Source organism: Bosea sp. BIWAKO-01 (assembly GCF_001748145.1).
In the GTDB taxonomy this organism is placed as follows: Bacteria; Pseudomonadota; Alphaproteobacteria; order Rhizobiales; family Beijerinckiaceae; genus Allobosea.
In genome coordinates this window covers 1,120,836-1,345,665 of sequence record NZ_BCQA01000001.1, presented here as the reverse complement: position 1 = coordinate 1,345,665, position 224,830 = coordinate 1,120,836, and the positions used below count along the sequence as shown (strand labels likewise).

Below are 224,830 nucleotides of genomic sequence, written 5' to 3'. Positions count from 1 at the left end.
TCGGTATGCCTCAGGCTGGCGTCGGTGTATTTGAAGCTCGTCAGGTTGCCTGCGGCATCCTTGAAGGCGTAGTTCAAACTCACCGTCTTCTGCGCGGAAACCATCAGATCGAGCGCCGCTGTGCGCTTGTCGAGGACGGTCGTCTCGGCCGTGAGGGCGGCATGCGTCCCATAGGCTGCGATGAAATTGACCAGCGAAGCCGGGTGCTTCAGGTAGTGACCGAAGTCGTCCCAGCTCTGGTAGGGGCGCAGGTTGGCGTCGTGCGTCTGATCGTAGATCTGATGACGGAATGCGTTCAGCGTCGGAACGCCGGTGTCCCGGCCGCGGGCCAGGTTCAGGGCGGCGAGGTCGAGCGGCAGGCCGAGCAGGTTGTTGCGCAGCGCGCCCGTGACAAACTCGTCGATCTCGTTGCCGACCTGCTGGGTCGCACCCCTGACGATCTGGGCGGCAGCGTCGGAGCCCTGGGCAAGGAAAGCCAGCGGGTTGGTGAAGGCATCGATCAGCGTCATCTGCTGGTTCGTCGCCGGATTGAGGACCGGATTGCCGTTGGCATCGAAGCGGTCGATGGTCTCGTCCAGCATCGAATGGCCGAAGCGGTAGACCGCATTGGCGAACTCGGAGGTGATCGCCGCGTCGAGATGGATATTGGTGTCGCCCGAGACATGGATGGTCGGGACGACCTTGCGCGCGAACTCCTCGAAGACGAGGTGCTGATACTGCGTTTCGGTGCCGAACTTGGCGGCCTGGAACAGCCGCGCGCCGTTCCATTCGTTGTCCTGGATGCCGTCGGCGAGGTTGGTCCCCGGGAGCACCCAGTTCAGCGCAAACGACGTGTCGCCCTTGGCGAGTTCATTGAGGACCATCGCCTTGGTCTGCTCGATCAGGCGATTATGCTCGTTGTGGAAGACCTCATGGACGGTCGTCAGGCCGATATTCTCGTTGGCACGCCCATCGCCCCCGACAAAGTGACTGTCGAGAAGCTCGTTATCGTAGAAGCCGGCCGAGGGCGCAGCACCACCGGCGACGCCGTCACTATCGGGCTGTAGCAGGTTGCCGCTTGAATCGAACGGGCTCGCTGCGTGCGCCATGTCGTTGATGAAGGCGTGGCCGATGCGGACAACCTGCTCGCCGGTCTCCAGCGCCAGCGGATTTGTCAGGTCGAGGCCCGTGGCCGTGCCTTCGACCAGTGTCGTGCCGCCACCGGCATGCGCGACGACAACCTGCGCGAAGCCATGGGCACCGAGGATGAGATTGCCATAGGCATCGGTCGCCAGCAGCGGCACATTGCCGACATCGTAGTCGCTCAGCGCGATACCGAGTTTCAGGGCATTGGCCTTGACATCGGCCCAGGTGGCGAGGTGGTGCGCGCCCGTCGCATCGGTGTGCTCGAGCAGCCGGCCTGTAGCCTCGAGCGTGACCGTTCCGGCGACTGCGCCCGGCGTCGATAGATACTCGCGCAGGAAGGCCTGGTGCGAGGGGTGGGACGTGTAGGTCTGGTTCTGATCGACGAACGGCGTGACTAGGTTCACCGTCGGCTGTACGGCTCGCGCCAGAACCATGAAGTTGTTGGGGTTGGGATTGGTCGTCGTCGGCTGCGTAAACAGCGGATCGTCGGGCTGCAGGGGAATGAAGACGATCTCGGTCTGGCTCTTCGCGATCAGATCGAGACCGTGGTCGAAGAACTGCCCGAAGAGGGTGAACCAGGTGTTGAACGGGGCGGAGATGCCGCCATCCGGCGTGACATTGGCAATCCCCAGATTCGCGACATAGCTGGGGTTCGCCGTGCCATCAGGGTTGAACTGGAGCTGCACGGTCAAGGGCGTCGCCAGTTCCGGGTGCAGGGCGTTGTAGGCATCGACCGCCGCCTGGTTGGCCGAGCTCTGGTCCGCGATCAGGTTGGAGATCGTGCGCGGCGCTGAATCCACCACGAATGGCGTGCCCACTGCGTAGCTCGTGTGCGTCCCCGGGGGGCCGAATGGCAAGTCCTGTGCGGGCTGGAACAGTTGAGTCGCATAGAGGGGCAGAGGCTGGTCGATCGAGCCATATGTCGATGTCGAGCCGCCGGCGCCGGTGGACTGGTTGTTGTTGGTCCCTGCGACCTCGCGCAATCCAAAGGCCAGATGCGGGTTGACGGGCGATTGCCCGGCCTCGGCCATCAGGATCTGCTGCAGGATGTAATCGAGGTCTACGCGATCAAACGTAACCATAGCCGGACCTCCCGTTTGCTTGTCTGTTTGCAGGCGTCAACACGATACGGCTCGGGGCCAGATCGGCCCCAAGTCGTTGCTGGAGGATCTCTCTTTCCGGATCTCAGCGCGTTGCCGCGTGCGGGCTAAGTCGTTGCATCTGAAATATCGCAAATATTACGTCTGTACTGGCCCGTCGATGTGGGGGCAGGCAGGCTGTTCACGAAATTTTCAACGGAGATGGTGCTGACAAATAGAGGTATTTGCAATCGAGACTGGAGTATTGGAGGTGTCGGCCATAAGTACTTAGGACTTCTGGTTAGTGCTGCTGGACTAAGGTCGGAAACCGTCGGACCATAGTCGCCGAATGACCAGCCGCTGTATTCTTCAAACCGTTCCGGCTGCGGTCGACCTCGCCCGGCCTTCGCAATCCCCGCCGTCGCGTCTCGGTCCACCCCGGCGCGCAGCGGCATCCCGCTCCGTGGCGCAGATGCCGAAGGTGAAGGCCAGGACGTAGCGACGATCGTCCGAATGATGTCGGACCATAGTCCTTGAAGGCTTTGGACGAGAGTACGTTCTGCCGAGGCTGCGATCAGATTACGGTCTCTGGCTAGCGCGTGCCGAGGGCCGTTTCGGCGCCGATGTGATGTCCAGCATCCGGGTTCCGGGCCGTTTCGACGGAGAATGCGACGTGATTTCAGGAAATGGCATGGCCGTTGCGCTGCGCGACCGGAGTCGCAGTGTCTCGTCGTCGGAACGAGCCCGTGCCAGGCAGGCGCCTTACGGCGGGAGGGGAGAACAACCGCCAAGCCCAGGCGGGTCGCCTCCGGCCGCAAGTTCGACGCCGGCAACATATGGGGTGGGGATATGGCTTCCGTAACGTCGAAAGGCCCATCCTGGCTCGCATCGAGCTGGGGCGCATATGCGGGCGTCGCGCTCCTGAGCGGCTTGATCAATGTGCTCTACCTGAGCGGCTCCATTTTCATGCTGGAGGTCTATGATCGGGTGCTGCCAAGCCGCAGCATTCCCACGCTCATCGGCCTCGCCGCAATCACGGCGGCGCTCTATGCCTTCCAGGGGCTGTTCGATCTCTGCCGGGGGCGCATCCTCTCGCGCATTGGCGCGACGCTCGACCGGGAACTCTCCCAGGACGTCTTTCAGGCAGTTCTGCGGCAGCCCTTGCGCAGCCGGGTCGACGGTGATGGACAACAACCGTTGCGCGATCTCGACCAGGTGAAGGCCTTCCTGGCGAGTGGCGGCCCCGCTGCGCTCTTCGATCTTCCCTGGATGCCACTCTACCTGGCGGTTTGTTTCGCCTTCCACGCCTGGATCGGTCTGGCGGCGCTTGGCGGGGCATTGTTCCTTGTCGCCGTGACGCTTCTGACGGACGCGCTGACCCGTCATGCAACGAGATCGGCCGTTGGCGCCGCGGCTGTCCGTAACCGAATCACCGAGTCCGGTCGGCGCAATGCCGAAGTGGTCCGGGCGCTTGGCATGGCGCGGCGCATCGGCGCGCGCTGGGACGATGCCAACAGCCGCCACATGACCTTCCAGCAAAGGGCCTCCGATGTTTCCGGGGGCTTCGGTGCACTGACGAAGGTGACGCGCATGCTGCTCCAGTCGGCCATTCTGGGCATTGGTGCCTATCTCGTCATCGATGGCCAGGCGACCGGGGGCATCATGATCGCCTCCTCGATCCTGACGTCCCGAGCGTTGGCCCCGGTGGAGCTCGCAATCGCAAACTGGCGGGGCTTTGTCGGCGCCAGGCAGGGGTGGCGCAGGCTTCAGCAGGTCTTGGGGGCCGAAGCGGCGCCGGGCGCGCGGTTGAAGCTGCCGGCACCACGCCTGTCGCTGAGCGTGGAGAACGCTGCGGTGGTTGCCCCGGGCCAGGGCCGCCTCCTGGTCCAGGAGATTTCATTTTCGCTCAAGACCGGGCAGGGCGTGGGCGTGATCGGGCCGAGCGGCTCTGGAAAATCGAGCCTGGCACGGCTGCTTGTCGGCATCTGGCCGGCGTGCCGTGGCAAGATCAGGCTCGATGGCGCGGCCCTCGATCACTGGCTTGATGAGGATCTGGGAGCGTATCTCGGCTACCTGCCGCAGGATGTCGAGCTCTTCGCGGGAACGGTGACCGAGAATATTGCGCGCTTCGACCCGGCAGCCGATGCAGGCCACGTCATTGCTGCAGCCAAGGCTGCGAACGTGCATGACCTGATCCTGCGCCTGCCTGATGGTTATGAAACCGAGATTGGCGAAAGCGGAGCCGCCTTGTCCGCCGGGCAGCGCCAGCGGATCGGTCTTGCCCGGGCGCTGTTCCGGGATCCATTCCTGGTCGTGCTCGACGAGCCGAATTCGAATCTCGACGCCGAGGGCGATACGGCCCTGACACAGGCCATCCTGGGCGTCAGGGCACGCGGCGGCATCGTCGTGGTCGTTGCGCATCGTCCGAGCGCGTTGGCGGGGGTCGATATGATCCTGATGATGGACGGGGGGCGGGCCCAGGCCTTCGGTCCGAAGGACGAGGTCCTGTCGAGGGTGACACGTCCTGTGTCGCTCCCGGCCGCTGCCGTCCTCAAGGCCGTGGAGAACTGATGCATGTCCCCCAACATCACCAAAGACCCCCGCCGCTCGATCAGGAGCCACCTGCTTGCCAGCCTCGCCGGTGCGACCATCCTTGTCGGCGGGCTCTACGGATGGGCGGCGAGGACGGAGGTGTCCGGAGCTGTCGTCGCTGCAGGGGTGGTCGTCGTCGACTCGAATGCGAAGAAGGTACAGCACCCCACCGGCGGAGTTGTCGGTGCGCTCAATGTCCGGGACGGCGACAAGGTCAAGGCCGGCGATGTGGTCATTCGACTTGACGAAACGGTGGCGAAGTCGAACCTGGCGATGCTGTCAAAGACGCTCGACGAGCTTTATGCGCGCCAGGCGCGCCTGGAGGCCGAGCGTGACGGCCGCGACCGTCTCGTCTTTCCAGATGGCCTCATGAAACGGGTGGCCGAGCCGGACGTGGCGCGGCTCATCGACGGCGAGGAAGGCTTGTTCGACCTTCGGCGCCTGGCTCGCGCCGGCCTGAAGGATCAGTTGGGCCAGCGTGTCCAGCAATTGCGCGAGCAGATCGACGGCCTTGAAGTCCAGGCCAAGGCCAAGGGTAAGGAAATTGTCCTCATCCATCAGGAGCTTGATGGCGTGCAGGAGCTCTGGCGCAAGAATCTGGTATCGCTCAGTCGCGTAACCGCCCTCTCACGCGAAGACGCGCGATTGGATGGCGAGCGCGGCGCCATGATCGCCTCGGTCGCCCAGACCAAGGGGAAGATAACCGAAACCGAGATGCAGATTATCCAGATCGACCAGGATCTGCGGAGCGAGGTCGCCAAGGAACTGCGCGAGATTCAGGACAGGGCCGTTGAGCTCACGGAACGAAGCGTGGCGGCCGAAGACCAGTTGAAGCGTATCGACATCCGCTCTCCGCAGACCGGTACGATCCATCAGCTCAACGTTCATACGATCGGGGGAGTCGTCGCTGCGGGAGACACGCTGATGCTGATCGTACCTGAAGAGGACGATCTTTCCGTCGAGATCAAGGTTGCACCCCAGGATATCGACCAACTCCGCGCCGGGCAAACAGTGATGCTCCGTCTCTCTGCGTTCAACCAGAGAACAACTCCCGAGGTTTTTGGGGTGGTCAATCGGATTGCTGCGGACCTGGTGCAGGATCAGAGGTCCGGGGCCCAGTATTATCCTGCCCGTATCAACTTCACGCCCGGAGAGCGCGAGCGTCTCGGCAATCTGAAGATCATTCCTGGAATGCCGGTCGAGACATTCGTGCAGACAGGCAGTCGGACAGTGATGTCCTATCTGACGAAGCCCCTGACGGATCAGGTCATGCGTGCCTTTCGCGGGGTGTGACTGCCCGCGAAAGACCGCGCCCGAGGCTCCTGCAAAGTGTCTGCCAGACGGCCCTGCAATGCAGCAAATACTCGGAATTCGTAGGCCAGCCGAATGCAGCCAGTATCCTGGTCTTGGGTTTAATCGATGTCCGGATTATTTGCTTGGATCGATCTCGCTTTGAGCAGCGATATGTCGCTCCTTTTATAATAAATATCAATATTTATGAGCGGTTCTCTCTGATGTTTACAGTAATCGAGTGTTGATATTTTGGGTTGCGGGCGATTTTTTGTTGACCATAAGGGCTATTTCTACGCGGTTCCTGGCGTGAAGTTTCTGAAGGACATTCGTGATGTGATGTTTGACCGTCTTTTCGCTGAGGGACAGGGAGTTGCCGATTTCCTTGTTGGTCAGGCCCTGTGCGACGAAGGACAGAACCTGCTCCTCGCGGCCTGTTAGGTCCGCGAACGGGTCTGCCGCCACATTTCGCTTGGAGCTTGGCCTCTTCATCTGGGTCAGAACCTTGGCCGCAAGTTCCGGCGATACATAGGATTGGCCGCTATGGATGGCCTTGATCGTGCTCACCAGTTCAGCGCCGCTGACGCCCTTCGCAATATAGCCCTGGGCGCCCATCTGCATGGCGGCCAGGACCTGTTCCTCATCCGAAGCGACCGTCAGCAGCACGGTCTTCACCGACGGCCAATGGGTGACGATCGCCTCGATGGCCGACATGCCGCCGCCAGGCATGTCGAGATCCAGCAAGACGAGATCTGGCAACCGCTCCCGGGCGGTCTGAATGGCCTCATGAGCCGATGAGCCCTGCCCAACCACCTCCAGGTCGGGCTCGGAGGCCAAGGTGTGCACGACACCCGCCCGAAACAGCGGGTGATCGTCGAAGACGGCAATCCGGATTTTGTCAGCCATAGGCTTCACCTGTCGGTTGAATGGGGAGGCGTGTCGTCAGGCGTGTTCCCTTGTTCGGCCAACTTGAGACATGCAGGCTTCCGCCAAGGATCTCGATCCGATCCCTGAGTCCGGCGAGGCCGAGATGGACGTCGCTGGGATGATTCCGGTGGGGCTCGATACCCGGGCCTTGGTCCGTCACTTCGACAGTGATCAGTGCTCCGTCGGATCGCACGCTCACCTGTTGACCCATGCCGCGCGCGTGTCTGAATGCGTTATTCAGGCCTTCTTGGATGAAACGGTACAGGCAGGTTTTGGTGGCGTGATCCATGTCATTCGGCAAATCGCAGATGTCGATGGAGACAGATGTCAGCGTCCGCCGTTCGTGGGCGCGCACAGCCGACAACAAGGCCGATCTCGGCGAGAGTTTTTCGATTTCAGGAAGTGTCAGCCCAGAGCAAATGCTGCGGATTTCCTTCAGCGCATCAGACAATACCGACTTGATGGTAGAGTGTGCGTTGCCCCGTTTCCTGGCCTCTTCGTCCGATTCCGTGTTCCGGGGCTTCAACACATCAAGTCTGAGCAGGGCCAGGCTGAGCATTTGGGCGGGGCCGTCATGCAAGTCGGATCCAAGCTGCCTCAAGTACCGCTCATTGAGCTCCGTCGTGCGATGTGCCGATGCTTGCAGGCGATTACGCAAATCCTCGTTCTGCGCGAGCAACTGAAAGAGCTGCTCGACACGCTCCTGGAGCGATAGTTGCTGCCTTTCAATCGTTGTGCTGCCGCGAGCCACGATCCAGAACAAGCCTGCAATCATCAAAATCGTCACGACTCCCGTGACAATCCAGCTCTGCTCTCGTGCCTGGATCAGGGCCTGCCTGAGTTCTTCGGCATTCTCGTAGAATTCGGCGACGGCAATGATCATGCCCGCGCTCGATCGGATCGGCGAGTAAACTTCGAGTTGAGGTGTATGACTTGCGTGGTCCTTGTCATGCTCCTCGATGTGTGGGTGATCGAATTCGGCGGAGATCTTGCCGTGCCAGGCAGCGTTCAAGCTTTCCTTGGGCGCGAGTGTCTTGCCGATCTCGTCCTTACGAGTGCTGTAGACCAGCATATTGTCATGCGCCCAGACCCTGATCGCGCTGACGCGCATATGGACGGCCGCCGTCTCCATCACGCCGTCAAGGGCTTCGCTGCTATCGGGCGGCAGCACGTTGGCTGAGGGCAGTGCCTGAAGATGCGGCTGGACGAAGTTGTCCATGTACCGGGCCGTCGCGACGGCTGCATTCTCCGTGACGATGGTCTCGATGATATTGGAAACCCACCCTCCCAAGACTATCATGCCGAGGACGACGAGGGCTGAACTCGCCAGCGTGTATTGCTTGGCGAGACTCAATTTATACCATTGCCTAGTAAGGTAAGAAGTCAATAAGCAGGATCTTAAATATGCCTTATTTATCATTATCTATGTCCTGAATATGAACTATAGAATGAATTAATACACAATTTAAAATCAAATATACTTGAATATTTAGATATTACGTTAGTGTCAAAGAGGTGATTTAATATCATGGCGTGCCCGAAAGAACTTGACGGGATAGGCGCGAATTTAGCGATAGGCCACGACGCTGGATTCTAATATGTAGCCCGTCCAATTCTTTGTCAAAGCAATTTGGGGAGTTGAAGCTGCTTTCGGGCCAGGCAATCACGGGATAGTTACAGTCCGTTCGGGCGGCTCCAGCGGGCCCTTCGCTTGCGCTGACGCTGTCGCCCGAATGGGCCGAGTCGGGCGTTAGGCGCGAGTCCGCAAGCAGATGTTGCTTCGTTCGCGCGGCATCCTGGTCCCGGATCGGCCGTGGGGTCCGCAAGATGCGTAACTCGCTCGTGCGCTACAGGTGCGGGTAGCTCGAGATCGGCTATCGCAGCGTGAGCATAGCCCCCGTGTTTACGGGCCGGCCCCGGGCCAACTCCCTCGCCGCGCGCCACAAGGTCGAAGGGCGCTTCATCAGGCTTGCTGACTGGTTGTCGCATACAGTTCTAGTTTGCGGAGGCCCTCGGTTGCGGCAATTGGCTGAGCTGGGTGCGCAGCGCCACAGCGCTCAGGCCAAAGGCTGCCTCGAACTGCGTATTGAAGCGCGTGAAATTGGAGAAGCGCCAACGCCGCGCGATCTCGCCGACACGTTCGCCGGAGTTGCCTTCGATCTCACGTCTGACGCCCTCCAGCCGCACCGAGCGTTCGTACTCGGAGATCGACATCCCCAGGAACTTCTGAAAGCCGTATTGCAGGGCCCGCAGGCTCACGCCGGCGACCGCCGCGAGCTCCTCGGGGGTAATCGGCCTGCGGGCATTTTCCCGGACGAATTCGATGGTCCGCTTGACGTGCTTTGGGGCGATGACATGCGAGCCTCGTTCCAGCGCCTTGGCGTGATTATGGGGCAGCACCTCCAGGATGAGGTCTGCCAGCAAGGCGCTCAGGCGCCTTGCGCCATGTGGAGCATCCTGCAGCAACCGTACCAGCATCGAAATGTCGAGCCCCAAGAGGAAGCGTCGCAGGGCGTCGACCGAGGTCTGCTCCAGATCGAGTTCCGGTTCGAAACTGAGCTTTCGCATGACCGGCGCCCCGGTCAGCTCGAACAGGCGGTTCGTCAGCAGGTTTCTGTCGATGAGGATGGAATAGTTTTCCGAATGGGCTGAACGGCGCAGCGCCTTGGTCTCACTCACATCGAAGATCGCGGCTTGCTGCCTTTCGCAGCGAATGACGCGATCTCCGAGCTCGATGCTCGTCGAGCCCTTGAGCGCCACCAACAGCTGATATCCCCACGGGCTCAGCCGTGGCTGGATTTCGACCGGGTTCTCGAAACTCGTACGGGTAAAGACAATCCCGTCCGACGCCTGGTTCAGCGCGCTGACCTCAATTCGTCCAGAAGAGTCATTCAGCGGCGAGATCGTGATGCTCACGCCGCATGCCGCAAGGTGCTCCACTGCTTCATGAGGGTCATGGGTGACGAAATGATGCAGCGTCTGGCGCCGCGCTGTTGAGCAGTGATGGTGTCGCGTCATCTCGCCGCTCTCGGCCTCGGCTCGCGGCACAGATCGCCGGCAGTAGCAAGTGCACTGGCGAGCCCTTGGCTGCATGGCAGCTTCCGACATCGCAGGTATCGACCCATCTGAAAGTCCCTAGGCCAATCGGATTGCCTGAATCCGCCGCCGATTATTTTTACAGTAGGCGAAGCGAGAAGACAGATTGCGCAAATTGGATTCGCCGGGCGCAACTGCCTGACAACCAGCGCAATATCTGATTCGCGGTTAATATATCGATCAGAATTGAAGGTAAAGATTGGCATCATCAAACGTTTCAGACCTAAACTATCTCCTTTGTTTGTATGTAATCCTGTCACAATTCGGCAGGATATCGTGCGGGGTCGGAGATTGAATCTTGTGGGTCATAAGAAACGAAAGTCAAAATATAGAAGGTTCTATTCGTGCTGACGTTAATGCTTCCCGCAGATTGCTCGCTACGAATGGTAAGTCACCTGTTTGATCAGATGACCTCTGCTGTTCGGGCCGAGGCGGACGTCGAAATCGATTGTTCGGCCCTTGCCGTGATCGATCTCGCCGGATTGCAGCTTCTGATTTCGGCAGGCCGGACCGCTCGAGCAGCGGGCAAACGCATCCGGCTGCAGGCTCCTTCGGACATCTTGAACGCTGCGCTGGCGCGGGCAGGCATCTCGCCCGCGCAGTTCGGCGACTGCATTCACATGAACAGGGCTTGAGTGGCATGGCGTCAATTCTGACTGTCGACGATTCTCCGAGCGTGCGGCAGATGATCAAGCTTGTGCTCGCTCCTTCCGGTCATAAGGTCGTGGAGGCGGGTGATGGTTCCGAGGGCCTGGCCAAGGCGAAGGCAGAGCGCTTCGACCTCGTCATCACCGACCTGAACATGCCGGTGATGAACGGCCTGGAGATGATCCGGGGCCTGCGTGCGCTCCCGTCCTTTACTGGGGTGCCGATCGTCTTTCTCACGACCGAGTCCGATGACGGGGTCAAGCAGCAGGCGAAGGCCGCGGGCGCGACCGGCTGGATCACCAAGCCCTTCAAGCCGGAGCAACTGCTTGCGGTCGTCGCCAAGCTGGTGCGCGCATGATGGAGCTCGATCCGACCGAGACATTCCGGCAGGAGGCCGCCGACTTGCTGGACAGTCTGGAAGCGGCGCTGCTCGATCTCGGTCAGACGCCCCAGGACAGCGATCTGATCGACGCGGCTTTTCGGGCGCTGCACACCATCAAGGGCTCTGGGGCGATGTTCGGCTTCGACCGGGTCGCCGCTTTCACCCATGATTTCGAAACCGCCTTCGACCTGATCCGCAAGGGCAAGATCTCGGCGGATCGTGACATCATCACCGTCTCCCTGGCCGCCAAGGACTATATTCGCGCGCTGATCGACGATCCCGACTCGACCGATCCGATCATCGGCGAGGCGATCGTCGAAGAGCTCCAGGCCCTGATCGCCACGGGCGCGACGGGAGGCACGGCGTCGCCTATCGGTGCTGCTCTCGACGAGCCTCCCGCCGTGGCCGCCGCAGACGGCGCAGGCTGGCTGATTGAAATCGCCTTCGAGCCGGACATCCTGCGCAACGGGACCAATCCGCTGGTCCTGCTCGACGACCTCCGCGCGCTTGGCTCATGCAGTATTCGTGCGCATCTTGACGGCGTGCCGGAGCTCGGAGCGCTCGATCCGGAGACATGCATGATTGCATGGAGGGTCGAGCTTGAGGGGGGCTGTACGCGCGAGGACATCGAGGATGTCTTCATGTTCGTTCGCGATGAGATGAAGCTTGAGATCACGCCGCTCAGCTTGGCGGGATCGGCGGATGCGAAGCGTCGCGCGATCGTGGAGATCGACGCAGTGGCTGCGGCGGCAACCGCTGCCCCAACCGTTGCGAAAGAGTTGCAGCCCGCCCTGACGGAGCGTGCCGCTGGCGAGCGGAGCGAGGGCGCCCGTCGCGGTGAGGACAAGACCCCGACCGTCCGCGTCCAGGCCGAGCGCCTCGATGAATTGATGGACCGCGTCGGTGAACTCGTCATTGCGCAGGCGCGGCTCAGCCAGCTCGCGCATTCCGGAACGGATCTCGCGATCAAATCGATAGCCGAGGAAATTGAACGCCTGGCGTCCGGTTTGCGCGATTCCACCATGGGGGTGCGCATGGTGCCGATGGGCTCGCTCTTCGGCCGCTTCCGTCGCCTTGTGCACGACCTCTCGCGCGATCTCGGCAAGCCCGTCGATTTCGTGACGGTCGGCGAGGATACCGAACTCGACAAGACCATGATCGAGCGTCTTGCCGATCCCTTGGTCCACCTCATCCGCAACGCGATCGACCACGGCATCGAAGCGCCTGCGGCTCGCGCCGGCACCACCAAGTCGCTGACGGGGCGGATCGAACTCGCCGCGCGCTATGTCGGGGCGCAGGTGCTCGTCACGGTGCAGGATGACGGCGCCGGGCTCGACGCGGCCCGCATCCGCGCCAAGGCCGAAGAACAGGGGTTGATCGCGGCCGGGGCGCCCCTGAGTGAACACGAGATCCACCAGTTCCTGTTTCATCCCGGCTTCTCCACCGCCCGGACGATCTCCGCGCTGTCGGGCCGCGGCGTCGGCATGGATGTGGTCAAGCGCACGATCGAGGCCATGCGGGGCACGATCGATCTTGCCACTGTGCCCGGCTATGGCAGCACGGTGACGCTGCGGCTGCCGCTGACGCTCGCCATCATCGAGGGTCTGCTGATCCGCGTCGGCGAGGGCCGCTACATCATTCCGCTCTCGGCGGTGGAGGAATGCGTCGAACTGACCGCGGCCGAGGACGTTCGGGCGCGCGGACGCAACTTCCTGAACGTGCGCGGCGACCTCGTGCCCTTCCTGAGGCTGCGCGATCTCTTCGAGGCTGACGGCGAGGCCGACCCGCATCAGAAGGTCATCATCACCACGATGGGGGACACGCGCGTCGGCCTCGTCGTCGACCAGATCATCGGCAGCCACCAGACGGTGATCAAGTCGCTGTCCAAGCTTCACTCCGATGTCACGATGTTCTCGGGCGCCACCATCCTTGGCGATGGCTCCGCCGCCCTCATTCTCGACGTCGCCCAACTCGTTTCGCTCGGCCAGAGCCGCGCCGAGACCGAAAAGACACCGGAGGCGGCGTGATGCAGATCCAGACGCAAGGCGGCGCGGGCCACGGCCCTCACGCGGCAGCGGAGACGAGGCTTCAGGTCCTGATGATCGGGCTCGGCAGCGAGATCTTCGCGATCGAAGCCGACATGGTGCGCGAGATCATCGACCCGGTTCCGGTCACACGGGTTGCAGGCGCGCGCGCCTTCCTGCCCGCTCTGATCAATGTGCGCGGCAACGTCATCCCCTTGGCGGATCTGCGTCTGCGCTTCGGCATGGCGCGGCGGACCGACACCGCCGACACCCGCATCGTGGTCGTCGAGATCGAGATCGACGGTGATCCCGTTGCGCTCGGGATCATGGCCGACAAGGTCTACGAGGTCACCGAGATTTCAACCGCCCAGACCCAGCAGACACCGCGACTGGGAATGCACTGGCGGCCGGATTTCATCCGTTTCATCACAAAGTGGAACGACGAATTCGTCATCGTTCCCGATCTCGAAAAAATACTGAGCTGACGCGCTGCCCATTCAGCGCACGAAACCCTTCACGTTGCTTATCGGGGACTGACTATGAGATTGACGATCAAGACTAAGCTGGCCGGTGCCTTCGGCATGGTCATTGCCTTGTCCATGGTGGCGGGCGGACTTTCCTATCAGAAGCTGTCCGACATGTCCGAGACGCAGGGCGTGCTGATCAACTGGACGAATCGGCTGGACCAGATCAGCGACGTTCGCAGCATGATGAACAGGTCGGTTCGCTCGGAAAAGAATGCCGTCATGGCGGCAACCGACAAGGAAACCTTTGCTCATGCGGCGAGTGCGGTCCAGAACCGCCTCGACGCCGTCAAGCTCAGGGAACAGATCCAGGCCCAGGCCAGCGACGATGGCAAGCGCCGCTGGGAGGCGCTGACGCCGAAGATCAATCGCTTCTTTGCGGCGCAGGACGAGGTCATCCGCAACGCCAAGCTGAACTCGAACAACCGCGCTGCCGAACTTTGGGTCAGCGAGATGACGCCGCTCATCCAGGGCGTGACGGTTGCCTCCACGGCTCTCCTGAGCGAGCTCACCAAGCCTTCCGCTTCGCCGGAAGCGCTGCGGCTGGCTCTCGACTTCCAGTCGGTGCGGCTGGAATGGCTTCGACTGACGCGGTCCATCGGGCAATTGTTCGGCGCAACGACCGTTGCCGATGTCGAGAAGCTGCAGAAGTCGGCCGAGATGCAGGCCCGCGACGTCCGCGCCGCGCTCGCCAAGGCTGCGGCCCCCATAGCGGAGCAGGGCGTATCGCCGGCAAACATGCTCGCCGCCTTCGACAAGGGCATCGATTCAGCGCTTCGGATCGCAGCCGTTGCGGGCGAGGCGGGCAACATCAAGGCAAGCACGCTCTCGATGGGGGAAGGCAGCGAGGCCGTCACCGACATGATGGCGGGACTTGACGAGTATACCGACTTCATCAAGCAGTCCGCCGCGGCGGCGGCCAAGGAAGCTAGCGAACAGGCCGCCTTTGCCAAAACGCTGCTCATCGGCATCATTCTGGGCTCGCTGCTGATCGCCATCATCGCCGCCACCTGGATTGCGCTCGCGATCAGCCGCGGCCTCTCGAGCGCGGTCGGTCTCGCCAACGCGGTTGCGATCGGCGATCTCGGACAGTCGATCTCCGTGAAGAGCAAGGACGAGATCGGTGACCTCGTCACCGCGCTGAACACGATGACGGCAAATCTCAACGACACGGCCGCTGTCGCCAATGCGATCTCCAATGGCGACCTGACGGTCGAAGCCAAGAGGATGTCGGAGAAGGACACGCTCGGGATCGCTCTCGAGAACATGGTCGAGAAGCTGCGTGATGTCGTCGGCCAGGTGACGAGCGCTGCGGAGAACATGTCTTCGGGCAGCCAGGAACTGTCGGCCAGCGCCGAGCAGCTCTCGCAGGGCTCGACCGAGCAGGCTTCTTCGACCGAGGAAGCCTCCTCGTCGATGGAGGAGATGGCCGCCAATGTGAAGCAGAACGCCGAGAACGCCAGCCAGACGGAGAAAATGGCCTCGCAGTCGGCGAAGGATGCCGAAGCAAGCGGCGTTGCCGTCGGCAAGGCGGTCGACGCGATGCAGACCATTGCCGCCAAGATCAACATCGTCCAGGAGATCGCCCGCCAGACCGATCTGCTGGCGCTGAACGCGGCGGTCGAAGCGGCCCGTGCCGGCGAACATGGCAAGGGCTTCGCGGTGGTTGCTTCGGAAGTGCGCAAGCTCGCCGAGCGCAGCCAGGCGGCTGCGGCGGAAATCGGGACACTGTCGGCCGATACGGTCAAGGTCGCGCAGGAAGCCGGCTCGATGCTGGCCAGGCTGGTGCCCGATATCAAGAAGACCGCCGAGCTGGTCGAGGAGATCACCTCCGCCAGCCGCGAGCAGGATGTCGGCGCTGCCCAGATCAACCAGGCGATCCAGCAGCTCGACAAGGTGACGCAGCAGAATGCAGCTGCCTCCGAACAGGTCTCCGCGACCTCCGAGGAGCTCTCGGCTCAGGCCGAGACGCTGCAGGCCACGATTGCCTTCTTCCGGCTCGATGAAGGCAGTGCGCGCAAGAACAGTCAGCGCCCGGTTGGGGTCGACAGGGCGGTCACCCAGTTGCGCGGCAAGGCCACGGCCATGGCGACGGCGATCCAGCCGAAGAAGGCGCCTGTCTCCGGGTTGCGCCCGACCAAGAAGGTCGTCAATGGCGGCTTCGCCTTTGACATGGATGGCGGCGAGGATCAGCACGACGCCGCGTTCCACCGCGCCTGAGCGGATACCGGCCCCGCCCGGGAGGCGGGGCCGGTCCTGCTGCCCTTCAATCCGCCTGGTTCCCTAGCCGCATCGCGAGTCTTCCATGGCCGACACCGCCCAATACCTGACCCTTGGCATCGATCAGGAACTCTTCGGCATCGATATCCGCAATGTCCGCGAGATTCTCGACATGCGCCCGATATCGAAGCTGCCACATGCGCCGGCCTTCCTGCTCGGCATGATCGATGTCCGCGGCGCCGGCTACCCGATCGTCGATCTGCGGACCAAGCTCGGGCTGCCGCGCACGGAGCCGACCGACGCGACGCGCATCATCATTCTGGATGTGCCGGTCAAGGGCCGTACGCTGGGCGTCGGCTTCGTCGCCGATCGGGTCTTCGAGGTCACGGGCCTCGACGCCGACCAGACCGAAGCCGCTCCCGATGTCGGCGGTCGCTGGCAGTCGAACTACATCGCCGGGATCGGGCGCAAGGGTGAAGCCTTCATCGTCGTCTTCGATCTCGAGCGCCTGATGGAAGCCGACGGCCTTCCCCTGGCCGATCTCGCCGCCGGTAAGGCAGCCTGAGACCGATGGGGCCAACGATGTCGCATTCCTCGGATTATCTGGCTGACAAGCATTTCTCGGCCATCGCCGCGATCATCGAGAGCCGCGTTGGCATCAAGTTGCCGCCGACGAAGCGCACCATGGTCGAGGGACGGCTACGCAAGCGCGCCCGCGCGCTTGGCCTGGCGGGGGTGTCCGGCTACGGCGCCCATCTGTTCGAGCGCGGCGGGCTCGACGACGAGCTTGTTCACCTGATCGATTGCGTGACCACCAACAAGACCGATTTCTTTCGCGAGCCGAGCCATTTCGAGTTTTTGCGCAATGTCGCCGTGCCGCAGCTGCAGCGGCGGCACGGCTCGCTTCCGGCGGGCCTGAAGGTCTGGAGCGCCGCCTGCTCGACAGGGGCGGAAGCCTACACGGTTGCGATGGTGCTGCAGGACCTGGTGAATGCCGCCAAACCGATCCGCTTCTCGATCCTGGGCACCGACATCTCGACGGAGGTCCTGCGCGAGGCGCGAGCGGCCATCTATCCGCGCCCCTTCGTCGCTCCGGTGCCGCTGGCCATGCAGCAGCGCTATCTCATGAGATCGAAGGATCCGCGGCAGGATGTCGTCAGGGTCACGCCGGAACTGCGCCGAAAGGTCCATTTCGAGCGGCTGAACCTGATGGACGAGAGCTATCCATTCGACCGGGACGTCGACGTCATTTTCTGCCGCAACGTGCTGATCTATTTCGACGGGCCGACTCAGAAAGCCGTCATCGAACGCCTCTTGTCGCATCTGCGCCCCGGCGGATACCTGATGCTTGGCCATTCAGAATCGATGGCGGGCAGTGGCATCGCCGGACTGCAGCAGGTCGTCCCGACCGTCTATCAGGCCGATCCCGCCGCGCTCAGGATGTCAGCAGCATGACCCGCCAACCGATCCGCGTGCTCATCGTCGACGATTCCGCTTCTGTGCGCCAGGTCCTCAGCTCCATCCTGAACGACGATCCGGGCATCGAGGTGATGGGAACGGCGGCCGATGCCTTTGCCGCCGTGCGCCGCCTGCAGAACGAATTGCCCGATGTCATGATCCTCGACATCGAGATGCCGGGCATGGACGGGCTCACCTTCCTGCGCAAGATCATGGCGCAGCGGCCGATCCCGGTAATCATCTGCTCGACCTTGACCGAGGCGGGATCGCGGGCGCTGTTCGATGCGCTCGAAGCCGGCGCGGTCGACGTGCTGCCAAAGCCGCGTATCGACACGCGCAACGCCCTGATCGAGACGGCTGACCGGCTCAGGCACTCCGTCAGGGCGGCCGCGCAGGCGCGGCTGCGCCCCAGGCAGGCACGCCTTCCTGTCGAGAAGAAGCTGACTGCGGATGTCATCATGCCGCCACCGGTCCCGGGACGTGTCCGAAGCGAGACGGATCGCATCGTCTGCATCGGGATTTCGACCGGGGGGACCGAGACCCTGCGGGAGGTTCTCACCGCCCTGCCGGTCACATGCCCCGGCATCGCGGTGGTGCAGCACATGCCCGAAAAGTTCACCGCCGCGTTTGCCCGGCGGCTGAACGGCATTTGTGCGGTCGAGGTCAAGGAGGCCGAGGATGGCGACGAGCTTCGCGCCGGCCGCGTCCTGATCGCGCCTGGAAATCGTCACATGCTCCTGCAGCGCTCCGGCACGCAGTATCGTGTCGCCATCAAGGACGGCCCGCATGTCTCGCGTCACCGCCCGTCCGTCGACGTGCTGTTCCGCTCGGCGGCCCAGTATGCCGGTGCCAACGCACTCGGCCTGATCATGACCGGCATGGGCGACGACGGTGCCCGCGGGCTGCTCGAAATGCGCAAGGCCGGCGCCCACACGCTTGCGCAGGACGAGGAGAGTTGCGTCGTCTTCGGCATGCCGAAGGAAGCCATCGAGCTTGGCGCAGCCCAGCGCGTGGTCGGCCTTGCGCGGGTGCCGCAGGAAATCATGGCCTGGCCGCATCTCGGGCGCGGCGGGGCGGGCGAGATCGCCCAAACCGCCTGAGGGCTGAATCGCAATGCGTTGGGGGCAGAATGTTCCGGAATAACGAAGGACTACCGAGGTTGATCCAGTCGCTCGATGCGAATGCGCGCGCGATCGATGTGACCTTCGCCACAGCCGGGCAGCAGCTTGGCGAGGGCCTGACACTGTTCCAGGCGCTGAACGAGCAGCTCGCGGCCTTGTCAAGCGAACTCGCAGGCAGCGAGATCGAACAGGCCCGTACGGCGCTGCATCGTCTCGCCGGCGAGCTGCGCACGCTGAACGACGACCTTTCCGCCGAAACCAGCGCGCTTCAGGATCTGTCGATCCACAGCCACAACGCCTCTCAGGCCCTGGAACGGCTGCTCGAGCATATGCGGCTCATCACCATCCTCGCACGCAGCGCGCGGATCGAGGCCATCTCCATTCCGATGGTCGGAAGCGATTTCGGCGACTTCGCCGGCGAGATCGGCACGCTGACCACGCAGGCACAGCGCACGATCGAGCGCTGTGCGCGCGATCAGGCGCAGCTCTGCAGCCTTCTTGATTCCGCACTGACGGCGCAGCGCGAATTCGAAGGACGCTATGGCAGATCCCTGGCAGCCCTGGCGGGGAAGCTCGGCCAGACGCTGGCGGAGGTCATCGAGCGCCAGCGCCGCAGCGTCGCGCTGACAGAAGAGGCCGCCGCGATCTCGGGCCGCATCACATTGGCGACCGGAGGCGCCATCATCGCTCTCCAGTCCGGCGACAGCATGCGCCAGAGGCTCGAGCATGCCATTTCCGGGCTGCGCCTGGGTGAGGCGCCTGGAGCGGTCGGCGACCAGGACGGCGAGACACGCGCCGCTTGTGTCAACGTGCTGCTCCGGCTTCAGTCGGCGCAGCTTGAAGCAGCGTCAGGCGCTCTCGGTCCAGATGTCGAAGAGATCAAGAGCGCGCTGATCCTGCTCGACCGCGAGACCACGCAACTGATCGATCTCGTCAGGTCGCTCTATCGCGGCGGCAATGGCGGGGCCGCATCCTTCCTGGTGGAGCTCGAGGCTGATCTGGCCGAGGCCTCAGTGCTGCTGGGCCGATGCGACATCGCCCGTGCGGGCGTCGACCGCGTCACTGAAGCTGTGGCGAGCGTTCTCGACACCTGCCAGGGCACGGTCGAGGCGCTTGCTGCCACCGCCGCGAATATCGTCCTGATCGGCATGAATGCAGGGCTGCGCGCGGCTCGTATCGGCACGGGTGGGCGCAGCCTCGTGGTGATTGCGCAGGAATTGAAGTTCGCGGCCGATCAAGTGTCAGCCGATTCGCGCAAGCTGACTCCAGCCTTCACGCAGATGCAGGCCGCCTCGTCGGTGCTCAAATGCGAGGGGAGACTCGACGCTGCCTATTTCGCCTCCCGCGACCTGACGATGCGCAGCTCGCTCGCAACCATGCGCCATAGTGGCGACCGGCTCGGTGCGAGCCTGGACGAGCTGCTGCGGGAGGGAGAACGGTTCGGCGCCGTGCTCGAGCAGGCCGGATTGTCCTTCTCGAGCACCGGAGCCATGCGTGATCTCATTACGGGGGCGGCGCACGAACTGCTGCGCGCGGCCGGCGCACAACCGCCGGAGACGCATCTGCTCGCGCGGGTCGGAGATTTCATCGAGCAGGAAATCTGGCCGAACTACACCATGGCGGCGGAACGCCATATCCATACCACCGTGCTCGAGGCTTGCGGAGTCGTGGCCGGGGCGCGTGCGCCGATCGCCCTGCCTGCAGAAGCGGATGTCGATGAATTCCTGTTCTGAGCCTGTGCGATCCGGTGGCCCTGCGGCGGCATTAAGTGCAGGTTTACTGACTTTCTTTGTTTCGCTCAAAAGTTGTGCGCTGTCCGGAGCCGTTCACGATTATTGGGCTCCCGCCCGCCTAACAAGACAGCCGCATTACCTTGGAGAAACGTGGCATGCGTCTGGGCGGTTGGGGATTTGTTAAACGGGGCATCGCGGCCGCGCTGGCCGGCCTGATGGCCGGGGTGATGCCGGTTCAGGCCTGCACCAATATACTTCTGATGGCGGCGGATGGAACGCCGGTCTATGGCCGCACGCTGGAATACGCGATCGAGACCCAGTCCGATGTTGTCGTCGTGCCGCGCAACTACGAGTTCGTCGGGACGCGCCCGAGCAATGTGCCCGGCATCAAATGGACGGCGCGTTACGCCTTTGTCGGCGTCATGAGCTTCGGCCAGCCCTTCGTCTCGGACGGCATGAACGAGAAGGGGCTCGCCGGTGGCGCGCTCTATTTCCCCGATTTCGCCAGCTATACGCCGCCTGAGAAGGCCGATGGGCACACCGCGCTGGCACCGTGGGAATTCCTGAGCTGGGTGCTGTCGAATTTCTCGACCGTTGCCGAGGTGAAGGCGGCGCTCGACAAGACTGCGATCATCGATCTGCCTGCGCCGATCGTGAACTTCACGTTGCCCTTCCATTTCCCGATCCATGATGCGACCGGCGCCTCGATCGTCATCGAGCCGATCGACGGGAAGCTGAAGGTCTATGACAACCCGATGGGCGTCCTGACCAATTCGCCGCCCTTCGACTGGCACCTCAACAACATCCGAAACTATGTGAAGATGTCGCCGGTATCGGCCGACCCATTGAAGATCGGTGGGAAGACGTTTGCGCCGTTCGGTCAGGGCTCCGGCTTGCTCGGCATCCCGGGCGACCCGACGCCGCCCTCGCGCTTCATTCGTGCGCTCGGCTATGCCGCGTCGGCGAAGCAGCTTCCCGATGGTCCGCAGACCGTGCGCCTTGTCGAGCACATCATGAACAATTTCGACATCCCGATCGGCTTCATCGACTCGGCTGCGAAGGGTGGTGAGCTCGAATACACCCAGTGGACCTCGGTCGCCGACCTGCGGGCCAAGAAATACTACATCAAGGGCTACAAGGATCAGGTCCTGCGTGCGGTCGATCTGAACAGCTTCGATCTGGATGCGAAGGCCCTGCGGGTTGCGCCGTTCAAGATCAACCTGACGCCGCCGGCGCTCGAATTCGCCAAGTAGCAGCCGGGAACGAGCAGGCAGGAACGAGCAGGAAAGAAAGTTCGGACCTTCGGCCCGCTGCATAAGCCGGCGGCCCGAAGGGGAGGCCTGCAAGCTGAAACTCTGAACGGCCGCGCGGGCATGACCGGCGCGGCCGTTCGTCTATTGGCTATCGAGAGACGGAGAGGGGGAGCGACACCGTGAGCAGACCCACCGTCCCGCGCGCCCTGTTCTCCACGCTGAACTCGCGGAGCACCTTGATGCGCGCCGAGATCGGCGTTTTGCCGATCTCGAAATTATACGCGATCGTTCCACCCAGCGCCGTGGTCCGTCCCTTGTAGGCGCCGAGCTGGGCGCCGGCGCCGCTGTCACCGGTGACCTGCTGATAGTGGTAGCCGATGATGCCGGCCGAAATCGCGCTGGTGATGGCCTTCGACGCGGCCCATTCGACGTGAAACTCGGTTCCTGTCCGGTAGTCCGTCGCGTGATTGGTGCCGTTGAAGGTCACGCCGACCGCTGTGGAGAGGTCGATGCCCGTTTCCGGATCGAACCAGGTCAGGGCGCCGGAGAGGTCGCTCGCCCAGCGATGAAAGGCGAGGTTGGCGAGCTGCCCATTGCGATAGTCGCCGACAGGCACATTGACGAGCGCCGTCGTGCTCCAGTGGAACTTGCCGGAGTGCCATCCCAATGTGGCGGACAGGACGGGGTCCCCGACGATGGTCGCCTTGTCGCGGAGCGAGCGTCCGATGACCGTGTTCGTGCGCGGCGAATCGAGCTCGACGCCCGCCGAGACCGCGACACGCCCGACGGGCAGGACGGCGCCCACCGCAAGATTGCCGCCAAAGGCCTGCCACGGCGTCACCCAGGTTCCATTCAGGAAGTCCGCGCGCGCCTGACTGCGCACATTCGCGATGACCCTGCCGCCCGTCGGAAGCGATTTCCGCGCATCGAGCTTCGCGTCGTAGGAATAGGTGTCACTTTCGAAATAAAATCCGGGCGGAGGCAGATATCCCGCCATCGGCCCGCGACCGCCGAGGAGATAGAAACCCGTGCCATTCTCTGCTGCTTCGGCCGCATGGGGCGCCAGGCCCCAGCAGGCTGCCGCACCGGCCGCGATAAGCGCGCGCGCCGTCCTCAACCCAAGCGCTGTGCGCTTGGTTCCGCCTCGAAGCATAGTCCAGTCGCCCCTCAACATGCGGCAATGCCGCTCGCCAGCCGAATCAATGACGCGACGTTAGGGCGTTTCCCGTCGTGATGGATATGCGGGGCACGACCTCTCGACGGGTTTTGCTCCGCTTACGGCGCCGTGTGGAGATGAAGGGCTGCATGAGCGTGGATGAAGCTTGCCCCGACCATGACAGTCTCGCCGCCGGACGTCGCTGTGCCTCTGGTCCGCGAATGCACCGGGACGTTGGCGGCGTTGGCGATGGCCTCGAAATGGATGCTGATGGCAGCGTCACGGTACAGCCGCGCGCGACCTTAGCGAAGGTCGGCGGGCGCCCGGATCATCATGTCGTCATATCCCCCCTTGGTAGCGAGGGGATGTGGCCTTGCAATCGACTTTTGGAGATCCGCCTGTTGAAGGCAGTCGGCCACAAGTCTTTACAAAACCTAACTCTTCGACGCCGAAGCGATAAAGAGTGGTGCCCAGGAGAGGACTCGAACCTCCACGCCCTTGCGAGCGCCAGCACCTGAAGCTGGTGCGTCTACCAATTCCGCCACCTGGGCAACGGCGGTTCGTTTACGGGGGCGAATGGAGGCTGTCAACGGGGATATCGAGCCGGCATGCGGCTATCTGTGGAATGTTCGCCTTCACAGCGCAGGCCCGATCCACTAGGACAGCGGCAAGTCCTCGGCGGAGCTTGAGAAATATGGCCACCCAGACCCCGTCCTCGCAGCTGATCACGGTTTTCGGCGGCTCCGGCTTCATCGGCCGCCATGTCGTGCGTGCATTGGTCAAGCGCGGTTACCGCGTGCGCGTCGCCGTGCGCCGGCCCGATCTCGCCGGTTTCCTGCAGCCGCTCGGCACCGTCGGACAGATCATGTCGGTGCAGGCGAATCTGCGCTATCCCGATTCGGTTGCTGCTGCGGTTCGTGGCGCGGATGCGGTGATCAACCTCGTCGGCATTCTCCAGGAAGGCGGCCGGCAGAGCTTTTCGGCCGTTCAGGCCAATGGTGCTCGTGCCATCGCGCAGGCCTGCGCTGCCCACGGCATCACCCGTCTGGTCCAGGTTTCCGCAATTGGCGCCGCGCGTGAATCACGTTCCGCCTACGACCGTAGCAAGGCTGAAGGAGAGGCCGCTGTTCTGTCGCTGGTTCCCTCGGCCATCGTCCTGCGCCCCTCGATCGTCTTCGGGCCGGAGGACTCCTTCTTCAACCGCTTCGCTTCGCTCGCCCGGATGCTGCCTGTCCTGCCCTTGATCGGCGGCGGTGAGACCAAGTTCCAGCCTGTCTTCGTTGGCGATGTCGCCGAGGCTGCGGCGCGCGCCATCGACGGGACGATCGCCGGAGGGCGAATCTACGAACTTGGCGGGCCTGAGGTGAAGAGCTTCAAGGAGCTGCTGACCTATGTTTGCGAGGTCACCGGCCGCAAGCGTGTGTTGGCGTCGCTGCCGTTCCCGCTGGCGCGGCTTCAGGCGCGCATTCTGGAGATCGTCAACACCCTGACGCTCGGCTTGCTGCCGGACGAACTGATGCTGACGCGTGATCAGGTCACGCTGCTCGAGATCGATAATGTCGTCTCGAAGCAGGCGAAGGCGGAGGGGCGTTGCTTCGAGGGAATCGGGATCACCCCGACCTCGGTCGAGGCCGTGGTGCCTTCCTATCTCTGGCGTTTCCGCAAGACGGGCCAGTTCGACACAGCCCGCGTCGGCTGAGCCCAGCCTCGCTCAGGGCACCAGCACGATCTTGCCGACCGAACGCCGGCTTTCCAATGCTTCATGCGCGGCGGCGGCCTGCTCCAGAGGAAAGCTGCCGCCGGACAGCACGGTGAGCTCGCCACGCTCGGCCAGGCCAAATAGCGTCGCAAGGTCAGCTTTGACGCCCCCGGCGGCCAGCAGCGGCGGCAGGCTGAAGCCGGCAAGCGATTGATTGCTGGAGATGAGGTTCTGCAGCTGGGCCATGTTCAGTCCGGGATCCCGGGTGTTCAGCGCTCCGAAGAGGACAATGCGGCCAGAAGGAGCAAGCAGCTCCAGGCTGGTCCGTGTCACGTCTCCGCCCGCTGATTCGTAGATGATGTCGGGCCCTGCGCCACCGGTCGCGTCCCGGACCTGAGCGCTCCAATTGGGTTGTGTGTAGTCGACGCCTGCATCGGCCCCGAGGTCCCGGGCGAGGGCCAGCTTGTGCTCGGAGCTTGCCGCGGCGATGACACGCTTCGCGCCTGCACGTTTGGCCATCTGTATGAGCAGGCTGCCGACGCCGCCTGCTGCGGCATTGATCAGGACGGTCTTGCTCGCAGGCTCTGCCTGGCGAACGAGATGGTGCGCTGTCAGGCCCTGCACCATCAGGGCCACGGCCGTTTCAAACGGCAGGCCGCGAGGGAGCGCAACGACGTGAGCCGCATCGACTGCGACATATTCGGCGTAGCCGCCTGAGAAGATGCCGGCTGCGAAGAGCGGGACGGCGACCCGCTCGCCGCGCTGAAAGTCCTGGGCAGCTTCGCCGAGCGCCTCGACCGTGCCGGCGATCTCGACACCGGGGATCATGGGCAGAACGGGCGTTGCGCCATAGCGGTTCTGCCTTTGCAGCGTCTCGAAGAAATTGACCCCGGCTGCCCGGACGCGGATCAGCACCTCGCCGGGGCGAGGGAGCGGTTTCGCGACGTTGGTGGGTACGAGCATATCGGGGCCGCCAAAGCGGTTGATCTGGATGGCCTTCATGGGCGCCTCGCGACAGTGAATGATCCTGCCGGGCGTTCTGGGCTATGATGCGGTCCTGCGACTACACACCGATTTGTCTCTAACAGACCGGAAGGTAACCATGGCCGATCCGATGAAGCGCCTGCCGGTACAGCCGGTCGAGCGCGCACTGAAGGTGATTGCGGGACGCTGGAAGGCGATCATCCTCTACCAGCTCTTCGATCACCCGAGGCGTCTCACGGAGTTGAAGGGGCAGATGCCGCGGATCAGCCAGAAGGTCCTGATCCAGCAACTGCGCGAGATGGAGGAGCATGGGCTCGTCCATCGCGAGATCTTTCAGCAAGTGCCGCCGCGCGTGGATTATTCCGCGACCGCGCTTGGGCTCAGCCTGGAGCCGATCATCCGGTCCCTATGCGACTGGGGGCGCAAGCACGCGGCCGATCTCGACGATCTCGCCAGTCTGTCGGAATGCCGGATTCCTCCCGCCGAGCGAACTGCTGCAGCCTGACGTCGCATTCCATCGCGTGGACCAAGGCGGTCCCGGGGGAGCTGTTCTGGCCCGGCCGGGCCGTCGCTTACAGCATGCTCGGCAGGACGCGGTCCGGCGGCTTGTGGCCGTCCATGAAGGTCTTGATGTTGACGATGACCTTCTCGCCCATATCGGCCCGGCCTTCATGCGTTGCCGAACCCATATGGGGCAGCACGACGATCTTGTGGCTGCGGGCCAGTTTGAGCAGACGCGGATTCACGGCGGGCTCGTGCTCGAACACGTCGAGCCCGGCGCCGGAAAGTTCGCCCGCTTCCAGCATGCGTGCAAGTGCCGTCTCGTCGACGATTTCGCCGCGCGCCGTGTTCACAAGGATGGCATCGGGCTTCATCAGCTTCAGGCGGCGGGCCGAGAGCAGGTGATAGGTCGCCGGTGTATGCGGGCAGTTGATCGACACGATATCCATCCGCGCCAGCATCTGGTCGAGCGAATCCCAGTAGGTCGCGTCGAGTGCCTCCTCGATGCGCGCATCGACGCGCCGGCGGTTGTGATAATGGATCGAAAGGCCGAAGGCCGCGGCCCGCTTCGCCACCGCCTGGCCGATCCGGCCCATGCCGACAATGCCGAGACGTTTGCCGGTGATGCGCCGGCCGAGCATCCAGGTCGGCGACCAGCCGCCCCACTCATCGTCCGAGATGATACGGGCGCCCTCCGAAATCCGTCGCGCCACGGCCAGGATGAGGGCGATCGTCATGTCGGCCGTGTCGTCGGTCAGCACGCCTGGCGTGTTGGTCACGGTGATGCCGCGCTGCACGGCGCTGGCGACATCGATATTGTCGACGCCATTGCCGAAATTGGCGATCAGGCGCAACTGATCGCCTGCCTGGGCGATGATCGCGGCATCGATCCGGTCGGTCACGGTCGGAACCAGCACGTCAGCGGTCTTGACCGCCTCGACCAGCGCAGCCTGACTCATCGGGGCGTCGTCGATATTGAGACGGGCGTCGAACAGCTCGCGCATGCGCGTTTCGACGACGGCGGGCAGCTTGCGTGTGACCACGACCAGCGGCTTCTTCTTCGTCATTGACGGCTCCTCTCCCCGCAGCCCTGCGACAACGCCGCCGTTCCGCCTCAACCCGCCATTAACTAAGGCGTATCAGGAATGAGAACGACGTGTTCACGCGCTGGTTCGTGTCTAGAAGGCGGCGCGTCGGATGACAACATGACCCTTCGCCGGGTACCCGGACCATGGCGGAGCACGAACATGATGCGGAGATGGTGCGGATGAGCGGTCTGATGATGCGGAGCCTGGTTTTGGCGGCGGCAATGCTCGCAAATCTCGGCTCAGGCTCGGCTGTTCTCGCCCAGGACATGACGGCCGGTTCGGTGACCGGGCTGCCGATCCCACGCTATGTCAGTCTGAAGTCGGACCGGGTGAATCTGCGCGAAGGCCCCTCCAAGGAGCATCGCACGAGCTGGGTGTTCCAGCGTGCCGGTCTGCCCGTCGAGATCACCGCCGAATTCGAGACCTGGCGGCGCGTGCGCGATGCCGACGGCTCGGAGGGCTGGGTGTTGCACAGCCTGCTCTCGGGCCGGCGCACGGCCCTTGTCGCCCCCTGGTCGAAGGTCAAGGACGAGGTCTTCACGCTTCATGCGAGCGCCGACGCCGGATCGGCCGTGACCGCCCGCCTGCAGCCGGGCGTGATTGTCAATGTGGTGAACTGCGCGAATTCCTGGTGCCGTGTCGGCGTCGCCAAGATGAACGGCTATATCAAGCAGGAGCGTCTCTGGGGGGTCTATCCGAACGAGAAGGTCGACTGATCCCGTTTCGCGCTACATCCTGGCGAGACGCATGATCGGCGAGCCGCCCGCATCCAGCAGAACGAGCTTGTCCTGCCGCTGGTCGATGCGCCAGCCGCGAGCGGCTTCCAGCGTTGCGAAGAACTTGCTTTCCTGATTCATCGCAGCCGGCGTGCAGGCCATGCGCGTGGAGGCGAGCGGGCCGAAGGCGATCTGGGCCCCGCTGATCGTCGCGCTGCCGCTCATGCGGTTGCAGCCGCCCGTGCCACTGACCTTGCCGTCCGCCGCGAGCTCAAGCACCGATTGCAGCCGGTCCATCACGCCGCCGCCGCGAATATCCTCGGCGAGCCAACGCCCGACGGGAGTGGCTGATCGCGGCGCTGCCGCCTGGTCGCGGGCGACGTGTTCGACCCGGATCGTCGTGTTGTTGCGGCCGCCGTCGAAGACGGTGTGGCGGGTCGTGTTGATGAACAGCAGGCGCTCGCCATCTGTGATGCGCGCCTGCAGGGCATAGGTCCGACGCGGCTCGATCAGCGCGCGGTCGAAGCGCAGCGTGTAACGGATCGGATTGCGGTGCGCCCGAAGGCGTGTCTCGGCAATCGTCTTGGCGGGCGCGTCGGCCAGCGAGACATCGAGCAGGCGGACTTCGACGATTGCCGTCCGTGGCAGCGCGATGCGCTCGCGGAAGAAGACCGTTCCGCGCAATGTCGTCGGCGCGGCGATCGCGCTTCCGGCGGGAGTGACCAGCGCCAGGGCCACGAGGCCGGTCAGGCTGCGGCGGGAGATCAGGGCCTTGCTCGGTTCATGGCTCACGCGTGGTCTCCTCTCGACGCGACAACGCCCGCGCAGAGGGCGCGCAGCAGGGGTGCTGTGAGTGAAGGCTGGACGCGTTGCGTCAGCCGGCGATCTTGCGCAGACGCACGACGACATCGACGCGGGCGATTTCGTAACCGGTCGGAGGCTCCGGCAGCGCAGCGACGTCGACTGCCGAGGCTGGAATATCGATCACCGTATTCTCGCCATCGACCACGAAATGATGGTGGTCGCTATTGTCCGTGTCGAAAAAGGTCTTGGCGCCGTCGATCGCGAGCTCGCGCAGCAGGCCGGCCTGGGTAAACTGGTGCAGCGTATTGTAGACGGTCGCAAGCGACACCGGCACGCGCGCCTTCATCGCTTCCTCATAGAGCATCTCGGCGTTGACGTGCCGGTCGCCCTTGGCGAACAGCAGCCAACCGAGCGAAACGCGCTGCCGTGTCGGACGAAGCCCGACGCGGCGCAGCCGCTGGCGTACGTCATGGAACGGACAGCCCTGCCGATCGCTCGATCCGTAGCCCTGGTTCTGGGAGATCAGATCGCTCATGCGCAGGCTCGGTCTTTCTGGTCTGCAGTGATCGCCGTGTCACGATGATGCGGCGCCTAGTTTAGATGAGATGTAAGGCCTTGCTTCGGCGCTCGCAAGCTTCCGCCAGCCTCCTGACAGGATTCGGGCCCCTCTCCACGCATGATCGCGGCGGATGGTTCGGAGGCTGCCATGTCCGAGACCGCACATCTCTGGCTCTTCTTCAGTCTGGTTTTCGGCATCGTCATCGTGCCGGGCATGGATATGGCTTTCGTCCTGGCGAACGCGCTCGCCGGCGGGCGCCGCTCGGGCCTCTATGCGACGGCGGGAGTGATCGCGGCCGGCATCTGCCATGTCGTGGTGGGTGTCCTGGGCGTGAGTGCGGTGCTTCGGCTCGTGCCGATGGCCTTCGACGTCATGCTGCTGCTGGGTTCGGCCTATATCGCATGGATCGGCCTTGCGTTGCTGCGCGGCGGCGCGTCCTTTGCGCCGGTCCTGGAGACGCGGCGCCGCAATGGCTGGACGGCGTTCCGGCAGGGGGCCTTGACCAATCTGCTGAATCCGAAAGCCTATCTTTTCATGTTGGCCGTCTTTCCACAGTTCCTGAGGCCGGAGGCCGGCGCGATCTGGTTGCAGGCCGCGATCCTGAGCCTGATCATCGCCGGGACGCAATTTGCGGTCTACGGCTCGCTCGCACTCGCTGCGGCAGGCAGCCGCACGGTGCTTGCGGGCAACCGCCAGGCAACCATGCTGGTGGGTCGTGCGGTCGGTGCGCTGCTCGTTCTGGTGGCCGTCATGACGGCCTGGCAAGGCTTGCGCAGCCCGTGATCGCCGATCTTTCGGGCGAAAGACCCGGGTTGCGCCCTTTCGTTTCGGCGCAGGCCCGTGTTACGCACGGCTCCGAGAGCACATGACCATCGCCAATGCCGGATAAGGCTTGGCCAAGCGGTCGATACGGAGCGGGGCAGTATGGAGCGTCAGTCGTCATTCAGCTACGAGGAGATCCTCAGCTGCGGTCGCGGGGAACTGTTCGGACCTGGCAATGCGCAGTTGCCGCTGCCGCCGATGCTGATGTTCGACCGCATCACCGAGATCGCCGAGAATGGTGGTCCTCATGGCAAGGGCTTCGTGCGCGCCGAATTCGATGTCAGGCCGGATCTCTGGTTCTTCGATTGCCATTTCAAGGGCGACCCGGTGATGCCGGGCTGCCTCGGGCTCGATGCGCTCTGGCAGCTTACCGGCTTTTTCCTCGGCTGGCTCGGGCTGCCGGGCCGGGGAAGGGCACTTGGCGTCGGCGAGGTGAAATTCGCGGACCAGGTTCTGCCCAGCGTCAAGCAGGTCGTCTATGGCGTCGAATTCAAGCGGGTCTTCAAGTCCAAGCTTGTGCTCGGCATTGCCGACGGTTGGCTGGAGGCCGATGGCAAGCGAATCTATACGGTCTCAGACATGCGCGTTGGCTTGTTCAAGCCTGAAGGCGCTTGAGTAAAACCGCGCACCGGCCTTGCGCTCGCCGTCTGAGCGGTCCATCTGCGCGTGATTGAGAAGATAGACCGGATCTCCGCGAGGTCCGGTCCGTGACGAGAAAGCCGGAGAAACGAGCATGAGACGCGTTGTGGTCACAGGGATGGGCATTGTCTCGTCCATCGGCAACAATACGCAGGAAGTGCTGTCCTCGCTGCACGAGGCCAAATCCGGCATCGCCTTCATGCCAGAATTTGCGGAGCATGGTTTCCGCAGCCGCGTCGGCGGCGTTCCGACGCTCGACGCCGCCAGCGTGGTCGACCGTCGCGCCATGCGCTTCCATGGTGGCGGTTCCGCCTGGAACCATGTCGCCATGGAGCAGGCGATTGCGGATGCCGGCCTCGAGGCCGGCGAGATCAGCCATGAGCGCACCGGCATCGTCATGGGCTCGGGCGGTCCCTCGACCCGCGCCCTGATCGACGCCTATGACAAGGCGCGCGAAAGCGGATCGTCCAAGAAGGTCGGCCCGTTTGCGGTGCCCAAGGGCATGTCCTCGACCGCGTCGGCTACGCTTGCGACCTGGTTCAAGATCAAGGGCGTGAACTACTCGATCTCCTCGGCCTGCGCGACGTCGAACCACTGCATCGGCAATGCCTATGAGCTGATCCAGTGGGGCAAGCAGGATGTGATCTTCGCTGGTGGCTGCGAGGAACTGGACTGGACGCTCTCCGTCCTGTTCGACGCCATGGGCGCCATGTCGACCGACTTCAACGAGACGCCGTCACGGGCGTCGCGCGCCTATGACGTCAGGCGCGACGGCTTCGTCATCGCCGGTGGCGCCGGCGTGGTCGTGCTCGAGGAACTGGAACACGCCAAGGCGCGCGGCGCGCGCATCTATGGCGAGATCGTCGGCTATGGCGCGACGTCGGACGGTTACGACATGGTAGCCCCCTCCGGCGAGGGCGCGGTGCGCTGCATGAGGATGGCTCTGCAGGGCGTGAAGGCCAAGGTCGACTACATCAACCCTCATGGCACCTCGACCCCGGTCGGCGATGCCAAGGAGATCGAGGCGATCCGCGAGGTCTTCGGCGCCGGCGAGAAGAGCCCGCCGATCTCGGCGACAAAGTCGCTGACCGGCCATTCGCTGGGCGCGACCGGCGTTCAGGAGGCGATCTATTCGCTCCTGATGCTCAATAACGATTTCATCTGCGAGAGCGCCCATATCGAGGAGCTCGATCCCGCCTTTGCCGACATGCCGATCGTGCGCAAGCGCATCGACAATGCCGGCCTTGGTTGCGTGCTCTCGAATTCCTTCGGCTTCGGCGGAACGAATGCGACCATCGTGATGAAGCGGCTGGAGGTCTGAGCCTCCATGCTGTTCATGGTCATCGAGCATTTCGACCAGGCGCGAGTGAAGGACATCTATCGTCGCTTCCACGAGCGTGGCCGCATGATGCCCGATGGCCTGCGCTATGTGGACAGCTGGATCCAGGCGGATCTGGCGCGTTGCTTCCAGGTGATGGAATGCGACGATGTCGCGGTGCTGCAGGAATGGGTGCTGGAATGGAGCGATCTCGCCCGCTTCGAGATCGTGCCGCTGGCATCTTCCAAGGCGACGGCCGCGGCCATCGCCAAACATCTGTAGCAAGAGCCAAGCCGACCCGTCTGATCCAGTCTTTTTCCTGCTTAAGCACCCTTCCAAGACCCGAGTAGAGTCATCCCATGCTCCCCTTGATGCATAACAAGCGCGGCCTCGTCATGGGCGTCGCCAACCAGAACTCCATCGCCTGGGGCATTGCGCGGACCCTCCACGCCCATGGCGCCGAGATGGCCTTCACCTATCAGGGCGAAGCGCTCGGCAAGCGTGTGAAGCCGCTGGCGGAGAGCATCGGATCGAAGCTGGTCCTGCCTTGCGATGTCGAGGATATCGCAAGCGTCGATGGCGCCTTCGCTGCGATCGACGAGGCCTGGGGTGGTGATCCCGAGCGCAACACGCTCGATTTCATCGTTCACGCCATCGGCTTCTCCGACAAGAACGAGCTCAAGGGCCTCTATGCCGACACCAGCCGCGAGAATTTCTCGCGGACCATGGTGATCTCCTGCTTCTCCTTCACGGAAGCCGCCAAGCGCGCCGCCGAGCGCATGCCCAGAGGCGGCAGCATGATCACGCTGACCTATGGCGGATCGACGCGGGTGATGCCGAACTACAATGTCATGGGTGTGGCCAAGGCGGCTCTCGAGGCCAGCATGCGCTATCTCGCCGCCGATTTCGGTCCGCGCGGCATCCGCGTCAACGCACTCTCGCCCGGGCCGGTGCGTACGCTCGCCGGCGCCGGCATTTCGGATGCGCGCGCCATGTATTCATGGCAGCGGGCCAATTCGCCCTTGCGCAAGTCGGTGACGCTCGAGGAGATCGGGGGCTCGGCGTTGTATTACCTGTCGGATCTGTCGGGCGGCGTGACCGGTGACGTTCATCACGTCGATGCCGGCTATCACGTCACCTCGATGCCGGTGCTCGAAGGTTTGCGCGCGGCTGATAGCGGTAACGGCGAGTAGCCGAAGCCGATTTGGGTCTTCATCATCGGGCCGGCTCGGATTATCTTCGAGGCGGTGGAACCCGAGGGGCGTCCGGCGGTTCCGCTTGTGATCCTCGGAGGACGGCCATGGTCATGGTGAAGTACGAGATCGTCGAGCACGATGGCGGCTGGGCCTACAAGGTCGGCGGTGCGCTGTCCGAGACCTTCCGGTCGCATGACGCTGCGCTCAAGGCGGCCAACAAGGCGGCTGCCCGGCAGAAGCGACCCGGCGTCACCGACGGGATCGTCTACCAGGATGCCCGGGGCGACTGGCACGAGGAACTCGCGCAGGGCAGCGATCGGCCCCATACCTGGATCGTCGACAAGCCGTGAGCACGCTCAGCCACTGCATCTGCGCGGCCTGGCTGCGCCGGCGCGAGTGTCCTTGGGCGCATCCGAACCGGCATCCCGAGCGCGACAGTGCGTGTCGACACCAGCCTGCAATGCACCGGCAATCCCCAGGTCGACCTTGAGCCTGAGCCGCCAGCCTTCGGCGCGGCATAGGATACCCAAGGTCCCGAATGACTGTTTCAGTGATCCCGCCGATCGATGTTGTGGCGCAGGTGATGCCGGCGGCCAGCGAGTTTCGCGAGCCGCCCCGCGAAGCGTGGTACTGCGCCAAGAGCAAGGGACGGCTCGCTCCCGGCGCCCGCGAGAGCGTGACGATCCTTGGCGAACAGATCGTGATCGGTCGCAGACGCAGCGGTGAGGTCTTCGCCTTGCGTGATCGTTGCCCGCATCGGGGCGCGCCGCTATCGCAAGGACAGTTCGACGGGGTGGCTCTCACATGTCCCTTCCATGGCTGGCGCTTTGGCACGGACGGACAGTGCCTGGCCATGCCGACCCTGGTTCATGATGATGCGACCGATCCCGGGCAGGTCAGAGTCCAGGGCTTTCCGGTGCGAGAGGCGGACGGCATCATCTGGGTCTATCTGGGCTCGCAGCCGGCCGAGGCCCCGCCGGTTCCCGAGCTGATACCGCGGCGCGTACCGCGGTGCCGCGTCGCCGTTTCCGTGCTGGTCGAGGCCTCCTACGATCTATGCGTGCTCAGCCTGATCGACCCTGGCCATGTCGGCTACGTCCATAATTCCTGGTGGTGGCGGCCAACCGCGACGGCGCGGGAGAAGTCCAAGGACTTCGCCCCTCTGCCATTTGGCTTCCGGATGACGGCCCATACGGCGGCGGCGAACTCCAGGGGCTATCGGTTGCTCGGCCGGCCGCAGACCGAAGTGGATTTCCTGTTGCCGGGACAACGGATCGAGCGGATCACGGTGGGCAACCGTACCATCGTCAACGCGACCTTCGCGACGCCGATCGATGCGAAGCGGACGCTGCTGACGAATGTGCTGCTCTCCGACCTGCCGCAACTGGCGCCGCTGGCCCTGCCGATCCGCTGGGCGGCCCGGGCCTTTCTGCGTCAGGACCAGGATATTCTGGAACTTGCCCAGCAGGGTCTCGAGCGCAAGCCGACAATGCTGCTGATGGGTCAGGCTGACCGGCTGGCGCAATGGTATTTCCGGCTGAAGCGTGACTATGCCGCGGCCCGGCGCACGGGCGTGGCATTTCAGAATACGTTGGCACCCGAGCGTTTGCGCTGGCGCACCTGACCTGTTGCAAGGTTGATCAGGGCCGCGAAGCGCGGCCCGGCCGCTGACTGATCCAGACTATCGGCATCTCGCTTTGGTCGGGCTCAGCCAGACTGACCGGTTACGTGCGCGACTGAGCCGTTCTCTTTCATCCCGTGGTCCGTCCGCGCTGCAGCGGTGAACGCCGCAGCGCGTGAGGGACAAGCTCGATCAGAGACCGAGCTTCTTCTTGCGCTGGCCGAGTGTCCGCAGGCGTAGCGCGTTCAGGCGGATGAAGCCCGCCGCGTCGCGGTGGTCATAGGCGACTGCGCCTTCCTCGAAGGTCACCAGATCCTGGTCGTAGAGCGAATAGGGGCTGGAGCGGCCGACAACGTGGACGCCGCCCTTGTACAGCTTCAGGCGAACCTGGCCGGCGACGAATTCCTGGCTCTTGTCGATCAGCGCCTGCAGCATCTCGCGCTCGGGCGAGAACCAGAAGCCGTTATAGATCAGCTCCGCATATTTCGGCATGATCTCGTCCTTGAGATGGGCCGCGCCACGGTCGAGCGTGATCGACTCGATCGCCCGGTGCGCCGCGTGCAGGATCGTGCCGCCGGGCGTCTCGTACATGCCGCGCGACTTCATGCCGACGAAGCGGTTCTCGACGAGGTCCAGGCGGCCGATGCCGTTGTCGCGGCCGAGATCGTTCAATTTCGCCAGGAGCGTGGCGGGCGAAAGCGAGACGCCGTCGATGGCGACCGCATCACCCTTGGCGAAGTCGATGGTGATATAGGTCGGCTTGTCCGGCGCGTCCTCAGGCGAGATCGTGCGCGAGTAGACGTAATCCGGCACTTCCTGCGCCGGGTCCTCCAGCACCTTTCCTTCCGAGGAGGCGTGCAGCAGGTTGGCGTCGACCGAGAAGGGGGCCTCGCCGCGCTTGTCCTTGGCGATCGGGATCTGGTGCTGTTCGGCGAAGGCGATGAGCTGCTCGCGCGAACGCAGGTCCCATTCGCGCCAGGGCGCGATCACAACGACATCGGGCTTCAACGCATAGGCGGTGAGTTCGAAGCGGACCTGGTCGTTGCCCTTGCCGGTCGCGCCATGGGAGATGGCGTCGGCGCCGACCCTCTCGGCGATCTCGATCAGCTTCTTGCCGATCAGCGGGCGAGCGATCGATGTCCCGAGCAGGTAGACGCCTTCATAGGCGGCATTGGCCCGGAACATCGGGAAGACGTAGTCGCGGACGAATTCCTCGCGCAGGTCCTCGATATGGATGTTCTCGGGCTTGATGCCGAGCAGCAGCGCCTTCTGGCGAGCGGGCTCCAGCTCCTCGCCCTGGCCGAGATCGGCGGTGAAGGTCACCACCTCGCACTCATAGGTGGTTTGCAGCCATTTCAGGATGATCGAGGTGTCAAGGCCGCCGGAATAGGCGAGCACGACCTTCTTCACGCGCTTGTCGGACATCGATGATCTTCCTGCTCTGACGGCATGTTTCCATGCCGGGGACGCTTCGACTGTGGATGGCCCTGTTTTCGGCTCAATGGCGCACTATCGCAGCCCTCGGGACGACGCAATCGGAACCTTCTGATCGATCAAACGTCATCCCGTGATGGGTCGGTATCAACGATGCCGATTGTGCAACACGCGTCCTGCGTGCTTGCAGTCGCGCCGCGACAGGTCGAAGCTTCCCGAGCGCGACTCAAACCGATGACCGACCTGGAGGCTGAATGCCGAATCGTCCCGTCCTCGACTTCTGGTACGAGTTCGCGTCACCCTATTCCTTTCTGAGTGCCTTGCGGGCTGAAGCCGTGGCAGACGAAGCGGGAGTGGCGCTGCGTTGGCGGCCCTTCCTGCTGGGGCCGATCTTTGCCGGCCAGGGCTGGACGACGTCACCTTTCAACCTGTTCCCGAACAAGGGCCGCTATATGTGGCGCGATCTCGAGCGCCAGACCGCCCGTGCCGGCATCAAGCTTGTCCGGCCCAACCCGTTTCCACAGAATTCCCTCGTCGCGGCGCGCGTCGCGCTCGCAGGGCGCGAGGCAGGCTGGATGCCCGCCTTTTCGAAGGCGCTGTTCAGGGCGGCGTTCTGCGAGGGACGAAACATTGCCGAGGAAGCCGTATTGGTCGCGGCACTGAAGGAGGCTGGCGCGGATCCCGGCTCCGCGTTCTCGGCTTCGCGCAGCGAAGAGGTCAAGGGCAGGCTGAAGGCCGAGACCGAACTCGCGAAATCGCTCGGGATCTTCGGCGCGCCGGCCTTCGTCACTGGCGATGGCGAATTGTTCTGGGGAGATGACCGGCTGGGCGAGGCCCTCCGCTGGGCCCGGGATGGGCGTTAGTTTATGGGGCCGGTATCCGGTCCGATGAACCAACCGTCTGTGTTTGCACCGGCCTTTCCAAAGGACTGCAATCCACTTTTCGGACCGATGCCTTGAGCACGAGGCTGCCGCTGGTCAGTCCTGCGGCCTGGCGCCCCACGGACCGCGCGCCGTCCCGACCATGGTCGGCAGATCCTGACGCTCTGCCATTCTGGGCGGATGCGGAGGCATCGCCGGCATCCGGCCCCCTGCCGTCTCGACGAGCGCCTGCACGCGTTTGGTGATCGAGGGATGTGTCGAGAACAGGTCGGCGAAATCGTCGGGGTCGTTCTCGAAGCACATGTCCATGACACCCGACGGCACTCCGTCGATATCGGCGCGCCCGGCAATCTTGAGCAGAGCGGAGATCATCGCGTCCGGATTCTTGGTCAGCTCGACCGCTCCGGCATCGGCCAGATACTCGCGCGAACGCGACAGCGACAGGCGGATCACCACGGCGAGCAGCCAGGAGATTGCGATGATTGCGACGCCGAGCAGGATGGCGACGCCGCTGCCCTTCTTGTCATCGTTGGACGAGACCCGCACGCGCCCGACGCTGCGGAAGATGATCTCGCCGATGAACGAGATCACGCCTGCGATCACCACGGCGATGATCATCATCCGGACGTCGCCATTGCGGATATGGGTCAGCTCATGTGCAAGAACGGCCTCGATCTCATCATCCGTGAGGGTCTGGATCAGGCCGGTCGTGACCGTGACGGTGAACTGCTTGTCGTTGACGCCGCTGGCGAAGGCATTGAGGGCCTCGCTTTCAACGATCGAGAGCCTGGGCACGGTGAGCCCTCGCGAGATGCAGAGGTTCTCCAGCATCCGGTAGAGCTTGGGGTTCTGCTCCCGCGTCACGCCCTTGGCGCCGGTGACCGCACCGATCAGCCCGACATTGATCTTGAAGCCAATGAAGACCCAGGCCGTGGCTGCGAGCGTGATGAACGGAAACCAGGACCAGAACAGGTGGATCGTCTCTGAATAGACGCTCTGTCCGCGCGCGACCCCGCCATAGCCATAGGCAATCAGGATCAGGCCGTAGCTCGTCAGATAGACCAGCAGGAACAGGCCGGCGATCAGGAAGCCCGACCTGATCCGGTTGTTGCGCATATGGGTATAGAGCCCGAAGGCCTGACCCGGCATGGCGCCGCTCCGTTGCCGCTCTCGAGCCGGTCAGAACTTCACAGTGGGGGCGACATCGAGCTGCGCGCGTGCCTGCTCGCCTACATCGAAGAATTCCCGCGGGGTGAAACCCATCTGCGGCGCGAAGAACACGGCCGGAAAAGCCTGGATCGCAGCGTTGAACTCGCCGACGGCGTTGTTGAAGAAGCGTCGCGCCGCCGCGAGCTTGTCCTCGACATTGCTGAGTTCGCTCTGGAGCTGCTGGAAATTGGCGCTTGCCTTGAGGTCGGGATAGGCCTCGGAAAGAGCGAGCAGGCGGCCGAGCGCGCCGGAAAGCTGCTGTTCCGCCGCTGCCTGGGCTTGCGGGCCCTGGGCCGACAGGGCCGCGTTGCGTGCCTTGACGACAGCGTCGAAGGTCTCGCGCTCATGCGAGGCGTAACCCTTCACGGTCTCGACAAGGTTCGGGATCAGATCGTGGCGCTGCTTCAGCTGGACGTCGATATCGGCGAAGGCCTGGTTGACCCGCTGCCGCATCGCAACGAGCCCGTTATAGGTCATGACAAGATAGATGGCGGCGGCCGCAAGGAGCCCGAGAACGATCCAGCCCATGAATTCCTCCTCAGCGCCGGACAGCGCGGCGCGCAAGGTGGCATGAAGAGCAACTCCGGGGAAGCGGGGCCGGGCGCCGATTCTTAAAGGACCTAGGGAGCGCCGACGTCCCGTTTCGGTTCCTCCAGATGCCACCATCCGGGCCGCCCCTCGCGATAGCTGTGAGAGGTCGGCATCAGCTCCGCCGAGAGCGGCTTGTCGAAACTGCCGAGGAGCAGCGCAATGACGGGATCGTCATCGACTGCGCCGATGCTGCTGCCGCAGGCCGGACAGAAGGCCCGGCTCGAATAGTCCGACGAACGGAAAAGCGACGGCGCCCCGCCGGGGCCGGTCCAGGCGATTGCGTCTCTGGCGAACTCGACCCAGGCGACGGTCAGTGCTCCCGTATGGCGCTGGCATAGGGTGCAGGAGCAGGTGTGCGGCTTCTCGGCGGGGCCCTTGGCCTCGAAGCGGATCGCGCCGCAAAGGCATCCGCCGGTATAGTGCGTCGGCTTGGCCATTCGCCGGGTCGTCATGATTCGCTGCCCCAATTCCGGCGGTGTCCTCACCGTCGGTTCGCCCTATCCCGTCGCCGGGTGGACTGAAACCCCCATCGGAGTATGTCCAACGCGATTGCCGGGTGCTGCGGAGCGATGAATGACTGGATGTGACATGGCCGAAATCACCATACGCCTCGCCGTGCCGCGAGATGCCGTCCGCCTTCCGGAGATCGAGCGTTCTGCCGGCCAGATCTTCCGAGCGGTGCCAGAGCTGGCCTGGATCGCGGACGATGCCGTGATGTCGGCCGAGGCCCATCGTGCCAGCATCGTCGCTGGCACGAGCTGGGTTGCTCTTGACGTGGCAGGCGACGTCGTCGGCTTCCTCAGTGCCGAGCGGATCGACGCCGAATTGCATGTCTGGGAGCTGGCGGTCCGTGCAGAACACCAGGGCAGGGGCATCGGCACTCACTTGGTTGGCGCAGCCACCGGCCATGCCAGGGCGAGCGGGCTGCGGGCCCTCACACTCACCACCTTCCGCACCCTGGCCTGGAATGAACGCTTCTATACTCGGCTCGGCTTCGTGACGCTCGAAGGCGGCGCGGTCGAGGGACGGCTCGGCGCCGTCCTGGAGCGCGAAGGGATACTCGGGCTCCCCATCGAGCGCCGCTGCGCCATGCGCCTCGACCTGATCGCGAGCAGCTGACGGGCAAAACTCTTGCCGTGCGTCGCTTGATCGACTACATCCGCCTCGTCCGAAGGGCCGTGATCGATCACAGCCGGGGGCGGCCTTTGAGGCTGGCTCCCGTTTGGTGTTGGGGGCGAGTTCGTCGGATACGGATCATGTTCGACGGCTCAGCGCCGCCAGCCTCCCTGCGAGGCAGCCTCCATGAGGCGCCGTCGGAGACGGTCCGGACCGCAGCACCAACCCAAACGGCGCTTGCCGGCTATCGCGGGATACGCGACCGGCGTCAGGAGAATGCATGTCAGCCGTAGAAAGCTATCACGCGGGTCGCGAGGATTTCGCCGCCCTGCTCGAGGAATCCTTCGCCCGTAACGACGCGCTTGAAGGTTCCGTTATCAAGGGCATCGTCGTCGCCATCGAGAAAGATATGGCGATCATCGATGTCGGCCTGAAGACTGAAGGCCGCGTCGCCCTCAAGGAATTCACCGGCCCCGGCCGCGACCAGGAAATCAAGGTCGGCGACGAGGTCGAGGTCTATCTCGACCGGGTCGAGAACGCCCTCGGCGAAGCCGTGATCTCGCGCGACAAGGCTCGCCGCGAAGAAAGCTGGGTCAAGCTCGAGAAGGCCTATGAGGCTCGCGAGAAGGTCACCGGCATGATCTTCAACACGGTCAAGGGTGGCTACACCGTTGACCTCGACGGCGCCGTCGCCTTCCTGCCGCGTTCGCAGGTCGACATCCGTCCGATCCGCGACGTCGGCCCGCTGATGGGCCAACCGCAGCCGTTCGAGATCCTCAAGATGGATCGTCGTCGCGGCAACATCGTCGTTTCGCGCCGCACGGTTCTCGAAGAGACCCGCGCCGAGGCCCGTTCCGAGCTGGTCGCCAGCCTCGAAGAGGGTCAGGTCATCGACGGCGTCGTCAAGAACATCACCGAATACGGTGCGTTCGTTGACCTCGGCGGCATCGACGGCCTGCTGCACGTGACCGACATGGCCTGGCGCCGCGTCAACCATCCGTCCGAGGTCGTAACCATCGGTCAGACGGTCAAGGTCAAGATCATCAAGATCAACCAGGAGACGCACCGCATCTCGCTTGGCATCAAGCAGCTGCTGGCCGATCCGTGGGATGGCATCGCCGCCCGTTATCCGGTCGGTGCGCGCCTCAAGGGCCGCGTCACCAACATCACGGACTACGGCGCGTTCGTTGAAGTGGAGCCGGGCATCGAAGGCCTCATCCACGTCTCCGAGATGTCCTGGACCAAGAAGAACGTCCACCCCGGCAAGATCGTCTCGACCTCGCAGGAAGTCGACGTTGCGATCCTCGAGGTCGATCAGGTCAAGCGCCGCATTTCGCTCGGTCTCAAGCAGACCCTGCGCAATCCGTGGGAGGTCTTCGCCGAGACCCACCCGTCGGGTTCGGTGGTCGAGGGCGAGGTCAAGAACAAGACCGAGTTCGGTCTCTTCCTGGGTCTCGAAGGCGACATCGACGGCATGATCCATCTCTCCGATCTCGACTGGAACCGTCCGGGCGAGCAGGTCATCGAGGAATACAAGAAGGGCGACATGCTTCAGGCTGTCGTTCTCGATGTGGACGTCGAGAAGGAGCGTATCTCGCTCGGCCTGAAGCAGCTTGGCGGCGATCCCTTCGTGGATGCCGGCGAGTTCAAGAAGGGCCAGGTCGTCACCTGTGAGGTGATCGAGGTCAAGGAAGCCGGTCTCGACGTCAAGATCACCGGCACCGACATGACCACCTTCATCAAGCGCGCCGAAATCGCACGCGAGCGCTCCGAGCAGCGCCCCGAGCGCTTCGCGGCTGGCGAGAAGGTCGATGCCCGCGTCATCCTGTTCGACAAGAAGGCTCGCAAGATCCAGGTGTCGATCAAGGCGCTGGAAATGGCCGAAGAGAAGGAAGCGATCGCTCAGTTCGGTTCGTCCGACTCCGGCGCCTCGCTTGGCGACATCCTCGGCGCGGCCCTCAAGAAGGCCAGCACCGAGAAGAAGTGATCTTCGGGCCGCGCCTCGCGGCCTGACACATCCATCAGCCCGCGCGGAGAAATCCGCGCGGGCTTTTGTTTCGGCGAAAGGAAGCGGCATGAACGACATCGCGATCGGCATCGATTTCGGCACCACCAACAGCGTGGTCGCCCTGGCACGGCCGGATGGTTCGGTTTCGACCCGCAGCTTTACGACGAAGCAGGGCGCCGTCGACGCCTACCGCTCGGCGCTGATGTTCTGGCGCGAGGGGCGGCCGCCGCAGGCCCGTGTCGTTCATGTCAGCGGACCTGACGCGCTCGACATGGCGCTGGGCATGACGACCGAGCATCGCTTTCTGCAATCGTTGAAGACGCATCTGTCCAGCCGCGCCTTCCAGGAGACGCGTCTGTTCGGAAAACTGTATCGGCTCGAGGACCTGATCGGCGTCTTCCTCGCCGATCTCAGTGCCGGGCTCGACGATCTTTCGGAGACGCCACTGATCTCGGGGCGCCCCGTGGTCTTCGCCGGCGAGCGTCCGGACGAGGAACTGGCCGTGAAACGCCTGTCGGCCTCCTATGCGAAGGCTGGCATGCCCAAGGTCGATTTCGCCTATGAACCGCTCGGCGCGGCCTATTGGTATGCGCGCGACCTGAAGACGCCCCAGACCATGCTGGTAGCCGATTTCGGCGGCGGCACGAGCGACTTCTCCGTGATGCGCTTCGAGCCTGGCGGGACCGGGCGGCTGGAAGCGATCCCGCTCTCGCATGCCGGTGTCGGCGTCGCCGGTGACACCTTTGACTATCGCATCATCGAACATGCCGTCTCGCCCCGGCTCGGCAAGGGCTCGCAGTATCGTTCCTTCGAGAAGCTGCTGCCGATACCAGCCCATTACCACGCGGCCTTCGCGCAATGGCACCGGCTCTCGCTGATGAAGAGCCGCGAGACCATGGCCGAGCTCAAGGCGCTGATCCGCGACGCGGTCGAGCCCGGCAAGCTCGAGGATCTGCTGACCGTGATCGAATACGATCTTGGCTATGAACTCTATCGCGCCGTCTCAGCAGCCAAGGTTGCGCTGTCGTCGCAGGACGAGACCGTGCTGAACTTCCGCCAGATGGATGTCAGCATCGAGGGGACGATCCACCGGACGGATTTCGAAAGCTGGATTGCCGAGGACGTCGCGTCCATCGAGGCGGCGCTCGATCGTGCCCTCGTCGAAGCCAAGGTCGAATCCGGTGCGATCGAGGCCGTCTTCATGACCGGCGGAACATCGCATGTGCCGGCCGTGCGTGCCCTGTTCGATCGTCGCTTCGGTTCGGAACGTGTTCACATTGGTGATGCCTTCCGGTCTGTCGCAAGCGGCCTTGCCCTGTTGGCGCTCGACCGGCAAAGAGCGACGCTCGACGCCTGAGGCCGAGCGTCGCCTTGCCCCGCCGCTGCGGCGAGGCTACATCACGGGCCCAGCCAGCGTCCGTGACCACAGGAGCGTTTACCCCATGTCGTCCGATGCAGACCTGCTCGCCGACCGCCGCAACCTGCGGCGCAAGCTGACGCTCTGGCGCCTGCTCGCCGTACTTGGCGTCATCGCGGCGGCTGTTGTCGCGGGGCTGGCCTGGAGCGGCAACGCACCCGGTTCGACCTCCCGTGCGCATATCGCCCGGGTCACCATTTCGGGTTTCATCTCCGGGGACAGGCGTACGCTCGATCTCATCAAGTCGCTCGAGGACAGTCGGGCGTCCGCCGTCGTGGTTCGGATCGACAGCCCCGGCGGCACCACCAGCGGCTCCGAGGCTTTGCACATCGCGCTGCGCAGTCTGGCGGCCAAGAAGCCGATGGTGGCGGTCGTTGACGGGCTCGCCGCCTCGGGCGGCTATATCGCGGCGATGGGCGCGGACCGCATCGTTGCACGCCAGACCTCGCTCGTCGGCTCGATCGGCGTGCTCTTCCAGATTCCCAATGTCGGCCGGCTGCTCGACACCGTCGGGGTCAAGGTCGAGGAAATCAAATCGAGCCCGCTGAAGGCGGCGCCGAACGGCTTTGAGCCGACCTCGCCTGAGGCGCGCGCCGCTCTGCAACGCGTGGTCGAGGACAATTACGATTGGTTCAAGCGCCTTGTCGGGGATCGCCGCAAGCTCGGAGAGACCGAGATTGCCGTTGTATCCGACGGCCGCGTCTATTCCGGCCGGCAGGCCGTCGGCCTCAAGCTGGTCGACGAGATCGGCGGCGAGCCGGAGGCGATCGCCTGGCTCGAGCGCGAGAAGAATGTCGCGAAGGATTTGCCGGTGCGTGATTGGCGCCGCCGTAACGAGTCGTCCTCGTTTGGCCTATGGAGCGCCGGCGAGGCGATGGCCCGGGCAGCCGGTCTGGAATCCCTGGCCGTGATCCTTGCGCGGGCTGCCGATCAGCCGGTTGGCCTTCGGCTTGACGCGCCCTTGGCGCTCTGGCAGCCTGTCGCCGAAAAGTGATGTTGATACAATCGGTTATATTGGACACATGATAAAATCTGAACTCGTTCAACGCATCGCCGAGCGCAACACTCACCTCTACCAGCGCGATATCGAGAACATCGTCACGGCTATCCTCGACGAGGTCGTCAAGGCGCTGGGGCGAGGGGACCGTGTCGAACTGCGCGGCTTTGGTGCATTCTCCCGCAAGGCCCGCGCCGCAAGGGTCGGCCGCAATCCTCGCACCGGTGATGCGGTCGAGGTCGAAGAGAAGTTCGTGCCCGTCTTCAAGACCGGCAAGGAGCTTCGCCAGAGGCTGAACGGCAAGCACTGACATCCGGTCGGATGTCGGGCCTGGTCGTGCGGCACGCGAGGAAAAACCCATGAAAGCTTTCTTCAAGGCGCTGATCCTTGTGCCGGTCGCCTTGGCGATCGTCCTCTTCTCGATCGCGAACCGGGCTCCTGTGCGCGTCTCGCTCGATCCGTTCAGCCGCGACGCGCCGACGCTGGCCTTTGATCTGCCGCTCTTCGCGGTGGTTCTCGCCGCGATTGCCGCCGGCGTCCTGATCGGCGGCCTCGCCTCTTGGATCGCTCAGGGCAAGTATCGCAAGGCGGCTCGGCGCAATCGTCGCGAGGCCGAGGCTCTGCGCAGCGAGGCGCAGTCATTGCGGGCCGCCGTGCCCGATTCCGCCCTGCCGGCTTTGACCAGCCGCAACAGCTGATTGACGAAGGACAGATGCGCGTTATCCCAGCGGCGGAGATCGACCGCCTTCTCACCTTCCCCGCCTTGATCGATGCGCTGGACGGAGCCTTTCGCGGCGACATCGTCACGCCTGTGCGCCATCACCACGAGATCGAACGGCCGGCCGATCACGCCACGCTTCTGCTGATGCCGGCCTGGACCGGGCCGACCGCGCCGGAGGCTTTCCTCGGCACCAAGGTCGTCACGGTCTATCCGTCGAACGGCTCGCTGAGCCTGCCGAGCGTGATGGGCACATACTTGCTCATGAACGGTTCGACGGGCGCGCCGCTTGCCGCGCTTGATGGCGCGCGCCTCACGGCCTGGCGGACGGCTGCGGCTTCCGCGCTTGCCGCGCGTAAGCTCGGGCATCCCCATGGCAAGCGCATGCTGATGGTCGGGTCGGGCGCCCTGGCGCCGTTCCTGATCAAGGCGCACAGCTCCGTGCGCGATTTCGAGGATATCGCCATCTGGGGCCGCCGGCGCGAGGGAAGCGAGGCGGTGGTAGAAGCCCTGGCCGCGGAGGGGATCACCGTGCGCGTCAGCGACGACCTGGAGGGCGACGCACGGCAGGCGGACCTGATTTCCTGCGCGACTCTTTCACGAGAGCCCATTGTCATGGGCCGCTGGCTGAAGCGCGACGCCCATCTCGACCTCGTCGGCGCCTTCAATCTGTCGATGCGCGAGGCCGATGACGAGGCACTGCACCGTGCGCGCGTCTTCATCGATACCGAGGCCGCCCTGAAGGAGGGCGGGGACGTTGCGGTCGCGATCAAGGCCGGTGCCTATGAGGCGGACAAGGTCGCCGGCACGCTGGCTCAGCTCTGCCGCGGCGAGGTCGCCGGGGCCAATGAGGATGGCGAGATCACGCTGTTCAAGTCGGTCGGCACCGCGATCGAGGATCTGGCTGCGGCCATGCTGGTCTGGCACCTCGCCAATTCCAGCTGAAGCCCGTCAGACACGGACGGGCACGCCTCCGATTGCACCAAGTAGCCAAAGCACCAGCACGACCATCAGAACGGCGCCGACGACACCGCCGAGGCCGGCATTGCCGTAGCTGCGATGGCCATAATACCCGCCGCCGCCAAGCAGCAGGATGACCAGCAATACGATGACAAGAGTGGACATGACGCGCTCCCTTTCTCATGTGAAGCGCGCCGCCGGGGCGCGCCGTCTGTGAGGGGAGAACGTCCCGCCGGTGCTCAGGGTTCCAAACCGGCGATGCCTGGCGTGCGAAGGATTTACTCGACCTTGACGCCGACTTCTCGGATCAGGTCGCCCCATTTCCTCATCTCGACCTGAAGGAACGCGCCGAGCTCTGCCGGTGTGTTGCCGACGGGTTCTGCCGCCAGCAGGTCCATCTTGGCACGAAGCGCCGGATCGGCGAGCCCGGCCTTGGTGTCGGCGTGGATCTTGTCGATGACGGCCTGCGGTGTCCTTGCCGGCGCGAAGAGCGCGAACCAGGAGGAGACATCGAAGCCCGGAACGACCTCGGCAATCGGTGCGAATTCCGGAGCAGATGCCGAGCGCTTTGCCGTGGTGATGCCGAGGCCGCGGATCGAGCCCGAGCGGACATGCGGGAGGGCCTGGGTGATGTTGTCGAAGATCAGGTCGACCCGCCCGCCGATCAGGTCCTGCGTTGCTTGCGCGGTTCCGCGATAGGGCACGTGGACCATCTTGGTGCCGGTCAGTTTCTGGAACAATTCGCCGGAGAGATGGACCGAGGTCCCGACGCCGGATGAGGCATAGGTCAACTTGCCGGGATTGGCCTTGGCATAGGCGACGAGCTCGGCGGTGTCCTTGACCGGGAGATCCTTGTTGACGACCAGCAGGTTCGGCACCAGCGCGACCATGGTGATGGGGGCAAGATCCTTGGCCGGGTCGTAGTTCAGCTTGGCGTAGAGATACTGGTTCGTCGCCATGCCGACGGAGACGATCAGGAAGGTGTCGCCATTGGGCTCCGCCTTGGCGACGACATCGGTGCCGATATTGCCACCGGCACCGGGTCGGTTCTCGACGACGATATTTGTGCCCCATGCCTGACCCAGCTTGTCGGCGACGAGGCGCCCAAGCACGTCCGTCGCACCCGCTGGCGGGAAGGGCACGACGAGTTTCAGGGTTCGGCCCTGCGGCCAGGAGCCTTGTGCGAAGCTCGCCTGACCGGGCAAGGCCAGGCTTGCACCAAGCCCTCCAAGCAGCGCGCGGCGGTCGATCGTGGCGTCCGTCATCAGCGTCATCTCCTCCCCTTGGCGCGCGATCTTGTTCTGGGCGGGGGCCCGATCGCTGCGCGACCAAGGCTGCAACCTCCCGTAGGCGTTGTCCATGCCCGGCGCCTGTGACGCTTCTCTCGCTTGACCTCGTCCGGAAAACCCGGCGTTCTCGGGCAATGCACCGTCCGAATCGTCCGCTCCTGGCCTTCTCCGTCTTGCTCCTGGCCGCGCTGACTGCGCCGGTCGTGCATGCGCAATCGACTGCGGAGGAGGAAGCCAAGCGCCGGGCTGCCAATATCGCGGCCTTTCCCGAGGCGGCGCGCGCCCTGTTCGGGCAGAAGACGACGCCGGCCAGCATGCAGGCCCGTGCCATCGGCTCCTATGCGAGGGGGTGTCTCGCCGGTGCGACGGCGATGCCGGTCGACGGCGAAAGTTGGCAGGTGATGCGGCTGGCCCGGAACCGCAATTGGGGCCACCCAGCGCTGATTTCCTATCTGGAGGCGCTCGCCCGCAACGTCCCCAGGATCAACGGCTGGCCCGGCCTGCTGGTTGGCGACATCTCCCAGCCGCGCGGCGGCCCGATGCTGACCGGCCATGCTTCGCACCAGATCGGCCTCGATGCCGATGTCTGGCTCACGCCGATGCCGAAGCAGCGCCTCGACAGTGACGCGCGCGAGAATATGTCGGCGGTGAACATGGCGCGAGCCGACTGGCGCGATGTCGACCCGAAGAACTGGACGCCCGCCCATACCAAGCTGATCAAGTCCGTGGCTGCCGAACCGCGTGTCGAGCGCATCTTCGTCAACCCCGCACTCAAGGTTGCATTGTGCCGCGAGGCCGGTGCGGATCGCTCATGGCTCGAGAAGGTCAGGCCGATGTGGGGCCATAACTATCATTTCCATATCCGGCTGAGCTGTCCGGCGGGAATGGAGGGGTGCTCCGGCCAGGAGCCGCCGAATTTTGGCGACGGCTGCGGCGCGGAACTGACCGGCTGGGTCGAGCGGCAATACAAGGCGATCTTCAATCCGCCCAAGCCGCGCCCGGGACCGAAGCCCAAACCGAAGCCGCCGATGTCCCTCGATGCACTGCCGGCTGAATGCCGGCAGGTGCTGGTTTCGCGCTGACGCTGCTCTCAGTAGCGCCGGCCGCTGCCGGTCGGCGCCCGGCCATAGGCAAAGGGATCGTTGCCTGGCGAGATCTGAGGCTGTGCCTGCTCCTCGCCCTGCATGTCCAAGACGCCGTTGCCCTCGTCATCACCGACGATCAACTCTTCGGTCGGGGGGACCGAGCCTGGCAGCATCAGCGGGCCTTGGGCAGCGCTCGGTGGCGTTTCCGGTCGGTAGCGCGGCGGGTTGAGCGGCTGCGCGTCGAGGTAGCGTCGCTGCGCATCGAGGCTCTGGCCGCCCTGATGGTTTGCGACGGGATAGCCACTGTAGACCGCACCGGGGGGGCGCAAGCCGTCGCTGGGCTGCCGCAACATGCTGCCTGAGCCACCTGCCACCATGGGCGGAAGGTTGTCGCGCATGGACTTCTGCGCGGTCGTGTAGGTGCGTGCCGGGTCCGGCGGCGGCAGGTTGTAGTTCGGGGTGTACTTGATCACCGGCTTGCAGATCTGCCGGCCCTTGGCGTGGCGCGCCAGATCGATGTGGAAGTGATCGTAATGGAACATGTCCGCACCCGGCCCGAGCACGGTCGAAAACTGCTGGCAGGCGCCGACGAAAACTTCGCGCAGGAAGGCCTGCTCTTCGGGCGAGCCGTGCCAGCCGTCCTTGACGGTGATGTTGCGCCCGTCATTCAGCCGGAAGGAGAATACGTCGACGGCATTGCCGAAGGCATGCTCGGATGTGCGGCTGGTGCCGGTGCCGTTGTTCATCGCACGACAGGAATAGGAGCCTGCCCTGAGCTCGATCACCTGGGCGCCGAGGACGTTCTGCGCCGCTGGCTGCACCACTTCGGCCAGCCACTTGTCGGTGGTGGCGACGATGGGGCACCCGAGCGTGGCATTGCTGGTGAGGTGAACCGAACCACCCGAGAAGGCGGAGACACGGAGCGGCCTGGTCATGCCGCAGGTGCCCGGCCCGTCGATCGGCTTCTCGCGCAGGCTGACATAGGACGAGAGCGGGACCTGACGGGAGGCCATGCAGGCGGCTTCCGCCTGGTCCCGCCAGGCGGCGCGCTGTGCTTTCTGGAACTTGCCGCAGCCGGCAAGGCCAGTGGCGCCGATGACGCCGAGCGCGAAGAGGGCGAGATGAACGCGTCGCATGACCGATCAAATGCGACCCGTTTGGTGAACGGTTTCTCAACCCAGTGAGCCCTGTACGCCACAGGCGGATTAACTTTGGAGCGGCGGTTAACGAGTGGTTAGCGGGCCAGTCCTGCCCGACCTAAGGTGATCCGGCGCATCGACGCCATGCGCCAAGGGGGATGTCCGGCGGTATCGCAGCGCGCTGAAATCGTGCCAGCATCTGCTCTAAGCATCGGCCCCTAAAAGTGGAATGCGGCTTTCGGGAAAGCCGATGCAGACACAGGTGATTGGATCATCGATCCGACGATCCAACCCAAGCCAGCCCTTCGAGGATCTCGCATGCTGTCCGTTCGCGCCATTGCCCATCAGGTTTCCAGCGGCGCCGTGAGCGCGTCTGCCGCGCTGGCCGATTGCGCCACGCGCATCGCTGCCAGGGAGCCGGACATTCGCGCCTTCGCCAGTCGGTCCGAACGGCTGCAGCCCGGCTCCGGCCCGCTCGCCGGGGTCGCATGTGGCGTCAAGGACATCATCGACACCGCCGACCTGCCGACCGGCATGGGCTCACCGATCTATGATGGCTGGCAACCGCGTGCCGACGCGCCGATCGTGATGGCGCTCAAGGCCGCCGGGGCGACAATCGCGGGCAAGACCCACACCACCGCCTTTGCCTTCCTCGACCCGGCGCCGACGCGCAATCCACACGATCTTACCGCGAGCCCGGGAGGGTCGTCGGCAGGTTCGGCGGCGGCGGTCGCGGCCGGTATGATTCCTTTGGCGATCGGCACGCAGACCGGTGGCTCTGTCATTCGCCCCTCGTCCTATTGCGGTGTTGCAGGTATCAAGCCGTCCTATGCGTTGCTGCCGACCGTCGGCATCAAGCCCTTCTCCTGGTCGCTCGACACCGCCGGGCTGATGGCAGCGAGCGCCGACGATCTGGGTTTTGCACTCGCAGCCCTGACGGGGCGGCCTGAGCTGGACGCTGACACGGCGAGGTTGGCGGGCTTGAGGATCGGCGTGACGCGCCAGCCCTTTGCCGGCGAGCCGGAGGCGGGTTCCGAGGCCGCGCTGGCCGCGGCGCTCGCTCTTGTCGCGAAGGCGGGAGCGACCGTGGTCGAACTCGCGACGCCGCAGGCTCTGGTTGAAGCCTTCCACGCCCATGGCCCGCTGCAGGATTTCGAGGCCGCGCAGGCGCTCTCCTGGGAGTATCGCAACCATCGCGGCGTGATTCCGCCCAAGCTCTCGGCCTATCTCGATGCGGCGGGAGCCGTTTCGCCGATGCAGTACGACGAAGCCCGTGCGTTATCGCGCCGCGGGCGTGATGCCTGCCGTGACCTCTTCGCCGGGGTCGACGTCGTCTTGAGCTATGCCGCGCCGGGCGAAGCGCCGGATACGCTGGGCTCGACCGGCGATTCCCGCTTCAACCGATTGTGGACATTGCTCGGCACGCCATGCCTGACGATTCCAGTGACGACGGGGCCTCGCGGATTGCCGGTGGGGGTTCAGATCATCGGTCGTTTCGGCGCGGATGAGCGCGTCATTGCTGTGGCGAAGGCCTTGGAAAGACTTGTTGCCTCAAGGAGATGATCTTCTTTGTCCACAAATCAAATCAATGCTTTAATGAACTGTTAGGGATACAATAGGTTCTGCCACGCTGCCGTCACGGCGCAGCCCCCTTGCGGCCATCGTCAGTTCTGCTAGCTTCGGTGACAGGTCAATGACAAAGGAGGATGCGATGAGCCTCACGCTGAGTCTCGACCGGTTGGCGATGGGCGCGGCCTTTGTGTTCATGATCGCCATCGTGTTGGGTGCGTTCTGACTGCCGTCAGTCTTAAGTCGAATGGACCACAAGAGCGTTTGAAAAAGACGCCGTCGAACAAGGGTTCGGCGGCGTTTTTCTTTTGCCGGAATGGGCCGATCAGCTTTCCGGGCAGGGGTTATCCGTGACCCGCCAGGACATCATGTTGATGACCCGGCCGCATTCGGCGAGCCGCCGCCCCTGCGTCGTCTTGATGCAGGCGGTCAGCCCTTCCGCAATCTTCCGACCGTCGCTCCAGCAGAAGCAGAGCGGCTCGGGCGCCTGCGCGAGGCGTGGTGGGTCAAGAGCTACAGCTGCTTCCCCCGCTCTCGATGCTGCGAACGGGGCAAGTGTGAGCAGCGTGGCAAGGGCGAGGCAGCGCAGCGCGTGCGATGCTTTCTGGCGCGGCCTCCGTGACATCCGGATCATGGCACACTCCTTCGCCGGCCCGCGCACGGGCGATTGGGCGAATGAGCCAGTTTAGCACGGCTCCGGGCCTCACATGAAACATTGATTATTATTTTGGCTCACGCGCTTGGCCACCCCGACCTTGCGCAAGGGCAGGGCGCGCGCCATATTTCCCGGCAGCGAGCCCAAAGGGGGCTCCGGGAGGAACCATGTCACTGATTTCACTTGCTCGGCGTGGCCGGGTCGTCGCCGTGGTCGCTGGTGCGCTTTTGCTCGTTCCCGTGCTGGCCGAGGCTCGTCCTGGCGGCGGCAAGGGTTTCGGCAGCCGCGGCACGCGTACCAATTCGGCTCCGGCCCCGACGAACACAGCGCCGACGGGCGCGCAGCCTTTCCAGCGTAGCGCTGCTCCGGCGCCGTCTCCGTCTATGGCAGGTCCGGCCGCTGGCGCGGCGGGTGCTGCCGCACAGGCGGCGCGTCCGTCCATGGCACGTAACCTGATGATGGGTGTCGGCGCCGGCCTGCTCGGCGCGGGCCTGTTCGGCATGCTTTCGGGTTCGGGCTTCTTCAGCGGGCTGGCTTCGCTGGCCGGCATCTTCGGGTTCCTGCTGCAGATCGCGCTGATTGGCGGCCTGATCTTCCTTGCGATGCGCTTCTTCCGTCGCCGGTCCGAGCCGCAGCTCGCCACCGCTGGCGGACCGATGTCGCGTGAGGCTTCCCAGCCTCAGCCGAGTCCGCGCATGTCTGCGATGGGCGGCCTCGGTGGCGGCGCGCCGCGCGCGGCGTCCAAGCCGGTCGAGATCACGCTCGCAGGCGAGGATTTCAGCAGCTTCGAGCGGCTGCTCGGCGAAGTGAACACGGCCTATTCGAATGAGAACCAGCAGGTCCTCCGCGAGAAGCTGACGCCCGAGATGGCCGGCTATTTCGCTGATGACATTGCCGAGAACGCCGCCAAGGGCCTGGTTGACCGGGTTTCCGACGTCAAGCTGCTGCAGGGCGATCTCTCGGAAGCCTGGCGCGAGGACGATTTCGAGTACGCAACCGTTGCGATGCGCTTCAGTCTGATCAACGCGCTGACCGAGCGCGCCACCGGTCGCATCGTCGAGGGCAACGCGACCGTCCCGCAGGAGGTCACGGAACACTGGACCTTCGTGCGCTCGCGCGGCGGTGACTGGAAGCTCTCGGGCATCCAGCAGGCTGCCTGACGCGACAGGCATCATAGCAAGGATCGACGGCCGGGGAGCTTCCCCGGCCGTTTTTCGTTTCGGCGCCGTGCAGGCCGGCCTTGTCCATCTTCCGGGGAGCGCCTCTGCTGCGGTACGTAGGCAGAGTGGTTTCGCGGGATGCGGCGATGCTCTATAGCCGCTGCGTCACCATCCCCGACTGGTCAGGAGCTTCCCCTCATGAGCGACATGCGTCTCGTCGTTGTCGGCGCCGCCGGGCGCATGGGGCGAATGCTGATCAAGGCGATCACCGAGGCCGAGGGCTGCACCGTTTCGGCCGCGATCGAGCGTTCCGGCTCCGCAGCGCTGGGGCAGGATGCCGGCATTCTGGCGGGCTTGCCGGCACTGGGCGTGCCGGTGACCGACGATGCGCTGCCGGCCTTCGTCGAAGCCGAGGGGGTGCTGGATTTCACGGCACCTGAGGCCACGGTCGCTTTTGCGGCCCTCGCCGCGCAGGCACGCATCGTCCATGTCGTGGGAACCACGGGCATGGGGCCGGTCCATCTCGCCAGGCTCGAGGCGGCTGCACGCCATGCTGCGATCATCCGCTCCGGCAATATGAGCCTCGGCGTGAACCTGCTGGCAGCCCTGGTCCGCAAGGTTTCTGCCACGCTGGGTACGGACTGGGATATCGAGATCGTTGAGATGCATCACCGGATGAAGGTCGATGCGCCATCGGGCACGGCGGTGCTGCTCGGCGAGGCCGCGGCACAGGGACGGGACGTCTCGCTCGCTGAGACCCGCATCGCCTCGCGCGATGGCCATACCGGCGTCCGCCCGCCGGGCGCGATCGGGTTTGCTGCGCTGCGCGGCGGCACCGTCGTGGGCGACCACAAGGTCATCTTCGCTGGTGCGGGCGAGCGGCTGGAACTGGCGCATGTCGCCGAGGACCGTGGCCTGTTCGCGCAAGGCGCGGTCAAGGCGGCGCTCTGGGGCAGGGCGCGCAAGCCCGGCCTCTACTCGATGGCTGACGTCCTCGGCCTTGATACGCTGTGACGGCGCGCTCGTGACCAGGCTTGCCGTGGCTCCCGGCGTGTTTCATTGGCCGGGCTATCTTTCACCCCAGGCGCAGGCGGCGCTACTGGCCGAACTGCGCGAAGTTGCCCGGCAGGCGCCATTCTTCTCACCGCGAATGCCGAAGACGGGCAAGCCGTTCTCCGTGCGAATGACCAATTGCGGCTCGCTGGGATGGGTGTCGGATCTGGCCGGCTATCGCTACCAGCCCGAGCATCCCGAGACAGGCGCGCCCTGGCCGCCGATGCCGGCCGTGCTGCTCGACGCCTGGCGTGCGCTTGCCGGCTACCCGCACCCTCCCGAGGCCTGCCTGGTCAATTTCTACGAGGCGAGCGCGAAGATGGGCCTGCACCAGGATCGTGACGAGCTGGAGTTCGATGCGCCGGTACTGTCGCTATCGCTCGGCGACACGGCGGTCTTCAGGATCGGCGGCACGGAACGCGGCGGCAAGACCCTCTCGCTGAAACTTGCCTCGGGCGATGCATTGCTCTTCGGTGGCGAGGCACGCCTCGCCTATCACGGCATCGACAGGATTCTGGCGGGCTCGTCAGCCCTGCTGCCGCAGGGGGGGCGGATCAATCTGACCTTGCGGCGTGTGACGAAGCCCGGCGGCTGATCAGGCAGAGCCTGAGCCGGGCAGGCTCGGAAACGACCAGCCGAGCAGGATCGAGCCGGCGCGCAAGCCAAATCCGGCTGCTATGCCCCCCAGCATCACCAGGAGCGGGCTGACGCCGAGACCGGAGAGGATCGCCGTCATGGTTGCGCCGGTCGCTGCCGCCGTAACGTAGAAATCCCGGCTCCACAGCACCATCGGCCTGTCGCCGGCGAGGATGTCGCGCAGGATGCCGCCGAAAGAGGCGGTCACGGCTCCCAGCGCCACCGCCGAGAGGACCGGGACGCCGGCCATCAGCGCCTTCTGCGTGCCGACGACCGCGAAGAGGGCAAGCCCCGCGGCATCGGCCCAGACGAGCATGCGCTTGCCCATCCAGCCATCAAGCATGCCGGGGCGAAAATAGGCGGTTGCCCAGGCGGCAAGCGCGACGATGGTGCAGACGATCACGTCCGACGGCGCCTGCACCCAGCCGACGCCGCGGTCGAGCACGAGATCGCGCAAGGTGCCGCCGCCGACGCCGGTAACGGTCGCAAGCAGGATGAACCCGAAGGGATCCATCCCCTTGCGGACCGCGACCAACGCTCCCGTCAATGCGAAGACGGCAACGCCGGCAGCCTCCAGCACGGTTCAGTGGCCTGTATTGGTGTCGCCGCCGGCCTCGGCCGAAGGCGCCTTCGGAGCGCCGGCGGAGACGCCGACCAAGGCCGGCCGGAGCACGCGCTCGCCGATCTTGTAGCCGGTCTGCACGACTTTCGAGACAAGGCCCTTGGCGATGCCGGCGTCGGGCGCCTCGAACATGGCCTGGTGCAGATGTGGGTCGAACTTCTCGCCATGGGGATCGATGCGGCGCACGCCGTGGCGTTCCAGGGTCTTCAGCAGTTCGCGTTCGGTGAGCTCGACACCTTCGACCAGCGCCTTCAGAGCCGCTTCGCCCTCGGTGCGAGCGGTCTCCGGCAGGCTCTCGAGCGCGCGGCGTAGATTGTCGGCCGAACCGAGCAGGTCTCGCGCAAAGCTCGTCACCGCATAGGCCTTGGCGTCGGCAATCTCTCGCTCGGTGCGCCGACGCAGGTTCTCCATGTCGGCCAGGGTGCGTAGCAGCTTGTCCTTGAGGTCGTTGCGCTCGGCCTCGACCTGCCCGAGCTGGGCTTCGAGCCCGGACTCGAGTGGGGCCGGCTCGTTTGCCTCTTGGGCGGCCATCTGGGCGGCCATGTCCGGGTTCGGTTCGTCGGTCGCAGGGTTCCGCGTCATCGCCTCATCCAATTCAAATCATGGGGCTGGTCGTCACTCGGGAGCGCGACAGCGTTCGAGGCCGATATCGGCCTTGTGGTCGGCGAAATCAAGCGCGGGCGGGCACGCGCGTCTTTCCGCCCTGCGCCTTCTCGTGGTCAAAGGCGAAAACCTCCAGCAGTGCCTTGCGGATGCTGAGCTGCCGCGCCGTGCCCGTGATCTTGGCGTTGGTCAGGTCGGTCACGTAGAAAACGTCGACGGCCTTCTCGCCGAACGTGGCGATATGGGCCGAGGCAATATTGAGGTTGAGCTTCCCGATCGCGGTGGTGAGATCGTAGAGCAGGCCCGGGCGGTCGAGGCCGGAAACCTCCAGAACAGTGTGCCGGGTCGAGAGCACGTTGTCGATGATCACCTCCGGCGCGACCTGGAAGGTGGCGCCGCGCGGCGGCGGCGCGCGGCGCTGCGCCACCAGATCGGCGATCTTGATCTCGCCCTTCAGCGCCCGTTCGATCGCGGCGGCAATGCGGCCGGCCCGGCGCAGCTCGTCGTCATCGCGCTCGAAAGCGCGCGAGATGAAGATCGTGTCGAGCACGAGGCCGTCGGTGGTCGTGAAGATCTGGGCATCGACGATGTTGCCGCCGGCCGCGGCGCAGGCGCCGGTGACGATGGCGAGCAGGCGCGGATGGTCGGGCGCCAGAATGGTCAGCTCCGTGATGCCGCGGAACTGGTCGGTCTCGACCAGGGTTGCCGTGGTGCGTCCTTCCGCTTCGGCCCCGCGCAGGAAGCGCGCCTGCTTCTCCTGACGCGGCAGGTCGACCTTGATCCAGTAGGCCGGGTAATGACGCGCGAGATAGGCCTCGCGTTCCTCCTCGTTCCAGTCGGCCAGCGCCGCCCTCAGCGCATCCTGTTTCTGCTCGACGCGCGCGCGTCGCTCGATGCCGGAATGACCGCCGGCCAGGACGATTTCGGTCTCGTAGTAGAGCGTCCGCAGGAGTTGGCCCTTCCAGCCGTTCCAGACACCGGGCCCGACCGCTTTGATATCGGCAACCGTCAGGATGAGGAGGAGCTTCAGCCTTTCGAGGGTCTGCACCGTGGCCGCGAAGCTCTCGATCGTCTTGGGGTCGCCGAGGTCGCGGCTCTGGGCGACGGTCGACATGTCGAGATGGTGCTGGACCAGCCAGGCGACGGTCTCGGTCTGGGCCTCGCTGAGCCCGAAGCGTGGACAAAGCTTGCGCGCGATCCGGCTCCCGGCTTCCGAATGATCTTCCGGCTTGCCCTTGGCGATATCGTGCAGAAACAGCGCGACATAGAGCGCGCGACGATTGGTGATGGTCGGGAAGATAGAGTTCGAGAGCGGATGCTCGGCTTCGAGCGCGCCGGCCTCGATTTCGGAGAGAACGCCGATCGACCGGATCAGATGCTCGTCGACGGTGTAGTGGTGATACATATTGAACTGCATCATCGCGACGACGCGCCCGAATTCGGGCACGAAACGGCCGAGCAGCCCGGATTCGTTCATGCGGCGCAGCACGGCTTCCGGCGAGCGCCGTGACGTCAGGATGTCGAGAAAGATCCGGTTCGCCTCGCGATCGTTGCGCAAATGCGACGTAACCAGCTTGAGCGACTGCGTCACCAGCCGGCTTGCATCGGGATGAATGGCAATGTCGTTCCGGCTGGCGATTTCATAGAGCCTGAGCAGGTTGATGGGGTCGCGCTTGAAGGCGTCGCCGTCAACGACGTTGAGCCGCTGGCTTTTCAGCGTGAAATCGGGGTGGCCGAGCGCGCGCACCTGCCGCCGCTTGGTGAAGGTGCCGAGCAGGCTCGACAGGCTCGCCCGCGGCTTCTGCTGGCGCGCTTCCAGGGCAGCGCAGACGATCGCGGTCAGGTCCCCGACATCCTTCGCGACCAGGAAATAGGCCTTCATGAAGCGCTCGACCGGGGCCTGGCCGCTGCGACCGGCATAGCCGATCGCCGTCGCCACCTGCCGCTGCAGATCGAAGGAGAGGCGTTCCTCGGCCCGACCTGTGATGAAATGCATCCAGCAGCGCACCCGCCAGAGGAACTCCTCCGAGCGCTGGAACATCAGCAGTTCCTTGCGGTCGAACAGCCCGGCCGTGACCAGTTCATCGGCGTCATGGACGCGGTAGGCGTATTTGGCGATCCAGAACAATGTGTTGAGGTCGCGCAAGCCGCCTTTGCCGTCCTTGACGTTGGGCTCGACGAGATAGCGCGATGATCCGGCGCGGCGCACGCGCGCTTCGCGTTCGGCGAGCTTGGCCTCGGTGAAGGCGGGGGCCGAGCCCTCGACCACTTCGCCGTCGAAGCGCTGCACCATCTCGTCGAAGAGCGCCCGGTCTCCGGTGAGGAAGCGGGCTTCGAGCAAGGCGGTGCGGATCGTCATGTCGGCACGCGCTTCGCGGATGCAGTCGTCGACCGAGCGCACGGAATGGCCGACCTTCAGCTTCAGGTCCCAGAGCGGATAGAGCATTGCCTCGACCACGCTCTCGCCCCAGGCCGTCTGCTTGTGCGGGAACAGGAAGAGCAGGTCGACATCCGATCCGGGCGCCAGTGTACCGCGGCCATAGCCGCCGACGGCGACGACCGCGATCCGCTCGGAGGAGGACGGGTTTACGGCAGGGTAGAAGTGCTCGCTCGCCGCCACATGCAGGCAGCCGACGATGCCGTCCATCATCGCGGACAGGCGCTGGGCACAGGCGAGGCCATTGCGCTCCGCGCTCAGGATTTCCTTGGCGGACGCGTGGCCTTCCTCGAGTGTATGGCGCAGGCAGGCGACCAGTTCCTGCCGCAGATCGGCGGCCGATGCCTTGCGCATCTTGCCGGCCAGCCGGGCAACGGCTGCGGCAGGGTTCGCCAGCACGTCCGCGAGGGCAAAGTAAGGGGCATCGGCGCTGATCGACACGGACGGCATGACCTTCGGATATCGCGCAGGACGGCTTCCAACCAAGCCGCTCGTAACATGGTGACGGGATTCCCAGAAACCAGAAATTACACGTAATAAAATGTGCAATATATCATTTAACAGACCGCCCGAGTTTGTTTGACAAACAGAACGATCGGACCTAGAAAGAGGACACGCGCCGATTTGAGCCACCAGCTTGCGGGCGCGAAACAAGTGCAGCTAAAGCGTGGGGTAGGACAGGCTCGACCTCTCCCGATCCCTTCGCGTCACCGAAATGGGGATCGACAATGAACGTCATCAAGGCAGTCAGCCGCCGTCTTGTGCTCGCCGGGCTTGCCGCGGCCGGTGCAGGCCTGGGCGCACTCAGCGCCAATGCCCAGGCGCCGAAAGAAATCCGTATCGATTACGCCACCTACAACCCCGTCAGCCTGGTGCTGAAGGAGCGTGGCACGCTGGAGAAGGCACTCGCTCCCGAGGGCATCACGGTGCGCTGGGTGCAATCCGCCGGATCGAACAAGGCGCTCGAATTCCTCAACGCCGGCTCGATCGATTTCGGTTCGACGGCCGGCGCGGCCGCCTTGATCGGCAAGATCAATGGCAACCCCATCAAGTCGATCTATGTCTATTCGCGGCCTGAATGGACCGCGCTGGTCACAGGGGCCAAGAGCGAGATCACGAGGGTTGCCGATCTCAAGGGCAAGCGCGTCGCCGTCACCCGCGGCACCGATCCGCATATCTTCCTGGTGCGGGCACTCGCCGAGGCCAAGCTGACCGAGAAGGACGTCAAGCTCGTGCTGCTTCAGCATGCCGATGGTCGCCTCGCGCTTGAGCGCGGCGATGTCGATGCCTGGGCCGGGCTCGACCCCCTGATGGCTGCCGCCGAGATCGAGAGCGGTGCAAAGCTGTTCCACCGGAAGGCCGAGGACAACACCTGGGGCATCCTGAATGTCCGCGAGGCCTTCGCCAATGAGCATCCGGCACTGGTCCGTAAGGTGCTGGCCGCCTACGAGGAGGCCCGCGCCTATGCGCTGGCCAACCGGGCTGAGCTGAAGAAGGTGCTCGTCGACTATACCAAGCTCTCCGACGCGGTCATCGAGCGCCAGCTTACCCGCACCGAACTGACCCATTCCGCGATCGGGCAGGCCCAGGCCGACACCATCCTTGCTGCTGGCCTCGCACTCAAGGAAGCAGGCGTCCTGCCGGCGACGACCGACATCAAGGCGGTCGTCGACAACCTGCTCGATCGTCGCTTCGCTGCCGCCAGCAACTGAGTCCGGACGAGCAGACGCAAGCCGGAACGATGAGCACGCTGGGACTCGATACGGCTGCCGAGGGTAGGGTGCAACCGGATGTCCTCCGGAAACCCCGCAGCCTCGGTTTGGCTGGCCTGCTGCTGCCGCTTCTTCTGGCTGCTCTCTGGGAGTTCCTGGTTGGTGCCGGCTTGGCCAACGGCCGTCTGATGCCGCCACCGAGCGTGGTCGGCAAGACACTCTGGCAACTCGCCGTCTCGGGCGAGCTCCTGACCCATGCATCGGCCACGCTCTGGCGTGTTGCCGCCGGCTTCGGGCTGGGAGCGGCTGTCGGCACGCTGCTCGGCGCGCTGACGGGCGCCCTGCCTCTGGCGCGCAGCGTGCTCGATCCGACCTTGCAGGCTCTGCGAGCGATCCCCTCAATTGCCTGGGTGCCGCTCTTCATCCTCTGGTTTGGCATTTTCGAAGCATCGAAGGTCGCGCTGATCGCCGTCGGCGTGTTCTTTCCCGTCTATCTCGGCGTGGCGGCGGCGATCCTCTCGACCGACCGCAAGATCATCGAGGTTGGGCGCGTCTTCCGGCTCGGCCGCTTCGCCATGGTGCGGCGGGTGCTGCTGCCGGCGATTCTGCCCGCCTGGTTCACCGCTCTGCGCTCGGGCCTCGGCCTTGGTTTCATGTTCGTGGTTGCGGCCGAGATCATGGGAGCGAGCGAGGGCCTTGGTTATCTGCTCGTGGACGGCCAGCAGCTTGGCCGTCCCGACACCATCATCGCGGCCATCATCGCCTTCGCCGTGCTCGGCAAACTGGCGGATGGCCTGCTTCTCGCCATCACGCGGCCCTTCCTCGCCTGGCAGGATCTGGGTCGCGACAAGCTCTGAAAGGCATCCTTGATGCTGAGCTTCGACAGCCTCTCCAAAACCTATGCCGACGGCACACAGGCACTGTCTGCCGTCACCGCCACCGTGGCCGCCGGCGAGATCCTCGCGCTTGTCGGCGGCTCCGGCTGCGGCAAGACCACCTTGCTGCGGCTCGTCGCCGGGCTGGACCAACCAAGCGCCGGCCGCGTCAGCCTCGACGGCGAGGCGATCCTGGCGCCACGCGCCGATGTTGGCGTGATCTTTCAGGAGCCACGCCTCTTCCCCTGGCTCAGTGTCTCCGAGAATGTCTCCTTCGGCCTGTCGCATCTGACGCCCTTCGCACGCGAGGGACTGGTCGCGAATGCGCTCGTGCGTGTTGGGCTCGCCGGCTACGAGAAGCGCTGGCCGCGCGAACTGTCGGGCGGGCAGCAGCAGCGCGTCGCCATTGCGCGCGCCCTGGTGACACGGCCAAAGCTGCTTCTGATGGACGAGCCCTTCTCGGCGCTCGACGCTACGACGCGGGCAAGCCTGCACGGCCATCTGCTGGCGCTCTGGGAGGAAAGTCGGCCGACTGTCGTCATGGTCACTCACGATGTCGAGGAGGCGGTGACATTGGCCGATCGCATCATCGTCATGCAGCCGAACCCTGGCCGCATCTTCGATGAATTCGACAATCCTCTCGCCCGTCCGCGCGACAGGCTCTCTCCAGCCTTCGAGGCGAGCAAGCGCGAGGTCCTGCGCACTCTCGATCGTTCCCTCACGGACGGAGAGCCGCATCAGCACAAGGCCGCCGAGACCGCAGGCATGTGGTGGTGAGGCGCGAGACGCCGATGCCGGGTTGGGACTGGCCCCGCGTCGGCGACAAGCTTATCACGGCAGCACATCGCCGCTCGTCTGAAGAAGGTTGAGAACCATGGACGTCACCGCGCTTCGCGCCCTCCAGGCTCCGCTCAAGGACAAATACCGCGAGGCGCCTGACGCTGCGGTAATCACGCTGAAGGCCCGTGGAGAACTCGACGACCAGCATATCGCCTGCAAGGTCGAGACCGGCCGCGCGATCGCCCTGGCCGGGCTGCACCCGGCGACCGGCGGAACCGGTGCCGAGCTCTGCTCCGGCGACATGCTGCTCGAGGCGCTGGTCGCCTGCGCCGGCGTGACGCTGAAGGCGGTCGCGACCGCCCTTGAAATCGAACTGAAGAAGGGAACTGTCAGGGCCGAGGGCGATCTCGATTTCCGAGGCACGCTCGGCGTCGTCAAGGATGCGCCCGTCGGCTTCAAGGCGATCCGCCTGTCCTTCGACGTCGAGAGCGACGCCCCACAGGACAAGCTCGACACTCTGCTCAAGCTGACCGAGCGCTACTGCGTCGTCTTCCAGACGCTGAACGTCAAGCCGGAGCTTTCGGCCGTGCTCAACCGCGGCTGATCACTCGGCAGCCTTCAGCTCCAGCCCCTTGGCGAAGGGCAGCGTCGGCTCGCTCTTCGCCGGTTCATCGAATTCGAGCGCGCCGATCTTGTCTCCGCGGCTGGTGATCTTGCCGGCCGAGGTGCGGATGCCGGCGACATCCTCCTGCGCCTGGCGGAAATGCTGGTCGAGCTTTTCGGCCCGTTCGCCGAGCCGGCGGACATCGGTCAGCAGCCTGCCGACCTCGGTCTGGATGACGCGAGCCTCCTCGCGCATGCGGGCATCGCGAATGAGCGACTGCATCAGCTGGATCGCCAGGGCGAGCAGGGATGGCGACACGACCGTGATGCGGGCGCGATGGGCCTTCTGGATCACGTCGTCGAAATGCTCGTGCAGGTCGGCATAGATCGATTCGGACGGCACGAAGAGCAGGGCCATGTCCTGCGTTTCGCCGGGCACGAAATAGCGCTCGGCGATATCCTTGACGTGCTGGCCGACATCGCTGCGCACGCGCACGCCTGCTGCCTTCTTCGCCTCGTCGCCACGCGCCTCGCGCAGCATGGTGAAGCTCTCCAGCGGGAACTTGGCGTCGATGACGAGGCCACGCCCGTCTCCCGGCAGGGTGACGAGGCAGTCCGGCCGGTTGCGGTTCGAGAGCGTCGGCTGGAAGGAGAAGAAGGCGGCCGGCAGCCCGTCGCGGATGATCGCCTCCATCCGGCCCTGGCCATAGGCGCCACGTGCCTGCTTGTTGGAGAGCACGTCCTTGAGGGTTACCACTTCGCTGGTCAGGTCGGTCAGGTTCTTCTGGGCGGCGTCGATGACCGCAAGCCGTTCCTGCAGCTTGCCGAGACTCTCCGTGGTCTGCCTGACGTTCTGCTCGAGCCCGGAGCCGACCTGCTGGCGCAGACCGTCCATCCGCTCGGCAACAAGGCGGGCGAGGTCGGCCTGCCGCGTCGAGAGAATCTCGGCCATCGTCTGCATCCGGCCCGTCAGCTCGGCCTGCATGCGGTTCATCTCGGCGACCTTGTCGTCCATCTCGCGGGCGCGTTCGGCGGCGACGACGGCTTCGATCGCCCGCCCGCGTGAACTGCGCCAGAGCGACAGCGCGACGAGCACAAGCAGAAACAGGCTGCTACCGGCGAAGGCAAGCGCGGCCTCGCTCCAGGTGACCGGCCGCTCGAGCAGTGTGAAGGCAATTCCGTTCATGACCGCAGAGTAGCCGATTCGCGTGCACATGCCGAACGAAAGCGGAACGGTTTGACCACCCGCCAACAAGTGCTTATGTCCGCGGCGTCAGCAAGAAAAACCGGTTCGAGCGCCCTATGGCCATTCGCCCTCTCGTCATCCTGCCCGATTCAGTTCTGCGCCAGGTCTCGAAACCTGTCGAGGCCGTCACGCCCGAGATCAAGGCGCTCGCCGCCGACATGCTCGAGACCATGTATGACGCGCCCGGCATCGGCCTGGCCGCGATCCAGATCGGCGTGCCGCTGCGTCTGCTGACGATCGATCTCGCCAAGCCGGAGGAGGAGAAGGCGCCGATGACCTTCATCAATCCGGAGATCACCTGGTCTTCCAAGGAGCTGAACATCCATGAGGAAGGCTGCCTTTCGATCCCCGAATATTACGAGGAGGTCGAGCGTCCGGCGCGGGTGAAGGTTCGCTATCTCGATCTCGACAGCAAGGTGCAGGAGATCGAGGCGGACGGCCTGCTCGCCACCTGCCTGCAGCACGAGATCGACCATCTCAATGGCGTGCTCTTCATCGATCACCTGTCGCGGCTGAAGCGCGAGCGTGTCACCAAGCGCTTCGCCAAGGCGGCGCGTCGCGACAGCGCGGCCTGAATGATCCTTATCGATCAGAAAGCGGCGCTGTTCGCATGAGTTTGCGCGTCATCTTCATGGGCACGCCGGATTTCGCCGTGCCGACCCTGACCGAGATCATCGGCCAGGGCCACGAGGTTGTGAGTTGCTACACCCGCGCCCCGGCGCAGGCCGGTCGTGGTCTCGATCTGAAGCCGTCCCCGGTGCATCGCGCCGCCGAGCGCTTCGGCATCCCGGTGTTCACGCCGAAGACGTTGAAGACCGACGAAGCTGCCGAGGTGATCGCCTCGCACCAGGCCGACGTCGCGGTGGTCGTCGCCTATGGCATGATCCTGCCGCAGGCGATCCTTGATCTGCCGGACCTGGGCTGCCTCAACCTGCACGCGTCGCTTCTCCCGCGCTGGCGCGGCGCTGCCCCGATCCAGCGGGCCATCATGGCGGGCGATGCCGAGAGCGGCATCTGCGTCATGAAGATGGAGGCGGGGCTGGATACCGGCCCGGTCGGCATGGTCGAGAAACTTGCGATCGGTCCCGATATGACGGCCGGCGAACTGCATGATCGGCTGGCTTCGCTCGGCGCCGACTTGATGGTGCGCGCCCTGGCCGCGCTCGGGCGTGGCGGGCTGCAATTCACCCCGCAACCCGTTGAGGGGGTGACCTACGCTGCCAAGATCGCCAATGCCGAGGCGAAGCTGGACTGGGCGCGGCCAGCGCAGCAGGTCCATGACCTCGTGCGCGGGCTCTCGCCCTTTCCAGGCGCCTTTGCCGAGGTCGATCTCGGAAAGGGGCCGGAGAGGCTCAAGATCCTGCGTACGACACTGGCTGGCGGCGCTGCCGAGCCGGGCACGCTGCTGGATGGTGAGGGCACGATCGCCTGCGCCGAGGGGGCTGTCAGGCTGCTTCAGGTTCAGCGCGCCGGCCGAGCGCCCATGAGCGGGAGCGAATTCCTGCGTGGGGCGCGCCTCGATCCCGGCCATCGGATCTAGGGCGCCCGATGATGTCGCCAAAAGTCCAATTCCCAGTTTTCGGCATCATGATCTGATGCCCCGGTACAAGCTCGTCATCGAGTATGATGGAACGCCGTTCTCGGGCTGGCAGCGTCAGCTCAACGGCCCGTCCGTTCAGCAGAGCGTCGAGGAAGCGGTCGAGGCCTTTTGTGGTCATGCCGTCCGCCTGCACTGCGCCGGGCGCACCGATGCCGGCGTCCATGCGACGCATCAGGTCGCCCATGTCGACCTGGACAAGGAGTGGCGCACCGATGTCGTGCGTGATGCGAGCAATGCCCGCCTGAAGCATCTTCCGGTCGCGGTCCTGAGCGCCGAGGCGGTGTCCGACGAATTTGATGCGCGCATCTCGGCCAGGCGCCGCTATTACATCTACCGCATGCTCGACCGGCGCGCACCGCCGGCGCTCGATCGGGACCGACTCTGGCATGTCCCCTTCAGGCTTGATCATGAAGCCATGGACCATGCTGCGAAGGCGCTCGTCGGCCACCACGATTTCACGACATTTCGGGCCGCCGAATGTCAGGCGAACGGGCCTGTTCGGACGCTCGACCGGCTCGATGTGACGCGCGAGGGTTCGGAGATCGTGATCTACGCCCATGCCCGCTCCTTCCTGCATCATCAGGTCCGCTCGATGGTCGGCTGTCTGAAGATGGTGGGGGCGGGGCGCTGGCCTGAAAACAAGGTCGGCAAGGTGCTGGCCGCGCGCGACCGTTCGCAATGTGCGGCGCTTGCTCCTTCGTGCGGGCTCTATCTCGCCGGCGTCGATTACTGAGCCGGGCTCAGAAGCCCGCCAGGCCGAAGGTGTGGATGATCGAGTAGTCGGCGATCACGCTCGCCAGCAGGATGGCCGGCGCGACGTGGCTTTGCGCGCCGAAGGCGGCACGCGCCACGCAATAGCGAAGGCGCAGCACGATCACCGCGAAAGCGATCGCCTGCAGCGTCGCGATGGCGGGGGTCGACCAGCCGATTGCAAAGACAGTGGCGGGTACCGCCATCAGGCTGGCCGAGACGATGCCGGCCCAGTTCCAGGCGATGACGAAACTGGTCAGTCGCGGCGAATGGGCCAGGTTCGGGGCGAGTCCGATCAGCAGCGCCGGTACTGCGATGACCGCCAGGCACTGGGCGCCCAGCACCCGGGCAATGAGGGCGGGGGAATCGAACATGTTCCCGGCATTCGACAGCCCGGCAATCTGCCGTTCGGCCGCCAGGATCGCGACCAGCGCTGGCAAGGTGAGCACGAGCGCGGCAAAGGAACGCCAGAACCCGTCGCGGCTGAGATCGAGTTCCTTCAGCGCCTCGGCGCCGTCGGTCATCAGGCGCCATGAACCGCGTAGCGAGCGCAGCACGTCATCGGCAGCAAGAGCCATGGCCGGGTACTCCGGATACGTGGCATTAGACTTTCGTCTAATGCAGTAAACGGCGTATCCGGCTTGGGGTCAAGCGCCGTGTTGCGTTGCAGCAAAGTAGCTTTCGAGCAGGCGGTGCGTGATCCGTTCCAGGCAGAGCAGGTCAGAGACCGCGACGCGTTCGTCGATCTGGTGCATCGTCTGGCCGACCACGCCGAACTCGACGACCGGGCAATGGCTCTTGATGAAGCGGGCATCTGAGGTGCCGCCCGTCGTCGAGAGTGCCGGGCGTTTGCCGGTCTCGGCTTCCACCGCATCGGCGACCAGGGCAACGAACGGCCCCGGCTCGGTCAGGAAAGCGACCGCATTCGTCGGCTGGACTTCGAGCTCGTAGCGCACCTGGTTGCCGGCAGCGTCCCGCAGCCGCCGGTCGAGTTCGGCGGCGAGGCTCTCTGGCGTCCAGATATCGTTAAACCGGATGTTGAAGACAGCCTTTGCCTGGCCTGGAACGACATTCGTCGCGGGATTGCCGACATCCAGAGTGGTCACCTCGAGATTGCTCGGATCGAAATAGGCCGTGCCGGTATCGAGTGGCGTCGCATCGAGCGCTGCCAGCAGGCGCACCATGCCGCGGATCGGATTGTCTGCGAGATGCGGATAGCCGACATGGCCTTGCTTGCCGTGAACCACCAGCCGGCCGGTCAGCGAGCCGCGGCGGCCGATCTTGATCATGTCGCTCATGGTTGCCGGGTTGGTCGGCTCGCCGAGCAGGCAATGGTCAAAGCGTTCGCCGCGCGCCTTCGCCCAATCCAGCAGCTTGACGGTGCCGTTGACGGCAACCGATTCCTCGTCCCCCGTGACGAGAAAGGCGATCGAGCCCGGCGCATCCGGATAATCGCGGCGGAAGCGCAGCGCAGCCGAGATCATCGAGGCGAGCCCGCCCTTCATGTCGCAGGCACCGCGTCCATGCAGGACACCGTCTTCGACCTGGCCGGAGAACGGGTCGCGCGACCATTGCCCGAGGTCGCCCGGGGGAACGACATCGGTATGGCCGGCTATGACCAGAACGGGACCTTCAGTACCGATCCGGGCATAGAGATTTTCGACATCCGGCGTATCAGGGTCGCTGAATACGGGCCGATCGACCGAGTATCCGGCTGTGCTGAGAACGGAGTCGAGCAGGGCGAGTGCTCCCCCCTCGGCCGGTGTCACGGATGGGCATCGCACCAGCGCCTGAGTCAGGGCCACGGGATCGAGCGGATCGAAGGGGAGCGGGGGAGGGAGCGGCTTCATTCTGCTGGTTTAGCACCAGCCCCCGTCTCTGCAACGGACACGGGCGCAATGCAGCCCGGCAGCAGACCGAGATCGATCAGCGCAACGAGCCAGAGCAGCAGGGAGAAAGTGCCGAGTGTTTTGGCCCCTGCTCCTTCGAGATAACCGGGGCCAAGTCCGGACAGGACGATCGCGATGACCAGCGTCGGCCCGTAAAACCACGGCCGTCCGCGGTCCCGGCCGCGCTTGGCGGCAAGCGCCGACCAGGGAAACAGGGCGAAGGCCCCGGCAAAGGCCGTGATCTGGGGGCCATGCTCCGCGCCAAGACGAGCGCTGCCGATGTCGGCGAGGACGAGCGCGAGAGCAACCAGGGCCGTGCCCGACCAGAAGGCGGCGCGTCCGATGCGGCCCTCGAAGCCGGTCAGGAGGGGGAGAAGCGGCAAGGCGATGATTCCGTTTCGCAGACTGTCTCACGCCGGCCCTCAGCCCTGAAGCACAGGGTGAAGAATGCGTTAACGCCATGGCCCAGCGGCAGTCCCGGCGCGCAGAAAGGGCTTGAACGTGGGCTCGGCGCCCGCTAGCTGCGGCAGGGGCCTTGTCCCGCGTGTTTTGACCCAGTGAGGTTCTTGTCATGACCATCCGTCTGCATCGCGGTGATCTGCCGGATGATTTCCTGCCGGGCTCCGTCGTTGCGATCGACACCGAGACGCTTGGTCTCAACCCGCATCGCGACCGGCTCTGCGTGGTCCAGCTTTCGCGCGGCGATGGCTCTGCCGATGTGGTCCAGATCCTTCGGGACGGCCCTGCACCTGCGAACCTGATCCGACTCCTGTCGGACCCTTCCGTGCTGAAGCTGTTCCATTTCGCGCGGTTCGATGTTGCCGTTCTGAAGAACGCCTTCGGCGTCACCACCGGCCCGGTCTACTGCACCAAGATCGCCTCGAAGCTGGTGCGCACTTATACCGACCGGCACGGCTTGAAGGACCTGGTCAGGGAACTGCTCGGCATCGACTTGTCGAAGCAGCAGCAATCCTCGGATTGGGGCGCCGATACGCTGTCGGAGGCGCAGTTGGCCTATGCGGCTTCGGACGTGCTGCATCTCCACGCCCTGCGCGAGAAGCTCGAGGCCATGCTGGCGCGCGAGGGGCGCTCGCATCTCGCCGAAGCCTGTTTCAGTTTCCTTCCCTTCCGCGCGGAGCTCGATCTTGCCGGCTGGGCCGAGAACGACATCTTCGCTCACGCTTGACAAATTCTAAGTCTTCTTGCGTCAGTCTCCACGCGAACGAAGCGCGTAGGGGCCCGCAGGTCGTTCGCCGGCTGACACAAAAAGGCCGTTAGCGACTGCCATTGCGCGGGGCATGACTGTGGCGATGACAACGGGCGACTGGACCGCCCCCGAATCGAAACGTGCGAGTCGACGTCGCGCTGCATTCAAGGCAGCGCAGCGGCACACCATGCTCGTCCGCTTCCTCCGCCGCGCGATCCCCATCGGTGCGGTCGTGGCCGTGCTCGGCCTGATCGTGACGCCGTTCCTGCATCCATTGTCTGGCGTCTCCGGCGTGTCGATCGGTTCCGTCGGCATTTCGGGCGGCAAGGTCAAGATGGAGTCGCCGCGCCTCTCGGGCTATCGCAAGGATAACCGGCCCTATGAGGTGACGGCGCTCGAAGCGCTGCAGGACATTCGCAATCCAACCGAAATCGAGCTGTCGACAATGACGGCCAGGATTCAGATGCAGCAGGAGGGCTGGGTCACGGTCAACGCCCGCACCGGCCTGTTCAACTCCCAGAAGGAGAAGCTGAAACTGGTCGATGACGTGAAGGTCCGTACCGAGTCCGGCTATGATATGCGGATGCGCAGCGCCGATATCGATTTCAAGGCGGGGACCGTCGTATCGCGGGAGCCGGTCAAGGTTCTGCTCGGTTCGACCACCGTCGAGGGCGATACCTTGGACGTGAAGGACAATGGCGCGCTGATCGTCTTCGACGGCCGTGTCCGAGTCGTGATAGAGAATGCACCGGCTCGCGCCCTCGCCGGGCCTGAACGGGAAGGCAGCACGCCGGCTCCGGAACTGCTAGGACCGGTCAAGGCGCCTGCCGCGCCGAACCGGGAACCGGCAGCGGTCGACGGTGGTTCTCCGGGCAATGCCCCTGCAACTGGGACGAGACAGTGATATGCGGTCCGCATTCGAACCTGCATCAGTGAATCCTGCGATGTCGAAGGGCTGGCAGCCGGTATGGCTACTTGCGGCAGCGCTAAGCCTTTCATGCGTCGCCGAGGCGGTCGCCCAGGCCCCGCAGCCACGTTCCGATGCCTCCAAGGTTGCTCAGGCGACAACGCCTGCGGCTGGAAAGGCCAAGCCGGCTCGCGGTGGCGCGAATTCGCCTCTTGGTGGCCTTGGCGGCGACAGCAAGGAGCCGATCAAGATCGATGCTGACAAGCTCGATGTGCTCGACAAGGAAAATCGCGCGGTCTTCACCGGCAATGTGGTGGCGGTTCAGGGCGAGACCACGGTGCGGTGCTCGGTCATGACCGTGTTTTACGAGGGGCGGGGCGCTGGGACCGTGCCAGGAGCATCGCGTCCTGCAACGCCGGCGCCAGCCGCAGCGGGGGGCGCGCCGCAATCCAATGATAGCAGCATCAAGCGTATCGAGTGCGATGGTCCGGTGACCGTGGTCTCGAAGACGCAGGCTGCGACCTCGGACAAGGCGGTGTTCGACCGCGCCAACAACAAGGTCATCATGACCGGGAATGTCGCTCTGAATGACGGGCCGAACATCACCCGTGGCGAGCGGCTGGTCTATGACACGGAGACCGGCGTCGCCAATATCGAGAACAACAAGGGGCGCGTGCAGGGCTTCTTCGTTCCGAATTCCGGCGAGGCCGGCAAGGACGCTGGCAAGACCACTCCGCCCAAGCCCGGCGCCGCGGCCCCCGCTCGCCCGGCGAGCCCGCCGACCAACTAGCCGCTCCGGCCCGGCCCATGCCGGGCCGACTGCCTTTCAGATCAGCGAGCCCTGCTCTCAGTGACAGTCCATTCCATGCCGCAATCCGACAGTTCGACCCTGCCCGCTCAGGCTACGGCACCCCGGAGCGAGCAAAGCCCCGGCATGTTCGGGCGCTTGCGCGGACTGTTCGGCGCAAAGGCGCGGGACAGCGAGGCTGAGCCGGCGGCATCATCTGCCGCATCGATCGGCGGACCGGGCATTCTCGCTGTCAGCGGCCTGCGCAAGAGCTATGGCGGCCGCACGGTGGTGAGCGAGGCGAGTCTCTACGTCCGGCAGGGCGAAGCGGTGGGCCTGCTCGGTCCAAACGGCGCCGGCAAGACCACGATCTTCTACATGGTCACTGGTCTGGTGCCCGCCGATCTCGGGGTCATTTCGCTGGAAGGCAACGATATCACCGGCTTGCCGATGTATCAGCGCGCGAGGCTCGGAATTGGCTACCTGCCGCAGGAAGCCTCGATTTTTCGCGGCCTCACTGTCGAGGACAACATCCGGGCCGTCCTTGAAGTCGTGGAGCCGAACCGCAAGAGCCGTGAGCGTCAGCTCGATACGCTTCTGGAAGAGTTCACGATCTCTCGCCTGCGCAAGGCTCCTTCCATCGCGTTGTCGGGCGGCGAGCGCCGCCGTTGCGAGATTGCCCGCGCCTTGGCCGGGCGGCCGTCCTTCATCCTGCTCGACGAGCCCTTCGCCGGCATCGACCCGATCGCCGTCGGAGACATTCAGGCGCTGGTGCGTCAGCTGACGGATCGTGGCATCGGCGTGCTGATCACCGACCACAATGTCCGTGAGACGCTCGGCCTCGTCGATCGCGCCTACATCATCCATTCTGGCCGCGTGCTCACCGAGGGCTCTCCGGCCGAGATCATCGCCAATCCGGACGTCCGCCGTGTCTATCTCGGCGAGGATTTCAAGCTCTGATCCAGCCGGCCGTGATGCCGCTGCCTTAATCTCGGCAGAATGCTGCACTGCATTAATTTCTCTGCACAAAGCGCGTGCAGAGGCTTTGACGCGCCCGCGTTGCGCGGCTAGGCTCCATTCCGAAGGCAAGAAACATGCCGAAATGGATGAGAGGTCAAGAGCGCAATGGCGATGATGCCGCGCATGGAGCTGCGCCAGGGACAGTCCCTGGTGATGACGCCGCAGCTGCTGCAGGCGATCAAGCTCCTGCAACTCTCGCATCTCGAACTTCAGAACTTTGTCGAGGGTGAGCTGGAGCGGAATCCGCTGCTTGAGCGCGACGACGCGTCTGAGGCTCCAATACAGCTCAACGGCGGCGATAGCCCGTTGGCGGCCGATCCCGAGAGTTTTGCGCGTGCCGAGAGCCTGAACACCCAGGACGGCATGGAAGGTCGGCTCGGCACCGGGCTCGACAACGTCTTTCAGGGTGAACAGCCGACAATCGCCCGCCTCGACACGAAGGGGGCCGACAGCCTGCCGATCACCGGGGGCGCCTATGGCGGCTCCGGTGGTTCGTTCGAGGACGGGTCGGAAGGCTTCGAGTCCAGCCTGACCTCGGAACTGTCCCTGCGCGATCACCTCAGTGCACAGCTCGATCTCGCGATGACCGATCCTGCGGAGCGACTGATCGGCAGCCACCTCATCGATGCGGTCGATGATTCCGGCTATCTCGGCGAGTCGGTGCCGGAGATTGCGGAGCGGCTCGGTGTAAGCGCGGACAAGGTCGAGCGCGTGCTTGGCGTCATCCAGGGCTTCGACCCCTCCGGTGTCGGGGCGCGCGATGTTCGCGAATGCCTGTCGATCCAGCTGCGGGAGCGCGACCGCTTCGATCCGGCCATGCAGGCTCTGGTCGCCAACCTCCATCTTGTCGCCAAACGTGATTTCTCGGCGCTCAAGCGCATCTGCGGCGTCGACGATGAGGATATCGCCGACATGGTCGCGGAAATCCGCAGGCTTGACCCCAAGCCGGGACGGGGTTTCGGCGGCTCGGCGGCCGAGACCGTCGTTCCGGATGTCTTCATCAGGCCGGCACCGGACGGTTCCTGGCTGGTCGATCTCAATCCGGACACCCTGCCGCGCGTGCTGATCAACCAGACCTATCACGCCCGCGTCTCCCGGGCGGCGCGGAACGACCTCGACAAGGCCTTCATCGCCGAATGCCTGCAGACGGCGAACTGGTTGACGCGTAGCCTCGAGCAGCGCGCCCGCACGATCCTCAAGGTCGCAAGCGAGATCGTGCGCCAGCAGGACGGCTTCTTCGCGCATGGCGTCGAGCATCTGCGGCCGCTGAACCTGAAGACGGTCGCGGATGCTATCGGCATGCACGAATCGACAGTCTCGCGCGTCACCTCGAACAAATATCTGATCTGTTCGCGCGGTGTGTTCGAGATGAAATATTTCTTCTCGGCGGCGATCGCAGCGACCGGTTATGGCGAGGCGCATTCCGCCGAGGCCGTTCGCTTCCGCATCAAGCAGATGATCGACGACGAAGCCCCCTCGGAGGTGCTGTCCGACGATGCGATCGTCGCCCGGCTGAAGGAGGGCGGCATCGATATCGCCCGGCGCACCGTGGCGAAATACCGCGAGTCCCTGCGCATTCCCTCCTCCATGGAGCGTCGGCGCGAGAAGGTGGCGATGGCGCTGGGAGGCCGCTGAGCCCGCTCGGCTTTTTCCCCGCCCGAGGGATTCGGGGAGGATGCCTTTCGCTACCATCGGCTGGCGCCGACTATTCCGCAGCGCTCATTGACAATGGCGACTCCCCGTCCTTACCTCAGTGAGATGATCGATCACTGATCATGGCGACAAGAAGGGGAAGCACTCCATGAGCTTGCGAATCTCCGGCAAGAATCTCGATGTCGGCGAGGCCCTGCGTGGCCAAGCCGAGGAGCGCGTGGCCGCCGCCCTCAGCAAGTATTACGAAGGCGGATATCAGGGACATGTCACCGTCGACAAGGATGGCACCGCCTTCCGGACGGACGGGGTCTTGCATCTCTCCTCCGGCATCACTCTCGAAGCCTCCGCTACGGCGCATGATCCGTATGCGAGTCTCGACAAGATGGCGGAGCGCATCGAGAAGCGGTTGCGTCGGTACAAGCGACGGTTGAAAGATCGTTCGTCTGCCATGAATGGTCGTGCCTCCGGGGTGGAAATCCCCAGCTATGTGATTGCGGCTCCCGACGATGAAATGGAGGAGGCGGAGACCGTTTCTGGCGGCGATAACCCTGTTATCGTGGCGGAATCGACCAAATCCTTCCACGAATTGACCGTTAGTGACGCAGTTGCCGAGCTTGATCTTACTGGTGCGCCCGTCGTGATTTTCCGCCATGCTGGCAATGGGCGGATGAACGTCGTATACCGCCGCCGCGATGGCAACATCGGCTGGATTGACCCGCCGGCCTCGCTGTCTTGAGCCCCGGCAGGCGGTAGCCCCGGTTATCACCCCTGACCCGTGGCGCTGGGTGAGAATCCGGCACGGGACATGCATGGACTGGCGCATGACCCTTACTGATCTTCTGTCGCCCGCAGCCGTGGTCTCCCCGCTGCGGGCCAATGGCAAGAAGCAGGCGCTGCAGGAACTGTCCCAGCACGCCTCCGTGCTCACTGGACTGCCTGAGCGCGAGCTTTTCGAGGCCTTGCTGCAGCGAGAACGCCTTGGCTCGACCGGAATTGGCGACGGCATCGCGATCCCCCACGGGCGCATGCCGGGAATCGACCGGCTCGTCGGGCTGTTCGCCCGCGCCGAGAAGCCGATTGATTTCGAGGCGCTGGACGGCCAGCCCGTCGATATCATTTTCGTGCTGATCGCGCCGGAAGGGGCGGGGGCTGATCATCTGAAGGCGCTTGCCCGCGTCGCGCGCGTTCTGCGCAATCAGGCGGTGCTGGAGCAGGTCCGGCGTGCCCATGACCCGGCCGCCATCTATGCGATCCTGGCGGAGACCGCCGCGAAGGCTGCCTGACACTGGAACCGTTCAAGCCTGGGCTTGGACTGGAGGGCGCAAGCCGCTATGACGCCGGCATGACCGGCGCCGCATGCTGTAGCCGCGGCGCATCCTGTTTCGGAGCCAGTTCCTCATGGCCTACACGCATGTCGATCTCTTCCCTCTCGGCGAGGACAAGACCCCCTATCGCAAGCTCGGCGACGCGGGCATCACAGTCGAGACGATTGGTGACCGCGAGGTCCTGAGTGTTTCGCGCGAAGCCATCCGCCAGCTTAGCGAACAGGCCTTCATCGACATCAACCATCTGTTGCGCCCCGGCCATCTCGCCCAGCTCGCCAAGATCCTCGACGATCCCGAGGCGACCTCGAATGACAAGTTCGTTGCCTACGATCTCTTGAAGAACGCCAATATCGCGGCTGGAGGCGTGCTGCCGATGTGCCAGGACACCGGCACTGCGATCATCATGGGCAAGCGCGGTCGCAAGGTCTGGACCGATGGCGATGACGAGTCGGCGCTGGGCGAGGGCGTCGCCGATGCCTATTACAAGCGCAATCTGCGCTATTCGCAGGTCGCGCCCCTCTCGATGTTCGAAGAGAAGAACACGGCGACCAACCTGCCGGCGCAGATCGATATCTATGCCGAGGGAGAGGACGCCTACAAATTCTTGTTCGTGGCCAAGGGCGGCGGCTCGGCCAACAAGACCTTCCTGTTCCAGGCTACGCCCTCGCTCCTCACCAAGGACCGCATGATCGCGTTCCTGAAGGAGAAGATCCTGACGCTGGGCACTGCCGCCTGCCCGCCCTATCACCTTGCCATCGTCATTGGCGGCACCTCGGCCGAGCAGAATCTCAAGACCGTCAAGCTCGCCTCGACCAAATATCTCGACGAACTTCCGACAAAGGGTTCTCCCTCGGGGCACGCCTTCCGCGATCTCGAGATGGAGGAGGAGATTCACAGGCTGACGCAGTCGCTTGGGGTCGGCGCGCAGTTCGGCGGCAAGTATTTCTGCCATGACGTGCGCGTCATCCGCCTGCCGCGTCACGGCGCCTCGCTGCCGATCGGCCTTGGCGTGTCCTGCTCGGCCGATCGCCAGGCCAAGGGCAAGATCACCCGGGACGGCATCTTCCTCGAAGCTCTCGAGACCAATCCGGCCAAGTACCTGCCGGAGGTCGAAGACGCGTCGCTCGGCGGCGATGTCGTCAAGGTCGATCTCAACCGGCCGATGAGCGAGGTCCTCGCGACGCTCAGCAAATACCCGGTCAAGACCCGCCTTTCGCTGACCGGGACCATCGTCGTCGCCCGCGATTCGGCCCATGCCAAGATTCGCGAACGGCTCGAGAACGGGCAGGGCATGCCCGATTATTTCAAGAACCATCCGGTCTATTATGCCGGCCCGGCCAAGACGCCCGAGGGCTTCGCCTCCGGCTCCTTCGGCCCGACGACGGCCGGGCGCATGGATTCCTTTGTCGATCAGTTCCAGTCCTTCGGCGGATCAATGGTCATGCTGGCCAAGGGCAACCGTTCCTCGGCGGTGCGCGAGGCTTGCGCCCGGCATGGCGGCTTCTATCTCGGCTCGATCGGCGGCCCGGCGGCGCGCCTCGCTCAGGACTGCATCCGCAAGGTCGAGATCCTGGAGTATCCGGAGCTCGGCATGGAGGCGGTCTGGCGCATCGAGGTCGAGGATTTCCCCGCCTTCATCGTCATCGACGACAAGGGCAACGACTTCTTCAAGGAGCTGAACCTCGGATGATGCGGCTTTCTGCTGGCCTTGCCCTGATCCTTGTTCTCGCGGCGCCTCCCGTCCTGGCGCAGGGGAGGGCTGGCGCGCCGGCCGACTGCCAGCGGGATCTCTTCCAGAACGAGGCCGGCATGCGCCGTGAACTCACCCGCCTGCAATCTGCCGGCACAGCGGACCAGGCCACGCAATGCCGCGTCTGGCGCGAGCACGTCACCTATCTTCAGGGCGCGCGCTCCGTCTTCGCAACCTGCCAGACCGGACGGCAGCGCGAGGAGAATGTCGCGCAGATGGACACCTCCATCTCCGAATACCGGGTGCTTCTCGCCAATCGCTGCAAGGCGCGCTGAGCAGGTGCCCACCCCTTACGGAAAGGCAAGGATCGCATGACCGAGCAGGCTGCCACCCCCCTCAATGTCGCCGTCGTGCCGGTGACGCCGTTCCAGCAGAATTGCTCGATCATCTGGTGCACCCGCACCAAGGATGCAGCGGTGGTTGATCCCGGTGGCGACGTCGACCGCATTCAGGACGCGCTGAAGGAACTCGGCGTCAAGCCGGTCGCGATCTGGCTGACCCATGGCCATATCGACCATGCCGGCGGTGCGGCCGATCTTGCCGATGCGCTCGCTGTGCCGGTCATTGGTCCGCACGAGGCCGACAAGTTCCTGCTCGACGACCTGCCGGCTTCGGGACTGCGCTTCGAGATGCGCGGCATCCGTCCGGTTACGCCGACACGCTGGCTTGCCGAGGGCGAGACGGTGTCGATCGGCGATGTCGCCTTTTCGGTGCAGCATGTGCCCGGCCATACGCCCGGCCATGTCACCTTCTTCCAGAAGGACGCGCATTTCCTGCTTGCGGGCGATACGGTGTTCGCAGGCTCGGTAGGGCGCACCGATTTTCCCTATGGCAGCCATGAGACGCTGATTGCCGGCATCAAGGCGAAGCTCCTGCCGCTGGGCGACGAGGTCCAGTTCCTGCCGGGGCACGGGCCGGCGAGCACGCTCGGCGAGGAACGTCAGAACAACCCGTTCCTGCAGGATTGAAGGCACCGACGCTCCGCGTTTCGTGCTCGTACAGGTTGTGGAAGCCATGCCTATCGGCGGTTGACGTAAGGGCGCGGCCCACTACCTTGGCGGCACATCACGGAGCGCCGCCATGAGCCTCGAATTCCTGATCACTTCCCTCATCATCGTCGCCTCGCCGGGCACAGGCATGATCTACACCGTGGCCGCCGGCCTCTCGCGCGGCGCGCGTGCAAGCATCGTCGCGGCCTTCGGGTGCACGCTCGGCATCGTGCCCCACATGCTCGCGGCGATCATGGGACTGGCGGCGCTTCTGCACACGAGCGCGCTCGCCTTCCAGATCTTCAAATATCTCGGCGTGGCCTACTTGCTCTACATGGCCTGGAACACGCTTCAGGAGCGCGGCGCGCTGCAGGTCGAGCAGAAGGTCGACACGCGCTCTGCACTGCGCGTGACAATCGACGCGGTTCTGGTCAACCTGCTCAATCCCAAACTTTCGATCTTCTTCTTCGCGTTCCTCCCGCAGTTCGTCAGCGCGGATGCGATCAATCCCATGCCGGAAATGCTCGCGCTGAGCGGCGTGTTCATGCTGCTCACCTTCGTGGTCTTCGTCGTCTATGGGTTGTTCGCAGCGTCTGTCCGCAGCCACGTCATCTCGCGGCCGCAGGTGATGACCTGGATGCGGCGCATCTTTGCCGGCGCCTTTGTTGCGCTCGGTGCAAAGCTTGCCGTGGCGGATCGCTGAAACCTGGGTCCCGGGGCCCTCGGGCCCCGGAAACGCCAACGGCCATGTCCAGAACGGGCGCGCGTACATCCGGCGTCACACGTTCGGCTCATGGCCGTCTTCAACGGGGATGGAGGGCAGTGGAACGCCCTCGACATCGCCGTGATCCTCAAATGGGGTGGGCCTCAGCCGATTTCAAGGGCTTACGCAGCACTCGGCCGCCATTCATAAAGAATGTCCGGCTCTCCTTCGACATTTCGGCTCCCAGCGTTCATGTCGACGATCTTGAAGCCGTGCTTCTCGTAGAAGGTGCGGGCGCGCGCATTGCGCTGGAAGCAGAAGAGATGCAGCCGCTGCGGGCTGCGCTCCTTGGCCTTGGCGAGGAGTTGTGAGCCGAAGCCTTGCCGATAGTGACCGGGCTTCAGATAGAGTTGATCGAGATCGTCGCCGTCGAGCGCCATGAAGCCGACGACCTCGTCGCCCAACCGGGCAACCCAGTTCTCGCCGCGCGCCAGGCGATCATGGATGATCCAGTCGCGCACTGCCTCATCGCTATGGACCCGGTGCAGCCAGGGCAAGGCATCAGCCCGGGCGGCGATGTAGAGATCGGCGATGGCGGCGGCGTCCGATGCCGCCGCGTGCCCGATAATGGCCTGGTCGCCCGATTCCATCGAGACATCCGCGCCCATGCAGGCGTTACGCCTCGAAGACGTCGGCGAGGAAGTCGCGCTTGCCGATGTCAAATCCGTTCTCGCGCAGGATCGCGTAGGCGGTGGTGGCGTGGAAATAGAAATTGGGCACGGCAAAGCGGGTCAGATAGGCCTCGGCCGTCATCGTGACAGTCTGCTGCGGACCGCGCGGGAAGGTGACGTCCTTGCCGATTCCGGTCTCGAGCGCGGTATCGTCGATGCTCTGCACGAAGGCGAGCGTCTTGGCGATCCGCTCCTTCAGTTCCGGGAAGGTCTTTTCCTCATCCGGGAATTTCGGGTTCTCGCCGGCGCTCACGCGCGCCGCAGCATTCTTGGCGAAGTCGCAGGTGAGCTGGATCTGTCGGGTGAAGGGCAGCATGTCCGGCGCCAGTCGGCTGGTGAGCACGACCTCGGGCTGGATCTTGCGGGCTTCCGCCTGCGCCACAGCCTTGTCGAGAATGGCGTTCAGCGCCTTCAGGGTCTGGATAATGCCCGCGAAGGCGGCGGCATGAACGGAAATCGGCATGATGCAGGATCCCTCAAAAACGAAACGGGCCCGGAAGGGCCCGTTCCACTATCGATAATACTGCTGGCCCGTCGATGACAGGGGCAGGACTGCATCAGTCCTTGGCGCGCTCGACATAGGAGCCGTCAGCCGTCATCACGACGATGCGAGTGCCGGGGCCGATGTGGGGCGGCACCGCGGTGCGCACGCCGTTGGTCAGGATCGCGGGCTTGTAGGAGGAGGAGGCGGTCTGACCCTTGGTCACCGGCTCGGTCTCGGCAACCTCGACCGTGACGCGCTGCGGCAGCTCGATTGCGACAGCCTTGTCCTCGAAGACCGAGAGCGAGACCTTCATGCCTTCCTGCAGATAAGGCGCCGTGTCGCCGACGACGGCGTTGTCGACATGGATCTGGTCGAAGGTCTCGGGGTTCATGAAGACGTACTGTTCGCCGTCCTGGTAGAGATAGGTGAAATCCCGGTCTTCGACATAGGCGCGCTCGACCTGCTCGGTCGTCTTGTAGCGCTGCGTCATCTTCACGCCGTCGGAGATGCGGCGCATGTCGATCTGCGTCGTCGGGGTGCCCTTGCCGGGAAAGAAGCTCTCAGCCGAGATGACGGAGCAGAGATGCCCGTCGAGTTCGAGAACGTTGCCCTTGCGAACGGAGCTGGCGATGACCTTGACCACGTGAGTTTCCTTGCTGGTGCGCATCGAGCGCGCGCGCTATGCGGATTTCGTCGCCGCGGAACTACCGCATTCGCGGGCGAAACGGAAGCTTGCAGAGATTCTTAACCGAGGTTCGATGGTCGAGGGACATCCGCCCTGGTGGCGGCGGGACATTCATGCCGACCGCCGGCCCGCATTGCTGGCGCGCGGACGCATCAAGGCAGCGCTGAGGCGCTGGTTCGAGGCGCGCGACTTCATCGAGGTCGAGGCGGCGATCCTGCAGGTCTCGCCGGGCAATGAGACGCATCTGCACGGCTTCGCGACCGCACTGATCGACGATGCGGCGGGCGTGCACCCCTACTACCTGCATACCTCCCCGGAATTCGCGGCCAAGAAGCTGCTGGCAGCGGGTGAAGGCCGAATCTTCGATTTCGCCCGGGTGTTCCGCAATCGGGAGCGCACTGCACTGCACCATCCTGAATTCACCATGCTGGAATGGTACCGCGCCGGCGAGGACTACGATGCGCTGATGGCCGATGCCGCGGCTCTGCTGGCCGAGGCGGCCCGCACCGCTGGCGCAAGTCAGCTGAACTGGCGGGGCCTGGTCGCCAACCCCTTCGCGGAACCCGAGCGCCTGACCCTGCATGATGCCTTTGTCCGACATGCCGGCATCGACCTGCTCGCGACCGTCGCGGATAACGGGGCGACGGATCGAGAGGCTCTTGCCACAGCTGCGCGTGCCGCCAATATCCGGCTTGCCGGGGACGACAGCTGGTCTGACATTTTCAGCCGCGTTCTCTCGGAGAAGATCGAGCCGCATCTTGGTCGCGGTTGCGCCACCATCCTTTGCGAATACCCGATCTCGGAGGCGGCCCTGGCGCGGCCGAAGCCGGGAGATCCGCGTGTGGCCGAGCGTTTCGAGCTCTATGCCTGCGGCGTCGAGCTTGCGAATGCCTTCGGGGAACTGACGGACCCGGCCGAACAGCGTCGGCGGTTCGAGGCGGACATGGACGAGAAGCAGCGCATCTATGGCGAACGCTACCCGCTTGATGAGGATTTCCTCGCAGCGCTGGAGGCGATGCCTCCGGCCTCCGGCATCGCGCTCGGCTTCGACCGGCTGGTGATGCTCTGCACCGGTGCGCGTCGGATCGAGGACGTGCTCTGGACGCCGGTAGCCGAACCGGGCAGGACAGGCTGATGACCGCCCATACCCCACTGCGCAGCATCGACGCGCTGATGGCGCAGGGACTTGTCGCGCCGGCGCGGCGCGAGGCGCTCGATGCGGTTGCCGAGCGCTACGCCGTCTCCGTCACGCCCGCGATGGCGGCATTGATCGATCCCTCCGACGCGGCCGACCCGATCGCGCGCCAGTTCATCCCCGATGCGGCGGAACTGCTGACCTTGCCGCAGGAAATGGCCGATCCGATCGGGGATGATGCGCATTCGCCGATCGAGGGCGTGGTCCATCGCTATCCCGATCGCGCGCTGCTGAAGCTCGTCCATGCCTGCCCGGTCTATTGCCGCTTCTGCTTTCGGCGCGAGATGGTCGGGCCGGGGGGCACCTCGCTCGCCGGCGAGAAGCTCGACGCGGCGCTGGCCTATCTCGCCTCCCGACCGGAGATCTGGGAAGTCATCATGACGGGTGGCGATCCGTTCATCCTGTCCGCGCGCCGTGTGCGCGATGTCGCGAAGCGGCTGGCGGCGATCCCGCATATCAAGGTGACGCGCTGGCACACGCGGGTGCCGGTGGTCGATCCCGAGCGGATCACGGCCGATTACGCCCGCGCCCTGCGCGTGCCGGGCAAGGCGAACTACATCGCCATTCACGCCAACCATCCGCGCGAGTTCACGCCGGCGGCCTGTGCCGCGATCGCGCGCCTCGCCGATGCTGGCCATGTCCTGCTCAGCCAGAGCGTGCTGCTCAAGGGCATCAACGCGGATGTCGAGACCCTGGCTGCGCTCATGCGTGCCTTCGTCGAGAACCGGGTGAAGCCCTATTATCTGCACCATCCGGATCTCGCGCCGGGCACCTCGCATTTCCGGCTGTCGCTGGCGCAGGGGCAGGCGCTCGTCAAAAGCCTGCGAGGCCATCTTTCGGGCCTGTGCCAGCCGACCTATATCCTCGACATCCCCGGAGGGGCCGGCAAGATACCGGTCGGCCCGTCCTTCCTTTCGAGCTGCGAGATGCCGGGCGCCGAGGCGCAGGCGGAAGACCGTTTCGGTACGCAGCATTCCTACCCGCCAGTTTGAGTACCAGCGCGGCGCATCGCCAAGGAGCGATCATGCAAGAGAAAATGCCCATCGCCATCGTGTCGGATGTGGTCTGCCCGTGGTGCTTCATCGGCAAGGCACGGCTGGAGGCGGCGCTGGCGAATCACGGCCTGACCGACCGCGTCGCAGTCACCTGGCTGCCCTATGAGCTCAATCCCGACATGCCTGCGGAAGGTGCGGACCGGGCGAGCTATCTCGATGCCAAATTCGGGCCCGGCAAGCGCAAGGAAATCGAGATCCGGCTCTCGGAAGCGGCGCTCGAAAGTGGCGTGACCTTCAACTGGTCGAAGGTCGCACGCACGCCCAATACCCGTATGGCCCATATGTTGATCGCAGCCGCATCCACCGTGCAGCGCGGCACCGAGATGAAGGCGGCCCTGTTCAAGGCCTATTTCCAGGACGGGCGTGATATCGGCGATCTGGAGACGCTGGTGGCGATCGCGACCGAACTCGGTTTCGAGGAGAATGCCGCGCGCGACGAACTCACCAATGATGAATTGCGTGAGACGATCATCGGCCTCGAGGCCCACGCCCAGAAGGTCGGAGTGACCGGCGTGCCCTTCTTCATCGTCGACGGCAAGCTGGCGGTTTCGGGCGCGCAGACTCCGGATGTCTGGACCAAGGTTTTTGCCCAGCTTGCCCAAGAGACGGCGTGAGCGAGAATATCTCCGCATTTCGTTTGCCTCCGCGCTGGTCTAGAAGGGGCCGGCGGGGGGCAGAGTCGAGATGAGACCGGGCGCGACGACACGAGCCGTTACGATTGCGGACGGCCGATTGACGATCGAGGGCGTGCGTAACGCCTTCATCCAGAGTCCGGCCCGGCAGCTCCTGCTCGAAGCAGGGCCGCTCGATGTGATCTCAGGCTATGCCAGCCAGAATGGTTCGCTCAATTCCGTTGCCAGCCTTCGCGGCTTCGGCGCCCTTGGGCATGATTGGCTGGCGCGCGCCGGTTTCGAGGACCGGGCTCAGCACGTCGTGCTGAGCATCCGCGCCCTTCCCGATACCGGTGAAGGCAAGATGCTGCTCAGGCTCGGCTTTGACGGTGAAGCCGATGCCCCCCATGCCGGTGCTTTCTCAGCCGATCTCTTCGTCTCCGCACCGGTCTATGCCGAATTGAAGCGCGACCTGCAGGCCGGTCTGGTTGATACCGTCTCGATCTCGGCGGCGACCAATCTCTGGATCAGCGATGCCGATCGCGATCCGCCGGCCGGCGGCGCCGTGACCTGGTATCTCGGCATCGAGGCGGACGGCCGCACGAGCGGCAGTGCCAAGGGGCTGGTGCAGAGCCTGAGCTGGTCTCAGCGGGGGCGCAGGGAGGAAGCGCCGCATCCGGTGCCCGCAGCGAATGCCGCCGAGACGCCGGATGAAGATCCGGAGGACGGCATCGAGTTCCGCAAGCTGCGCCAGCTGACCGTACTCAATCGCTGGATGATGAACCTGCTGATTGCACTGATTGCGATCATGTTTGTGCTGGCGTTGAAGTGACATCCATGAACGAAGGCCCGATGTGATGAGTATCGTCCGTTATCTCACCCATCCCCAGGTCAAGATTGATCCAGACGTGCCCGTGCCCGATTGGGGGCTGTCGGATGTCGGCCGGGCACGGGCTCTGGCCTTCGCGATTGCACCTAAGCTCGTCGGAACCAGGCTCATCGTCTCCTCGGCCGAGCGCAAGGCGATCGAGACGGCGGAATGCGTCGCGGAGCAGCTCGGCCTGCCCGTCGAGATCCGCGAGGCCATGCACGAGAACGACCGGTCGGCGACAGGTTTCCTGCCGCCGCAGGAGTTCGAGAAGGTGGCGGACGAGTTCTTCGCCAATCCCGAGCTGAGCGTACGCGGCTGGGAACGCGCAATCGATGCGCAGTCGCGGATCGTACGGGAAACGGAGGCCGTGCTGGCCGCGGCGGGGGATGGCGACATTCTGCTCGTCGGCCATGGCGGAGTCGGCACCTTGCTGCTCTGCGCCTTGCACGGCTGGCCCATCAAGCGCCTGCGCGATCAGCCGGCAGGCGGTGGCAATGTCTTCGCATTCGACGGCGCGACGCGAATCGTGCAGCACGGCTGGCAATCGATTGAGGAGTTCGCCACGCCATGACCGCCAAGATCAACGATCTCCGCGACCGTATGATCGTGGCGCTCGACGTGCCGACGATCTGGGACGCCTACCGCATCGTCTCCGAACTGGGCGATGGGGCGACCTTCTACAAGATCGGCTACCGGCTCGCCTTTGCCGGCGGGCTCGACCTGTCCCGTCAGCTGATTTCTGAGGGCAAGAAGGTCTTCCTGGACCTCAAGCTGCATGACATCGGCAACACCGTCACCGAGGGCGTCGATTCCTTGACCAAGCTCGGCGTCACCTTCCTCACCGTGCACGCCTATCCGCAGACCATGCGCGGCGCGGTCGAGGGGCGGGCCGACTCCGATCTGAAGCTGCTCGCCGTCACCGCGCTCACCTCCTACGATGACGGCGATCTGCGTGATGCCGGCTACGGCCTCGCCGTGCGCGATCTCGTGCGCCTGCGTGCCCAGCAGGCCCGCAGCGCGGGGATCGACGGTATCGTCTGCTCGGCTGCCGAGACCGAAATCGTGCGCGACATTATTGGCCCGGACATGGTCATCGTGACGCCCGGCATTCGCCCCGCGGGAAGTGCCGCCGGCGACCAGAAACGGACCCTGACGCCCAGCGAGGCGATCCGCGTCGGGGCCGACCATCTCGTGGTCGGGCGCCCCATTATCCGCGCGGCTGACCCGCGTGCGGCGGCTGCCGCGATCATGGACGAGATCGCCGCGGCTTCGTAGTCTGGTCGGATCAGGTTTCAACCCAAGAACGGAAGCTGGAAATGCCCAAGGGATATGTCATCGGTCGCGCCATGGTTTCCAACGCGACGCTCTGGGCGGTCTATGCCGCCAAGGCCTCCGAGGTGATCAAGCAGTATGGCGGTACGCCGATAGTGCGCGGCGGCCAGATGACGGTGGCCGAGGGCGAGGGCCGGGCCCGCAACGTCGTCATCGAGTTCAAGGATTTCGAGACGGCCAAGGCCTATGCGAATTCGCCGGAATATGCCGCGGCCCGCAAGGAGCGCGAAGGCGCCGGTGAGATCGATCTCGTTGTCGTGGAAGGGCTCTGAGCCGTGGCGAAGGGATATTGGGTCGCCCGCGTCGACGTTGAGGATCAGGAGGCATACGCCAGGTATCGCACCCTGAATGCCATCGCCTTCGCAAAATTCGGCGCGAAGTTCCTGGTGCGTGGCGGCGAGTACAAACTCGCGCGCGGCGAAGGGCGCCAGCACAACGTCGTGATCGAGTTCAAGGACGAGGCAACGGCGCGCGCCTGCTACGAGTCACCTGAATACCAGGAGGCGGTCAAGCATCTGGCGCAGGCGGGTAAGTCCGATCTCGTCATCATCGGCGGCTATGACGGGCCTCAGCCCGCAGCGTGATGCCCCCGCACCAGCGATAGCGCTCCCGCGATCGCATCGCCTCTGACGGTGGAGAGCCTGCGCCTGACATCAGGCGCAAGCCAGGCCTCCATCGCAGAGGACAGGCCGCCGATCAGCGCGACGCGCGGCACCTCGCGCTCGAACAGGGTGCGCACCATGGCGTCGATCAAGGCCGCACCATTCTGCATGATGGCGCGTGCGTGCGAGTCGCCGAGATCGGCATGGCGCAGCACAAGGGGCGCGAGCGTCGCGTAGTCCGTGGCATGGGCCTTGTCCATCCAGGCGATGACCTCGAACGGATCGCCCTGGAACCTGGCCAGGACGTCCGTCGTGAAGCGCGTTTGCGGCTCCCGGCCGTCATGGGCGCGCAGCGAGACGCGAATGGCGGCAAGGCCGAGATCGGCGCCGCTGCCCTCATCGCCAACCGGAAAACCGTAGCCGCCAATGCGGATCTCGCGTCCGGCGACGCGGGCGAGGCCGATCGAGCCGGTGCCGATGATGATGATGCCGCCGTCCTCACCGGAATGGGCGCCCAGGCAGGCGGCGAGCCCATCGCTCTCGAAGACAGTCCTGGCGAAGGGGCTCGCCCAGCCTGCGAGTTCCTCCTGCATGCCCTTGCGGCCGATACCGGCGAGGCAGATTCCGGCTCGGACCCGACTGAACTGATCTTCGCCGAGGCCAGCCTCGCTCATCGCACCGCGCGCTGCCTGCATCACCGCGGCGAGCGAGGCGTCCAGACCGAGACGGAGAGAGGCCGGCCCCGCGATGCCCGAGCCGAGCACCTCGCCCTGAGCGGTCTCCAGCCGGCAGCGGCAGCCGGTGCCGCCGCCATCGACCCCAAGATACAGATCGGTTGCGGCACTCATGCGCCGATCCGTTCGATATCGGCGCCGCAGCGCCGGAGCTTGCGGTCGAGCGCCTCATACCCCCGGTCGAGATGGTAGATGCGGCTGACCACAGTCTCGCCCTCGGCGACGAGCCCCGCGAGCACCAGGCTGACCGATGCGCGCAAGTCGGTCGCCATGACCGGCGCCGCCTTGAGTGTTTCGACGCCGCGCACCATGGCGCTGGTCCCCTTCAGCGTGATGTCGGCCCCGAGCCTGACCAGCTCCGGAACATGCATGAAGCGGTTCTCGAATACCGTTTCGCGGATCAGTGAGGTGCCGTCCGCCACGCTCATCAGCGCCATGAACTGCGCCTGCAGATCCGTCGAGAACCCAGGATAGGCCTGGGTCATGATGTCGATGCCGGTGAGCCGGCCTGGCCGCGACACCATCAGCCCGCGATCGGTCGGCCAGAGCCTGACGCCGGCGGCTTCGAGCGCTTCGCCCACCGCCGCGAGATGTTCGAGCCGCGCACCGACCAGTTCGAGTTCGCCGCCGGTGATCGCGGCAGCAACCGCGTAGGTGCCCGCCTCGATGCGATCGGCAACGATCTCATGTGTCGCCGGCCTGAAGCTCTGGGCGCCCTGGACTTGCAGGCGATGGCTGCCGATGCCCTCGATCCTTACGCCCATTGCGACGAGGCAGCGGGCGAGGTCGAGGACTTCCGGCTCCTTAGCCGCGTTGACGATCTCGGTTTCACCGCTGGCGAGGCTCGCCGCCAGCAGGGCGGTTTCGGTGGCTCCGACCGAGGAGAAGGGGAAGACGATACGCGCGCCGCGCAGACCGGCGGGAGCACTCGCCTCGATATAGCCGCCAGCGACGCTGATGTCGGCGCCGAGGGCCTCGAGCGCCTTCAGGTGAAGGTCGACCGGGCGTGCGCCGATCGCGCAGCCGCCGGGCAGGGAGACGCGGGCATGGCCGAAGCGGGCGATGAGCGGCCCCAGCACCAGGATGGTCGCGCGCATCTTGCGCACGATGTCATAGCTCGCCTCCCGCGGCGCGGCTTCGCTGGCGCTGAGCGTCAGCGCATCGGCCGCACGGCCGGAGAAGATGACACCATACCCCTCCAGCAGGGCCTGCATCGTCCTGATATCGACAACATCCGGCAGGTTGCGCAGGGTCAGCGGCCTGTCGGAGAGCAGCGCGGCCGCAAAGGCGGGCAAGGCGGCGTTCTTGGCGCCGCGGATATCGACGGTTCCGGACAGCCGCTGGCCACCGCGGATCAGGAGCTTGTCCATCAGGCGCCCTCTTGCGCGTGTTCCGGTGACTTCTCATAGCGCAGGAAGCGGTGCTCGGCGCCGGCGAAATCGCGACAGTACTCGCGGGCTCTGTGCCAGCCGGCCCGCTCATAGAAGCGTCGCGCCCCCGTATTCGCCGCGAATACCTCGAGCGAGCGGGCGCCATTCGCCTCGGCATGGGAGAGCAGGGCTGCACCATGGCCGCAGCCAGTCTCGGCCACGAAGAGCATGATGACATGTCCGTCGAGCAGCAGCAGAACGCCTCTGACGCCGCCATCGTCCAGGACGGTGAGATGCTCCAGGTCCCGCTCGAACCGGGCCTCGAAATGCGCGACGTCATAGGCCGACGCCGCATCGCCGATGATGGGGCGGAAGCCGGTCTGATAGGCTTGCGCAAGAATGGCTGCCGCCGGAGCGATATCGGCTGGCTCTGCCTTGCGGATGATCACGACCGGCCCCGCAGGCGGGGATCGAGTTCGTCGCGCAGCGCGTCGCCGAGCAGGCTGAAGCCGAGCGAGAGGAAGAGGATGCCGAGCCCGGCGAAGATCGCGTTCCAGGGCGAGAGCAGCACGAAATTGCGCCCTTCCGCCAGCATCAGCCCGAGGGAGGGGGTGGGCGGCTGGGTGCCGAGGCCGAGGAAGGAGAGTGAGGCCTCGACCAGGATGGCGGCCGACAGCAGCAACGAGGTCTGGACCAGGATCACGGAGGCCAGATTGGGGAGGATATGGCGCAGCATGATGCGCAGGTCCGAAGCGCCGATCGAGCGGATGCCGGCGACGAAGTCGCTCTCGACCAGAACGAGGGCCGGGCCACGGATCAGCCGCGCGAAGATCGGCACATAGACGACGGCAATCGCGATGGCGGCGCTTTCCGTTCGCGGCCCGAGCATGGCGATGATGCCGATGGCGAGCAACATCACGGGAAAGGCGAAGAGAATATCCATCAGCCGCATCACGATGCGCTCGCACCAGCCGCGATAGAAGGCGGCGAGCAGGCCGAGGCCACCCCCGACGATCAGCGCAAGGCCGACAGCGATGCCGCAGGCGATGAGGGCGGTGCGGTAGCCGTAGAGGATGCGGGCCAGGATATCGCGGCCGAGATGATCGGTGCCCAGCCAATGCGCGAGGCTCGGCCCCTTCAGGCGTGCGACGATATCCTGAGCGAGCGGATCATAGGGAGCAACCAGCGGGGCGGCGAGCGCCAGCACGATCTGCAGGGTGACGATGATGCCCGCTGCGATGGCGATACGGCGGCTCTGGCTCATCACGCAGTCCTGAGCCTTGGGTCGATCAGCGCATAGGCGAGATCGACCAGGGCGTTCACCAGCACGAAGCCGACGGTGACGATGAGGATGGTGGCCTGGACCAGCGGGTAGTTCCGTTCGGCGATGGCGCCGAGGATCAGCCGCCCGAGGCCCGGAATTGAGAAGACCTGCTCCACCACGATCGCGCCGCCAAGCAGATAGCCCGTCATGATGCCGACGCTGGTGACGAATGGAATGAGCGCGTTGCGGAGCGCATGTCGGTAGAGCACCGCGGTCTCCGAAAGCCCCTTGGCGCGGGCGGTGCGGATATAGTCCTGGCTGAGCGCGTCGAGCATCGCGGTCCGGACAAGGCGCGACAGATTGGCAAGGATCGGCAGCGCCAGCGCGATCGCCGGCAGCAGCAGGCGCTGCAGATTGCCGAGCGGGTCCTCGCTGAACGGGACATAGCCGAGCGAGGCGAAGCTCGGGGCCAGGCTTGCCACCGTGATCAGCATGACGATGCCGAGCCAGAAGGACGGGATGGTGAGCCCCGCGATCGCGCCGATACGCAGGACGAGATCAGCCCGCCCGCCCCGCCAGTGAGCCATCAGGCAACCGAGGGGCACGGCGAGGCCGGCGCCAATCACCAAGGCCAGCACTGTGAGCTGCAGGGTCGGCCAGATCTGGGCCGTGATCTCCTGGAGCACGGGCCGGCCGGTCCAGATCGACGTGCCGAAATCGCCGTGAAGCGCTCGCCCGAGCCAGCTCAGATATTGCTCGATCAATGGTCGGTCGAGCCCGAGCTCGCTGCGCATCGCTGCAACGCGCTCCGGCGTCACCTCGGTATTGGCGCCGAGCATGATCGCGACCGCATCGCCCGGGATCAGCCGGATCATCATGAAGACGATCACGGAGATCCCGAAGAGCACGATCGCGAGGTCGAGGCCGCGCTGGAGCAGATGGCGGAGCATGCCTCGACCGTGCCGGATCAGCGCAGGCTGGCGCGGCCGAGCGAGACCAGCGAGCGGTTGGCGTAGATGTCATAGCCCTGCAGGTTGCCGCGCACGGCGCTGAACAGTGTGGGATAGGCGATATGAGCCGCGGGGCCCGAGCACCCGAGAATCTTTTGTGCGTCGCGATAGGCCGCCTGCCGCGCAGGCTTGTCGAGCGTCGCGCGGCCCTTGTCGAGCAGCGCGTCGAGCTCGGGGTTGCTGTACTTGAAGACGTTGGTCGATCCGCCCGTGCGGAAGGCGCGGTAGAAATAATCGTCCGGCTCGATGCTGCCGGCATTGGTCGAGGCGAAGAGGTCGAAGTTCGAGTTGCGCCAGTCCTGCACGAACTGCCCGAGCTCGGGGTTCTTCAGCTCGACCTTGAAGCCGGCCTTGCCGAGCTGCTGCTGCACGACCTGGGCGATGTCGCGGATGTCCTGCCGCGGCAGGATCGTCATGCTGACCGAGACCGGCGTGGCGATGCCGGCTTCCTTGAGCAGGGCCTGAGCCTTGGCCGGATCATGTGTGTAGCAGGGCAGGTCCTTCACATCGACCGCCCAGTCCTTCAGCACGGGGGGCAGCGGTGCGGCCGGTGCACCGCTGCCGAACAGCGCAGCGTCGATGATCTCCTTGCGGTTCAGGGCGTAGTTCAGCGCCTCCCGCAACTTCGGATTGTCGAAGGGCGGCTTCGAGACATTCATGCCGATCAGCGTGTAGGCGAGCTCCATCGTCTCGCGGATCGCCACACTGGGCTTGCCCTTGAGCTGGAGCGCGGTGGCTGCATCGATATGCGGCAGCAGCGCGAACTGGCCATTGCCGATGCCGACCTGGCGCGTGGCCGCTTCGGGAACGAAGTTGAACTTGACGCCCGCAAGCTTCACCTCGGCCGCATTCCAGTAGCCGGCATGCTTGGCGAGGCGGATGAAGCCGTTCGGCTGCCACTCCTCGAACTTGAACGGGCCGGTACCCATCGGCGCGCGCTGCAGCGCGTCCTTGTTGCCCTCGAGCCCGCGTGGGACGATCGCGATGCCGGTCAATGAAGCGAGCAGCGGGGCCGACGGCTCCTTGAGCTTGAGCTCGAGCGTGGTCGCATCGACGGCGGTTGCGCTTTCCAGCGCTCCAAGGCGGCTGGCGAGCGGCGAGCCGACATCCTTGGAGAGCACCCGCCGCAAGGACGAGGCGGAGTCTTCCGCTTCCATCGGCTTGCCGTCATGGAAGGTCACGCCGGAGCGGAGCTTGAAGGTCACGGTCTTGCCGTCGGCGGACGCGGTCCAGGACTGGGCCAGGCCGGGGATGATGTTGAGGTCCTTGTCGAGCGCGGTCAGTCCTTCATAGATCGGGCCGAGCACGAGCTGCGACGAGGCGAAGGCCGTCACGATATGGGGATCGAGCCCTGCGGGCGAAGCCTCGACGGCGACCTCGAGCACCTGGGCGGACGCAGCACCGGCGATCAACGCGAAGGCCGTGGCAGCGATGCTGCTGCGCAACGCGCGGCGTAGTCCCGAACCCTGCTTCATGGCGCGATACATGGCCCATCCCTCCTGGCAGACGGCGCATTCTTGGGCGCTCGTGCGATCAGTTTCGCATATGGACCACTTAAGGACCAATCTGGACAACGCTTAGCCGATCGCCTAGAGCCAGTGCAAGCCTTGAAGCTTGCCATGGGCATTAGGGAACGGAAGATGCGCGATCTGGCCAAGCAGACACTGACCGCGATCGGTGTGATCAGCGGCACGTCGATGGACGCGATCGACGTTTCCATTGTCGAGAGCGATGGCCGCGAGACGCTCCGCTTCGGCGCCGGCGCTTCCTACCCTTATCCGGCAGAGACGCGACGTGAACTTCAGGCTCTGATTGCCGAGGCCGAACGAGCGGTCAAGGAACCGTTGCTCGAGCTGGAGGCGGCGGTGACAGCCGCCCATCTCGATGCGGTCAGGCGCTTCATGGCCGAACAGGCGCTTGATCCGCAGGGCATCGACCTCGTCGGCCTGCATGGCCAGACCGTCTATCACCGGCCGGAAATCCGCTTCACCCGCCAGCTCATTGACGGGCCGGCTGTTGCAAGAGCGCTTGGCGTCCCGACCGTCGACCGTTTCCGCTACGCTGACGTCGCGGCCGGCGGCGAGGGGGCCCCCTTCGCGCCGCTTTATCACCGTGCGCTGGCGCAGGGGCTGGAGCAGCCCGTGATGGTGCTGAACCTCGGTGGCGTCGGCAATGTCACCTATATCGACGGCGACGATGTCATCGCGTTCGACACCGGTCCGGCCAGCGCGATCCTTGACGATTTCGTCTTGCGGCGGTTGGGCCGTGAATACGATGCTGGCGGGGCGCTGGCGGCGAGTGGACAGGTGCGCGAGGATCTCGTGGCTGACTTCATGACGAACCCGTTCTTCGATCGCCCGGCACCGAAATCGCTGGATCGCAATGATTTTCATCGGCGTGCCAAGGTCGTGGAGGCTCTCTCCGATGCCGATGGCGCCGCGACGCTTGCGGCCTTCACGGTGGAAAGCGTGGTCGCCGCGCTGCGTCTTGTCCCGAAGGTGCCGAGGCGCTGGCTGGTCACGGGCGGCGGCCGCCTGAACAGCCACTTCATGGCGAGGCTGCATGAGCGCCTCGGCGTGCCGGTCGAGCCCGTCGAGGCTGCTGGCTGGGCTGGCGATGTCATCGAGGCACAGACCTTCGGTTACCTCGCGATCCGCTCGGTCAAGGGCCTGCCGCTCAGCCTGCCCGGCACGACCGGCGTGCCGGAGCCGCTGACGGGCGGTCGGCTCAATCTGCCGAACTAATTTTTACACGCGCGGCGCACTTTTGGGGGCGATCTGCCCGCCGCAAGGACGCCTTCCCCAAAGCGGTTGGTTGCGTTGCGTCCGCTGTCCGAGAGGGCGCGATCGATCTGCGTCGCCCCAGATGCTCTGGCAGTGGCAGCGCGATCCGCTGGCTTGCCTTGCCTTCGTGCGGTGAGAGCCGGGCCGGCATGACCGGTTCGCCAACGGACAAAACGAGGTGCACTTGCAGAGGAAGCGTGGCTTCCGGTCGAAACATCTCTTCCCTGTCGGTTCCTCGCTTGCTACTGGGCTAAAGTGGACTTATTTTGGTCTGGTCACGAGGGGATATCCATGGCGACTGAAGATGTCAGCGCGCGCTTTCGAGAACTTGATGCCTGGGGCGACCTCGACATCCTCAAGGCGCTTTACGAAGGCCAGCTAGCAGCTGTCGCCACCATTGCCTCGTCCCTGCCGGCGATCGCGGAAGCCGTTGCCGCGGCTGTGCCGCGCCTCGAGGCCGGTGGACGCCTGATCTATGCGGGCGCCGGCACCTCGGGCCGCATCGGCGTACAGGACGGCGCTGAGCTGACCCCGACCTTCGACTGGCCGGAAGAGCGACTGGCCTTCGCCATCGCTGGCGGCGATGAGGCGATCCTCCACGCCGTCGAGAATGCCGAGGATTCGGTCGATGACGGCGCGGGCGCGATGCGCCGCACCGATGTCGGGCCGAACGACGTCGTGATCGGTCTCGCTGCCAGCGGCCGCACGCCCTACACGCTCGCTGCCATCGGCGAGGCCAAGGCCCGCGGCGCGCTGACCATCGGCGTCGCCAACAACCGCGGCTCGGCGCTGCTGCGCACGGCCGATCTCGGCATCCTCACCGAAACCGGAGAAGAGGTCGTTGCGGGCTCGACCCGGATGAAGGCCGGCACCGCCCAGAAGATCGTGCTCAACCTGTTCTCGACGCTGCTGATGATTCGTCTTGGCCGGGTTTATCGCGGCTTGATGGTTCATATGCGCGCGACCAATGCCAAGCTCCGGCTGCGGGCCGCGCAGATGGTCGACATGATCACCGGATGCGGCATGGAGGCCGCCGCCCGCCACCTCGACCGCGCTGGCGGCGATGTGAAGCGCGCGGTGCTGCTTGCAAGCGGCGCCGAGGCTGCCTTTGCCGAGACCTTGCTCGCGCGCCATCACGGCAATCTGCGCCTGGCCCTGTTCGATCTCGGTGTCGGAACGAACGAGCCGGCCAAGGCGCCTCCCAGGGCGGCACCGTGAGCGAAACCTCACCCGGACGCGGTCCGCGGCGTCCGCGCGAGGGCGTGTCCGAGGCTGTACCCGAAGCGATGCCGGCCAAGCAGCAGGCGATCCTTCAGGCGCTCGCCGGAGACGACCCGACGCCACGCTATCTCAGGCTCGCCGGCGCTTTGTCCCGGCTGATCGAGACCGAGGTCTTCCTTCCCGGCGATGCCGTTCCCTCCGAGCGCGATCTCGCCCAGCTGACCGGTTATGCCCGGGTCACCGTGCGCAATGCCATTGACGAGCTCATTCGCAGCGGCGCGTTGTCGCGACGGCATGGCTCGGGCACCTTCGTCGCCTCGCGCATGGAGCAGCCGCTCTCGGTCCTGGCGAGTTTCTCGACCGATATCGAGAACCGCGGCGGCCGGCCGGGTTCGATCTGGCTGTCGAAGGAGCTGGCGCGGCCGAAGCCCCAGGAGTCGATGGCGCTCGGTCTCGGGCCGAGCGACACGGTCGTCCGGTTGATGCGGGTCAGGACAGCCGATGGCGAGCCGCTGGCGATCGAATGCGCCGTCGTGCCGGCCACCATCCTGCCGTCACCGGATCTGATCGAGACCTCGCTCTATGCTGCGCTCGCCCAGAGGGGCGCAGCGCCAGCCCATGGCGTGCAGCGCATCCATGCCGGTCTCGCGACGGCGGACGAGGCGAAGCATCTCGGTATTCCGGCGGGCAGCGCACTGCTCAGGATCGAACGCCGCGCGTTTCTCGGCAATGGCAAGCCGGTCGAGTTCACGCTCTCGGCCTATCGCGGCGATCGCTATGATTTTGTCGCGACCTTGAAGGGCGAAGCGATGGGGCCGCAATCGTGACACCGCAGGATCGAACCCGCTCCCGCATGTCGGCCGAGATCGCAGAAATCCCCGAGGCCGCGGCGCGGCTTCTGCAGGAGGGGCAAGGCGAGATTGCGCGCGTCGTCGAGGCGTTGCAGATGCCCCGCGTCAGCCATGTCGTCGTCAGTGGCCGCGGCAGTTCCGGCCATGCAGGCACGCATCTGCGCTATCTCATCGAGACCCGCCTGGGCTTGAGCTCTGCTGCTGCGGCCCCATCGGTGGTGACGCGCTATGGCGCGAGCCCGCGTCTCAAGGAGGCGCTCTATATCCTGATCTCGCAGTCCGGCCGCAGCCCCGATCTCGTGGCGGCGGCCCAGCAGGCGACAGTGGCCGGGGCGCAAACGGTCGCCATCGTCAATGATCCCGATTCCCCTGCCGCGCGGGCCTGCCGCCATGTCATCCCGATCGCGGCAGGTCCCGAGCTCGCCGTGGCCGCAACCAAGACCGTCGTGAACACGATGCTGGCCGGCATGCTGCTGGTCGCGCGGCTGAGCAGGGACGCCGCACTCGCGACATCTGCGCAGTCGGCTCCCGAACGTCTTTCCCAGGCGCTCACACTCGACTGGTCTGCCTGGGCGCGCCAGCTCTCCGACGCACCGGCGGGTTTCGTGATCGGGCGCGGTCTGACGCTGGGTCCGGCGCGCGAGGCCGCGCTCAAGGCAGCCGAAGTCCTGGGCGTACCCGTGCTGGCGTTCAGCTCCGCAGAAGTCCTGCACGGTCCCAAGGCGGCGATCCGGAGCGAGCATCCAATCCTCGGCCTCAATGCCGGCGGTGAGGTTTCGGACAGCATTGAGGAGGCTCTGGCGACGCTCCGTCGCGAGGGGGCGTCGATCTTCTCGGGAAGCGGGCTGCGGCCGACCCTCCCGGGACTGGCAGCGGGCGACCCGGCGCTCGACGCGATCGCGCTGCTGGCGCCTGTTTATCGCGCGCTGGAAGCCGAGGCGGTGCGGCTTGGTCGCGATGTCGACCGCCCTCCGGGGCTGGTCAAGGTCACGGAGACACTGTGATGGCAGCGCGGCGGCAGGGCTGGCGCGCGCGGCGCCTGTTCGATGGCGAGCGGATCTGGCCGGATCGCCTCGTCATCGCCGAGGATGGGATCGTCACCGAGATGCTGCCGTCAAGCGCGCAGCCGGACTGCGTGATCGAGGAACTGCCGGACGATGCCGTGCTCGCGCCGGGCTTCATCGATGTTCAGGTCAATGGCGGTGGCGGCGTCATGCTGAACGATACGTTGAGCTGCGACGGCATAGCTGCGATCAGCGCTGCCCATGCCCGCTTCGGCACGCGGTTCCTCCTGCCAACCCTGATCAGCGCCAGCAGGGCAGATATTGCGAAGGCGATCGAAGCCGCACGCGAAGCGATGGCACGAGCTGTGCCGGGCGTTCTCGGCCTTCACATCGAGGGCCCCTTCATCAACCCCGAGCGTCGTGGCGCGCATCTGGTCGCCAATCTCCTGCGGCCGGAGCCGGAGGATGTCGACCTGCTGGCGTCGCTCGGCTCTGCCGGCGTGACATTGGTGACGCTCGCACCGGAATGCGTGCCGTCCGGCTTCATCCGCGCGCTGGTCGCGCGTGGCGTCAAGGTCTGTGTGGGCCATTCCAACGCGAGCGCGGCTGAGATGGCGGCGGCCCATGCCGAGGGTATGAGCGGTGCCACCCATTTGTTCAACGCCATGTCGCAGCTCGGCTCGCGCGAGCCGGGCGTGGTCGGTTCGGTGATGTCGGGTATGGGGCTCACCACCGGAATCATCGCGGACGGACATCACGTCGCCTGGCCATCCTTCCAGGCCGCGTTCCGCGCGATCGGGCCGGACAGGATGATGCTGGTCACCGACGCGATGGCGACGATCGGCGCCGACAGGGATGCCTTCGAACTCTTCGGCGAGACGATCCATGTCAGCGGCGGCCGGCTCGTCAATGCGGAGGGCCGCCTCGCCGGCGCCCATCTCGACATGAATGCCGCGGTTCTCAATGCATATCGGCACGGTGGCGCCACGCTTGAGCAGGCCCTGGCGATGGCGAGCGCAACGCCGGCAGCCTTTCTCGGCCTGTCCACCAGCCATGGCCGGATCGCGCCGGGGCGGCGAGCGGAGTTCTCCGTGCTGCGCACCGGCGGCTAGATCCTCCGACCGGACATCATATCCGGCGCGAGGATCCGATCTTCTCCGATTGCATCGGCGTCCCCGAAAACCGCGATCCACTTTCCGGGCGGATGCCTTGGCGCCATCGGCTCAGACGAGCCGGTTCCTGAACATCCAGGCGGCGAAGGGCAGTGTCACGGCGGCAATGGCGACGAGCGCCAGCATCTCCGGCAAGAGCTGCCTGATTCCGGCGCCCTCCAGATAGATCTGATGCGTGATGCTGATGGCGTAGCGCAGCGGATTGATCAGGGTGAAGTACTGCAGGATCTCGGGCATGTTGCCGATCGGCGCCGTCAGGCCCGAGAGCAGCATGAAGGGCATCAGCAGGACGAAGGAGCCGATCATCGCCTGCTGCATATTACTCGCGATGGACGAGATGAAGAGGCCGATCCCGACCGATGCCGCGAGGAACAGGAAGAGGCCGAGATAGAGCATAGCGAAACTGCCGGAGAACGGGATCTGGAACCAGAGCTGCGCCACCAGCAGGATCAGCGTCGACTGGGTGAGCCCGATCATCATGGCGGGGACGGCCTTGCCGACCATGATCTCCGAGGGCCGGAACGGCGTCACCAGCAGTTGATCGAACGTGCCTTCCTCGCGCTCGCGCGCCACCGACATCGCGGTCAGCATCATCGTCATCATCATGGTGATTGTGCCGATCAGGGCCGGAACCATGTACCAGCGCGTCTCGAGGGTGGGGTTGTACCAGGCCCGTGTGGTCATCCGAACGGGTGGGCCGGGCTGGCCCTGTGAATTCTGCCAGTCGGCTGCGAAGCCGGTGACGATCTGGCTGACATAGGCTTGCGCGGTGCCCGCAGTGTTGGAATTACGCCCGTCGGCGATGACTTGCACGGCGGGCGCCGCCCCGGCCTGCAGACCGCGCTCGAAATCGTCGGGAATGGTGATCACCAGCAAGGCGCGCTGGTCGTTGATGATGTCGGCGATCTGGCGCTCGACGTCGAGCGTGGCGACGCGCGTGAAGGTGCCGGAACCGTCCAGGCGCGCGATCAGCGCCCGCGAGACTGCGCTGCGGTCGTGGTCGAGCAGCGCATAGGGCACATTGTTGAGGTCATAGGTCGCGGCATAACCGAAGATCAGGCACTGCAGAACGGGCGGGGCGATCAGGGAGATGCGGCTCTTCGGATCCTTCAGGATCGCGAGCAGTTCCTTGCGGATCAGAGCGAGAATGCGCAGCAGCGTGTCGAGCATGGCCACCTCACCCGATGGTCTTGCGCGTCGCGCGGATCGCAAGCGCGATCAGCACCGCGGCCATGACGGCCAGCACCGCTGCATTCGGCAGGATCACCGGCCAGATGTCCCCGGCGAGGAACAGGGTCTGCAGCACGCTGACGAAATAGCGCGCCGGGAAGATATGCGTGATCACCTGGATGGCTGCCGGCATGCTGCGGATGTCGAACATGAAGCCGGACAGCATCATCGCCGGGAGAAAGGTGGCGATGATTGTGATCTGGCTCGCGACGAACTGGCTCCTGGTCAGCGAGGAGATCAGCAAGCCGATGCCGAGCGCGACGATCAGATAGAGCATCGATGCGGCAACCAGCAGCCAGAGCGAACCCCGGATCGGCACGCCGAAGAGCAGCTTGGCGCCGAGGATAGACAGAGCGAGCCCGATCATGCCGAGGATGAAATAGGGCACGGTCTTGCCGAGCAGGATTTCGCCGGGGCGTACCGGCGTGACGAACAGCGCCTCGAAGGTTCCGCGCTCCCATTCTCGTGCGACGACAAGCGCGGTGAGCAGCGCACCGATCAGCGTCATCACGAGCACGATCAGGCCGGGAACCAGGAAGTAGCTGCTGTTATTGGCGTCGTTGAACCAAAGCCGGCTCTCGATCGAAACTGGCGGACCGGCGATGATGCGGCCCATCGCGGCCTCGCGCGCCATCCAGGTCGCAACCGCTCCCTGAGCGTAGCCGAGCGAGATGCGGGCGGTATTGGCGTCGGTGCCATGGACGAGCACCTGGATCTCGGCTGTGCCCTGCTCCATCCGGCGCGCGAAATCGGGCGGGATACGGACGATGGCGTTGACGCGCTTCTCGAGCATCATCCGCTCGGCCTCGGCCATGGTCTTGACCTGCACCGCGTTGAAATAGTCGGAGAGTTCGAAGCTCGACGCCACGCCGCGCGCCTCGGCCGAGATGTCCTCCATCACGATCGCGACCGGTACGTTCTTGACGTCGAAGGAAAGCCCGTAGCCGAAGAGCACGAGCAGCAGCATCGGCATGATCACGCCGATCGCGATGCTGCTCGGATCGCGCACGACCTGCCAGCCTTCCTTTCGGATCAGCGCCACGATGCGGCGTAGCCTTGCCATTCCGCCGGTTTGTGGAGTTGCCGCGGTCATGCTGCTGGCCTCTGCTCGGCAGGCCCGTCACGCGATCTCTCGATAATGGCGATGAAGGCATCTTCCATCGTTGGCTGGCGTCCGTCCTGGGCCGTGGCATGGGCCCTGATCTCGGCCGGTGTGCCCTCCGCCAGGCTGCGCCCGGCATCGAGGATGATGATCCGGTCGCAATACTCTGCTTCCTCCATGAAATGCGTGGTCACGATCACGGTGACGCCCTGCTCGGAGAGCGCGGTGATCCGCCCCCAGAACTCGCGTCGCGCAATCGGATCGGCGCCACTTGTCGCCTCATCGAGAAAGAGGATGTCCGGCTCGTGCAGCAGGGCGGTCCCCATCGCGAGGCGCTGCTTGAAGCCGCCGGGCAATTGCCCGCTCGGCAGCCGGGAGAAGCTGTCGAGCTCGAATTGCTGCTTCGCCCAGGCGATCCTGTCGGCCTTGCGCCGGCCACGCAGCCCATAGGCGCTGGCGAAGAAATCGAGATTCTCGTCGACGCTCAGCTGGCCGTAGAGTGAGAATTTCTGGGCGACATAGCCAAGCCTGCGCCGTGCTTCCGCGCGCGATGTCCGCAAATCCGCGCCGGCGACACGCAGCGTGCCGTGCGAGGCCGGCAGCAGCCCGCAGAGCATCCGGAACGTTGTGCTCTTGCCGGCGCCATTGGGGCCGAGAAGCCCGTAGATTTCGCCGCTTCGCACCTGGAAGCTGACATGATCGACAGCGGTGAAATCGCCGAAGGTGCGGACGAGGTCCTGGACCTCGACCGCCATGGCGCCGGAACCCGGGGAGGTGGGCTGGCCGAGCGTCACGGCACTGGTGCGTGTGCGCTCCGCGACGGCGGCAAACAGCACCATGAAGCCGTCCTCGAAACGCGGCGGCACGCGGCGATGCCGAAGCGTGCCGTCGCCGAGGGGCAGGGCGCCGGTTCCGCTCGGAGCGGCAAGCACGACGCGCACTTGCCCGGCTTCGGGCACGGCATCGATGACGCCGTCCTGCTGAAACAACCGTGCCTGCAGCGAACGTGCCGGCATTCCCTCGGGCGTCTCGATGATGAAGGTGCGGCCTTCAGCCTTCGCTGTGATCTCGCTCGGCGTGCCCTGCGCCAGCATCTTGCCGGCATGCATGACGACGGCATGGTCGCAGAGCTCGGCCTCGTCGAGATAGGAGGTGCTGACGATCACGGTGAGACCGTCCTCGTGCACCAGCTTGAGTACGATCGCCCAAAGTTCACGCCGCGACAGTGGGTCGACGCCGACAGTCGGCTCGTCCAGCACCAGCAGTTCGGGAGCGCGGACGAGGGTGCAGGCGAGCCCCAGCTTCTGCTTCATGCCGCCGGACAGCTTTCCGGCCAGCCGCTCGCGAAAGCGTCCGAGCTGGGTCATCTCGAAGAGGCGAGGATAGATCTGCTTGCGCTGGTCGGCGCTGACGCCGTGCAGATCGGCATAGAGATCGAGGTTTTCCTGGACGCTCAGATCCTCATAGAGCCCGAATTTCTGCGGCATGTAGCCGATGCGGTCCTGGACGGCCTGGGGATCGTCCGCAACGACAATGCCGAGAACCTCGAGCATACCCTCATCGGGTTTCATCAACCCGGCTATCAGGCGCAGCAATGTTGTCTTGCCGGCACCGTCGGGGCCGACGAGGGCGGTCAGCGTGCCGCCCCCGGCCTCGAAGGAGACATCGTCGAGCGCCTTGACGGTTTCGCCGGTCGCACGGCGGAACGTCTTGTGGAGGGTCCGCGCCGTGACGGGTGAGGCGGGCGCGGCCGGGGTCATGGCTCGGCCTTCCCGGTCTCGGGCGCGGCAGCGCGGTTGGCGACTGCAGCCTCAGTGCCCGGCAGCAGCCTGACGGTGGCCGGCATGCCAAGACGCAACCTGTCCTGGGGGTCCTCGACGAAGACACGCATTTCGTAGACGAGGCTGGTGCGCAGGTCCTCGGTCTGCACGGTCTTCGGCGTGAACTCGGCAACGGGTGAGATGAAGCCGATCCAGCCTTCGAGCGGCTGGTTCGGAAAGCTGTCCGTGGTGACCTGCATCCGCATGCCGGAACGAACCTGCCCGAGCTTCGGCTCAGCCACATAGGTCCGCACCCATTTCGTGCCGGTCATCGCCAGGGAAAGCACCGGGCGGCTGGGCGAGGCCATCTCGCCGGGTTCCATCAGCCGCGAGCGAACCACGCCATCGAAGGGAGCAAGCAGCTGCGCATCGACCAATTGGCGCCGGGCGAGCGCAAGCTGCGCCTGGCTGCCCCGTAGCTGGGCGTCAGCCTGCGCGATGTCCTCCGAGCGTGGGCCGGCGAGAGTGAGGTCGAGCGCACTCTTTGCGACATCGAGTTTTGCCTTGGAGGTCTCGGCAAGCGCCTTGGCGGCATCGAGATCCTGCTGGCTGACGACATTCGCGGACAAGGCGCGCCGCCGCTCATATTGCGCAGCGGCGTTGACCAAATCCGCCCTGGCCGATTCCAGGTTGGCGCGGGCCTGGGCGATTTCCTCGGGGCGGCTACCGTTGCGCAACCGATCGAGTGCGGCCTTCTGGGCTCCGACTGTCGCTTCCATCTGGTCGATCTGCGGTTGCAGTCGGCTCGTATCCAGTTTCGCGAGGACCTGCCCGCTGCGAACGACATTGCCCTCTTCGACAAGGATCGCCGCGATGCGTTCGCTGCCATTGAAGGCCAGCGAGGCCTGCCTGAGGTCGACATTGCCGTAGAGGACCAACTCGGTCGTCTCGGCGGGACGGTGGCCATACCACCAGGCGCCAGCCGCCCCGACGAGGGCGATGACAGCCAGTATGCGGGGTGCCTTGCTCATGCCCTAAAGGATAGGCGCGTCGCGCAGCATGTCAAATTAGAATTTAAATTCCATCTTTCAAAATTTCTTGATGGGCGTTAAGCTCCGTTCATGAAACGAGCGACTCCTCGAAAACAGCCCGGCCGCCGCGAGGATGGTGCGGCCACCAAGGCTCAGATACTCGATGCGGCCGGAGAGGTCTTTGCGGAAAAGGGCTTTGATCGCGCCACGGGCAAGGAGATCGCCGAGCGGGCGGGCAGTAATTCTGCGGCCGTGAATTACTATTATGGCGGCATCGACGGGCTCTATGCCGAGGTACTGGTCGAGGCGCATCGCCGCCTGCTGACCTATGATCGGCTGCTCAAGCTGGCACAGGCGCCGGAGGCTCCGGAGGACAAGCTTCGCACCCTGATCGGTCTCGTCGTCCGCACGATCATGGGGCCGGCTTCCTCGAGCTGGTCCTTGCGGGTCCTGAGCCGTGAGGTGCTGGCTCCGTCACCCGCCTTCGCCGTGCTGAGGGATCGGGAGATTCTCCCGAAGAAGCGCATCGTCACCGGGATCGTCGGCGAAATCCTGGGAGTGCCGCATGATCACCCCGTCGTTGCCCGGTGCTGTCTCACGGTCATTGCGCCCTTCGTGGTGATGCTCGTCGGCAACCGCCAGGTCCTCGCGCAGATCTTTCCCGACCTGGCATCGGATCGCGGCGCCGTCGACGAGATGGTCGCCCATTTCCAGCGTTTCGCCTTTGGCGGCATCGCTGCGGTGGCGGCGGAGCTTGATGCGCGGGAGGACGATCGCCATTTCAAGAGTCCATCGGGTGAGGTGTCGAAGCCCGGGCCTCTGTGATCTGGATCACTGAATGCGGCCGGGCGCCGGCGCAGAACTCTCCCGGCGGGGGCTAAGCGTTCATCACCCATTCGGGAGGAGCGACCATGCGAGCCCACAGCCTCACCACACTGGCAGCCGGAAAGAAGACGATCAGCGCCTCGGCCATCGAGGCGTTCGCCGCGCAGCTTCAGGGAAGCCTGCTCGACGAGACGGATGCAGCCTATGATGATGCGCGCGCGATCTGGAATGGGATGGTCGATCGCCGGCCCGGCCTGATCATACGCTGTGCGGTGGCTGCCGATGTCGTCAGTGCCGTGCGATTTGCGCGGGACAACGGGCTGCTCGTCTCGGTGCGTGGCGGCGGGCATGGCATTGCCGGAAACGCCGTCTGCGACGGCGGCCTGATGATCGACCTGTCATCGATGAAATCGGTCCGAGTCGACGCAGCATCGCAGCGCGCCTGGGTCGAGCCGGGCGCAATCCTTGCAGATGTCGACAAGGAAACGCAGGCCTTCGGTCTGGCGGTGCCGACGGGCATCAATTCGACGACGGGCATCGCTGGGCTGACGCTGGGTGGGGGCTTTGGCTGGATCACGAGGAAGTTCGGTCTGACCGTGGACAATCTTCTCTCGGTCGAGGTGGTGACGGCCGATGGCGAACTCAGGCGCGCAAGCCAGTCGGAAAATCCCGACCTGTTCTGGGCACTGCGTGGCGGCGGCGGAAATTTCGGGGTGGTTACCTCCTTCGAATTTCGGCTTCACAAGCTGGGCCCGGAGGTCCTGGCAGGCCTGGTCGTGCATCCGTTCGATGATGCCGAGACGGTTCTGAAGGAATATCGTCAGGCGCTTGAAGTGGCGCCCGATGAGCTGACCTGTTGGGTCGTGATGCGGCAAGCGCCGCCTCTGCCGTTCCTGCCGGCCGAGTGGCATGGCAAGGAAGTTCTGGTCCTCGCGATGTGCTACTGCGGCGACATCGCCGAAGGCCAGAAAGCGACCGCCAGGCTGCGCTCCATCGGAAAGCCGATCGCCGACGTGGTGGGACCTGCACCTTTCGCGGCGTGGCAACAGGCCTTCGACCCGTTGCTCACTCCCGGTGCCCGCAACTACTGGAAGAGCCACGACTTCACCGAACTCTCCGACGCGACGATCAGGATCCTGGTTGGCGCGGTGCGTCGCCTGCCTGGGCCGGAATGCGAGATCTTCATCGGCCATGTCGGTGGAGCGGCCGGCCGCGTTGCGGCGGATGCGACCGCCTTTCCGCAGCGCAGCTCCCATTTCGTCATGAATGTTCACGCGCGCTGGCGCGAACAGGGCATGGACCAGGCCTGTATCGGCTGGGCGCGCGCGCTCTTCGATGCCGCCAGGCCGTATTCAGCCGGAACGGCCTATATCAACTTCATGCCGGCAGACGAGATGGACCGCGTTCAGGCGGCCTACGGCGGCAGCTACCATCGCCTTGCCGAGCTGAAGCGGCGCTACGACCCGACGAACCTGTTTCGCATGAACCAGAATGTGAAGCCGACGGCGAGCTCGCAGGCAGCATGAGCCCGGTCGCCTGAACAGTCTTGGGGCGCGAGGTGGGATGGCGTGCCAGGCCGCAGGGATCGACACGTATCGTGTCCCTGCGGCTTGGTGCGTCTCAATGGCTCAATGATGCTCTCCGCTGGGGCTGGGCCGGCGTCCGGGAGCGGTGCCTTGCGTCCTAGGCGCAGTGCGGCAGGCTGGAGCGCCGCTGGATCAGATCGTCCTTGGCGAAGAGCTCGGCCAGCCAGTCGACGAAGACACGCACCTTGTTGCTGAGATGACGGTTCGGTGGGTAGACGATGTGCAGCGGCTTGGGAGTCGAGCACCAGTTCGTCAGCAGCGGCACGAGCCGGCCGGCGGCGATATCCTCCTGCACCATGAAGGTGGGTGCCTGAACGACGCCGAGCCCCGCCACCGCAGCAGCTACGTAACCCGCACCTTCGTTCAGCGATACGACGAAGCGTCCCCTGATCTCGTGGCTTTCCTTGCCGTCGGCATAGGTGAAGGGGGCTGTACGACTGGTTCCGGCATAGCGATAGCCGACGATGAAATGATCGCCCTCGAGGTCGGTTGGATGCTGGGGTTCGCCATGGCGCTGGACATAGGAGGGGGAGGCGCAGGTCACGAGATACATCTCGCCGATGCGCCGGGCGATCAGGCTCTGGTCGCTGATCTCGCCGGCCCGGACGGCGCAATCGAGATTCTCCGCCAGCAGATCGGCAGGCCGGTCGCTGAGGCCGAGATCGAGCTGGATGTCGGGGTAGCGCGCATGGAATTCCGGCAGGTTCGGTATGATGACGCGCATGGCCAGCGGCGCGCTGACGTCGACGCGCAGACGCCCGCTCGGCCGGGCCTGTGACGAGGCCATGCTGCCGTCCAGTTCGTCGATTTCGTTCAGGACCCTGAGCGCACGCTCGTAATAGGCCGCCCCGTCCATCGTTACCGTCACGCGCCGTGTGGTGCGGTTGAGCAGTTTGGCGTGGAGATGCGATTCAAGCTGCTGGATCTGCTTGGTCACCGTCGGCTTGGGCATGTCGAGCAGATCGGCGGCACGGGTGAAGGTTCCGGCTTCGACGACGCGGACAAAGGCGCGCATGGCGCTGAGCTGGTCCATGGCTTTCTCTAGCAGGTCGCTTCTTCGATTGTTTCCATATGGAAATAATGAATGAGCTCAGTGAGTGTTTATTGCCAAAACACGATGATCTAAATCAGGTTGCATTGCAACAGAAGCCGCCGGGACACGCCATGTCCGCTCAGACCGCCGCCACCCTCGACCGCCCCATCGCCGTCACATGGCGGGACGAGGTGATCGCTGCCAAGCCAGTCTCGCTGGCAGCGCGTGTGTTCATCCCGGCAGAGCTCAACCGCAACACTGCGCTGGTCATGCACCTGCATGGCGGCACCTTCAACGAGGGCTCGTTGGCAAGCGGAGAGGCGGTTGCGACGATCCTGGCTCGCGCCGGTGCCGCTGTCGTTTCGGTCGATTATCCGCTCGCGCCAATGCACCGTTTCCCCGATGTGCTGGAGGCCGTATTTGGTGGCTTGCTGGCGCTCTACAAGGCGCGCAGCCGCTGGGTCGCGAAAAGCGCCCCATTCTACGTCGCTGGTGAAGAAGCCGGCGGCAACCTGGCCGCGGCCCTCGCCATGATGGTCCGGGACCGGCAGGGACCGCCGCTCGCCGGCCAGATCCTGCTCTCGCCGATGCTGGATTCCTGCCTTGGGACCTATTCGCTGCGCGAGGCCGATGCCGGTCCCGTGGGATGTCGCTGGGCCGATGGCTGGCACGATTATCTGGGTTCGCCGGACAAGGCGGCTCATCCCTACGCCGCGCCGCTCAACGCCTCCCGGCTCGCCGGATTGGCTCCTGCCCTGCTGATCACGGCGGAGGATGATCCGCTGCGTGACGAATGCGCCAGCTATGCCTGCCGGCTGCAGGAAGCGGGTGTCGCAGTCAGCCGCTACGTGCAGACTGCGCCAACCAATTGGCCCGGTGCCTATGCCGAGGCTCCCAAGGAAGGTTCCTGCCTCTGCCTGGCATGTGAGCATGTAACCGAGTTCTTCAAATCCACCGCGCCGTCCTGATCCAGGCCAGCGCCACTCACTGATCCTCTCTTCTCTCGCAAGGAATGAACCCATGATTCAGGGAACGATCCGTCATGGCCTGCTGGGCGGAAGCCTGGCCGCCACCATCTCTCTCGCCGCCGTCCTGCTTGTGATGAACGGCTCCGACAAGGCCCAGAGTGACACCGCTCCGGCGGCCGCGCAGGCGACCCCGGTTTCGGTCGCGCTCGTCGAGCAGCGTGAGCTGACCAGCTGGGCCGAATTCTCAGGCCGCCTGGAGGCGATCGAGCGCGTCGATGTGCGCTCGCGCGTCGCCGGCGTCGTCGAGGCCGTGCACTTCAAGCAGGGCAACCTCGTCAAGCAGGGCGACCTGCTGATCAGCATCGACCAGGCGCCCTATCTCGCCGAGTTCGAACGCGCCCAGGCCCAGGTCCTGGCCGCCGAAGCCCGGGTGGCGCTCGCCGCCAACGAGCATGAGCGCGGCCAGAAGCTGATGACGACGCAGAACGTGTCGCAGCGCGATCTCGATGCCCGTCTGAATGCTCTTCGTGAAGCGCAGGCCAATCACCGCGCCGCCCAGGCAGCCCTGCAGACCGCGCGGCTGAACCTCGACTACACCCAGATCAGGGCGCCGATCAGCGGCCGGATCGGGCGGCTCGAGGTGACCGTCGGCAATCTTGTCGCAGCAGGAGCCGGTGCTTCGCTGATGACGACGCTGGTTTCGGTCGATCCGATCTATGCCAGCTTCAATGCGGATGAGAACACGGTGCTGAAGGCACTCGGCTCGCTGCCGGTCTCGGATGGTCCGCGTGCGCTGGAGCGCATCCCGGTCCAGATGGGCACGGCGACGCAGGACGGCACGCCGATCACCGGCCGGCTGCAGTTCGTCGACAACAGCGTCGATGTCGGTAGCGGCACCGTTCGGGTGCGGGCGATCTTCGACAATCCCGATGGCACGCTGATGCCGGGCCAGTTCGTGCGCCTGCGCATGGGCCAGGCCCGGACCGAGCCTGCGCTGGTGATCAATGAGCGCGCGATCGGGACCGACCAGAACAAGAAGTTCGTCTTCGTCGTCGGAGAGGACCTCAAGGCGAGCTGGCGCGAGGTGACGCTCGGCTCGGCCAATGAAGGGCTGCGCATCGTCACCGCCGGGCTCAAGCCGGGCGAGAGGATCGTCGTCAACGGCCTGCAGCGCATTCGCCCGGGCGCAGCTGTCGCACCCGAGCAGGTGCCGATGGCCGAGAAGTCAGAGCTGCGCCGGGTGGCCGGTGTAGGACCCACGGAAATCGCCCAGCGCTGAGCTGGGACGCCTATCAGAACTCGGGTGCTGACGACGTCGCGTGATGACGCCCGTCGTCAGGCCCGGGACGCCCGAAGGGGGCATCTCATGAATATCTCCAAGTTCTTCATCGATCGCCCGATCTTCGCGGGCGTGCTGTCGGTTCTCATCCTGGTTGCCGGCCTGCTCTCGCTGCGCGTGCTACCGATCTCCGAATATCCCGAAGTGGTGCCACCGACCGTCGTGGTGCGCGCGCAGTACCCGGGCGCCAATCCTCGCGTCATCGCCGAAACCGTGGCCACGCCGATCGAGGAGCAGATCAACGGCGTCGAGGGCATGCTCTATATGTCCAGCCAGGCGACGACCGACGGCGTGATGACGCTGAACGTCACTTTCAAGCTCGGCACCGATCCAGACAAGGCACAGCAGCTCGTGCAGAACCGCGTCTCGCAGGCGGAACCGCGCTTGCCGGAAGAGGTGCGGCGGCTCGGCGTCACCACCATCAAGAGCTCGCCGGACCTGACGATGGTGGTGCACATCACCTCGCCGAACGACCGCTACGACATGACCTATCTGCGCAATTACGCGGTCCTGAACGTCAAGGACAGGCTGGCGCGCATCGACGGTGTCGGCCAGGTCCAGCTCTTCGGCTCGGGCGACTATTCGCTGCGCGTCTGGCTCGATCCGCAGAAGGTTTCCGAGCACGGGCTTTCGCCCAGCGATATCGTGCGCGAAATCCGCGCGCAGAACGTCCAGGCTGCCGCCGGCGTCATCGGCGCTTCGCCGAACGCCCCGGGGCTCGATCTCCAGCTCTCGGTCAATGCCCAGGGCCGCCTTCAGAATGAGGAGGAGTTCGGCGAGATCATCATCCGCACCAGCCCGACCGGGGCTGTGACGCGGCTGAAGGATGTCGCGCGCATCGAGCTCGGCGCGGCCGACTATGCTTTGCGCTCGCTGCTCGACAACAAGTCGGCGGTCGCGGTGCCGGTCTTCCAGGCGCCGGGCTCGAATGCCATCGCCATCGCCGACAACGTCCAGGCGGTGATGCGCGAGATCAAGCAGAACATGCCGGAAGGCGTGGACTACGCGATCGTCTACGACACGACCCAGTTCGTGCGCGCCTCGATCAAGGCCGTCATCACCACGCTGCTCGAGGCCATCGCGCTGGTCGTGCTCGTCGTCATCGTCTTCCTGCAGACCTGGCGGGCCTCGATCATCCCGCTGGTCGCCGTGCCGGTCTCGGTTATCGGCACCTTTGCCGTGATGTATCTCTTCGGCTTCTCGATCAACGCGCTCAGCCTGTTCGGCCTCGTGCTCGCCATCGGCATCGTCGTCGACGACGCCATCGTCGTGGTCGAGAATGTCGAGCGCAATATCGAGCAGGGGCTGGAGCCGCGCCAGGCGACCTACAAGGCGATGCGCGAGGTCTCCGGTCCGATCATCGCGATTGCACTGGTGCTGGTCGCGGTTTTCGTACCGCTCGCCTTCATCAGCGGCTTGACCGGCCAGTTCTATCGCCAGTTCGCGCTGACCATCGCAATCTCGACGGTGATCTCGGCGATCAACTCGCTGACGTTGTCGCCGGCGCTTGCCGCGCTGCTGCTGCGTTCGCACCACGCCCCGAAGGACGCGCTGACCCGCGTCATGGACAAGCTGTTCGGCTGGTTTTTCCGCGGCTTCAACCGCTTCTTCAACCGGAGCTCGCAGGCCTATGGCGGCGGCGTGCGCCGCATCCTGACCCGTAAGACGGCGATGATGGCGGTCTATCTCGTGCTCGTCGGCCTGACGGTCGTGCTGTTCCGCACTGTCCCGGGCGGCTTCGTGCCCGGCCAGGACAAACAGTATCTCGTCGGCTTCGCGCAGCTGCCCGATGCCGCCACGCTCGACCGCACCGAGGACGTCATCCGCAAGATGGGCGAGATCGCCTTGAAGCATCCCGGTGTCCAGAGTGCGGTGTCCTTCCCCGGCCTCTCGATCAACGGCTTCACCAACTCGTCGAATGCCGGCATCGTCTTCGTGACGCTGAAGCCCTTCGAGCAGCGCAAGGACCCCTCGCTCAATGGCGCCGCGATCGCCATGCAGCTCAACAAGGAGTTCGCCGGCATCAAGGAGGCGTTCATCGCCATGTTCCCGCCGCCGCCGGTGCAGGGGCTCGGCACGATCGGCGGCTTCAAGCTGCAGATCGAGGACCGTGCCGGCCTTGGCTACAAGGCGCTGGACGAAGCGACCAAGGCTTTCATGGCCAAGGCTGCGACGGCGCCTGAGCTTGCCGGCATGTTCTCGAGCTTCCAGGTGAATGTGCCGCAGCTCTATGCCGATATCGACCGCACCAAGGCCCGCCAGCTCGGCGTGCCGGTGACCGATGTCTTCGAGACGCTGCAGATCTATCTCGGCTCGTCCTATGTCAACGATTTCAACAAGTTCGGCCGGACTTACACGGTCCGTGTCCAGGCTGATGCGCCCTTCCGGGCCTATCAGGAGGATATCGGCAAGCTCCGGGTCCGTTCGACCTCGGGCGAGATGGTGCCGCTCAGTGCCGTGCTGAACGTGCGTGCCGATGCCGGGCCGGAACGGGCGATGCGCTATAACGGCTTCCTGGCCGCCGACATCAATGCCGGCCCCGCGCCCGGCTTCTCGTCGGGGCAGGCCCAGGCGGCGGCGGAGCGCATTGCCAACGAGACGCTGCCGAAGGGCTTTGCCTTCGAATGGACCGACCTGACCTATCAGGAGATCCTGGCGGGCAACTCCTCGCTGATCGTCTTCCCGATCGCGATCCTGCTCGTCTTCCTGGTGCTCGCTGCCCAGTATGAGAGCCTGACGCTGCCGATCGCGATCATCCTGATCATCCCCATGGGCCTGCTCGCCGCCATGGCCGGTGTCTGGTGGAGCGGTGGTGACAACAACGTCTTCACCCAGATCGGTCTCGTCGTGCTGGTCGGGCTATCCGCGAAGAATGCGATCCTGATCGTCGAGTTCGCCCGCGAACTGGAGTTCGAGGGCAAGACGCCGGTCGAGGCTGCGATCGAGGCCAGCCGTCTGCGCCTGCGTCCGATCCTGATGACCTCGCTCGCCTTCATCATGGGCGTGGTCCCGCTGGTGATCTCGACCGGCGCCGGCGCCGAGATGCGGCAGGCGATGGGCATCGCGGTCTTTGCCGGCATGATCGGCGTCACCGCCTTCGGCATCTTCCTGACGCCGGTCTTCTACGTGCTGATGCGGGCCCTGACCGGGAACAAGCCGCTGAAGCATGTCGAGGCGGAAGCAGAATTGGCGGAAGCCGCCTGACCGAACCCAGGCTGCTGCCGCGGTGCGCAGCCTGACGACCTCATCCAGCCAGAACGCGCCGGGCTCGGTCCGGCGCGTTCTGCTGCGAAGTTCCGACAGGGTCAGGCGCCGGGCGATGCGGGCTCCGAAGCCGCCATAGCCGCCGAGCAGCAGAGCCTTCACAGGATACGGTCCGCCATGTCCGGAGTGGGGCGCCAGCAGGTTTCGCGTCGGCCGAACCAGCGGTAGCGATTACGGGCAACCAGGCGATAGAGCCGGTCGCGCAGTGGGCGTGGAATGACACGTGCCGCCACTGCGATGCGCCAGGGCCAGCCCAGCTTTGCCGCGATGGCGATGACGGCGTCCGACTGGCTCAAGACACGGCCGTCCTCGACCAGCAGCATCGTCTTGAAGTCCTGCCGGGGGAACCCGAGGCGATGATAGAGTTCCTGGCCAAGGGGCCCTTGCGCGGTGGTGAGCGTGAAGCGGCGTTCATGGTCATGGCGCATGACGAATTGTGCCTGTCGCGAGCACATCACGCATTCACCGTCAAACACGATCAGGCGCCGGCCCCGGGTCTGCGCCTCGATTGCGTCGCCCAGCCGGACGGCTGCCGGGGCACGCAGGCCGAGCCGTTTCAGGGGAGCGCCGATCAAACCGCTGACCATCGCCGCCAGGATGGCAGGCGCCGGCCAGATCCGGGCCAGCGGCCCGGCGATCCGATCGCGCAGCAGAGGCAGGACCCGGCTGTCGGATTGATAGACCGGGGTGAACAGCGCGCTCATGGTCTGATAGAGCCAGACATGTCGCCGGCGCGCGGCGATGGCGAGGCCTGGCGCGGTCGTCGCCTCGTTCCCGTCGCGCAGGGCCTTTGCGAGCGCGAAGGCGTCGAGTAGCGCCATATTGGCTCCCTGACCGAGCTGCGGGCTCGTCGAATGCCAGGAATCGCCGATATGGATCAGGCCAGGCTCCGTCGGGACGGGCGTGGTCCTGTGGGCATAGCGTGCGAAAGTCAGTTGATCCGGCGTTTCGATCTGCGCGAGCAGGGGCGCAGTTGCCGGCCACAGCTTGAGGACGTCCGCCTTCCATGCCGCAAGTCCGGAGCGCTGCCAGTCCGAGAGACCGTCGCAGCGCAGCGACCAGAAGAAGGCTGCCTTTGCGGTGGGCCCTTGGGCCAGCCGGCCGATGGGCAGGACCCCGACCATCGTGCTCGCGCGGATATAGCGCTGTTCCAGCGTCGCCATGTCGAAGCCCGCACTGTGTGGCCAATCGAGACTGGCCCAGAGCGCGCCATAGGCCAGCGGCCGGCCCTGATGGCGCGCGAGCGGGCTCATCGTGCCAAGGGCATCCACGATAAGGTCGAAGGGCTCCGTCCGTGTGCCGTCGGCAAAGATGAGCGCGCGCCTGTTCGCCCCGACGATTTCGCTTGAGGCCACGCTGCGGCCTCCCTCGACCGCAATTCCGGCTTCTCGTGCGGCATCATGCAGGATGTCGAACAGCGCAGCGCGATGAATGCCGATGCCATGGCCGGCATCCTGTCCAAGTGCCGCGTAGCGCACGTCGAGCACGATGTGCTGCGACGGTTCGGCGCGCCCGAAGAGCCGGTCGATCCTGGCCCCCGCCGCGAGGGTGGCTTCGGCGAGCTTCAATTCCCGGAGGACGGCGAGACCGGTCGGCTGGATCATCAGACCGGACCCGACGGGACGAGGTGTCTCGAAGCGCTCGAACAGCCTGACCCGATGTCCGTCGCGATGCAGCATCAGTGCGGCCGCCAGCCCTGCCGGGCCGCATCCCGCTATCGCGATATCCTTGGCTGGCATGAAACCCGACTTGGAGGAAACTGACCCTTGGCAGGATAGGCAGGGCGAGCGCCCCCGGCAACGGGGCATGCCGCTCCTTTCGCCATTTGGGGCCCGCAACCTGCCCGTGCAATGTTCCAGCAAGCCAACGCGCCGACCACTTCCGGTGATTCACCGTGGAGATTGGGGCGATGCATCTCAGGGAAGAACGATCCGCGGCCCTCGCGGGTCGCGCGCTGCATGCGTATCTGAACCTCGTGGCGCAAACCACGCGCTTCAAGCCGGTGATCCCCGGAGCGCGGCCCTGGGAGCGGAGCCGCGAACCGTTCATCGCCATGACCTGGCATGGCCAGCAGATGCTGAGCCTCGTCGCCCTGGATGGGGCGCCGAAGACCGCCGTGCTGGCCTCGCTCCATTTCGACGGCTCCGTCGTTGCCTCCGCCATGGAGCGCGCCGGCTACCGCGTGATTCGAGGGTCTGGCACGCAAAGCCGGCGAAAAGTTCAGGCCAAGCGCGGCGTTCCAGCCTTCATCGAGATGCGCGACGCGTTGCGCGGTGACACCAGCGTGCTGCTGACGGCCGATGTGCCGAAGGTTTCGCGGGTTGCGGGCAGGGGCGCCATTCAGTTGGCGCGGGCGTCGGGCCGCCCGATCTATCTCTTCGCCGCAGTGACGACGGCACGCGTCGATCTCGACAATTGGGACAAGGCCAGCATCGCCTTGCCGTTCGGACGGGGTTGCGTTGTCTGGTCCGAGCCGCTCTATGTTCGCGAATGCGCCGACGAGCGCGAGATCAACCTGACGGCGTTGGAGATCACCGCCCGGCTCGACGAGTTGCATGCGATGGCGCATCAGCATCTCGGGCATCGCGCCTGACGCGCGCGAGGCGTTCGGTCCGACCGTGCTTGTCTTCCTCTTAGCGTCGGCCCGGTGGTGCGCAATCGGCCGGGTTGGCGCAGATGTTCGCAGGAGGGCGCAGGACGCCGCGATCATTCGCAGGCTCGATGCGGATGCGGCTGAGTTCCCCCGACAATCGCAGGCCGAGCCCGGAGGAGATCAGCACGATCCGGGCCCTGTCGGAGGCGAGGACCATCGCATTGGCGCCGGCCACAAAATGCGCGCCGCCGCCGAGGCTGGCATAGACCCCGAAGACGTCTTCATGTCGGTCGAGGCCGTAGACCAGCATGATCACCCGCCCGTAATCGGCTCCGAGCCCGATCCCGACGGAGAGGGCCGACCATGTCACCGGGGAGGGCATGCCGTCGGCGAAGCGGAGCTCACCGACACCGTGTCGGCCGCCAACGACGAAGGAGCCACTGACCTCTCCGCCGACAATATAGGCGTTCGGCTCTCCGAAGAGCGAAAGGGAGCGCTCCACGGGGATACTGACCGTCTTGGAAGCGGTGTCGAACGCCCGTTCGACGAGGCCCAGAATGTCGCGCCCCGGAGCGGTCGGCAGTTGACCCGGTCTGATCGTCTCCTCGGCCTGGGCGCCCTGCGTCAGGCAGAACAGCAGCGCGAGCATGGCGGCCAAGGCAATGCGCAAGCGCAGCTCTCCCGATCTGGCTCTGTGCGCACTCATGAGACAAGCAGACTCGAGGGAGGGTTGAACGAAGATGGGGATGCAGTCCATGGACATGGGCTGCGGGCGCGGTCCCCGGATTCGCAAGCCATAACCGCACAGAGGCTCCGTGACGATTCATAGCTCGACGAGCACCACGACAGTGAAGCGCCTGACGCTCCAGCGCAATCGGGCGCTGTCCGATGCGTGCGCGGCAAATCTTCGCTCCGGGGGCTGCCGGTGACCTCGCTCTCACGCGCCTTGACGATCCGGCTGACGCTGCTCGGCTTCGCCCTCTTCGCGGCGGTCATCGCTGCAGTGCTGGCCTTCACTTTCATTACCGAGGATCCTGGGGCGCTACGCAACGATGTGACCTCCGAGATTATTCGGCAAGGCGTGCGTCAGACTGCGGCTGACGGGTTGCGGGTGGAGAAGACGCCGACCTTGGTCACGATCGAGAGCGCCAGCCCCAGACTCTGGTATCTGGTTTCCGACGGACGGTCCGTTGTCGAGTATGCCCCAGAATTGCGGCCGAGCCTTCCGATCGATGTCAGGCTCGATGGACCGACGATTGCTGCGCAGATGCGGGTCGGCGGCGGCGGCGACAATGGCCTGGCCTTCGACATCATCGAGATGGAAGGCAGCCGCGTCATCGTCGCGACGGGCGGCGGGCGTCCGGGATGGGACCTGATTCTTGCTTATTTCCTGCGGGCCATCGCGATTCCGGCGCTGGTCATCTCGTTCATCTTCGGGGTCATCATCGCCTCTGCGATCGCCATGTCGGTTTCCTATATCACCGCGCGGCTGCGGCGTGCGGCCGAAGCCGCGGCCAGCATCGATCCCAGGGCGCCGCGAGGCTTGCTGCCGACACAGGAAACGCCGGTCGAGCTGATGCCGCTGACGACGGCGCTGAACTCAGCGCTCGACCAGATCGCCAGCAACATGGACGTGCAACGGCGCTTCATGAACAACGTCGCTCACGAATTGCGTACGCCGCTCGCCGTCATGCGGACCAAGATCGACACTGTCTCCGATGACATCGTGCGCACCGCATTGGCGACCGATGTGAACCGGCTGACGACAATCGTCTCGTCGATGCTGCAGCTCGCCCGGCTGCACAGCACCGATCTGCCGTTCGAGCCGGTTCAGCTCAACAGCGTGGCCCGTGACGTGCTCGTCGATCTCGCGCCGCTGATCCTGCAGAACGCGATCGACGTGGCGCTCGAGGAGGAGGGTGACGACACGCGAACGATCATGGCCAACGAAGCCACCGTTCGCGCCGCTGTGGCCAATCTGATCGATAACGCGCTTCGTCATGCCCAGGCGAAATCCAGCATCATCGTGCGGGTCATCGATGGCGTCGTGCTGGAGGTGGCGGATGACGGGATCGGCATCGCTGCGACCCAGCGCTCGGAAGTGACGGAGGCGTTCAACCGCATGTCGCCGCGCTCGACCGGAGCGGGGCTCGGCCTCACCATCGTGCGTGACATCATGACCGCACATCGCGGGACATTGACCGTCCTGGCGACGCGCGGCGGCGGCACGACCATCCGCCTGCTGTTCTCTGAAGGAGAATGACCGGCAAACGCAGCGGCCCGAAACGGGGAATGCGGATTTCCGGGAAAGCCGATGCAAGCACAGACGGCCAGATCATCAGACCCGATACGATATCCGGACTGATGATCCGGGCCGATTGGTGACAGGGAGCGAGCCCTGCGGCCTCACACGGGCTGTTCGGACTTCCTCAGGATGTAGCCGATGCCGCGCAGCGACGAGATCTCGACATTCGCGGCAGCTTCCTTGAGCTTGCGGCGCAGCCGCGAGATCTGGGCTTCGAGCGTGTTGGACTCGATCAGGTCATCGAAGCCATAGACCGCTTCGATCAGGACGTTGCGGGTGACGACACGCCCGGCGCGCTGGACCAGCGCTTCCAGGATCAGCGCCTCGCGCCGTCGCAGGTCGAGGGGAACGGCCAAGACCGAGGCGTTGCGCCCCTCGATGTCGATCGAGAGATTGCCCGCCGAGATCACCAGCGAGCGGCCGGGATAGCGGCGCCGCGCAATGACCCTGATGCGGGCTATCAGCTCGCCCGGTTCGAAGGGCTTGACCAGGTAGTCGTCCGCGCCGCCATTGAGGCCGTCGATCACATCGGATTTCGCATCTCGCGCGGTCAGGATCAGGAAGGCGGGGCGGGGTTCCACCGTCTTCATCGCCTTGACGATCGACAGGCCGTCGCCGTCCGGCAGACGCCGGTCGACGACGGCGATGTCGAAGGGCGCCGTTTTGAGGGCGGCTAGCGCCGCTTCGACACTGCTGGTGCGGTCGACAATGAAACCTGCACCAAGCAGGAGGGACGACAGGAACGACATCAGCTCCGGTTCGTCTTCGACAATCAGAGCGCGCATGTCGTTCCTGCCGTAGGCCATGGCTGGAACGCGCTGCAGAAAAGCTCGGGGCAGCTCTTCAAACGCATCACGACCCATCCATGCTCGTGAACGGCCTCTGGGCCGTAGGTTATTCGGGCCCGGAGCGACCGGGCTCCGGATATTGCTGCAGGTCAGAACCGGTAGTTCACACCGGCTTTGACCAGATGCTCGTTGACACCGACCTTGGTGCGGGCCGAGCCGAACTGGAAGTTCTGCTTGCCAAGCGAGGCGTAGTTGTACTCGACCTTCGCCGACAGGTTCTCGGTGACGCCGTACTCGACGCCGCCGCCGACGACATAGCCGACCTTGCTCTTCGTCTTCGAGAGGCCGTTATTCGTCGCCTTGATGTTGCCATAGGCAAGACCGCCGGTGCCATAGACGAGAACGCGGTCGAAGGCGACGCCGGCGCGGGCCTTGACGGTTCCGACATAGCGCGTGTCGGCGCTGGTGCCGACGGCGTAGCGCGACGAACCCTTGCCGAAGCCGTTCATCGAGATATCGCCCTCGAGACCATAGACCATGCTGCCGGTCTGGACGTTGTAGCCGAGCTGGCCGCCGAGCAGCATCTCGTTGCGGCTCTTCTTGGTCACTCCTGTGAACCGGTCGAATGCGCCGCCAGCGTGAATACCGGCATAGACGCCGTTCCAATTATAGCGAAGCGGCTGGGTGTGGGTCGGCCATTGCTGGGTGCGCGGCACCGGGCGATCCGCCGCAGCCGCTGGGACCGCAAGCACTGCCAGCAGGCAGAGGCTCATGATCGGGATTGAACGATGCATCGATAACTCCTCGCGGCAGCCGGGGGCCTCGCCGCGTCTCCTTGCTCCCGAATCCGTGGATCGGATCAGTCGAACACCGCGCAAATTGCGGGCGAAGATTACGGCAACGTTGCCCGTCATGCGTGCAGCGGCGGAAGCGTTGGGATGGTGAATGAAAGCCTACCGCGCAGGGGCGGTGCGCGGGCGCCTGGTCCCGATCCAACGCCGGACGCGGCGCTGATAATCGCGATAGGGTTCGCCGAGCGAGGCTGCCAGAACGCGCTCCTCGATCCTGACCTGAAGGGCGATCGCCGCGAAGAGCGCCAGTGTCAAAGCGATCTGGATCAGATTGGGCAGCACGATGAAGAGGCCGGTGAACAGGACGGCCTGGCCGACGAAGACCGGATTGCGCGAGATCGCGAAGGGACCGCCATCGACGATGGGACCAAGCTCGCCCTCAGCCGCTCCGATGCGCCAGGAGGCGCCCATGAAACGCTGCGAGATGATGGCGATGCAGGCGCCGACGACAACGAGAAGATGGCCGAACACGTCGAACCAGGGACCGTCGAGCCAGATTGCCAACGGGTCGGCCTTGATCGGGTTGCCGAAGATCGCCAGGCCGAGGGGCCAGAGGACGCCGCCGATGAAGGCGATCCGGAAGAGCAGGGCCGGCACGCCCTGCGGTTCCGAGCCCTTGCCGAACAGCCAGATCGGCCGCCCGGCTTCCTTCGCCAGGATGGCCGACATCGCGAGGAAGCTGATGACGTAGACTACGACCATCAGATAGCTCGCGATCTCCATCGGACTCATGGGCAGGCTTCCGTTCCCTTGATCAGCCGGCCTTGCCCGCGTCGAAACGCAGAAGGCGCAGTGCATTGGCCGTGACGATCACGGTCGCGCCGGTATCGGCCAGGATCGCGACCCAGAGCCCGGTATAGCCGAGCACGCTGGTGACCAGGAAGACCGCCTTCAGCCCGAGTGCAATCGTGATATTGGTGCGGATATTGCCCATCGTGGCCCGCGCCAGCCGGATCATCGCAGCGATGTCGCGCACACGGCTCTTCAGCACCGCGCCATCGGCGGTCTCCAGGGCGACATCGGTGCCGGACCCCATGGCGACGCCAACAGATGCTGCCGCGAGCGCCGGGGCATCGTTGATGCCGTCGCCGACCATCATCACGGGCGCGTCGGCGCCAAGCGCCTTGATCGCCGTGACCTTGTCGTCGGGCATCAGCTCGGCCTTGTGATCCAGGCCGAGTGCGCGGGCGATGGCTGCACCGGTACGGGCATTGTCGCCGGTCAGCATGATGGAGCGGACGCCGAGATCCTTCAGCTCTGCGACTGCTGTCGCGGCATCGGCTCGCGGTTCGTCGCGCAGTGCGATCAGGCCGGCGAGGGCGCCGTTCGCGATCACGGCCGCCACTGTCTTGCCAGCCGATTCGAGCTGTTCGACCGCAGCGCTGGCCTTGGCGTCGAATTCGGCGCGCCTGGTCGCGTGACGCGGTGCGCCGACGAAGATCGAGATGCCATCGAGCGTGCCGGTGACACCCTGACCGGGGATGGCGGCTGCCTCGGAGGCCGGGCGGATCGCGATGCCATCCTGCTTCGCACGCGCCAGGACCGCCTCCGCCAGCGGATGGCTCGAGCCGGTCTCGACTGCCGCGGCAAGGGCGATCACGTCGGTCTCGGGCTTGCCGAGGCTGATGACCTCGGTGACGCGTGGGCGCCCCTCGGTCAGCGTGCCGGTCTTGTCGAAGGCGACGACCCCGGTCTTCGCGGCGGTCTCGATGACGACACCGCCCTTCATCAGCAGGCCCTGCCGGGCGCCGGAGGAGAGCGCGGCGGCGATCGCGGCGGGAACCGAGATGACGAGTGCGCAGGGGCAGCCGATCAGCAGCAGCGCCAGGGCCCGATAGATCCAGACCGCCCATTCACCTCCGAAGAACAGCGGCGGGACGAGTGCGACGGCGAGCGCAAGACCGACGATCGCCGGCATGTAGACGCGCGAGAACCGGTCGATGAAGCGCTCGGTCGGTGCGCGCGCTTCCTGCGCCTCTTCGACCAGCCGGATGATGCGGGCGATCGTGTTGTCCTGCGCCGCCTTGGTCACCCGCACACGCAGTGCGGCTTCGCGATTGACCGAGCCCGCAAACACCGGTTCGCCGACGCCCTTCGTCTTCGGCACGGATTCGCCGGTGACCGGGCTCTCGTCGATTCCGGAGATACCGTCGGTGATGTCGCCATCGGCAGGGATACGGTCGCCCGGACGGACGAGAACGGTCTGTCCGATCGCAAGCTGGGCCGCATCGACCTGGCGGGTTGCGCCGTTTTCCTCGACGAGGGCGGTCTTGGGAACGAGGTCGCCAAGCGCGCGGATCGAGGCACGCGCCCGATCGGCGGCGACGCCTTCGAGCACCTCACCGACGGCGAAGAGGAAGACGACGAGGGCCGCCTCCTCCGCCGCGCCGATGAAGAGCGCGCCGGCGGCAGCGATCGTCATCAGCATTTCGATGGTGAAGGGCATGCCGGCGCGGGCGGCGGCGAAGGCGCGCCGTGCCACGGGGGTGACGCCGATCACGCAGGCGAGAATGAAGGCCCAATGGGCCGCGGCCGGCCAGATCAGGCCCGCGGTCCAGGCGCTGCCGAGCAGGGCGCCGGTGCCGAGAACGAGCCGGCCCTTGTTGGTCTGATACCAGGAGACGCCCTTCGGCGTCGCTTCGTGGACATGGCCGGGCAGGCCGTGTCCATGGTCGTCCGTTCGTGCCGCGGCTTTCGCTTCACCGGCGTGCGAATGGGCATGCGCGTGGCTGTGACCGTGATCATGGTGATCATGATCGTCATGGGAGCAACCAGGGCCGTGAACATGGGCCGGCTTGGAGGCGGCATGGCTGTGATCGTGGTGATCGTGATCGTCATGGGCGCAGCCGGGACCGTGAACATGCGCCGGCTTGGGTGCAGCATGGCTGTGATCATGGTGATCATGATCGTCATGGGAGCAGCCGGGACCGTGAACATGTACCGGCTTGGGTGCAGCAGCCGGCGTCTTCGTCTGGATCGAGGTCGTTGTGTATCCGAGACTTGCGACGCGCTTTTCGATCGCTTCCGGTTTGGTGCGGCTTTCGTCGAGAGCCAGCGACAGCGTCTCGGCCATGACGGAAAGCTTGACGTCGCTGACGCCAGGCAGGCGCTCGACTGCGCCGCGAATGGTCGCCGCGCAGCTCGCGCAGTCCATGCCGCCGACCTTCCAGCTCAGGAGCTGCGACTTGGTTTGGATCGCATTGCTTTGGGCAGTATTGGAATTGGTCTCAGCGACAGGTGCCGTTTTCGCCCGGATCGAGGTCGTGGTGTAGCCAAGACTGGCGACGCGCTTTTCGATTGCCGCCGGCTTGGTGCGGCTCTCGTCGAGGGCCAGCGACAGCGTCTCGGCCATGACGGAAAGCTTGACGTCGCTGACGCCGGGCAGGCGCTCCACCGCGCCGCGAATGGTCGCCGCGCAGCTTGCGCAGTCCATGCCGCCGACCTTCCAGCTCAGGAGCTGCGGCTTGGCTTGGGCAGTGCTGGACATGACTTGTCTCCGCTTGACGGGCTTGTGAGACACCCCATGTACAATCTGGAGTGACTAGAGGTTCAAGAGGGAAATCATGCTGGAGGCAAAAAAACTCGAACGGGTGGTTCCGATCGGCGGACTTTCCGATCGGACCGGGGTCAAGGTCGAGACCATTCGCTATTATGAGCAGGTCGGGCTGCTGCCGCCACCCGAGCGTTCGGAAGGCAATCAGCGCCGCTACGGACGTCGCCATATCGAGCGGCTCGCCTTCATCAAGCACGCGCGCGATCTCGGCTTCCCGGTCGAGGGCATCCGGACCTTGCTCCGCCTCTCCGACAATCCGGCGATGGCCTGCGATGAAGCCCATGCGATCGCGGTCAGCCATCTCGACGAGGTCCGCGACAAGATTGCGAAGCTGCGCTCGCTGGAGACCGAGCTCGCTCGCATCGCCACCACCTGCTCGGGCGGCGTCAAGGCTTGCGACTGTGCGATCATCGAGGCCCTGGCCGACCACGCACAATGTCACCACGGACATTGACGGGGCCGAGCCCGATCCGGACGCGAATCTCCCGGGGCTGCCGGCGGTTGCCGAGCATGGCGCGACCGGTGGACTGGCGCGCGACAGCTGCTGGCGCTTGCTCCGGGCTCAGGAACCGTCCTTGGCGAAGGTTAGCGGGATCGCAGTTGTCGACTTGAGCTCCTCCATTGCGAACATGGAGGTCACGTCGTTGAGATCGACGCGTGAAATCAGCTTCTTGTAGAGGGCGTCATAGGCCGCGATATCGGGCACGAAGGCCTTGAGCAGATAATCGATTTCGCCGCTCATCCGATAGAAATCGACGATCTCGGGCAGGTCGGCGACGGCGGCGTGGAAGCGCTCAAGCCACTCCATCGAGTGGCGGCTCGTCTTGACCGCGATGAAGACGGTTACGCCGGCTCCCAGCCTTGTCCGGTCGAGCAGCGCCACCCGCTTTCGAATGAGGCCGCTGCCTTCCAGCTTCTGCACGCGGCGCCAGCACGGAGTGGCCGAGAGGCCAACCTCTGCGGCGAGCTCGGCCAGCGGCATGCTGGCGTCCCTCTGCAGGCAGGAGAGAATTCTGAGATCGAACTCATCCAGCTTGGCCATGGTCCCTCATGCGATCGCGCGATCCGGTTGCCTGTTTGATCATCGAATGAGTAGCAAATTTCAAGGATAGAGAAAAAATTGGCATGAGTTTCTAGAGATGGGGAATTTTTGACCGAGATCGCAAATGCGTTTCCCGCCTCCCGGGTTATCCTTGCTGCAAGCGATGGAGAGGGGAGTTCGCGCCATGCAGGGGTTTTTGAGCGAGGGCAGGCGCGCAGATGTGCTGCAGATCCTGCGGACGGATAGCGGCACCCTCTCCCGGGATTACCTCAAGGCGGCCCGCGCGGTGCTCGAAGAGATCGTTGCCAATCCGGAAGGCATTCTCCGCCTGCCATTGGAGCGCAAGCCTGGCAGCTATGCCCGGAACCTTCTTGCGGGCGACGATGGGGTCAGCGTCTGGGCTATGGTCTGGAGCCCCGGCGCAGCGACGTCGATCCACGATCACCACTGCTCCTGCTGCTTCGGGGTGATCAGCGGTACGGTCACCGAGACCTGGTACCGCGCTGTCGACGAGAGCCGTGCCGTCCCCACCCAGGAGCATGCGCGCATGCCCGGCTTCGTGGGCTGCATGCTGCCCTCAGGTCCCAACATCCATCGCATGCAGAATCTCGGCAGCATGGACGCGATCTCGATCCATATCTACGGCTTCGATCATCAGCGACACTGCTCGTCGATCGAGACTGAGTTCACCGTCCTGACGAACTGAACTGCGATGCAGGCGGGGCGCGCCCGGCGGGACATCGGGACCTAAGCCAGGCGCCTCGGTCGGCGGACGGCTCTTATCTTGCCGCTGTTTCCGCCGCCGCAGAAGAACTGATCACCACCGTCGGCCTCGAGGCCCGACACGCCCATGCCGGGCGGCAGATCAAGCGTCTCCAGGACCTCTCCCGTTCGAGGGTCGACGCGTCTCAAGTCGCTCTCGTCACCGTCCCAGGTGCCATGCCAGAGTTCCTGGTCGCTCCAGGTGACGCCCGTGACGAAGCGGTTGGACTCGATGGTGCGAAGAATCGTCCCTGTTTCGGGATCGATCTGATGGATCTTCCGGTCCCGGTACTGACCCACCCAGAGCGTCCCTTCGGCCCAGGCGAGCCCCGAGTCGCCGCCGCCGCCCGGGGCGGGGATCGTCGCAAGCACGTGGCCGGTCTTCGGATCGATCTTCTGAATGCGGCTTTCGGCAAGCTGAAACAGGTGCTGGCCGTCGAAGGCCGTTCCGGCATGTGCTGCCACCTCGATCGAGCGAACCGTCTTCCCGCTGGCAGGGTCGAGCGCGCTCAGCTTGTCGCCGGACGCGAACCAGACGTGTTGGCCATCAAAGGTCAATCCGTGGACGTGGTCGACACCCGGAAAGGGACCATACTCACGGAGAATTTCGGCTGCTGATTTTTCCATGCCGCATCCTAATCGCTTGGCAGCGGAGCGGGGAGTAACAAGGTTGTCGTGAAACCTGGCATCGGCGGGGTGATCCAGCGACGGGCCCGTCCGTGACCGAAGGATTGCACCTTTCCGGTTGCCGCAAGCGCGTCCAGTGCCCGCTGCACGGTCCGCTGACTGGCGCCGAGCGCAAGCGCGAGTGCGGAGCTCGACCACGCTTCGCCATCGGCAACGAAAGCCAGCACGCCCGCATGCCGTTCCTCGACGGGCCGGGCCAGAACGGCGACGTCGCCGGCGTGGTGCGGAGCCAGCGCAAAGCCTTGTTTCGTTGCGTTCAATCCGGCCAGTCCCCGCAGCAATCTGCGCAGCCGCCCGATTTCGACCCGCAACCGGGCGCGGTGCGATTCGTCGGCCTGCTTGGCTCCGAAGGCCCGCGCGACGAGCATGTCGCGTGATACATCCCCCGGCCACGCTTCGGCCAGCGTCCGCGCCAATGCGAACAAGACCGGGCGTGTGGCGAGGGGGACGACCCTGTGCGGGTCGCGCACCACATATCGGTACGCATCCACCACGAGAGCATCCGATGCCTGCAGCGCCTCGACATCATGGAGCAGGAGCGGGCGCTCCTCGCCACGCGCGATCAGTCGTGCCGCCGTCGTGCTCAGCAGGAGGGCCGCGCTTTCGACCTCCGCAGTCAATGCCGGGATTGCGGCACGGCGCGCCGCGTCCTCGGCTTGTGCGAGTGCAGCGCGCGCCGCTTTCGTCCGGAGGCGCCGCATCGCGATTCCCGCGACCACCAGTTCGTGGACGGTCCGCGATGCGGGCGGAAGGGATGTGGCGTCGAGTTCGGCGAGCTTGCGCTCGGCCTCGTCGAGGCGCCCGATCAGCAGGAGGCGCCGGATCTCAAGATGCCGCGCATGGGCGCTGTTCAGCCGGTCACCATGCGCTTCGAGCGTTACGCGGGCTGCATCGAGGGCCCCTGCTGGCCAGCCGAGGTCGCGCGAAGCGAGCGCGATCTCGGCTTCGGCGACAATGCATCGTGCCCGCGCCACGGCCTCCCTCGGGCCGAAGGCGCGCGTCGCGCGCCGCAGAAGGTCCTTCGCCCGAACGAGATCGCCGAGCTGAGCCATCGCGATCCCCCGCAGCGCGAGCGCCGGTGCGTCGTCGCGCAGCGCAACCCGGTTCAAGGCGCCGAGGGGATCGCCTGCGGCAAGCGCGCGCGCCGCCGCGGTGATCAGCGAGTCCATCGGAATCCCGCCACACTTGTCACTCCCACCCCTCGATGCCCTGTCCCTATCAATCTCGTCACCGCTGACCACCCGCCGTTTCGCCAAGGGAGCGAGCGACGATGGTCACCCAACGACAGGAGCGACGACGATGACGATACACATGAGCGGGACGCGTGAAGAGTGGCTGGCAGCTCGGCTCAGCCTGCTTGAGGAGGAGAAGGAGTTGACGCGGCGCAGCGATGAGTTGGCGCGGCGGCGGCAGGAACTGCCCTGGGTGCAGGTCGACAAGGAGTACAGTTTCGAGACCGACGAGGGCAGCGTGGCGCTGGCAGACCTCTTCCGCGGGCGCTCGCAACTCCTCGTCTATCATTTCATGTTCGGGCCCGACTACAAGGCGGGGTGCCCGTCCTGCTCTGCGATCGCCGATGGGTTCAACGGTTTCTACCTGCATCTCGCGAACCACGATGTGACGCTGACGGCGGTGTCGCGGGCGCCGCTCACCAAGCTTCAGGCCTACAAGCAGCGGATGGGCTGGACGTTCCCCTGGGCATCCTCGGCTGGCGGCGACTTCAATTATGACTTCAACGTCTCGTTCACCGAGGACGTGCAGCGCGCGGGGGCGATAGACTACAACTATCGGCGCAGCGGTTTCGTAATGGACGCAATGCCGGTCACGGGGCCCGTCGCCGACTTCGCGGCCATGTCCGGAACCGATGTGCCGACATATACGCGCGACAGGCCGGGCATGAGCGCCTTCGTGCGCGACAATGGCGTCATCTACCACAGCTATTCCACCTATGCGCGCGGGGTGGATGGCATCTGGGGCATGTATCCTTGGCTCGACCGCGCTCCCAAGGGGCGCAACGAGGCTGGTGGCCCGTGGTGGCGCCGCCACGACGAATACGACCAGCCGTGAGCGAAGCGGTGGCGGCCCCGCACAGAAGCTGTAGCGCGGCCCTCCGCGCAGCCGCTGGGGTAAGCCTCGCGGCTGCGCCGACTTTCGCGATCATGGCGCTGCTCACCGGTGTGTTTGGCGGCGGACAGCAGGACATCCTCTGCGCGTCCGCTCAAGGTGCGTCACCGTTGAACGGCATGGTTCCGATGTACGTACTGATGAGTACCTTCCACATCGCGCCATGGCTCAAGCTGATCGCGAGCTGGCGAAGCGGTGGCGGCCGGTCCTGATCCGGCATTCGCCGGCGCCGGCCTCTTAAGCGTGCGACCGGGGGCGCTTGGCTGCCCGCAGGTATGGGCGAGCCGGGCCCGATAGGTTCCTCAAGCCCGGCTCTGACCGGGGACAGACGAAACCAAGCGCGCCTCGGCTGCGCTCATCAGAGCGCCAAAGATGAAGAGATTCAACGCCGTCTTTCGGTGCATCACTCAACCCAAAGGATGACCCATATGCAGACGAGCGAGGTGCAAGCCGCGGCGCCTTCGCAGCAGGGAACCCTGCTCCGAGGTCCTGGTCTGATGCGCGCCGGCATGCAGACGATGATCCCGGTCGGGGCTTACTCCGACACCGCGTAAGCTGCGCGGTCGATGCCGTGCCGGGCAAGTTTGTCGTAGAAGGTCTTGCGCGGGATGCCCAGCATCTCGAGGGTTGCGCGAACATCGCCGCGATTGGCTTCCAGGGCCTCACGGATCAGGTTGGCTTCGATTGCGGTAAGGCGCTCCGGCAGGCTGGATGGCGCGACATCCTCGCGAGCCTGGACCGCTGGCAGGTCGCCCGACAGCCCGAGCGCCACACGTTCGGCGAAATGGACCAACTCACGGACATTGCCGGTCCAGGCATTTTCGACCAGGTGGCGCTCGACGCTGCGCTCCAGCACCGGCACCTCGCGCCCGTATTTCCTCGCCGCCCGGGCGAGGAACTGGGCAAAGAGCAGCGGCACGTCGCGGCGCCGCTCGCGCAGGGGAGGGATGCGCAACGTGACCACGTTGAGGCGATAATAGAGATCCTCGCGGAAATCGCCGCGCTGGGCGGGGTCGCCGAGATCGAGCTTCGTCGCGGCGACGACGCGCAGGTCGACGCGGCGCAGGTCGTTGGAGCCGAGCGGCGTGATCTCGCGCATCTCCAGCACGCGCAGCAGCTTGACCTGGGCTGCAGGCGGCATGCTCTCCAACTCGTCGAGGAAGAGCGTGCCGCCGCTGGAATGTTCGATGCGGCCGATTCGCCGCTTCTGCGCGCCGGTGAAGGCCCCGGCCTCGTAGCCGAAGAGCTCGCTCTCGATGACGCTCTCGGGCAGCGCGCCGCAGTTCAGGGCGACAAAGGGCTTGTCGCGGCGGCGACCCAGCCGGTGCAGCAGATTGGCGACGACCTCCTTGCCCGTGCCGGTTTCGCCCAGAACCAGAACATCGACATCGACATCGGCGAGATCGCGGATGGTCTGGCGCAGGCGCAGGATAGCAGGGGCCTCGCCGAGCAGCGCGGTCTCCTCCTCGGAACTGGCCGCGAGTGCGCGCAGGCGTCGGTTCTCGATGACGAGCGCGCGCTTCTCCACGGCGCGGCGCAAGGTCTCGACCAGGCGCTCGCCGGAATAGGGCTTGGCGATGAAGTCGTAGGCGCCCTCGCTCATCGCCGCGACCGCCATGGCGACATCCGCATGACCGGAGATCACGATCACCGGAATGTCCGGATCGAGCGCGCGCAGGCGCCTGGACAGTTCGATGCCGTCCATGCCGGGCATGCGCACATCGGTGACGACGACGCCGGCATAGTCCGGGCCGATGCGGTCGAGCGCGGCCTGGGCCGAGCCGAGCGGGACCGCACGGAAGCCGGCGAGGCGCAGCGCCTGGGCATTGGCGTCGCGCAGATCGGGATCGTCGTCGACGAAGGCGACCTCGATGACCGCCTGGACGCTATCGGGATCGGTCATGCGGTTCTCTTGAGGCTGATCGTGAAGGTGCTGCCCTCGCCGGGGCGGCTCGTGGCAGACAGCGCGCCGCCGAAGGACGCAACGATATCGTGCGATATCACCAGCCCGAGGCCGAGCCCGCGCGACTTCGTCGTGCGAAATGGCGTGAAGAGTGCGGCCAGTGCCTCCGTGTCGAGCCCAGGGCCGCTATCGGCGATGGCGATCTCGACGCGCTCTGCTTCGGCCACGACAGTGATCGCGAGCCGCGGTGCCTGCCCGTTCCGCCGCTGGGCCATGGCCTCGATGGCGTTGCGCATCAGGTTGACGAGGACCTGTTCGAGTTCGACCGGGCGGGCAAGCACCGAGACCGGCGGGGTCAGCGCCGGAACCACCGGCGTGACGCCGGCCTGGCGCAGCGCGGCATCGAGGATCATCAGCGCGCCGTCGATCGCCTCTCGAAGATCGACCGGCCCAAGCGGTCCCCCGCCGCGCCGCGCGAAGCCGCGCAGCGTGTCCGTGATGGTGCCGATCCGCTCGGTCAGCCTGACGATCTTGCCGAGCGCGCCGTCGACGCTGGCCGCATCCGTACGCTCGAGGAAGGCGCGGGCATTCTCGGCATAGGTCCGCATCGCGGCGAGAGGCTGGTTGATTTCGTGGGCGACGCCTGCCGTGACCTGGCCCAAGGTTGCGAGCCGATTGGCCTTTGCCAACTCCTCGCGCGCATCGGAGAGGCGCTCCTGCGCCCGCGTGCGCTCCGCCATCTCTTCGACGAGCCGGGCATTCGCTCCGGCGAGCGCGGCGGTGCGCTCGGCGACGCGCCGTTCGAGCTCGTCCTTGATCCGCGCCTCGACGCTGCGCCGGGCGAGATTGACCTGGCGCCGGCGCAGCGCCAGCGCGCCGAGCGCGGCGCCCGGCATGAGCAGGAGCGCGATGAGCGTCTGCAGTTCCGCCCGCTGGTCGCGGATCGCCTGGTCGACCGGGAGGAGCACCTCGAGCCTCCAGTCGGTGGTCGGGATCGGGATACGCGAGGCGACATGCGCTCCGGCAACAGTGCCGGTACCGCGGACGATGTCGCCCTCGCGCTGCAAGGGCAGCAGCGTCAGCGGCGCGGCACCGAATTGCAGCGATTGCCGGATATCAGCTGCTGTCTGTGGGGCCAGGGCCTCTTCGACCCGGAAGCGCCAGTCCGCAAATGTGGAGAGCAGCACGACGCCGCGCTTGTCGACGACGAAGGTCTGCCCGCCCAGCGCCCGCCAATCGGCCTCGACCTGGTCGAACTCGACCTTGACCACGATCACGCCGAGCGCGGTCTCGCCGTCATCCACGCGGCTGGTGATGTAGAGGCCGGGCCGCTTGCTGACCGTGCCGAGCGCAAACTGCTCGGCCGCGCCGCCGGAGACGGCAGCGCTGAAATAGTCACGGAAGGCGTAGTCGTTGCCGACAAAGCTCGTCGGCTCGCGCCAGTTGCTCGCGGCGATCGTGATCCCGTCCTTGCCAAGTACGTAGATCACTGCGGCGCGGGTTTCGCGCGCGATCGCCTCCAACTTGCTGTCGAGCGCCTGCCTGTCGCCATCGACCAGGGCCGCGCGCACATCCGGGTCGCGCGCCAGGATGACCGGCAATGCGCGCTGCTTCTCCAGCTCGCCGCGCAGGATCGCGAGCGCCAGCGTCCCGGCATCCTCGGCGCGGACGCGCGTAGTCGCGATGGCGCGGTTGCGGCCGGTATCGCCGGCGATCACGAAAGCGACGACGGCGACGACTGCGACCAGCAACGCGAAGGCGATCCAGAGGCGCCTGGCCGCCCGGCGATCGCGCTCTTCCGGCGGAATCATGGTCATGCCCCATCATGTGCGGAGATCCGCACAAATCAACCCTCCGCTGTGCGGCGGATCGCCAGGGTGCGGCGCCGCGAGAGGTAAATATCCGGTCAAGCCTTTGAAATAACGCGATGAAAATCATCGCCGGGGCTTGGCATGGCGATTGCCAACGACGCGGCCAAGCGGCGTCCAGAACAGCAAGAACACCGCGAGACCGACCCCAAGGAGGAAGTCATGGCGATCACGCTCGACCAGGCGCCGGCCCAGCCGGCCCCTGCCAGGAAATTCTATCAGCATCTCTATGTGCAGGTGCTCGCGGCCATCGCGGCCGGCATCCTGCTCGGCCATTTCTGGCCGGAGCAGGGCGCTGCCCTCAAGCCGCTCGGAGACGCCTTCATCAAGCTGGTGAAGATGATCATCGCGCCCGTCATCTTCCTGACGGTTTCGACCGGCATCGCCGGAATGAGTGACATGCAGAAGGTCGGGCGCGTCGCCGGCAAGGCGATGATCTACTTTCTGACCTTCTCGACGCTGGCGCTGATCATCGGGCTCGTGGTCGGTAACCTGGTGCAGCCGGGAGCCGGCCTTCACATCAACCCTGCCAGCCTCGATGCGAAATCGGTGCAGGGCTACGCGACCCAGGCGCATGATTCCAGCGTGGTTGGCTTCCTCCAGAACATCATCCCGAACACGATCGTCGGCGCCTTCGCCTCCGGCGACATCCTGCAGGTGCTGTTCTTCTCGGTGCTGTTTGGCCTGTCGCTGTCGATGGTGGGCGAGCGCGGCAAGCCGGTGGTCGACTTCCTGCAGGCCCTGTCGGCGCCGATCTTCAAGCTCGTCGCCATCCTGATGAAGGCGGCCCCGCTTGGCGCCTTCGGCGCCATGGCCTTCACCATCGGCCGCTACGGCATCGGCTCCGTCGCCAATCTGGCGATGCTGATCGGCACCTTCTACCTGACCTCGGCGATCTTCGTGCTCGTCGTGCTTGGTGCGGTCGCGCGCTATAACGGATTCTCGATCCTGGCGCTGATCCGCTACATCAAGGAAGAGATCCTGCTGGTGATCGGCACGTCCTCCTCGGAGGCTGCGCTGCCGACCCTGATGGAGAAGATGGAGCAGGCCGGCTGCAAACGCTCCGTCGTCGGCCTCGTCGTGCCGACCGGCTACTCGTTCAACCTCGACGGCACCAATATCTACATGACGCTGGCGGCGCTTTTCATCGCCCAGGCCATGGACATCCACCTGCCGCTCGGCGACCAGATCCTGCTGCTGCTGGTGGCGATGCTGAGCTCGAAGGGAGCGGCCGGGATCACGGGCGCCGGCTTCATCACTCTGGCCGCCACCCTCTCCGTCGTGCCGGCCGTGCCGGTTGCCGGGATGGCGCTGATCCTCGGCATCGACCGGTTCATGTCGGAATGTCGTGCGGTGACCAACTTCATCGGCAACGCCGTCGCCACGATCGTGGTCGCGCGCTGGGAGGGCGAGCTTGACCAGGACCGGCTCAAGGCCGCGCTGAGCGGCGATCTGCCGGACCTGCTCGACGAGCCCTTGCTCACCCCGGCCGAGTGATCCCTGCCGCCGCTGGCACGTGAGCGGACCTGAAGCTGCGGAATGTGCCAGCCACCCGGCTGGTCAGTCCGCAGCGCAGGCCGGCTCTTGCGCGGCCCGGCGCCAGCCGGGCTGCGATCTACAGGCGGCGATCGGCCGCTCCTCCCTTGAAGGCCGCGAGTGCGATCGCGACGAACGCGCCGACGCTTCCCAGGCTGCGGGTCTCCCGGCGTGTGACCAGATACTCCCCGGCCATGACATTGAAGTCGCGAACGGTCAGCGCGCGCAGCCTGGGGTCGAAGCCGCGCTCGCGGTCGAGTACGATTCCGATGCCGATCCCGGCCACTACGGCCTCCTTGACCGCTTCCCGGCTGCCAAGGATCAGATGGGGCGCGATCTCGATGCCGTGCTCCGCCAGAGCCGTCTCGAAGAGATGGCGCGTCATCGAGCCGGCTTCGCGCGTGACAAGGCGCTGACCCAAGAGTTCGCGCGCCTCGATCTGCCCGCGCTCCCACCAGGGATGGCCGGCATGCACCAGAATCTCCACGCGCTGATCGAGCAGGAAATCGCAGGCAAAACCGGGATGCGGCTCACGCAATGTCGCGATGCCGATGTCGACGCGGTGCTGCGCGACCAGGTCCAGCAGGTTGCTGGAATTTTCGAGCCGCAGGTCGAGCTGCACTCCCGGATGTTCGGCGGTAAAGCGCTTCAGGATCGGCATGGCCACATAGGGCGCGCATAGGCCGACGGCGAGATGCCCCGCGGCAAGGCTGCGGCCGTCGCTCATCCGGGCTGAGATGTCGTCGAGCATGAGGATTGCCTGCCGGACCTTCGGCAGTAGGTCGAGTGCGTCAGGCGTCAATTCTACACCGCTCGCCATGCGCAGGAACAGACGCGTCCCGACGGCATCCTCAAGGGATTTCACGTGCTGGGTGATCGCGGGCTGGCTGACGCCCAGCGCCTGTGCGGCGGCTGAGAAAGTGCGATGGCTCGCGACGGCGTGGAAGGCGCGGAGTTGAGACAGGTTCATGGGGCAGGCCAAGTGTTGAATAAGTGCAGCTTCATTCCAGTGTCACACAATTTAGCAACACTTATATCACGACAACTCCCTAGGCACGGAGACATTCATGCCAAGCCCCAGCATCAAAAGCATCCCGCGGATCGCTGCCATTGCGGCGGCAGCGTTCATCCTGGCAGGCGGCCACGCACTCGCCAGGGAGGTCGTGATCTACAACGCTTCCGACAGCGTCAACACGGCGCTCGTCGGCGCCTTCAAGAAAAAGCACCCTGATATCGATGTGAAGTTCGTATCGGGTTCGACCGGCCCGATCGCCGAGCGCGCTATCGCCGAAAAGGCCAAGCCACAGGCCGATGTCGTCTATCTCGTCAACAATACCGCTCTGGAGCAACTCAAGCAGGCTGGCGTGTTCGAGCCCTACGAGCCGAAAGGCTCGAAGATCCTGCCCGCCTTCCGCGACGATGACGGGTTCTACAACAAGTACTTCGCCACCACGATGTGCATGGTCGTCAACAAGGAGCGGCTGGCGCAGAAGGGGCTTCCGATGCCCGTGACCTGGGAAGACCTGATCAGGCCGGCCTATCGCAAGGAGATCTCGCTGCCGTCTCCGCTCAAATCGGGCACCGGCGGCGCCATCCTCACGACCTTCGTCGACGCGTTCGGTTGGACGTTCGTCGAGAATTTGAACGAGAACGTCTACCAGTATTCCGACGGAGGCTCCGGCGGCGCGCAACTGGCCGGCGCGGGCGAGGTCGCGATCGGCCTGACCTTCGATACGACGTGCTTCGAGACCAAGGCCGCGGGTAAGCCGGTCGAGATCGTCTATGGCCGGATCACGCCCAATGTCACCGAGGGCGGCGGCCTCGTCGCCGGCGGCCCCAACCCGGCCGAAGCCAAGATCTTCCTCGATTTCATGGCGAGCGAGGACGCAGCTGCGGTGCTCGGCAAAGTGGTTGGTGCGACCGCGGTGCCCGGGCACGGCCTGGTCGATCTGAAGCAGATCGCGCTCTGGCAGATGCGCCGCCCGGTCGACATGACCGCGTTCCGGCGCGAATTCGCCAGCCGCATCCTCAAGCAGTGACGGATCGGGCAACCGTGATCGAACTGGCGGCCCCGTCTCATGCCGCAGAGCGGCCGGCCCTCGCGAGGGGCCGGCCGCATCTGGCCGTGCGCGACATCGTCAAATCCTATGGTGGTTCCGCGCGGGCGGTCGATGCCGTCACGCTCGATCTCGCCAGGGGAGAGTTCGTGACCCTGCTCGGTGATTCCGGCTGCGGCAAGACGAGCCTGCTCCGGATCATCGCCGGCTTCGTGCGGCCGGATGGCGGGCGCATCCTGCGTACGCAGGAGGACGTCACCGACATGGCTCCCGCGCGCCGGCGCATGGGATTCGTCTTCCAGTCCTACGCGCTGTTTCCGACGAAGACCGTCGCCGAGAATATTGGTTTCGCGCTCACGATCGCCGCGCGCGGCCGCGATGAACGGGAGCGCCGTGTCGCGGAACTGGCGCGGCTCGTCGAAATGGAGAAGCTACTCGAACGCTATCCGCACGAGTTGTCCGGCGGCCAGCAGCAGCGCGTCGCGCTGGCGCGCGCGCTCGCGTCCGATCCCGAGGTGCTGCTGCTCGACGAGCCGATGTCGGCTCTCGATGCCCGTATCCGCGTCAAGCTGCGCAATGAGCTGCGGTCGATCGTCGACAGGCTCGGCATCACCACGCTCTACGTGACGCATGATCAGGAAGAGGCCCTGGCCCTGTCCGACAGGGTCGCGGTCATGCGCAATGGCCGTTTCGAGCAGATCGGTACGCCGGCCGAAATCTATCACCGGCCTATTTCCCACTTCGTCGCTCAGTTCATCGGCGTGTCGAATCTGATCGAAGGGAATGCAGTCGCCGGCGGCCTGGACGCCTATGGCGAATTCTGGCCGATGGCGCTTCCATCCGATGTCAGAGCCGGCGAACGCGTCACCGCGGTCTACCGGCCAGAGCATATTACGGTCACCGCAACTGCCAATTCTGGAGTGACTGGCCTCTCCGGGCGGATCGCGGGCTCGGCCTTTCTCGGTGCCGTCGTGCGCCTCACCGTAACGCTCGACTCAGGGCGTACCGTCATCGCCGACTGCCCCTCGTATGAGGCCGAGCGGCTTGGCGCCCGCGGCGCTCCGGTCGTCATCCTTCCAGATCAGCGCCGCGCGGCGCTCATTCCCGGGCGCGGACGGCCGTGACGCGCCTGCTGCGCCAAGTGCCACGTGCGCTCGCGAGCGGCGTCGTCGCGCTGCTGCTGCTGGTCTTCATCGGCGTGCCGATTGGCGCCGTACTGGTCAATAGCTTCGTCATCTCCGGTCCGATGCCGCCGGCGCGCCTGAAGGAGGTCACGGTCGAGGCTCTGGACCAGTTGCCGACGGAAGACAGGGCGGCCCTGATGCGCCGCTGGAGCGAGACGGCGACCGAGCCTGAGCGCGTCGAAGCGAGCGCGACCGCATTCCGGCTCGCCGGGCTGACACCGCCATGGGATCGTGGCGCGCCCTATTCCGAACAGGCCGGGGCGATGCAGGCCGCGCTCGCCGCTCTGGAACCGCAGGACAGGGCCGAGGTGGCCGATCATCAGGCGATCGCGCATGTGATGCTGCATAAGCGGACCGCGCTCGCCTTCAGGGTGAAGGGCCTGATCGGCCAACAGGCGTTCGACACGCTGCGCAATGGCTCAGAGGAGCGCTGGGGGCTCGACCACTACCTCAAGGTCTTCCAGGATTCCTATCTGCGGAACGCCGCGTTCAACAGCCTGACGCTCGCAGGCCTGTCGGTCGTCTTCACGGTGTCGCTGGCCTTCGCGTTGGCTTACGGCATCAATTGCGGCGGCGTGCCCTGGCCCTCCGTGATGCGGGGCGTCTTCCTGATGCCGTTGGTCGCACCACCGGTCCTGATCGCGACCGCGACCGTGATGCTGTTCGGCCGGCGCGGACTGGTGACGCATTCGCTGCTCGACCGTGGCCTCGGGCTGATCGATGCCGACGAGACCAATCTCTACGGCCTTCTCGGCGTCCTGCTGGCACAGACATTGTCCTTCATGCCGGCGACGCTGATCATTCTCGACAACGTCCTGCGCCGGCAGGACGGGCGTATCGACGAGGCGGCTGCCGGGCTTGGCGCTGGTCACTTCACCACCTTTCGCCATGTCACGTTGCCGCTGGCATGGCCCGCGATCAAACGCGCGATCGTGCTCGTCTTCATCATGAGCCTTACGGATTTCGGCAATCCGCTCATTCTCGGCCGCGATACCCCTGTTCTCGCCGGCATCGTCTATGACGAGATCACCGCCTACAGGAATACGCCGCTCGCAGCCGCGCTCTGTGTCTGGCTGATCATCCCCTCTCTGCTGCTCTATCTCGGCCTCGAGTTGTTCGGGCGCCGCAAGGGCTATTCGAGCGCGAGCATTGCGGGACGCTCCGAGCTGCCCATGCCGCGCTCCTGGCGTATCGGCCTGGCCGCACTGGCCGGGCTGGTCGGCGCGCTCATCTTCGCGGTCTATGGCACCATGGCGCTGGGCGCCGTGACAAAGGTCTGGGGCACCGACTGGAGCCTGACACTCGGCCATTTCACGGGAGAAGGCGCAAAGGTCGGCCTTGCCGGCACAGGCTATGGCAGCTCCGAGCGCGGTCTGGATCTCGTCTGGGAAAGCCTGCGCATCGGCCTGATCGCCGGCCCTGTGGGCGGGTTGTTCGCGGTGGTGATCGCCTATGTCGTCGAGCGCCTGCGGCCGCCGGGCGCCAATCTCATCGTCTTCCTCGTACTGGTGCCGGCGATCCTGCCCGGCATCATCTTCGGCATCGGTTATATCGTCGCCTTCAACATCCCCTTCGGCATTCCGGCCCTGTCGCTGACCGGCACCTCGGCGATCCTGGTCATCAATATCCTGTTCTCGAACATCTTCGTCGGCGTGCTGGCCGCCCGCGCAGCCCTGCAGCGCGTCGATGGTTCCATCGACGAAGCCGCGGAAAGTCTCGGCGCCGGCCTCGTCCTGCGCTTCGTGAACGTCACGCTGCCGATCTTGCTGCCGGCCCTGCTGCTCGGCATGCTCTATGTCTTCATCGACGCGCTGACGACACTGTCCTCGGTCATCTTCCTGGTCTCAGGCAATCACAAGCTCGCTTCGGTCGCGATCTTCAACCACGCCAGCTCCGGTGAATTCGGCTATGCCGCCGCCAAGAGCCTCGTCCTGCTGGCCTTCGCGCTGGCGGCCATCGGCCTTGCAAGATTGATCGAGAAGCGCCGGGAGCCCGGCCGGCGCCGGCTCTCGCCACTGCGGCGGCTCACCTTGCGGCGCTTTTCAGCATTCTCGAAATGACGATGGCCATGGAACACGATCTCGTATCGCGCGACGCAACCGCCTTCTTCCACCAGAAGGGATCGAGCCCCTGCCTGTCGGCACTGCGCGCAGCGGAGGGCATCTGGCTCGAAGACGGCGAGGGGCGGCGCTTCATCGACCTGCACGGCAACACCGTGCACCATATCGGGCATGGTCACCCCGAGGTGATTGCGGCGTTGAAGCGTCAGCTCGACACGTTGCCCTTCTCGCCGCGCCGTTTCACCAACGAACCCGCAGTTGGGCTGGCCGAGAAGCTGCTGGCGCACTGGCCCGGTGCGCGCGCCAAGGTTCTCTTCGCGACCGGCGGTTCGGACGCCATGGAGATCGCGCTGAAGCTCGCGCGCGTGACGACGGGCCGCCACGAGACGATCTCGCTGGAGGGCTCCTATCACGGGCACGGCTTCGGCGCCTTCGGCCTGTCGAAAGCCGCGGTGGACCCGCGCCTCGGCCCGCTCCTGCAGGGGCGTCGGCACGTGACGCCCTATTGGGGCGCCGGACGGAGCGCAGCGCATGCTGGCGGAGATGCGCGAAGCCTTCGGGGCGTCCGAGACCGGCATCGCGGCCGTCGTCGCCGAGCCGATCCGCTCCAATTGCCATGTTCCGCCGGACGGACTCTGGGCCGAGGTGCGCGATCTCTGCAACCGGCACGGCGCGCTGCTGATCTTCGACGAGATTCCCTCCGGCCTCGGCAAGACCGGCCGCTTCTTCGCCTTCGAACATGTCGGCGCCATTCCCGACGCGGTGGTGCTTGGCAAGGCACTGGGCGGCGGGGTCCTGCCGATCGCCGCCGTCATCGCCGACGCGCGGCTGGACATCGCCCCCGAGCTCGATCTCGGCCACTACACGCATGAGAAGAACCCGCTCACCACGCGAGCCGCCCTGACCATGATCGAAATCGTCGAGCGGGACGGGTTGGTGGGGCGCGCTGTCGAGCTTGAGCGGCGCATCAGGTCGCGCATCGCCGCTCTTGCGAGCGAGGTCCCCGCCATTCTCGGTGTACGAGGCTGCGGGTTGCTGCTCGCCATCGAGTTCGATCCTGCCGCCTTCGGCATGAAACCCGGGCCGGCATTCGCGGGCCACCTCGTGTCGCGCTGTTTCGAACTCGGTCTCTCCACGACGTCCAAGGGGCCTGCAAGTATCGGCTTTTCTCTGCCCATGACCGTGACCGACGCCGAACTCGAACTGTGTTTCGAACGGCTCGAAAGGGTTGCGGCGGTGCCTCCCTGCTGAAATCGCACTGCTGTCCCAGCCTGTCTGCAAGGTACGGGATGCGGTCCGTGGCAGCGCCCGCAGCATGGCCAGAAGCCCCCAAGGGGCGAATGGCCCGCTGGTCTCCAGTACAGGGAGAGCGGGAGGAAAAGCGCTTGATAGAACCCTTTAAAGGGGTATAGGCGGTTACATGGACGCCAATGACCCACTGCCCCCCAGTCGCGCTGGAAGCCTGCCGCTTATCGCCAGCGAGCTCGCCTTCGATTTTGTCAATTCTGTCGCGGATCGGGGAGGGTCGCAGCATGCCGAGTATCTGCACAACGGGTCCGATATCGTCCTCTGGGCGCATCTCGCAAAACTGCTCAGTGACACGGACAGGGATGCGGCCCTGGCAATGGTCGCTGCCGACGAGGTTCTCGCTTCCCGGCTGCTGAGCGAGGCCCATGCGCTCCGGGAAACCATCTACGAGATCGGCGCGGCATTGGCCCGGCGTGATATGCCGCGGGAGGAGGATCGCGCAGCGCTGACGGCGGCTCATGCCCATTGCCTGAGCCGGGCGCGGCTCTCGACCTCCGGCGGTGGATTTGCCTGGACATGGGACCCGCACACGGCCCTCGTCGAGGCGGTGCTCGGGCCGATTGCGCTCTCGGCTCTCACCGTGATGACCCAGCAAGATCTCGCACGGGTCAAGCGTTGCGAGGGCGACCATTGCGGCTGGCTCATGTTCGACACGACCAAGAATCGCCGGCGGCGCTGGTGCGAGATGGAGGTGTGCGGGAACCGCGCCAAGATGCGCGCGTTTCGAGCGCGGAAGTTCGAAGCCAGCTGAAGCGTATTCCAGCTGGAATCGCCGTGAGGCCTGATCTCGCGATGGAATGAGCGAGGATGTCGATCTCTCGCACGATGATGTCAGGTCGATACCGAGGGCACTTGCACGTGATTGTGGATTGACGCAAAGGGACTTGGTGGGGGCGAGGGCAGGAAATGGCTGAGGACTGGGTCAGGGAGCGGGCCGAGAAGTCGCTTTCGCAGATGATCGACTGGATCGGGCGGCATGATAGCCGCAGCGCCGGGCTGATGGGCATCACAGTTGCTATGATGGGCGCGCTTTCGGCTGCAACGCCTGCTGTAAAGCAATGGAACGGCATTTTCACCTTTGCGCTGGTCGTTGCGGCGGGCGGGTTCGCGACGGTTCTGTACCAGCTGATGCGCGGGCAGATTCCTCGCCTGCGGGCGGGAAAACCTTCGCTTTCCTTTTTCGGAACTGTCGCAGGTCTTCCGCAGGACGAGTTTCGTTCTCGATTCGTCAAGATGACAGAAGAAGAATACCTCGATGACGTTTTGAACCAGTGTTACGTCAACGCCAGGATACTGCGTTCGAAGTTTCGCTGCCTCAAACGGGGTCTGATTGCACTCCTGTTGACTGCAATCCCGTGGACATGGGCCATCTCCTTGGCGAAATCCCTTTAATCGGAGCATGGAAATCAGCTTGTCTGTGTTGTGTAAAAGGCACAGTCAGGCGATGGGCCATCCCCTAATACCTGTAACCAGCAAAAGCTAGTTAGACGGTTTTGGATTGCTCCGGGGGCTTCACCATGTTCCGCCGCGTCGTTCGCCGGGGATTTGCCGGCCTCATGGTTGTGGCCGCAACGTCGACGGCAGGTTCCGCGCAAGAGCCTTTGGCGCGATCGACCCCTCGCGCCGGCGCCATCGTCTCCGCAAAGGGAGGCGAGGAACTCCAGCTGCAGCGAGAGCCGCGCTGGCACCCGGCCGTCGTGCGCCAGGAGGTGATTGGTGGCGATACACTGCGCACCGGTGAGATCGGGACGCTCGGCATCACTTTTCAGGACCAGACGACCATTCGCGTGGGGCGCCAATCCACGCTTGTCGTCAACCAGGTCGCGGCAGGGACAGGCACGACCGAGCTGACAGTGCCGAATGGCAATGTCTGGGCGCGTGCCTCGCGCGGCGGTACCGGGGTGACCGTAAAGACGCCGGCCGCCTCGGCCGCGATCCGCGGCACCGACTGGTCGCTGTCCGTCCAGGGCGACCGCACGTCCCTGATCGTGCTGGAAGGCACGGTCGAATTCAGCAACCCCCAGGGCTCGGTCACGGTCCAGCAAGGAGAAGGCGCAACGGCGCGTATCGGAGAACGTCCGACCAAGACCGTTCTCGTGAGGTCCGACGATCGCGAGCAGATGCTGTTCTATATGGAGCTGCGCGGTCTGTTCCGTGGTCTGCCGGCGACCCGCCTCGATGGTGCGGCCCGGCGCAGCGAGCGCGCGCGGCTCGCCGCCATCCCGATCCCGGCGCGCACGACCGAGGATTGGGTCGCGATTGCGGAAAATGGAATGGGTTACGATCCACGCGAGATCGTGCTGCAGGCGGTGGCGGAGGCGCGCCGACGCCTCGGTCAGCGTCCGGCCTTCATCCCGGGTCCGGATGAGGACTGGACTGCGGCGCGGCGCGATACGGGCCGGACGCAGGCGAACCGTTCCAGCCAGAGCGCCCGCCTCGATCTCGTCGAGGCGATGCTCGCCGGTTCGGCCAAGCGCTACAAGGAAGCAGCGGCGCTGTTCGCGCGAGCGGCGCGTGGCACGACGGGGCGCCAGCAACTGACGGCGAGATGCGGCTATTACGCTGCCGCCACGATGGCCGAGCCCAAGCGCGTGCTGCCGATGCCACGCGTCGGTGGGGCGGACCAGAATGTCTGTGCCGCTTATGTGCTGGGCTTCGGCAAAGGCCTGGAAGAGGCGGCGACGGTTCTGCGCCAGACGGAGAAGGCGGCGCCCCGCCACCTGCTCTCCTCGTTGTTGTCGGCGCAGGTCTCGTTGCTCCTGAACAGGCGCGACGAGATGCGTGCCACCGTCGAGCGGATGCGCGCCACCGATCCCGACAGCCCCGAGACGCTGCTGGCTTCCGGGTATCTGAAGAGCAGCATCGACAGCGACCTCGATGGGGCCGTCGCCGATTTCAAGCGCGGCACGGAGGTGGCTCCCGGAGATGGCGCGCTTTGGAACGGCCTTGGTCTCGCCGAGAATGCCCGCGATGCGCCGCTTGAGGCCGAGCGTGCCCTTCGCCAGGCCATCGCTGTCGATCCCGATGATCCCGTGGCCTATGCGAACCTCGCCACGCTGTTGCTCGACCAGAGCCGCGTCGATGAAGCCGGAAGGCTGATCGAGAAGGCACTGGCGCTCGATCCCTCGCTCGACGCCGCCTACACCGCCAAGGGGCGCTACTACCTGCAGAAAGGCGATATGGCGAAGGCGCTGGAGTTCACGCTTGCCGGAAGCGCCGCCAATCCTGCCGACGCGCAAAGCCTGCTCGCGGTCGCGATCACCCAGTACCAGAGTGGCGATCTGGAAGTGGCTGGCCAGGCGCTCGACAATGCAGACCGGCTCGACAAGAACGACCCCGTCATATCCATCGCCCGCACTGCCATCGCGGTTGACCAGCTCGATGCCGATGCCGCTATCACGAATGCCCGCGAGGCCGTGCGACGCTATCGCAACCGCGGCGGCTATTTCGCGGCCCTGGCGACGACGAAGACGGGTGGTTCCTATCTCGGCCAGGCCTATCGCCTGCTGAGCCTCGAGGACTGGGGGCGCTATTACACCGATCGCGTCGCCGATCCGTTCAGCGCCACGAGCTATTTCGACCAATCGGCTGCGCGCCGGGCCCGGCCGCTCTTCTCCCGCCCGACGCTCGACCAGATCGAAGGCGGCACCGCTGATGTCGCCGGGAACCTCATCCTGCAGGGCCTGTTCTTCGATCCGCTCGCGGTTTCCGGCCGTATCGGCCGCATCGATCTGTTGCGCCGCCCGTTCATCGACACCGAGTTCGGCGGCTCTCTCGTGCGCCGTAACGGCCGCAATGGCTGGCAAAGCGAAGCCACCGTCCAGGCCTTCAGCAACGAGCCGGTGCCGACTTCGGTTTCGCTGTCCTATAGCCGGATCGAGACGGGCGATCGGCGCGGCCGGGCCGGCGGCGAAGACGGTCAGTCGGCGGCGGCCTTCGTCGGTATCGCGCCCAGCGCGGCCGATCGCTTCCTGCTCTGGGGCACGGTGAACTCAGCCAAGCCGGATCTGATCGCTCCCGCGATCAACCTCTTCGATGCCGATACCAATTCGGTGAAGACCTATCAGGCCGGCGCCGGCTGGAGCCACACGTTCGGCTACCGCAACGTGCTGACCGGTGCGGTCGTCGCGACCAGGGCCGATCAGTCGCAGCGCCGGAGCGTGACGAATTCCGCTGTCATCGTCGATCCGACGTTCGGGCCGTTCTTCCTGTTGCTCGACACGCGCGAGCGAAAGGCTACCAAGGTCGATTCAGTCACGGCCGCGCTCAGCCATACGTTCGGCTTCGGTGACTTCACCTTGCGCAGCGGCCTCGAGGGCCAGAACGGGCGCATCAGGAACTACATCGCGCAAGGCGCGACAGTGTCGATTCCTCTCCTCGAGTTCCTGGAAAGCAACGACACGTTTGACGCCACCCGCAGCAGTTTCAGGGCCGGCCGCGCCTATACCAACCTGCAGTGGCAGCCTTCCGACAAGATCCAGATCGAGGGTGGCATCCAGGTGCTCGGCGCCGATATGGGGCCGGCGCGCTCCAAGACCTATGCCGATCCGCGCATCGGCATCGCCGTCTCGCCGATCGATAACCACTGGCTGCGCGCGGCCTGGCGGCGCGACACCGAACTGCCGAACGGGTTTACATTGTCACCCGTGACCACGGTGGGGCTGGTTCCGAATGCCCTGCCGACCCAACTCGGCGGGAGCAAGGAAACGGTGGCGCTGCGCTGGGATGCCGAATGGACCCAGAACATCTTCACCGCAGTGGAGTACCAGAGCCAGAGAGCCCGGAACCTGCGGGTCGATTTCCCCGACACGCTCGACGGCTTCGACCTGAACAAGGCCAGGATCGACTATGTCACGGCGACTGCGAATATCTGGCTGACCCACGGTATCGGTGTCTTCGGCACGATCGGCATGGCCAATTCCAATACGATCGACGCGAATGGGCTGGAGGTCGACGTGCCGTTCGTGCCGCGTCGGTTCGCCCGCGCCGGCCTGACTTTCGTCCATCCCAGCCGCATCAAGTTCTTGGTGATCGAGAACTATATCGGCGAGCGCTACGACAGTCCCGGCGGCGTGAAGCTCGACCCCTTCTGGACCACCGACCTCGCGGCGAGCTACGAGACGCCGGATCGACGCTTTCTGCTGGGCCTCTCCCTGCTCAATGTCTTCGACAGGCGCTACGATCAGGTCGCCGCACGCGTCGGCACCAGCGAAGCGATCCTCGGTGCGGGCCGGACGATTGCCGCATCGCTCAAGGTCCGGTTCTGATGGCGCGCGCGGCGTCCGCCCCGGGCCGGGCTGCCGCGGCTCTGCATGACCGCTACAAGGCGCTGCAGCAGGCGCTGCGCGGGCGGCCGCGCCTGCGCAACATCCTGCTTGCAGCGCTGGTTACGCTCCTCATCGTGCCGCTGCATGGCCGCGCCGGCATCCGAATCGTCGAGGCCAGGGTCTTCGATATCCTGACAACGATTGCCCCGCCCCAGCCGGATCAACCCGGGGCCGTGATTGTCGCGATCGACGAGCCGTCCTTCGCCGAGCTGTCCGAGCGCTGGCCCTGGTCGCGCAAGATCCACGCCCGCCTGGTCCAGAGCCTGAAGCAGGCAGGTGCGAAGGTCATTGGCCTCGATATCATCTTCTCCGAACCGTCGGATGAGGCCGCCGATGCCGCTCTTGCCGCTGCGCTCGCACCCGGCATGGTGCTGGCGGCAGATCGCGAAGTCATCGCCATGGACCACGGCACGCAGGTCTCGCTGGTCGAGCCCCTGCCGGCATTCACGGAGAGCGGCGCGGAAACCGGTGTGACCTCGGTCGATCTCGACAGCGACGGCGTGCTGCGGCGCATGCCGCGCATCGAGGGCAGCTTTGCCGCCGCGCTCCTTGGCCAGACCGGCGAACCCGTCCCTGCGCCCCCCGAGCGTGCGCTGATCCAGTATCTCGGCGGACCACGCACTTATCCCACGGTCTCCTATTATCAGGCGCTCGACCCGGGCGCCTTTCTTCCGCCCGGCCTTCTCAAGGACAAGGTCGTGTTGGTCGGGTTCAACCTGAAGGCGGCACCGACTGCCGCGTCCGGTGCGAACGATGCGTTTTCCACGCCCTACACCACGAAGACCGGGACACTCACCTCGGGCGTCGAGATCCACGCGACCCTGCTCGATAATCTCAGGCATGGGCTCTGGATCAGACCCGCGCCGCTGAGCGCGATCGCAGCCGTAGTCCTGCTGTGCTCGCTGATCGGCTGCGGCACGGGCTCGGCAGCCATCACCTGGCGAACGGGCGTGATCGCGGCGGCAAGCGTCATTGCCATTGCCGCCGGCAGCTGGCTCCTGCTGCGCTACGGCCGAATCTGGCTGCCACCGGTGACACCGACGCTTGCAGCGTTCATGGGCTTCGGCGCCCGCTTTGGCATCGACTATGCGCGCGAGCGCCGGCTGCGCGCCGCCGTTTCGCAGGCTTTCTCCCGCTATGTCACGCCCGATCTGGTCGAGGAACTCGCGCGCAACCCTGGTTCATTGAAACTGGGCGGCGAGCGGCGCGAGATCAGCGTTCTGTTTTGCGACGTGCGTGGCTTCACCAGCCTGTCGGAGCGCCTGAAGGACGACCCGATCCGGTTGACCAGCATCATCAATCGCCTTCTCGACGCGCTGTCGGAACAGGTGCTGGAGGCCCGTGGCACGATCGACAAGTATATGGGCGATTGCGTCATGGCATTCTGGAACGCGCCGCTGTCCGATCCGAACCATGCGAGTGCTGCCATCGCCGCCGCGCTGAAAATGTCGCAGGCGGTCGAGCGCTTGAATGGGGAACTCCAGATGGAAGAGCCCGGTCTGCCGCCGCTTGCCGTCGGAGTGGGGGTCAACACCGGCATGTGCGTTGTCGGCAATATCGGGTCGCGCTGGCGTTACGACTACTCCGTTCTGGGCGACGCCGTGAATCTCGCGTCGCGATTGGAGGGCGTGACCAAGGATTACGCGGTGCCGGTCGTTATCGGAGACGGGACCGCACGCGCTGTCGCGGATGCCTTCTTTGTCTTTGAACTGGACCGCATCGCCGTTCGGGGGCGCACCGAAGCGACACCGATCTTCACGGTGCTGGGCGAGGCAAGCCTGCGCAACACGCCAGAGGGGCAGGCGCTTCTCTCGGCGCAGACGCGGCTGCGCCTGGCATTGGCCCAAGGCGACGCGATGTCGTCCCTGGCCGAACTCGATGCCATCGCCTCGGCCTGGCCGAGTTTGACTGATTATAGTGCGAAGATGCGCGGGACCGCGACCGCACGCGCAGAGCCTGTCTGACGATAGCTGCGGTCGCGAACGCGATCCGAGGACGGTGCGAACCGTCCGCGTGGTCCGGTTCTGGAGCGGTATCGCCAACCGTGATCGGGCAACTGTCTGGTGGTCACTTGCAAGTGACAGATGCCGGTCTTTGAACACTGCCGACGGCGAGGAGTGTGAACAGGCTCGTGCGCCAGATGCATGGATTACCAAGCTGGCTGGCAGCATCCTCGCATGACGTTGGGCGCTTTCAGACGTTTGGGCTGGTGCTGCGAGAGAGGATTGAACTCTCGACCTCTCCATTACCAATGGAGTGCTCTACCACTGAGCTACCGCAGCAGGATCGTAAGCCTTGAAGCGCCTGTTCAATCGCGAAATCGGCGATGGCAGGCGCGGCGTCGTTCCGAAGCGGCGTCCTGATGCCACAAGCCCCCGCCGGACGCAACCCGTAGCGGACGAACAGCTTGTGAAAAAGTCGGAACCGGCCCTTCCTGGCGATCCGGTCGCTGTAGCTGAGTGGTGCAGCCTTCCATTGCCAACGGAGAGATTGCTTCAGCTCAGAGCCGGGTGCGCTGGCGCTTTCCGGGAGCGACCGCCCCGCATCAGTCCGCCAGCAGCAGCTGCCGGTCGATCCGGAAGAGCCTGCCGTCGCCGAGCATATGCGCCGTCAATCCCTCGCGAAAGAGCGGGCGGAAGGCGGCGTCGCGAAGGTTCAGCCCGCCGGCATAGGCGCCCATGGCGGGGAGAATGCAGCGCCGCCCGGAGAGGGCGAAGCTGCGGCGACGCAGGGCCCGCCCGCGCATCCTGATCTTGGCCGCCGGGTGGAGATGGCCGGCGATCTCGAAGCCGGTTTCGGCCGCGTCAGGTTCGTGGCGCAGCACGACGCCTGCGATCTCGAGGCTGGCGGCAGTCTCGCCGCCCATCGCCCGGCTGATCGCGGGGTCGTGGTTGCCGATCACCCAGAGCCAGTCACGGCCCTTCTGCAGCAGGTGCAGGGAGCGCAGATCGTCACTGCTGATCCGCTCCTCCGCGCCGCGGTCATGAAAGCTGTCGCCAAGCGCGATGACGCGGGCCGGAGCATGGCGCAGGATCGCAGCGGTCAGCGTCGCCAGCGTTGTCGCGGAATCATAGGGCGGCAGGAAGATGCCCCGCGCCGCATAGGCCGAGCCCTTTTCCAGATGCAGATCGGCTACGACGAGCGTGCGCTCTTCGGGCAGCCAGAGCGCGCCCGAGAGATCGGGGACGATCGCGAGCCGCCCGAGCATGAGCGCTCCGGCCTCACGGGCTGAAAATTCGTTCGTTGCGGGCAGCGTCACGCCATCGCCTCTTCGAGCATCATCGCTTCCGCCTCCGCCAGGATCTCGTCGGCTGCCTCGCCATGAACCGCCTCGCGCCCGATCTCGAGCATCACCGAAACACTGAGCGGCGAAACATGGTCCAGCGGCTGATGCACGATCCGGCCGCTGATTCGTGTCAGCATTTGAGCGAGCCGGTGGATATCGAGCAAGCCTGTTGCGGCATCGGCCCATGCGGCTTTCAGAAGCACGTGGTCGGGCTCGTGCTGGCGCAGCACATCATAGACGAGGTCGCTCGACATCGTGACCTGCCGGCCACTCTTCTCCTGGCCGGGGAAGCGGCGTTCGATCAGCCCGCCAATGATGGCACAGGCACGAAAGGTCCGCTTCATCAGAGCCGATTCGGCGAGCCATGCCTCGAGATCGTCGCCGAGCATGTCCTCGGCGAACAGCTCGTCGAGGGAGAGTGCCCCACGGGCGACCGCCGCCGACATGTCGCCCAACGTCCAGACCGCGATACCGTAGTCGTTGCAGACGAAGCCGAGCGGCCTCAGGCGGGCCCGTTCCAGCCGCCGCGTCAGCAGCATGCCGAGCGTCTGATGGGCGAGACGGCCCTCGAACGGGTAGGCGACAAGATAGAACCGCCCACCGCGCGGAAAGGTCTCGACCAGCAACTCGCCGGGTTTGGGCAGGCGCGACTTCAGCCTTTGCGCCTGCAGCCAGGAAGACACCTCTTCGGGCAGCCTCTCCCATTCCTTCGGCGAGGCGAGCATGGCGCGCACGCGGGCCGCGAGGAAGGTCGAGAGGGGGAATTTGCCACCGGCATAGGACGGGATTTTTGGGTCGGTGCCCGGATTGGTGCGCGAGCAGACGACTTCGTTCTCGGTGATGCCTTCGAAGCGCAACACCTCGCCGGCGAAGACAAACGTGTCGCCGCTCGTCATGGTCTCGGCGAAATACTCCTCGATCTCACCCAGGATCCGGCCGCCGCGGCTCAGCATGCCGGGCTGACCCGGCCTTGCGCTGCGCAACCGGCCAAGCCTGACCTTAAGCATGGTCGACTCGACGATGGTGCCGACATTCATGCGATATTGCTGGATCACGCGCGGGTTGCTGGCGCGGAAGAGCCCGTCCTTGCCCTGCCGGAGCTTGGCGAAGCGCTCATAGCTGCGCAGGGCATAGCCGCCGGTCGCGACGAAATTGACCACCGCGTCGAAATCGGCCCGCGCAAGGCCGGCATAGGGCAAGGCGGTGCGCACCTCCTCGTAGAGTGCGTCCGCAGCAAAACCGTCGGAGCAGGCGATGCCAAGCACATGCTGGGCCAGCACATCGAGCGCGCCGATGCGGGGCTCAGGCGTGTCCTGGGCGGCTTCAGCGACAGCGTCGAGGGCGGCGCGACATTCCAGCAGTTCGAAGCGGTTGGACGGTACGAGCAGGGCCTGCGACGGCTCGTCCATGCGGTGATTCGAGCGGCCGATGCGCTGCATCAGCCGGCTCGCGCCTTTCGGCGCGCCGATATTGATGACCAGGTCGACATCGCCCCAGTCGATGCCGAGATCAAGCGTCGAGGTGCAGACGACGGCCTTCAGCTTGCCGGCCGCCATCGCCGCCTCGACCTTGCGGCGCTGCTGGGCGTCGAGCGAGCCGTGATGCAGCGCGATCGGCAGATTGTCGTCATTGATGTTCCACAGGCCCTGGAACATGAACTCGGCCTGCATCCGCGTATTGACGAAGACCAGGGTCAGGCGGTGATCGCTGATCGCCTTGTAGACGTCGCAAATGGCATGGCCGGTGGTATGCCCGGCCATCGGCAGGCGGCTGGCGGATTGCAGGATGCCGATCCGCGCGCTTGCCCCACCCTTCACGGTGACCAGCCCGGCCGATGTCCCGACACCGCCGAGATAGCGCTGCAGGTCGGCCGGCTCGCGCACCGTCGCCGAGAGGCCCACAGCCGAGAGTCTTGGCGCGAGATTGCGCAATCGCGCCAGATCGAGCGAAAGCAGGTCGCCGCGCTTCGAGGTGACGAGCGCGTGCAATTCGTCGAGCACGACGCGCCTGAGATTGGCGAAGAACGGTTTCGCGTCCCGGTGCGAGACCAGGAGGGCCAGCTGTTCCGGCGTGGTCAGCAGGATGGCCGGTGGTCGCGCGATCTGCCGGGTGCGCTTGGCGGCGGAGGTGTCGCCCGTGCGGGTCTCGACCGTGACCGGCAGCGCCATCTCCTGGATCGGCGTCTCAAGATTGCGGGCGATGTCGACCGCGAGAGCCTTGAGCGGCGAGATGTAGAGGGTGTGCAGCCCGTCATGGCGGCCATTGCCCTCGCTCAGCTCGACCAGCGAGGGCAGGAAGCCCGCAAGCGTCTTGCCGGCGCCGGTCGGCGCAACGAGCAGGGTCGAGCGCCCGGCGCGCGCCTCTTCCAGCAATGCAAGCTGATGCGGGCGTGCAGTCCAGCCGCGATAGGCGAACCAGTCGGCGAATCTCTGCGGGAGGGAGGCGGCGGGGGCATCCATGCCGGATAGAGATAGGCGGTGCGGGGCGAGAGTGAAATCCCGCCCCTCTCGGGCCATGGGTCCTTGAGACGTTGCGTTGGCCTAAGCGCGCGCCGCCACCACAACCAGCCCCGGCACCGGCTTCCCGCGGTCCTTGCGCGTGCTTGCTGCCTCCAGCAGGAGCGGCGTCAACCGTGCTTCGGACAACTGCCGTCGGAGCCAGCGTTCGCCATGGGCGAAACGACGATCTTCACCGACGATCACGTCCTCGCCGTCATGATCCTGGACGGTGAAGGCAACGAGGCCCGTGGCTGTCAGAACCCGCGCTGTTTGGGCGAAGGCCGGCGCAAGTTCGCCGAGATAGACGAAGACATCGGCCGCGATGACCAGATCGGCCGACGCATCGCGGCGGCTTGCGAGGAATTCGACGAGGCCGGCCACGGCGAGCTTGTCATAGAGCGGGCCTCCGTCATCGCGTGATTTGGCACGCGCCTTCTCTATCATGCGGGCCGAGAGATCGCACCCGGCGAGAAACTCGGTTTCAGCTCTGATCGCTTCGCCCATCAGGCCGGTGCCGCAACCGAGATCGAGTGTCATGGCGAAGGACAGGGCGCGGCTTTGCGCTGCACAGGCCCGCGCAAGCGCGTCCTTCAGCAGGGCTGGACCATGATAGGAGAGGGATTCTACGAGGTGACTGTCGAAACGTTCGGCGTATTCGTCGAAGAGACGGCCGGAGAATGCATCGGAGGCGGCCAGTTCGGCCGGAATTGCGCCGATGCGCGCGAGATCGAGCCTGGCGCCGAGATGATCCGCATCATCGAGAACCAGGCATTGCCGCCATGCTTCCGCGGCCTCCTCCTTGCTGCCAAGTTTCGCCTTCGCCTTGCCGTAGAGATGCCAGGCCGCGACGAAACCCGGCGCCTCCCCGAGCGTTTGATCGAGGAGATCGACGGCTGTTGCGGCGTCTCCTTCGGAGAGCGCGGCGGCCGCCCATTCATAGCGGCGGTCGAGTCGGGGATCGCCGGACGACGTCGAGAAACGAGGCTGGATTTTTTCCATGAGCGATCGACTTTATCTCACGCCCATGCACCAGACTAGACAATGCGCCCTTCGGAGCTGTTGATCCCGACGCCGGCCGGCCTCTATTGCCCGCCGGCTGATATTCATATCGACCCGGTTCGCCCGGTCGGACGGGCGCTGATCACCCACGGCCATTCCGACCATGCGCGCGCGGGACATGGCGCCGTTCTGGCGACGCGTGAGACCCTGGCCATCATGGCCTTGCGCTATGGCGAGGGTTTTACGCAGAGCCGGCAGGAGGCGGTGCCGGGTGCGACGACGTCGATCGGCCCGGTCGATATCCGCTTCGTCCCCGCGGGCCATGTGCTCGGCTCCGCCCAGATCGTGGTGGAGAGCAAGGGGCTGCGCATCGTCGTGTCCGGTGATTACAAACGCGAGCGCGACCCGACCTGCGCCGGTTTCGAACCGGTATCCTGTGATGTCTTCATCACCGAGGCGACATTCGGCCTGCCGGTGTTTCGCCATCCGCCGGCCGATGCCGAAATCGCCAAGCTGCTGGAATCGGTCAGGCTCTTTCCCGAAAGGACGCATATCGTCGGCGCCTATTCGCTCGGCAAGGCGCAGCGCGTCATGGCACTTATCCGCGAGGCCGGCTACGAGCGTTCCATCTACATCCATGGTGCGCTCGAGACCCTGACGGAGTTCTACGCTTCGGAAGGTGCTCCCGTCGGGGAGACGCGCCTGGTTTCGGCAAGCGATCGGAAGGCGCTGGCGGGAGAGATCGTCATCTGCCCGCCAAGCTCGATTCAGGATCTCTGGGCGCGGAAGTTTCCGGACCCGGTGACCGCCTTCGCGTCTGGCTGGATGCGGATCCGGGCGAGAGCGCGGCAGAGGGGCGTGGAATTGCCGCTGATCGTTTCAGATCATGCCGACTGGGGCGATCTCCAGGCAACAATCAGGGAAACCGGCGCCGGCGAAATCTGGGTCACTCATGGCGAGGCCGACGCGTTGGTCCATTGGTGCGGGACGGTCGGACTGAACGCGAAGCCGCTGCACCTTGTCGGCTATGGCGACGAGGGCGAGGCCGAAACCGTGAGCGAGACGGCCGATGCCGCGCAGCTCTAGCAACCGGCGGCAGCCTCTACTGCGCGGCCTGCGCGGTGTGGGAGCGGCCGGGCAGCGTCATGCCGAGCAGCGAGACGGCCATGTCCCGCGCCAGGCAATCATAACCAGTGTCGCTCATATGGAAGCCGTCACTGGCGAGCACCGCGGCGAACGCATTGGCGTCGCGCCGATGCCAGTCCAGCATCGTGTTGTAGCGCGAGAGTACGGGGATCGAGCGACTGCGCGCCGTGTCAGCGATGGCCTCGACAAATCTGCGATAGCGTTCGGGATCCTTCACCGTCGGGAAGTACTGAGGGTCGAGGATCACGAGGCCGGAGCCGGCCTGGCGGACTGCCGCAATGCCGTCGGAGACCATGGCCTCGAAGGCGGCGAGATCCCCACCCTGCACCGCATCATTGGTGCCGACCTGCCAGATGACGAGATCATAGCGCCGCTCGCTCAGGGCCTTTTTCAGGCGCGCGATCGTCTGCGGAGCGGTCTCGCCCCCGATCCCGGCATTGGTGACGCTGATCGCGGCATTGGGCCAGCTCTGACCAAGCAGCTTCTGCAGGCGGGCGGGGTAACTCTTGTCCTTGGAGGACGCGCCGATCCCTTCAGTGGAGGACGAGCCGATGGCCAGGATGTCGAGCTTATGCTCGCGGCTGATCTTGGCCGCGACGGCAGGGAGCGGTATCGCCGCCTGCATCATCGGCGTTTCCCGGCACTCAAAGGACGCGGCTTCAGCGCTGCCGATCTGCAACGTTGCAAATGCCGAGGCCACAATGAGATTCACGGCAAAGAACCGCATCGCGGCGCGCATCCCGACATCCTCATGACTGCTCCCTTGGCTGGTAAGGTTTCGTTCATGAATGGAGACTGAACGCCGGTGAATGGCCTGATGAGGGAATTTCGGGACAGGCAGGGCTCCGACGCCGTCCTTGACGCTTGCCTGAAGCTGCTGCGGGGGAGGGCCGGATGAACCGTTTCGCCTGGTTGCTCGACAGGCTTGCCTATGAACCGCGCCGCAACGCGAAGCTCGCGCTGATCGCGGATTATCTGCGCACGACGCCTGATCCGGATCGGGGGCTGGCGCTGGCCGCGATGACGGGCGGCCTGGTGTTCCAGAACGCCAAGCCAGGCCTGATCCGGGCGCTGATCGCCGAGCGTACGGACCCGGTGCTGTTTGCGCTGTCCTACGACTATGTCGGCGATCTCTCGGAAACCGTGGCCTTGATGTGGCCGGCCCGGCATGGCGCGAATGCAGCGCCACACCTTCCCGATGTCGTTTCGGGCCTGCGAAACTCCGGCAAGACGGACTTGCCCCGCCTGGTGGCGTCCTGGCTCGATGCGCTCGATGAGACCGGCCGCTGGGCATTGCTCAAGCTCATCACCGGCGCATTGCGCATCGGCGTCTCCTCCCGGCTCGCCAAGACGGCCGCGGCGAGCCTCGGCAATGTCGAGCCCGACGAGATCGAGCAGGTCTGGCACGGGCTGGAGCCTCCCTATGAGCCGCTCTTCGCCTGGCTCGAAGGCAGGGGACCGCGGCCCACCGCGACGGATCCGGCGCCCTTCCGCCCCGCCATGCTCTCGCACCCGATCGAGGAGGGCGATTTCGACAAGCTCGTTCCAGCGGAATTCCAGGCCGAGTGGAAATGGGATGGAATCCGCGTTCAGGCCGTCAGCGGCACACGCGCTGACGGGGCCCGTATCACCCGGCTCTATTCACGGACCGGCGAGGATATCGGCGCCTCCTTCCCGGATGTCACGGAGGCGCTCGTTCTCGACGGGGCACTCGATGGCGAATTGCTGGTGCGCCGCGAGAATGCCGTCCAGAGCTTCAACACGCTTCAGCAGCGGCTGAACCGCAAGAGCGTCACCGCCAAGATGCTGGCGGAGTATCCCGCTCATATCCGGGCCTATGACCTGCTCGTCGATGGCGAGGAGGACATTCGCGACTTGCCGCTCGTCGAACGCCGCAAGCGGCTCGTGGCCTTTGTCGCGCGGCTGTCCTCCGCAGTGGTGGATCTGTCACCGCCGATCGCCTTCAGCGATTGGGAGGAACTGGCGGCCGCGCGCGCAGACCCCGAGGCGTCCGGCGCCGGCGTCGATGCCGAAGCAGTCGAGGGCTGCATGATCAAGCGCCTCGATTCTCCCTATTTGCCCGGCCGGCCGAAAGGGTACTGGTACAAGTGGAAGCGGGATGCGCGGCTTGTCGATTGCGTGCTGATGTATGCCCAGCGTGGTCACGGCAAACGCTCGTCCTTCTATTCGGATTTCACCTTCGGCGTCTGGCGAAAGACGGAGGAAGGCGAGGAACTCGTGCCGGTCGGCAAGGCCTATTTCGGCTTCACTGACGAGGAGTTGCTGGAGCTCGACCGCTTCGTGCGCCGCAACACGCTGAACCGCTTCGGCCCGGTGCGAGAGGTCACGCATGAGGCCGACAAGGGGCTGGTGCTGGAAGTCGCCTTCGAGGGGCTGCAGCGTTCGACCCGGCATAAGTCCGGGCTCGCCATGCGCTTTCCCCGGATCAGCCGCATTCGCTGGGACAAGCCGCCGCGTGAGGCGGACCGGATCGAGGCGCTGGAGACGCTCCTGCCTGGGCAGGGCTGAAGCATCGGTCCGCAGTCTAAAGGCGAATATTCTGTTGCGTTGCCGCAAGCGCAATTCTGGTTCACAGGCTTCCGTGCCGGTTTGCAGCGCTCATACCGTCTTATCGGCTTGAAATGCTTGAGCCTGCGCCCGCCTATGGGGCAGAATAAGCGGGGCTGTGGAGGGGATGACAGCATGAACCGGCAAACACCGACGCATATCGTCATCGCAGATGACCACCCGCTCTTTCGCGGCGCCTTGCGTCAGGCCGTATCGCATGCGCTGGAAGGGGCGGAAGTGAGCGAGGTTGGTTCGCTCGAGGCGTTGACGAAGGCGCTGGCCGAGGACGGGGACGCCGATCTCGTCATGCTCGATCTGACGATGCCCGGCGTCCAGGGGTTTTCCGGCCTGCTGTTCCTGCGGGCCGACCATCCGGAGATCCCGGTTATCGTCGTCTCCGCCAATGACGACCCGGCTGTGATCCGCCGTTGCATCGAGTTCGGGGCGCTTGGCTTCCTGCCGAAGACGGCCGAGGTCGAGCAGATGGGCGAGGCCATTCGAGCGGTGCTCGAGGGCAGCGTCTGGACCCCTCCGGGGGTCGATCTTTCGGCGCCGGTCGATGCCGAGATCGCCGACATGGTGCGCCGGCTGTCGACGCTGACGCCGCAACAGGTTCGGGTCCTGATGATGCTGTCGGAAGGGCTGTTGAACAAGCAGATCGCCTATGAGCTCGGGGTCTCCGAGGCGACGGTGAAGGCCCATGTTTCAGCCATCTTGACCAAGCTCAATGTCGACAGCCGTACGCAGGCCGTGATAGCCGCCTCGAAGATCGCGGGAACGGCATGGGCGACGGCGGGCGCGTCGGCGACGATCTGAGCGTTCCGATGACGCGGCTGCTCGCCATTCAGGCGCGGTTCAACCGATCTATGGCCCGTCTCGTCTATCGATAGGAATTTCGGCAATGGCCAATGGCAATCTCGATCACTTCCTGGGCGGTTCGTTTCTCAGCGTTCTTGTCCGGCTGATCTTCATTTCACTGCTCGTCGGTGCCGCCATGGCCTTTCTCGGGCTGACACCGCGCGGACTTTTCGACGCCGTGGCGCGCTTCCTGCGGTCGCTTGGTGATCTCGGTTTTGGCGCCGTGCGCGAGGTCGGCCAATGGGTGCTCGCAGGAGCGCTGGTCGTGGTCCCGATTTGGCTGCTCTCCCGCCTGTTCGCTTCGCGGCGCTAAAGCAGCGGCCCGAAAAGTCGATTGCGGTTTTCGATGATCTCGACATCCGATGCGGCGCAAGCCGACCATGGCATGAGCGCCACGGCCTGAGACGCCGGCTGCGCCTTACAGGCCCTCTCCCCGCGCGATCACCTCGGCATCGCGGCCGACGAGCTCCGCAATTCGGCTCGCACCGGCACGGCGGGCCTCTCGCACGAGCCCCGTCTTGACCTCGCTCACGAGGGCGGGGCCCTTGAAGACCATCGCCGAATAGAACTGCACCAGGCTCGCGCCGGCCCTGATCTTGGCGAAGGCGGCGGAGGCGGAGTCGACGCCGCCGACTCCGACCAGCGGGAACTGCGCCTCGACGCGCCGATAGGTCTCGGCGAGGATGCGGGTCGAGGACGCAAATAGCGGTCGGCCCGAGAGGCCGCCGGTTTCGCCGCGAGAGACTCCCCGCAGGCTGTCCGGCCGTGCGACAGTGGTGTTGGAGACGACCATGCCGTCGATCGCGCGCCTGCGGGCCACGGCCACGATGCCGTCGAGTTCAGGCAGCGTCAGGTCAGGGGCGATCTTGAGCAGAACGGGCGTGCGGTGGCCGGTGGCCTGTCCGGCCTCGTCGCGGGCGGCGAGCGCTCGCGCGATCAGGTCGTCCAGCGCCGATTCCGCCTGCAGATCCCGCAGGCCCGGAGTGTTGGGCGAGGAGACGTTGACCGTGAGGAAGTCGGCGAGCGGCGCGAGCCGCCTGGCCAGGATGGCGTAGTCGGCGGCGCGGTCGGCGGAGTCCTTGTTGGCGCCGAGATTGACGCCAACGATGCCGCCGCGCTTGCGGCGGGCTGCGAGCCTGGCCGCGACCGCTTCCATGCCCTCGCTGTTCAATCCGTACCGGTTGATGACGGCTTCGTCTTCGGGCAACCGGAAGACACGCGGGCGCGGATTGCCGGGCTGCGGCAGCGGCGTCACGCCACCGACCTCGACAAAGCCGAAGCCGAGCCCCAGGGCGCCATCGACCGCCTCAGCATGTTTGTCGAAGCCGGCCGCCAGGCCGACCGGGTTCGGGAAGGCGAGCCCGAAAGCCTCGGTCGCGAGCATCGGATCGTCGGCAGCCGGCTTCAACGCCGGAGCGGCCGCCAGTGCGGCAACCGTCAGGCGATGCGCCATCTCGGCATCCAGCTTGTGGATCAGGGGCCGGGCGAGGGAGAAGAGGCTGCCGATCACGAAATGTCCTCCGGAATGACGGGGCTGCCCTTCGTCCCCATGGCGAGCGGCGCAATCCAGCGCACGGTCTTGGGGGCGAGGGCCGAATAGAGATGCGGGAAGAGCGCGCCGCCGCGCGAGGGTTCGTAGCGCAGCGCCGAGCCGAGTGCCGTATCGTCCACCGCGATCAGCAGGAGGCCACTCTGACCGGCGAAGTGCTTTTCTGCCGTTTCGCGAAGCTGTCCGCCTGTGGAGAAATGGATGTAGCCGTCGGCGAGATCGATGGCAGCACCGATGAATGACCCGGCGAGCTCGGCGTCACGCCAGAGCTGTTCGGGGCAGATCTTGTAGATGAGGGGCACGGGTCGTCTCGTTGGTTCGGCGTTGTACACGCCATAGCGGGTGCAGCCGGCTCCGGGCAAATCATCCCTGACCCACCCACGGAAATCAGATTGAGGTCTCATCGAGTAGGGGATATTTCCTATCCTTGTCCTGCTCTCCCGGCACATCAGGATCAGAGGCTTGTCCGATGCTGTCCCATGACCAGATCTGGAGCGCGATCGATGCGCTGGCCCAGCGCTACGGCTTCACGCCGTCGGGGCTGGCGCGCAGGGCCGGGCTCGACGCCACGACGTTCAACCGCTCCAAGCGCATCGGCCCGGATGGCCGCGAGCGCTGGCCTTCGACCGAGTCGATCGCCAAGATCCTAGGGGCTACTGGCGCTTCGCTCGACGAGTTCATGAGCGTGGTGATGCACCGCGCCGCGGCGCCGGCGCCCACCATTCCGCTGCTCGGTTTCGCACAGGCTGGGTTGGGCGGATTCTTCGACGGCAGCGGCCTGCCCGCTGGCTCCGGCTGGGAGGAGGTCGCGTCTCCCGGCCTGTCCGACGAGAAGGCCTATGCGCTTGAGATCGCCGGAGACTCGATGCTGCCGATCTACCGCGATGGCGACATCATCATTGTCTCCCCAGCGGCTGCCGTGAGGCGGGGCGACCGGGTTGTGGTCATGACGACTGAAGGCGAGGTGCTGGCGAGGCAGCTCAAGCGCGAAACTGCCAGGACCGTCGAACTCGCCTCACTCAATCCCGAGCAGCCCGACCGGGTGCTTGCAGCATCCGAGATCGCCTTTATGGCGCGGGTGATCTGGGCGAGCCAGTAGAGCCCTCAGTTGCCCCCTCTGATCGGCAGCGCCACCTTGAAGACGGCCCCGATCCTCGAGGGTTCGAGCGCGATCGAGCCGCCATGCAGGCGGACGAGTTCCGCCGCGATAGCGAGGCCAAGCCCGGTGCCGCCGGGATTGACCGAGCCGCGAAAGGCCTGGAACAGATTGGCCTTCGCCCGTTCCGGAACGCCGGGACCATTGTCGCAGACGCGCAGAACGACCTCATGAAGCTCGCGCGCCGCACTGATGGTCAGGGTCGGCTGGCGGCCGGGTTCGGCGCCCGCACGGGTCAGCGCCTCGACGGCATTGCGCATGAGATTGAGCAGGACGCGCGCCATCTGGTCGGGGTCGCACGGCAGGATGAGTTCCGCCGGAACCTCGTTGGCGAAGCTCACGGTCGGGCTTTCCGCGAGGCCGAGCAGTTCGCCCGCATCGGCCACAAGCTGCCGAAGCGCGACCTCGCGCAGAGTCGGCGTCGCCTCGGCGGCGCGGCCATAGGCCAGCGTCGCCTGGCAGAAGGCGATGGCGCGGTCGAGCGTGGCGATCAGGCGCGGCGCAAAGCGCCTGATCTTCGGGTCACGCGTTTCTGTCAGCCGGTCCGACATCAACTGGGCCGCAGCCAGCATATTGCGCAGGTCGTGGTTGACCTTGCTGACCGCCAGGCCGAGTTCGGCGAGGTGCTTCTTGGTGCGCAACTCGTCCGCCAGCGTCATCTGCATGCGTGCGAGCGCCCGTTCGGCCTCGCCGATCTCGTCCGCGCGCTGGCTCGGCGTGATGATCCGGTGCGGGTTCTCCGGGTCGGCCTCGAACTCCATGACATTGGCGGCGACCTGGCGGATCGGGCCGACGATGAGCCAGTTCAGGGCAAGATAGACCAGCCCCGCCGTCAACCCCGAGATCAGCAGAGACAGCAGCAGAATATTGGCTGAGAACACCAGCATCGCGCGGCGCAGCGGCGCCTCGTCGATGATCAGTTCAACGAAGTCGGCGCCGCCGACCGCCTCGCCGATGACCCGGATCGGCGTGTCATGGGCGGGCGTAATCAGAGTGTCGAGAGTCTCGATGATGGAGGTGAGCCAGCCCATCTGGCGCAGATCCACGGTTCGCGCCACCTCGGGCGGCATGGAATCGAGGCTGAGAAGGCGCCGCGCACCGCCGACGCGGGCGGCGATGGCGCGTGCGCCGACGCCCATCAACAGGCGGCTCTCGCTGCCTTCAGGCAGTCCCTCCGGCGGAGCGCCTTCAAGAACCAGAACGGCGATCTGCGCCGCTGCCAGGCGGTCATTCAGCCAGTTGCGCCGGAAATTCGCGACGGACGGCAAGTAGATCAGCACTTCCGCCAGCATCACGAAAAGCACGGTCAGCAGCAGCAGCTTCGCGGAAAGGCCGAGCCGCGTCAGGCCGCGCGGTACGCTGACGGAAAGCGACTGCTTGTCGAGGCGTGGCGACTCCATGCGGCGAGCTTATCCGAAGCGCCGCAGGAAGCCGATAAGCCGGCGAATGCCCGGCCGGGACGCAAGCGGAGAGTAGACCGAGAGGGCAGCTCGCTTCGAGAGTTCCGAGAGGCTCGAAGAGGGGAGGACCAGTCCGGCCATATCCTTGACGTTCAGCCCCTTCTCGATCGCAAGGCACCAGGGCGCAATCAGCTCGCCGGCCTTGGCACCGATGATGGTGGTGCCGAGGATGCGGCCCTTGCCGTCGGTGACGAGCTTGACGAAGCCCTCCGTCTGCCGTTCGGCCTGCGCCTTGCCGCTTTCGGCGTAGGGCCAGCGCAGGACCCGGATTTCCCGCGCCGCCTTGCGGGCCTGCTCCTCGGACAGGCCGATGCTGGCAAGCTCAGGCTCGCAGGAGGTCACTCTTGGCAGCGCCGCCGCGTCCGCCCTCACCGGCAGGCGGAACAGGATATTGCGGAGAACCAGGCTGGCCTGGTGGTTGGCTGCATGACCAAGGTGAGCGCCGTGTCGGTTTCCACTGGCGCAGCCGCCAATGGCGAAGACACGTCGGTTGGCAGTCCGCAGGCCATTGTTGACGACGATACCGCCGGCATCGCTGGCAATGCCCGCAAGTTCGAGGTCGAGCGCGGCGATCGCCGGCTGCCGGTCACTCGCGATCAGCAGGTGCGTGCCATCCAGGGGCTGTTCCGCTTCACCCTCTGTCCCGGCCAGGACGAGGCGCACACGATTGCGCGGGGTTTCGACACGCAGGATTTTAGCCGCTTCGTGCAGCGCGATCCCGTCACGCAGCAGGGCGCGGCGGATCAGCATCACGGCCTCCGGGTCCTCGCCGGCAAGCAGGTCTTCAGTTCCGACGATCGTGACGCTGCTGCCGAGGCGGTGCATCGCCTGCGCGAGTTCAACCCCTTCCGAGCCACATCCGAGCACGATCAGGCGCTCCGGGCGGCGGCTCAGGGTGAGAACGGATGCCACACTCAGGGCAGGGGCCTTGTCCATGCCGGGAATTGACGGCGCCGCCGGGCGCGAGCCCGTTGCGATGACGAAACGCCTTGCCCTGATCTCCTGATCGCCGACCTGCGCGGTGTTGCGGTCGCGAAACCGGGCCTCTCCCTTGATCACGGTGACGCCCAATGCTGCGAGGCGCTCGGCCGTTTCGTTGGGGGCCAGTGCCGCGACGACGCCGGCGATATGCGCCTGCACCTTTGCGAAATCCACATCCAGCGCACCGGCCGCGATGCCGAAAACGCCGGCGTCGTGGACCAGGCTCGCCCGTGTGCTGGCGGCGATCAGCGCGTTCGAGATGACAGCGTCCTTGCCGCCCCCGAGGCGGTCGCGCTCCACCAGCACGACCGATACGCCAAAGAGCGCCGCTGCTGTCGCAAGGGAAAGTCCGGCGGCGCCGCCTCCGATAACGCAGATGTCGGGGGTCAGCGGCGTCGTATTGGATGCCGTTGCCGGACTGCCGGTCACATCGCCTCTCCCTGATCTGCTTTCCGCTACCTGCTGATGCGTTGTCAGAGTGCAGGAATCAAGGCCGGCGAGCCGCAAGTACTGGAGCAGCGCGCCGTTGGACAGGCATTGTCGCGGTCGGATCGGTATCGCGCGTGCGACGTCTCAGCGACATTCAGGCGACGTGACGTCCCCTGCCGGGCGAGAAGGCGGATACCGGCTCCGGCCTGCCGAAGAGATAGCCCTGTGCCCGGTGCGCGCCAAGCAACTGCACTGCGATACGCTGCTGCTCGGTTTCGATGCCTTCGACGACGACATTCATCGAAAGGCGTCGAGCGAGTTGGCAGACAGCCTCGATGATGGCTTTCGACGCCTCATTGGCGTGCACGTCGCGGCTGAAGCTCTGGTCGATCTTCACCTGGGCGAAGGGGTAGGTCGAGAGATAGGCAAGCGACGAATAGCCGGTGCCGAAATCATCGAGTGCGAACTTCACGCCGAGCGCGCGCAACTCGTGAATGGCGGCGAGCGTGCCCTTGTTATCTTCGATCAGCAGGGATTCTGTCACCTCGAGCGTCAGGCGATGGGAGCCGAGCCCGGACGCGATGAGCGCCTCCTTGACGGTCTCCACGATCCGGCGCGGTTCGCGGAACTGCAGCGGCGAGATGTTGACGGAAACGCCGACGTCGTTGGGCCAGGCGGCGGCGTCTTGGCAGGCCTGCCTGATGGCCCAGTCGCCCATGGCGGCGATCAGGCCGGAACTCTCCGCGATTGGAATGAAGATGCCAGGCGGGATCATTCCGCGGGTGGGGTGCCGCCAGCGCATCAACGCCTCGCGGTTGACGACATCCTGCGTCTTCAGATCGATGATGGCCTGATAGTACAGTTCGAGCGACTTGTTCTCGCAAGCCCGGCGCAGATCCACCTCGATCTCGTGACGATCGAGCATCTCCTCGGCCATCGCCGGATTGAAGAAGGTCAGTGTATTGCGGCCTGCGGCCTTGGCCTTGTAGAGGGCGGTGTCAGCGTGGCGCAGCAGATCGGCAGGCGTCGCGGCATCGAGCGGCGCCATAGCGATACCGACGCTGGCGGTCACGTATACGGTCTTGGTCTCAAGCAGGAAGGCCTTGGCCATCGCGTCGATCATGCGCTGGGCGATCGTGGTGACGATGGCGAGATTGGCCGAGGGCAAGATCAGAACGAACTCGTCACCGCCGAAGCGCGCCAGCAGGTCGCCACCGCGAATGACACCGCGCAGGCGCATAGCCGTTTCGGAGAGGACGCGATCGCCGATATCGTGGCCAAGGCTGTCATTGACCTGCTTGAAACCGTCGAGATCGACATAGAGCAGCGCGAAGGCTTCACCTGTCCGCTCCAACTTGCGGAAGGACTCGGACAGCTGGTTGTTGAATTCGAAGCGGTTGGCGAGACCGGTTAACTCGTCGAAGCGAGCCATCCGCTCGATCCGTGCCTCCGTCGCCTTCCTCTCGGTCGCATCCTCGGTCAGCATGAGCACGCCGCCTTCGGCCGCAGGCGCGATGGTGACCACCAGCAACCGGCCGCCGCGGGTCTGCAATTCGCGGGTGACCGCCTGTTGCGACTGCTGAACCTCGCTGAGCGCGCTTCTGATGTCGCGAACCTGGTCGGCGCTGATGACCTGGCGCTCGATCAGGAAGCGGGCGATCGCCGTCAGGGGCGTGCCGGGGAGGGCGAGCGTCTCGGGGATGCCGAAGAGCGTGCGATGCGGTGCGTTGCAGATCGCGAGCTTGAGGCTGCGATCATACATCGCGAGGCCATGGATCATCGTGTTGAGCGCGGCGTCGAGCGTCAGGTTCTGCGAATGCAGCGCTGATGCCAACCCGCGTGACTGCTTGGTCGCTTCGCTGAGCGCGAGGAGATTCCGGTGCAGGGAATTGGTGATGGCGATGTTGGCGGCCACGTACAGGAACGCGAAATAGCCGATATAGTGATAGTAATCGTTGGAGGCCTGGACGAGGCCGATGGCCATCGGCACGCAGAAGGTCAGGAGCTGTACGGCGACGAATTTCGGCCGGCCAGCGTTGCGCGAGACATAGCCCGAGGCCAATGCGATGGTCGAGGCGACCGAAGTGATATGGGCGGCGGGATCCTCCGTCTGTGTCAGTGCGATGTAGCAGCTGTAACCAAGGACTGCGCTGAAAACCGTTGCGCCGAGGAAGTATTCGCGATCCCAGCGCCGTGTTTCGGCAAAGCTGTCATCTGAATGATCGCGCCTGCGATAGCTGATGACGGTCATGATCCGAAGTGCGACGACCAGAGTCACCAGCGCGGTCAGGGTCATGAATATGCTGGCGCCCGTCGAGAGCCAGCACAGATAGGGGGTCAGGATACCAGCGATGCCGCCGGGAATGATCGAGCCGGGCGAGGAAAACAGCGAGCTGACCAGCAGACGATAGTCCGGCAGGTCGAAATCCTCGCGGACGTCGCCCTGTCTGTCGCTGAAAAGCCCTTTGAAAACACCCGCCATCCAGTCCCGCCTTGCAAGGCCTCAGGCGCGCGACACGAGCTTTTCACGAGCCCGAGTTCGCGCCGGATAAACCCTTTAAGCGGAACAGGTAAATGTTTCGTGAGGGGGGGGGCAACCGCCTTGCGTCTCCGCGAAGGCGCCTTTGCAGGATCAGAGGGCCGCTGCGCTGGACAGGACCGGGCTCGCCGGCCGCTGGTAGACGCGGGTCAGCATACGGTCCTGCGTCTGCGCGATGCGCTGCAGCTTCGAGATGGCACTCGGGTTGAGGCGGAGCATGCAATCCGTCCAGATGTCACCAAGATGCTCCAGTTCCTCGCGCAGGTCGCCGGCCCGGCGATTGAACGCGGAGAACAGCGCGGTCTTGGCCGCGTGCACCGGCAGGGAGTCGCTGGCATATTTGCGGATCCAGTCTTCGCCGGTGCCGGTCGGCACCACCGCTTCCAGTGCACCGGCTGCCATGAATTCGGCGGCGCTCATCTCCTCGCCGGAGAGCAGCAGGCGCTCGGCTGCACGCGAGCCCATGCGGCGTGACAATACCGCGACCGCCGTGATCGGGAAGTGGTTGAACTTGATCTCGGGGTAGACGAACGAGGCCTGCTCTTCGGCGATCATGACATTGCAGGAGCGCGGCGCATCGATGCCGCCGCCGATCGCCTTGGCGTGAATGGTCGAGAGCGTGATCACCAGGCCGTTGAGACCGCTGGCGTTCCAGACCGCGCCCTCGATCGAGAGGCGCGCATATTCCGCCAGGGCGGCGCGGTCATTCTTGGCGAGGCAGTCGAGATAGAAATCGAGATCGCCGCCGAGGGTGAAGAAGGGGCCGGTCCCGCGGAAGGCAAGGAAGCGCACCGGCGCGCCGTGATACTGATCCGGCGCTCCCCAGAGAGCATAGATCGCCTTCTGGATCTTGCCGAGGCTGTCAAGCAGCTGGAGCGTGAAGACCGGCTTCAGCTCCGGCTTGATCGTCACCCACAGCGTCTTGATCTCGGCCTCATAGGCCAGCTGCACCTCGGGCAGGAAACCCGCCTTGTGCCGCAACGCGTCGATGACCTCGCAACATTCCAGAGCGACGGCGGGCACCGAATGGGTCTGTGAAGCGAAGGCCTGGAACATGCCGCAAATCCCGTCAGGTCAGACAATTTGGAACGCCTCCGCAGGGTAGAAGAAGTTAATGAACTGTAAACGATAACCGGCAGAAATGGTTAATTTCATTAAACTTTGTCGTCTAAGTTGTGCTGCTGGAGGGCCTGTCTCAATGTGATGTTGCGGGCTTTTGAAGCGGCGCGCCGAGCCGGCAAGGCAAGCCGTGTGCCGCTGGGGAAGAGCGCTCGAAACACGCGGCGCTCGCGAATGCCGGCCGAGCGCAAGAGACGGAAAATGCAGGCGGTTTCAGCATGCAGCCGAGCGGCGGCCGCAGCGGCTGGAGGCCCTTAGGGCAAGCTGCAAGCGCGAGCCCCGAAGGCTCGGCGCCTCGCTGCGGCACAGTTTCGTCTCAAGCTTGGCGAGCGAGGGATCGCTGATTGACGACCGGCCGCTTTGGAAACTTGTCCAACGGGCGTTGCAGAGCTAACCATGCGCCGCGATTTCGCCGCGATCCCAGCGTTGAACCGCGTAAGCCGAGTTTGATCCCTTGAGTCGCCAACCAACCGCAGACGATGAAAAGAGGGCGCGCCTTGCCGCAGCCCTGCGCGAGAACCTCAAGCGCCGCAAGGCGCAGGCGCGCGCTCGTCGGGCGGATGAAGCGGAGCGGGAAGACGAAGCCCTGCCTGCCCAGGCCGAGACTCCCCGGTCCTGATCCCGCCCTCAATCGCGCCGCGCGGCCGATAGCCGCGATCTCCAGCAGGACATCCAGATGGACCGTATCCGCATTACCGGTGGCCAGCGCCTCAATGGCACGATCCCGATCTCGGGCGCGAAGAATGCCGCGTTGCCGCTGATGATCGCGAGCCTCCTCACGGATGAGACGCTGACTCTGGTCAATGTCCCGCGACTGTCGGACGTGACTGCGCTGTCGCGCATCCTCTCGAACCATGGCGTCGACCGTTCTATCGCTGGCAAGCGCATCGGTCAGTCGGCGGAGACGGGCCAGACCATCGCGCTCACCGCACGCCAGATCGTCGACACCTGCGCGCCGTATGAACTGGTCTCGACCATGCGCGCGAGCTTCTGGGTCATTGCTCCGATCCTGGCCCGGATGGGCGAAGCGAAGGTCTCCCTGCCCGGCGGCTGTGCGATCGGTACGCGGCCGGTAGACCTCCTGCTGATGGCGCTGGAGCGGCTCGGAGCGGAAATCAGCATCGAGAATGGCTATGCGCTGGCGCGCGCGCCGAAGGGCCTGAAGGGCGCCGAGATCGTTTTCCCGAAGGTGACGGTTGGGGGCACCCATACGGCCCTGATGGCTGCGGTTCTCGCAGACGGCACGACAGTGATCGAGAACGCGGCGCGTGAGCCCGAGGTCACGGACCTCGCCGCGTGCCTTATCAAGATGGGCGCCAAGATCGAGGGCGCCGGCACCTCGCAGATCGTGGTCAAGGGGGTCTCGCGGCTCGGGGGCGCGCACCATGCTGTCCTGCCGGACCGGATCGAGACCGGCACCTATGCGATGGCTGTCGCAATGACCGGAGGCGACGTGCTGCTCGAAGGAGCGCGGGCCGATCTGCTGCAATCGGCGCTCGATATCCTGGTCAAGGCCGGCGTCGATATCAGCGAGACCAATGAAGGCATCCGCGTGCGCCGCAACGGTGCCGCGCTGGAGGCCGTCGATGTGGACACCGATCCGTTCCCGGGCTTCCCGACCGATCTGCAGGCGCAGTTCATGGCGCTGATGACGCGCGCTAAGGGCACCTCGCGCATTCGCGAGACGATCTTCGAGAACCGCTTCATGCATGTCCAGGAGCTCGTCCGCCTTGGCGCGAAGATCCGGCTGGATGGGGACGTCGCCTATGTCGAGGGCGTCGGCAAGCTCACCGGCGCGCCGGTCATGGCAACCGATCTGCGTGCATCGGTCTCGCTCGTCATTGGTGGCCTCGCAGCCGAGGGCGACACGATGATCAACCGTGTCTACCATCTCGATCGCGGTTTCGAGGCGCTGGAAGCGAAGCTGACGCGTTGTGGGGCACAGGTCGAGCGGATCAGCGGTTGACGCCGAACCGTCCGCTCGCCAGAACAGGTCGATGTCGGACGATACCGCAGACCCACTGAAGCTGATCGCGCTCGACGCGGAGGATCTCGCGATCATCTCCGCACATTTGCAGGATGCTGTCCTGCGCGTCGGCGATGTCGCCTATCTGCCAGCGCAGAAGCGCTTCGCGCTGGCCGCGCGACGCTTCGACTGGGAAGGTGTACCGCATGGCCAGAAGCGCAGGCGCCTTGCCGCCCTGCATTTCGAACGCGTCGTTCACGCCAAGAGTACGAAGGTTGACCCGACGGCGACAGGGGCCGTTCTCAATCTCCTCGCCATCACCTTCACCGAGTCCGAGGCGCCGGCGGGAGAGGTCACGCTGCATTTCTCGGATGGCGCCGCTATCCGCCTGGGCGTCGAGTGCATCGAGGCCCAGATGAAGGACCTTGGCCCGGTCTGGGAGGCAGTCGCCAAGCCCGATCACCCGAACGGCGCCTGACCTCTTCTTTCAGCTTCAGGATTTGCGATGCCGATCAGGCTCGATCAACGAGACGCAGGCTTCGAGCAGGCCTTTGCCGCTCTGCTGACGACCAAGCGCGAGGTGTCCGAAGACGTCGACCGCGTTGCCGCCGACATCATTGCCGATGTTCGCGCCAAGGGGGATGAGGCCGTCATCGTCTGCACCTCGCGTTTCGATAAGCTCGATCTGACCCCTTCGACCCTTCGGGTCAGCGAAGCAGAGATCGATGCGGCCGTCGCGGCCTGCTCCGCCGATCTGCTGGCCGCGCTGGAGACCGCACGTGCGCGCATCGAGGCCTATCACCTCCGCCTGAAGCCGCAGGATTCCTGGACGCGCGATGCGCTCGGTGTCGAGAGCGGGTGGCGCTGGAGCGCGATCGAGACGGTCGGCCTCTACGTTCCCGGCGGTACCGCGAGCTACCCCTCGTCCGTGCTGATGAACGCAGTGCCGGCCAGGGTTGCCGGCGTCGAGCGCATCGTCATGGTGGCGCCGACCCCGCGCGGGGAGACCAACCCACTGGTCCTGGCGGCAGCGCGGCTTGCCGGCGTGCACGAGGTCTACCGGATTGGCGGTGCCCAGGCGGTGGCGGCATTGGCCTATGGAACGCAGTCGATCGCGCCGGTGGCCAAGATCGTCGGGCCGGGCAACGCCTATGTGGCGGCCGCCAAGCGCCGCGTCTTCGGACAGGTCGGTATCGACATGATCGCCGGCCCCTCCGAGGTTCTGGTGATCGCGGATTCAAGTGCGAACCCGGATTGGGTCGCAGCCGATCTGCTGGCGCAGGCGGAGCATGACGAATCCGCCCAGTCGATCCTGCTCACCAATGATGCGGCGCTCGCAGCCGAGGTCGAGAAGGCGGTGATCGCCCAGCTGGCAGTGCTCCCGCGCGCCGCGATCGCCGGCAAGAGCTGGCAGGATTTCGGCGCCATCCTGCTGGTCGAGGACCTGGAGCGCGCACTCCCGCTGGTCGACCGGCTGGCGCCCGAGCATCTCGAGATCGTCACCACAGATCCCGACGGCCTGGCGCGGAAGGTTCGCAATGCCGGCGCGATCTTCCTGGGCGGCCATACACCGGAGGCGATCGGCGACTATGTCGGCGGTCCCAACCATGTTCTGCCGACCGCCCGTTCTGCCCGTTTCTCGTCGGGGCTCGGTGTCGCGGATTTCATGAAGCGAACCTCGTTGCTGAAATGCGGCGTCGACGGGCTTCGCGCCTTGGCGCCGGCCGCGACGCAACTGGCCGAGGCAGAGGGCTTGCAGGCCCATGGCCGATCCGTGACGATCAGGCTCAATCTCTGAGTCCCGCGCGCCCTGTGTCCGGAGGCTGCATGTCGCAAAGCCAATGTCTGGTCGGTGTGACTTTTGACGAAGCCTCGTTGGGGCGTGGCAGTCCGGATCAGGAACATGAGCGCGCGGTTGCGGTCTATGACCTCGTCGAGCGCAACCATTTCGCGTTGCCCGGGCATGATGGCGGCCCCTATCTGGCCCATCTCGCGCTGGTCGAGCGACGCCTCGTATTCGAGATCAAGGGGGCCGACGGAGCGCCGGTCGTCACGCATCACCTCTCGCTGACGCCGCTGCGGCGCATCATCAAGGACTATGGGCTGGTCTGCGAGAGTTATTACGCCGCCATCCGGGCGTCGACGCCTGCGCAGATCGAGGCGATCGACATGGGCCGGCGCGGCCTGCATGACGAGGCGGCCCACATGCTGGTCGAGCGCCTGGCGAGCAAGGTCGAGATCGACCACGACACGGCGCGTCGCCTGTTCACCTTGATCTATGCCTTGCATTGGAAGGGCTAGTCTCGGTGGAGGGAGCGCCGCCGCGCAAGATCCACAGCGTGCTCTTCATGTGCGCGTATAACGCGGTGCGCTCCCCGATGGCGGAAGCCATGGCGAAGCACTTCTTCGGCAAATCGATCTATGTCCAGTCGGCCGGAGCGAGGAAGGGCGACGTCGATAAGTTCGCGCTTGCCGTGCTCGACGAGATCGGCATCGACGCTCATCGCCACAAGCCAAAATCCATTGAGGAACTCGAGGAATGGGAGGGGTTGAATTTCGACCTCATCATCTCCCTCTCACCGGAAGCGCATCATAAGGCCCTTGAGCTGACCAGAACGCTCGCCGCCGATGTCGAGTACTGGCCAACGCCGGATCCGACCATCGTCCAGGGCTCGCGCGAGCAGGTGCTCGACGCCTATCGCGACGTTCGGGACGGCTTGATGCGGCGCATCAAGCAGCGCCTGCGGGCCTGAGTGGTGCGCCTGGACACGCAGTGCTCCACCTGCGTGATGCGCTCTTAAGTGAAACTTTACCGGTGGTGAGCGAGTTCGTCCGGCCCGATATGGCCTGCCGGATAGCGCGGAGAAACCGAGTTCCCATGACGTCCGGATTCCTGAACGAGATTCCGGCCGATCAGCGCCGGGGCGTAATGTTGCGGGATGCGCTCATCATTGCCATTGCGCTCGTGACGGTCAGCCTTGCGGCAGCGTTCAGTCTGCCACGGGGTTCGGATGAAGCAGCGCCATCGCGCGCCATTGTCTTTTCGCCATGGACCACTGAGCGGGACGCGCTTTCGATGACCCTGGCGGCCGGGCATCGCGTGCTGCGCAGCGGGATCGCTCGCTTCATCGTCATTACGGCGCCGTCCGCCGATCCAGGCATCGCACAGGTGAAGCCGGCGGGGGCCTTGCTGATGCTGGCGCTCTCGGGGCTGGCCGGATGTCTTGACGCCCGTTCGACCGCGGATGCGTCGTCATGATCTGGACCCTGACCGGAGTTCGCATCGTCGTGGCCCGCTTCCTGCTCGGGCTCGCCTTCCTTCATGTTCCGCTGCTGGCGCTGAGCGTCTGGTTCCACGGTGGCGAGGTGCTGCTTGCTGCCTCCTTTGCCTTCGTGCTCGCCGCCGGTGCCCTGCTGCTCTATGCCCGCTTCGGCGTGGCCATCGTCACGCAGCTGGTGATTGCGATTGTGCTGATCGGCCAGGTTTCGATGCTGGTCTACAGCTTCGCTGGCCATCCCTGGCAGCCTGACACGCACATGTACTATTTCGCGATCCTCGCGCTGTTGGCGGGGTTTTGCGACTGGCGCCCGATCGTGATGGGGGCTGGTCTGACCGCACTTCACCATCTGGTGCTGCAGTACCTGCTTCCTTCAGCCGTGTTCTACCAAGGCGGCAATATCTGGCGGGTGCTCCTGCATGCCGTGATCGTGGTGATCGAGACCGCGTTCCTGGCGGCGCTTGCCATGATCCTTGGGCGGATGTTCGCGATGAACCGCGACAGCCTGCGTCATGCCAATGAGATCGCAGAGCGCGAGCGCGCGGCCGGAGAGCGGGAGAGGCGTCTCGCCGACGAGCTCGGCCACCGCAGCGAGACCCTGCGCGAAACAGTCCTGAATTTCCGCCAGCAGATGGAGCAGGCCATGGCGGTTCTCGACCGTTCGGCCGAGGCCATGCAGGGCGAGTCACGAGCCTTGACCGGCACCTCCGATCAGGCGCGTCACCAGATGGGGCATGTCTCGGACGCTGCCGAGGCGACGACGCGCAGCATCGACCAGCTTGCGGTTGCCAGTGGGCAACTCGCGGCTTCGATCGGCGAGATCGGCCAGAATGTGTCGCACTCGGCCGATGGCTCCAAGAGCGCTGCCGAGCTTGCCCGGCGCGCCAGCGCGGAAATCGAGGATCTCGCCCGCAGCAGCGAGAATGTCGGTGCGGTCGTCGAGATCATCCGCGGCATCGCAGCGCAAACCAGCATGCTGGCGCTCAACGCCACGATCGAGGCCGCCCGCGCTGGCGAGATGGGACGTGGCTTCGCCGTCGTCGCGAGCGAGGTGAAGACGCTCTCGGCCCAGACCGCCCGTGCAACTGACGAGGTCTCCGGTCAGATCAATGCGATGCAGATCGCGTCACAGCGCTCGTTGAAGGCGATCCGCGATATCGTCACGGCGATGTCCGAGGTCGAGCGCGTGGCAGAGGCGATCGCCGTCTCCGTCCATGAGCAGGATCGGGCGACCATGGAGATCGCCCGGCAGGTCCAGCTCTCCTTCGAGGGAGCAAGGCGCAGTGCCGGCGCGGTCGGCAATTTCGAGACGATGACCGTTCGCACCCATGATGCCGCGGCGCAGTTGCAGGACGCTGCCGATGCGCTGGCGAAGCAGGCGCACAGCATCCGTCAGGAGGTCGCGGCGTTCTGCGGCCGCGTCGCGGCGGCCTGATCGGGCGAGGCCCGGTTACCAGGCCTGACCGGGTCCGACCTTGCCGATGTCGAGCCACTGACCGAGTGTCGCAGCCACATCCGAAAAGCTCCGGCGCCCGCCGATCGCCCGTGCCGCGACACCTGGCCCGAAGGCGAGGATCGGCACATGCTCGCGCGTGTGGTCCGTTCCCTTCCAGGTCGGGTCGTTGCCATGGTCGGCCGTGATGATGGCAAGATCGTCCGGGCCGAGCTTCGCCTCCAACCGTGGCAGCATCGCATCGAAGGCTTCCAACGCGGCCGCATAGCCCGGCACGTCGCGGCGGTGGCCGTATTCGGTATCGAAATCGACGAGATTGACGAAACAGAAGCCGCCATCCGGCAACCGATCGAGCGCGGCGAGGGCCGCCTCGAACATCGCCGTATTGCCGAACGGCTTGATCTCCTCTCCGGTGGCGCGATGGGCAAAGATGTCGCCGATCTTGCCAACGGTGATGACGCTGCGGCCCAGCGTCGCGAGCCGGTCGAGGATTGTGTCGTTGGGCGGCGGAATGGCGAAGTCCTTCCGGTTCGCCGTCCGGGTGAAGCCGGTTGCCGCGGTGCCGACGAAGGGGCGCGCGATGACGCGCCCGATCCTGAGCGGATCGACCAGGAGGCGTACCGTGCGGCAGAGCTCGTAGAGCCGCTCCAGCCCGAAATGCTCCTCATGCGCTGCGATCTGCAGCACGGAATCGACCGAGGTGTAGCAGATCGGCTTGCCCGTCCGGATATGCTCCTCGGCGAGCTCGTCGATGATGACGGTTCCGGAGGCGTGTTTGTTGCCGAGAATGCCCGGCAGCCTGCCGTCGCGAATGATCGCCGCGACCAGATCCGGCGGAAAGGAGCTTTCCAGCGCGGTGAAATAGCCCCATTTGAACGGAACGGGGCAGCCAGCGATCTCCCAATGACCGGAGGGGGTGTCCTTGCCCTGGCTGGTCTCGATGCCATAGCCGTACTGCCCCTGTGGCAGCTGCGGCTTGCTGACGCCCGCGAGTGGCCTTCCGGAGGAAGCCTCGCAGGCATGGGCCAGGCCCAGCCGGGCGAGGTTCGGCACCTGCAATGCGCCGTGCCGCAGGCCCTCGCGGTCGCCCTTGCCCGCCGCGCAGCTCTCCGCGATATGGCCCAGCGTGTCGGCGCCGGCATCGCCATAGAGATGCGCGTCCTCCGCGCCGCCGCAGCCGACGGAGTCGAGCACGATAAGGATGGCGCGGGTCATCTTAATCCTTCACCGCAGCGCTACTGACGGGCTCGAGGTTAAGCGCGGCGGCGAGCAGGGCTTGGGTATAGGCCTCGCGCGGATGCGCAAAGATCTCCTCGGCTGGTCCTTCCTCGACGACCTTGCCGTTCTGCATCACGACAACCCGGTGCGACAGCGCCCGCACCACTTTGAGGTCGTGGCTGATGAAGAGATAGCCGAGCTTGCGGCGGCTCTGCAGTTCCCGCAGGAGTTCGACGATCTGCGCCTGCACCGACATGTCGAGTGCCGAGGTCGGCTCATCCAGCACCACGAATTTCGGATCGAGCGCCATGGCGCGCGCGATCGCGATACGCTGGCGTTGTCCGCCGGAGAATTCATGCGGGTAGCGATCCATCGCCGCCGGGTCGAGGCCGACATCGCTGAGCGCCCTGGCGACGATCTCGCGACGGGCGTCGTAGCTCAGCCCCTTGTCCTGGACGGTCAGCCCTTCCTCGACGATGCCGGCCACCGAAAGGCGCGGCGACAGCGAGCCATAGGGATCCTGGAAGACGACCTGGAGATCCTTGCGCTTCGGGCGGACGGCGGCGCTGGTCAGCCCGTCGATGCGATCGCCGAGGAAGACGACGGGCCCCTCCGAGGAGATCAGCCGCAGGATGGCGAGGCCGAGCGTCGTCTTGCCTGAGCCGGACTCGCCGACGACGCCGAGCGTCTCGCCTTCCCGCACCTTGATCGAGATGCCATCGACGGCCTTCACATGGCCGGTGGTCCGGCGCAGGAAGCCGGATTTGATCGGAAACCAGATCTTCATCGGCCCGGCCTCGAGCAGCGTCGCCGCACCCTCGGCGACCGGGGCGGGGCGCCCCTTGGGCTCGGCTGCGAGCAGGCGCTGGGTATAGCTGTGCTGCGGCCTGTCGAAGATCTCGGCGACAGGACCTTGCTCGACGATCCGGCCCTTGAGCATCACGCAGACCCGGTCGGCGATGCGCCGCACGATGCCCAGATCATGGGTGATGAACAGGATCGCCATCCCGAGACGGTTCTGCAGATCCTTCAGCAAGGACAGGATCTGCGCCTGCACGGTGACGTCGAGCGCCGTCGTCGGCTCATCGGCAATCAGCAGGTCCGGCTCGTTGGCGAGCGCCATCGCGATCATCACGCGCTGGCGCTGACCGCCGGAAAGCTGGTGAGGATAGGCTTCGAGCCGGCTCTCGGCATCGCGGATGCCGACCAGGGCCAGCAGCTCCAATGTGCGGGCGCGAGCCGCCGCACCGCGCAAGCCCTTGTGCAGCTCGAGGATCTCGCCGATTTGCCGCGCAATGGTGTGCAGCGGGTTCAGCGAGGTCATCGGCTCCTGGAACACCATGGTGATGTCGTTGCCGCGCACCTTGCGCATCGCGTTCTCATCGGCCGCGATCAGGTCCTGTCCGTTGAACAGCACCTTGCCGGACGGGTGATGCGCGGCCGGATAGTTCAGCAGCTTCAGGATCGAGAGCGCGGAGACGGATTTGCCCGAGCCGGATTCACCGACGATCGCCAGGGTCTCACCCTTGGCGACATGGAAGGAGATACGATCGACGGCGAGCGTCTCCCTGCCGCCCTGGCGGAAGGCGACGGAAAGGTCTTCGACGGAAAGAAGGGGAGCGCTCACGCGAAGGTCTTCCTTGGATCGAAGGCGTCGCGCACCGCCTCGCCGATGAAGATCAGCAGCGACAGCATCAGGGCGATCACGAAAAAGCCGGACAGCCCGAGCCAGGGCGCCTGCAGATTGGCCTTGCCCTGCGCCAGCAACTCACCGAGCGAGGGCGAGCCGGGCGGCAGGCCGAAACCGAGGAAGTCGAGCGAAGTGAGCGTCGTGATCGAGCCGTTCATGATGAAGGGCAGGAAGGTCAGCGTCGCGACCATGGCGTTCGGCAGCAGGTGCTTGACCATGATCTTGGCGTTGGACAGGCCGAGCGCACGCGCTGCGCGGACATACTCGAAATTGCGGGCCCGCAGGAATTCGGCCCGGACCACACCGACCAGCGCGACCCAGGAGAACAGCAGCAGGATGCCGAGCAGGACGAAGAAGCCGGGCGTGATCACGGCCGCTACGATGATCAGGAGATAGAGCGCGGGGATCGAGGTCCAGATCTCGATGAAGCGCTGGAAGATCAGGTCGGTCCAACCGCCGAAATAGCCCTGCACCGCGCCGGCCGCGATGCCGATCACCGACGAGATCGTGGACAGGATCAGGCCGAACAGGATCGAGATGCGGAAGCCGTAGATCAGGCGCGCCACGACGTCGCGGCCCTGGTCGTCCGTGCCGAGCCAGTTCCACTCGAGCTCGCGGCAGGTCATGCCGCCGGTTCGCTCGGCGATCGGCCGGCACTGCTCGTCCTTCAACATCCAGGTCGGTGGGGCAGGAGCGGGAACCGGCAGGTCGAGATTATGCGTGCGGTAGGAGTAGCGGATCGGCGGCCAGATGGCATAGCCATTGGCATCGATCTCCTTGGCGATGACCGGATCGCGATAGTCGGTGGTGGCGAGGAAGCCGCCGAATTTCTCCTCGGGATAGTTCACCACGATCGGGAACAGGGACTCGCCCTTGTAGCGGACGACGAGCGGTCGGTCATTGGCGATGAACTCCGCGAAGAGCGAGAGCACGAACAGCGCCAGGAAGATCCAGAGCGACCACCAGCCCCGCCGGTTCGCCTTGAAATTGTTGAGCCGGCGCCGGTTGATCGGCGAGAGCTTGAGCCAGCCCTGGGCCGCCTCGGGCGGTGCAAGCGCCGCACTGCGGGTGCTCGGCGGCAGGTCGATCAGTGTCTCGCTCACCTCAGGCCTCCCGCGTTTCGAAATCGATCCGGGGGTCGACCCATGTGTAGGTCAGGTCGGTGATGAGATGCACGACAAGGCCGATCAGCGAGAAGATGTAGAGATTGGCGAAGACGACCGGATAGTCGCGATTGACGATGGCCTCGAAGGAGAGGAGCCCGAGCCCGTCAAGCGAGAAAATCGTCTCGATCAGCAGCGATCCGGCGAAGAGCGCATGCACGAATGCGCCGGGAAAGCCGGCGATCACGATCAGCATGGCGTTGCGGAAGACGTGGCCGTAGAGCACGCCGCGTTCGCTGAGCCCCTTCATCCGTGCCGTCAGGACATATTGCTTGCGGATCTCGTCGAGGAAGGAGTTCTTGGTCAGCAGCGTCGAGGTCGCGAAGGCGCCCAGTGCCATCGCCGTGACCGGCAGGGCAATGTGCCAGAGATAGTCGGTGGCCTTGCCGATCAGGCTGAGTTCTTCCCAGTTCTCCGAATGGAGCCCGCGCAGCGGAAAGATCTGCCAGAACGAGCCGCCGGCGAAGAGCACGATCAGGAGGATCGCGAACAGGAAGCCGGGAATGGCGTAGCCGACAATGACCACGGCGCTGGTCCAGGTGTCGAAGCGCGAGCCGTCCTTCACCGCCTTGCGGATGCCGAGCGGGATCGAGATCGCGTAGGAGAGCAGCGTCATCCACAGGCCGAGCGAGATCGAGACCGGCAGCTTCTCCTTGATCAGCTGCAGCACAGGTGCGTCGCGGAAATAGGACCGGCCGAAATCGAAGCGGATATAGTCCCAGAGCATCTTGCCGAAGCGCTCATGTGCCGGCTTGTCGAAGCCAAACTGCTTCTCCAGCTCCTTGATGAAGGCCGGATCGAGCCCCTGCGCGCCACGATAGGATGAGCTTGCATCGCCGTGCTGTGCTCCGGCATCGCCGCCGGCGCTGCCGCCGACGCGGTCGGAGGCGTTGCCGCCCTGGCCCTGCAACTGTGCGATCACGCGCTCCACCGGGCCGCCCGGCGCGAACTGCACGAGAACGAAGGAGATCAGCAGGATGCCGAACAATGTCGGCACCATCAGCGCGACGCGGCGGGCGATATAGGAGAGCATCCGTTCACCCGGCCTTTCGGGAAGGACCAAGCACACCGAGATGGGTGTCGGCGAAGAGCGAGGGGTATTTCAGGCCATAGCCCAGCGCCCGGTCGAACTCGATATGCCCGGCCCAGATCAGCGCAATCGCAAGGGCCGTCGGCAGGGCCAGCGAAAGGCCCGCGATTGCCAGCAAGGCCGGACCGATCAGCGAGTGAGCGGCGTTGTAGATCGTGGCGCCCAGTCTCGGATTGGCGAGATAGCCGAGCATGCCGAGATCGGGGGCCAGGATCAGTGCAGCAAAGAGCCACCACGATGCGCCGGTGCCGGCAAAGAGCCAGATGCACAGCACGCCGAGCACAAGTCCTTCGAGGCGCAGAAGAGCCCTGGGAGTTCCGCTGACCTGGCCTGGGGCTGCCGCTACCATCCTCACGCCTTCCCGATCCGCTTGGCTTTCTCGGCATCGAACCACCAGATGGCGGGAGCGCCGGACGTGTATTTCGGCTTGGTTGCCGGCCGGTCGAACATGTCCCAGTAAGCCAGCCATTCATTCGGGTTCCACCACATCGGTACCCAGTAGCGGCCGGCGCGCAGCAGCCGGTCCAGCGCCTTGGCCGCCACTACGACGTCCTTGTAGCTATCGGCCTGGCCGATCCGATTGATCATTGCGTCGATGGCCGGATCGCTGATGCCGGCGACGTTGCGCGAACCGCGCGTCTTCGCGGCTTCGGAACCATAGACGATGCGCATGGAATCGCTGGGAATCGCGCTGCCCGTCAAGGCACGGCTGACCACGTCGAAATCGAATTCATCGAGTCTTCGTTGGTATTGCGCGGCATCGACGATGCGCGAGGTCGCGTTGATGCCGAGGCGCTTGAGATTAGCCTGGAACGGCTGGGTATGCGGCTGGAGCGAGGCCTGGAAATCGAGGAACTCGATCTCGAGCGGCTTGCCGTCGGGCAGCTTCAGGACATTGCCCTCCCGCTTGCAGCCGGCCGCGCGGAACATATCGTCCGCCTTGCGCAGCAGGGCGCGGTCGCTGCCGGAGCCGTCGCTGACTGGCGGGAGATAGACCTCGCCGAAGACTTCGTCGGGTACCTTGCCACGGAAGGGTTCGAGCAGGGCGAGCTCTTCGGGCGAGGGTGTGCCCACAGCCTTGGAATCGGAGTTCTCGAAGAACGAGGTCATGCGGGCAAAGGAGCCGAACATGATGTTCTTGTTGGTCCACTCGAAATCGAAGCAGAGCCCGATCGCCTCGCGAATGCGCGGGTCCTTGAAGGCATCGCGGCGCAGGTTGAAATACCAGCCCTGCGAGCCGGTCGGCTCGGTATTGGGCAGGGATTCCTTCTTGACCTTGCCGTCCTTGATCGCCGGGAAGTCATAGCCGGTCGCCCAGATCCGGGAGGTGAATTCCTCCTGGAAGGTAACGATGCCGCTCTTGAAGGCCTCGAAGGCGACCTGCCGGTCGCGGAAATACTCCCAGCGCGTGCGGTCGAAATTATTGACGCCGACATTCACCGGCAGGTCCTTGCCCCAGTAATCGGGAACCCGCTCGAACTCGATGAAGCGGCCTTGCTCGAACCGCCCCACCTTGTAGGGGCCGGACCCAAGCGGTGGTTCCAGCGTCGAGGCGTCGAAGTTCCGCGTCGACCAGTATTTCGCGGAGAAGACCGGCAGGCCTGCGACGACGAGGTGCAGGTCGCGACCGCGCTTCGGCGAAAGCGTGACGACGACGATGTCGTCGCCTTCCGCGACCGACGAGACGAGCTCGTTCAGGATCAGGCGGTAGGACGGGTGTCCCTTGCTCTTCAGGATATTCATGGAGAAGGCGACATCGGAGGCGGTCACCCGGCTTCCGTCATGGAAACGCGCCTCGGGCCTGAGCCGAAAACGGTAGGTCAGCCTGTCCCCGGAGATTGCGACGCTCTTCGCCAGCAAGCCGTAGAGCGCGCCCGGCTCGTCGCCGGAGCCGGACATCAGGCTGTCGAAGCACGCATCCATGCCGGCGGCGCCATCGCCCTGGAGCACGAAGGTGTTCAGCGTGTTGAAGGTGTCGAAGTTCTGGTTGCCGCCGGCCCGCTTGATCTGCAGCGTGATCGTGCCGCCCTTCGGAGCCTTCGGGTTCACATAGGCGAAATGCGGAAAATCTGCGGGGAGCGCCAGTTCGCCGAAGGTCGAGAGGCCATGAACCTCCCCAGTCTCGGCCAAGGCCCGGCCGGGCAGGGCAGGCAGGCTCGCACTCGCCAGTGCTGCTCCGCCGGCTTCGAGCAGCCTGCGGCGTGTGATGCGCATCGCCATGGTGCCTCGTCCTCCTGCAACTGATTCGCTGGCCGATTATGTCGACCCGTGAGGTCGATACCAGCGTGGAGAGGAGATTCCTTGCCATGGTGAGGGCAAGAGCATGGCGCGAGCAAGCAAAAGCCGGGCTCAAGGGCCCGGCTCGCAATCATTCAGGCGCGCCGAATCGACGCAAGACTCATTTCGGCAGCGGCTTGGGCGCATCCGCGAGCGTGTTGAGATAGGCGATCACGTCGGCGCGGGTGTCGGGCTTGGTCAGGCCGGCGAAAGCCATCGTGGTGCCGGGCATATAGGCCTTCGGACCCTTCAGGAAGCCGTCGAGCTGCTCGGCCTCCCACTTCTCGGAGGACTTGCCCTTCATCGCGGCCGAATAGCCGAAGCCGTCGATCGAGCCCTTGTTGCGACCATAGACGTCGAAGAGATGCGGGCCGACCTTGTTGGCGCCGCCCTTCTCGAAGGTGTGGCAGGCCTTGCAGGCGCCGACAGCCTTTTCGCCGCGGGCCGGGTCGGCCTTGGCGAGACGTTCCACGATCGGCGTGTCCGCCACCGGAGCGGCAGCGGTCGCGCCAGCAGCGGCGCTCGGCTCCGGGCTCGGCAGATCGAAGCCGGGCACGGCCGGCTTGTGCGGCGCGAAGACAATGCCGGCGGCCATGTTCAGGGCCATCACCACGAGCAGCGTGGACAGTCCCGCGCCGGCAATCTTGTTCAGCTCGATATTCATCGCATCGAAACCCTTGGGCCTCGCCACAGGACAGGCAAGGCATAGCAGCGCTCCGGCCGGAGCCTGGGAGCGCCGACACACGGCCGTTGCTTAACCGCTTTGCGCGCTTCATTGCAACTCGTATAAGCACGCACCTCTTTGAGACCTTTTGACGCCTCCCGTCGCAGCCTCGCGACATCCCCTCCTGAGCTGTTGCCCCCAGAGCTGTTGCCGATGTCGGACCCGCTGATCCTGATTCCCGCCCGCATGCAGGCGACCCGCCTGCCCGACAAGCCTCTGGCAGACATCCTCGGGGAACCGATGATCGTGCATGTCTGGCGCCGTGCGATGGAATCGGGTGTCGGTGCCGTGGTCGTCGCCACTGACGAACCGCGCATCGTAGCGGCGATCGAGAAGGCTGGGGGAAGGGCGGTGATGACCAGCATCCACCACCAGACCGGCTCGGATCGAATCAAGGAAGCGGCCGACATCGTCGACCCGCAGGGGCGCCACGACATCATCGTCAACGTCCAGGGAGATTTTCCCACGCTCGAGCCGAGCGCGATCGCCGCTGCGGTGAAGCCGCTTGCGGATGCGGCCGTCGACATCGCGACCCTGGCCGGCGTCATCACCGACGAGGACGAGAAGACTGCACCGAGCGTCGTCAAGCTGATCGGTAGCGAGATCAGTCCTGGCCGGATGCGCGCGCTCTATTTTACTCGTGCCACCGCGCCGAGCGGCGAGGGGCCGCTCTATCACCATGTCGGCCTTTATGCGTATCGCCGCCGTGCGCTCGATCGCTTCGTCAGCCTGCCGCAATCGCCGCTCGAACTCCGCGAGAAGCTCGAGCAGCTGCGCGCACTGGAAGACGGCATGCGCATCGACGTGATGGTCATCGATCACGTCCCGCGCGGCGTCGACACTCCACCTGACCTGGATCGCGCCCGCGCGCTCCTGAAATCCCGCCTCGGAGCCTGAATCATGTCTGTCGTCGTGTCCTACCAGGGCGAGCCCGGAGCCTTCTCCTCTCAGGCCGCCCTGCAGGTCTTTCCGGATTGCGAATTGCTCCCCTGCGCAACCTTCGAGGATGCCCTGTCCGCGGTCAGCGACGGCACGGCCCGCTATGGCATGATCCCGATCGACAATTCGATTGCCGGTCGCGTTGCCGATATCCACCATCTGCTGCCGCGTTCCGGCCTGCACGTCATCGGCGAGCATTTCCTGCCGATCCGCTTTCACCTGATGGCGGTGCAGGGAGCGACGCTCGCCACCCTGAAGACCGTGCAGAGCCATATCCATGCGCTCGGCCAGTGCCGCAAGATCATCCGCAAGCTCGGCCTCAAGGCCGAGGTCGCTGCTGATACCGCGGGCTCGGCCCGGCAGGTCGCGGAAGCCGGCGATGTCACTCGCGCAGCGATCGCGCCGCATATCGCCGCCGAGGTCTATGGGCTCAACATCCTGATGGAGGACATCGAGGACGAAAAGCACAACACCACGCGCTTCGTCGTACTCTCGAAATATCCGGAATTCGCCCGCCAGGGCGCGAACAAGACCGTGACGACGCTGATGTTCCGCGTGCGCAACATCCCGGCGGCGCTGTACAAGGCGCTCGGCGGCTTTGCCACCAACGGCATCAACATGACCAAGCTCGAGAGCTACATGGTCGACGGACATTTCTCCGCGACGATGTTCTATTGCGATGTCGAAGGGCATCCCGAGGACCCGGATCTGAAGCGGGCCCTGACCGAGCTCGAGTATTTCTCCAAGGAGATGAAGATTCTCGGCGTCTACCCGGCGCACGAATTCCGCGCGAGCCTCGCCGAGCCGGGGGAATAGGCTGTAGCAGCCGACCGGGAACCGCGTCGGCTGCAGACGTCCTGCCGTACTAGGGCGTGACGCCGTCCTCGGCCCACGCCTTCAGGATCGTGTTCGCGATCGCCATATGGGGCGGGCACGACAGGCCGTCGCGATGCCTTCCCTCCAGCATCTGCAGCGCCTCCTCCCGCGAGAACCAGCGCCCTGCTTCGAGTTCGTTCCCGTCCAGCGTGATGTCGTCGTTCAGCGCCTCGCTGATACAACCGATCATCAGGGATGACGGGAAGGGCCAGGGCTGCGAGGCGATGTAACGCACGGCGCCGGTGCGCAGCCCCGCTTCCTCGAGGGTTTCGCGGCGCACCGCATCCTCAAAGGTCTCGCCGGGCTCGAGAAAGCCTGCGATGCAGGAATACATGCCCGGTGCGAACCGGGCCTGACGGGCCAGGAAACACCGATCGCCACGCACGGCGAGCATGATCACGACAGGGTCGGTGCGCGGGAAGTGCAGCGCACCGCATTGCGAGCATTCGCGTCGCCAGCCGCCGCTCACCGTCGGCGAGAGTCCGCCGCAGCGGGCGCAAAAGCGATGCCGCGCGTGCCAATCGAGCAGGGCCTTGGCCTCGCCGAGCGGCCCGACCTCTTCGGCCGGAACGAGCCGCTTCAGGGCGATCGAGCGCAGGTCGCTGACCACGAGATCGTCGCGCTCGCGCAGCGGCTCGGCGAGTTCCCGGTCGACCAGTCGGCCGAAGCAGGCGGTCCCTTGCGGGTCGAGCCCGAGAAAGACTTCCTCATGCGCCTTGCCGATCGCGTCGGCCTCGCTCTCGGCGAACCAGATCGTCAATGTCTCGGCGTCGATCCGCTTCAGGATCGGCGTCTCGCCGGAGACGATCGCGTGGCGCGTACCGGGCGAAGTCCGAAAGCCCTCGACCGCGTCGGGACGGTCACGCAGGTCGCCGCGGCGGTCGAGCGGGTTCGTGGCAAAGCCGGTCAGGGCCGAGCGTTCGCGTCGAAAGGAGACATCGTTCATGCGCACACCCGTCTGGCAGGCGGCTTAAGAACAGCCGCCGTATAGGCGGATGTGCTAGCGGCAAAGTGCCGCCTGCGCCAGAGGCGGACAGCGCGAGGCGGGTCTGCTTCCGGCGGTTTGGTCCTGCCTCAATGCATCAGCCCGAAAGGTGGTTCGCGGTTCTCGGGAAAGCCGATGCAAACATCGGCGATCTAGCGCTCGCCGCGTCCGCGCAGCAGATGGATGATCGCGGAGAAGTCGGAGCCGCCTTCGCCCCAGGCGTTGTGCAGGCTGAAAAGCTGGGCTGCGGCTGCGCCGAGAGGCGTCGCAGCGCCGGCTGCCTGGGCTGCCTCCTGCGCGAGCTTCAGGTCCTTCAGCATCAGCGCGGAAGCGAAGCCCGGCTTGTAGTCGTTATTGGCCGGCGAGGTCGGCACCGGGCCGGGGACGGGGCAGTAGGTGGTCAGCGACCAGCACTGGCCGGATGAGGTCGATGCGACGTCGAACAGGGCCTGATGCGACAAGCCGAGCTTCTCGGCCAGCACGAAGGCCTCGGAGACGCCGATCATCGAGATGCCCAGGATCATGTTGTTGCAGATCTTCGCCGCCTGGCCGTTGCCGGCGGGGCCGCAATGGACGACGCGCCGGCCCATGGCGGAGAGGATCGGGTCACCCTTCTCGAAAGCCTCCTTCGAGCCGCCGACCATGAAGGTCAGGGTCGCGCCCTTTGCTCCGCCGACTCCGCCGGAAACCGGTGCATCGAGCGAAAGGCAGCCGCGTTCGGTCGCCAGCGCATGCGCCTTGCGAGCGCTTTCGACATCGATCGTCGAGGAATCGATGATCAGCGTGCCGGGCTTCACGGCGGGCAGGATATCGGCCCAGACCGTGAGCACATGCTTGCCCGCTGGCAGCATCGTGACGACGACCTCGGCATTTGCGACGGCCTCCCTCGCCGAGCCGGCGATATGCACGCCAAGTTCCGCCGCCGCGTCCTTCGAGGCCTGCACCAGGTCGAAGGCGCTGACCTGATGTCCGGCCTTGACGAGATTGGCGGCCATCGGGCCGCCCATATTGCCGAGCCCGATGAAGGCGATGCTGGTCATGGTCTAACCTCGTCGTTTGAGAAGCTGTTCCGTGGGGCAGGGATATCCCGGCTTAGAGGCTAGTTCCCCTTTGCCCGCCCTACCAGCGAGCGCGCCACGATCATGCGCATGACCTCGTTCGTGCCTTCCAGGATCTGATGCACGCGCAGGTCCCGCACGATCTTCTCGATGCCGTAATCGGCGAGATAGCCGTAGCCGCCATGAATCTGCAGCGCCTCGTTCGCGACCGCGAAACCGGTATCGGTGGCAACCCGCTTGGCCATGGCGCAGAGCTTGGTCGCGTCGGGTGCCTTCTCGTCGAGTGCCGAGGCTGCGCGCCACAGGAATGTCCGCGCCGCCTCGAGCTCGGTCGCCATGTCGGCAAGCTTGAACTGCAGTGCCTGAAAATCGGCGATTCGTGCGCCAAAGGCTTTGCGCTCCTGTGCGTAGGCCAGCGCCTTGTCGAGCGCGCCTTGTGCTCCGCCGAGCGAGCAGGCCCCGATATTGAGCCGGCCGCCATCGAGCCCTGCCATCGCGATCTTGAAGCCGATACCCTCGGGCCCGAGGCGGTTCGCCACGGGGACGCGGCAATTCTCGAAGATCACGGCGCGCGTCGGCTGCGCATTCCAGCCCATCTTCTTCTCGTTGGCCCCGAAGGAGAGACCGGGCGTGCCGTTCTCGACCACGAGCGTCGAGATGCCTGAGGGGCCGGCCTCGCCGGTGCGCACCATCACGACATATATGTCGGAGACGCCGGCGCCGGAGATGAACTGTTTCTGGCCGTCGAGCACGTAATCATCGCCGTCGCGGACCGCCCTGGTCTTCAGCGCGGCGGCGTCCGACCCTGCACCGGGCTCCGTCAGGCAGTAACTCGCCAGGTGCTCCATCGAACAGAGCTTCGGCAGCCAGGCATGGCGTTGATCTTCCGAGCCGTAGCGGTCGATCATCCAGGCGCACATGTTGTGGATCGAGATATAGGCCGCGACCGTCGGGCAGCCGGTCGCGAGCGCCTCGAAGATCAGCGTTGCGTCGAGCCGTGACAGTCCGGAGCCGCCGACATCCTCGCCGATATAGATGCCGCCCATGCCGAGCGCTGCGGCCTGGCGCATCTCCTCGACCGGGAAGTGCTTCTCCTCATCCCAGCGCAGGGCATGAGGGGCGAGGGTCTCGGAAGCGAAACCCTGCGCCATGTCGCGGATCGCGATCTGGTCTTCGGTGAGGGAGAACATGTCGCGATCCTTGCCGTCCGGGAACTTCAGCCCATCGTCGGGATGACGAAGCTTGCTCCATCCTTGACGCCGGACGGCCAACGCGAGGTCACCGTCTTGGTCTTGGTATAGAAGCGGATCGAGTCCGGGCCATGCTGGTTGAGATCGCCGAAGGACGAACGCTTCCAGCCACCGAAGGTGTAATAGGCCAGCGGCACCGGGATCGGCACGTTGACGCCGACCATGCCGACCTGGACGCGCGATGCGAAGTCGCGTGCCGCATCGCCGTCGCGGGTGTAGATCGCGACGCCGTTGCCGTATTCGTGGTCGTTGGCGAGCTTGAGGCCTTCCTCATAGTCCTTGGCACGCACGACCGAGAGCACGGGGCCGAAGATCTCTTCCTTGTAGATGCGCATGTCGGGCGTGACATGGTCGAACAGGCAGCCGCCCATGTAGAAGCCGTTCTCGTAGCCCTGCATCTTGAAGCCGCGGCCATCGACGACGAGCTTGGCGCCCTCGTTGATGCCGGTCTCGACATAACCCTTGATCTTGTCGAGCGCCTGCCTGGTGACGACCGGGCCGTAATCGGCGGAAGAGTCGGTGGAGGGGCCGATCTTCAGGCTCTCGACGCGAGGGATGAGCCGCTTCACCAGCTCATCGGCGGTGGCCTTGCCGACCGGAACCGCGACCGAGATCGCCATGCAGCGCTCGCCGGCCGAGCCGTAGCCGGCGCCGATCAGCGCGTCGACGGCCTGGTCCATGTCGGCATCGGGCATGATGATCATGTGGTTCTTGGCACCGCCGAAGCACTGCACGCGCTTCCCGTTGGCGCAGCCACGGGCATAAATATACTCGGCGATCGGGGTCGATCCGACGAAGCCGACGGCCTTGATGTCGTGATCGTCGAGGATGGCATCGACCGCTTCCTTGTCGCCGTTGACGACATTGAGGATGCCGGGAGGACCGCCGGCTTCGATGAACAGCTCGGCCAGACGCATCGGCACGCCGGGATCGCGCTCGGACGGCTTCAGGATGAAAGCGTTGCCGCAGGCGATGGCGGGGCCGAGCTTCCAGAGCGGGATCATGGCCGGGAAATTGAAGGGCGTGATGCCGGCGCAGACGCCGAGCGGCTGGCGCATCGAATAGATGTCGATGCCCGGGCCGGCGCCGTCGGTGAATTCACCCTTCATCAGGTTCGGGATGCCGAGCGAGAATTCGACGACCTCGACGCCGCGCTGAATGTCGCCCTTGGCATCGGCGATGGTCTTGCCGTGCTCGCGGGCGAGCAGCTCGGCCAGCTCGTCATTGTTCTGCGCGATGAGGTCGAGGAATTTCATCAGCACGCGGGCGCGGCGCTGCGGGTTCACCGCCGCCCATTTCGGCTGCGCCGCCACTGCGTTTTCGACAGCGGCGCGCATCTCGGCGGGGGAGGCGAGCGCGACCTTGCCGATCACGGTTCCGTCCATCGGCTGGTAGATGTCGGCCGTGCGACCCGAGGTTCCGGCGACGTGCTTGCCACCAATGAAATGACCGACCTGACGCATCGCGCCCTCCCTACGAATGGTGTGGTGTCTTGATTGGCCTCACCCCTACCATTCCCGTTTGTGCACGGCTATAGCAACTATCAAGCGTTCGTCGTGCGCAAAAGCAAATATCAGGGAGAGCGTCTTGGAGAGGTTCGACTGGGATGATCTGCGCTTCTTTCTCGCCGTTGCCCGCTCCGGCCGGCTGACGGCTGCGGCCCGGCGTTTGGGGGCGGATCATGCCACGGTCTCGCGCCGTGTCACCTCTCTGGAGGAATCGCTCAAGGCCAAGCTTTTCGAGCGCCGGCCGCAGGGCTACACCCTCACAGCCCATGGCGAGCGATTGCTCGCCAAGGCCGAGAGCATGGAAACCGAGGCGCTCGCGATCCAGAGCGATATCGGCGGTGCCGACATGGCGCTGGCCGGCACTGTGCGGATCGGCGCGCCGGACGGTTTCGGCACCTGTTTCCTGGCGCCGCGCCTGGCTGGCCTTGCCAGGGCCTATCCCGGGCTCGAGCTGCAGCTCATCGCCATGCCGCGGCTGCTGTCGCTGTCCAAGAGGGAGGCCGATGTCGCGATCACACTGGCGCCGCCCAAGGAAGGCAAGGTCGTCGCGCGCAAGCTCTGCGATTACCGGCTCGGCCTCTATGCGACGCGCGAGTATCTCGACAGCATGCCGGTGGTGGCGAAGCCCGACGACCTCTTCGAACATCGGATCGTCGGCTATATCGACGACCTGATCTTCACGCCGGAGCTCGACTATCTCGACGAGGTCGCCAAGGGCTTACGGGCGCAGGTGCAGAGCTCGAACGTGCTGGCTCAGATGAATGCGGTCGTTGCCGGCGCCGGTATCGGCGTCATCCATCATTTCATGGCGGCGACCGAGCCGCGCCTGGTGCCCGTGCTGCCGCATACGGTGTCGATCACGCGCTCGTTCTGGTTGCTGGTCCATGCCGATCTCAAGGATGTCGCCCGCGTGCGCGCCATCGTCGATTTCATTGTTCGCGAGGCCAAGGCGGCGCGCTCGCTGATGATGGGCGAGCCCAGGATCGAGACGCAGGCGGCGGAGTGATGCTCAGATCCGCCAGGGCAGGACATTCTCCGGCAGGCGCTTGGCGCAAAGGTCGAGCAGAAGCATCACGCAAAGGATCACGGCCGACGCGCTGATCGCGACCGCAGCTGCCTCGCCGGCGAGCCCGGCTTCCTTCAGGCTGAACAGTACGACGCCGAGCGTCTCGGTTCCCGAAGACCAGAGCAGCGCCGAGACGGTGAGTTCGTTGAAGGCAACGAGGAACACCATCAACGCGCTGACCGTCGCAGCCGGGGCGAGGATCGGCGCCACGATGAAGCGCAGCATCTGCCAGAGCGTGACACCGTCCAGTTTCGCCGCCTCTTCGTGATGCGCCTCGATCTGCGCCATCGCCGCGATCGGGGCCTTCAGCGCCAGCGGCAGGAAACGCGCCAGATAGGCGAAGAGGATGATGAATGGCGTCGCGTAGATGCTGACGCCGATCAGCGGCAGCGGCTTCAGGAACATCAGGATGCAGGCGATGGCGAGCACCACGCCGGGCAAGGCGTAGGGCAGCTCTATGACGAGTTCGACGACACGCCTCGCCTTGCCCATTCGCCGCTCCAGCGCGTAGGCGAAGGCGATCGAGGCCAGCGCAAGGATCACCGCCGCGGTGCCGGCGAACAGGAAGGAATTGCGGAAGGCGCGCGCTGTCACGTCCTGGCGCAGCAGCACCTCGGTGAATTTGTCGAAGGTCAGGCTCTGCCAGGACAGCGTGACGCCGAGCGCTGGCGTCAGTGCTTCGCTGAGCAAGGCGAGGAAGGGCAGGCCGAGCTTGAGGGCGATCAGGAGCCAGAGGCCGGCTGTGACGAAGGGGCGGGCGCTGCCGAGAGACCAGAAGGGCTGCAAGGGGCGCTCGATTTCGACCTTTCCGCCGCGGCGCGTCGCAAGGATGCTTGCGAGAATGCCGAGGCCGGCGACCAGCGCGACGAGCAACGACAGCGCCGCGGCATCCGGCAGCCCCGCCGGTCCGAAGCTCGAGAGCCGCCGGTAGATGAGGGTTGGCAGGGTGAGATAGTTCACCGGCAGTCCGAGCAGTGCAGGAATGCCGAAATTGCCGATGCCGGCGACGAAGGCGATCAAACCGGCTGCGACGATCTGCGGGCGCAGGACCGGCAGCAGGATGCGGGTGATGATCGTCGGTGGCGCCGCACCCTCGAGCTGCGCCGCCTCGACCAGTGAATGAGGGACGCTGCGCAGCCCGCTCCAGAGCGTGATCGCGACCAGCGGCGCATGATGCAGCGCCATCACCAGGATGATCCCGCCGCGGCCCAGTAGGGGATTCGGCGTTCCCGGCGCCGGCGTCAGGCCGAGCGCGCCAAGAATGGGAGAGTGGGGGGCCGTCAGGCTGAGGAAGGCGAGAGCCGCCACCTGCGGCGCGATCATCATCGAAAAGACGAAGGCGAAGGCCAGCGGACGCTTGCCGCGTATATCCGTCACCGCGAGCAGGATCGCGACGGCGCCGCCAATGGCGAAGGCGCCGAGCGCGGAGAGACCGGCGGTCTCGATGCTGTGCAAGGTCGCGGTGAGAGCGGCCCGGCTGCCGATTTCGGCGAGGGCTGCATCCGGCATGAACCGGCCGCCGGGCGCGAAAGCGGCGAGCAGGAGACGCAGGAAGGGAAGGCCACCGAAGACCAGGACGCAAAGTGCCACCAGCACGGGCAGCCCGATCCCTGAAGGCAGGTGCAACCCCGGCAAGAGCCGAGGTTGCCCGATATGCGACCGGTCGGAGCGGGCGACGAGGGTCATGCTGCGTCCGGCCTGGCTTGGGCTTACTCGAAGATCGCGCTGAAGCGCTTGCGCGCTGCGGTCTCGTCGGCCAGCGCCTTGGCCGCATCAAACGGCATCAGCTTGATGGCGGCGCGCTCGGGATAACCCGCGGGCAGCGCGACGTCGGGATGTGCCGCGACATAGCCCTGCTTCAGGGCGAGTTCCTGGCCCTCCTTCGAGATCAGGAAATCGACGAACGCCTTGGCGGCCTCAGGATTCCTGGTGCTCTTGAGGATCGCGACCGGTTCGCTGACGGCCGAGACGCCCTCGCTCGGGAACACGAACTCGACGGGTGCGCCCTTGGCCTTCTCGCGGATCGGCATGAAGTCGACGATCATGCCGTAGAGCTTCTCGCCGGTCGCGACCTGCCTCAGGATGTCGCCATTGCCGCCTGCTGCCAGCGCTCCGTTGTTCCTCAGGGTTTCATAATAGCCCCAGCCGCCGGGCAGGCTGCCCGCGAGCGTCATGGTGTGGATCAAAGCTGCGCCGGAGTTCAGCGGGCTCGGCATGGCCAGCAGGTTCCTGACCTCCGGCTTGCCGAGGTCGAGCCAGCTGGTCGGCTTCAGTCCCGCCTTGGTGTTGTAGACAATGCCGGTGGTGATCAGCTTGGTCGCAAACCACATCTTCTGGGGGTCGTGAATGCCGGCGGGATAGGCCGATGTCGCGGCGGCTTCGTGCGCCAACAGCCGGTTCTCCTGCTTCAGCCCCTCCATCGTCACCGAATCGGCGATCAGAAGAACATCGGCCTGAGGCGCGCCGGCCTCGATCTCGGCCCTGAGCTTGGCCATGATGCGCGGCGTGCCGTCGCGCACGAAGCTGATCTCGACCTTGGGGTATTTCGCCTTGAAGGCATCGATGGTCTGCTGGGCGTCGGTATTGGGCTGGCTGGTGTAGAGAACCAGCTTGCCCTCGGCCGCCTGGACAGGGAGGGAGGCCAGGCAAAGGGCAAGGCCCGTCGCAGCCAGAGCGATCATCGCCTTCGAATGCATTGTCTTTCTCTCCTGTCCGTCGGCCGGCCGGCCTCAGGCACTCGCGGTAGACCGCGTATATGACACATCCGTGACCTGTCATCACCGGGGCCGCATGCGGGAGTGCAACTGCTCCACAAGGTGGTGGTGCGCCACCGGGCCGACTGCCCGGCCTGCCCGAATTTCCCGCATCTGCCCGGCTTGTTTGTCGAGCGGGTTTTCGACTAGTCTCTTCGCCTAAGGCGTATCAAAACGTCAGATTTAAACGTTTGAAATGGGAGGTTCTCAATGAAATCCATGCGTTATCTCGTGACCGGCGCGGCCTTCGCGGCGATCGCTGCCGGCTGGTCCGGCGCCGCCGTTGCGCAGGAGACCGTGACGGTCTGGTTCACCAAAGGATTCTACAAGGGCGAGGACGATGCCCTGCTCGCGGTGGTCGACAAGTTCCAGAAGGCGACGGGCGTCAAGGTCGACCTCTCGCTCTATGCGACTGAGGATTGCGTGACCAAATCGGTCGGCGCCGTCGAGGCCGGAACGCCTCCCGATGTCGGCTTCTGCACCACCTATGATTTCCGCACGACCGGCAAATGGGCCTTCGACGGCAAGCTCGAAGACGTCACCGACGTGATCGAGCCGATGAAGGCAGAGTTCCAGCCGCAGGCGCTGGCGACGACCTTTTTGATGAACAACAAGGCCGGCAAGAAATCCTACTACGCCTTCCCCGTCGAACAGCAGATGATGCACATCACCTACTGGAAGGACATGCTGGAGGAGGCGGGCTTCAAGGAAGCGGACATTCCCAAGGGCTGGGACGGTTATTGGGATTTCTGGTGCGACAAGGTTCAGGGCGCATTGCGGGCCAAGGGCAAGCGCATCTACGGCATTGGCCATCCCATGGGCGTCGCCGCCTCCGACACTTTCTACAGCTTCCTGACCTTCGCCAACGCCTTCAACGCGCAGGTCGTCGACGAGAATGGCAAGATCGTCCTCGACCAGCCCAAGAACCGGGCCGGGATGATCGAGGCGGTCAAGGCCTATGCGAACATCTTCCAGCGCGGCTGCACCCCGCCCTCGTCGGTGAACTGGCTCGACCCCGACAACAACGTCGCGTTCCACAACCGCACGACCGTCGCCACGCATAACGCCACGATCTCGATCGCCGGCAAGCACATGGACGACATGAACAATCCGGCGTTGACCGCCGAGCAGCGGGCGACGGCGAAGAAGAACTACGAGGAGAACATCCGTACGGCCGAGTTCCCGAGGAAGCCGGACGGCAGCGCCATGACGAACCTGGCGGCGGTCAAGACGGCCGTGGTCTTCGCGGACGCGAAGAACAAGAAGCGCGGCAAGGAATTCATGGCCTTCCTGATGAAGGACGAGAACCTGCGGCCCTTCGTCGAAGGGTCGGCCGGGCGCTGGGTGCCGACGACGCTCAAGGGCATCGAGGCTCCGTTCTGGTCCGATGGCAAGGACCCGCACCGTGCGGTCGTCTACAAGCAGTACAAGGACGGCACGGTGCCGTTCCAGTTCGTCTACAACTACAATTTCACGACCGTGAATGCCGAGAACGTCTGGGCCAAGGCGGTGAACCGCGTTGTCCAGGACAAGATCTCGCCCGAACAGGCCGTGGACGAGATGATCGCTCGCATCAAGCAGATCGCCGGCTGATCCCGACGACCTGAACGACCGCGAAAACGGCATCCTGCGGCGAAACGCGCCGCGGGATGCCGACTCGTCGAAAGAACGCGGGGCCTCGGAGGACGACTGATGACCGCCACCACCATGTCAGCGCCGGCAACGGTATCGGCCGAAATGACCTCGGGCCACACGCGCGACAGGGCGCTCTGGGGCGCCCTGATGCTGATGCCCTATATTCTCGTGTTCGCCGTGATGGTGGTCTACCCGGTCGGTTACGGCCTCTGGCTGGGGCTCAACTGGCAGTCCTATCGCGCGCTCTTCGCCGACCCGATCTTCCTTCGCACGGTGGTCAACACCATCATCTTCCTGTTCGTGGCGGTGAACCTCAAGTTCCTGCTCGCGCTCTGGCTTTCGGGCTTCTTCGTGCAACAGCGCGCCTGGGTGCGCATCGTGCTGGTGCTGTTCATCCTGCCCTGGGCCGTGCCTTCGATTCCAACCATCCTGTCCTTCCGGGTGATGCTGAACCCGGAGAACGGCATGCTCAACCAACAGCTCTTCCATTGGTTCGGCATCGTCGAGGGGCCGGGCTGGCTCACCGACCCGACACTCGCCTTCGCGAGCTCGATCATGGTCCATATCTGGAAGTCGCTGCCGTTCTGGACGCTGATCCTGGTCACCGGCCGCCTGGCGATCTCGCAGGATCTCTATGAGGCCGCGAGCGTCGACGGAGCCAACGGGTGGCAGCAGTTCCGCTTCATCACCTGGCCGTCGCTGGCGACGCTCTATGTCACCTCGACCATGCTCTCGATGATCTGGACGCTGGGCGATTTCAACAGCGTCTACCTGCTCACCGGCGGTGGGCCGGGCGACATGAACCATGTGCTGGCGACACTCGGCATCCGCTACATGCGCAACAACAACCTGGATCTCGGTATCGCCTCCATCATCGTCGCGATGCCGCTGATCCTGCCGATGGTCTTCGTGATGGTGAAGCGCCTGTCCAAGGGAGCCGAGTGATGAAAAAGGTTCTCGACGAAGGCAAGCTGATCCTGATCGCGATCCCGGTCCTGCTCTGGACCCTGCTGCCGATCTACCATCTCTTCGTGCTCTCGATCTCCAACCAGGAGTCGATGCTGGCCGGCAAGCTCTGGCCCGATCAGCCGACGCTCCAGAACTTCCAGATCGTCTTCAAGCAGCAGCATTATTACCTGACCAATTTCTGGCTGCAGATGTTCAACAGCTTCTTCATCGCCATAGCCACGGGGCTGCTGACGCTCTTCGCTGCGACCTGCGCCGCCTTCGCCATCGCCCGGCTGCGGGTCAGGGGCGGGCGCACGATCATGAATCTGGCATTGGCGACCTACCTCATCCCGGCCGCCTTCCTCGCCATCCCGATGTACAAGGCGATGGGCTCCTACGGTCTGCTCAACACGCAGACTGCGCTGATCCTCGCCATGGTCGCGCTGGCTTCGCCCTATGCGATCTGGGTCCTGAAACAGGCTTCCGACAAGCTGCCGAAGGAACTCGATGAGGCGGCGATCATGGATGGCGCGACCTCGCTGCAGCTCTTCCGCATGGTCTACCTGCCGCTGATGAAGCCCTCGATGGTGGTCATCGGCATCTACGCGCTGCTGCTCGCCTGGAACGAGTATCTCTACGCCTTCCTGCTGCTGTCGAGCGAAAAGGCGGTGCCTCTGGCGGTGGGGCTAGGGCTCTTCCTCTCGGCGGATGACGCGCCCTGGAATCTGCTGATGGCTGCCGGCCTGCTCTACGCCATCCCGCCGGCTGTGATTTATTATGGCTTCCGCAAGAACATGGTCGGCGGCCTGACATCGGGGGCAGTCAAGAGCTGACCCATCTGCGCCGCGCGCGCAGCCGTTCTTCCGGCCTACTCGCTTGACCGGGCCGGAAGAGCGCCGCAGGTTTGACCATTGTTCAAGACACCGATTTCGGCAGGATCGCCATGACCGCTTCCAAGCTCGACCAGCTCCGCAAGATGACCACCGTCGTCGCCGATACCGGCGATATCGAAGCGGTGCGCCGTCTGAAGCCTGTCGATTGCACCACCAACCCGACCTTGCTGCTCAAAGCCGTCGAGACCCCGGCCTATGCCCATCTCGTCGACGAGGCGATTGCCTGGGGCCGCAAGGCTGCCGGTTCCAGCGACGCCCGCGTCCACGCGGTTTGCGACCGGCTGGCCGTTACCTTCGGCGCCGAGCTCGCCGGGATCGTGCCGGGACGGGTTTCGACCGAGGTCGATGCCGATCTCTCTTTCGATACTCAGGCGAGCATCGACAAGGCCCGCGCCATCATCGCTGCCTACAAGGAGCGCGGCATCGGGCGGGAACGCATCCTGATCAAGATCGCCTCGACCTGGGAGGGCATCCAGGCGGCCAGGGTGCTGCAGGGCGAGGGCGTCGACTGCAACCTGACCCTGCTCTTCTCGCTGCCGCAGGCCATCGCCTGTGCGGATGCGAAGGCCTTCCTGATTTCCCCCTTCGTCGGCCGAATCCTCGACTGGCACGTCAAGGCCGGCGGCGGCCCCTACACGGCGGAAACTGATCCCGGCGTGGTCTCGGTCCGCACCATCTATGCCTATTACAAGGCCTACGGCATCGACACGGTGGTGATGGGCGCCTCCTTCCGCAACACGGGCGAGATCGAGGCGCTGGCGGGTTGCGACCGGTTGACCATCGGCCCCGGCCTGCTCGACGAACTCGCTGCGGCGCAAGGCGATCTGCCGCGCAGGCTCGCGCCGGACAATTCCGGCAAGCCACCTGCGAAACTGCTGCTCGACGAGAAGGCGTTCCGCTTCGCGCTGAACGAGGATGCCATGGCGACAGAGAAGCTCGCCGAAGGCATTCGCGGCTTCGTCAAGGATCTGCGTAGCCTGCGCAAGCTGGTCGATGCCCGTCTCGAGGGCGCCAAGGCTGCCTGATGTCGGCACTTGTCATCATCGACGTCCAGCGCGACATTCTGGCCGTGCCTGGAGCTGCGCGCGCAGTCGTCGGCGAGCGCTTTGCGAAAGTGCGGGAGCGGCTGGCCGAGTTGATCGGCCGCGCGCATGCCGCCGACCGTCCGGTGATCTTCATCCAGCATGACGGCCCGGCCGGGCACCGCCTGGAAACCGGGACGCGAGGCTGGGAACTTCATCCCGACTTGCCGCGACAGCCGGGCGATATCGTCGTTCACAAGACGGCCTGCGATTCCTTTCACGACACGGCCCTGCAGGTTGTGCTCGCGGAACGGAGGATCGGCCATCTCGTGATCGCCGGATTGATGACGCAGTACTGCGTCGACACCACCTGCCGGCGCGCCGTCAGCCTGGGCTTCGATGTCACCCTCGTCGCCGATGCGCATACGACGGCCGACAGCGGCACATTGCAGGTCGAGCAGATCGTGGCGCATCACAATGCCCTGTTGGATGGTTTCGATGCCGGTTCCGCGACGATCCGTGTCAAGCCGCTGGCTCAGGTCGCGTTCACCTGAATGGCGGCCCGGCGCATCGCCGTCGTCACCGGAGGAGCCAAGGGCATCGGCCGGGCTGTGGCCGACAGGCTTGAGCGCGACGGACTGAGCCCGGTCGTCTGGGACCTCGTCGGGCCCGAAACAGGCACGCGCGCGTACATCCCCTGCGATGTCGCGAACGAAGCTGATATCGTCGCGGCAGCGGCCGAAACGGAGGCCAGGCACGGCCCGATTGTGGTGCTGGTCAATAATGCTGGCCTCACCGGCCCCTCGACGAGCGTTGCCGAGACACCACTCGAGCAATGGCAGAAGATTCAGGCCGTCAATCTCACCGGCACTTTCCTGTGCTCGCGCATCGTCGCCGCAGCGATGCGGCCACGCGGCTTTGGCCGCATCGTCAATATCGCTTCGCTGGCCGGCAAGGAAGGCACGCCGACGCTCGCGGCCTATAGTGCCGCGAAGGCGGGCGTCATCGCGCTCACCAAGGCGCATGGCAAGGAACTGGCCGGCACCGGGGTGCTGGTCAACACAGTCGCTCCGGCAGCGATCGAGACGGACCTGCTGCAGCAGATGAGCGAGCAGACCGTTGCCACCATGGTCGCCAAGAGCCCGCTCGGACGGCTGGGAACGGTCGATGAAGTGGCCGAGCTCGTCGCCTGGCTGGCGAGCGAGCGCTGCAGTTTCTCCACCGGCGCCGTTTTCGATCTTTCGGGCGGTCGGGCAACCTATTGAGAATATTCGCAGTTCGCCCCTGGGGTGCGCCCGGAGTTGACGGCGAGCCCCGGTGGTGGGAGCCTTCGTGAAGTTCCACTGGGGGCCTGGTCATGTCGGACGTACCCGCGCATCAACCACCTTCTCTCGGTACGCATCTCCTGCCTTTGCGACGTAACTGGGGCTGGCTGCTCGCAGCCGGTATTGTCCTGGTCATCCTCGGCGTGCTCGGGCTTGGCGCTTCCGCCTTGCTCAGCGTCGCCAGCGCCATCTGGTTCGGCGCGATGATGTTCGCAGGCGGCGTAGTCATGCTGATCGACGCCTTCCGGCACAGCGGCTGGAAAAGCCTGCTGATGCATGTGCTGATCGGCCTGCTCTATCTCGGCGTCGGCATCATGACCTTCATCAACCCGGTCGTGGCGACGGCGTCGCTGACGCTTCTGGCTGGGTGTGCCCTGGTCGCAGCCGGCGTCTTCCGCATCATCGTCGCCTTCCAGACGCGGCCGACGCCGGTCTGGATCTGGGTCCTGATCTCCGGGCTGCTTTCACTCGCGTTGGGCGGGATGATCCTGTCGCAATGGCCGGCCTCGAGTTTCTGGGTGCTCGGCACCTTCCTCGCGATCGAGCTGATCTTCCAGGGCTGGTCCTGTATCGCATTGGCCACGGCGATCCGTTCGACCTTCAATGGCGCTGCCGCGAGGCGAGCGACGGCACAGGCAGGCTAGGGCGGCATCACCTTTGCGTGTGCGGGGCCAGATGCCACGGCCCAGCCATCATGAGCGCGACAATTGCGGGATGCTCCGTTCTGTCGCCCTCGTGATCACCGCCCTGGTCGTCGCCGGGCCTGCTGCGGCCCAAACGACCTGGCGCATCGAGCGCGGCGCCACCGATATCAGCTTCGTGACCCGCCGCTTCGGGGCAGTCGTCGCGACCGGCCATTTCGCGCATTATGACGGGACGCTGGCGCTCGATTTCGATCGGCCCGAACGGAGCCGCATCAGGGTCACGATCGAGACGGGTTCGCTCCAGGCCGGCTCTGCCCTCATGGATGGTTTCATCAAGGGCGAGAGCATGCTCGATACCGGGCGCTATCCGACTGCGAGCTTTACCTCAGCTGCGGTGACCCGCACCGGCGACCGCAGCCTTGAAATACGCGGGCAGCTCACCATCCGTTCCATCACCCGCCCGATTACGGTGACGGCTGTCGTCGACGGCGATATCGACAGGGCCAGGCGCGGCGAATCGCTGCCTTTCCACGCCAATGGCACCTTTCTGCGCCCTGCGTTCGAGCTCGGCCGGGAGGTCAATGTCGTCGATGACGCGGTCGAGCTTGTGATCAAGGGGCAGCTTGGGCGATGAGCGATGTGGCGGGGCGGCCGATGCGGTGGCACCCGGCCCTCGTCGCGCTGCATTGGCTGACATTGCTGCTGGTCATTGCCCAGTTCCTGATCGCATCGCCGATGCGCGATGAAAGCCGCAACCTCGTCGAGCGCTTCGAGCTCTACCAACTGCACAAGTCGGTGGGACTGACGGTCGCAGGCATGATCATGCTGCGGCTCGTCCTGCGCCTGGCCGCCCCCGCGCCGCCGCCGGCGAATGCTGGGCGATGGCTGCAGCGGGCCAGCGACGCGGTCCATGCGGGGCTCTATCTCTGCCTGATCGCGCTGCCCGTTACGGGACTGCTCATGGTGTCGGCCGCGCCACTGCAGATTCCGACGCTCTATTTCGGCTGGATTGCCGTCCCGCATCTCATGGGGCCCGACAAGGCGACCTATGAGCTGATGCAGGTTCTACATGCCTGGATAGGCAATCTTCTCCTCGCGCTCGCCGCGATTCATGTCGCGGCGGCGCTGGTTCACGTCCTGATCTGGCGAGACGGTCTGCTGCGCCGCATGTGGTTCGGCCGCAGATGGGTCGCGCTCCGCGGCGATCAGCGCTGAGCGGCGAAGGCTTCCTCGCGGATCGTGGAGAGCGACTTTGCCGGCGTGATCGCTTCGGGATCGAGCAGGCAGTGGATGATCGCCGGCTTGCCGCTGGCGACCGCACGCTCGAAGGCCGGCGCGAACTCGGCCGTGGTTTCGACGCGCTCGCCATGGCCGCCGAACGCCTTGGCATAGGCCGCGAAATCCGGGTTCTTTAGCGTCGTTGCCGAGACGCGGCCAGGATAGTGCTTCTCCTGATGCATGCGGATCGTGCCGTACATGCCATTGTCGACGACGACGACGATCACCGGCAGTTCGTACTGCACGGCCGTCGCGAAATCCTGGCCGTTCATCAGGAAACAGCCGTCGCCGGCGAAGGCAACCACCGTTCTCTCGGGAAACAGCCGCTTGGCGCCGATCGCCGCCGGCACGCCATAACCCATCGAGCCGGAGGTCGGCGCGAGCTGCGTCGCAAACTTGGTGAAGCGATGGAAGCGATGCACCCAGGTGGCGTAGTTGCCGGCACCGTTGCAGAGGATCGCGTCGTCGGGCAGGTAGCGACGCAGCCAGGTGACGGCCTCGCCGGGATGGAAGGCGCCAGGCACCGGCGCGGGCTGCTCGCTCCAGGCGAGATAGGCATCATGCGCTTCGGCCGCCGCACCCGCCCAGTTGATCGTCTGGGGTGGATGAACGGTCTCCAGGGCGGCGCAGAAGGCGGTCGGCGAGGCGTTGATCGCAAGCGTCGGCCGGTAGACGCGGCCGAGTTCTTCCGGATCGGGATGGACATGGACCAGCGGCCGCCCCGGATTGGGGATGCCGAACAGCGTGTAGGACTGGCTCGGCATCTCGGAGAGACGGCCGCCGACCAGCAGCACAAGATCGCTGTCCTGGATGCGCTTCAGGAGCTTCGGATTGGGGCCGATGCCGAGATCGCCGGCAAAATTCGGATGGTTGGCCGGGAATAGCATCTGCCGGCGGAAGGAGACCGCGACCGGCAGATCGAAGCGCTCGGCAAAACGCTGGAAGCGCTCGATCGCCTGCGGGTTCCAGCGCGAGCCGCCAAGGATGGCAATCGGCGCTTTCGCGGCCCAGAGCCGCTTCTGCAGGTCGATCGTCTGCAGCAGCGAGGGATGCGTCTCGGTGACCTGGTAGGGTTCTGCGTCCGCGACGTCGGCGAGGTCGGTCAGCACGTCCTCGGGCAGTGCGATCACCACCGGGCCCGGGCGGCCGGCGGTCGCGACATGGAACGCACGGCTGATGATCTCGGGAATGCGGGCGGCGTCGTCGATCTCCGTCGCCCATTTCGTCATGGTGCCGAAGACGGCGCGATAGTCGAGTTCCTGGAAGGCTTCGCGCTCACGCATGCCGCGCTCGATCTGGCCGACGAACAGGATCATCGGAGTCGAGTCCTGATCGGCGATATGGATGCCCGGCGAGGCATTGGTTGCGCCGGGGCCGCGGGTGACGAAGCAGATGCCGGGCTTGCCGGTGAGCTTGCCGGCAGCCTCGGCCATCATCGCGGCGCCGCCTTCGGCGCGGCAGATGGTGACCTTCAGCTTCGCGTCATGCAGCGCGTCGAGCACGGCGAGATAGCTCTCGCCGGGCACGCAAAAGGCGTCGGTCGCGCCATGAAGCAGCAATTGGTCGACGAGGATCTGCCCGCCAGTCCGTTCAGCCATGTGTATGTCCTCCCCAGGTGGGGTCGTTCAGGATGTCGTCTTGATGTTCGCCGAGGCGAGGGCTCGGCCGCGACGCGACCTGCCGCTTGCCATCGATGACGATGGGTGAGGCGACGGTCGGGATCGCGCCCTTGGCCGCTGCCTCTGCAGGCAGGTCGACCTTGATGCCGCGTGCCACCACCTGCGGATCGGCGAAGACCTCGTCGATCGTGTTGATCGGGCCGGCCGGAACGCCGGCTTCTTCCAGAGCAGCCAGAAGTTCGGCCTTGTGGCGGCGGGCGGTCAGCGAGGCCAGCATCGGGATCAGGATCGCGCGGTTGGCGACACGGCCCTTGTTGTCGGCATAATCGGCATGACTGCCGAGATCGGACCGGCCGAGCGCGTCGCAGAGCCTGCGGTACTGCCCGTCATTGCCGGTGGCGATGATGATGTGCCCGTCTGCGACGGGGAAGACTTCGTAGGGCACGATATTGGGATGGGCATTGCCGAGCCGGGCCGGGGGTTTTCCCGAGACCAGGTAGTTCAGCGCCTGATTGCCGAGCACTGCGACCTGTGTATCCATCAAGGCGAGGTCGAGCGTCGCGCCCTCGCCGGTGGCATCGCGTCGCCGCAGCGCCGCCAGGATGCCGACGGTCGCGTACAGCCCGGTGAAGATGTCGGTCTTGGCATAGCCGGCCTTGGTCGGCTGGCCGTCGGGCTGGCCGGTGATCGACATCGACCCGGCCATGCCCTGGATCAGGAAGTCGTACCCGGCGCGCTCGGCGTAAGGGCCGTCCTGGCCGAAGCCGGTGATCGAGCAATAGATCAGGCTCGGGTGGAGCTTGCGCAGCGAGGCGGCGTCGAGCCCGTATTTGGCGAGCCCGCCGACCTTGAAGTTCTCGATTACCACATCGGCATGGCCGGCGAGCTTGCGCACCAAGGCGCGGCCCTCCTCCGTGCGGAAATCGGCCGTGATCGAGCGCTTGCCTCGATTGGCGCTGTGGAAATAAGCCGCCGAGAGCGTGCCGCCATCCACTCCCTCGACGAAGGGCGGGCCCCAGTTGCGGGTGTCGTCGCCCTCTGGGCTTTCGACCTTGACGACATCGGCGCCGAGATCGGCCAGCAACTGGCCGATCCAGGGGCCGGCAAGGATGCGCGCGAGTTCGAGGACGCGCAGGCCGGCAAGGGGAGGAGTCGTCATCAGGTCATTCCGGCTTCGAGGCTGCCGTCATGGCCGGGTTTGGCCCAGCCGTCCCTTGAAGGATGCGCGGCAAAGGACATGCCCGGGGCAAGCCCCAGGCATGAGATCGCGATTAGAAGAACGCCTGCAGCCCGGTGACGGCGCGCCCGAGGATCAGCGCATGGACGTCATGCGTGCCCTCATAGGTGTTGACCGTCTCCAGGTTCGCGGCATGGCGCATGACCTGAAACTCGATCGAGATGCCGTTGCCGCCATGCATGTCGCGGGCCTGGCGGGCGATGTCGAGCGCCTTGCCGCAATTGTTGCGCTTCACCAGCGAGATCATCTCGGGGGCCATCCTGCCGTCATCGAGCAGGCGGCCGACACGAAGCGAGCCTTGCAGGCCGAGCGTGATCTCGGTCAGCATGTCGGCGAGCTTCTTCTGGTAGAGCTGGGTCTGGGCCAGCGGCTTGTTGAACTGCTTGCGGTCGAGCCCGTACTGGCGCGCGCGGTGGAAGCAGTCTTCGGCGGCGCCCATCACGCCCCAGGAGATACCGTAGCGCGCGCGGTTGAGGCAGCCGAACGGCCCCTTCAGTCCCGAGACGTTCGGCAGCAGGTTCTCTTCCGGCACGATGACGCCGTCCATGACGACCTCGCCGGTGATCGAGGCGCGCAGGCTGAGCTTGCCGCCGATCTTCGGCGCGCTCAGGCCTTTCATGCCCTTCTCGAGGATGAAGCCGCGGATCTGGTTGTCATGCGCCGCCGACTTCGCCCAGATCACGAACACATCCGCGATCGGCGAATTCGAGATCCACATCTTCGAGCCGGTCAGTTTGTAGCCGTCGGCCACCTTCTCGGCGCGGGTCTTCATGCCGGCCGGGTCGGAGCCGGCGTCGGGCTCGGTCAGTCCGAAGCAGCCGATCCATTCGCCGGAGCCGAGTTTGGGCAGGTACTTCTTGCGCTGGTTCTCGTCGCCATAGGCGTAGATCGGATACATCACGAGCGAGGACTGCACGCTCATCATCGAGCGATAGCCGGAGTCGACGCGCTCGACCTCGCGGGCCACCAGCCCATAGGAGACGTAGTTGGCGCCGGCGCAGCCATATTCCTCCGGCACCGTCACGCCGAGCAGGCCGAGTTCGCCCATCTCGTTGAAGATGGAGCGGTCGGTCTTCTCCTCGAGATAGGCCTCCGAGACGCGCGGGAGCAGCTTCTCCTGCGCGTATTGGCGGGCCGTGTCGCGGATCAGGCGCTCGTCCTCGTTGAGCTGGTCGTCGAGCAGGAAGGCATCGTCCCACTGGAATTCCGCGAGCTTGTGGCTGGCGGAGTGGCTGCGTGCGGCTTCGGCCATGGTTTCTCTCCCGTTCGCTCAGGCGTCGACGTCGAAGCTGACGCCCTGCGCCAGCGGCAACGTCGTGCCGTAGTTCAGCGTATTGGTAGCGCGGCGCATATAGGCCTTCCACGCGTCCGAACCGGCCTCGCGGCCGCCGCCGGTCTCCTTCTCGCCGCCGAAGGCTCCGCCGATCTCGGCACCCGAAGGGCCGATATTGACGTTGGCGATGCCGCAATCCGAACCTTCGCCGGAAACGAAGGTCTCGGCCTCGCGCATGTCGAGGGTGAAGATCGAGGAGGAGAGGCCGGCGCCAACCGCGTTCTGCAGCGCGATCGCCTGGTCCAGCGTCTTGTACTTCATGACATAGAGGATCGGCGCAAAGGTCTCGCGCTCGACTGGGCCGGTCTGCTCGGGCATCTCGACCAGCGCCGGGCGGACATAGAAGCCACCGCTGCCGACATCGACCTTCTCGCCGCCCTGGACCTTGCCGCCGGCAGCCTTGGCTTCGCCAAGCGCCTTCTGCATGCCCTCATAGGCCGCCTCGTCGATCAGCGGCCCGACCAGCACACCGGCCTCGCGGGGATCGCCGATCTTCACCGAGCCATAGACCTTGATCAGGCGCGGGATCAGCGCGTCATAGACGCTTTCATGAACGATCAGGCGGCGCAGCGTGGTGCAGCGCTGACCGGCCGTGCCCATCGCAGCAAAGGCGATGCCGCGCAGCGCGATATCGAGATCGGCCGAAGGCGCGACGATCGCGGCATTGTTGCCGCCGAGTTCGAGAATGGCGCGGGCGAAGCGGGCGGCGAGCTTCTGGCCGACTTCCTTGCCCATCCGGGTCGAGCCGGTGGCGGAGAGAACCGGCACGCGGTGATCCTGCACCAGCGCGTCGCCGATCTCGCGGCCGCCGATCAGGACTTCCGACAGGCCGACCGGAGCCTCGGGGCCGAAGCGCTTCATGGTGCGCTCGACGATGGCCTGGACGGCGAGCGCCGTCAGCGGGGTCTTCTCGGAGGGCTTCCAGACGACGCTGTCGCCGCAGACGAACGCAAGCGCCGCATTCCAGGACCAGACGGCGACCGGGAAGTTGAAGGCCGAGATCACGCCGCAGACGCCGAGCGGATGCCAGGTTTCCATCATGCGGTGGCTCGGGCGTTCGGTGGCGATGGTCAGGCCGTAGAGTTGGCGCGAAAGACCGACCGCGAAATCGCAGATGTCGATCATCTCCTGGACTTCGCCGAGCCCCTCGGAGGTGACCTTGCCGGCTTCCAGCGTCACCAGCAGGCCGAGATCGGTCTTGGCGTTGCGAAGCTCCTCGCCGAGCAGGCGGACGAACTCACCACGGCGCGGGGCCGGGACCTTGCGCCAGGCCAGGAAGGCGGATTGCGCGCGGCCGATCGCCGACTCGGTTTCCGCAACGCTCGTCTCGCGCAGCGTCGCCACCGTCTCGCCGGTGATCGGGGAGCGTGCGGCAAGGCCCGCGGACGCGAAGACGGTGTCCGGCACGCCAAGACGCTTGAGCAGCGCGAGCGCATCCTTCGGCAAAGATGAAGCCATGTCCTGGTTCCGACCTGTCGATTGCTAGTATGTCAAATGGCGCGGGAAAGAGCCGCCGCGCCGGAAGGGCGCAGAATGCCCTCTTCCGGTCGCGCTCGGCAACAGATATGTTCTCACGAGTTGATGAGAATAGCTCATGATCTTTGATCTCGTTCCCGGCCGGCTTTCGGTGCCCTCCCTGTCGGCGCTTGCCGCCTTCGAGGCGGCTGCGCGCCATGGCAGTTTCACACGCGCGGCCGAGGAGTTGAACTTGACCCAGGGGGCGGTCAGCCGCCAGGTCGCACATCTCGAGCAGGTGCTCGGCGTCAGCCTGTTCCAGCGCGTCAAGAAGCGCGTCAGCCTGACGCCGGCCGGGAGCGCCTATGCGACCGAGATCCGCGATGGGCTCTCGCGCCTTGCGGCCGCAACCGTCTCGGCCATGGCCTTTCGCGGCGCGGCCGGCGTGCTGCATCTCGGCATCCTGCCGACCTTCGGCACACGCTGGCTGATCCCGCGTCTTCCGCGCTTCATCGAGGCCCATCCCGGCGTCACCATCAACTTCACGACCAAGCTGGTGCCCTTCGATTTCGGGCGCGAGCCGATCGATGCGGCCGTGCATTTCGGCGATCCGGTCTGGCCCGGCGCGGTGCTGCATCGCCTGATGGGGGAGGAGGTCGTTCCCGTGGCGGCGCCCTCGCTGGTCGAGCGCCTGGGCTTGAAGGAGCCGGCGGATATGCTGCGCGCGCCGTTGCTGCAGCAGGCGACGCGGCCCCGGGCCTGGGCGAACTGGCTGGAAAAACAGGGGCTGCCGCCGGAGCGGGCGCTGATGGGGCCGCGCTTCGAGCAGTTTGCCATGGTCTCGCAGGCAGCCGTGGCTGGGTTGGGGCTTGCGATCGTGCCGCGCTTCCTGATCGAGGAGGAGTTGCGGTCCGGAGCACTCGTGGTCCCGGTCGACCGGCCGGTCAGCGGCACGGAAGGCTATTACCTGGTCTATCCCGAGACCCGGGCGGCGCTGCCGGCGGTGATCGCCTTTCGCGACTGGTTGCTCGGCGAATGCGGGCTCACGGCCTGAGCACTCGACAAGCCGGCGCAGTCACGGCATTCATGCGTGGAATTCACCAACCTCGGCCGCTGAGCGTCGCGGCCCGAACTGCGCAGGACTGACATGCCGTCCTTTCCCGAGACCGCCGATGTCGTGATCTGTGGAGGCGCCGCGATCGGTTCCTCCGTCGCCTATCATCTCGCCGCCGACCCTGGTTTCAAGGGCAAGGTCGTGGTTCTGGAGAAGGATCCGACCTACCGCTACTCCGCCTCGGCGCTCTCGGCGGCTTCGATCCGGCAGCAGTTCTCAAGCTCGGTGAATATCCGCATTTCTCTGCACGGCATCGATTTTTTGCGCAATATCGGGACGCATCTCGCCGTCGACGGCGAGGTTCCGGCCATCGATCTGCATGAGGGCGGCTACCTCTATGTCGCGAGCGGCGAGGGCGCCCCGGTCCTCGCCTCGAACCAGAAGCTACAGCAGGACGAGGGCGCCGATATTGCGCTCTATGCAGCGGATATGTTGCGCAGCAAATTTAGCTGGCTCAACGTCGAGGATCTCACCTGCGGCACCTTTGGGGTCAGCGGCGAGGGCTGGTTCGACGGCTGGGCGCTGCTCCAGGCCTTTCGCAGGAAAGCGCGCGCGCTCGGTGTCGAGTACCGCCAAGGCGAAGCGGCGCGCTATATCGTAGAAGGCGGCCGCGTCGTCGGCGTCGAGCTTGGCGATGGCAGTCGCATCGGCTGCGGCGCGGTCGTCAATGCCTCGGGCACGCATGGGGCGCGGCTGGCGGCAACGGCCGGCATCGCGATTCCGGTCAGATCGATGAAGCGCTACGTCTTCAGCTTCACCTGCAAGGGCGAGGTCGATAACTGCCCGCTTCTGATCGATACCTCCGGTGCCTATTGCCGGCCCGAGGGCAAGCGCGGCAGCGAGGGGCAGATGTTCATTAGCGGCGCGTCCCCGCCGGCCGAACTCGATCGCGAATGGATCGAGACCGATGCCGATGTGGAGGATGTCGACTGGTCCTTCTTTGAGGAGCATGTCTGGGCGCCGCTCGCCCATCGTGTGCCAGCCTTCGAGGCGATCAAGCCCGGTCGCGCCTGGGCCGGGCCCTATGACATGAACGAACTCGACGGCAACGCTATCCTCGGCCCGGCTGTCGGCCTGCCGAATCTCTATCTTGCCAATGGTTTCTCGGTCACGGACTGCAGCAGTCCCCGGCTGTGGGACGGGGGCTTGCCGAGCAGATTGTGCATGGCGGCTATCGCACGCTCGATCTTGCCGATCTTGGTCATGAGCGCATCGTCGCGGGGCGGCCGCTGACGGAGGCCAATATCATCTGAGGAGGCACGCATGGTCGATCCGGCTTATGTTCAGACCATGGCGCGCTATAATGCCTGGCAGAACCGGAGCCTATGCGATGCCGCCGACGCGCTTGACGAGGAAGGTCGCCGTCGCGATCGCGGCGCCTTCTTCAAGTCGATCCATGGTACGCTGAACCATGTCCTCTGGGCCGACGAAATCTGGCTGCACCGGCTGATCGGAACGCCCAAACCGCCGATCAGTGGCCGCGATGCGCCGATTTATGTCGATGACTGGGCCGAGTTCCGCCGCCGTCGCGCCGAGCGCGACGAGGCGATCCTCGCCTGGGCCGCTACCGTCGATGCCAACTGGCTGCGCGGGACCTTGATCTGGTATTCGGGGGCCGCTGGCCGCGAACTCGGCAAGCCGCGCGCTTTTGCGCTCATGCACATGTTCAACCACCAGACGCATCACCGCGGGCAGGTCCACGCCATGCTGACGGCGGCCGGAGCCAGGCCCGAGGATACCGATCTCCTCCTCGTCGACGAGCCGCGCTGAACGGCCCTCCGGTTCAGGCCTGCTTGGTCCGTTTAGACCGGGGCGGCGTCTTCGCGGGGGCAGGCTTGTCGTTGTCTTCTCTCGCGTCCGGCACGGTTGCGGTCGTGTTCTGACTCAGCTTCTGGAACAACCCGAGCCCGACCATCGCCAGCACTGCGAGCAGCACCAGCAGGCCGGGATAGACGACATCGCTCATCGCGGATCGTGACGCCTTGGTGATCAGCACCAGCGATTCCAGGCTGAGCGCAATGATGATGATCGTCATGAATTTGGTCAGCGAACCGCGCGCCTCGGCCGGGCGCCGCAATTCGCGATCGCTGATCACCTCTTCCTCGAACAGGAACTTGCCGACATCCGCAACAGCGACCGCGATGATCACGAGGCCGATTCCATCGAGCATGGTCTCGAGCGCGCCATCGCCGGTCCTGAAGCCAGTGAAGGTGCGCCAGATCGCCACCACCATCAGCATCACCGAGGCGGCGAGCAGCGAGCCCGCGATCGCGGTGTAGAGGATGCGGCTGAAGAGCAACATGGCGGTGTCTGTCCGGGACAAGTCGGGCGCTTGGCCTGAGAAACGGGCATGGCGGCCCGCTGTTCCATGCGGCTTGTCGATTGTCCCGGTTCGATGCAGGTTGCCGGCTCCGTTGCGGAGACCCGTCATGCCTGAGCTCTCGAGCTTGCTTGCCTTCGCCCTGATCGCGTTCGGCATGGTTCTGACGCCCGGGCCGAACATGATCTACCTGATCTCGCGCTCGATCTCGCAGGGGCATGCTGCCGGGCTGATCTCGCTCATCGGCGTCGTGCTCGGCTTCGTCGTCTACATGCTCTGCGCCACCTTCGGCATCACGGCGCTGCTCTTCGCAGTGCCCTATGCTTATGACGCCCTGCGCTTCGGTGGTGCGGCCTATCTCCTGTATCTCGCCTGGCAGGCGCTGAGGCCGGGCGGGCGCTCGCCCTTCCAGGTTCGCGAGCTGGTGCCGGACGGACCGCGCAGGCTCTTTGCGATGGGCTTCCTGACCAGCCTGCTCAATCCCAAGATCGCGATGTTCTATCTCGCGCTGCTGCCGCAATTCATCGATCCCGCTGCTGGCAATGTCCTGACGCAGTCGCTGCTGCTCGGCGCGATCCAGATCGTGATCAGCGGCAGCGTCAACGCGCTGATCATCTTCACCGCCGGCAGTATCGCCCTCTTCCTTCGCACACGGCCGTTCTGGGCGGTGGTGCAGCGCTGGCTGATGGGCACCGTGCTTGCCGGCCTTGCCGTGAAGATGGCGACGGAAGCGCAGCGCTAGCTCAAACCCCATTTCCGGACATTGTGCCAGACAGCATGCGTCGTTGCCCCGGCTGCAAGGGGCACGGACATGCGGCGCAGCAAGGCCAGCAGGAGTTTTTCATGAGTGTCGCCAACGGCCGGGCTTTGCTCGCAATCCCCGGCCCGACCACTATCCCCGATCGCGTGCTGCAGGCGATGATGCGGCCGGCCGAGGAGCTCAGCTCCAAGCCGATCCTCGATTTGACCGAGACGCTCCTGAGCGATCTCCGGAAGATCTTCCGCACCAAGGGCGAGACCTTCATCTACGCTGCCAACGGACATGGCGGCTGGGAAGCGGCGCTGACCAATGTGCTCTCCCGCGGCGACAGGATTTTGGTGCTCGCGAGCGGGCGGTTTGCCGTCGGCTGGGGTGAGATGGCCCGTTTCCTCGGGGCAGATGTCGAGATCCTGGGCGGGTCATGGCGCGCGGCGGTCGATCCGGTGGCCGTCGAGGAGCGCCTGCGGCGCGACACGAACCATGAGATCAAGGCCGTGCTCATGGTGCAGATCGATACGGCGTCCGGCGTCGTCAACGATGTGCAGGCCGTGCGCAAGGCAATCGATGCCGCAGGTCATCCAGCCTTGTATATGATCGATGGCGTCGCCTCGCTGGGCTGCATGCAGTTCGAGATGGACGATTGGGGGGTCGACATCGCGATGTCGGCCTCGCAGAAGGGCCTGATGACTCCGCCCGGGCTGGCCTTCGTCGCGGCGAGCGGGAAGGCGCTGCATGCGCATCCGCACGCGACGATGAGGACGCCCTATTGGGATTGGACCTCCCGGCTGAGCCCGCTCCTCTACATGAAGCATTTCGGTACGCCGCCCGAGCATCTGATGTTCGGCCTGCGCGCCGCGCTCGACATGATCCTCGAGGAGGGGCTGGAGGCCGTCTGGCGCCGCCATGCCCTGCTTGCAGGGGCAACCCACGCTGCCATGTCGCGATGGGCCGAGGGGCAGGCCCTGACCTGCAATATCGAGGAACCATCGCAGCGGGCGCCCTCGGTCACGACCATCCTCGTTCAGTGCGACCCGAGTGCGATCACCGATTATGCGCGCACGGTCTGTGGCGTGACGCTCGGGCTCGCGATCGGGGATCTCGCCGGCAAGGCCTTTCGCATTGCCCATATGGGCCATGTCAATGCACCGATGGTGCTTGGCAGCCTGAGCGCTGTCGAAATGGCGTTGCAGGCGCAGAATATCCCGCATGGTGCCGGTGGCGTTGCTGCAGCCATCACGCATCTCGCCCAAGGCGCTTAACCGGGCAGTTTGGGCATCGGCCCGAACAAGTCGGTTGCCGCTTTCGGGAAAGCCGATGAGGCTCGCCGCGATGCGGCGGGCCATTCTCGTGGTGAGGTCTGCTCGGCGAAAGCAGGGCAGTCCGGCGCAAATGCCCGTTCCCAGGCTGCGCCGTCCTGCTCTAGCTTCGCGGTCCCATTCGGAACCAAGAGAGCGCAGGCCATGAGTGAGTTGACCCCCGACGAAGCCAAGGTGACGGCGTGGCTTGCCAGCCGCAAGGACGCGATGGTCGCGCTCCTGCGCGAGATGGTCGACACTGACTCCGGCTCCTATGACAAGCCGGGCGTCGACAGGGCAGGGCAGGTGCTCGCCCGGTTCCACGAAGCGAACGGGCTCAGCGTCGAGATCATCCCGGATGCCCGCTACGGCGATGCCGTCAAGGCGCGACTGCCGAACCCGGCCGCCAACGACCAGCGCCCGGTGCTGTTGCTGGGACATCGCGACACCGTCTTCCCTGAGGGCGAGCCGACGCGCCGACCCTTCACCATCAAGGCAGGCCGGGCCTATGGTCCCGGTGTCGCCGACATGAAGGCTGGTCTCGTCATCGAGGCCTTCGTCGCCGCCGCCTTTGCCGAATGCGGTGGGCTTTCCGCTCCGCTCACCATGCTGACGACGAGCGACGAGGAAATCGCTTCGCCCTCTTCACGCCCGATCATCGAGGCGGCGGCGCGTGAATCGCGCTGTGTCTTCAACGCCGAGCCGAGCCGGCTGCCACCCGGCACCGAGTTTCTGCGCGATCACAAGCAGTCGATCACCAGCGGCCGCAAGGGCGGCGTCTTCATGCGTGCCGAATTCGTCGGCAAGGCCGCCCATTCCGGCGCAAATTACGAGAAGGGCGTCTCGGCCATTGTCGACCTCGGCCACAAGATCCCGAAGCTGCAGGGACTGACCGACCTCGAACGAGGCGTCACCGTCAATGTCGGGCTGATCGGCGGCGGCCAGACCGTCAACACGGTCGCTCCCCATGCCTGGTGCGAAATCGATCTGCGCTATGTCACGGCCGCTCAGCGCGATGAACTGGTCAGCGCGATCCGCGGCATCATCGAGACCCCCATCGTTGAAGGCTCGAGTGCGAAACTGACGATCAAGGGCGAGTTCGTGCCGCTGGAGCGAACCCCTGAGGCCGTTGCCCTCTACGATACCTATCGTGATGCCGCCGCGAGCTTCGGGATCAGCGTCAGCGCCGAGTTTACCGGCGGCTGCGCGGATTCCGGTTTCACTGCGGCGCAGGGTTGCCCGACGCTGTGCTCTGTCGGCCCGATCGGCGGAATGGCGCACACTCCCGACGAATTCCTCGAAGTCGAGAGCATCGTGCCGGCCGCGCAGGTGCTGGCGCTTGCCGTGATGCGCACGGCTGCGCGCATGGAGTGAGGTCCGGGCGGATTGCCCCGGCGCGGATGCGCGGCCGCGTGCCGACCATCCGCCGGTCGAACCGCTGCTGACAGGGCGGCGACGCAACGGCATCGATGCTCGCTCCTGGGGCGAGCGTCGATGGCGGGAATGGCCCCATGGTTTCAGTGCACCCTCAGAACGCCTCTTCCCAATTTCGGCTGAGCCGCATCGCCGAGTTGATGAGCCCGACCATGGAATAGGTCTGCGGAAAATTGCCCCAGAGCTCGCCGGTTTCGAGATCGGCATCCTCCGAAAGCAGGCCAAAGCTGTTGCGCCGTTTCAAGATGCGGCAGAACAGGTCCTTGGCTTCGTCGCGCCGGCCGATCGCATGCAGCGCGTCGACATACCAGAAGGCGCAGATCAGGAAGCCGGTATGCATGAAGCCGAAATCGTCCTGTGTGCCGTAGCGCAGCAGAAGGTCGCCGCGGCCGAGTTCGCGGCCGATGGTCTCGACAGTTGCAATATAGCGTGGATCCTCGGCCTTTACGAAGCCGAGCTCCGCGATCAGCAGCAGGGTAGCGTCGAGATCGCTACCGCCGAAGGTCGAGACGAAGGTGCCCTTCTCCTGATTCCAGATCTGGTCGGTGATGACGCTCTTGAGGCGTTTGGCCTCGGCCCGCCAATAGTCCTTGCGGTCCGTGCGCCCGAGCGTGCCGGCGATGCGTGCGAGCCGGTCGCAGGCCGCCCAGCACATCACGCTGGAGAAGGAATGCACGACCTGCCTCTCGCGCAGCTCCCACGGGCCGGCATCGGGCTTGTCGAAGACGGCGATCGCGAGCTCGCCCATGCGTTCGAGCTGCCCGAAGAGCGCGTCCTTGCCGGGCTGGATCAGGCGGCGGTCGAAGAAGGAATGCGTCGCCGCGAGCACCACGGCGCCGTAGCCGTCGTTCTGGATTTGCGTCGCAGCGCCGTTGCCGACGCGCACCGGCTGGTGCCCGCGATAGCCTGACAGGTTCGGCACCTCGAATTCGGTCAGCGCGCCGCCGCGCGTGATCGGGTAGAGCGGCGGCAGATGCTCCGCACCGCTCTCGGAGAAGGTGTCGACGATATTGGTGATGAAGCCGAGATAATCCTCCATCGTCCGCGTCGTGCCCAGCCGATTGAGCGCATGCACGACGAAATAGGCGTCGCGCAGCCAGCAGAAGCGGTAGTCCCAGTTGCGCTGGGTGCCGGGAGCTTCCGGAATCGAGGTGGTCAGCGCGGCGACGATGGCGCCGCTCTCCTCGAAACTGCAAAGCTTCAGCGTGATCGAGGCGCGAATGACCTCCTGCTGCCACTCGAAGGGGATGGAGAGGGAGCGCACCCAGTCGCGCCAGTAATCCGTCGTCTTGTCCAGGAACTCGCGCGCGGTCGTCTCGATCTCGGCGCGCAATGCCTCGTCTGAGCCGATGAAGAAGGAGAAGGTCCGGTCGACCGCGAAGGGGACGCTGTCCATCACATAGGAGATCGGCGCATCCGTCGTCAGCCGGATCGTCTGGTCCGCGCCGACATAGCGGACATGGTTGGAGCCGCGGGTGATCTCGTCCGGCAGTTCGCCGAGGCCGAGACATGGCTTCAGCACGACCCGGATACGCGGCCGGCCCGAAAGCCGGCGCACGCGCCGCACCAGCAGCGGCGGCCGGAAGGAACGCTCGTAGCGCACGAAACGCGGTGCGAAATCGAGAATCTCGATGGCGTTGCCCTGGTCGTCGGACAGGACGGAGGAGAGGATCGCGGTGTTGTCGAGATAGCTCTGTTCGCACCGGGTCATGCCGACGAGCTCGATCGCGAACACGCCCTTCTCGGGCATGGCGTCGCCATCATCGGGTTTGTTGTCGATCAGCGAACAGAAAACCGGGTCGCGGTCGAAGCGGGGAAAGCAGCCCCAGACGATATGGGCGCGCCGGTCGATGAGTGCGGCGATCGAGCAATTGCCGATCACGCCGAGATCGAGCGAGGCGGAATGCCGCGCCGTGGTGGAGGTTTCTACGGTCATGATCAGCCTTGGCAGAAAGCGTCGGTCGTCAGGCTGCCGCTTTCTGCGGCAGCGAGCAGGATGGTGCGGAGCGCTGTCGGGGAGGCGAGGCGCCGGCCGGCACAGGTCTCGCCCGCACCGATGCGGATCGACAGGCCGCCCAGCGCGTTCACCGTGGCAAAGCCCGCCTCGTCGGTAATGTCGTCGCCGATGAAGACCGGTGTCCGGCCGCTATAGGGTGCTTCCCGCATCAGCCAGGAAATGGCGTTGCCCTTGCTGGCACCGGCCGGGACCAGCTCGGCGACCGACTTGCCTTCCTGCAAGCGCACGGACGGGCCCATTCCGGCGGCAAGCTTCCTGACCAGCGCGAGGGCTTCATCCTGGAGTTGCGGCGCCAGACGCCAGTGCAGGGCGGCCGAGATCCGTTTGTCCTCCACGAGGATGCCGACATGGCTGTTTGCGAAACGGATGAGCTCCCGCAGCGCTTCGCGCAGGGCTTCGGGAGCATCCGCCTGGCTGCGGATGGCTCCCGCGAGGCGGATCTGTGCGCCATGAAGGCCGGCGATGTCGAAGTGATAGGGGGCGAGAAACCCGTCGAGGTCGGGGATCGGACGCCCGGAGACAAGCGCCAACGCTCCGCCCAGCGCCGAGCGCAACGTATCGAGCGCCGGCGCGAGTTGCCTGTCGAGTTTGACCTCGTCGGGCATCGGCGCAATTTCGACCAGCGTTCCGTCAAAATCGAGAAACAGAGCGACCTGCTTCGCCATCTTGGTGAAGTCGCGGGATTCGTTGGTAGATTCCGATTCGATCAGTTCCATCATCTCGTTCTGTTTGCGTGACGAAACGGGCGAAAGAACGACAGGTGAGCTGTCCGATGCCTGAGCGAGGGTTCTTGCATCATCCGCGCGATGGGCGGATGCTAGTGAACTTGCCACATTCTGCTTTCACTTTGCCACAGTCATCATGATTTCAACGCGAGCCTGACGCGGCTTCGCCATCTGATATCCGAAGCCCCTGGGAAACATTACGTGCGCCGGCGCGTTCTGTTCCCGCTTCCGGTGTCGAAATTCGGGCAGCCGGCTGATCGGAGTATTCCCGGACATGCGTCTCGTCATCGTTTCCAATCGCGTCACCATTCCCGATCGCAGCGAGAAGGTCGCCGCTGGCGGTCTGGCCGTGGCGTTACGTGAGGCGTTGGAGAAGCATGGCGGGCTCTGGTTCGGCTGGAGCGGGCATGTCAGCGAAGAGAAGACCCGCGCGGTGCGGACGCTCCAGCGCGGCAAGGTGACCTATGCGGTGACCGATCTGAGCGAAGAGGAGCGGCAGACCTATTATCTCGGCTTCTCGAACCGCGCCCTTTGGCCGAACATGCATTACCGCCTCGGTCTGACCGAGTTTTCGCGAGCCGACTATGCGGGCTATCTCGCCGTCAATCGCCGCTTTGCCAAGGCGCTCGTCGCGATGTTGCGGCCGGACGACCTGATCTGGGTTCACGATTATCATCTGATCCCCTTGGCTGCGGAACTTCGGCGGCTCGGGGTGAAGAACCGGATCGGCTATTTCCACCACATCCCCTGGCCGCCCTCCGAGGTCTTTGGCGCCCTGCCCTCCAGCATCACCCTGATGAAGACGGTCGGCGCCTATGACCTCGTAGGGCTGCAGACCGAAATCGATGCGCGCAATGTGGTGAGCGGACTGGTCAATCTCTGCGGCGCAAAGGCCGATGGCGACGGGGTTCGCCTCGGTCGGCGTTCGATCCAGGTCAAACCCTTCCCGATCGGCATCGATGTCGAGGGCTTTCGCAAGCTTGCGACGAGTTCCGCGCGTACGACCGCGGTATCGATCCGGCGCGCGACGGAGGCCTTTGGCGACCGCAAGTTGGTCATCGGCGTCGATCGCCTGGATTACTCCAAGGGAATCGTCCAGCGCCTGGAGGCCTTCGAGCGCTTCCTGCTGGAAAATCCCGAGCAGCGCGGCCGTGTCGGCATGCTGCAGATCGCGCCACCCTCCCGCTCGGATGTTCCTGAATATGCCGAACTCGATCGCCAGTCGGACGAGACGGCCGGGCGGATCAACGCGGCGCTGGGCGAATTCGACTGGACGCCGATCCGCGTGGTCAAGAAGGCCTATTCCCGCAATGTCCTGGCCGGCTTCTATCGCCGTGCCCAAGTCGGGCTGGTCACGCCGATGCGCGACGGCATGAATCTGGTCGCCAAGGAATACATCGCGGCGCAGGATCCCGCCGATCCCGGCGTGCTGGTCCTCTCGCGCTTTGCAGGGGCGGCGCGGCAGATGAAGGACGCTCTGATCGTCAATCCCTACGATCTCTCGGAAATGTCGGAGGCGATCCAGCAGGCGCTGGTTATGCCGAAGCCAGAACGAATCCGGCGTTTCGAGAAGCTCTACGCCACCATCGCCGCAACCGATATCGGCTGGTGGACCGAGACCTATCTTGCCGCGCTCTCCGAGGGCGAAGCCGGGTTTCCGGTGACGCGCCCAGCGGCCAAGCGGGCGGTTCGCGCCAAGCCGGCGACCGGACCCAAGCAGCGACCGGCAACTTCGCGGGCTCCAGCCAAATCCGCAAGCGGCGCCGCAACGACCGTTCCGACATTGTCGGATCTGTCACAAATCGCGGCTGGAAATGGGCGCTTGCCGCATTAATGAGAAGCACTGCCGCCGATTTCACCTCGGGGTTGTAACGGCGGCCCTTGCCGAACACTCCTTTCGCTCGCTAGAAGGCGACAAGAACCGGGGCATGCTGCCGACTCATCCGGAGCCAGGTATCAGGTCTGCGAGCGGCATCGGCAACGATGTCTGAGGAGGCGGGCGGAGGGCCGATTTGATGCGAGGCGCTCTCGGAGGTCCGGGCGTTCTGCTGCGCCGTCTCCGTGAGGTCATGGCAGCGCCCGTCAGCCCGCAAGAGCGGCTGGATCGGCTTGTCGTCCTGATCGCCGGCAATCTGGTCGCGGAAGTCTGTTCCGTCTATGTCCTGCTCGAGGACGGTTCGCTTGAACTCTACGCGACAGAGGGCCTGAATCGCGAGGCGGTGCACCTGACCCGGATGCGCGCCGACGAGGGGCTCGTTGGCTTGATCGCGAGCGAGGCCGAGCCTCTCGCCCTGTCCGACGCGCAGTCGCACCCGGCCTTCTCCTATCGTCCGGAGACGGGCGAAGAGATCTACCATTCCTTCCTCGGCGTCCCGATCCTGCGAGGCGGCGCCGTCATGGGCGTCCTCGTCATCCAGAACCGCGCGTCGCGTCTCTACAACGAGGAAGAGATCGAGACGCTGCAGACCACCGCCATGATCATGGCGGAGATGATCGCGGCCGGCGGGCTGAAATCGCTGGCGCCGCCCGGCAGCATGATCGGCCTCGACCGACCGATCCATGGCGTCGGCGTCAAGCTGGCGGATGGTGTCGGGCTCGGCCACGCCGTCCTCCACGAACCCCGGGTCGCGATCACCAATCTGATCGCCGAGAATCCCGCCCGCGAGGTCAAGCGCCTCGAGGCCGCCATCGCCGAGATGCGCACCGCGATCGACGAACTGATCGAGCGCGGCGACGTGGCTCACACCGGTGAGCACCGCGACGTCCTCGAAACCTTCCGCATGTTCGCCCATGACCAGGGTTGGCTCAGGCGCATGCGCGAGGTGGTGATGACCGGCCTCACCGCCGAGGCGGCGGTCGAGCGTGTGCAATCCGACACCCGCGCCAAGATGCTGCGCCAGACCGACCCCTATCTCAGGGAGCGGCTGCACGATCTCGACGATCTCGCCAATCGGCTGCTGCGAACCCTGATGGGCAAGGCGAATGGCGTCGCACACGAGAAACTGCCCGAGAACGCCATCCTGATCGCCCGCTCGATGGGGCCGGCGGCCCTGCTCGATTATGACCGGGTCCGTTTGCGCGGGCTCATCCTTGAGGAAGGCGGGCCGACGAGCCACATCGCCATCGTGGCGCGGGCGCTTGGCATTCCGGCTGTCGGCGAGATCGTCAACGCAACCGCGCTGATCCAGGCAGGCGACGCGGTCATCGTCGACGGCCAGGCTGGCGAGGTGCAGATCCGTCCGCAGCCGGATGTCGAGAACGCTTACAAGGACAAGGCCCGCCTGCGCGCCCGCAAGCAGGAACAGTACCGCAAGCTCAAGGATCTGCCGGCCGTCACCAAGGACGGGGTCGAGATCAACCTCCAGATCAATGCCGGCCTTCTGGTCGACATGCACAGTCTCGACGAGACCGCCGCCGCAGGGATCGGGCTGTTTCGCACCGAACTGCAATTCATGGTCGCTCAGCACATGCCGACGACGACCGAGCAGCAAGCGCTCTACGGGGCTGTGCTCAAGGCGGCGCAGGGTCGGCCGGTGGTCTTCCGGACGCTCGATATCGGCGGCGACAAGGTGCTGCCCTATATGGAGCGCGTCGAGGAAGAGAATCCGGCGCTCGGGTGGCGCGCGATCCGGATCGGCCTCGACAAGCCGCGCCTGCTGCGCGGCCAGATCAGGGCGATGCTGCGGGCCGGAGCCGGCCAGGACATGCGCATCATGCTGCCCATGGTCGCGACCGTGGACGAGTTCCTGCGCGCGCGCTTCATCGTGCGCCGCGAACTCGCCATGATGGAGAAGCAGGAGCGTCCGGCGCCCACCAATCTCGAGCTCGGCGTCATGGTCGAAGTGCCATCGCTGCTGTTCGAACTGGCAGAAATCTCGCGCGAGGCCGACTTCCTGTCGATCGGCACCAATGACCTGATGCAGTTCCTGTTCGCGGCCGATCGTGAGAACCGACGGGTGTCCGAGCGCTTCGATCCGCTTTGCGTTGCAGCGCTCCGCGCACTGCGTACGATCGTCGAGGCTGCGGGCGAGGCAGGTTGCCCGGTCTCGGTCTGCGGTGAGATGGGTGGCAAGCCGCTGGAGACGATGGCGCTGATCGGCCTGGGTTATCGCTCCTTCTCGATGTCGGCGGCGTCGTTCGGGCCGGTCAAGGCGATGCTGCGCGCCCTTGACGTCAGGAAGTTGCGCGAGCGTATGGATTGGATGCTTGCCTCTTCCGAAGGTGCATCGAGCCTGCGTTCGCAGCTTTCGGCACTGGCGACTGAATTGAAAGTGCCGGTCTAGCGAGACTGACGCCCGCTTCACCGGTCCCCAAACAGTGTTTCCGAGTTCCTGATGTCCCTTCAGCTCCCTCAAGACCGTCTCGACGGCATCGTCGCACGCCACGCTGTTGCGACCGACGAGATCAACCGTTCGACCGATGCCGTGCGTACGGTGGAGCTCGCCAAGGAACTGGCGGAGCTCGAGCCCGTCGTTGCCGCGATTGCCGCCTGGCGCAATGCGCAGGCCTCCCTCGACGAAGCGCAGGCGCTGATCGACGATCCGGCGACCGACAGCGACTTTCGCGATCTCGCCTATGAGGAGCGCGACTCCGCTCGAATCGAGATTGACGCGCGGGCCCGCGAAATCCTGGTCGCTCTCCTGCCGAAGGATGCCGCCGACGAACGCGGCGTCATTCTGGAAATCCGGGCCGGCACCGGCGGTGACGAGGCCTCGCTCTTCGCCGGGGACCTGCTGCGGATGTATCAGCGCTACGCCTCGCAGAAGGGCTGGAGCGTCGACATCATCTCGGAGAGTGAAGGCACGGTTGGTGGCTACAAGGAAGTCATCGCGGAGATCGCGGGCCGGGGCGTCTATGCCAAGCTGAAGTTTGAATCCGGGGTTCACCGCGTGCAGCGCGTGCCGGATACCGAGGCGAGCGGCCGCATTCATACTTCGGCCGCGACGGTGGCGATGCTGCCTTTGGCGACGGAGGTCGATGTCGCGCTTAATGACAACGATCTGCGCATCGACACGATGCGTGCCGGGGGCGCCGGCGGCCAGCACGTCAACAAGACCGAATCGGCCGTCCGCCTGACCCATATTCCGAGCGGGATCGTGGTCGTGGTCCAGGACGAGCGCTCGCAGCACAAGAACAAGGCGCGCGCCTTCGAGTTGATGCGCGCCCGGCTCTACGACATGGAGCGGATGAAGGCCGACGCCGAACGCGCGGCGGACCGACGCTCGCAGATCGGCTCCGGTGACCGGTCCGAGCGGATCCGTACCTATAATTTCCCGCAGGGTCGCGTGACGGACCACCGCATCAACCTGACGCTCTACAAGCTCGACGAGATGATGCAGGGGCTGGCGCTCGACGAGATCATCGATGCCCTTACTGCGGAGCGCCAGGCGACATTGCTTGCAGCGCAAAGCGGGGCGTGAAACCTTTTTCGTGGACTGGCGTTGTTTCCGTATCGACGTGAAAACAGGCTGGAGGAAACCATGAAACTTGTTTCAGTAATTGCGATGACCGGTCTGATGGCGCTGGCTACCGCAGGTGCCGCTGAAGCCCAGAACCAGACCTTTGGTCGCGTCGTCCAAGGACAGCCCGCGCCCCTGCAGAATGCGATGACGCAGTCGCAGGCGCGCAAAGCATGTTCGCAGGAAATGCGCGGAGCGCGCGAGAGCAAGGCTTCAATCAATCAGAAGATGAAGAATTGCGTGGGCCAGAAGATGCAGGGCAATTGATATAGATGCGAGCACCAGCCCAGTGACGTCGCCACTGCAGAGCGGTGGCGACGCCGTAACGCCTTCGCCGCAAGCTGTCGGCGCGCTGACCATCCGGGAGGCGCGGCGACAGCTTGCGGCTCGTCTTCGCGCTGCGGGGGGCGATACGCCGGTTCTTGATGCGCGTCTTCTCGTTGAAGCCGTGACTGGGGCCGGGGGCGCAAAGGACGATGCTCTGCTCGGTGATCGGGCCGCCGCGGATCTGGATGGCTACGCCGTGCGGCGGCTGGCAGGCGAACCTGTCTGGCGCATCCTCGGCGAGCGGGAATTCTGGGGGCTGAGCTTCAAGCTCTCGCCGGCGACGCTGGAGCCACGCCCCGATACCGAGACGATCGTCGAGGCCGCGCTCGATACCCTGCGCGAGAGGCGCGGGGACGCGTTGTCGATACTGGATCTCGGGACTGGTACGGGCTGCCTGCTCATCGCGATCCTGAGTGAGTTCAGGCAGGCCAGGGGGCTGGGCATCGACCTGTCGGGAGAGGCCTGCAAGGTCGCCGCCGCAAATGCCCTTGCAAATGGCGTCGGTGACCGCGCGGCGTTTCGAGAAGGCGACTGGGTGAAGGGCCTTGAGGGGCGCTTCGATCTGATCGTCTCCAATCCGCCCTATATTCCGGGCGATGAGATTCCCGGGTTGGATGTGGGTGTGCGCGCCTATGATCCGCTCCTGGCGCTGGATGGCGGAATCGATGGGCTCGTTCCGTATCGACACTTTGCACGCGAACTGGCGCCGTTTCTGGCGCCGGGCGGCATCGTGATTTTCGAGATCGGTGCCGGGCAGGAGCCGGATGTCGCCGCCATGATGCGGGCCGAGGGGTTCCGGTATCACGGAGCGCGCAAGGATCTCGGCGGACACGAGCGCGCACTGATCTTCTCCCGCTCAACCTGATACGCACAGGGATTGTGCGAATTTGCTTGGAACCGAACGCAAAAGCCGCTATGCAGATACCAGCCGAAGCTGGTGTCGTCAGCGCCGAGCCTAGGGCAGCCTCCTCCTGATTGACGAGGGTTTGCCTCCGGACACGTCCGAAGTTTGACGGAACTGACAAAGCAAGATCGGAATTCCGAAGGCATGGATGTGCCATTCGGCTCATGGGGCGAGTTACCGCCCCTTTTGGAAACGAGCGCGTGAAGACCAAGAACGGCGCATTGCCCCTTCAGGTCGACTCCCTCCGGCACGGCGCCGCAACCCGCCGCGTGCCGGTACGCGTATGACAGTGACCCGGTTGCTTTGAACAGACAGAGCGCGAGATAGACGCGAATGAGACCAGGTCAGAACCGGCGTATGCGCGGCCGTAACAACAACAATAACAATAACAACAACGGCAATCGAAAGTCGCCCAACCCGTTGCAGCGCAGCTACGAGTCGAACGGGCCGGACGTCAAAGTTCGTGGTACCGCTCAGCATGTCGCGGAGAAGTACTTGCAGCTGGCGCGCGATGCCCAGTCGTCGGGCGATCCGGTCGCAGCTGAGAACTATTTCCAGCACGCTGAGCACTACTACCGCATCCTTCTTGCGGCGCAGGAGCAGATGGCCCAGCAATACGGCCATAGCTTCCCGCCGAATCGCGCCTTTGGTGAGGAGGGCGACGATGGTGACGATGAGGGTGAGGGCGACGAGAACGCTGCCTTCCCGCAGGGCTCGCCTCAGCCTGAGCTGCGGCATCAGGCTCAGGGAGGCGTGAACGGTAACGGGTATGGCCAGAATGCTGCCCCCCGCCAGGATGGCGAGGGCCAGGATGGCCAGCAGAACAACGGCCAACGCTTCGACCGCCCGCCCCGCACCGATCGCTTCAACGATCGCAACAACGATCGCAACAACCGTCGATTCGATCGCAATGATCGCCAGGACCGTGGCCCCGATCGTGGTGAGCGCCGGTTCGACCGTCCCGAGGGCGGGCAGAACGGCCAGCCCAGCGGCTTCGCGCCGCGTTCCGAGCAGCCGGCTTCTGCCGAGCAGGGCGAGAACGCCCCGGCCCAGAGCCAGGGCGAGCGTCGCTTCGAGCGCGGCGATCGGCCGGAGCGCGGGCCGCGTCCCGAGCGGGCGGAGCGTCGTCCGCGCCGGGAGGTCGAGCCTGAAGGCGAGGCGAACGATGTCGCTGCTTCGCTTCCGTCCTTCCTGACCAATCCGGTCAGGGTTCCGATCGCCGTCGCCGAGGAGCCCGTTGCGGCACCGGTCGAGGCTGCTGCTGCTCCTGCCGAAGCGCCGGCCGGCGAAGAAACTGCCGCGCCGAAGCGTACGCGCCGCCGCCGCTCGCCACGTGAAGTCATGGACGCGCTGGGTTCGGAAACCGATAGCGCTGCCGAGTAAGACACTCCGGTTTGACCGGACATGACAGGGGCCCGGCGGGCCCCTGTTTTTTTTGGCTCAGGCGACGCCGAGGTCGAGCGTGGTCTGCGGGGCCCGGATCTCGATATGCGTGCCAGCGGTCAGCGTGCCGCTGCTCAGAATCTCGCAGTAGATTCCGCAGTCGACATGGCCATAGGTCTTCATCAACGCCTTCGGGATCTGGAGATCGCGGGCTCCGGTCTGCGGGTCGACATTGGTCGCCGCGCAGCGTTCGATTCGCTTGATCACACGCAGGCGCAGCCCCGACGCCGTGGACAGCTCCTGCCCGACCAGGTCGTTCTCCGCCCAGGCGGCCAGTCCCTCGACCATGACATTGCCGCGGAAGCGCAGCGGATCGAGCCTGGTGCCAAGGTGGTTGCCGAGATCCGCGACGCTGGCGAGGTTGATGATCGACATGTACCCCGAGCGCGAATCCATGAAGCGATAGCTTTGCGGGGCGGTGAGCAATTGCGGCTTGCCGCGCAACTCGTCCGGCATGAAGCGCTCGAAGAAGGCCGTCAGGGCCGCGCGGCCGTCCTCCGTCGTCATGTCGGCCCGCAAGGTCTCGCGTCCGTCCTGCCTGATGACAAGCGCGCGGCCTTCGTCGTCATAGCGCGTCTGCAGCCGTGCCAGCGATTCATTGCGCATCAGCATCAGATACTTGATCTTCGGCTGATGGACGGGCGCGGCCGGGTCGAAGCCGGAAGGGCCGTTCTCGATGGCGAAAAGCCGGTCTCCAGGAAAAAAGCCCCCGGTGCTCAGCGAAGCCGATTGTACGGGTTCGGGCGAGAGACCCTTGACGGGATAGCGATAGAGCGAGGCGACGCGCATGGAGGTTTTCGGTCCGCTGGCTGATCGGGCAGGGGTGATATAGCGGGTTCTGCGAGGCCGGACCGATCAAATCCTTGCATCGGTTCGATCAGATTGACTTCAGGCCTCCTCGGCCTCGGCCTCTTCGTTCTCGTCCACGGAGCGCTGGCAGCCCCAGGCGGAGAGCACCGCTTCGGTGTCCTCGACGACGAAGAAGCGCGCCGCGTCGCGGTCGTACCCTTCCGCCAGAAGCCGCTCGTAATCGGTATGAACGTGGCGGACATGGCTGCCGAGAGCGAGCCAGAGCGCCGTCGAGGGCGGCAGATCCTTCATGTGGCGGCGCTCGGCGAGTGCCAGGACTGCTTCGGCATCCGCAAGTGGAATGCCGGGGGCCAGCGCCCTCAACGCTTTGCGAATCGCCTGCTGTCGCCTTGTTCCCGCCATAGCCAAGGCTGAGCCTGTCCGAAGGGCGTCGTCAATCATTCGCGAGGGGGGCCCTTCCGTTGCGCGGATGTCACACTATCTTTGGTTGCGAAGGGTGTCCCTCGGGAGCCCTATCCTGACGAAAGGCAGCCGGATGCGTCGCCACGGGGCGTGCCGGCGGGCGGAGTGACGATATGAACATTGAGAAATACACCGACAGGGCGAAGGGTTTCCTGCAGGCGGCGCAGACGATTGCGCTGCGCGACGGACACCAGCAGTTTACGCCCGAACACCTTTTGAAAGCGCTGCTTGATGACAGCGAGGGCATGGCAGCCGGCCTGATCGATCGGTCGGGCGGCCAGTCGAAGCTTGCCTTGCAACTGACCGACGCGGCGCTCGCAAAGCTGCCCAAGGTCAGCGGTGGTGGCGCCAGCGGCCTGCATCTGACGCCAGGCCTCGCCCGTGTCTTCGATACGGCGGAAAAGGCTGCGGACAAGGCCGGCGATTCCTTCGTCACGGTCGAGCGCCTTCTTCTGGCGCTCGCGGTCGAGAAGGAAACCGAGGCCGGCAAGGCGCTGGCCAAGGCCGGCGTGACGCCGCAGGCGCTGAATGCTGCGATCGAGGCGATCCGCAAGGGCCGCACCGCGGACTCGGCCTCTGCCGAGCAGGCTTATGACGCGCTGAAGAAATATGCGCGGGATCTCACCGCTGCTGCCCGCGAGGGCAAGCTCGACCCGGTCATTGGCCGCGACGAGGAGATCCGCCGTACCATCCAGGTGCTGAGCCGCCGCACCAAGAACAATCCCGTCCTGATCGGCGAGCCCGGCGTCGGCAAGACCGCCATCGCCGAGGGCCTCGCGCTGCGCATCGTCAATGGTGACGTGCCGGAGAGCCTGAAGGACAAGGAACTGCTTGCTCTCGACATGGGCTCGCTCATCGCCGGTGCGAAATATCGTGGCGAGTTCGAGGAGCGCCTGAAGGCGGTGCTCAACGAGGTCTCCAGCTCCGATGGCGGCGTCATCCTGTTCATCGACGAGATGCATACCCTGGTCGGTGCCGGCAAGACGGACGGCGCCATGGATGCCTCGAACCTGCTGAAGCCGGCGCTCGCGCGCGGCGAGCTGCACTGCGTCGGCGCGACCACGCTCGACGAGTACCGCAAATATGTCGAGAAGGACGCCGCGCTCGCACGCCGCTTCCAGCCCGTCTTTGTCGACGAGCCGACGGTCGAGGATACGGTCTCGATCCTGCGCGGCCTCAAGGAGAAATACGAGCAGCATCACCGGGTCCGCATCACGGACTCCGCGCTTGTCTCGGCCGCGACCCTGTCGAACCGCTACATCACCGACCGCTTCCTGCCCGACAAGGCGATCGACCTTGTCGACGAGGCTTCGGCGCGCCTGCGCATGCAGGTCGATTCGAAGCCCGAGGAGCTGGATTCGATCGACCGCGAGATCGTGCGCCTGCGCATCGAGCAGGAGGCTCTCAAGAAGGAGAGCGACAGCGGCTCGAAGGAGCGGTTGAAGCGGCTGGAATCCGAGCTCGCCGATCTTGAAACGCGTTCGGCCACGATCACGGCCCGCTGGAAGGCGGAGAAGGACAAGCTCGGCCAGGCGGCGGAGATCAAGACCAAGCTCGACAATGCCCGCAACGAACTGGCCCAGGCGCAGCGCAAGGGCGAGTATCAGCGTGCAGGCGAGCTCGCCTATGGCGAGATCCCGCAATTGGAGAAGCAGCTCGCCGAGGTCGAGGCGATCGGCGATACCTCCGGCATGGTGGAAGAGGCGGTGACGCCAGACCACGTTGCGCAGGTCGTCAGCCGCTGGACGGGCGTGCCGGTCGATCGCATGCTCGAGGGCGAGAAGGACAAGCTGCTCCGGATGGAGGAGGTGCTCGCGGCGCGCGTCGTCGGCCAGCGCGAGGCGGTGGAAGCGGTCTCGACAGCCGTGCGGCGTGCCCGTGCCGGCCTGCAGGACCCGAACCGGCCGATCGGCTCCTTCATGTTCCTCGGCCCCACCGGTGTCGGCAAGACCGAGCTTACCAAGGCGCTGGCGTCGTTCCTGTTCGACGACGATACGGCGATGGTGCGCCTCGACATGTCGGAATACATGGAGAAGCACTCGGTCTCGCGTCTGATCGGCGCGCCTCCCGGCTATGTCGGTTACGAGGAGGGCGGAGCACTGACCGAAGCCGTACGGCGCCGGCCCTACCAGGTCGTCCTCTTCGACGAGGTCGAGAAGGCCCATCCGGACGTCTTCAACGTGCTCCTGCAGGTGCTCGACGATGGCCGCCTGACGGACGGCCAGGGCCGCACGGTCGATTTCCGCAACGTGCTGATCATCATGACCTCGAATCTCGGTTCGGAGTTCCTGGTGAACCAGCCCGAAGGGCAGGACAGCGACGCCGTGCGTGACGATGTCATGGGCGTGGTCAGGCAGGCCTTCCGGCCTGAGTTCCTGAACCGCATCGACGACATCATCCTGTTCCATCGCCTGAAGCGGGCGGATATGGGGGCGATCGTCGATATCCAGCTGGCACGGCTCGCAAGGCTGCTGACCGACCGCAAGATCGTGCTCGATCTCTCCGAGGACGCTCGCGCCTGGCTGGCCGACAAGGGCTACGATCCCGCCTATGGCGCACGTCCGCTGAAGCGCGTGATCCAGAAGACGGTGCAGGATCCGCTGGCGGAGTTGCTGCTCGCCGGCAAGGTCACCGATGGCGAGACGGTGAAGGTCACCGTCGGGCCGACCGGGCTGATGCTGGGCGATGTCAGCGTGACGCGCGAAAGGCGTCCTGAGGGCGTACCGCTGAACTAGGTCGGGATGTCTTCTTTCTCCCCTCCGGGGGAGAAGGTGCCGGTTGCCGTGAGCCGGATCAGGGAAGGGGCGCGCAAGCGCCCTTTTCTCGTTTCACGGCTGGGCCGATCCGACGGTCGTCGCGTTACCCCCGGAATCAAGCGGGAAAGCTCAGCCTCGCTTCAGCAGGAAGACCGCCTGGGCACCAAACAGATTCCAGAACCACCAGGGCGCGCTGACGCCGACCTTGCCGCCGGCAGCATCGAGCGCAACCGCGCGCTCCTTCTGTGCGCCGACGACCTCGCACAGGGTCACGAAGTCGCGGATCGTGCAGAAATGGATGTTCGGGGTGTCCCACCAGGAATAGGGCAGGGCATCGGTCACCGGCATCTGGCCGCGGAAGAAGATCTGGCTGCGCATGCGCCAATGCCCGAAATTCGGGAAGGAGATGATGGCGCGGCGGCCGATCCGCAGCATGTGTTCCAGTACCAGGCGCGGATTGCGCGTCGCCTGGATCGTCTGGGAGAGGATGACGTAGTCGAAGGAATCATCGGGATAGTCGGCGAGGTCGGTATCGGCGTCGCCCTGGATCACCGACAACCCCCGCGCGACGCAACCGGCGACACCTTCGCGGGACAGTTCGATTCCGCGTGCGTCGACCTGGCGCGTCTCGGCCAGCAGGGCCAGCAATTCGCCGTCGCCGCAGCCGACATCGAGCACGCGCGTGCCGGGCGTCACCATCTCGGCGACGAGCTTGAGGTCGA

Annotated in this window: 205 protein-coding genes, 2 tRNA genes and 3 pseudogenes (2 of these 210 only partly in view); 124 read left to right on the top strand and 86 right to left on the bottom strand. The window is 65.2% G+C overall.

The window, feature by feature from the left end; translation table 11 throughout:
* A protein-coding gene (locus BIWAKO_RS06165) for a peroxidase family protein (RefSeq protein WP_069877787.1) crosses the window boundary here: on the bottom strand, positions 1–2,207 show its start. The gene continues 10,456 nt to the left of window position 1, outside the view; 2,207 of the gene's 12,663 nt are visible here — the first part of the coding sequence; its start codon is at positions 2,205–2,207; its stop codon lies beyond the left edge, outside the window.
* Between the two features lie 846 nt (positions 2,208–3,053).
* Between BIWAKO_RS06165 and BIWAKO_RS06160 the strand changes: the two genes are divergently transcribed.
* Together BIWAKO_RS06160 and BIWAKO_RS06155 are read left to right on the top strand one after the other, a co-directional pair.
* The gene (locus BIWAKO_RS06160; protein WP_069877786.1) at positions 3,054–4,775 is read left to right on the top strand and encodes a type I secretion system permease/ATPase; all 1,722 of its coding nucleotides are present in this window, start codon (positions 3,054–3,056) and stop codon (positions 4,773–4,775) included.
* Between the two features lie 3 nt (positions 4,776–4,778).
* On the top strand, positions 4,779–6,089 hold the full coding sequence (locus BIWAKO_RS06155; protein ID WP_069877785.1) for an HlyD family type I secretion periplasmic adaptor subunit: 1,311 nt from the start codon (positions 4,779–4,781) through the stop codon (positions 6,087–6,089).
* A 225-nt stretch (positions 6,090–6,314) separates the two neighbouring features.
* Here BIWAKO_RS06155 and BIWAKO_RS06150 read toward each other — a convergent pair whose 3' ends face one another.
* From BIWAKO_RS06150 to BIWAKO_RS06140, 3 genes are all read right to left on the bottom strand, one after another.
* Entirely contained in the window at positions 6,315–6,992 is a 678-nt protein-coding gene (locus tag BIWAKO_RS06150; protein ID WP_069877784.1) for a response regulator, read from the bottom strand.
* On the bottom strand, positions 6,985–8,367 hold the full coding sequence (locus tag BIWAKO_RS06145; protein WP_176733271.1) for a sensor histidine kinase: 1,383 nt from the start codon (positions 8,365–8,367) through the stop codon (positions 6,985–6,987). Before BIWAKO_RS06145 ends, BIWAKO_RS06150 begins: the two co-directional genes overlap by 8 nt.
* Before the next feature lie 641 nt (positions 8,368–9,008).
* The gene (locus tag BIWAKO_RS06140) at positions 9,009–10,031 is read right to left on the bottom strand and encodes an AraC family transcriptional regulator (RefSeq protein ID WP_176733270.1); all 1,023 of its coding nucleotides are present in this window, start codon (positions 10,029–10,031) and stop codon (positions 9,009–9,011) included.
* Between the two features lie 422 nt (positions 10,032–10,453).
* Here BIWAKO_RS06140 and BIWAKO_RS06135 point away from each other — a divergent pair, with 422 nt between their 5' ends.
* The 10 genes from BIWAKO_RS06135 (at position 10,454) to BIWAKO_RS06090 (ending at position 21,472) form a co-directional block, all read left to right on the top strand.
* On the top strand, positions 10,454–10,744 hold the full coding sequence (locus tag BIWAKO_RS06135; RefSeq protein ID WP_141740002.1) for an STAS domain-containing protein: 291 nt from the start codon (positions 10,454–10,456) through the stop codon (positions 10,742–10,744).
* Between the two features lie 5 nt (positions 10,745–10,749).
* Positions 10,750–11,115 (top strand): response regulator, encoded by a 366-nt coding sequence (locus BIWAKO_RS06130; protein WP_069877780.1) that lies wholly within the window; start codon positions 10,750–10,752, stop codon positions 11,113–11,115.
* The gene (locus tag BIWAKO_RS06125) at positions 11,112–13,166 is read left to right on the top strand and encodes a chemotaxis protein CheA (RefSeq protein ID WP_069877779.1); all 2,055 of its coding nucleotides are present in this window, start codon (positions 11,112–11,114) and stop codon (positions 13,164–13,166) included. Before BIWAKO_RS06130 ends, BIWAKO_RS06125 begins: the two co-directional genes overlap by 4 nt.
* Entirely contained in the window at positions 13,166–13,648 is a 483-nt protein-coding gene (locus tag BIWAKO_RS06120; RefSeq protein WP_069877778.1) for a chemotaxis protein CheW, read from the top strand. Before BIWAKO_RS06125 ends, BIWAKO_RS06120 begins: the two co-directional genes overlap by 1 nt.
* 54 nt (positions 13,649–13,702) lie before the next feature.
* Complete coding sequence (locus BIWAKO_RS06115; RefSeq protein ID WP_069877777.1) at positions 13,703–15,907, top strand: HAMP domain-containing methyl-accepting chemotaxis protein; 2,205 nt, start codon at positions 13,703–13,705, stop codon at positions 15,905–15,907.
* Between the two features lie 85 nt (positions 15,908–15,992).
* Positions 15,993–16,472, top strand: a complete 480-nt coding sequence (locus BIWAKO_RS06110) for a chemotaxis protein CheW (protein WP_069877776.1) — start codon at positions 15,993–15,995, stop codon at positions 16,470–16,472.
* A gap of 17 nt (positions 16,473–16,489) precedes the next feature.
* Positions 16,490–17,362, top strand: coding sequence for a CheR family methyltransferase (locus BIWAKO_RS06105; protein ID WP_084652159.1), 873 nt, complete (start codon positions 16,490–16,492; stop codon positions 17,360–17,362).
* Positions 17,359–18,465, top strand: a complete 1,107-nt coding sequence (locus tag BIWAKO_RS06100) for a protein-glutamate methylesterase/protein-glutamine glutaminase (protein WP_069877774.1) — start codon at positions 17,359–17,361, stop codon at positions 18,463–18,465. Before BIWAKO_RS06105 ends, BIWAKO_RS06100 begins: the two co-directional genes overlap by 4 nt.
* A gap of 29 nt (positions 18,466–18,494) precedes the next feature.
* Positions 18,495–20,219: a coiled-coil domain-containing protein gene (locus BIWAKO_RS06095; RefSeq protein ID WP_141740001.1), complete on the top strand. Its 1,725-nt coding sequence runs from the start codon at positions 18,495–18,497 to the stop codon at positions 20,217–20,219.
* A 155-nt stretch (positions 20,220–20,374) separates the two neighbouring features.
* Complete coding sequence (locus tag BIWAKO_RS06090; protein WP_069877772.1) at positions 20,375–21,472, top strand: linear amide C-N hydrolase; 1,098 nt, start codon at positions 20,375–20,377, stop codon at positions 21,470–21,472.
* 148 nt (positions 21,473–21,620) lie between these two features.
* Here the strand turns inward: BIWAKO_RS06090 and BIWAKO_RS06085 are convergent, their stop codons facing one another.
* Together BIWAKO_RS06085 and BIWAKO_RS06080 are read right to left on the bottom strand one after the other, a co-directional pair.
* The gene (locus BIWAKO_RS06085) at positions 21,621–22,625 is read right to left on the bottom strand and encodes a SphA family protein (RefSeq protein ID WP_069877771.1); all 1,005 of its coding nucleotides are present in this window, start codon (positions 22,623–22,625) and stop codon (positions 21,621–21,623) included.
* 467 nt (positions 22,626–23,092) lie between these two features.
* Positions 23,093–23,179: transfer RNA gene (locus BIWAKO_RS06080), tRNA-Leu, on the bottom strand.
* A 143-nt stretch (positions 23,180–23,322) separates the two neighbouring features.
* On the opposite strand from BIWAKO_RS06080, the gene BIWAKO_RS06075 reads away from it, so the two are divergent.
* Positions 23,323–24,327, top strand: a complete 1,005-nt coding sequence (locus tag BIWAKO_RS06075; protein WP_069877770.1) for a complex I NDUFA9 subunit family protein — start codon at positions 23,323–23,325, stop codon at positions 24,325–24,327.
* Between the two features lie 12 nt (positions 24,328–24,339).
* On the opposite strand, the gene BIWAKO_RS06070 is transcribed toward BIWAKO_RS06075, so the two are convergent.
* Positions 24,340–25,329, bottom strand: a complete 990-nt coding sequence (locus BIWAKO_RS06070) for a quinone oxidoreductase family protein (protein ID WP_069877769.1) — start codon at positions 25,327–25,329, stop codon at positions 24,340–24,342.
* 100 nt (positions 25,330–25,429) lie between these two features.
* Between BIWAKO_RS06070 and BIWAKO_RS06065 the strand changes: the two genes are divergently transcribed.
* Entirely contained in the window at positions 25,430–25,816 is a 387-nt protein-coding gene (locus tag BIWAKO_RS06065) for a winged helix-turn-helix transcriptional regulator (RefSeq protein ID WP_069877768.1), read from the top strand.
* 67 nt (positions 25,817–25,883) lie between these two features.
* On the opposite strand, the gene BIWAKO_RS06060 is transcribed toward BIWAKO_RS06065, so the two are convergent.
* On the bottom strand, positions 25,884–26,879 hold the full coding sequence (locus tag BIWAKO_RS06060) for a 2-hydroxyacid dehydrogenase (protein ID WP_069877767.1): 996 nt from the start codon (positions 26,877–26,879) through the stop codon (positions 25,884–25,886).
* 191 nt (positions 26,880–27,070) lie between these two features.
* Here BIWAKO_RS06060 and BIWAKO_RS06055 point away from each other — a divergent pair, with 191 nt between their 5' ends.
* Positions 27,071–27,616 carry an SH3 domain-containing protein gene (locus BIWAKO_RS06055; RefSeq protein ID WP_043231914.1) on the top strand — a complete coding sequence of 182 codons (546 nt, stop codon included), beginning with the start codon at positions 27,071–27,073 and terminating at the stop codon, positions 27,614–27,616.
* Positions 27,617–27,628: 12 nt separating this feature from the next.
* Here the strand turns inward: BIWAKO_RS06055 and BIWAKO_RS06050 are convergent, their stop codons facing one another.
* Together BIWAKO_RS06050 and irrA are read right to left on the bottom strand one after the other, a co-directional pair.
* Positions 27,629–28,408: a YbaY family lipoprotein gene (locus BIWAKO_RS06050; protein WP_069877766.1), complete on the bottom strand. Its 780-nt coding sequence runs from the start codon at positions 28,406–28,408 to the stop codon at positions 27,629–27,631.
* A gap of 82 nt (positions 28,409–28,490) precedes the next feature.
* Positions 28,491–28,955 (bottom strand): iron response transcriptional regulator IrrA, encoded by a 465-nt coding sequence (irrA, locus tag BIWAKO_RS06045; RefSeq protein ID WP_069877765.1) that lies wholly within the window; start codon positions 28,953–28,955, stop codon positions 28,491–28,493.
* Between the two features lie 171 nt (positions 28,956–29,126).
* Here irrA and BIWAKO_RS06040 point away from each other — a divergent pair, with 171 nt between their 5' ends.
* The 7 genes from BIWAKO_RS06040 to BIWAKO_RS06010 all read left to right on the top strand — a co-directional run bounded on the left by BIWAKO_RS06040 (position 29,127) and on the right by BIWAKO_RS06010 (position 34,578).
* A complete protein-coding gene (locus BIWAKO_RS06040) occupies positions 29,127–29,762 on the top strand; it encodes a LysE family translocator (protein WP_069882217.1) in 636 nt (211 codons plus the stop codon).
* 141 nt (positions 29,763–29,903) lie between these two features.
* On the top strand, positions 29,904–30,416 hold the full coding sequence (gene fabA / locus BIWAKO_RS06035) for a 3-hydroxyacyl-[acyl-carrier-protein] dehydratase FabA (protein ID WP_043231524.1): 513 nt from the start codon (positions 29,904–29,906) through the stop codon (positions 30,414–30,416).
* Between the two features lie 118 nt (positions 30,417–30,534).
* On the top strand, positions 30,535–31,761 hold the full coding sequence (gene fabB / locus BIWAKO_RS06030; protein ID WP_069877764.1) for a beta-ketoacyl-ACP synthase I: 1,227 nt from the start codon (positions 30,535–30,537) through the stop codon (positions 31,759–31,761).
* Between the two features lie 6 nt (positions 31,762–31,767).
* Entirely contained in the window at positions 31,768–32,040 is a 273-nt protein-coding gene (locus tag BIWAKO_RS06025) for a DUF3303 domain-containing protein (RefSeq protein ID WP_069877763.1), read from the top strand.
* A 77-nt stretch (positions 32,041–32,117) separates the two neighbouring features.
* The gene (gene fabI, locus BIWAKO_RS06020) at positions 32,118–32,951 is read left to right on the top strand and encodes an enoyl-ACP reductase FabI (protein WP_069877762.1); all 834 of its coding nucleotides are present in this window, start codon (positions 32,118–32,120) and stop codon (positions 32,949–32,951) included.
* A gap of 107 nt (positions 32,952–33,058) precedes the next feature.
* Positions 33,059–33,304, top strand: coding sequence for a DUF2188 domain-containing protein (locus tag BIWAKO_RS06015; protein ID WP_069877761.1), 246 nt, complete (start codon positions 33,059–33,061; stop codon positions 33,302–33,304).
* Between the two features lie 188 nt (positions 33,305–33,492).
* A complete protein-coding gene (locus BIWAKO_RS06010; RefSeq protein WP_069877760.1) occupies positions 33,493–34,578 on the top strand; it encodes an aromatic ring-hydroxylating oxygenase subunit alpha in 1,086 nt (361 codons plus the stop codon).
* Between the two features lie 189 nt (positions 34,579–34,767).
* Here BIWAKO_RS06010 and BIWAKO_RS06005 read toward each other — a convergent pair whose 3' ends face one another.
* Positions 34,768–36,000, bottom strand: a complete 1,233-nt coding sequence (locus BIWAKO_RS06005; protein WP_069877759.1) for an argininosuccinate synthase — start codon at positions 35,998–36,000, stop codon at positions 34,768–34,770.
* A gap of 263 nt (positions 36,001–36,263) precedes the next feature.
* Between BIWAKO_RS06005 and BIWAKO_RS06000 the strand changes: the two genes are divergently transcribed.
* Positions 36,264–36,872: a 2-hydroxychromene-2-carboxylate isomerase gene (locus BIWAKO_RS06000; protein ID WP_069877758.1), complete on the top strand. Its 609-nt coding sequence runs from the start codon at positions 36,264–36,266 to the stop codon at positions 36,870–36,872.
* 114 nt (positions 36,873–36,986) lie between these two features.
* On the opposite strand, the gene BIWAKO_RS05995 is transcribed toward BIWAKO_RS06000, so the two are convergent.
* The 3 genes from BIWAKO_RS05995 to BIWAKO_RS05985 all read right to left on the bottom strand — a co-directional run bounded on the left by BIWAKO_RS05995 (position 36,987) and on the right by BIWAKO_RS05985 (position 39,142).
* Complete coding sequence (locus BIWAKO_RS05995; RefSeq protein ID WP_069877757.1) at positions 36,987–38,039, bottom strand: M48 family metallopeptidase; 1,053 nt, start codon at positions 38,037–38,039, stop codon at positions 36,987–36,989.
* 30 nt (positions 38,040–38,069) lie between these two features.
* Positions 38,070–38,627, bottom strand: a complete 558-nt coding sequence (locus tag BIWAKO_RS05990) for a LemA family protein (protein ID WP_069882216.1) — start codon at positions 38,625–38,627, stop codon at positions 38,070–38,072.
* 92 nt (positions 38,628–38,719) lie between these two features.
* Entirely contained in the window at positions 38,720–39,142 is a 423-nt protein-coding gene (locus BIWAKO_RS05985) for a GFA family protein (protein ID WP_244523367.1), read from the bottom strand.
* 136 nt (positions 39,143–39,278) lie between these two features.
* Between BIWAKO_RS05985 and BIWAKO_RS05980 the strand changes: the two genes are divergently transcribed.
* The 7 genes and pseudogenes from BIWAKO_RS05980 to lhpI all read left to right on the top strand — a co-directional run bounded on the left by BIWAKO_RS05980 (position 39,279) and on the right by lhpI (position 45,891).
* Positions 39,279–39,809, top strand: a complete 531-nt coding sequence (locus tag BIWAKO_RS05980) for a GNAT family N-acetyltransferase (protein WP_069877755.1) — start codon at positions 39,279–39,281, stop codon at positions 39,807–39,809.
* A gap of 271 nt (positions 39,810–40,080) precedes the next feature.
* Positions 40,081–41,793 (top strand): annotated as a pseudogene (gene rpsA, locus BIWAKO_RS05975) (30S ribosomal protein S1); the annotation flags it as partial.
* Between the two features lie 88 nt (positions 41,794–41,881).
* The gene (locus BIWAKO_RS05970; RefSeq protein WP_069877754.1) at positions 41,882–43,171 is read left to right on the top strand and encodes an Hsp70 family protein; all 1,290 of its coding nucleotides are present in this window, start codon (positions 41,882–41,884) and stop codon (positions 43,169–43,171) included.
* Positions 43,172–43,256: 85 nt separating this feature from the next.
* Entirely contained in the window at positions 43,257–44,225 is a 969-nt protein-coding gene (sppA, locus tag BIWAKO_RS05965) for a signal peptide peptidase SppA (RefSeq protein WP_069877753.1), read from the top strand.
* A gap of 28 nt (positions 44,226–44,253) precedes the next feature.
* A complete protein-coding gene (ihfB, locus tag BIWAKO_RS05960; protein WP_043231503.1) occupies positions 44,254–44,538 on the top strand; it encodes an integration host factor subunit beta in 285 nt (94 codons plus the stop codon).
* Between the two features lie 49 nt (positions 44,539–44,587).
* Positions 44,588–44,926 (top strand): LapA family protein, encoded by a 339-nt coding sequence (locus BIWAKO_RS05955; RefSeq protein WP_069877752.1) that lies wholly within the window; start codon positions 44,588–44,590, stop codon positions 44,924–44,926.
* A gap of 14 nt (positions 44,927–44,940) precedes the next feature.
* On the top strand, positions 44,941–45,891 hold the full coding sequence (gene lhpI / locus BIWAKO_RS05950; RefSeq protein ID WP_069877751.1) for a bifunctional Delta(1)-pyrroline-2-carboxylate/Delta(1)-piperideine-2-carboxylate reductase: 951 nt from the start codon (positions 44,941–44,943) through the stop codon (positions 45,889–45,891).
* A gap of 6 nt (positions 45,892–45,897) precedes the next feature.
* Here lhpI and BIWAKO_RS05945 read toward each other — a convergent pair whose 3' ends face one another.
* Both BIWAKO_RS05945 and BIWAKO_RS05940 read right to left on the bottom strand, forming a co-directional pair.
* Positions 45,898–46,071, bottom strand: a complete 174-nt coding sequence (locus tag BIWAKO_RS05945) for a DUF3309 family protein (protein ID WP_069877750.1) — start codon at positions 46,069–46,071, stop codon at positions 45,898–45,900.
* Positions 46,072–46,184: 113 nt separating this feature from the next.
* Positions 46,185–47,267: a Bug family tripartite tricarboxylate transporter substrate binding protein gene (locus BIWAKO_RS05940; RefSeq protein WP_201788610.1), complete on the bottom strand. Its 1,083-nt coding sequence runs from the start codon at positions 47,265–47,267 to the stop codon at positions 46,185–46,187.
* A gap of 62 nt (positions 47,268–47,329) precedes the next feature.
* On the opposite strand from BIWAKO_RS05940, the gene mepA reads away from it, so the two are divergent.
* The gene (mepA, locus tag BIWAKO_RS05935) at positions 47,330–48,277 is read left to right on the top strand and encodes a penicillin-insensitive murein endopeptidase (RefSeq protein WP_069877749.1); all 948 of its coding nucleotides are present in this window, start codon (positions 47,330–47,332) and stop codon (positions 48,275–48,277) included.
* A gap of 8 nt (positions 48,278–48,285) precedes the next feature.
* Here mepA and BIWAKO_RS05930 read toward each other — a convergent pair whose 3' ends face one another.
* Positions 48,286–49,416 (bottom strand): extensin-like domain-containing protein, encoded by a 1,131-nt coding sequence (locus BIWAKO_RS05930; protein ID WP_069877748.1) that lies wholly within the window; start codon positions 49,414–49,416, stop codon positions 48,286–48,288.
* 321 nt (positions 49,417–49,737) lie between these two features.
* On the opposite strand from BIWAKO_RS05930, the gene BIWAKO_RS05925 reads away from it, so the two are divergent.
* Entirely contained in the window at positions 49,738–50,982 is a 1,245-nt protein-coding gene (locus BIWAKO_RS05925) for an amidase (protein WP_069877747.1), read from the top strand.
* 331 nt (positions 50,983–51,313) lie between these two features.
* Here BIWAKO_RS05925 and BIWAKO_RS36505 read toward each other — a convergent pair whose 3' ends face one another.
* Positions 51,314–51,622 (bottom strand): hypothetical protein, encoded by a 309-nt coding sequence (locus tag BIWAKO_RS36505; RefSeq protein WP_069877746.1) that lies wholly within the window; start codon positions 51,620–51,622, stop codon positions 51,314–51,316.
* Between the two features lie 188 nt (positions 51,623–51,810).
* Here BIWAKO_RS36505 and BIWAKO_RS05915 point away from each other — a divergent pair, with 188 nt between their 5' ends.
* From BIWAKO_RS05915 to BIWAKO_RS05905, 3 genes are all read left to right on the top strand, one after another.
* On the top strand, positions 51,811–52,803 hold the full coding sequence (locus tag BIWAKO_RS05915) for a Tim44 domain-containing protein (protein WP_069877745.1): 993 nt from the start codon (positions 51,811–51,813) through the stop codon (positions 52,801–52,803).
* 207 nt (positions 52,804–53,010) lie between these two features.
* Positions 53,011–53,817, top strand: coding sequence for a 4-hydroxy-tetrahydrodipicolinate reductase (gene dapB / locus BIWAKO_RS05910; RefSeq protein WP_069882214.1), 807 nt, complete (start codon positions 53,011–53,013; stop codon positions 53,815–53,817).
* A 10-nt stretch (positions 53,818–53,827) separates the two neighbouring features.
* Positions 53,828–54,451, top strand: a complete 624-nt coding sequence (locus tag BIWAKO_RS05905; protein ID WP_069877744.1) for an alpha-ketoglutarate-dependent dioxygenase AlkB family protein — start codon at positions 53,828–53,830, stop codon at positions 54,449–54,451.
* Here BIWAKO_RS05905 and BIWAKO_RS05900 read toward each other — a convergent pair whose 3' ends face one another.
* The 3 genes from BIWAKO_RS05900 to BIWAKO_RS05890 form a co-directional block, all read right to left on the bottom strand.
* Complete coding sequence (locus tag BIWAKO_RS05900; protein ID WP_069877743.1) at positions 54,452–55,072, bottom strand: trimeric intracellular cation channel family protein; 621 nt, start codon at positions 55,070–55,072, stop codon at positions 54,452–54,454.
* 3 nt (positions 55,073–55,075) lie between these two features.
* Positions 55,076–55,696: a nucleotide exchange factor GrpE gene (gene grpE, locus BIWAKO_RS05895; RefSeq protein WP_069882213.1), complete on the bottom strand. Its 621-nt coding sequence runs from the start codon at positions 55,694–55,696 to the stop codon at positions 55,076–55,078.
* An 88-nt stretch (positions 55,697–55,784) separates the two neighbouring features.
* Positions 55,785–58,604: a [protein-PII] uridylyltransferase gene (locus BIWAKO_RS05890; RefSeq protein ID WP_069877742.1), complete on the bottom strand. Its 2,820-nt coding sequence runs from the start codon at positions 58,602–58,604 to the stop codon at positions 55,785–55,787.
* Between the two features lie 287 nt (positions 58,605–58,891).
* Here BIWAKO_RS05890 and BIWAKO_RS05885 point away from each other — a divergent pair, with 287 nt between their 5' ends.
* The 4 genes from BIWAKO_RS05885 to BIWAKO_RS05870 all read left to right on the top strand — a co-directional run bounded on the left by BIWAKO_RS05885 (position 58,892) and on the right by BIWAKO_RS05870 (position 62,125).
* Entirely contained in the window at positions 58,892–59,866 is a 975-nt protein-coding gene (locus BIWAKO_RS05885; RefSeq protein ID WP_244523621.1) for an aliphatic sulfonate ABC transporter substrate-binding protein, read from the top strand.
* A gap of 29 nt (positions 59,867–59,895) precedes the next feature.
* Complete coding sequence (locus BIWAKO_RS05880; RefSeq protein WP_084651178.1) at positions 59,896–60,723, top strand: ABC transporter permease; 828 nt, start codon at positions 59,896–59,898, stop codon at positions 60,721–60,723.
* Between the two features lie 12 nt (positions 60,724–60,735).
* Entirely contained in the window at positions 60,736–61,518 is a 783-nt protein-coding gene (locus BIWAKO_RS05875) for an ABC transporter ATP-binding protein (RefSeq protein ID WP_069877740.1), read from the top strand.
* A 97-nt stretch (positions 61,519–61,615) separates the two neighbouring features.
* The gene (locus BIWAKO_RS05870; protein ID WP_069877739.1) at positions 61,616–62,125 is read left to right on the top strand and encodes an OsmC family protein; all 510 of its coding nucleotides are present in this window, start codon (positions 61,616–61,618) and stop codon (positions 62,123–62,125) included.
* Here BIWAKO_RS05870 and BIWAKO_RS05865 read toward each other — a convergent pair whose 3' ends face one another.
* Entirely contained in the window at positions 62,126–63,310 is a 1,185-nt protein-coding gene (locus BIWAKO_RS05865) for a DNA recombination protein RmuC (protein ID WP_069882211.1), read from the bottom strand. It abuts the gene before it with no gap.
* A gap of 116 nt (positions 63,311–63,426) precedes the next feature.
* Between BIWAKO_RS05865 and BIWAKO_RS05860 the strand changes: the two genes are divergently transcribed.
* The 3 genes from BIWAKO_RS05860 to truA are packed head-to-tail and all read left to right on the top strand — an operon-like array spanning position 63,427 to position 65,703.
* A complete protein-coding gene (locus BIWAKO_RS05860) occupies positions 63,427–63,945 on the top strand; it encodes a peptide deformylase (protein ID WP_069877738.1) in 519 nt (172 codons plus the stop codon).
* Between the two features lie 35 nt (positions 63,946–63,980).
* Complete coding sequence (gene fmt, locus BIWAKO_RS05855; RefSeq protein WP_069877737.1) at positions 63,981–64,910, top strand: methionyl-tRNA formyltransferase; 930 nt, start codon at positions 63,981–63,983, stop codon at positions 64,908–64,910.
* A gap of 55 nt (positions 64,911–64,965) precedes the next feature.
* On the top strand, positions 64,966–65,703 hold the full coding sequence (truA, locus tag BIWAKO_RS05850) for a tRNA pseudouridine(38-40) synthase TruA (protein ID WP_069877736.1): 738 nt from the start codon (positions 64,966–64,968) through the stop codon (positions 65,701–65,703).
* A 7-nt stretch (positions 65,704–65,710) separates the two neighbouring features.
* On the opposite strand, the gene BIWAKO_RS05845 is transcribed toward truA, so the two are convergent.
* The 3 genes from BIWAKO_RS05845 to BIWAKO_RS05835 all read right to left on the bottom strand — a co-directional run bounded on the left by BIWAKO_RS05845 (position 65,711) and on the right by BIWAKO_RS05835 (position 67,992).
* Positions 65,711–66,298, bottom strand: coding sequence for a hypothetical protein (locus BIWAKO_RS05845; protein ID WP_069877735.1), 588 nt, complete (start codon positions 66,296–66,298; stop codon positions 65,711–65,713).
* Positions 66,299–66,367: 69 nt separating this feature from the next.
* Entirely contained in the window at positions 66,368–67,570 is a 1,203-nt protein-coding gene (dapE, locus tag BIWAKO_RS05840) for a succinyl-diaminopimelate desuccinylase (RefSeq protein ID WP_069877734.1), read from the bottom strand.
* Complete coding sequence (locus tag BIWAKO_RS05835; protein ID WP_069877733.1) at positions 67,567–67,992, bottom strand: DUF805 domain-containing protein; 426 nt, start codon at positions 67,990–67,992, stop codon at positions 67,567–67,569. The genes dapE and BIWAKO_RS05835 overlap by 4 nt, the downstream gene beginning before the upstream one ends.
* A 188-nt stretch (positions 67,993–68,180) precedes the next feature.
* Here BIWAKO_RS05835 and BIWAKO_RS05830 point away from each other — a divergent pair, with 188 nt between their 5' ends.
* The 11 genes from BIWAKO_RS05830 to BIWAKO_RS05780 all read left to right on the top strand — a co-directional run bounded on the left by BIWAKO_RS05830 (position 68,181) and on the right by BIWAKO_RS05780 (position 77,950).
* Positions 68,181–68,795: a ribonuclease D gene (locus tag BIWAKO_RS05830; protein ID WP_069877732.1), complete on the top strand. Its 615-nt coding sequence runs from the start codon at positions 68,181–68,183 to the stop codon at positions 68,793–68,795.
* Positions 68,796–69,003: 208 nt separating this feature from the next.
* Positions 69,004–69,720, top strand: coding sequence for an LPS export ABC transporter periplasmic protein LptC (gene lptC, locus BIWAKO_RS05825; protein ID WP_069877731.1), 717 nt, complete (start codon positions 69,004–69,006; stop codon positions 69,718–69,720).
* 40 nt (positions 69,721–69,760) lie between these two features.
* Positions 69,761–70,513, top strand: a complete 753-nt coding sequence (locus BIWAKO_RS05820; RefSeq protein ID WP_074471653.1) for an LptA/OstA family protein — start codon at positions 69,761–69,763, stop codon at positions 70,511–70,513.
* Positions 70,514–70,657: 144 nt separating this feature from the next.
* Positions 70,658–71,470, top strand: coding sequence for an LPS export ABC transporter ATP-binding protein (lptB, locus tag BIWAKO_RS05815; RefSeq protein ID WP_069877730.1), 813 nt, complete (start codon positions 70,658–70,660; stop codon positions 71,468–71,470).
* Positions 71,471–71,635: 165 nt separating this feature from the next.
* The gene (gene rpoN / locus BIWAKO_RS05810) at positions 71,636–73,165 is read left to right on the top strand and encodes an RNA polymerase factor sigma-54 (protein ID WP_069877729.1); all 1,530 of its coding nucleotides are present in this window, start codon (positions 71,636–71,638) and stop codon (positions 73,163–73,165) included.
* Positions 73,166–73,331: 166 nt separating this feature from the next.
* On the top strand, positions 73,332–73,919 hold the full coding sequence (gene hpf, locus BIWAKO_RS05805; protein ID WP_069877728.1) for a ribosome hibernation-promoting factor, HPF/YfiA family: 588 nt from the start codon (positions 73,332–73,334) through the stop codon (positions 73,917–73,919).
* 85 nt (positions 73,920–74,004) lie between these two features.
* Positions 74,005–74,466 carry a PTS IIA-like nitrogen regulatory protein PtsN gene (gene ptsN, locus BIWAKO_RS05800; RefSeq protein WP_069882210.1) on the top strand — a complete coding sequence of 154 codons (462 nt, stop codon included), beginning with the start codon at positions 74,005–74,007 and terminating at the stop codon, positions 74,464–74,466.
* Between the two features lie 115 nt (positions 74,467–74,581).
* On the top strand, positions 74,582–76,198 hold the full coding sequence (locus tag BIWAKO_RS05795; RefSeq protein ID WP_069877727.1) for a fumarate hydratase: 1,617 nt from the start codon (positions 74,582–74,584) through the stop codon (positions 76,196–76,198).
* The gene (locus BIWAKO_RS05790) at positions 76,195–76,533 is read left to right on the top strand and encodes a hypothetical protein (protein ID WP_069877726.1); all 339 of its coding nucleotides are present in this window, start codon (positions 76,195–76,197) and stop codon (positions 76,531–76,533) included. Before BIWAKO_RS05795 ends, BIWAKO_RS05790 begins: the two co-directional genes overlap by 4 nt.
* Before the next feature lie 36 nt (positions 76,534–76,569).
* On the top strand, positions 76,570–77,226 hold the full coding sequence (locus BIWAKO_RS05785; RefSeq protein ID WP_069877725.1) for an MBL fold metallo-hydrolase: 657 nt from the start codon (positions 76,570–76,572) through the stop codon (positions 77,224–77,226).
* A gap of 112 nt (positions 77,227–77,338) precedes the next feature.
* Positions 77,339–77,950 (top strand): LysE family translocator, encoded by a 612-nt coding sequence (locus BIWAKO_RS05780; RefSeq protein WP_069877724.1) that lies wholly within the window; start codon positions 77,339–77,341, stop codon positions 77,948–77,950.
* Positions 77,951–78,132: 182 nt separating this feature from the next.
* Here BIWAKO_RS05780 and BIWAKO_RS05775 read toward each other — a convergent pair whose 3' ends face one another.
* The 3 genes from BIWAKO_RS05775 to efp all read right to left on the bottom strand — a co-directional run bounded on the left by BIWAKO_RS05775 (position 78,133) and on the right by efp (position 79,832).
* Entirely contained in the window at positions 78,133–78,600 is a 468-nt protein-coding gene (locus BIWAKO_RS05775; RefSeq protein ID WP_069882209.1) for a GNAT family N-acetyltransferase, read from the bottom strand.
* 25 nt (positions 78,601–78,625) lie between these two features.
* Positions 78,626–79,144: a DUF1993 domain-containing protein gene (locus tag BIWAKO_RS05770; RefSeq protein WP_069877723.1), complete on the bottom strand. Its 519-nt coding sequence runs from the start codon at positions 79,142–79,144 to the stop codon at positions 78,626–78,628.
* A gap of 94 nt (positions 79,145–79,238) precedes the next feature.
* On the bottom strand, positions 79,239–79,832 hold the full coding sequence (gene efp, locus BIWAKO_RS05765) for an elongation factor P (RefSeq protein ID WP_069877722.1): 594 nt from the start codon (positions 79,830–79,832) through the stop codon (positions 79,239–79,241).
* 91 nt (positions 79,833–79,923) lie between these two features.
* Here efp and epmA point away from each other — a divergent pair, with 91 nt between their 5' ends.
* The 8 genes from epmA (at position 79,924) to BIWAKO_RS05725 (ending at position 85,498) form a co-directional block, all read left to right on the top strand.
* Positions 79,924–80,985, top strand: a complete 1,062-nt coding sequence (gene epmA, locus BIWAKO_RS05760; RefSeq protein WP_069882208.1) for an EF-P lysine aminoacylase EpmA — start codon at positions 79,924–79,926, stop codon at positions 80,983–80,985.
* Positions 80,985–82,037: a lysine-2,3-aminomutase-like protein gene (locus tag BIWAKO_RS05755; RefSeq protein WP_069877721.1), complete on the top strand. Its 1,053-nt coding sequence runs from the start codon at positions 80,985–80,987 to the stop codon at positions 82,035–82,037. The genes epmA and BIWAKO_RS05755 overlap by 1 nt, the downstream gene beginning before the upstream one ends.
* 32 nt (positions 82,038–82,069) lie before the next feature.
* The gene (locus BIWAKO_RS05750) at positions 82,070–82,714 is read left to right on the top strand and encodes a DsbA family oxidoreductase (protein ID WP_084651176.1); all 645 of its coding nucleotides are present in this window, start codon (positions 82,070–82,072) and stop codon (positions 82,712–82,714) included.
* Positions 82,715–82,784: 70 nt separating this feature from the next.
* Positions 82,785–83,543: a hypothetical protein gene (locus BIWAKO_RS05745; RefSeq protein ID WP_141739997.1), complete on the top strand. Its 759-nt coding sequence runs from the start codon at positions 82,785–82,787 to the stop codon at positions 83,541–83,543.
* Positions 83,544–83,568: 25 nt separating this feature from the next.
* Positions 83,569–84,153: a histidine phosphatase family protein gene (locus BIWAKO_RS05740; RefSeq protein WP_069877718.1), complete on the top strand. Its 585-nt coding sequence runs from the start codon at positions 83,569–83,571 to the stop codon at positions 84,151–84,153.
* Positions 84,150–84,857 carry an orotidine-5'-phosphate decarboxylase gene (pyrF, locus tag BIWAKO_RS05735; RefSeq protein WP_069877717.1) on the top strand — a complete coding sequence of 236 codons (708 nt, stop codon included), beginning with the start codon at positions 84,150–84,152 and terminating at the stop codon, positions 84,855–84,857. Before BIWAKO_RS05740 ends, pyrF begins: the two co-directional genes overlap by 4 nt.
* 41 nt (positions 84,858–84,898) lie before the next feature.
* A complete protein-coding gene (locus tag BIWAKO_RS05730) occupies positions 84,899–85,186 on the top strand; it encodes a DUF1330 domain-containing protein (protein WP_069877716.1) in 288 nt (95 codons plus the stop codon).
* Positions 85,187–85,189: 3 nt separating this feature from the next.
* Positions 85,190–85,498 (top strand): DUF1330 domain-containing protein, encoded by a 309-nt coding sequence (locus BIWAKO_RS05725; RefSeq protein WP_069877715.1) that lies wholly within the window; start codon positions 85,190–85,192, stop codon positions 85,496–85,498.
* Here the strand turns inward: BIWAKO_RS05725 and BIWAKO_RS05720 are convergent.
* The 6 genes from BIWAKO_RS05720 to BIWAKO_RS05695 are packed head-to-tail and all read right to left on the bottom strand — an operon-like array spanning position 85,483 to position 91,381.
* Positions 85,483–86,364 (bottom strand): glucosamine kinase nucleotide-binding domain-containing protein, encoded by an 882-nt coding sequence (locus BIWAKO_RS05720; RefSeq protein ID WP_069877714.1) that lies wholly within the window; start codon positions 86,362–86,364, stop codon positions 85,483–85,485. The two genes, BIWAKO_RS05725 and BIWAKO_RS05720, sit on opposite strands and share 16 nt — an antisense overlap.
* A complete protein-coding gene (murA, locus tag BIWAKO_RS05715; protein ID WP_069877713.1) occupies positions 86,361–87,620 on the bottom strand; it encodes a UDP-N-acetylglucosamine 1-carboxyvinyltransferase in 1,260 nt (419 codons plus the stop codon). Before murA (BIWAKO_RS05715) ends, BIWAKO_RS05720 begins: the two co-directional genes overlap by 4 nt.
* Entirely contained in the window at positions 87,620–88,069 is a 450-nt protein-coding gene (locus BIWAKO_RS05710; protein WP_069877712.1) for a GNAT family N-acetyltransferase, read from the bottom strand. Before BIWAKO_RS05710 ends, murA (BIWAKO_RS05715) begins: the two co-directional genes overlap by 1 nt.
* Positions 88,066–88,884 (bottom strand): ABC transporter permease, encoded by an 819-nt coding sequence (locus BIWAKO_RS05705; RefSeq protein ID WP_069877711.1) that lies wholly within the window; start codon positions 88,882–88,884, stop codon positions 88,066–88,068. The genes BIWAKO_RS05710 and BIWAKO_RS05705 overlap by 4 nt, the downstream gene beginning before the upstream one ends.
* On the bottom strand, positions 88,884–89,834 hold the full coding sequence (locus BIWAKO_RS05700; RefSeq protein ID WP_069877710.1) for an ABC transporter permease: 951 nt from the start codon (positions 89,832–89,834) through the stop codon (positions 88,884–88,886). The genes BIWAKO_RS05705 and BIWAKO_RS05700 overlap by 1 nt, the downstream gene beginning before the upstream one ends.
* A gap of 17 nt (positions 89,835–89,851) precedes the next feature.
* Positions 89,852–91,381, bottom strand: coding sequence for an ABC transporter substrate-binding protein (locus BIWAKO_RS05695; protein ID WP_244523366.1), 1,530 nt, complete (start codon positions 91,379–91,381; stop codon positions 89,852–89,854).
* 153 nt (positions 91,382–91,534) lie between these two features.
* Here BIWAKO_RS05695 and BIWAKO_RS05690 point away from each other — a divergent pair, with 153 nt between their 5' ends.
* From BIWAKO_RS05690 to nagA, 5 genes are all read left to right on the top strand, one after another.
* Entirely contained in the window at positions 91,535–92,638 is a 1,104-nt protein-coding gene (locus BIWAKO_RS05690) for an anhydro-N-acetylmuramic acid kinase (RefSeq protein WP_069877709.1), read from the top strand.
* Between the two features lie 330 nt (positions 92,639–92,968).
* Positions 92,969–93,895 carry an N-acetylmuramic acid 6-phosphate etherase gene (locus BIWAKO_RS05685; RefSeq protein ID WP_069877708.1) on the top strand — a complete coding sequence of 309 codons (927 nt, stop codon included), beginning with the start codon at positions 92,969–92,971 and terminating at the stop codon, positions 93,893–93,895.
* The gene (locus BIWAKO_RS05680; RefSeq protein ID WP_201788609.1) at positions 93,892–94,725 is read left to right on the top strand and encodes a GntR family transcriptional regulator; all 834 of its coding nucleotides are present in this window, start codon (positions 93,892–93,894) and stop codon (positions 94,723–94,725) included. Before BIWAKO_RS05685 ends, BIWAKO_RS05680 begins: the two co-directional genes overlap by 4 nt.
* 26 nt (positions 94,726–94,751) lie before the next feature.
* A complete protein-coding gene (locus BIWAKO_RS05675; RefSeq protein WP_069877706.1) occupies positions 94,752–95,753 on the top strand; it encodes an SIS domain-containing protein in 1,002 nt (333 codons plus the stop codon).
* Positions 95,753–96,865: an N-acetylglucosamine-6-phosphate deacetylase gene (gene nagA, locus BIWAKO_RS05670; RefSeq protein ID WP_084651175.1), complete on the top strand. Its 1,113-nt coding sequence runs from the start codon at positions 95,753–95,755 to the stop codon at positions 96,863–96,865. Before BIWAKO_RS05675 ends, nagA begins: the two co-directional genes overlap by 1 nt.
* A 111-nt stretch (positions 96,866–96,976) precedes the next feature.
* Here the strand turns inward: nagA and BIWAKO_RS05665 are convergent, their stop codons facing one another.
* The 5 genes and pseudogenes from BIWAKO_RS05665 to BIWAKO_RS05650 all read right to left on the bottom strand — a co-directional run bounded on the left by BIWAKO_RS05665 (position 96,977) and on the right by BIWAKO_RS05650 (position 102,048).
* Positions 96,977–98,095 (bottom strand): ABC transporter permease, encoded by a 1,119-nt coding sequence (locus BIWAKO_RS05665; protein ID WP_069877705.1) that lies wholly within the window; start codon positions 98,093–98,095, stop codon positions 96,977–96,979.
* A 7-nt stretch (positions 98,096–98,102) separates the two neighbouring features.
* Positions 98,103–99,248 carry an ABC transporter permease gene (locus BIWAKO_RS05660; RefSeq protein ID WP_201788608.1) on the bottom strand — a complete coding sequence of 382 codons (1,146 nt, stop codon included), beginning with the start codon at positions 99,246–99,248 and terminating at the stop codon, positions 98,103–98,105.
* On the bottom strand, positions 99,245–100,570 hold the full coding sequence (locus tag BIWAKO_RS05655; RefSeq protein ID WP_465247424.1) for an ATP-binding cassette domain-containing protein: 1,326 nt from the start codon (positions 100,568–100,570) through the stop codon (positions 99,245–99,247). The genes BIWAKO_RS05660 and BIWAKO_RS05655 overlap by 4 nt, the downstream gene beginning before the upstream one ends.
* Positions 100,559–100,909, bottom strand: a pseudogene (locus BIWAKO_RS37545) (ATP-binding cassette domain-containing protein); the annotation flags it as partial. The pseudogene BIWAKO_RS37545 and the gene BIWAKO_RS05655, both read right to left, overlap by 12 nt.
* Positions 100,910–101,013: 104 nt before the next feature.
* A complete protein-coding gene (locus BIWAKO_RS05650) occupies positions 101,014–102,048 on the bottom strand; it encodes an HlyD family secretion protein (RefSeq protein WP_069877702.1) in 1,035 nt (344 codons plus the stop codon).
* Between the two features lie 90 nt (positions 102,049–102,138).
* Here BIWAKO_RS05650 and BIWAKO_RS05645 point away from each other — a divergent pair, with 90 nt between their 5' ends.
* Both BIWAKO_RS05645 and BIWAKO_RS05640 read left to right on the top strand, forming a co-directional pair.
* Complete coding sequence (locus tag BIWAKO_RS05645) at positions 102,139–102,873, top strand: TetR/AcrR family transcriptional regulator (protein ID WP_069877701.1); 735 nt, start codon at positions 102,139–102,141, stop codon at positions 102,871–102,873.
* 86 nt (positions 102,874–102,959) lie between these two features.
* Positions 102,960–104,399: an FAD-binding oxidoreductase gene (locus tag BIWAKO_RS05640; protein WP_069877700.1), complete on the top strand. Its 1,440-nt coding sequence runs from the start codon at positions 102,960–102,962 to the stop codon at positions 104,397–104,399.
* Positions 104,400–104,556: 157 nt separating this feature from the next.
* Here BIWAKO_RS05640 and BIWAKO_RS05635 read toward each other — a convergent pair whose 3' ends face one another.
* Entirely contained in the window at positions 104,557–105,492 is a 936-nt protein-coding gene (locus BIWAKO_RS05635; protein ID WP_069877699.1) for a LysR family transcriptional regulator, read from the bottom strand.
* A 131-nt stretch (positions 105,493–105,623) separates the two neighbouring features.
* Here BIWAKO_RS05635 and BIWAKO_RS05630 point away from each other — a divergent pair, with 131 nt between their 5' ends.
* From BIWAKO_RS05630 to BIWAKO_RS05620, 3 genes are all read left to right on the top strand, one after another.
* Positions 105,624–106,460 (top strand): alpha/beta hydrolase fold domain-containing protein, encoded by an 837-nt coding sequence (locus BIWAKO_RS05630; RefSeq protein ID WP_069877698.1) that lies wholly within the window; start codon positions 105,624–105,626, stop codon positions 106,458–106,460.
* A gap of 52 nt (positions 106,461–106,512) precedes the next feature.
* Entirely contained in the window at positions 106,513–107,739 is a 1,227-nt protein-coding gene (locus tag BIWAKO_RS05625; protein ID WP_069877697.1) for an efflux RND transporter periplasmic adaptor subunit, read from the top strand.
* 87 nt (positions 107,740–107,826) lie between these two features.
* Entirely contained in the window at positions 107,827–111,003 is a 3,177-nt protein-coding gene (locus tag BIWAKO_RS05620) for an efflux RND transporter permease subunit (RefSeq protein ID WP_069877696.1), read from the top strand.
* 158 nt (positions 111,004–111,161) lie between these two features.
* Here the strand turns inward: BIWAKO_RS05620 and BIWAKO_RS05615 are convergent, their stop codons facing one another.
* Positions 111,162–112,802, bottom strand: a complete 1,641-nt coding sequence (locus tag BIWAKO_RS05615; RefSeq protein ID WP_069877695.1) for a DCC1-like thiol-disulfide oxidoreductase family protein — start codon at positions 112,800–112,802, stop codon at positions 111,162–111,164.
* A 170-nt stretch (positions 112,803–112,972) separates the two neighbouring features.
* On the opposite strand from BIWAKO_RS05615, the gene BIWAKO_RS05610 reads away from it, so the two are divergent.
* Positions 112,973–113,656 carry a lysophospholipid acyltransferase family protein gene (locus BIWAKO_RS05610; RefSeq protein ID WP_069877694.1) on the top strand — a complete coding sequence of 228 codons (684 nt, stop codon included), beginning with the start codon at positions 112,973–112,975 and terminating at the stop codon, positions 113,654–113,656.
* Between the two features lie 40 nt (positions 113,657–113,696).
* Here BIWAKO_RS05610 and BIWAKO_RS05605 read toward each other — a convergent pair whose 3' ends face one another.
* Entirely contained in the window at positions 113,697–114,326 is a 630-nt protein-coding gene (locus BIWAKO_RS05605) for an EipA family protein (protein WP_176733269.1), read from the bottom strand.
* A 255-nt stretch (positions 114,327–114,581) separates the two neighbouring features.
* Between BIWAKO_RS05605 and BIWAKO_RS05600 the strand changes: the two genes are divergently transcribed.
* Positions 114,582–115,919 carry a sensor histidine kinase gene (locus BIWAKO_RS05600; RefSeq protein WP_141739996.1) on the top strand — a complete coding sequence of 446 codons (1,338 nt, stop codon included), beginning with the start codon at positions 114,582–114,584 and terminating at the stop codon, positions 115,917–115,919.
* Positions 115,920–116,062: 143 nt separating this feature from the next.
* Here BIWAKO_RS05600 and BIWAKO_RS05595 read toward each other — a convergent pair whose 3' ends face one another.
* The 4 genes from BIWAKO_RS05595 to BIWAKO_RS05580 all read right to left on the bottom strand — a co-directional run bounded on the left by BIWAKO_RS05595 (position 116,063) and on the right by BIWAKO_RS05580 (position 121,087).
* Positions 116,063–116,746, bottom strand: coding sequence for a response regulator transcription factor (locus tag BIWAKO_RS05595; protein ID WP_069882205.1), 684 nt, complete (start codon positions 116,744–116,746; stop codon positions 116,063–116,065).
* Between the two features lie 152 nt (positions 116,747–116,898).
* Positions 116,899–117,543, bottom strand: a complete 645-nt coding sequence (locus BIWAKO_RS05590; protein ID WP_069882204.1) for an outer membrane protein — start codon at positions 117,541–117,543, stop codon at positions 116,899–116,901.
* Between the two features lie 159 nt (positions 117,544–117,702).
* Positions 117,703–118,332, bottom strand: a complete 630-nt coding sequence (locus BIWAKO_RS05585; protein ID WP_176733268.1) for a methyltransferase family protein — start codon at positions 118,330–118,332, stop codon at positions 117,703–117,705.
* A 22-nt stretch (positions 118,333–118,354) separates the two neighbouring features.
* On the bottom strand, positions 118,355–121,087 hold the full coding sequence (locus BIWAKO_RS05580) for a heavy metal translocating P-type ATPase (protein ID WP_069877690.1): 2,733 nt from the start codon (positions 121,085–121,087) through the stop codon (positions 118,355–118,357).
* Positions 121,088–121,190: 103 nt separating this feature from the next.
* Between BIWAKO_RS05580 and BIWAKO_RS05575 the strand changes: the two genes are divergently transcribed.
* Entirely contained in the window at positions 121,191–121,607 is a 417-nt protein-coding gene (locus BIWAKO_RS05575) for a MerR family transcriptional regulator (protein WP_176733457.1), read from the top strand.
* 108 nt (positions 121,608–121,715) lie between these two features.
* On the opposite strand, the gene BIWAKO_RS05570 is transcribed toward BIWAKO_RS05575, so the two are convergent.
* A complete protein-coding gene (locus tag BIWAKO_RS05570) occupies positions 121,716–122,186 on the bottom strand; it encodes an Lrp/AsnC family transcriptional regulator (RefSeq protein ID WP_201788685.1) in 471 nt (156 codons plus the stop codon).
* Between the two features lie 193 nt (positions 122,187–122,379).
* Here BIWAKO_RS05570 and BIWAKO_RS05565 point away from each other — a divergent pair, with 193 nt between their 5' ends.
* Positions 122,380–122,901, top strand: a complete 522-nt coding sequence (locus BIWAKO_RS05565; RefSeq protein WP_069877687.1) for a cysteine dioxygenase — start codon at positions 122,380–122,382, stop codon at positions 122,899–122,901.
* Between the two features lie 41 nt (positions 122,902–122,942).
* On the opposite strand, the gene BIWAKO_RS05560 is transcribed toward BIWAKO_RS05565, so the two are convergent.
* On the bottom strand, positions 122,943–123,584 hold the full coding sequence (locus BIWAKO_RS05560) for a Vgb family protein (RefSeq protein WP_069877686.1): 642 nt from the start codon (positions 123,582–123,584) through the stop codon (positions 122,943–122,945).
* A gap of 8 nt (positions 123,585–123,592) precedes the next feature.
* On the bottom strand, positions 123,593–124,813 hold the full coding sequence (locus tag BIWAKO_RS05555; RefSeq protein WP_069877685.1) for a DNA-binding protein: 1,221 nt from the start codon (positions 124,811–124,813) through the stop codon (positions 123,593–123,595).
* A 130-nt stretch (positions 124,814–124,943) separates the two neighbouring features.
* Here BIWAKO_RS05555 and BIWAKO_RS05550 point away from each other — a divergent pair, with 130 nt between their 5' ends.
* Together BIWAKO_RS05550 and BIWAKO_RS05545 are read left to right on the top strand one after the other, a co-directional pair.
* Complete coding sequence (locus BIWAKO_RS05550) at positions 124,944–125,711, top strand: DUF899 domain-containing protein (RefSeq protein ID WP_069877684.1); 768 nt, start codon at positions 124,944–124,946, stop codon at positions 125,709–125,711.
* 92 nt (positions 125,712–125,803) lie between these two features.
* The gene (locus tag BIWAKO_RS05545) at positions 125,804–125,980 is read left to right on the top strand and encodes a hypothetical protein (protein ID WP_371331839.1); all 177 of its coding nucleotides are present in this window, start codon (positions 125,804–125,806) and stop codon (positions 125,978–125,980) included.
* Between the two features lie 323 nt (positions 125,981–126,303).
* Here the strand turns inward: BIWAKO_RS05545 and BIWAKO_RS05540 are convergent, their stop codons facing one another.
* Positions 126,304–127,671, bottom strand: a complete 1,368-nt coding sequence (locus BIWAKO_RS05540) for a sigma-54-dependent transcriptional regulator (RefSeq protein WP_069877683.1) — start codon at positions 127,669–127,671, stop codon at positions 126,304–126,306.
* A complete protein-coding gene (locus tag BIWAKO_RS05535; RefSeq protein ID WP_069877682.1) occupies positions 127,668–129,488 on the bottom strand; it encodes a sensor histidine kinase in 1,821 nt (606 codons plus the stop codon). Before BIWAKO_RS05535 ends, BIWAKO_RS05540 begins: the two co-directional genes overlap by 4 nt.
* Before the next feature lie 213 nt (positions 129,489–129,701).
* Here BIWAKO_RS05535 and BIWAKO_RS05530 point away from each other — a divergent pair, with 213 nt between their 5' ends.
* On the top strand, positions 129,702–131,036 hold the full coding sequence (locus BIWAKO_RS05530; protein WP_069882202.1) for a dicarboxylate/amino acid:cation symporter: 1,335 nt from the start codon (positions 129,702–129,704) through the stop codon (positions 131,034–131,036).
* Positions 131,037–131,154: 118 nt separating this feature from the next.
* Here BIWAKO_RS05530 and BIWAKO_RS05525 read toward each other — a convergent pair whose 3' ends face one another.
* On the bottom strand, positions 131,155–132,045 hold the full coding sequence (locus tag BIWAKO_RS05525; protein ID WP_069877681.1) for a LysR substrate-binding domain-containing protein: 891 nt from the start codon (positions 132,043–132,045) through the stop codon (positions 131,155–131,157).
* Positions 132,046–132,142: 97 nt separating this feature from the next.
* Between BIWAKO_RS05525 and BIWAKO_RS05520 the strand changes: the two genes are divergently transcribed.
* From BIWAKO_RS05520 to BIWAKO_RS05485, 9 genes and pseudogenes are all read left to right on the top strand, one after another.
* Positions 132,143–133,114: an extracellular solute-binding protein gene (locus tag BIWAKO_RS05520; protein ID WP_069877680.1), complete on the top strand. Its 972-nt coding sequence runs from the start codon at positions 132,143–132,145 to the stop codon at positions 133,112–133,114.
* A gap of 14 nt (positions 133,115–133,128) precedes the next feature.
* Positions 133,129–134,256 (top strand): ABC transporter ATP-binding protein, encoded by a 1,128-nt coding sequence (locus BIWAKO_RS37290; RefSeq protein WP_371331838.1) that lies wholly within the window; start codon positions 133,129–133,131, stop codon positions 134,254–134,256.
* Entirely contained in the window at positions 134,253–136,376 is a 2,124-nt protein-coding gene (locus BIWAKO_RS05510; RefSeq protein ID WP_069877679.1) for an ABC transporter permease, read from the top strand. Before BIWAKO_RS37290 ends, BIWAKO_RS05510 begins: the two co-directional genes overlap by 4 nt.
* A pseudogene (locus BIWAKO_RS37085) lies at positions 136,373–136,765 on the top strand (aminotransferase class III-fold pyridoxal phosphate-dependent enzyme); the annotation flags it as partial. The gene BIWAKO_RS05510 and the pseudogene BIWAKO_RS37085, both read left to right, overlap by 4 nt.
* A gap of 142 nt (positions 136,766–136,907) precedes the next feature.
* On the top strand, positions 136,908–137,627 hold the full coding sequence (locus BIWAKO_RS37080; RefSeq protein ID WP_069877678.1) for an aminotransferase class III-fold pyridoxal phosphate-dependent enzyme: 720 nt from the start codon (positions 136,908–136,910) through the stop codon (positions 137,625–137,627).
* A 169-nt stretch (positions 137,628–137,796) separates the two neighbouring features.
* Complete coding sequence (locus BIWAKO_RS05500) at positions 137,797–138,435, top strand: CGNR zinc finger domain-containing protein (protein ID WP_069877677.1); 639 nt, start codon at positions 137,797–137,799, stop codon at positions 138,433–138,435.
* Between the two features lie 155 nt (positions 138,436–138,590).
* Positions 138,591–139,076, top strand: coding sequence for a Pycsar system effector family protein (locus BIWAKO_RS05495; RefSeq protein ID WP_069877676.1), 486 nt, complete (start codon positions 138,591–138,593; stop codon positions 139,074–139,076).
* A 209-nt stretch (positions 139,077–139,285) separates the two neighbouring features.
* Positions 139,286–142,951, top strand: coding sequence for a FecR domain-containing protein (locus BIWAKO_RS05490; RefSeq protein ID WP_176733267.1), 3,666 nt, complete (start codon positions 139,286–139,288; stop codon positions 142,949–142,951).
* Complete coding sequence (locus tag BIWAKO_RS05485) at positions 142,951–144,975, top strand: CHASE2 domain-containing protein (RefSeq protein ID WP_069877674.1); 2,025 nt, start codon at positions 142,951–142,953, stop codon at positions 144,973–144,975. Before BIWAKO_RS05490 ends, BIWAKO_RS05485 begins: the two co-directional genes overlap by 1 nt.
* Before the next feature lie 243 nt (positions 144,976–145,218).
* Here BIWAKO_RS05485 and BIWAKO_RS05480 read toward each other — a convergent pair.
* The 4 genes from BIWAKO_RS05480 to BIWAKO_RS05465 form a co-directional block, all read right to left on the bottom strand.
* Positions 145,219–145,293 (bottom strand) — tRNA-Thr (locus BIWAKO_RS05480).
* A 263-nt stretch (positions 145,294–145,556) separates the two neighbouring features.
* Positions 145,557–146,219: a ligase-associated DNA damage response endonuclease PdeM gene (pdeM, locus tag BIWAKO_RS05475; RefSeq protein WP_069882200.1), complete on the bottom strand. Its 663-nt coding sequence runs from the start codon at positions 146,217–146,219 to the stop codon at positions 145,557–145,559.
* A 47-nt stretch (positions 146,220–146,266) separates the two neighbouring features.
* Entirely contained in the window at positions 146,267–148,756 is a 2,490-nt protein-coding gene (locus tag BIWAKO_RS05470) for a ligase-associated DNA damage response DEXH box helicase (protein ID WP_069877673.1), read from the bottom strand.
* Positions 148,757–148,837: 81 nt separating this feature from the next.
* Positions 148,838–149,794 (bottom strand): class I SAM-dependent DNA methyltransferase, encoded by a 957-nt coding sequence (locus BIWAKO_RS05465; protein WP_069877672.1) that lies wholly within the window; start codon positions 149,792–149,794, stop codon positions 148,838–148,840.
* Positions 149,795–149,836: 42 nt separating this feature from the next.
* Between BIWAKO_RS05465 and BIWAKO_RS05460 the strand changes: the two genes are divergently transcribed.
* Entirely contained in the window at positions 149,837–150,880 is a 1,044-nt protein-coding gene (locus BIWAKO_RS05460) for a ligase-associated DNA damage response exonuclease (RefSeq protein WP_069877671.1), read from the top strand.
* Between the two features lie 16 nt (positions 150,881–150,896).
* Here BIWAKO_RS05460 and BIWAKO_RS05455 read toward each other — a convergent pair whose 3' ends face one another.
* Positions 150,897–151,679 carry an SGNH/GDSL hydrolase family protein gene (locus BIWAKO_RS05455; protein ID WP_069877670.1) on the bottom strand — a complete coding sequence of 261 codons (783 nt, stop codon included), beginning with the start codon at positions 151,677–151,679 and terminating at the stop codon, positions 150,897–150,899.
* A gap of 155 nt (positions 151,680–151,834) precedes the next feature.
* Between BIWAKO_RS05455 and BIWAKO_RS05450 the strand changes: the two genes are divergently transcribed.
* The 3 genes from BIWAKO_RS05450 (at position 151,835) to BIWAKO_RS05440 (ending at position 154,679) form a co-directional block, all read left to right on the top strand.
* The gene (locus tag BIWAKO_RS05450) at positions 151,835–153,469 is read left to right on the top strand and encodes a cisplatin damage response ATP-dependent DNA ligase (RefSeq protein WP_069877669.1); all 1,635 of its coding nucleotides are present in this window, start codon (positions 151,835–151,837) and stop codon (positions 153,467–153,469) included.
* Positions 153,470–153,643: 174 nt separating this feature from the next.
* Positions 153,644–154,324 (top strand): response regulator, encoded by a 681-nt coding sequence (locus tag BIWAKO_RS05445; RefSeq protein ID WP_069877668.1) that lies wholly within the window; start codon positions 153,644–153,646, stop codon positions 154,322–154,324.
* Positions 154,325–154,409: 85 nt separating this feature from the next.
* Complete coding sequence (locus tag BIWAKO_RS05440) at positions 154,410–154,679, top strand: DUF6460 domain-containing protein (protein ID WP_069877667.1); 270 nt, start codon at positions 154,410–154,412, stop codon at positions 154,677–154,679.
* Between the two features lie 105 nt (positions 154,680–154,784).
* Here the strand turns inward: BIWAKO_RS05440 and BIWAKO_RS05435 are convergent, their stop codons facing one another.
* Complete coding sequence (locus tag BIWAKO_RS05435; protein ID WP_069877666.1) at positions 154,785–155,876, bottom strand: quinone-dependent dihydroorotate dehydrogenase; 1,092 nt, start codon at positions 155,874–155,876, stop codon at positions 154,785–154,787.
* Positions 155,873–156,217, bottom strand: a complete 345-nt coding sequence (locus BIWAKO_RS05430; protein ID WP_069882199.1) for a DUF952 domain-containing protein — start codon at positions 156,215–156,217, stop codon at positions 155,873–155,875. Before BIWAKO_RS05430 ends, BIWAKO_RS05435 begins: the two co-directional genes overlap by 4 nt.
* 167 nt (positions 156,218–156,384) lie before the next feature.
* Between BIWAKO_RS05430 and BIWAKO_RS05425 the strand changes: the two genes are divergently transcribed.
* Complete coding sequence (locus tag BIWAKO_RS05425) at positions 156,385–157,014, top strand: S24 family peptidase (protein ID WP_069877665.1); 630 nt, start codon at positions 156,385–156,387, stop codon at positions 157,012–157,014.
* 5 nt (positions 157,015–157,019) lie between these two features.
* Here the strand turns inward: BIWAKO_RS05425 and BIWAKO_RS05420 are convergent, their stop codons facing one another.
* The 4 genes from BIWAKO_RS05420 to BIWAKO_RS05405 form a co-directional block, all read right to left on the bottom strand.
* A complete protein-coding gene (locus BIWAKO_RS05420; protein ID WP_069877664.1) occupies positions 157,020–158,471 on the bottom strand; it encodes a sensor histidine kinase in 1,452 nt (483 codons plus the stop codon).
* Positions 158,472–158,480: 9 nt separating this feature from the next.
* The gene (locus BIWAKO_RS05415) at positions 158,481–159,941 is read right to left on the bottom strand and encodes a dihydrolipoyl dehydrogenase family protein (protein ID WP_084651170.1); all 1,461 of its coding nucleotides are present in this window, start codon (positions 159,939–159,941) and stop codon (positions 158,481–158,483) included.
* Positions 159,942–160,095: 154 nt separating this feature from the next.
* Positions 160,096–162,423: a putative bifunctional diguanylate cyclase/phosphodiesterase gene (locus tag BIWAKO_RS05410; RefSeq protein ID WP_069877663.1), complete on the bottom strand. Its 2,328-nt coding sequence runs from the start codon at positions 162,421–162,423 to the stop codon at positions 160,096–160,098.
* A gap of 150 nt (positions 162,424–162,573) precedes the next feature.
* On the bottom strand, positions 162,574–163,536 hold the full coding sequence (locus BIWAKO_RS05405; RefSeq protein WP_069877662.1) for an enoyl-CoA hydratase-related protein: 963 nt from the start codon (positions 163,534–163,536) through the stop codon (positions 162,574–162,576).
* A 739-nt stretch (positions 163,537–164,275) separates the two neighbouring features.
* Here BIWAKO_RS05405 and murA (BIWAKO_RS05400) point away from each other — a divergent pair.
* From murA (BIWAKO_RS05400) to BIWAKO_RS05370, 7 genes are read left to right on the top strand one after another with little or no spacing between them, the layout of a single operon-like run.
* Positions 164,276–165,565 (top strand): UDP-N-acetylglucosamine 1-carboxyvinyltransferase, encoded by a 1,290-nt coding sequence (gene murA, locus BIWAKO_RS05400; protein ID WP_069877661.1) that lies wholly within the window; start codon positions 164,276–164,278, stop codon positions 165,563–165,565.
* 31 nt (positions 165,566–165,596) lie between these two features.
* The gene (locus BIWAKO_RS05395; protein WP_069877660.1) at positions 165,597–166,043 is read left to right on the top strand and encodes a DUF2948 family protein; all 447 of its coding nucleotides are present in this window, start codon (positions 165,597–165,599) and stop codon (positions 166,041–166,043) included.
* A gap of 27 nt (positions 166,044–166,070) precedes the next feature.
* Complete coding sequence (gene hisD / locus BIWAKO_RS05390) at positions 166,071–167,363, top strand: histidinol dehydrogenase (RefSeq protein ID WP_069877659.1); 1,293 nt, start codon at positions 166,071–166,073, stop codon at positions 167,361–167,363.
* 29 nt (positions 167,364–167,392) lie between these two features.
* A complete protein-coding gene (locus BIWAKO_RS05385; protein WP_069877658.1) occupies positions 167,393–167,866 on the top strand; it encodes a UPF0262 family protein in 474 nt (157 codons plus the stop codon).
* A gap of 47 nt (positions 167,867–167,913) precedes the next feature.
* Positions 167,914–168,318 carry an arsenate reductase/protein-tyrosine-phosphatase family protein gene (locus tag BIWAKO_RS05380; RefSeq protein ID WP_084652153.1) on the top strand — a complete coding sequence of 135 codons (405 nt, stop codon included), beginning with the start codon at positions 167,914–167,916 and terminating at the stop codon, positions 168,316–168,318.
* A gap of 20 nt (positions 168,319–168,338) precedes the next feature.
* Complete coding sequence (locus BIWAKO_RS05375) at positions 168,339–168,824, top strand: hypothetical protein (protein WP_141739994.1); 486 nt, start codon at positions 168,339–168,341, stop codon at positions 168,822–168,824.
* Positions 168,821–170,278, top strand: a complete 1,458-nt coding sequence (locus BIWAKO_RS05370; protein WP_069877656.1) for a methyl-accepting chemotaxis protein — start codon at positions 168,821–168,823, stop codon at positions 170,276–170,278. Before BIWAKO_RS05375 ends, BIWAKO_RS05370 begins: the two co-directional genes overlap by 4 nt.
* Before the next feature lie 15 nt (positions 170,279–170,293).
* Here BIWAKO_RS05370 and BIWAKO_RS05365 read toward each other — a convergent pair whose 3' ends face one another.
* From BIWAKO_RS05365 to BIWAKO_RS05335, 7 genes are all read right to left on the bottom strand, one after another.
* On the bottom strand, positions 170,294–171,511 hold the full coding sequence (locus BIWAKO_RS05365) for a phosphopentomutase (protein WP_069877655.1): 1,218 nt from the start codon (positions 171,509–171,511) through the stop codon (positions 170,294–170,296).
* A gap of 1 nt (position 171,512) precedes the next feature.
* Positions 171,513–173,141 carry an ABC transporter ATP-binding protein gene (locus BIWAKO_RS05360; RefSeq protein WP_069877654.1) on the bottom strand — a complete coding sequence of 543 codons (1,629 nt, stop codon included), beginning with the start codon at positions 173,139–173,141 and terminating at the stop codon, positions 171,513–171,515.
* On the bottom strand, positions 173,138–174,307 hold the full coding sequence (locus BIWAKO_RS05355) for an ABC transporter permease (RefSeq protein ID WP_141739993.1): 1,170 nt from the start codon (positions 174,305–174,307) through the stop codon (positions 173,138–173,140). Before BIWAKO_RS05355 ends, BIWAKO_RS05360 begins: the two co-directional genes overlap by 4 nt.
* Before the next feature lies 1 nt (position 174,308).
* Positions 174,309–175,400: a microcin C ABC transporter permease YejB gene (locus BIWAKO_RS05350; protein WP_069877652.1), complete on the bottom strand. Its 1,092-nt coding sequence runs from the start codon at positions 175,398–175,400 to the stop codon at positions 174,309–174,311.
* A gap of 4 nt (positions 175,401–175,404) precedes the next feature.
* Positions 175,405–175,806, bottom strand: coding sequence for a DUF4260 domain-containing protein (locus tag BIWAKO_RS05345; RefSeq protein ID WP_069877651.1), 402 nt, complete (start codon positions 175,804–175,806; stop codon positions 175,405–175,407).
* A 2-nt stretch (positions 175,807–175,808) separates the two neighbouring features.
* Positions 175,809–177,671, bottom strand: coding sequence for an extracellular solute-binding protein (locus tag BIWAKO_RS05340; RefSeq protein WP_069882196.1), 1,863 nt, complete (start codon positions 177,669–177,671; stop codon positions 175,809–175,811).
* 184 nt (positions 177,672–177,855) lie between these two features.
* Positions 177,856–178,398, bottom strand: coding sequence for a c-type cytochrome (locus tag BIWAKO_RS05335; RefSeq protein ID WP_069882195.1), 543 nt, complete (start codon positions 178,396–178,398; stop codon positions 177,856–177,858).
* 213 nt (positions 178,399–178,611) lie between these two features.
* Between BIWAKO_RS05335 and BIWAKO_RS05330 the strand changes: the two genes are divergently transcribed.
* Positions 178,612–179,355 (top strand): 3-deoxy-manno-octulosonate cytidylyltransferase, encoded by a 744-nt coding sequence (locus BIWAKO_RS05330; protein ID WP_069877650.1) that lies wholly within the window; start codon positions 178,612–178,614, stop codon positions 179,353–179,355.
* Positions 179,356–180,213, top strand: a complete 858-nt coding sequence (locus tag BIWAKO_RS05325) for a prephenate dehydratase (protein ID WP_371332160.1) — start codon at positions 179,356–179,358, stop codon at positions 180,211–180,213.
* Between the two features lie 49 nt (positions 180,214–180,262).
* On the opposite strand, the gene nudC is transcribed toward BIWAKO_RS05325, so the two are convergent.
* The 4 genes from nudC to BIWAKO_RS05305 all read right to left on the bottom strand — a co-directional run bounded on the left by nudC (position 180,263) and on the right by BIWAKO_RS05305 (position 185,029).
* On the bottom strand, positions 180,263–181,219 hold the full coding sequence (gene nudC, locus BIWAKO_RS05320; RefSeq protein WP_069877648.1) for an NAD(+) diphosphatase: 957 nt from the start codon (positions 181,217–181,219) through the stop codon (positions 180,263–180,265).
* A gap of 191 nt (positions 181,220–181,410) precedes the next feature.
* A complete protein-coding gene (gene mmsB, locus BIWAKO_RS05315) occupies positions 181,411–182,298 on the bottom strand; it encodes a 3-hydroxyisobutyrate dehydrogenase (RefSeq protein WP_069877647.1) in 888 nt (295 codons plus the stop codon).
* Positions 182,299–182,357: 59 nt separating this feature from the next.
* Positions 182,358–183,506, bottom strand: a complete 1,149-nt coding sequence (locus BIWAKO_RS05310; protein ID WP_069882194.1) for an isobutyryl-CoA dehydrogenase — start codon at positions 183,504–183,506, stop codon at positions 182,358–182,360.
* A gap of 26 nt (positions 183,507–183,532) precedes the next feature.
* Positions 183,533–185,029: a CoA-acylating methylmalonate-semialdehyde dehydrogenase gene (locus BIWAKO_RS05305; protein ID WP_069877646.1), complete on the bottom strand. Its 1,497-nt coding sequence runs from the start codon at positions 185,027–185,029 to the stop codon at positions 183,533–183,535.
* Between the two features lie 124 nt (positions 185,030–185,153).
* On the opposite strand from BIWAKO_RS05305, the gene BIWAKO_RS05300 reads away from it, so the two are divergent.
* A complete protein-coding gene (locus tag BIWAKO_RS05300) occupies positions 185,154–186,080 on the top strand; it encodes a LysR family transcriptional regulator (RefSeq protein WP_244523364.1) in 927 nt (308 codons plus the stop codon).
* Between the two features lie 3 nt (positions 186,081–186,083).
* Here the strand turns inward: BIWAKO_RS05300 and BIWAKO_RS05295 are convergent, their stop codons facing one another.
* Positions 186,084–187,826 carry an ABC transporter permease gene (locus tag BIWAKO_RS05295; protein ID WP_084651168.1) on the bottom strand — a complete coding sequence of 581 codons (1,743 nt, stop codon included), beginning with the start codon at positions 187,824–187,826 and terminating at the stop codon, positions 186,084–186,086.
* 23 nt (positions 187,827–187,849) lie between these two features.
* Positions 187,850–188,836 carry an ABC transporter substrate-binding protein gene (locus BIWAKO_RS05290; RefSeq protein ID WP_244523363.1) on the bottom strand — a complete coding sequence of 329 codons (987 nt, stop codon included), beginning with the start codon at positions 188,834–188,836 and terminating at the stop codon, positions 187,850–187,852.
* Between the two features lie 276 nt (positions 188,837–189,112).
* Here BIWAKO_RS05290 and BIWAKO_RS05285 point away from each other — a divergent pair, with 276 nt between their 5' ends.
* The 9 genes from BIWAKO_RS05285 (at position 189,113) to BIWAKO_RS05245 (ending at position 196,575) form a co-directional block, all read left to right on the top strand.
* On the top strand, positions 189,113–190,486 hold the full coding sequence (locus BIWAKO_RS05285; RefSeq protein WP_069882190.1) for an ABC transporter substrate-binding protein: 1,374 nt from the start codon (positions 189,113–189,115) through the stop codon (positions 190,484–190,486).
* A gap of 99 nt (positions 190,487–190,585) precedes the next feature.
* Positions 190,586–191,473 (top strand): carbohydrate ABC transporter permease, encoded by an 888-nt coding sequence (locus BIWAKO_RS05280; RefSeq protein WP_084651167.1) that lies wholly within the window; start codon positions 190,586–190,588, stop codon positions 191,471–191,473.
* A complete protein-coding gene (locus tag BIWAKO_RS05275; RefSeq protein WP_069877644.1) occupies positions 191,473–192,309 on the top strand; it encodes a carbohydrate ABC transporter permease in 837 nt (278 codons plus the stop codon). The genes BIWAKO_RS05280 and BIWAKO_RS05275 overlap by 1 nt, the downstream gene beginning before the upstream one ends.
* A gap of 110 nt (positions 192,310–192,419) precedes the next feature.
* On the top strand, positions 192,420–193,394 hold the full coding sequence (gene tal, locus BIWAKO_RS05270; RefSeq protein ID WP_069877643.1) for a transaldolase: 975 nt from the start codon (positions 192,420–192,422) through the stop codon (positions 193,392–193,394).
* Positions 193,394–193,945 (top strand): cysteine hydrolase family protein, encoded by a 552-nt coding sequence (locus BIWAKO_RS05265; RefSeq protein ID WP_371331835.1) that lies wholly within the window; start codon positions 193,394–193,396, stop codon positions 193,943–193,945. Before tal ends, BIWAKO_RS05265 begins: the two co-directional genes overlap by 1 nt.
* Positions 193,946–194,656, top strand: a complete 711-nt coding sequence (locus BIWAKO_RS05260) for an SDR family NAD(P)-dependent oxidoreductase (protein WP_069877641.1) — start codon at positions 193,946–193,948, stop codon at positions 194,654–194,656.
* 92 nt (positions 194,657–194,748) lie between these two features.
* Positions 194,749–195,360, top strand: coding sequence for an HdeD family acid-resistance protein (locus BIWAKO_RS05255; protein WP_069877640.1), 612 nt, complete (start codon positions 194,749–194,751; stop codon positions 195,358–195,360).
* Between the two features lie 70 nt (positions 195,361–195,430).
* On the top strand, positions 195,431–195,994 hold the full coding sequence (locus BIWAKO_RS05250) for a YceI family protein (RefSeq protein ID WP_069877639.1): 564 nt from the start codon (positions 195,431–195,433) through the stop codon (positions 195,992–195,994).
* Complete coding sequence (locus BIWAKO_RS05245) at positions 195,991–196,575, top strand: cytochrome b (protein WP_069877638.1); 585 nt, start codon at positions 195,991–195,993, stop codon at positions 196,573–196,575. Before BIWAKO_RS05250 ends, BIWAKO_RS05245 begins: the two co-directional genes overlap by 4 nt.
* Here the strand turns inward: BIWAKO_RS05245 and BIWAKO_RS05240 are convergent.
* The 4 genes from BIWAKO_RS05240 to amaB all read right to left on the bottom strand — a co-directional run bounded on the left by BIWAKO_RS05240 (position 196,566) and on the right by amaB (position 202,285).
* Complete coding sequence (locus BIWAKO_RS05240; RefSeq protein ID WP_069877637.1) at positions 196,566–198,236, bottom strand: thiamine pyrophosphate-binding protein; 1,671 nt, start codon at positions 198,234–198,236, stop codon at positions 196,566–196,568. The two genes, BIWAKO_RS05245 and BIWAKO_RS05240, sit on opposite strands and share 10 nt — an antisense overlap.
* Positions 198,229–199,416: a CaiB/BaiF CoA transferase family protein gene (locus BIWAKO_RS05235; protein WP_069877636.1), complete on the bottom strand. Its 1,188-nt coding sequence runs from the start codon at positions 199,414–199,416 to the stop codon at positions 198,229–198,231. Before BIWAKO_RS05235 ends, BIWAKO_RS05240 begins: the two co-directional genes overlap by 8 nt.
* A 112-nt stretch (positions 199,417–199,528) precedes the next feature.
* Positions 199,529–200,746: an acyl-CoA dehydrogenase gene (locus BIWAKO_RS05230; protein ID WP_069877635.1), complete on the bottom strand. Its 1,218-nt coding sequence runs from the start codon at positions 200,744–200,746 to the stop codon at positions 199,529–199,531.
* 18 nt (positions 200,747–200,764) lie between these two features.
* Positions 200,765–202,285: an L-piperidine-6-carboxylate dehydrogenase gene (gene amaB, locus BIWAKO_RS05225; RefSeq protein WP_069877634.1), complete on the bottom strand. Its 1,521-nt coding sequence runs from the start codon at positions 202,283–202,285 to the stop codon at positions 200,765–200,767.
* Positions 202,286–202,421: 136 nt separating this feature from the next.
* Here amaB and BIWAKO_RS05220 point away from each other — a divergent pair, with 136 nt between their 5' ends.
* From BIWAKO_RS05220 to BIWAKO_RS05210, 3 genes are all read left to right on the top strand, one after another.
* Positions 202,422–203,336, top strand: coding sequence for a LysR family transcriptional regulator (locus tag BIWAKO_RS05220; protein WP_069877633.1), 915 nt, complete (start codon positions 202,422–202,424; stop codon positions 203,334–203,336).
* 93 nt (positions 203,337–203,429) lie between these two features.
* Entirely contained in the window at positions 203,430–204,629 is a 1,200-nt protein-coding gene (locus BIWAKO_RS05215) for an NAD(P)/FAD-dependent oxidoreductase (protein WP_371331833.1), read from the top strand.
* A 30-nt stretch (positions 204,630–204,659) separates the two neighbouring features.
* The gene (locus BIWAKO_RS05210) at positions 204,660–205,166 is read left to right on the top strand and encodes a DinB family protein (RefSeq protein ID WP_069877632.1); all 507 of its coding nucleotides are present in this window, start codon (positions 204,660–204,662) and stop codon (positions 205,164–205,166) included.
* Positions 205,167–205,179: 13 nt separating this feature from the next.
* On the opposite strand, the gene BIWAKO_RS05205 is transcribed toward BIWAKO_RS05210, so the two are convergent.
* Positions 205,180–205,698 carry a hypothetical protein gene (locus BIWAKO_RS05205; RefSeq protein WP_069882189.1) on the bottom strand — a complete coding sequence of 173 codons (519 nt, stop codon included), beginning with the start codon at positions 205,696–205,698 and terminating at the stop codon, positions 205,180–205,182.
* A gap of 127 nt (positions 205,699–205,825) precedes the next feature.
* Here BIWAKO_RS05205 and BIWAKO_RS05200 point away from each other — a divergent pair, with 127 nt between their 5' ends.
* The 3 genes from BIWAKO_RS05200 (at position 205,826) to BIWAKO_RS05190 (ending at position 209,145) form a co-directional block, all read left to right on the top strand.
* Entirely contained in the window at positions 205,826–206,458 is a 633-nt protein-coding gene (locus BIWAKO_RS05200; protein WP_069877631.1) for a LysE family translocator, read from the top strand.
* A 101-nt stretch (positions 206,459–206,559) separates the two neighbouring features.
* The gene (locus BIWAKO_RS05195) at positions 206,560–207,735 is read left to right on the top strand and encodes a pyridoxal-phosphate-dependent aminotransferase family protein (RefSeq protein ID WP_069882188.1); all 1,176 of its coding nucleotides are present in this window, start codon (positions 206,560–206,562) and stop codon (positions 207,733–207,735) included.
* A 201-nt stretch (positions 207,736–207,936) separates the two neighbouring features.
* Positions 207,937–209,145 (top strand): M20 family metallopeptidase, encoded by a 1,209-nt coding sequence (locus BIWAKO_RS05190; RefSeq protein WP_069882187.1) that lies wholly within the window; start codon positions 207,937–207,939, stop codon positions 209,143–209,145.
* Positions 209,146–209,299: 154 nt separating this feature from the next.
* On the opposite strand, the gene BIWAKO_RS05185 is transcribed toward BIWAKO_RS05190, so the two are convergent.
* Both BIWAKO_RS05185 and otsB read right to left on the bottom strand, forming a co-directional pair.
* Complete coding sequence (locus BIWAKO_RS05185) at positions 209,300–211,141, bottom strand: glycoside hydrolase family 15 protein (RefSeq protein WP_069877630.1); 1,842 nt, start codon at positions 211,139–211,141, stop codon at positions 209,300–209,302.
* A 2-nt stretch (positions 211,142–211,143) separates the two neighbouring features.
* Positions 211,144–211,938: a trehalose-phosphatase gene (gene otsB / locus BIWAKO_RS05180; RefSeq protein WP_371331831.1), complete on the bottom strand. Its 795-nt coding sequence runs from the start codon at positions 211,936–211,938 to the stop codon at positions 211,144–211,146.
* A gap of 283 nt (positions 211,939–212,221) precedes the next feature.
* Here otsB and otsA point away from each other — a divergent pair, with 283 nt between their 5' ends.
* The 6 genes from otsA to BIWAKO_RS05150 all read left to right on the top strand — a co-directional run bounded on the left by otsA (position 212,222) and on the right by BIWAKO_RS05150 (position 220,020).
* Positions 212,222–213,781, top strand: a complete 1,560-nt coding sequence (otsA, locus tag BIWAKO_RS05175) for an alpha,alpha-trehalose-phosphate synthase (UDP-forming) (protein WP_069877629.1) — start codon at positions 212,222–212,224, stop codon at positions 213,779–213,781.
* Positions 213,782–213,962: 181 nt separating this feature from the next.
* On the top strand, positions 213,963–216,230 hold the full coding sequence (gene ptsP, locus BIWAKO_RS05170) for a phosphoenolpyruvate--protein phosphotransferase (RefSeq protein ID WP_069877628.1): 2,268 nt from the start codon (positions 213,963–213,965) through the stop codon (positions 216,228–216,230).
* 51 nt (positions 216,231–216,281) lie between these two features.
* Complete coding sequence (prfA, locus tag BIWAKO_RS05165; RefSeq protein ID WP_069877627.1) at positions 216,282–217,367, top strand: peptide chain release factor 1; 1,086 nt, start codon at positions 216,282–216,284, stop codon at positions 217,365–217,367.
* 60 nt (positions 217,368–217,427) lie between these two features.
* Positions 217,428–217,673: a hypothetical protein gene (locus BIWAKO_RS05160; protein WP_141739992.1), complete on the top strand. Its 246-nt coding sequence runs from the start codon at positions 217,428–217,430 to the stop codon at positions 217,671–217,673.
* 85 nt (positions 217,674–217,758) lie between these two features.
* Positions 217,759–218,598: a peptide chain release factor N(5)-glutamine methyltransferase gene (prmC, locus tag BIWAKO_RS05155; RefSeq protein WP_141740332.1), complete on the top strand. Its 840-nt coding sequence runs from the start codon at positions 217,759–217,761 to the stop codon at positions 218,596–218,598.
* A 396-nt stretch (positions 218,599–218,994) separates the two neighbouring features.
* On the top strand, positions 218,995–220,020 hold the full coding sequence (locus tag BIWAKO_RS05150) for a DUF4167 domain-containing protein (RefSeq protein ID WP_069877625.1): 1,026 nt from the start codon (positions 218,995–218,997) through the stop codon (positions 220,018–220,020).
* A gap of 57 nt (positions 220,021–220,077) precedes the next feature.
* On the opposite strand, the gene BIWAKO_RS05145 is transcribed toward BIWAKO_RS05150, so the two are convergent.
* Together BIWAKO_RS05145 and BIWAKO_RS05140 are read right to left on the bottom strand one after the other, a co-directional pair.
* Positions 220,078–220,869, bottom strand: coding sequence for an MOSC domain-containing protein (locus tag BIWAKO_RS05145; protein ID WP_069877624.1), 792 nt, complete (start codon positions 220,867–220,869; stop codon positions 220,078–220,080).
* A gap of 99 nt (positions 220,870–220,968) precedes the next feature.
* Complete coding sequence (locus tag BIWAKO_RS05140; protein ID WP_069877623.1) at positions 220,969–221,292, bottom strand: DUF2293 domain-containing protein; 324 nt, start codon at positions 221,290–221,292, stop codon at positions 220,969–220,971.
* Positions 221,293–221,465: 173 nt separating this feature from the next.
* Between BIWAKO_RS05140 and clpB the strand changes: the two genes are divergently transcribed.
* A complete protein-coding gene (gene clpB / locus BIWAKO_RS05135) occupies positions 221,466–224,087 on the top strand; it encodes an ATP-dependent chaperone ClpB (RefSeq protein ID WP_069877622.1) in 2,622 nt (873 codons plus the stop codon).
* A 150-nt stretch (positions 224,088–224,237) separates the two neighbouring features.
* Here the strand turns inward: clpB and metW are convergent, their stop codons facing one another.
* A protein-coding gene (gene metW, locus BIWAKO_RS05130; RefSeq protein ID WP_176733266.1) for a methionine biosynthesis protein MetW crosses the window boundary here: on the bottom strand, positions 224,238–224,830 show its 3' portion. Its footprint extends 31 nt past the window's final position; the window shows 593 of its 624 coding nt (coding positions 32–624); the start codon falls outside the window, past its right edge; it ends in the stop codon at positions 224,238–224,240.

What these genes read in the sequence shown, in the direction of transcription:
- BIWAKO_RS05295 (WP_084651168.1), bottom strand. Translation starts at nt 187,826, where the DNA reads ATGACCCTCGTCGCCCGCTCCGACCGGTCGCATATCGGGCAACCTCGG.
- BIWAKO_RS06000 (WP_069877758.1), top strand. Translation starts at nt 36,264, where the DNA reads ATGCCGAATCGTCCCGTCCTCGACTTCTGGTACGAGTTCGCGTCACCC.
- BIWAKO_RS05755 (WP_069877721.1), top strand. Translation starts at nt 80,985, where the DNA reads ATGACCGCCCATACCCCACTGCGCAGCATCGACGCGCTGATGGCGCAG.
- pdeM (WP_069882200.1), bottom strand. Translation starts at nt 146,219, where the DNA reads ATGCTCGGGCGGCTCGCGATCGTCCCCGATCTCTCGGGCGCGCTCTGG.
- BIWAKO_RS05665 (WP_069877705.1), bottom strand. Translation starts at nt 98,095, where the DNA reads ATGCTCGACACGCTGCTGCGCATTCTCGCTCTGATCCGCAAGGAACTG.
- BIWAKO_RS05830 (WP_069877732.1), top strand. Translation starts at nt 68,181, where the DNA reads ATGACCATCCGTCTGCATCGCGGTGATCTGCCGGATGATTTCCTGCCG.
- BIWAKO_RS05985 (WP_244523367.1), bottom strand. Translation starts at nt 39,142, where the DNA reads ATGACGACCCGGCGAATGGCCAAGCCGACGCACTATACCGGCGGATGC.
- BIWAKO_RS05470 (WP_069877673.1), bottom strand. Translation starts at nt 148,756, where the DNA reads ATGGATGCCCCCGCCGCCTCCCTCCCGCAGAGATTCGCCGACTGGTTC.
- BIWAKO_RS06015 (WP_069877761.1), top strand. Translation starts at nt 33,059, where the DNA reads ATGGTCATGGTGAAGTACGAGATCGTCGAGCACGATGGCGGCTGGGCC.
- BIWAKO_RS06040 (WP_069882217.1), top strand. Translation starts at nt 29,127, where the DNA reads ATGTCCGAGACCGCACATCTCTGGCTCTTCTTCAGTCTGGTTTTCGGC.
- BIWAKO_RS05945 (WP_069877750.1), bottom strand. Translation starts at nt 46,071, where the DNA reads ATGTCCACTCTTGTCATCGTATTGCTGGTCATCCTGCTGCTTGGCGGC.
- BIWAKO_RS05875 (WP_069877740.1), top strand. Translation starts at nt 60,736, where the DNA reads ATGCTGAGCTTCGACAGCCTCTCCAAAACCTATGCCGACGGCACACAG.
- BIWAKO_RS05615 (WP_069877695.1), bottom strand. Translation starts at nt 112,802, where the DNA reads ATGCCAGCCAAGGATATCGCGATAGCGGGATGCGGCCCGGCAGGGCTG.
- BIWAKO_RS06125 (WP_069877779.1), top strand. Translation starts at nt 11,112, where the DNA reads ATGATGGAGCTCGATCCGACCGAGACATTCCGGCAGGAGGCCGCCGAC.
- BIWAKO_RS05780 (WP_069877724.1), top strand. Translation starts at nt 77,339, where the DNA reads ATGAGCCTCGAATTCCTGATCACTTCCCTCATCATCGTCGCCTCGCCG.
- BIWAKO_RS05340 (WP_069882196.1), bottom strand. Translation starts at nt 177,671, where the DNA reads ATGCGCATCACACGCCGCAGGCTGCTCGAAGCCGGCGGAGCAGCACTG.
- murA (WP_069877661.1), top strand. Translation starts at nt 164,276, where the DNA reads ATGGACCGTATCCGCATTACCGGTGGCCAGCGCCTCAATGGCACGATC.
- BIWAKO_RS05620 (WP_069877696.1), top strand. Translation starts at nt 107,827, where the DNA reads ATGAATATCTCCAAGTTCTTCATCGATCGCCCGATCTTCGCGGGCGTG.
- BIWAKO_RS05145 (WP_069877624.1), bottom strand. Translation starts at nt 220,869, where the DNA reads ATGCGCGTCGCCTCGCTCTATCGCTATCCCGTCAAGGGTCTCTCGCCC.
- BIWAKO_RS05560 (WP_069877686.1), bottom strand. Translation starts at nt 123,584, where the DNA reads ATGGAAAAATCAGCAGCCGAAATTCTCCGTGAGTATGGTCCCTTTCCG.
- BIWAKO_RS05980 (WP_069877755.1), top strand. Translation starts at nt 39,279, where the DNA reads ATGGCCGAAATCACCATACGCCTCGCCGTGCCGCGAGATGCCGTCCGC.
- BIWAKO_RS06010 (WP_069877760.1), top strand. Translation starts at nt 33,493, where the DNA reads ATGACTGTTTCAGTGATCCCGCCGATCGATGTTGTGGCGCAGGTGATG.
- BIWAKO_RS05455 (WP_069877670.1), bottom strand. Translation starts at nt 151,679, where the DNA reads ATGCGCGCCGCGATGCGGTTCTTTGCCGTGAATCTCATTGTGGCCTCG.
- amaB (WP_069877634.1), bottom strand. Translation starts at nt 202,285, where the DNA reads ATGGCTTCATCTTTGCCGAAGGATGCGCTCGCGCTGCTCAAGCGTCTT.
- irrA (WP_069877765.1), bottom strand. Translation starts at nt 28,955, where the DNA reads ATGAGCGATCTGATCTCCCAGAACCAGGGCTACGGATCGAGCGATCGG.
- BIWAKO_RS06005 (WP_069877759.1), bottom strand. Translation starts at nt 36,000, where the DNA reads ATGTCCGACAAGCGCGTGAAGAAGGTCGTGCTCGCCTATTCCGGCGGC.
- BIWAKO_RS05540 (WP_069877683.1), bottom strand. Translation starts at nt 127,671, where the DNA reads ATGACCGATCCCGATAGCGTCCAGGCGGTCATCGAGGTCGCCTTCGTC.
- BIWAKO_RS06160 (WP_069877786.1), top strand. Translation starts at nt 3,054, where the DNA reads ATGGCTTCCGTAACGTCGAAAGGCCCATCCTGGCTCGCATCGAGCTGG.
- BIWAKO_RS05230 (WP_069877635.1), bottom strand. Translation starts at nt 200,746, where the DNA reads ATGGCCGAAGCCGCACGCAGCCACTCCGCCAGCCACAAGCTCGCGGAA.
- epmA (WP_069882208.1), top strand. Translation starts at nt 79,924, where the DNA reads ATGGTCGAGGGACATCCGCCCTGGTGGCGGCGGGACATTCATGCCGAC.
- BIWAKO_RS05750 (WP_084651176.1), top strand. Translation starts at nt 82,070, where the DNA reads ATGCAAGAGAAAATGCCCATCGCCATCGTGTCGGATGTGGTCTGCCCG.
- BIWAKO_RS05190 (WP_069882187.1), top strand. Translation starts at nt 207,937, where the DNA reads ATGAGTGAGTTGACCCCCGACGAAGCCAAGGTGACGGCGTGGCTTGCC.
- BIWAKO_RS05930 (WP_069877748.1), bottom strand. Translation starts at nt 49,416, where the DNA reads ATGCGACGCGTTCATCTCGCCCTCTTCGCGCTCGGCGTCATCGGCGCC.
- mmsB (WP_069877647.1), bottom strand. Translation starts at nt 182,298, where the DNA reads ATGACCAGCATCGCCTTCATCGGGCTCGGCAATATGGGCGGCCCGATG.
- BIWAKO_RS05565 (WP_069877687.1), top strand. Translation starts at nt 122,380, where the DNA reads ATGCAGGGGTTTTTGAGCGAGGGCAGGCGCGCAGATGTGCTGCAGATC.
- BIWAKO_RS05580 (WP_069877690.1), bottom strand. Translation starts at nt 121,087, where the DNA reads ATGTCCAGCACTGCCCAAGCCAAGCCGCAGCTCCTGAGCTGGAAGGTC.
- BIWAKO_RS06140 (WP_176733270.1), bottom strand. Translation starts at nt 10,031, where the DNA reads ATGACGCGACACCATCACTGCTCAACAGCGCGGCGCCAGACGCTGCAT.
- BIWAKO_RS05845 (WP_069877735.1), bottom strand. Translation starts at nt 66,298, where the DNA reads ATGGCTCTTGCTGCCGATGACGTGCTGCGCTCGCTACGCGGTTCATGG.
- BIWAKO_RS05250 (WP_069877639.1), top strand. Translation starts at nt 195,431, where the DNA reads ATGCTCCGTTCTGTCGCCCTCGTGATCACCGCCCTGGTCGTCGCCGGG.
- BIWAKO_RS05275 (WP_069877644.1), top strand. Translation starts at nt 191,473, where the DNA reads ATGAAAAAGGTTCTCGACGAAGGCAAGCTGATCCTGATCGCGATCCCG.
- BIWAKO_RS05485 (WP_069877674.1), top strand. Translation starts at nt 142,951, where the DNA reads ATGGCGCGCGCGGCGTCCGCCCCGGGCCGGGCTGCCGCGGCTCTGCAT.
- BIWAKO_RS05255 (WP_069877640.1), top strand. Translation starts at nt 194,749, where the DNA reads ATGTCGGACGTACCCGCGCATCAACCACCTTCTCTCGGTACGCATCTC.
- BIWAKO_RS05345 (WP_069877651.1), bottom strand. Translation starts at nt 175,806, where the DNA reads ATGGTAGCGGCAGCCCCAGGCCAGGTCAGCGGAACTCCCAGGGCTCTT.
- BIWAKO_RS05205 (WP_069882189.1), bottom strand. Translation starts at nt 205,698, where the DNA reads ATGTTGCTCTTCAGCCGCATCCTCTACACCGCGATCGCGGGCTCGCTG.
- BIWAKO_RS05330 (WP_069877650.1), top strand. Translation starts at nt 178,612, where the DNA reads ATGTCGGACCCGCTGATCCTGATTCCCGCCCGCATGCAGGCGACCCGC.
- BIWAKO_RS05745 (WP_141739997.1), top strand. Translation starts at nt 82,785, where the DNA reads ATGAGACCGGGCGCGACGACACGAGCCGTTACGATTGCGGACGGCCGA.
- BIWAKO_RS05720 (WP_069877714.1), bottom strand. Translation starts at nt 86,364, where the DNA reads ATGAGTGCCGCAACCGATCTGTATCTTGGGGTCGATGGCGGCGGCACC.
- otsB (WP_371331831.1), bottom strand. Translation starts at nt 211,938, where the DNA reads ATGGAACTGATCGAATCGGAATCTACCAACGAATCCCGCGACTTCACC.
- BIWAKO_RS05660 (WP_201788608.1), bottom strand. Translation starts at nt 99,248, where the DNA reads ATGACCGCGGCAACTCCACAAACCGGCGGAATGGCAAGGCTACGCCGC.
- BIWAKO_RS06110 (WP_069877776.1), top strand. Translation starts at nt 15,993, where the DNA reads ATGGCCGACACCGCCCAATACCTGACCCTTGGCATCGATCAGGAACTC.
- BIWAKO_RS06100 (WP_069877774.1), top strand. Translation starts at nt 17,359, where the DNA reads ATGACCCGCCAACCGATCCGCGTGCTCATCGTCGACGATTCCGCTTCT.
- BIWAKO_RS05675 (WP_069877706.1), top strand. Translation starts at nt 94,752, where the DNA reads ATGTCGGCCGAGATCGCAGAAATCCCCGAGGCCGCGGCGCGGCTTCTG.
- sppA (WP_069877753.1), top strand. Translation starts at nt 43,257, where the DNA reads ATGTCGTCCGATGCAGACCTGCTCGCCGACCGCCGCAACCTGCGGCGC.
- BIWAKO_RS05925 (WP_069877747.1), top strand. Translation starts at nt 49,738, where the DNA reads ATGCTGTCCGTTCGCGCCATTGCCCATCAGGTTTCCAGCGGCGCCGTG.
- lhpI (WP_069877751.1), top strand. Translation starts at nt 44,941, where the DNA reads ATGCGCGTTATCCCAGCGGCGGAGATCGACCGCCTTCTCACCTTCCCC.
- BIWAKO_RS06090 (WP_069877772.1), top strand. Translation starts at nt 20,375, where the DNA reads ATGCGTCTGGGCGGTTGGGGATTTGTTAAACGGGGCATCGCGGCCGCG.
- grpE (WP_069882213.1), bottom strand. Translation starts at nt 55,696, where the DNA reads ATGACGCGGAACCCTGCGACCGACGAACCGAACCCGGACATGGCCGCC.
- BIWAKO_RS06155 (WP_069877785.1), top strand. Translation starts at nt 4,779, where the DNA reads ATGTCCCCCAACATCACCAAAGACCCCCGCCGCTCGATCAGGAGCCAC.
- efp (WP_069877722.1), bottom strand. Translation starts at nt 79,832, where the DNA reads ATGCGCACCAGCAAGGAAACTCACGTGGTCAAGGTCATCGCCAGCTCC.
- fabI (WP_069877762.1), top strand. Translation starts at nt 32,118, where the DNA reads ATGCTCCCCTTGATGCATAACAAGCGCGGCCTCGTCATGGGCGTCGCC.
- nudC (WP_069877648.1), bottom strand. Translation starts at nt 181,219, where the DNA reads ATGAACGATGTCTCCTTTCGACGCGAACGCTCGGCCCTGACCGGCTTT.
- pyrF (WP_069877717.1), top strand. Translation starts at nt 84,150, where the DNA reads ATGACCGCCAAGATCAACGATCTCCGCGACCGTATGATCGTGGCGCTC.
- BIWAKO_RS06150 (WP_069877784.1), bottom strand. Translation starts at nt 6,992, where the DNA reads ATGGCTGACAAAATCCGGATTGCCGTCTTCGACGATCACCCGCTGTTT.
- BIWAKO_RS05290 (WP_244523363.1), bottom strand. Translation starts at nt 188,836, where the DNA reads ATGCATTCGAAGGCGATGATCGCTCTGGCTGCGACGGGCCTTGCCCTT.
- BIWAKO_RS05440 (WP_069877667.1), top strand. Translation starts at nt 154,410, where the DNA reads ATGGCCAATGGCAATCTCGATCACTTCCTGGGCGGTTCGTTTCTCAGC.
- BIWAKO_RS05630 (WP_069877698.1), top strand. Translation starts at nt 105,624, where the DNA reads ATGTCCGCTCAGACCGCCGCCACCCTCGACCGCCCCATCGCCGTCACA.
- BIWAKO_RS05790 (WP_069877726.1), top strand. Translation starts at nt 76,195, where the DNA reads ATGATGCGGCTTTCTGCTGGCCTTGCCCTGATCCTTGTTCTCGCGGCG.
- BIWAKO_RS06065 (WP_069877768.1), top strand. Translation starts at nt 25,430, where the DNA reads ATGGCCGATCCGATGAAGCGCCTGCCGGTACAGCCGGTCGAGCGCGCA.
- BIWAKO_RS37080 (WP_069877678.1), top strand. Translation starts at nt 136,908, where the DNA reads ATGCTGGCGGAGATGCGCGAAGCCTTCGGGGCGTCCGAGACCGGCATC.
- lptB (WP_069877730.1), top strand. Translation starts at nt 70,658, where the DNA reads ATGTTCGGGCGCTTGCGCGGACTGTTCGGCGCAAAGGCGCGGGACAGC.
- BIWAKO_RS05285 (WP_069882190.1), top strand. Translation starts at nt 189,113, where the DNA reads ATGCGTTATCTCGTGACCGGCGCGGCCTTCGCGGCGATCGCTGCCGGC.
- BIWAKO_RS05240 (WP_069877637.1), bottom strand. Translation starts at nt 198,236, where the DNA reads ATGGCTGAACGGACTGGCGGGCAGATCCTCGTCGACCAATTGCTGCTT.
- BIWAKO_RS05160 (WP_141739992.1), top strand. Translation starts at nt 217,428, where the DNA reads ATGAAACTTGTTTCAGTAATTGCGATGACCGGTCTGATGGCGCTGGCT.
- BIWAKO_RS05500 (WP_069877677.1), top strand. Translation starts at nt 137,797, where the DNA reads ATGGACGCCAATGACCCACTGCCCCCCAGTCGCGCTGGAAGCCTGCCG.
- BIWAKO_RS06115 (WP_069877777.1), top strand. Translation starts at nt 13,703, where the DNA reads ATGAGATTGACGATCAAGACTAAGCTGGCCGGTGCCTTCGGCATGGTC.
- fmt (WP_069877737.1), top strand. Translation starts at nt 63,981, where the DNA reads ATGAGTTTGCGCGTCATCTTCATGGGCACGCCGGATTTCGCCGTGCCG.
- BIWAKO_RS05365 (WP_069877655.1), bottom strand. Translation starts at nt 171,511, where the DNA reads ATGACCCGCGCCATCCTTATCGTGCTCGACTCCGTCGGCTGCGGCGGC.
- BIWAKO_RS05990 (WP_069882216.1), bottom strand. Translation starts at nt 38,627, where the DNA reads ATGGGCTGGATCGTTCTCGGGCTCCTTGCGGCCGCCGCCATCTATCTT.
- lptC (WP_069877731.1), top strand. Translation starts at nt 69,004, where the DNA reads ATGCTCGTCCGCTTCCTCCGCCGCGCGATCCCCATCGGTGCGGTCGTG.
- BIWAKO_RS05395 (WP_069877660.1), top strand. Translation starts at nt 165,597, where the DNA reads ATGTCGGACGATACCGCAGACCCACTGAAGCTGATCGCGCTCGACGCG.
- murA (WP_069877713.1), bottom strand. Translation starts at nt 87,620, where the DNA reads ATGGACAAGCTCCTGATCCGCGGTGGCCAGCGGCTGTCCGGAACCGTC.
- BIWAKO_RS05655 (WP_465247424.1), bottom strand. Translation starts at nt 100,570, where the DNA reads ATGAAGCAGAAGCTGGGGCTCGCCTGCACCCTCGTCCGCGCTCCCGAA.
- BIWAKO_RS05880 (WP_084651178.1), top strand. Translation starts at nt 59,896, where the DNA reads ATGAGCACGCTGGGACTCGATACGGCTGCCGAGGGTAGGGTGCAACCG.
- BIWAKO_RS06130 (WP_069877780.1), top strand. Translation starts at nt 10,750, where the DNA reads ATGGCGTCAATTCTGACTGTCGACGATTCTCCGAGCGTGCGGCAGATG.
- BIWAKO_RS05955 (WP_069877752.1), top strand. Translation starts at nt 44,588, where the DNA reads ATGAAAGCTTTCTTCAAGGCGCTGATCCTTGTGCCGGTCGCCTTGGCG.
- clpB (WP_069877622.1), top strand. Translation starts at nt 221,466, where the DNA reads ATGAACATTGAGAAATACACCGACAGGGCGAAGGGTTTCCTGCAGGCG.
- otsA (WP_069877629.1), top strand. Translation starts at nt 212,222, where the DNA reads ATGCGTCTCGTCATCGTTTCCAATCGCGTCACCATTCCCGATCGCAGC.
- BIWAKO_RS05820 (WP_074471653.1), top strand. Translation starts at nt 69,761, where the DNA reads ATGTCGAAGGGCTGGCAGCCGGTATGGCTACTTGCGGCAGCGCTAAGC.
- BIWAKO_RS05995 (WP_069877757.1), bottom strand. Translation starts at nt 38,039, where the DNA reads ATGCCGGGTCAGGCCTTCGGGCTCTATACCCATATGCGCAACAACCGG.
- BIWAKO_RS05730 (WP_069877716.1), top strand. Translation starts at nt 84,899, where the DNA reads ATGCCCAAGGGATATGTCATCGGTCGCGCCATGGTTTCCAACGCGACG.
- BIWAKO_RS05640 (WP_069877700.1), top strand. Translation starts at nt 102,960, where the DNA reads ATGCGAGCCCACAGCCTCACCACACTGGCAGCCGGAAAGAAGACGATC.
- BIWAKO_RS05645 (WP_069877701.1), top strand. Translation starts at nt 102,139, where the DNA reads ATGAAACGAGCGACTCCTCGAAAACAGCCCGGCCGCCGCGAGGATGGT.
- BIWAKO_RS06060 (WP_069877767.1), bottom strand. Translation starts at nt 26,879, where the DNA reads ATGACGAAGAAGAAGCCGCTGGTCGTGGTCACACGCAAGCTGCCCGCC.
- BIWAKO_RS05870 (WP_069877739.1), top strand. Translation starts at nt 61,616, where the DNA reads ATGGACGTCACCGCGCTTCGCGCCCTCCAGGCTCCGCTCAAGGACAAA.
- BIWAKO_RS05610 (WP_069877694.1), top strand. Translation starts at nt 112,973, where the DNA reads ATGCATCTCAGGGAAGAACGATCCGCGGCCCTCGCGGGTCGCGCGCTG.
- nagA (WP_084651175.1), top strand. Translation starts at nt 95,753, where the DNA reads ATGGCAGCGCGGCGGCAGGGCTGGCGCGCGCGGCGCCTGTTCGATGGC.
- BIWAKO_RS05970 (WP_069877754.1), top strand. Translation starts at nt 41,882, where the DNA reads ATGAACGACATCGCGATCGGCATCGATTTCGGCACCACCAACAGCGTG.
- BIWAKO_RS05210 (WP_069877632.1), top strand. Translation starts at nt 204,660, where the DNA reads ATGGTCGATCCGGCTTATGTTCAGACCATGGCGCGCTATAATGCCTGG.
- BIWAKO_RS05405 (WP_069877662.1), bottom strand. Translation starts at nt 163,536, where the DNA reads ATGTTCCAGGCCTTCGCTTCACAGACCCATTCGGTGCCCGCCGTCGCT.
- BIWAKO_RS05385 (WP_069877658.1), top strand. Translation starts at nt 167,393, where the DNA reads ATGTCGCAAAGCCAATGTCTGGTCGGTGTGACTTTTGACGAAGCCTCG.
- BIWAKO_RS06025 (WP_069877763.1), top strand. Translation starts at nt 31,768, where the DNA reads ATGCTGTTCATGGTCATCGAGCATTTCGACCAGGCGCGAGTGAAGGAC.
- BIWAKO_RS05625 (WP_069877697.1), top strand. Translation starts at nt 106,513, where the DNA reads ATGATTCAGGGAACGATCCGTCATGGCCTGCTGGGCGGAAGCCTGGCC.
- BIWAKO_RS05740 (WP_069877718.1), top strand. Translation starts at nt 83,569, where the DNA reads ATGAGTATCGTCCGTTATCTCACCCATCCCCAGGTCAAGATTGATCCA.
- BIWAKO_RS05650 (WP_069877702.1), bottom strand. Translation starts at nt 102,048, where the DNA reads ATGAGCAAGGCACCCCGCATACTGGCTGTCATCGCCCTCGTCGGGGCG.
- BIWAKO_RS05690 (WP_069877709.1), top strand. Translation starts at nt 91,535, where the DNA reads ATGCGCGATCTGGCCAAGCAGACACTGACCGCGATCGGTGTGATCAGC.
- BIWAKO_RS05495 (WP_069877676.1), top strand. Translation starts at nt 138,591, where the DNA reads ATGGCTGAGGACTGGGTCAGGGAGCGGGCCGAGAAGTCGCTTTCGCAG.
- BIWAKO_RS05545 (WP_371331839.1), top strand. Translation starts at nt 125,804, where the DNA reads ATGGCGCTGCTCACCGGTGTGTTTGGCGGCGGACAGCAGGACATCCTC.
- BIWAKO_RS05140 (WP_069877623.1), bottom strand. Translation starts at nt 221,292, where the DNA reads ATGGCGGGAACAAGGCGACAGCAGGCGATTCGCAAAGCGTTGAGGGCG.
- BIWAKO_RS05525 (WP_069877681.1), bottom strand. Translation starts at nt 132,045, where the DNA reads ATGAACCTGTCTCAACTCCGCGCCTTCCACGCCGTCGCGAGCCATCGC.
- BIWAKO_RS05450 (WP_069877669.1), top strand. Translation starts at nt 151,835, where the DNA reads ATGAACCGTTTCGCCTGGTTGCTCGACAGGCTTGCCTATGAACCGCGC.
- BIWAKO_RS05370 (WP_069877656.1), top strand. Translation starts at nt 168,821, where the DNA reads ATGATCTGGACCCTGACCGGAGTTCGCATCGTCGTGGCCCGCTTCCTG.
- BIWAKO_RS06070 (WP_069877769.1), bottom strand. Translation starts at nt 25,329, where the DNA reads ATGAAGGCCATCCAGATCAACCGCTTTGGCGGCCCCGATATGCTCGTA.
- BIWAKO_RS05785 (WP_069877725.1), top strand. Translation starts at nt 76,570, where the DNA reads ATGACCGAGCAGGCTGCCACCCCCCTCAATGTCGCCGTCGTGCCGGTG.
- tal (WP_069877643.1), top strand. Translation starts at nt 192,420, where the DNA reads ATGACCGCTTCCAAGCTCGACCAGCTCCGCAAGATGACCACCGTCGTC.
- BIWAKO_RS05795 (WP_069877727.1), top strand. Translation starts at nt 74,582, where the DNA reads ATGGCCTACACGCATGTCGATCTCTTCCCTCTCGGCGAGGACAAGACC.
- BIWAKO_RS05865 (WP_069882211.1), bottom strand. Translation starts at nt 63,310, where the DNA reads ATGAACGGAATTGCCTTCACACTGCTCGAGCGGCCGGTCACCTGGAGC.
- truA (WP_069877736.1), top strand. Translation starts at nt 64,966, where the DNA reads ATGCCCCGGTACAAGCTCGTCATCGAGTATGATGGAACGCCGTTCTCG.
- BIWAKO_RS05280 (WP_084651167.1), top strand. Translation starts at nt 190,586, where the DNA reads ATGACCGCCACCACCATGTCAGCGCCGGCAACGGTATCGGCCGAAATG.
- BIWAKO_RS05530 (WP_069882202.1), top strand. Translation starts at nt 129,702, where the DNA reads ATGGCGATCACGCTCGACCAGGCGCCGGCCCAGCCGGCCCCTGCCAGG.
- BIWAKO_RS05590 (WP_069882204.1), bottom strand. Translation starts at nt 117,543, where the DNA reads ATGCATCGTTCAATCCCGATCATGAGCCTCTGCCTGCTGGCAGTGCTT.
- BIWAKO_RS05310 (WP_069882194.1), bottom strand. Translation starts at nt 183,506, where the DNA reads ATGTTCTCCCTCACCGAAGACCAGATCGCGATCCGCGACATGGCGCAG.
- BIWAKO_RS05940 (WP_201788610.1), bottom strand. Translation starts at nt 47,267, where the DNA reads ATGGACAACGCCTACGGGAGGTTGCAGCCTTGGTCGCGCAGCGATCGG.
- hpf (WP_069877728.1), top strand. Translation starts at nt 73,332, where the DNA reads ATGAGCTTGCGAATCTCCGGCAAGAATCTCGATGTCGGCGAGGCCCTG.
- fabA (WP_043231524.1), top strand. Translation starts at nt 29,904, where the DNA reads ATGGAGCGTCAGTCGTCATTCAGCTACGAGGAGATCCTCAGCTGCGGT.
- BIWAKO_RS05260 (WP_069877641.1), top strand. Translation starts at nt 193,946, where the DNA reads ATGGCGGCCCGGCGCATCGCCGTCGTCACCGGAGGAGCCAAGGGCATC.
- BIWAKO_RS05585 (WP_176733268.1), bottom strand. Translation starts at nt 118,332, where the DNA reads ATGAGTCCGATGGAGATCGCGAGCTATCTGATGGTCGTAGTCTACGTC.
- BIWAKO_RS36505 (WP_069877746.1), bottom strand. Translation starts at nt 51,622, where the DNA reads ATGATCCGGATGTCACGGAGGCCGCGCCAGAAAGCATCGCACGCGCTG.
- hisD (WP_069877659.1), top strand. Translation starts at nt 166,071, where the DNA reads ATGCCGATCAGGCTCGATCAACGAGACGCAGGCTTCGAGCAGGCCTTT.
- BIWAKO_RS05220 (WP_069877633.1), top strand. Translation starts at nt 202,422, where the DNA reads ATGATCTTTGATCTCGTTCCCGGCCGGCTTTCGGTGCCCTCCCTGTCG.
- BIWAKO_RS05265 (WP_371331835.1), top strand. Translation starts at nt 193,394, where the DNA reads ATGTCGGCACTTGTCATCATCGACGTCCAGCGCGACATTCTGGCCGTG.
- BIWAKO_RS05705 (WP_069877711.1), bottom strand. Translation starts at nt 88,884, where the DNA reads ATGAGCCAGAGCCGCCGTATCGCCATCGCAGCGGGCATCATCGTCACC.
- BIWAKO_RS05305 (WP_069877646.1), bottom strand. Translation starts at nt 185,029, where the DNA reads ATGCGTCAGGTCGGTCATTTCATTGGTGGCAAGCACGTCGCCGGAACC.
- fabB (WP_069877764.1), top strand. Translation starts at nt 30,535, where the DNA reads ATGAGACGCGTTGTGGTCACAGGGATGGGCATTGTCTCGTCCATCGGC.
- BIWAKO_RS05195 (WP_069882188.1), top strand. Translation starts at nt 206,560, where the DNA reads ATGAGTGTCGCCAACGGCCGGGCTTTGCTCGCAATCCCCGGCCCGACC.
- BIWAKO_RS05245 (WP_069877638.1), top strand. Translation starts at nt 195,991, where the DNA reads ATGAGCGATGTGGCGGGGCGGCCGATGCGGTGGCACCCGGCCCTCGTC.
- BIWAKO_RS05685 (WP_069877708.1), top strand. Translation starts at nt 92,969, where the DNA reads ATGGCGACTGAAGATGTCAGCGCGCGCTTTCGAGAACTTGATGCCTGG.
- BIWAKO_RS06095 (WP_141740001.1), top strand. Translation starts at nt 18,495, where the DNA reads ATGTTCCGGAATAACGAAGGACTACCGAGGTTGATCCAGTCGCTCGAT.
- BIWAKO_RS05150 (WP_069877625.1), top strand. Translation starts at nt 218,995, where the DNA reads ATGCGCGGCCGTAACAACAACAATAACAATAACAACAACGGCAATCGA.
- BIWAKO_RS05460 (WP_069877671.1), top strand. Translation starts at nt 149,837, where the DNA reads ATGCGCCCTTCGGAGCTGTTGATCCCGACGCCGGCCGGCCTCTATTGC.
- ptsP (WP_069877628.1), top strand. Translation starts at nt 213,963, where the DNA reads ATGCGAGGCGCTCTCGGAGGTCCGGGCGTTCTGCTGCGCCGTCTCCGT.
- ihfB (WP_043231503.1), top strand. Translation starts at nt 44,254, where the DNA reads ATGATAAAATCTGAACTCGTTCAACGCATCGCCGAGCGCAACACTCAC.
- BIWAKO_RS05775 (WP_069882209.1), bottom strand. Translation starts at nt 78,600, where the DNA reads ATGGAATCGGGCGACCAGGCCATTATCGGGCACGCGGCGGCATCGGAC.
- BIWAKO_RS05915 (WP_069877745.1), top strand. Translation starts at nt 51,811, where the DNA reads ATGTCACTGATTTCACTTGCTCGGCGTGGCCGGGTCGTCGCCGTGGTC.
- dapE (WP_069877734.1), bottom strand. Translation starts at nt 67,570, where the DNA reads ATGAAGCCGCTCCCTCCCCCGCTCCCCTTCGATCCGCTCGATCCCGTG.
- BIWAKO_RS05595 (WP_069882205.1), bottom strand. Translation starts at nt 116,746, where the DNA reads ATGCGCGCTCTGATTGTCGAAGACGAACCGGAGCTGATGTCGTTCCTG.
- BIWAKO_RS05635 (WP_069877699.1), bottom strand. Translation starts at nt 105,492, where the DNA reads ATGGACCAGCTCAGCGCCATGCGCGCCTTTGTCCGCGTCGTCGAAGCC.
- BIWAKO_RS05335 (WP_069882195.1), bottom strand. Translation starts at nt 178,398, where the DNA reads ATGAATATCGAGCTGAACAAGATTGCCGGCGCGGGACTGTCCACGCTG.
- BIWAKO_RS05860 (WP_069877738.1), top strand. Translation starts at nt 63,427, where the DNA reads ATGGCCATTCGCCCTCTCGTCATCCTGCCCGATTCAGTTCTGCGCCAG.
- BIWAKO_RS05700 (WP_069877710.1), bottom strand. Translation starts at nt 89,834, where the DNA reads ATGCTCCGCCATCTGCTCCAGCGCGGCCTCGACCTCGCGATCGTGCTC.
- BIWAKO_RS06075 (WP_069877770.1), top strand. Translation starts at nt 23,323, where the DNA reads ATGGCCACCCAGACCCCGTCCTCGCAGCTGATCACGGTTTTCGGCGGC.
- BIWAKO_RS06120 (WP_069877778.1), top strand. Translation starts at nt 13,166, where the DNA reads ATGCAGATCCAGACGCAAGGCGGCGCGGGCCACGGCCCTCACGCGGCA.
- BIWAKO_RS05235 (WP_069877636.1), bottom strand. Translation starts at nt 199,416, where the DNA reads ATGACGACTCCTCCCCTTGCCGGCCTGCGCGTCCTCGAACTCGCGCGC.
- BIWAKO_RS06105 (WP_084652159.1), top strand. Translation starts at nt 16,490, where the DNA reads ATGTCGCATTCCTCGGATTATCTGGCTGACAAGCATTTCTCGGCCATC.
- ptsN (WP_069882210.1), top strand. Translation starts at nt 74,005, where the DNA reads ATGACCCTTACTGATCTTCTGTCGCCCGCAGCCGTGGTCTCCCCGCTG.
- BIWAKO_RS05555 (WP_069877685.1), bottom strand. Translation starts at nt 124,813, where the DNA reads ATGGACTCGCTGATCACCGCGGCGGCGCGCGCGCTTGCCGCAGGCGAT.
- BIWAKO_RS05520 (WP_069877680.1), top strand. Translation starts at nt 132,143, where the DNA reads ATGCCAAGCCCCAGCATCAAAAGCATCCCGCGGATCGCTGCCATTGCG.
- BIWAKO_RS05185 (WP_069877630.1), bottom strand. Translation starts at nt 211,141, where the DNA reads ATGACCGTAGAAACCTCCACCACGGCGCGGCATTCCGCCTCGCTCGAT.
- BIWAKO_RS05215 (WP_371331833.1), top strand. Translation starts at nt 203,430, where the DNA reads ATGCCGTCCTTTCCCGAGACCGCCGATGTCGTGATCTGTGGAGGCGCC.
- prfA (WP_069877627.1), top strand. Translation starts at nt 216,282, where the DNA reads ATGTCCCTTCAGCTCCCTCAAGACCGTCTCGACGGCATCGTCGCACGC.
- BIWAKO_RS05535 (WP_069877682.1), bottom strand. Translation starts at nt 129,488, where the DNA reads ATGACCATGATTCCGCCGGAAGAGCGCGATCGCCGGGCGGCCAGGCGC.
- BIWAKO_RS06055 (WP_043231914.1), top strand. Translation starts at nt 27,071, where the DNA reads ATGGTGCGGATGAGCGGTCTGATGATGCGGAGCCTGGTTTTGGCGGCG.
- BIWAKO_RS05770 (WP_069877723.1), bottom strand. Translation starts at nt 79,144, where the DNA reads ATGCCGATTTCCGTTCATGCCGCCGCCTTCGCGGGCATTATCCAGACC.
- BIWAKO_RS05445 (WP_069877668.1), top strand. Translation starts at nt 153,644, where the DNA reads ATGAACCGGCAAACACCGACGCATATCGTCATCGCAGATGACCACCCG.
- BIWAKO_RS05380 (WP_084652153.1), top strand. Translation starts at nt 167,914, where the DNA reads ATGTGCGCGTATAACGCGGTGCGCTCCCCGATGGCGGAAGCCATGGCG.
- BIWAKO_RS05425 (WP_069877665.1), top strand. Translation starts at nt 156,385, where the DNA reads ATGCTGTCCCATGACCAGATCTGGAGCGCGATCGATGCGCTGGCCCAG.
- BIWAKO_RS05550 (WP_069877684.1), top strand. Translation starts at nt 124,944, where the DNA reads ATGACGATACACATGAGCGGGACGCGTGAAGAGTGGCTGGCAGCTCGG.
- BIWAKO_RS06085 (WP_069877771.1), bottom strand. Translation starts at nt 22,625, where the DNA reads ATGCTTCGAGGCGGAACCAAGCGCACAGCGCTTGGGTTGAGGACGGCG.
- BIWAKO_RS05420 (WP_069877664.1), bottom strand. Translation starts at nt 158,471, where the DNA reads ATGGAGTCGCCACGCCTCGACAAGCAGTCGCTTTCCGTCAGCGTACCG.
- BIWAKO_RS05890 (WP_069877742.1), bottom strand. Translation starts at nt 58,604, where the DNA reads ATGCCGTCCGTGTCGATCAGCGCCGATGCCCCTTACTTTGCCCTCGCG.
- BIWAKO_RS05465 (WP_069877672.1), bottom strand. Translation starts at nt 149,794, where the DNA reads ATGGAAAAAATCCAGCCTCGTTTCTCGACGTCGTCCGGCGATCCCCGA.
- BIWAKO_RS05200 (WP_069877631.1), top strand. Translation starts at nt 205,826, where the DNA reads ATGCCTGAGCTCTCGAGCTTGCTTGCCTTCGCCCTGATCGCGTTCGGC.
- BIWAKO_RS05695 (WP_244523366.1), bottom strand. Translation starts at nt 91,381, where the DNA reads ATGTATCGCGCCATGAAGCAGGGTTCGGGACTACGCCGCGCGTTGCGC.
- mepA (WP_069877749.1), top strand. Translation starts at nt 47,330, where the DNA reads ATGCACCGTCCGAATCGTCCGCTCCTGGCCTTCTCCGTCTTGCTCCTG.
- BIWAKO_RS05350 (WP_069877652.1), bottom strand. Translation starts at nt 175,400, where the DNA reads ATGCTCTCCTATATCGCCCGCCGCGTCGCGCTGATGGTGCCGACATTG.
- rpoN (WP_069877729.1), top strand. Translation starts at nt 71,636, where the DNA reads ATGGCGATGATGCCGCGCATGGAGCTGCGCCAGGGACAGTCCCTGGTG.
- BIWAKO_RS05410 (WP_069877663.1), bottom strand. Translation starts at nt 162,423, where the DNA reads ATGGCGGGTGTTTTCAAAGGGCTTTTCAGCGACAGACAGGGCGACGTC.
- dapB (WP_069882214.1), top strand. Translation starts at nt 53,011, where the DNA reads ATGCGTCTCGTCGTTGTCGGCGCCGCCGGGCGCATGGGGCGAATGCTG.